Here is a 230,686-nt window from a genome sequence, read left to right as displayed (position 1 = left end):
ACCGTTATCCAAATAATTATCGTGATATACAAGATGTGGCGGGAAGAGAAGTGTCGTCGATTGATATCATAAAGTAGTTGGTTAGATTAGGCGTCATATAGTATTGGCATGGAGATATAATTTCCTGTGCTGACACCTTGATAACGTGATATGATAAAAGATAGTTTATTTATTAGGGAGTTATCATTTTGGGTGTTTTTTTTCAATCAATTCAAGGTGTGCTGGTCATATTAGTAATGATTGCCATTGGATATATATTGGCTAGTCGGCAATGGTTTACTGAAAAATCAGGCCAAATTATTGCGCGTATTGTCACGCAAATTGCGTTGCCAATGTATATGATTCATACAATTACTAGCGATTTTACAGTTGATAAATTGCGGCAATTATTACCAGACATCAAGTTTCCAATTATATCAATGATTATCTTGTTTGCAATTTCAATTGCTGTCTCGCGAATTTTGCAAATTCGGAAAAATCGGCGTGGATTATTTCAATCCATGTTTTTTAATTCAAATACAGTTTTCGTTGGATTGCCGATTAACATGGCTTTATTTGGCACTGAAAGCTTACCTTATGTGTTGGTTTATTATATGGTCAATACGACTTTTTTTTGGACGCTAGGAACTTATTTAATCCAACGTGATGGTGAAGGTGAATGGCGATTTGATTGGATAAGTACGCTAAGAAAAGTATTTTCACCACCGTTACTTGGATTTGTAGTAGGTGTGTTGTTAGTATTATTTGATATTCAGTTACCAACGTTTGTTGTTTCAGATTTGCAATATATTGGTGATTTAACAGTACCGCTATCTATGTTTTTCATTGGGATTGCAGTTCATCATGCTGGGTTAAAAAATCTGACATTTAATCAGTATAGTTTAGGTATTTTAGGTGGCCGGTTTATTTTGGCGCCCATTATTATGTTTTTGCTACTTTGGAAAACAGATATGCCATATCTAATGAAACAGGTTTTCATTTTGCAAGCAGCGATGCCAGTGATGACGAACGCACCAGTTGTTGCTAGTTTATATGGTGCTGATGCTGATTATGCCGCCGCCATGGTGACTGAATCCACAATTTTAAGCCTTATTATGGTACCTATATTGATGACATTAATTCAGCAAATATAATTAATAAAATAATATAAAATTGAGCGATGTGTTGTTAAGTTTTATATTATTTTATTATCGTGTAGTTCATTGAAATTGCTTAATGATTCATTCGCTTTTGTATTGTGAAACCGTGCCATATCAGGTAAACTAAATGATATGGAAAACTTTCAAGAACAATTAAAAAGTCGACGTACTTTTGCTATCATTTCTCACCCGGATGCGGGGAAAACAACCTTAACCGAACAATTACTATTGCATGGCGGCGTTATTCGTGAAGCAGGTACAGTTAAAGGGCGTGGGTCTCACAAATTAGCCTCTTCTGATTGGATGGCTATTGAACAACAACGTGGTATTTCTGTCACGTCATCTGTTTTGCAATTTAACTATGATGGTAAACGCATTAATATTTTGGATACACCAGGTCACGAGGATTTTTCCGAAGATACTTACCGTACATTAATGGCGGTGGATTCAGTTGTCATGGTTGTAGATGCGGCTAAGGGTATCGAGCCACAGACAAAAAAATTGTTTGAAATTGTCGCACAACGTGGTATTCCTATTTTTACTTTTTTTAACAAAATTGATCGTGATGCACGACCAGCACTTGATTTAGTAGATGAATTAGAAACTATTTTAGGCATTCAAGCTTATCCTATGAATTGGCCAATGGGTTCTGGTCAGATTTTACAAGGTATTTATGATTTAAAGCATAATCAAGTCGTTCCTTTTAAAAATGCGACAGCACATCCTGAAATTGTTGAAGAATCGATGGATGAAATCGAGCTATTGCGTGATGCCGGTAATGAATTTGATCAAGAAGCTATTGCACAAGGTAAATTAACACCAGTATTTTTTGGATCAGCTTTGGTAAATTTTGGTGTGACAGAATTTTTACGCGAGTACTTGACATACGCGCCAGCACCAGCCGATATGACAACAGTAGATGATCAAATCATTGTACCGGAAAGCACCCAATTTAGTGGCTTTGTTTTTAAAATTCAGGCCAATATGGATCCGAGACATCGTGATCGAATTGCTTTTGTGCGCATTGTTTCTGGGGCATTTAATCGTGGTATGGATGTGACACTGCAACGTAGTGGTAAGAAACTTAAGTTGTCTAATGTAACGCAATTTATGGCTGAAGAGCGCGAAAATGTGCAAACAGCCGTACCAGGCGATATTATTGGTGTGTACGACACTGGTAATTTTCAAATTGGAGATACCATTTATTCTGGTAAAAAGAATGTTCAATTTCCAGATTTACCAACATTTACACCAGAGTTGTTCAATCGGGTGGTAGCCAAGGATGTTATGAAGCAAAAGTCGTATCATAAAGGTATCGAGCAACTGGTTCAAGAAGGTACGATTCAACTATATAAATCATGGCAAGGTGGCGAATATATCATCGGTGCCGTTGGTCAATTGCAATTTGAGGTATTTCAATTCCGTATGGAAAATGAATACAATGTTGAAATTCAATTTGAACCAATTGGTTCAAAAGTAGCACGCTGGGTTTCCCCAGATCAATTAGATGAAAAAATGGCTTCGAACCGTAATTTACTAGTAAAAGATCGATATGATCAGCCAGTATTCTTATTTGAAAATAAATTTGCTATGAATTGGTTCCATGATAAATATCCCGATGTCATCTTAGAAGAAAAAATGTAACAGATAAGAAAAAGTAGCTCAAAGAGCTGCTTTTTTATATATAGTCAAGTTTTGGAAACTTTATTTACGTTTACTTGTAAGCGCTTACTTTTAGTGTTATAATTAAGTTAACAAATAAAGAGGAGGCCTTGAATGACGCAAAATAATTTATCAGAAATTGAAACGTCAGAGGCTATCATCTTGTAGACGACGGTTGATATACAACAGATCCGTATTAGGAAAACATTAATAAATGATTTGAATCAATCAACTTGAGTTATAAAAATGTATCCACTGTAAAATGGTTTAATGACCAGCAAACAAAGTTTTGGACACCTATTACAAGAAATACAGTCGTGATAGATTGGCAAGAAGCGAGATGATGGTGTGACGTTAATATTTCAGCTTCACCTATGCGTTTGCAGCGCAAAGCATATAATTAAATAACCATAGAACCTGACATTATGATGACATAGTGCCAGGTTTTTGGTTTATAATAAAAAAGATGCATTGTGACACAAATGTACAACAAAATGAGATAAACTTTAGGAGGAGAGGTGAGATACGCGTGATATGATATCATGTTGACTCACCATAAATACTTATGGAAACAAAAGGGAATAACGCTATTTACGATTTGCATGATAGGCCGCCATTGTTTACTTGGTTAGGGTTATCATTGCAGCATCTTTTCTCGATGTTTGGTGCAACTGTTTTAGTACCATTGTTAGTTGGTTTGAATCCGGGTGTGGCGTTATTTACTTCAGGTATTGGTACGTTGCTCCACTTATTAATTACGCATGGTAAAGTACCTGCGTATATGGGATCGAGTTTTGCGTTTATTATTCCTATGGCTTCGTTGTTGAAAACAATTGGTTATCCGGCTGTTGCCCAAGGAATTATCGCTGTTGGTATTGTTTACTTAGTTGTGGCATTAATTATTACTTATACAGGGACTGGTTGGATTGATAAAATTTTCCCAGCTGAAGTTGTTGGTCCTATCATTATGGTGATTGGTCTAAGTTTGGCAGGAGCGGCTGCTAGTTCAGCAACTACTATTAATGGTAAATATGATTGGAAAGTTTTTGTTGTTGCATTGCTAACGCTACTAGCAACCATTGCTTTTAACATGTTTCTGAAAGGATTCTTGGGTCTATTACCAGTATTATTGGGTATTATTTTTGGTTATATTATCGCTATACCTTTCGGATTAGTCGATTTGTCGCCGGTGGCACAAGCGCAATGGTTCCAGTTACCAAATTTTGAGACTTTTATTGGTTCAGATGGCTTTAAGTTCTATCCAAGTGCTGTGTTGACTATGGCGCCACTCGCCTTGGTCACTTTATCTGAACATTTAGGGCACTTAATGATTTTGTCGAAAATTACTGGACATGATTTCTTTGAGAATCCTGGATTGCAACGTACGTTATCTGGTGACGGAACCGCTTCTGTAGTGGCTGGATTAGTAGGTGGTCCAGCAGTTACCTCGTATGGCGAAAATATTGGTGTCATGCAGTTGAGTCGTGTTTATTCTGTTTGGGTTATTGGTGGTGCTGCATTTTTTGCTGTTATTTTTAGTTTTGTCGGTAAGCTGTCAGCACTTATTTCAACTATTCCCGGCGCAGTAACTGGTGGTGTTGGCTTCATGCTTTATGGTGTGATTGCTGCTGCTGGCTTGCAAGTTATTGTTGATAACAAAGTTGATTACAGTAAAAAGCGTAATCTGATGATTGCTGCACCAATTATGGTGATCGGAATTGGTAATTTCCATCTCCAACTTGGGGCACAAATTGATTTTTCAGGTGTGGCCATTGCAACGGTACTAGGTATTGTTTTGAGCTTAGTTTTGCCAAAAGTTGCGGCAAGTGAAAAAGAATTATAAAATTAACGTTTATTTTAAAGTGTTAACCTTAATATTTTGTGGTGTTATATTTGAATAGTAAACAACGAAGCGGCATATACCAATCACTCATGGTATATGCCGCTTTTATATGATATTTTGTTTATTCTATCACAATTTTGAGCAAATAATGATAGCTTGCGATGTAGCAGGTAGACGAATATCCAAGTCAAAAGTGTACGAAGAGAAATAGGAATTAAAAATGTTATGCAACCCATGAAAGCCCTTTCAGACGGGGTTTTTCTGAATTTATTAAGGATTTTAACATTCTGTAAATAATTAAAATCATTAATTTTTTTAATAATTACGTAGCAAAAACTAACATACTAGAGCTTTTTCAGATTATCTGAATAATCTTTGTGAAAAAGTGACGTAAAATGGTTGAATTTCATTTTTAAAAGAGTATTATTGGTTTATATGTTATGACGAATAGCCGATTACGACCATTTCGCCAAATTTATTGAGAAAGGAGAAAGCGCATGGATGACCCTACGGCACCGTTTGAGTTTCTAAACCTCACGTTTGACTGGGGTACGATACTTTCAACGTTGCTGGCAATGGCAATTGTTGTGATTGTATCGATTGTTCTGACACGAAATCTTGCAGTAAAACCAGGTAAGCGACAAAATGCTATTGAGTACTTACTTGATTTTACCAATGGCATCGTGGGTGGACAGTTGCCAAAGAAGCAAGCGCGTCAATTTGGTTTGTATGCATTTACGTTGTTTTTCTTCGTTGTTGTATCAAATGAAATGGGCTTACTGCTTCAATTGCAGGGAACTGATGGCGTGACTTATATTAAGTCACCTACAGCCAACCCAATCGTAACGATGACGTTAGCGATTATGTCTTTGATGGTTGCACATGGCATGGGTGTACAAGAACTTGGCTTTAAGGGGTACCTTAAAAACATGTTGTTCAAACCTTATGCTTGGATGTTGCCACTAAATATCATTGAACAGTTAGCTAACTTCTTGACGTTATCACTACGTTTGTTTGGTAATATCTTCGCTGGTGAAATGTTACTGACACTTGTGGCGAATAGCTTAGCATGGCCTGGACAGTTTAATGGGTTCTGGTCAGTGCTGGCATTGCCGATTGAAATGGTCTGGCAAGGCTTTTCACTCTTTATCGGTGGGATTCAAGCCTACGTATTCGTAATTTTGACAGGTGTGTTCATATCACAGTTGTCAGGTAACGAGTAAAGAGTGTTTCGACAAATGAGATTTGTGCCACAATTTGACTAATTATAATCAAGTTATGACACAAGTTGGTTTGTTAATGACGCGGGAGCGTATCATCCGACTAAAATGGAAACGCGTTTGACGGTGTACAATATCTTGGTACAGATAATTATTAGCAAGACTGGTAAACTCTGGTCTTAATATTGATAGTTATTAGTACTATGGTAGTTGCGCATCGTCTCACGCCTACAATAAGGAGTAATCTCATGGATTTGCACAATCTTGGTGTAATCGCAGCGGGTCTTGCAGCCGCTGGAGCCGCCGTTGGTGGTGGTATTGGAAACGGTGTTTTGATTTCACAATTCTTGGCAGGTATGAGCCGCCAACCAGAACTCGAAAGCCGTTTGTTGTCACGTATGTTCTTGGGTGTTGCGTTGGTTGAAGTTATGCCAATTTTGTCAATTGTCTTCGCCTTCATGTTGATGGGCAAGTAAACACAAATAAGTAGTGGAGGAAAATCATGTTTGGTTTAACAACCTTAGCAGCAGGAAAATTACCATTAGGTAATATGCTGTTTATTATCATTTCATTCCTCGTGTTGATGTACATTTTGAAATTGGTTGCCTATGGGCCACTGACAAAAGTCCTTGATGAACGTGCTGATAAGATTTCTAATGATATTGATGGTGCTGAAACAGCGCGTCAAGAAGCAGAAGAATTGTCAGCACAACGTCAAAGTGAGTTGGCTAATACACGTCAAGAAGCAACCAAAGTTGTGGCTGATGCAAAAATCAGTGCGCAAAAGCAAAGCGATTCTTTGATTGCTGTTGCTTCACAACGTGCGACTTCAATCAGCCAACAAGCACAAACTGATGCTGAAAAGCTCAAGGAAGACGCAATTTATAATGCAAAGAATGATGTTGCATCGCTCTCAGTAGCAATTGCTTCAAAGCTTATGCAAAAAGAATTATCGTTAAATGATCAACAAGCATTAATTGATGCTTACATTTCAGATTTAGAAACTAAATAAGGAGTATTGGTATGGCAAAAAATCTTAAAGATATCGCTGACCAGTACGCCAAAGCAATTTTTGAACTATCTAGCGAGCAAAACAACGTTGCAGAAACGCAGTTAGATTTGAACGCCTTGAAAACGGTATTCAATGATAATCCAAATTTTGTTGTTGTGGTTACATCTCGTGATGTTGATGTCGCTTTGCGCGATAATTTGTTACAAACGTTAACAAACGGCACATCTGAACCAATTGAAAATTTGGTCAAGTTGTTAGCTTATAATGATCGTCTGGACATTTTACCGTTGATTGTTGACGCATTCAACGAACAATATAATGAAGTAAATGGTATTGTTGATGCAATCGCTACAACAGCTGTTCCGTTAGATGAGGCACGTTTGAACAAGTTAGCCACAGTCTTTGCATCAAAAACAGGTGCGAAACAAGTGAACTTGAAAAACGTCGTTGATGAAGGCATCCTAGGTGGTGTAATATTGCAATCGCAATCAGCATTAGTTGATGGTAGTTTGCGAACAAAAATTGCCAAAATGAAGGCACAATTATTAGGTTAGTGAGGAAGAATAATGGCTATTCAAGCTGAAGAAATATCTGCTTTAATTAAGCAACAGCTCGAAAAGTTCGACACAACACTGACTGTAGAAGAAGTGGGAACTGTTACCTATATTGGTGATGGTGTGGCTCGTGCAACCGGCTTGGCTAATGCCATGGCTGGTGAATTGCTTGAATTTGCTAATGGCACATTCGGGATGGCCCAAAACCTCGACACAAACGAAGTTGGTATCATCATTCTTGGTGGTTTTGACGATATTCGTGAAGGTGATACAGTTAAGCGTACTGGCCGCATTATGGAAGTGCCAGTTGGCGAACAATTAATTGGACGTGTTGTTAATGCTTTGGGTCAACCAATTGATGGATTGGGTGAGATCAAAACAGACAAGACACGACCTGTCGAAGTAAAAGCACCTGGAGTTATGCAACGTAAGTCGGTTTTTGAACCGTTGCAGACAGGTATTAAAGCAATTGATGCCCTCGTTCCAATCGGACGTGGACAACGTGAATTAATTATTGGTGACCGTAAGACTGGTAAAACATCTTTGGCCATTGATGCAATTTTGAATCAAAAAGATCAAAATATGATTGTTATTTATGTTGCTATTGGACAAAAGGACTCAACTGTGCGTACGCAAGTTGAGACATTGCGTCAAATGGGTGCATTAGATTATACAATCGTTGTTAATGCTGGTCCTTCAGAACCAGCACCTATGTTGTACTTAGCACCTTATGTTGGGGCTGCTATGGGTGAAGAATTCATGTACAATGGCAAGCACGTCTTGATCATTTATGATGATTTATCAAAGCAAGCTACAGCTTACCGTGAACTGTCATTGATTCTTCGTCGTCCGCCAGGACGTGAAGCTTACCCAGGAGATGTCTTTTACTTGCATTCCCGTTTGCTAGAACGTGCTGCAAAGTTATCAGATGAATTGGGTGGTGGCTCGATGACAGCCCTACCAATTATCGAAACGCAAGCTGGAGATGTCTCGGCATATATTCCAACGAACGTTATTTCTATCACTGATGGTCAAGTGTTCTTGGATGCTGATCAATTCTATGCTGGTGTACGTCCTGCCATTGATGCTGGAACTTCTGTTTCACGTGTTGGTGGTGACGCTCAAATTAAAGCTATGAAGAAAGTTGCTGGTACATTACGTTTGGACCTAGCTTCATTCCGTGAATTAGAAAGCTTTGCGCAATTTGGTTCAGATTTGGACGAAGCAACACAAGCCAAGTTGGCTCGTGGTCGTCGCACAGTTGAAATTTTGAAGCAACCGTTGCATAAGCCTATGCCTGTTGAACAACAAGTTGTTGTGCTTTACGCATTAACACATGGCTATATTGATGACATTGCTGTTGACGATATTCAACGTTTCCAAGAGGAACTCATTGCCTATGTTGATGCTAATGCTACTGGTTTGTTCAAGACAATTATTGAAACAAAAAACTTGCCTGAAGAAACTGATTTGAACTCAGCAATTGAAGCTTTCAAGGCTGGCTTTGCTGGGTCAACAGCTGAATAATAGGAGGACGCTGCAATGGCTTCTTTGCAAGAGATTCAGCGTCGTATCTCATCCACTAAAAAGACGCGCCAAATTACGAGTGCCATGCAGATGGTTTCAACTGCTAAACTCAGTCAAATTCAACGTTACAGTGTTGGATATCAGGCTTATGCCGCACGATTGGAAGCAGTGGTTGAACATTTAGTTTCTGCTCATCTTTTTGATAATGCAGATGCTAAGCATATCCCATTAATTGCTCAACGCCAAATTAAAAAGACTGGTCTTTTAGTTGTTACGTCAGATCGTGGTTTAGTTGGATCATATAATGCAAATGTTATTAAACAAACAAATGCTTTGATGGCTCGCTTAAACTTAGATACAACAAATACAGCTATTTTAGCAGTTGGTGGTAATGGGGCTGATTTCTATAAAAAACGTGGTTTTGAAGTTATATTAGAACACCGTGGTGTATCAGATGTACCGTCATTTAACGAAATTCGTTCGGTGGTTAATACAGTAACAAGTTTGTATGAAGCAGAAGTGTTTGATGCATTGCATGTTGTGTATAATCACTTTATAAACCGATTGACAAGTGTTTACCAGGATGTCCAATTATTACCATTAACTGGTGATACTTTGAATACAATGGGTGGTACGGAAGCTGATAAAGCTGAATTAGATGTTCAAAGTACGTATGAAATCGAACCAGATATGACAGCTGTTTTGAATGTTGTATTACCACAATTTGCACAGAGTTTGGTGTATGAAGCGGTGCTTGATGCTAAAACGGCTGAACACGCAGCTTCGTCAACCGCGATGAAGTCTGCTACAGATAATGCTAAAGACTTAATTGGTCGTTTAGAGTTGCAGTTTAACCGTGCGCGTCAAGCAGAGATTACGACAGAAATTACAGAAATTACAGGTGGTATGGCTGCCTTAGAGTAAGCTATATTGCTTTAAACACTTATTGTTTAAAGTCAGAAATAACCTGATAAATTATATTAAAGATGTGCGGTCAGCTAATATTGATATTAGCGCGCAGTCTAAATTGAAAGGAAAACGACAATGAGTACTGGAAAAGTCGTACAAGTGATTGGTCCGGTTGTCGATGTTGCATTTGAATCAGGTCAATCCGTGCCTGATATTAACAATGCACTTAGAATCGATAAAGGTAATGGCCAAACATTGACAGTTGAAGTATCATTGGCATTAGGTGACGGTGTTGTCCGTACAATTGCCATGGATTCAACAGATGGACTTCAACGTGGTATGTCAGTAGCTGATACAGGTGATGCCATCACAGTACCAGTTGGTGAGACAACTTTGGGTCGTGTTTTCAATGTTTTGGGTGAGCCAGTGGACAACAATGGTGACATTAGTCCAGAAACACCACGTAATTCAATTCATCGCGAAGCACCAAAATACGATGAGTTAGCTAGTTCAACTGAAATTTTGGAAACTGGTATCAAAGTTATTGATTTGCTTGCACCATATGTTCGTGGTGGAAAAATTGGATTGTTTGGTGGTGCCGGTGTTGGTAAAACAGTTCTTATCCAAGAATTGATTCACAATATTGCACAAGGTCACAATGGTATTTCTGTTTTCACAGGTGTCGGAGAACGTACCCGTGAAGGTAATGATATGTACCATGAAATGGAAGAATCTGGCGTTTTGAAACAAACAGCCATGGTTTATGGTCAAATGAACGAACCACCCGGTGCACGTATGCGTGTTGCTTTGACTGGTTTGACAATGGCTGAAAACTTCCGTGATAATGAAGGTAAGGATGTGTTATTGTTTATCGATAATATTTTCCGTTTCACTCAGGCTGGTTCTGAAGTGTCTGCCTTGTTGGGCCGTATTCCATCTGCCGTTGGTTATCAACCAACGTTGGCTACAGAAATGGGACAATTGCAAGAACGAATTACTTCAACTAAGAAGGGTTCAGTTACTTCAATTCAAGCCGTTTATGTGCCTGCCGATGATTATACTGATCCAGCGCCTGCAACAACGTTCGCCCACTTGGATGCTACTACTAACTTGGAGCGTTCACTGACACAGCAAGGAATCTATCCTGCCGTTGATCCGTTGGCTTCTACTTCATCAGCACTTGATCCTGAAATTGTGGGACAAGAACATTATGAAGTCGCTACTGAAGTACAGCGTACATTGCAACGTTATCGTGAATTGCAAGATATTATTTCGATTTTGGGTATGGATGAGTTATCAGATGAAGAAAAGACAACCGTTAACCGCGCACGTCGTATTCAATTCTTCTTATCACAACCATTCTCAGTTGCTGAAACATTTACAGGTTTGAATGGTGAATATGTGCCTGTTTCAGAAACGGTACGTTCATTTAAGGAAATTTTGGATGGTAAGTATGATAATTTGCCTGAAGATGCATTCCGTAACGTTGGTTCAATTGAACAGGTTGTTGAAAAAGCCAAGACAATGGCCCAATAAGGGGGTATTTATAAATGGCAGATGAAACAGCTACTGCAACAGGAATCAGAGTACAAATTGTGACACCTGTAGGCGAAGCTTATAATGAAACTGGTATTGAACTGGCTGTTGTTAATACACAAGGTGGCCAAATTGGTGTGATGCGTAAGCATGTGCCAGTATTAGCTGCTTTAACAATTAATGAATTAATTGTTAAAAAGGATGGTCAAACAGATTCATTAGCTGTTAATGGTGGTGTTGCTGAATTTTCAAATGACACACTTACCATTGTCGCTGATAGTGCGGAAACATCAGATGTTATTGATATTACACGTGCTCAGAGTGCCAAAGAACGTGCTGAGGCACGTATTGCTCATGCACAAGATGATCATAACGATGCTGAATTAGCTCGTGGACGTGTCGCTTTGATGCGTGCTGTGAACCGTATTCACGTTGCCGCTATTAGGCAGGGAAAATAAGTTACAATGAAAACCGAACATTATTGTTCGGTTTTTTGTTTGCTAAAAATTAATCTAATGATTATAAAAGTTCAAATTACCAACGTTCGGAAATATACTTATATTTTCGTTTAATGTTCGGCATGTGCCGGGCGTTTTATTTTAATATGAGATAATTCTAACTACATAAGTGGTTTGAAAAAGGATTTTTCTGTTATATTAGTTTATGGAGATAAATATACACAAGCTTTACATGACAAACATTGAAAATAACGTTGGTTATGTAGAATAATATTTGTCACAGATGAATTCCCGATAGGGAATAAACAGGAGAGAAGTCCATGAGTAAAAATGCGAAAACACTCGCAGGTATCGTAATTGTGATTGTCATTGCTGTTGCAGCATATTTTGGTTTTGCACAAACTGGTTCAAAGTCAGCTTCAGAAAAAACAATCAAGGATTTGAAAGTTTATTTTGTTCCTTCAAAACAGCCTGATCAAATTGTGACAATGACAAAGCCATTGAAAGGCTTGTTGATTAAACAGTTGAAAAAAGAAGGCTATGATGTTAAAAATGTTGATATCAAAGTTGGAACTAGCTATGAAGCAGCCGGGGAAGCCTTAGCATCTGGTACTGCCGATATTGGATTTATTCCAGGTGGTACATATGTGATGTATCAAGATGGTGCACAAGTATTACTAACAGCAACACGTTCCGATCTTAATAAAAACTTCTCAGAAGCTAACAAATGGAATGATGGTAAAGAGACAAAAGCTATCACAAAGCAAGCGGCGACATATCGTTCATTAGTTATTGCAGGTCCTTCACAAAAAGGGCAACAATTAGCTAAGAAAATTAATTCAGGTGAAAAACTCACTTGGGAAGATGTTAACTCAGCGAAGTGGGGATTGTCATCTACAACATCATCTGCTGGATACATTTATCCATCACTTTGGTTGAATAAGCACTTTAATAAGACGGTTTCTGATTTGAAGAATACAGTGACTGTTGATTCGTACGGTTCTGGAATGGCTCGTTTAGCTTCTGGACAAATTGATATTTTACCAACATATGCTGATGCACGTCGTGATTTTGCTGATATGTGGACAACTGATTATAAGCAATCACAACCTATCTGGAAAGAAACAAATGTTATTGGTGTATCACAACCAATTTATAATGATACAATTTCAGTTTCCAAAAAATCAAAGACAATGACACCAGAATTTAAAAAAGCATTGTCAAAGTCATTTATTGATTTAGCTAAGACTAAAGAAGGTAAAAAAGTTATTGCCATTTACTCACACGAAGGTTATGTACCGGCCAAGTCATCCGACTATGATGGTGAACGTAACGCGCAGAAATTGTTAAAAGAGACACGCAAATAAGCACTGTGATTGAATACATTTAAAATACTAAGAAAAGCTGCGCCAAATGCGCTGCTTTTCTTGCGTTAGAGCTATGATATATAGCTCTAAATACATAAAAAAGCTAGGGAAATAATCATGATTAAATTTGAACATGTATCAAAGGTGTATCCTAATGGTGTTAAGGGATTGCGAGATATTAATTTAGAAATTCAAGATGGTGAATTTATTGGCATTATTGGTATGTCTGGTGCTGGAAAATCGACTTTTATCAGAACAATTAATCGCTTGAATAGCATAACAGATGGTACATTGACAGTAGATGACGTTGAAATTTCCGGATTGAAAGGAAAGGCATTACGACAATATCGTCGAAAAGTAGGCATGATCTTTCAATCTTATAATTTAGTTCCCCGCATTTCAGTCATTAAAAACGTGTTGAGTTCTTTAGTGCCTGACATGCCCTTGGGTCGTGTTATTTTAGGTATTTTCTCAAAAGAAGATAAGTTAAAAGCCCTAGAAGCATTGGACCGTGTTTCAATGCTGGACAAAGCATTTATTCGTACAGATCACTTATCAGGGGGACAACAACAGCGTGTCTCATTGGCTAGAACATTGGCACAAAATCCGAGTGTATTATTGGCTGATGAGCCGGTAGCTGCTTTAGATCCTGTAACTGCCCACGAAGTAATGGATGATTTTAAAAGAATTAATGAAGAATTAGGTCAAACTGTTTTGATTAATATTCATCATGTTGATTTAGCTTTAGAATATTCAAAACGAATTATAGGTATCCGTTCAGGTGAAGTGGTTTATGATGGACCAGCTGACGAAATAACGCAAGATATCTTGGACTTCATTTATAGTAAAGACGAGGCTGAATAATGGGATGGTATGATAAATTATTTGACGCTGAAAGTTATACCCTTGCAAATGGTAAAACTGTATCACAAAAATTTACCAGAGTACCACTACTCGTTCTTTTGTTATTGATAGCCATTGGTATATCAGTTTGGGTCACAGGCTTTAAGTTGACCACATTGTTTACGAACTTGTCTGGTTTTTGGAATATTTTTGGTAGTATGTTTCCACCAAAATTGTCTTATTTTATGCAAGTTTGGCAGCCATTATTGATGACAATCCAAATGTCGTTCTTTGGCTCGTTTTTTGGAGCGCTACTAGCGCTACCATTTGCTGTTTTGGCAGCTCATAATATAACAAATAATAAAATAGTTAACTTGCTGATACGTTTTATTTTAACTGTAGTAAGGACGATACCTACACTGGTTTCTGCTTTAATTGCCACATATATTTTTGGGCTGGGCACGTTTGCGGGTACGGTTGCTATATTCTTATTTAGTTTTTCATTCGTTGGGAAACAGTTATTTGAGTACATTGAGACTGTTGATATGGGGGCTTATGAAGCTTTGACAGCGACAGGCGCTAATGCACCACGTGCATTTGTTACAACTATTTTTCCTCAAATTTTGCCTATATACTTATCAACAGCTTTATTTGCTTTTGAAGGGAACGTCCGATATGCAGCTATTTTGGGTTATGTTGGTGCCGGTGGTATTGGTATGATTTTGAATGAGAAGATTGGTTGGCGTGAGTTTAACAGTGTTGGTATGATTCTGTTATCAATATTTGTAGCGGTAGTCATCATTGAAACTGTTAGTCAAAGACTACGTAAGCATTTAAGTTAAGGAGAGCACAGTATGAATAATAATTTAGAAAATGTTCTCAAAAAAGAACCGCGTCGAGCGTTACAATATAGTCTGATTGCTATCGTTTTGGTTATTTTGTTGGCTGTCTCATCCCCAGCATTACATGGTGCCCATGTGACTACTAAGGGTATTGCAATCGGATGGAATATTTTAATGGGTATCTTAATGCCCGACACAAGCTTACTATTTGGTTTAAATGATAGCAGTGTTGCGTATTTGATTTTACAGACTATTGCAATTGCTTTCTTAGGTACGCTAGTTGGTGCAGTTATTGCCGTGCCATTATCATTTATTTCGGCAACGAATATTGTGCCGCGTCCAGTAGTGATTGTGACACGTTTTATTATTATGGCTATCCGTACAGTGCCATCATTGGTTTATGGATTAATGTTTATTCGTGTTACTGGTCCTGGACCATTTGCCGGTGTTATGACATTAGCCATTGTTTCTATTGGTATGATTTCAAAGTTATTTATTGAAACAATTGAAGATTTAGATTCAGGTATCTTAGAATCTCTTGATGCCTGTGGGTCAACGTTTTTTCAAAAAATCCGTTATGGTGTTTTACCGCAGTTGAGTTCTGACTTTATCTCCATTCTTGTCTACCGTTTTGATATGAATTTGCGTGAAGCAACAATTTTGGGATTAGTTGGTGCCGGTGGTATCGGTGCACCAATGATATTTGCAATGGGTGCATATCATTGGCATCAGGTTGGGGCCATTTTGATCGGCCTATTCATTCTAGTATTTGTGGTTGAAATTATATCAAACAAATTACGTCAAAAGATTTTATATGGGTAATAAGAATGAGGGCGACTGGTGTCGCTCTTTTTTAGGAGAAACAATGAAACAATTTAAAATTTACTACACCTCTGATGTGCACGGTTACTTATTTCCAACAGATTATATCCAAAAAGCGCCGCAACCCCAAGGGTTAATTAATGTAGCAGCTAACTTTGATAAGAATGGTAATACAATTATTATCGATGGTGGTGATATGTACCAAGGATCACCGCTATTACAGTATTTACAAACACACGAAGATACTGATGCTGTAACGACGGCTATGAATTTAGCTGGCTATGATTATGTCACGCTGGGTAATCACGATTTTAATTTTGGCTATGATCAATTAGTGAAACATCTTGATAAATTAGAGGCAACAGTTGTTGCTGAAAATGTGACAGATAAATCAGGACATACACTTTATCCAGCGCAAATAAAAACACTGGAGAATGGGACTAAAGTTGGAATTATTGGATTAGTGACAGATTATATCAATATTTGGGAGAAACCAGCGCATATATCTGCCATTAATATTGAATCACCATTGGTCAAGGCAGATAAAGTTGTTAAACAATTACGTGATGAATCTGATGTTGTGATTGGTGTGTATCACGGTGGTTATGAACGAGATATATCTACTGGTAAAGTCGTTAGTAAGACAACTGAAAATATTGCTTGGCAGCTTACTGAACTGCTTGACCTTGATATTCTGTTGACAGGACATCAGCATGGTAATGTGCCGCCAACGGTTATTAACGGGGTGCTCACATTACAGATGCCAAATCAAGCCAAGTTGTTTGCCGAAATCAATGGTGTTGAAAATAAAGGGTCATGGCAATTCAAAGCAGAAACGAAATCAGCAGGTACAAAGAGTTGTGAGACTATCCTCTCAGCTTTGCAGCCTGTGCAAGATAAGGTCGAGAATTGGTTAGATCAACCAATCGCACAGCTTGATGCTAGCATTGCTGTTCAACCCCCTATAGAACTTGCTAAGCGCGGGAATGAGATATTACAATGGATTGCATCGGTACAATTAGCTGTGTCCGATGCAGATATCACGTTAGTTAGTTTGAATAATAATCCGTCCAGTTTGCCACAGAAATTGACTTTACGTCATATTTTACAAAACTATCCTTTTGACAATACACTGGTCACTAAGCGTGTTAGTGGTAAAGCACTAAGAGCCAGTTTAGAGCATGTTGCGAGTTATTTTGTCATCTCAGATGCTCAATTAACAGTGGATCCTGATTGGTTAATACCGAAAGTTGAGCATTATAATTATGATTTGGCTTTTGGTATTGATTATGGTTTTAATGTGACTCATCCGGTGGGAAGTCGGGTCGTTAAGTTACAATATCAAGGCCAAGATGTGCAAGATACGGACTATTTTACGATTGCTATGAACAATTATCGTGCTGTTGGCGGTGGTAATTATCATGAATATGCAACTGCAGAGACTGTTTTTTCTGGTGATCAACCTATTCAAGAAATGTTAGTAGACTATTTTAAGACACATATACAGTTACCGAACAAACCAAAATTACAATTTTTTGTTGAATATTAAACAAATTAGTTCATAATGTTTAATAAATAATAGTATGTAATAGAACTGACATCATCTCGATGTTTCGCTATTATATTTTAGGATTACTATTATAGGCATAGCTTAAACAGCTTAAAGAACAAAACTTAAATTACACAGAGGTAGGTATATATGCTTAATTTTAAACAGTCTTTGACAATCGCTGCTGGTGTTGCTGGTGCTTTCGCATTTGGTGCAACTAATGTTAGTGCAGACACTACAAACGCAGTGAACGCGTCAACAGACTACGTCGTTCAATCAGGTGACACATTAAATAAGTTGTCTTCAAAGTTCAATGTTACTGTTGACTCAATTGTTAACAACAACAACATTACTGATGCTAACTTAATTGTGGTTGGACAACATTTGAGCTTTGCTGAAAAGGCAAAGACAGTTGAAACAAACAATCAACCTGCAGTAGCACCTGCAGCTCCAGTACAAGCACCTGTTCAACAACAACAGGCAGCAGCTCCAGTACAACAAGCCCCTGTAGCAGTTGCTAAGACACAAACAACAACGACTTCAACTGGTTCAGAATCATCTGCGTTATCTTCTTTGATCGCTCGTGAATCAAGTGGTAATGTTAACGCTACTAACGGTCAATATTACGGTATTGGCCAATTATCACCTCAAGCACGCGCACAATATGGTGGTAATTCAACAGATTATAATGACCAATTGAATGCCATGAAGTCATACATTTCTGCACGCTACGGTTCTGCTGAAAATGCATGGGCACATTCACAAAGTAACGGTTGGTATTAATCTCAAGTTTTTCTAGATAATAGATTAATACAGATAAAAAAGTTCACCTTTGGGTGAGCTTTTTTTGTATAATGTGAGTATGCAAATTAATTTCGATTTTTTAGACAATTATACTTTCAAAAATAAAGCGATAACATTGCGTAATCATGTTGTGATGGCACCGATAACGTTACGATCATCATTCGAAGACGGTAATGTGACAATGGATGAGTTGCGTTTTTATCAGTTGCGCGCACAAGGTCCAGCTATGATTATTACTGAAGCAGCGCATGTCAACGAAATCGGACGTGGTTGGGAAGGTGGTGTCTCAGTTGCCGATGATGATAAAATAACTGGACTACGCCAACTTGCTAGCGCGATTAAATCTGGTGGGGCTAAAGCAGTATTGCAGATTTTTGCAGCAGGTCGACAGACGACCAGTACAATTTTGCGTGGTCATGCTCCGATTTCTGCTAGCGAACAGGCGTATCCGCATGGTACACACGAGACACCACGAGCATTAACACATGAGGAAATCACACAAACCATTGAGGATTTTGCACAAGCCACCAAGAGAGCCATATTAGCAGGATTTGATGGCGTCGAAATACATGGGGCTAATTTATATTTACTTCAGCAATTTTTTTCGCCTGACAGTAATCGGCGTGAAGATATTTGGGGCGGCACATTAGAAAAGCGGAGTCGCTTTGGGTTGGCAGTTACAGCAAAAGTTGCCCAAACCATCAATAAATATGCTGATCGCCCGTTTTTGTTAGGTTATCGACAATCACCGGAAGAAAGTACGGTACCAGGTATTTCACTGGCGGACTCACTTTATTTTGCCAAAAAGCTAGCTGAGCTACCGGTTGACTATCTTCACTTATCTTTAAAAGATGCTTTCCAAAAACCCTTTAATGATAAAACGGATACCAAGCGAGTTATTGACTATTATCTTGAGCAATTACCACCTGATTTACCATTGATGGTAGCAGGTTTGCTCAAACAACCTGAACAAGTTGAATCTTTAATGGATACAGGGGTAACTTTTGGCGCCTTGGGACGTGAACTCATTACAGAACCTGATTGGGTACAAAAGGTGATGCTGCAAGATGTTGCGTCAATTCGTTATGCAGTATCCCCAGCTGATTTTAATTTGTTAGCAGTGCCTAAGCCCTTAGAAAATTGGTTACTGACCCGTTTTCGGAATGGCTTCCCGATAACAACCGATATCGAGTTTGATCCTAAAAAGCCGTGGCAGTATTATAAACATGCAGTTAACGAGCCAGCAAAACCAATTGATCCAACTAAATTAATGACACTAAAACCTAAAAATAAAAATAATTAAAAAATAGTTGACGAGTTTATAATTTCTTGCTATACTAATATAGTTGTCTGATAGAGATATCGGGCATCACTGACCATGGCTCGTTGGTCAAGTGGCTAAGACGCTGCCCTTTCACGGCGGAATCGAGAGTTCGATTCTCTCACGAGCTATATCAAGTCGCAACTTCGGTTGCGGCTTTTTATATGCATTTATGTAATGGCTAGTATGTATCTTTTGTATTCTTTCAATATAAGGCGTACAATTAAAGCACTGAATTTGAAGAGAGCGAGAGACATTTTGGATAATCAAACTAAAATTGAAGAAACACAGTATCTTGAAAAAACCCTCACTGAGATGAAAACATCTTTAAAATCGACTGAAACAGAAATCAAGCGTACTAATAAGAATATTAATACAGTATCTCAAAGTTGGGGAGAAGTTCGTCTTAAAACTGATACCTATTCTGGTATTGTTGAAACAGCGGCTTCTATTCGTCAACAACAACAAATGCTGTCTGAACGAGAAAACTCAAAAACACGAGCAGAACAACGTTTTGCAACTTTGACGAAACAAATTGATAAGCCATATTTTGCTCGAATTGATTTCAATGAATCAGTGAGTGACAGTGGTGAAGCTGAAACAATTTACATCGGGTTGGGTTCATTTAGTGACGATAAAAATAAGTTTTTAGTTTATGATTGGCGTGCACCGGTGGCATCTATCTACTATGATGGTGGTATTGGGCAGGTTACTTATTTAACACCAGACGGTACTCAGCAAGCTAATGTGATGCTTAAGCGTCAGTTCCAAATTGAAGATGGTGTCATCGTGACGTTGTTCGATACGGAAGAAGCCATTGGGGATGCCATGTTGATGAACGCCTTATCTGGGGAATCATCAACAAAAATGAAGTCCATTGTGACTACCATCCAAAAAGAGCAAAATAAAATTATTCGTAATACAAGAGCAGATTTGTTATTTGTACAGGGAGCTGCTGGTTCTGGTAAAACTGCGGCTGTTTTACAGCGTATTGCTTATTTACTCTATCGTTATCGTGGTAAATTGACGTCAGGACAGGTTGTGCTATTTAGCCCGAACCAACTATTTAACGACTATATTGATAATGTTTTGCCAGAACTTGGTGAACAAAATATGGTGCAAATGACGTTTTATCAATATGCTTCTAGACGGTTACCTAAAATTAATGTGGAAACACTGCAGGAACGTTTTGAAAATGATATGACTGACGATAAAATCAGTTTAGTTAAGGGTAGTTTGGCTATGTTTCATGCTTTATCTACGTACGCTGATCACCTCAATAGATCAGACATGAGAATACGGCATTTGATGTTTCGTGGTGAACCATTAGTTAACAAGGAACGGATTACTGAAATTTACTATCAGTACAATGAAAATTATAAGTTAGGGCAACGATTAGAGGCAACTAGAGAGACATTACTACGTAGTTTGAATGCCCATATTAACTCAGAGATGCGTAAAGAATGGGTTGAACTAGCCATTGAGAATCTGTCTAAGCAAGAATACGATGAGCTGGTTGGTGCCGGAAAAGTACGTATTGGGGATGATCAAGAACAAGATGCAGCATCACGCACGCGACAAACGCAATTAGGTAGTGGACCTAAAGAACGTGAATTTGCTAGTGAAAAGTCTGAACGGCATTTCTTAGCTAAGCAAATTGTGACACAATCTCTCAGACCATTAGCGCGACAAATTCGTCGGGGCAGTTTTTTAAATATCAATGCACAGTTTGTTGATTTTTTACGCCATGTGCATGAATATGTTGATTTGTCACAATTTGGTATTGTTGATAATGACTGGCATAATCATGTAGAGCAGGTCATTGACTCCCTTAAAGCAAAAAGATTATCATTGGCAGATACAACGATGTATTTGTATTTGTATGACTTGATCACTGGCAAACACGGTGAACGTGACATTCGTTTTTTGTTTATTGATGAAATTCAAGACTACACGCCTTTTCAATTAGCGTTTTTAAAGTTTAGCTTTCCGTTAGCTAAATTTACTGTTTTAGGTGATTTAAACCAAGCGATTTTCACGAAAGACAATGCTCAGAATCTACAAACTGATTTTGCGACATTATTTGATACGGACCGTGTTGAACAGGCCAAGTTAACACAAACTTATCGATCAACGCAACAAATTACTGATTTTACCAAATATATTTTACGTGACGGGCAAGATATTACGGCTTTTAATCGTGAAGGCGAAAAGCCGAATATATGTGTCGCTGACTCTCAGCCTAAAATGATGACACAATTACGTCAGCAAATATTACAAAATAAGCAGGACAGCGAATCAACTGCTATTATTACTAAGACATTAGCTGATGCGCAAGAGCTAATGGCAGAGTTGGGTGATAAATCCGTGACGTTAATTCAATCAGAAAATCAGCGATTGGCGCAAGGCGCCATTGTTGTGCCCTCATATTTAGCTAAAGGGTTAGAGTTTGATGCTGTTATCATTTGGCATGCTGATGATACACGGTATGGTGATGATTCTCAACGACGCTTACTTTACACTGTTGCTAGCCGTGCGATGCATCGTCTCACGTTACTATCACAAGGTGAAATGACAACTTTGATTGATGATGTACCTCAACATTTATATGAGGTAAAGTAATGGATAAGCTTATTGCATTAATTAAGCAACGTTACGTGGGTCAGTTCATGACAATAGCTGTTACTGGTTCGGTATCCGTTGGGAAAAGTACATTTGCCGAGACAATATCAAAAGCCTTAGGAATTCAAGTGAAAGTGATTAGTACTGATCATTTTTTAATGTCAAACCAAACATTAATTGCGCAAGACTTATTTGGTCAAAAGGGTTTTCCACAAACCTATGATTTAGAAAGCTTAGAACAGGTTATTAAGGCATTCAAACAAGGGGAAAAGTCGGTTGAAATACCGATTTATACACAAGAGAATTCTGATATTGATCCAAATAATCAACAAATTATTGAACGACCAGATATACTGATTATCGAAGGCGTGGTTGCACTGCGTCTCAAACAAACTGATTTTAAAATTTATCTAGAGGCTGACTTAGAAGATATTAAATGGTGGTATTTATCTCGAACACTAGCAATGACTGCTCAGGCAAAAGATAATAAATCATCATGGCGGTATCAATATACAACTATGCCGATTGGTGAGCTTGCTGATTTAACCATGAAGACATGGGACGAAACGAATCAAGTGAATTTGGATAATTATATTTTGCCAAGTAAACAATATGCAGATGTCGTGGTTTATTTAGACAAGAATCATGACGTCGAAGATATCAAAATAAAAGATTAAAAAAGATTGTCAACAAAGTTGACAATCTTTTTTTTGAGGTGTAGTATATTTAAAAGTAGTTCAATGACATATTTAAATATAGAGGAGAAATCACTCATGAGTGATGAAGTACGCGACACCCATGGTAAGCCAATCAATCGTACAGCGATGATGATGGTATTGCTAATTGGTGTCTTTTCAGTGATGTTAATGCAAACAGCATTAGGCACTGCTTTGCCCACATTAATGAAGGCTTTTAATGTTAATGCGTCAACAGTGCAATGGTTAACGACCATTTTTTTAATGGCTAACGGTATTATGGTACCTGTATCAGCTTTTTTAACAACTCGTATTCCAACTAAAAGATTGTACATGTCAGCTTTAGCACTGTTTACAGTAGGAACACTTGTTGCTTTTTTAACACCTACTAGTGCTTTTTGGCTATTGATGGTAGCACGAGTACTTCAAGCAATGGCAGTTGGAATCTTGATGCCATTAATGCAAGTTGTTTTACTATCAATTTTTGATCCCAGTTCACGTGGTAAAGCCATGGGGTTAGGTGGATTAGTTATTGGTATGGCACCAGCAATTGGACCGACCTTATCTGGATGGATTTTGGAAAAAGATCATACCATTTTAGGTTTTACTTTAGAAAATTCGTGGCGGTCAATTTTTGGTATCGTATTACCCGTCGTAATTGCCGTTATGATTGCTTCGCTGTTCCTTTTCCATGATGTCTTACCAACACAAAAGGTCAGCTTAAATGTCCGTTCATTAATTGAATCCACTCTGGGATTTGGTTCAGTATTGTATGGTTTTGCGATGGTGGCAACAGATGGCTGGGGTAGTGCAAAAGTTATCATACCATTGATCGTTGGATTCGTAGTCTTGATTGAGTTCATGTGGCATCAATTACAAATGGATAAACCATTCTTAGACATGTCAGTGTTTAAGTCAAAGCAATTTACGATTACAACTATTTTGGTATCTCTTGCTATGATGGCTATGATTGGTGTCGAAATGGTATTACCAATTTATATGCAAAATATCCGTGGCTTATCACCATTAAAATCAGGCTTGACGTTGTTACCTGGTGCATTGATGATGGGAATTGTCTCGCCGATTGCCGGTTCTTTCTATGATAAACATGGCGCTAAACGTCTGGCAACAACTGGATTCATTATTTTAATTATTGGTACGGTACCACTGTTCTTCTTGACAGCTGATACGCCAACACTTTATATTACCTCACTTTATACCTTACGTATGTTTGGTATTGCTATGACAATGATGCCTTTAACAGCTTCAGCCATGGGTGCTTTGTCACCGAAGACGGCGGCACAAGGTACAGCTGCAAACAATACAATGCGGCAAGTCGCCTCATCATTGGGGACAGCTGTTTTGGCATCAGTCATGCAATCAGTGACAGAAAATAACATGCCAAAGTCTTCATTAAAAGGTCAAGATCCGTTAGCATTTGGACAAAAAGCCTTGGATGCGACATTAAATGGTTTCCATGCCTCATTTCTCTTAGCTGCTGCTTTTGCAGTAGCGGCACTACTTGTTACCTTTTTCTTGCACAGTGGCAAAGTAGAAACACCAGCAAAGGAGGCATCATAAAATGATTATCATAATAATGGCTGTATTTGCAGTGTTAGCTTTTTTTGCCAACATGATGATCAAACCAAAGGGTTTGCGTTTAACTGTCACAGTGGTAATGTTTGCTGGACTCGTTTTGAGTGTGGTTGGTATAGTAGCTAACATGCATGATCATTACGGTATGACAGAAGAAAAAAAGATAGTTAAAAAAGAAATACATTCAGCTGGCTCTTCAGAACAAGGTTTTGGTTTATTACTGTATCAAGGTGTTGGGACGAATGGTACCGAGAATGTATACATCTATAAAAACACTAAAGATGCTACAAAAAATACTGTCGCTAAGCCAGATTTGCACACGACATCTGATCGTGCAGCGATTAATGGTACTAAAGCATATAAAGTAACAACTACAACGCGTTATGTATATCAGTCTAGCGGTTGGAAATTATTATTTGGTATTGTTGGTAATAATAATCAATTAAAGCACCGTCATGTGGTTTATCAAATACCTAACACTTGGGTGGCATTAACGACAGAGCAAGCACAATCGCTGCAGTCAAAAATGGCGCCAAAGACTGATAAAGAAAAAATGATAGCTGCTGAACAACAAAAACAATTAGCTGCTTTAGCTCAAAAAGATCCAAATAAAGCAGCAATGATGCAAGTACAACAAATTAAAAAAATATACAATATTAATTAATTGGATATGAGTCAAAAGACAAATTCAGAAATGAAAATGTCTTTTTTTGTGCGCTCGCTTTCATGCATTTGAAAATGTTAAAATTAGAATTAAGTAAATAGAAAAGGTGTTCTGATGATTTTTTTTGTTAACAAAGGTATAGGGCATGGCAATAGCGGTGTTGAGCATGCACAATTTTATCGCGCGGCTCGTTTCCGTGAAAAAAATATACCGTTTAAGCTGATTTTTACTGATTTATTACCCAAATTACATCAACATATACAAGAATGGCAATTAGCTGAAAATGAAGTCATTGGGCTCTATGACTATCTGTTGCATGATGATCCGGATACTTATTTGCGCGAGGGAGAAGTGAATATTCACAGTTATCAGCAAGATATTCTTTTAGATGATACACAGACACAACGTATGATGAGGTGTCAAACGACCGGAAACTATCAGGCAACAATTTATAAGCATAAAAAGCATGTACCAGAAAAAGATATTTATGTAGTTGAAGATGATCGTGTCATACTTGAGAATAATAATCATCGTATCAGTTGGCATTATCGAGATACAGCTTCCCGTGGCCGACAAATGACTAATATTCATGTCGATAATTTTCGTGGTGAGTATTATGTTTTTAACACTTTTGAGACTTTAGTTGCCTTTTTCTTTGCTGAAATACAACAGCGTTATCAGAAAAATATTTATGTGATTGATCGTGGCACAGAAAATGAAGTGGCATTGATACAAATGAAGCGCAGTGGTCAGCCAATTGTGCTAATTGATGTCGTTCATGCTGCTCATTTTGTGAGGTTCCAACATGGGCAGCCACTTTGGAATAGTTATTACCAATATATGTTAGATCATGTACACGATTTGGATGTGGTTATTGTTTCTACTCAATTACAGAAGAAAGCCATGTTAACTCATCTTCGACATATTGGTATTAATCATGTAGACAGTGAAATTATTGCCATACCAGTAGGTGGTGTTACAAATATTTCTGCTCCACGTCGGTGGTCAGGTGGGATTGCTCATTTTGTGACTGCTTCGCGGCTACACTCGGAAAAAAATATAAATCATATTATTCAAGCTATTCATCAATTACGTTTAGAAGGATTTAAGTCAACGCTCGACATTTATGGTGTTGGCAGTGAAGAACAATCATTGATAAACTTAGTGAATGAATTACATTTGGATCAGGTGATTCAATTTAAAGGATTAAGTCACCAGCTTACTGATACGTTGGCACAGTATGATGCATTTGTATCAGCGTCTTATTCGGAAGGTTTTGGTTTAACTTATTTAGAAGCAATGGCGGCTGCTTTACCAATAGCAACATATGCTAATCTATATGGCGCACAAGAATTAATTCATAATGGTAAAAATGGTTACTTAGCAAATTTCGACCCCCATCGTGATCAAATAAGTGATAATATTAATCATTTATCAACCGCAATGCGCAAAATTTTTGATCATTATGATGCCTTATCTCTTGGTGCGCATCAGCTGGCCAATAACTATCAGGCAGAAATAATCGCTACGCAGTGGCAGAAAGTAGTGGCAAAATATGACAATTGAAATGATTAATTCGTTGTCAGATACTAATTCTGCTGGGGTGAGATGGCAAATTGAACAAGTACGGTTAGGCTTAAGCAGTGCCTTGTGGTTTGCTACACCGCACGAAGATGCTGTATATTTGGTTAAAAAATTAGGTATTAACCCTAAAAAAGTTTATGACATATACGCGCAAAGTTACTTGTCAGATAGTGATGATACAAAAGGTATTTGGTGGACCAATCTTTTAGTACCAAGTGATGCACAGTTTGTGATTAACACAGATTGGACTAAAAATATCATGCAACAAGGTCGTGAATTGGCTAGTTTACGTTGGTTTTCGGATGCGCAAAGAATAGTACAGGCGGTGATCTGGAAAGATTTAGCCGGCAAAATAGATTATAAAGATATCTATCGGCGAGATGGTAAATTGTTTGCTAAACAGTATTTTAGTTCAGGTGAGTTACTGGTATCTGATTTTTATTTTGGGCAACAAGCGGTTCAAGTACAAGATTTTTATTTTAATAAAAAGCGAAATCTTGTTTATGCTGGTGGAGAAAGTTTTAGCACAGCAGAGGCTTATTTGAAAGCGGGTCTTCGTCTATCATCAGCAACGCCTATCAATATCACACAATTAGATCGTGAAGTGGATTTGGTGCCGCCGCACACAACGCTAACTCTGATAGCCGGTGTATTAGACGATCAAGGACAAATTGCCAAAAAATTAGTTGATATTTTACAAGATGACACACATGCGATTGATTACGTTCAAGTGACCCAAACGGACTTTGAATTTTTACAACGAAATCAGTTACCAACAAAAAAATTGCATATAAAAACATTTTGAACAGTATTTCACATATCACAACACAAAAACGACTTTTTGTTCTATAATAGATGATGTAATAATAAAATTTTGGAGGCTATCATGGCTAAATTGACTGTTTCAGATTTGGAACTTTCAGGTAAGAAAGTATTGATGCGCGTTGATTTCAACGTGCCTATCAAAGCAGGTGTTATCGGAAACGATAACCGTATCGTGGCAGCTTTGCCAACGATTAAGTACGTGCTTGAAAACAATGGACGTGCAATCTTGTTCTCACACTTGGGTCGTATCAAGTCTGAAGACGATAAGAAAGAACTCTCATTGGCACCAGTTGCCACACGCTTGGGTGAATTGTTAGGTAAGGACGTTAAGTTTGTACCAGAAACTCGTGGTGCAGAACTTGAATCAGCTATTTCAGCTTTGCAAGATGGTGAAGTTTTGATGGTCGAAAACACACGTTTTGAAGACGTTGTTAACGGCGAAGAAGTTAAAAATGAATCAAAGAATAATCCAGAACTTGGTAAGTATTGGGCATCATTAGGTGACGACCTATTTATCAATGATGCATTTGGTACAGCTCACCGTGCCCACGCTTCAAACGTTGGTATTTCTGCAAACGTATCACAAGCAGCTGCTGGTTTCTTGATGGAAAAAGAAATTAAGTTCTTGGGCGAAGCTGTTGCTAACCCAGTACGTCCCTTTGTAGCTATCATTGGTGGCGCCAAGGTTTCTGACAAGATTGAAATTGTTAAATCATTGTTAGGTAAAGCTGACAAAGTGATTGTTGGTGGCGGTATGGCTTATACATTTGATGCAGCTAAGGGTTATAAGATTGGTAATTCATTGTTTGAAGCTGATAAGGTTGAATTGGCTAAGCAATTGATGGCTGAAGCTGGCGACAAGTTGGTTTTGCCAACTGATTCAATCGCTGCAGATGCTTTCTCAAATGATGCCAAGACTGAAGTTGTTGATGCAACCACAGGTATTCCTGATGGCTATATGGGACTTGATATTGGTCCTAAGTCAGTTAAGTTGTTGCAAGACACTTTGGCAGGCGCTAAGACAGTTGTATGGAACGGACCAATGGGTGTGTTTGAAATGCCTAGTTTTGCTAAGGGAACATTAGCTATTGGTGAAGAATTAGTGACTGTCACTGAAAATGGTGGTACAACAATCGTTGGTGGTGGTGATTCAACAGCCGCTGTTCAACAATTAGGTGTTGCTGACAAATTGACACATATCTCAACTGGTGGTGGTGCTTCTCTTGAATACCTTGAAGGTAAGGAATTACCTGGTATTGCTGCTATTTCTGAAAAGTAATCTTTTGAATATACAAAAACAGGCTCACTTAATTGTGGGTCTGTTTTTTCATGATGTGATTACTATAGTTTTAGCGACAAAAAGTTTGACATCTCCTGTATAATAGGATTAAATATTAACAATCAAAGGAAGCTAACATGATTCGTATTTATAATACATTGTCACGTGAAAAAGAAATATTCAAAGCGATAACGCCTAAAAAAGTCAACATGTATGTTTGTGGACCGACAGTATATAACTATATTCATATTGGAAACGCGCGTTCAGCAATTGCATTTGATGTGGTACGTCGATACCTTGAATACCGTGGCTATGACGTCAAATATGTCTCGAATTTTACAGATGTTGATGATAAAATTATCAATCGCGCGCGTGAAGAAGGCGTTGATGAGATGACAATCGCTAACAAATATGCTACGGCGTTTGATGAAGATACATTGCCATTAAATATTCGCCCAGCGTCAGTACGATCCCGTGCAACCGAGGTTATTCCTGATATTATTACTTTTGTTCAAGATTTAGTCACTAAAGGCTATGCCTATGAAAGCCAAGGGGATGTCTATTTTCGTGCCAAAAAGTTTCATGGGTACGGTATTTTAGCACATCAAGATTTGGCTGAAATGGAAGCAAATGCTGCAGGTCGCTTGAATGATGAAGAAATGACTCGTAAAGAAGATCCAATTGATTTTGCTGTATGGAAAGCCAGCCATAGTGAAGAAGAAATTTCGTGGCAGTCGCCTTGGGGAAAAGGTCGTCCAGGCTGGCATATTGAATGCTCTGTGATGTCACAAAAGTATTTAGCCAATACCCTAGACATTCATGGCGGGGGTATTGACCTAGCTTTTCCACATCATACAAATGAAATGGCACAATCTGAGGCTCGTACGGGTCAGAAGTTTGTTAATTATTGGATGCACAATGGGTTTGTCAATGTTAACAATGAAAAAATGTCTAAATCATTAGGTAATTTCACAACATTACATGATATGTTAGCTAACTATGATGATCCAATGACAATTCGCTATTTTCTGGCAACAACGCAATATCGTCGACCAATTAATTATTCATCTGAGACTTTGGAACAAGCACGCGGGGCGCTAGATCGTATCCGAACAGGCTACCGTAATTTACTATTTCGCATGGATAATGCAGTTGTTGGATCCGATAGTACAATAGAGGATGAAATTAAGCAACATGTACGTGATTTTGAATTTGCTATGGACGATGATTTCAATACACCAAATGCATTGGCTTCTGTATTTGAGCTGGTAACGCTGGCAAATACTTATACTGACGAAAACGAAGTTAAAAAAGCAACTGCAGAATTACTATTAGAAAGTATATCGACAATGATGGGCATTTTTGGCGTGGATGGATTGGCTGATAGGTCGGAATTGACGACAGAACAAAAAAGTCTACTTGAAGCACGTGTTGTTGCACGTCAAATGCACAATTTCGAATTATCTGATCAGTTACGTAATCAATTACGAGATTTAGGAATTAGCGTAGAAGACACAGCAACTGGACAACGCTGGAAACATGAACGGTAACAATAGATAACTAAGGAAACCGGGAGAAAAAGCGAACGGAAGAGGGGGGATAGAGAGAAAGAGTAAGGGAAAGAAAAAGAGTGAGAGAAAGAGATTGACGGAGGGGGAGAAAGTTGGTATATTAGAAGATGTCTTAAGGGCAAGTCAGCGGCAGGGAAGCGCGAAAGAAGCGCTAACAAAAGTGTTGACAAGTGAAACAAGACGCAGTAAGATAGTATAGTTGTCAAATAGCGAAAGCGGTGCAGGGCGTCAGAGCGAGCGTAGCGAGGAGGAAACTTCTCAAAACAAAGGTGTTGACAAACGAAACCGAGCGTGGTATGATAATATAGTTGTCACAGCGACAACAAGTAGCACATTGAAAACTGAACAAAACTTTGAACAAACGAATCTGTTGTTGTTATTAGAAGTAATAACGAAACAAATTTGCGAAGTCAATTCGTAACAAACAATAAACGGATTACGTTATAGAGATATAGCGAAATATAGTCAGTTTAATCGAAGAGCAATCTTCAAATTTTCTAAATTGAGAGTTTGATCCTGGCTCAGGATGAACGCTGGCGGCGTGCCTAATACATGCAAGTCGAACGCACAGCGAAAGGTGCTTGCACCTTTCAAGTGAGTGGCGAACGGGTGAGTAACACGTGGACAACCTGCCTCAAGGCTGGGGATAACATTTGGAAACAGATGCTAATACCGAATAAAACTTAGTATCGCATGATACCAGGTTAAAAGGCGCTACGGCGTCACCTAGAGATGGATCCGCGGTGCATTAGTTAGTTGGTGGGGTAAAGGCCTACCAAGACAATGATGCATAGCCGAGTTGAGAGACTGATCGGCCACATTGGGACTGAGACACGGCCCAAACTCCTACGGGAGGCTGCAGTAGGGAATCTTCCACAATGGGCGAAAGCCTGATGGAGCAACGCCGCGTGTGTGATGAAGGCTTTCGGGTCGTAAAGCACTGTTGTATGGGAAGAAAAGTTAAGGTAGGGAATGACCTTAGCCTGACGGTACCATACCAGAAAGGGACGGCTAAATACGTGCCAGCAGCCGCGGTAATACGTATGTCCCGAGCGTTATCCGGATTTATTGGGCGTAAAGCGAGCGCAGACGGTTGGTTAAGTCTGATGTGAAAGCCCGGAGCTCAACTCCGGAAAGGCATTGGAAACTGGTTAACTTGAGTGCAGTAGAGGTAAGTGGAACTCCATGTGTAGCGGTGGAATGCGTAGATATATGGAAGAACACCAGCGGCGAAGGCGGCTTACTGGACTGTAACTGACGTTGAGGCTCGAAAGTGTGGGTAGCAAACAGGATTAGATACCCTGGTAGTCCACACCGTAAACGATGAACACTAGGTGTTAGGAGGTTTCCGCCTCTTAGTGCCGAAGCTAACGCATTAAGTGTTCCGCCTGGGGAGTACGACCGCAAGGTTGAAACTCAAAGGAATTGACGGGGACCCGCACAAGCGGTGGAGCATGTGGTTTAATTCGAAGCAACGCGAAGAACCTTACCAGGTCTTGACATCCTTTGAAGCTTTTAGAAATAGAAGTGTTCTCTTCGGAGACAAAGTGACAGGTGGTGCATGGTCGTCGTCAGCTCGTGTCGTGAGATGTTGGGTTAAGTCCCGCAACGAGCGCAACCCTTATTGTTAGTTGCCAGCATTCAGATGGGCACTCTAGCGAGACTGCCGGTGACAAACCGGAGGAAGGCGGGGACGACGTCAGATCATCATGCCCCTTATGACCTGGGCTACACACGTGCTACAATGGCGTATACAACGAGTTGCCAACCTGCGAAGGTGAGCTAATCTCTTAAAGTACGTCTCAGTTCGGACTGCAGTCTGCAACTCGACTGCACGAAGTCGGAATCGCTAGTAATCGCGGATCAGCACGCCGCGGTGAATACGTTCCCGGGTCTTGTACACACCGCCCGTCACACCATGGAAGTTTGTAATGCCCAAAGCCGGTGGCCTAACCGTAAGGAGGGAACCGTCTAAGGCAGGACAGATGACTGGGGTGAAGTCGTAACAAGGTAGCCGTAGGAGAACCTGCGGCTGGATCACCTCCTTTCTAAGGATAATCGGAAAACGACAGTGACTTCAGTGTCAAGTTCGTAACGTTCAAAGTTTTGTTTAGTTTTGAGTGTGGTACTGTTATAGGTATCATGGTCAAAGATGAACCTATGGGGAATTAGCTCAGCTGGGAGAGCACCTGCTTTGCAAGCAGGGGGTCAGCGGTTCGATCCCGCTATTCTCCATAGGCAACTGGCAGCAGTTGTCGTGGTTGTACATTGAAAACTGAATAGTAACAAATTCTTTTAATAATTTTTAATTATAAATTGAACCGAGAAACAACACAAAAAAGTTCTTTAAAAAGAACGGTTTAATCGCAGGTCTGAAAAACGACCAACTCATAAACTTGAACCACAACTTCGGTTGTATAGGTTAAGTTAATAAGGGCGCGTGGTGGATGCCTTGGCACTAGGAGCCGATGAAGGACGTAACTAACTACGATAAGCTTTGGTGAGCGGTAAGTACGCTATGACCCAGAGATTTCCGAATGGGGAAACCCAACTCGCAAAGAGTTGTCCATATCTGAATATATAGGATATGAGACGGAATACGCTGTGAACTGAAACATCTCATTAGCAGCAGGAGCAGAAAGAAAAATCGATTCCCTAAGTAGCGGCGAGCGAACGGGGAAGAGCCCAAACCAGAGTGCTTGCATTCTGGGGTTGTAGGACTGATATATAAGAGTTACAAAAGTGTTTTATAGCAGAACAAGTTGGGAAGCTTGGCTATAGAGGGTGATAGCCCCGTAAGCGAAATAAAGCACACTCTTTTCAGGATCCTGAGTACGGCCGGACACGTGAAATCCGGTCGGAATCTGCGGGGACCATCCCGTAAGGCTAAATACTCCCTAGTGACCGATAGTGAACCAGTACCGTGAGGGAAAGGTGAAAAGCACCCCGGAAGGGGAGTGAAATAGTTCCTGAAACCACGACGCCTACAAGAAGTCAGAGCCCGTTAATGGGTGATGGCGTGCCTTTTGTAGAATGAACCGGCGAGTTACGATATCGTGCAAGGTTAAGGAGAAAAGACCGGAGCCGTAGCGAAAGCGAGTGTGAATAGCGCGAATAGTACGATGTTGTAGACCCGAAACCAGGTGACCTACCCATGGTCAGGATGAAGGTGAGGTAAAACTTACTGGAGGTCCGAACCGGTGCATGTTAAAAAATGCTCGGATGAACTGTGGGTAGCGGTGAAATTCCAAACGAACTTGGAGATAGCTGGTTCTCTCCGAAATAGCTTTAGGGCTAGCCTCATTATAAGCATACTGGAGGTAGAGCACTGTTAAGCCTAGGGGCCCATCTCGGGTTACCAAAGTTTGATAAACTCCGAATGCCAGATATGTATGAATGGGAGTCAGACGATGAGTGATAAGATCCACCGTCGAAAGGGGAACAGCCCAGATCGCCAGTTAAGGTCCCTAAATATATGTTAAGTGGAAAACGATGTGATAGTGCATAGACAACTAGGATGTTGGCTTAGAAGCAGCCAACATTTAAAGAGTGCGTAATAGCTCACTAGTCGAGTGCCATTGCGCGGAAAATGTACCGGGGCTAAACATATTACCGAAACTGCGGGTGTGCGTAAGCACGCGATAGGAGAGCGTTGTAAGGGCAATGAAGGTAGACTGTAAGGACTACTGGAGCGCTTACAAGTGAGAATGCCGGTATGAGTAGCGAAAGACAGGTGAGAATCCTGTCCACCGAATGACTAAGGTTTCCTGGGGAAGGCTCGTCCTCCCAGGGTTAGTCGGGACCTAAGGCGAGGCTGAGAAGCGTAGTCGATGGATAACAGGTTGAGATTCCTGTACCAGTAGTAATGCGTTTGACCGATGGAGGGACGCAGGAGGCTATCAGAAGCGTACTGATGGATATGTACGTGCAAGCAGTAAGTTTTGATAAGAGTGAAATGCTTTTATCTACAAGAACAAGCTGTGATGCGGATCGAAATAAAGTAGAGAAGTCTGAGATGTCACACTGCCGAGAAAAGCTTCTAGGAAGTATTACACTGCCCGTACCGCAAACCGACACAGGTAGTCGAGTGGAGAACACTAAGGTGAGCGAGAGAACCCTCGTTAAGGAACTCGGCAAAATGACCCCGTAACTTCGGGAGAAGGGGTGCTCATGGTAAAACATGAGCCGCAGTGAATAGGCCCAGGCGACTGTTTATCAAAAACACAGGTTTCTGCAAAATCGTAAGATGAAGTATAGGGGCTGACGCCTGCCCGGTGCTGGAAGGTTAAAAGGAGTGCTTAGCTTCGGCGAAGGTACGAATTGAAGCCCCAGTAAACGGCGGCCGTAACTATAACGGTCCTAAGGTAGCGAAATTCCTTGTCGGGTAAGTTCCGACCCGCACGAAAGGCGTAACGATCTGGGCACTGTCTCAACGAGGGACTCGGTGAAATTTAAATACCCGTGAAGATGCGGGTTACCCGCGACAGGACGGAAAGACCCCATGGAGCTTTACTGTAGCTTGATATTGAATGTTTGTGCTGCTTGTACAGAATAGGTAGGAGACGTAGAAAATTGGACGCCAGTCTAGTTGGAGTCGAACGGTGGGATACTACCCTCGTTGTATGAACATTCTAACACTGGTCACTTAACGTGATCGTGGACAGTGTCTGGCGGGCAGTTTGACTGGGGCGGTCGCCTCCTAAAAGGTAACGGAGGCGCTCAAAGGTTTGCTCAGAATGGTTGGAAATCATTCGTAGCGTGTAAAGGCATAAGCAAGCTTGACTGTGAGAGCTACAACTCGAGCAGGTACGAAAGTAGGACTTAGTGATCCGGTGGTTCCGCATGGAAGGGCCATCGCTCAACGGATAAAAGCTACCCTGGGGATAACAGGCTCATCTCCCCAAGAGTCCACATCGACGGGGAGGTTTGGCACCTCGATGTCGGCTCATCGCATCCTGGGGCTGTAGTCGGTCCCAAGGGTTGGGCTGTTCGCCCATTAAAGCGGTACGCGAGCTGGGTTCAGAACGTCGTGAGACAGTTCGGTCCCTATCCGTCGCGGGCGCAGGAAATTTGAGAGGAGTTGCCCTTAGTACGAGAGGACCGGGGTGAACAAACCGCTGGTGTACCAGTTGTTCCGCCAGGAGCATTGCTGGGTAGCTATGTTTGGATGAGATAAACGCTGAAAGCATCTAAGTGTGAAACTCGCCTCGAGATGAGATTTCCCATCTATTTATAGAGTAAGACCCCTTAGAGATGATGAGGTAGATAGGCTAGAAGTGGACGTACAGTGATGTATGAAGCGGACTAGTACTAATCGGTCGAGGACTTAACCAAAGTCTAGTTTACAGGAATGTAGACACAAAGCAATTATGAGTGGTTTAATTAAAGGAAGAATTTGATACTATTTAGTTTTGAGTGAATAACTCAAAGGTGTCGTATTGATAGCATAGAGGACACACCTGTTCCCATCCCGAACACAGAAGTTAAGCTCTATCACGCCGAAAGTAGTTGCCGGATCGCTGGCTGCGAGGATAGGAAGATGCGGTGCCGTACATAGGTAGCGAAAGTTACAACAGAGAAGTAGAGAGTTAGGAAGATTTGGAGAGGTGTCCGAGTCTGGCCGAAGGAGCATGGTTGGAAACCATGTAAACAAGGAATTGTTTCGAGGGTTCGAATCCCTTCCTCTCCATTATGGACGCTTAGCTCAGCTGGGAGAGCACCTGCCTTACAAGCAGGGGTCACAGGTTCGATCCCTGTAGCGTCCATTGGCGAAAGTCAAGACCGGCACGCCGGGATAAAAGGATGCCGACTTAGCTCAGTTGGTAGAGCACCGCTCTTGTAAAGCGGGGGTCGAAGGTTCGAGTCCTTTAGTCGGCATGATTTCTGCGGAAGTAGTTCAGTGGTAGAACATCACCTTGCCATGGTGGGGGTCGCGGGTTCGAATCCCGTCTTCCGCTTCTATGCCGGCGTGGCGGAATAGGCAGACGCACAGGACTTAAAATCCTGCGATAGAGATATCGTACCGGTTCGATCCCGGTCGCCGGCATATATGCACCTATAGCGCAATTGGATAGAGCGTCTGACTACGAATCAGGAGGTTGCAGGTTCGACTCCTGCTAGGTGCATAGAGGTTGAAGGAATTCAAACTCTTTTTTAAGTTTAAAGGGGCAAAAGCTCTCGTAGAACTTTTCGGGACGTAGCTCAGCTTGGTAGAGCACCTGGTTTGGGACCAGGGGGTCGCAGGTTCGAATCCTGTCGTCCCGATTGGCAATAAAAGTTGTCAAAGAAGATCGCGGTGTAGCTCAGCTGGCTAGAGCGTCCGGTTCATACCCGGGAGGTCGAGGGTTCGATCCCCCCTGCCGCGATAGGCTCGATATAGGACCTTTAGCTCAGTTGGTTAGAGCAGACGGCTCATAACCGTCCGGTCGTTGGTTCGAGTCCAACAAGGTCCATGCAGGACTACTGTATTGAAACAATGGAGAATTACCCAAGTCTGGCTGAAGGGAACGGTCTTGAAAACCGTCAGGTCGAGAAATCGGCGCGTGGGTTCGAATCCCACATTCTCCTTAGGTAGAGATACCGATTAAAATTATCGCGGGATGGAGCAGTCTGGTAGCTCGTCGGGCCCATAACCCGAAGGTCGTAGGTTCAAATCCTGCTCCCGCAATTGGTCGCATGGTCTAGCTGGTTAGGACGCCTGCCTGTCACGCAGGAGATCGCGGGTTCGAGCCCCGCTGTGACCGTTTAGTATAAGCAGTACTAAGATGGCGCTGTAGCTCAGTTGGTAGAGCATACGATTGAAGCTCGTAGTGTCGGCGGTTCGATTCCGTCCAGCGCCATAGATACACAGAGTGTATCCGACAAAGGATCTGCGAATGTAGTTCAATGGTAGAATTCCAGCCTTCCAAGCTGGCTATGCGGGTTCGATTCCCGTCATTCGCTTTTATGCGGTATGCATAGAAAGAGGGCCTGTAGCTCAGTTGGTTAGAGCACTGTGTTGATAACGCAGGGGTCACAGGTTCGAGTCCTGTCAGGCCCATCAGATGAAGCAAGTCACGTGAGTGCCTTGCTTTTTTTGTCTTGGAAAATTGATACTTGCCTTTTGATATCTTTTTAGATACAATAAATTTATTAACTTACCATAATTAGGCGATCTAAGAAAGTTGTTGGTTGATGAAAAACAACAAGCTGAAACTCCAGTAAGTCACGATAGTTAGTGGGCAATGCCACTCGGTCGTCTCCGTTATCAGATGATGAGTGTTATATATTATGTTGATATATAAAAACTGGGTGGTACCACGGAATCGCGTTTTCGTCCCTTATCTTTTTTGATTAGGATGTGAACGCGTTTTTATATGAGTATAGTTAACTGACCTCTATTGGTTTAAAAAGGAGATAATTATAATGTTGGATATGAAGTATTTACGAAAAAATGTTGATGAGGCTAAGAGACGATTAGGTGATCGTGGTGTGTCTGCTGATCAACTAGATGAGCTACTTGCCTTGGATCAATCAAGACGTGATGCGATCCAAAAAGTAGAAGGATTAAAAGCTGAACGTAACACTGCATCAGATAAAATTGCATATGCTAAGCGTAATAAAGAAGATGCTAGTGTAGCGATTGCAGCTATGCAACGCGTTAGCGCTGAAATTAAAGAATTAGATGCACAACAGGCTTACCTTGACGAACAGGTGCAAAATTTATCTGCTCATTTACCTAATTTAGCAGCCAAAGAAGTACCTATTGGCGAAGATGAAACAGCTAATGTGGAACAACGTGTTTGGGCACCAGCTGACTATCAAAGTCGACCACATGCAGTTGAGAAAACACCAGATTGGTTACAAGCGCACTATGATATAGGTGAGACACTAGGAATTCTAGATTTTGAACGTGGCGCCAAGGTATCTGGTGCTCGTTTCTTATATTATGTTGGTGATGGTGCCAGGTTAGAACGTGCAGTTTATAACTTTATGTTGGATGAGCATCGTAAAGAAGGCTATACTGAAATGATTACACCAATTGTGGTGAATGATTCAGCAATGTTTGGAACAGGGCAATACCCCAAATTTCAAGATGATGCATATCGTGTTGAAGGTCTAACTCAAACTTATATTCCAACAGCCGAAGTACCATTAACAAACTACTATTCAGGTGAAACTTTACCTGCTGAAGAGCTTCCAATTAAATTTACTGCGTTATCGCCATCGTTCCGTAAGGAAGCTGGTGCAGCAGGCAAGGACACACGCGGCTTGATTCGTTTACACCAGTTTAATAAAGTTGAAATGGTTAAATTTACAAAGCCTGAACAGTCATATACAGAATTAGAGGCTATGACAGCGAATGCGGAAAATATTTTGCAAAAACTTGGCTTGCCATATCATGTTATTATGCTATCAACTGGAGATATGGGATTTTCAGCAGCTAAAACATATGATGTAGAAGTTTGGATGCCACAGCAAAATGTTTATCGTGAAATTTCTTCAGTATCAAATACTGAAGATTTCCAAGCACGTCGCATGCACATTACTTATCGTGATGATAATGACAAATTGCAGCTTGTTCACACGTTAAATGGTTCAGGACTTGCTGTTGGACGTACTGTCGCAGCTATTTTAGAGAATTACCAAAATGAAGATGGAACTGTAACAATTCCTGAAGTTCTGCGCCCATATATGGGGGGGCAAGAACAACTTAGAGCAACACCACATCATTAATCTAGTGATGTCTCTAATCAATATATTTATTGATTAGGGATTTTTTTGTGTAGAAGTTTAACGGTGTTATTAAGAGATATAAAATAGTTAAGCATGAAAATTCAAGTTTTGTTATAATAGAACGTAGATTATTGTGCGACAGAACGCACAAATTTAGATTTTATAGGAGAAGCATACAAGCTATTTAATTTTGTGTGCTAAAAATCATGGCAAATCCAATAAGAAAATTAGTTGATAACTCAAAAAAACAACTAAAAAAATTAAATCAGATTGCTGACCAAGTAGACAGCTATGCTGATAGTATGGCTGCAATGACTGATGAACAATTGCAAGCCAAGACAGCAGAATTCAAGCAACACATTGCTGACGAAATTGAAGACATTCAAGATAAAAATAAAAAAAATAAAGTGTTGGCCAATATTTTGGATGACATTTTACCGGAAGTATTTGCGGTAGCTCGTGAAGGGGCAAAACGTGTTCTTGGTCTTTATCCATTCCGGGTTCAAGTTATGGGTTCGGCCGTTTTGCATGGTGGAAACCTTGCTGAAATGCGAACTGGTGAAGGAAAAACATTGACAGCTACTATGGCTGTTTACCTAAATGCGCTTCCGGGTCGTGGTGTTCACGTTGTTACGGTTAATGATTATTTGTCATCACGTGATGCTGAACAAATGGGGCAGCTGTATAATTGGCTTGGTCTATCAGTGGGCGTTAACGTGGGTGATGCACCAGCAGATGAAAAACGTGCTGCTTATGATGCCGATATTACATATTCAACCAACTTTAATATTGGATTTGATTATTTGCGTGATAACATGGTTCGTCGTGCTGATGAACGTGTCATGCAGCGTGGTTTAAACTTTGCCTTGATTGATGAAGCTGATTCGATTTTAATTGATACTGCAAGAACACCGCTGATTATTTCTGGTCCTGGTTCTGGTGTATCACAGTTGTACTCACGTGCTGATCGGTTTGTTAAAACATTGCAACGCGATGAAGATTATAAATTGGACGAAGAAGCTAAGACAACAATGTTGACCAATGAAGGTATTCATAAAGCTGAAGTTTTCTTTAATTTGAATAATCTATATGATGCAGATGATACGGCATTGACACATCATATTGACCAAGCATTACGTGCTAATTATAATTATCTTCAAGATAAAGACTATGTTGTTCAAGACGGTGAAGTTAAGTTAATTGATCAAGCGACAGGTCGTATTTCTGAAGGTACGCGTTTATCTGATGGGTTACACCAAGCCATTGAAGCAAAAGAAAACGTTGAAGTGCAAGAAGAAAATAAGTCTATGGCACAGATCACGTATCAGAATTTGTTCCGAATGTACAAAAAGCTGTCAGGTATGACAGGTACAGCAAAAACAGAAGAAGAAGAATTACGTGAAATTTATAACATGGAAGTTATCACAATTCCAACCAACAAACCGATTAAACGTGTTGATTATCCGGACCTGCTTTATCCATCTGCGCGTGCGAAATACAATGCTGTTGTGAAACTAATTCAAGAATTACATACTAAAGGGCAGCCAGTGTTAATTGGTACGGGTTCTGTCGAATCATCGGAACTATTGTCGAAAATTTTGATGGCTCAAAATGTGCCACATAATGTTTTGAATGCCAAAAATAACGCTAAAGAGGCAGAAATCATTGCCAATGCAGGACAACGTGGTGCTGTAACAGTGGCCACGAATATGGCTGGTCGTGGGACTGATATTAAATTAGGACCAGGTGTTGCTGATCTTGGTGGATTATCTGTCGTTGCTACCGAACGACATGAATCTCGCCGTATAGATAACCAGCTACGTGGGCGTGCGGGTCGTCAAGGTGATGATGGATTCTCACAATTCTTCTTATCATTAGAAGATGACTTAATGATTCGTTTCGGTGCTGATCGAGTACGTATCATTTGGCAACGTATGAATTTGGATGAAGACGAGACAGTGATTACTAATCGTCTGATTACACGATCTGTTGAGTCAGCACAAAAACGTGTTGAAGGAAACAATTATGATACACGAAAGAATGTTCTGCAATATGATGATGTTGTTCGTGAGCAACGTGAATTAATATATAAACAACGTAATATCGTTATTGATGAAGAGAAGTCATTGGAGTGGGTATTACTGCCAATGGTAAAGCGAACGATTGACCGTGTTGTGGATGCACATACAGCAAGTAAGAAAACAGATGAGTGGCAGTTAGAACCAATTGTAACTTTTGCTGGCAATGTCTTAGTTCATGCAGATAGTTTATCTGTTGAAACATTGAAAAGCTTGTCAAGAGATGATATTAAGGCTAAATTACTTGGTTTGGCAAAAGAAAATTATCGTGAAAAGAAAGCACAATTGTACGATCCAGATCAATTATTAGAATTTGAGAAAGTAGTTATTCTACGTGCGATTGACCAGCATTGGACAGATCATATTGATGCTTTGGACCGCTTGCGCCAAGGTGTTGGTTTACGTGGGTATGGGCAATTAAATCCATTAATTGAGTATCAAAATGAAGCCTTTACCAATTTTAATCGTATGATAGCTGATGTTGAATATGATGCCACACGTACGTTTATGAAGGCTGAAATTCGTCAAAATTTACGCTCATAAGCTGATAACATATTAAATATAACGAACCTTGTGTTCGTTTTTATTTTGAAGGGACACAATATAATGGAAATTATCGATGCCAAACATACTTTAGCCGATATCCAAGAAAACATCACAAGATTCCGTGAGACATTAGATTTAGAGGCGTTGACGGAAGAAATTGCTGATTTTGAAAATCAAATGACAGAGTCTGGATTCTGGGATGACAATGTTAAAGCTCAAAAAATAATTGAAGAAAATAATGTGTTAAAAAATCGACGTGATTCTTTTTTGAATTTGACTACTCAAGCAGAAGAAATTGAAGTTTTGATTGAAATGATTTCTGAAGACCCAGAAGATAGCGATATGGCAGCCGAATTGGAAGATAGTGTTGTTAAGGCTCAAAAAGATGTTGAAGCTTATAATTTAGAACAATTATTGACCGAACCTTATGACGCCAATAATGCTATCTTAGAAGTTCATCCAGGATCTGGTGGGACTGAGTCGACGGATTGGGGTGCTAACTTGTATCGTATGTATACACGTTGGGCACAACAACATGATTTTCAAGTGGAAGTGTTAGATTATCATGCCGGTGATGAGGCTGGCATTGATAGTGCGACCATTAAAATTACTGGGCATAATGCTTTTGGGTTTTTGCGGAGTGAGAAAGGTGTACATCGCTTTGTTCGCATTTCACCATTTGATTCAGCAGGACGCCGTCATACCAGCTTCGTGAGTGTTGATGTCATGCCAGAATTAGATGACACGATTGAAGTCGAAGTTCGTGACGATGATATCAAAATGGATGTCTTCCGTTCTGGTGGAGCAGGTGGTCAAAACGTCAACAAAGTATCAACCGGCGTACGGTTGACTCACGAACCGACAGGTATTGTTGTTTCATCAACTGTTGAAAGAACACAATATGGTAACCGTGATTATGCAATGCGTTTGTTGAAAGGGAAATTATATCAATTGGAACTAGAGAAACAGGAAGCCGAGCGTGCTGCCTTAACTGGTGAAAAGATGGAAAACGGTTGGGGATCGCAAATTCGTTCATATGTGTTGCATCCTTATCAGATGGTTAAAGATCATCGAACAAATTATGAAACCAACCAACCTCAACAAGTACTTGATGGTGATTTAGATCCATTTATTAATGCCTACTTACAGTGGCAACTCAGTTTGAAAAATCCAAATTAACTTGTAAAGTCGAAACAATGCGTTTCGACTTTTTGTATCATAAAACAAATTATTTCCTAATCATGGTCTAATGGGTTATAATATAAGTCAACATTAGACATCAATTGCCAAACTGGAGGGCACAACATGGATAACAATTATACAGCAAGTGCACAAAATGTATTAGTTTTGGCTCAGGAACAAGCAAAGTACTTTAAGCATCAAGCAGTTGGGACAGAACACCTATTACTTGCCTTAGCAATCGAAAAAGAAGGGATTGCTAGCAAAATATTAGGACAGTTCAATATTGCAGATGATGACATACGTGAAGAAATTGAGCACTTTACGGGCTATGGCATGACTTCACGCTATGATAAAAATAGTTACTTACCTTACTCACCTAAGGCAGCAGATATTTTACGACAAGCAGGTGAAGAGTCACAGGCTTTGGCACAACCAACAGTCGGGACAGAACATATTTTGCTCGCTTTACTACAAGACGAAAGTATTTTGTCATCACGAATTTTATTAGCGTTGGATGCTAATTTACAAGATATGCGACGTGCTGTTTTACGTAAATTAGGTATTACGGACGTCCGCAAGCAGATGAAACAACGTACGAAACAGCAACAGACTCAAGGAACACCGACTTTAGATGGGTTAGCGCGTGACCTGACACAAATAGCTAGCGAAGGCAATATGGATCCGATTATTGGACGTGCAAAAGAAGTACGTCGAGTGATTCAAATTTTATCACGCCGCACCAAAAATAATCCAGTGTTAATTGGAGAACCTGGTGTCGGTAAAACAGCGATTGCCGAAGGATTGGCACAAAAAATTATAGCTGGTGAGGTACCTAGTGCTCTACAAGGTAAGCGAGTAATGGCATTAGACATGGGATCATTAGTAGCTGGTACGAAGTATCGTGGTGAGTTTGAAGATCGTTTGAAAAAAATCATTGAAGAAATATATAATGATGGAAAAGTTATTTTATTTATTGATGAATTACACACTTTAATTGGTGCTGGTGGTGCTGAAGGCGCTATTGATGCGTCAAATATACTAAAGCCTGCTTTGGCACGTGGAGAATTACAAACATTAGGTGCGACAACTTTTGATGAGTATCAAAAGTATATTGAGTCAGATGCTGCATTAGAAAGGCGATTTGCTTCAGTGACAGTTGAAGAACCTTCACAAGAAGATGCTATTGCTATTTTAACTGGGATTCGGCCAAAATTTGAAGCACATCATCAAGTTCAAATTGATGATGAAGCGGTTAAAGCTGCTGTTAAATTGTCATCTCGTTACATCACAGATCGTTTTTTGCCGGATAAAGCGATTGATTTGATTGATGAAGCTGGGGCTAAAGTTCGTATTGATGCCTCTGATCAGCCCAAACCTATCAATAAAAAGGTAGCGCATTTAGAAGGAATTTCGGCTGCTAAAGATGCTGCTATTGCAGCGCTTGATTTTGAAGAGGCGGCACGTTTGAGAAAGCAAGAAGGCAAGTTGCAAACTCAAATTGCTCGAGCAGAGGCAAAAAAGGCTGCAAACGATGCTAATTCAGATCAACCACAATACAGCTTACATGTTACCGAGGAAGATATTGCTGAGGTAATCTCACAACAAACAGGCGTTCCGTTGACGCAGCTTGAAAAAAATGAGCAACAACGACTAGTTAATCTAGAGGATGTTTTAGGACGTCGAGTTGTTGGTCAAAAAGAGGCAGTTTCAGCCGTGGCACGTGCCATTCGTCGTGCGCGTTCTGGCTTAAAAGATCCCAATCGACCTATTGGAACATTTATGTTTTTAGGACCAACTGGGGTTGGTAAAACAGAATTAGCTAAGGCGCTAGCTGAGGCAATGTTTGGTAGTGAGGATAATATGGTCCGCATTGATATGTCAGAATATCAAGAGCGTTGGTCATCTTCACGTTTAATTGGTTCGGCACCTGGTTATGTTGGTTATGATGAGGGTGGACAATTGACTGAACAGGTACGTAATCACCCATATTCTGTTATTTTGTTAGATGAAGCGGAAAAAGCGCATCAAGATATCTTTAATCTCATGTTACAAGTATTTGATGATGGCTATTTGACAGATTCTAAGGGGAGAAAAGTTGATTTTAGAAATACAATCATTATTATGACTTCTAACTTAGGTGCAACACGCTTGCGTGATGAAAAATCTGTTGGATTTGGGGCTGTTGATTTAAAAAATGATAGTGAAGCAGTTGCTGAAAAGATTCGTGAAACATTAAAAGAAACATTCAGACCAGAATTTATTAACCGGTTAGACGAAACAATTGTGTTTAAATCATTAACCAAAGAAGAATTACATGAAATTGTGAAGTTGATGAGTCGTTCGGTATTACAACGTGTGGCAGAACAAGGGATTTCAGTGAAAATTACACCGGCAGCAATTGATGTTGTTGCGAGTGCAGGATTCGATCCGGAGTATGGTGCGCGTCCAATTCGTCGTGCGTTACAGACAAAAATCGAAGATGTATTGAGTGAAGAATTATTGCAAGGTAATATTACTACGGAAAGTGCAGTCACTATTGGCGCTAGAAATGGTGAAATTAAAGTTACTATTAAGCCCGTTAAAAAGGCATCTGCAAAATCATAATTAAAAGGCAATCACCCTGATATGAGGATGATTGCCTTTTGTGATAAAATAACGATAAGCCAACCAATGAACAGAAAGGGGACAAATGGCAGCTCGTGTGTGCGTTTGATTGTCAGATAAATTAAAGCAAGTATAGACGTTACAAACAAAGTTAGCGCAAATCCATTGAGATCATTAATCAAAGCTAAGTTAAGCAGTACTGGAATATCACCTGATCCCATCGCACGTCGAATAAAGACGAGCCATAGGCTGATTGATAGGATACTAAAAGTCATCAGAAGATGTTGTTTATCGTGTACGTGTATGATGAGATACACTAGCCAAGGGATAAGAAGGTAGGCATGAATACTTTTGTCATGCCAATCTTCTAGTGAAAAAAATAGTAAAAATAAGCCGGTGATCCAAAGTGGCGGATTGCTAAAAAGTAGAGTGCCTATAATCGTACCTAAGCATTCAAATATCGCAATATGGCAGCCAAAATATTGCTGACAGTATCGACATTTGCCTTTGAGCATGATTACCGAAATAATGGGTATAGTGTCGTACCATAATAGCATATGACCACAATGTAAACAAAATGATCTCTTGTGCAAGAGACTGATATGGTGGTTGATGCGATCGGCTAAGCACATAATTGTCGAAATAAGTGTTGCATTTAAAATAAAAATCAATGAAATAGTCATAAAGCATGATACGATGACTGTAAGAAAAATACACAAAGTGCATCACTAAATTCCTATTTAAATTAGACAATTAACTCTCTATTGACTTTTATTCTGATTCTGGTATTATATTTAACGTGCTTTTAAGTAATCTGTTCTGTGATCACATCACAACGTGCTGAACGGCGTTATAAAGGTAACTACCAACAGATTTCGAGTGAGCATTTTTGTTTAAAGACATTTATGACACACCTGGAACTGTGAAACTAGTAAAAATTTAAGGAGAATGTAGCATGCCTACAATTAATCAATTGGTTCGTAAGCCCCGCAAGTCACAGTTGACTAAGTCAAAGTCACCAGCTTTGAACTTCGGCTATAACTCAATGAAGAAGAAAGCAACAAATAACGTTGCACCACAAAAGCGTGGGGTAGCAACTCGTGTCGGAACAATGACACCAAAGAAGCCTAACTCAGCTTTGCGTAAGTACGCCCGTGTGCGTCTTTCAAACTTATATGAAGTGACAGCTTATATCCCAGGTATCGGCCACAACTTGCAAGAACACTCTGTTGTTTTGATTCGTGGTGGACGTGTTAAGGATTTGCCTGGTGTACGTTACCACGTTATCCGCGGTGCATTGGATACTGCGGGTGTTGATGGTCGTATGACATCACGCTCAAAGTACGGCACAAAGGCGCCAAAGAAGTAAGAAGGAGACTGACTAATGCCACGTAAAGGTTATACTAAGCGTCAGGAAGTTTTGCCTGACCCTATTTACAATTCAAAACTCGTTTCACGTTTGATCAACAAGTTGATGCTTGATGGTAAGCGCGGAACTGCTTCAACAATCCTATATGATGCTTTTGATCATATCAAGGAAGCTACTGGTAATGAACCATTGGAAGTTTTCGAACAAGCCATGGAAAATATCATGCCAGTATTGGAAGTTAAAGCTCGCCGTGTTGGTGGATCTAACTACCAAGTGCCAATCGAAGTGCGCCCTGACCGTCGTACAACATTGGGATTGCGTTGGTTGGTAAACTATTCACGTTTGCGTAACGAACACACAATGGACGAACGTTTAGCTAAGGAAATCATGGACGCCGCTAATGACACTGGCGCATCTGTTAAGAAGCGCGAAGATACACACAAGATGGCTGAAGCTAACCGTGCATTTGCTCACTATCGTTGGTAATATAAACAACACAGCTTACTGGCTGTGATAGTTGTTTATTCCTACCATGCAATAATAGTGTAAAATGACAGTAGATGGTACGACGCTGCCAGCGTTTACCGTCAAAAAGCGAACACAATTCTGTGTCGCTTTTTGTTGCATATAGAACAAAACCAGGAGATAACTCACAATGGCAAAACGTGAATACCCACTAGATCGTACACGTAATATTGGTATCATGGCCCACATTGATGCGGGTAAGACGACCACTACGGAACGTATCTTGTACTATACCGGTAAAATTCACAAAATTGGTGAAACACATGATGGTGCTTCACAAATGGATTTCATGGAACAAGAAAAAGAACGTGGAATCACGATTCAATCAGCCGCAACAACAGCTGTTTGGCATGGTTTCTTTGATCAATTCGCTAAGACACCTTACCGTGTTAATATTATCGATACACCAGGTCACGTGGACTTCACTATCGAAGTTGAACGTGCTCTGCGTGTGCTTGATGGTGCCGTAGCCGTACTTGATGGTGCTGCTGGTGTTGAACCTCAGACCGAAACTGTTTGGCGTCAAGCAACAACATATGACGTACCACGTATCGTGTTTGTTAACAAGATGGATAAGATGGGCGCTGATTTCCAAATGTCAGTTGACTCAATCCACGAACGTTTGCAAGTCAATGCGGAAGCTATTCAATGGCCTATTGGTGCAGAAGATGACTTCGAAGCTGTTATTGATTTAATCACAGAAGAAGCTTATTATCCAGTCGATGACTTGGGTGAAAAGTGGGAACCACGTGAAATTCCTGCAGAATTGAAAGATTTAGCAGACGAGAAGCATAATACATTGATTGAAGCAGTTGCTGATGTTGATGATGAATTGATGGAAAAGTATCTTGAAGGTGAAGAGATTTCAGTTGATGAATTGAAAGCTGCAATCCGTCGCGCGACTTTGGCATTACAGTTCTACCCAGTTCTTGCAGGTTCTGCCTACAAGGATAAGGGTGTTCAAATGATGTTGGATGCTGTTGTTGATTACCTACCAGGACCTTTGGATGTTAAACCATATATTGCTAATGATCCAAAAACTGGTGAAGAAGTTGATTTGATTGCTGATGATGACAAGTCGTTTGCTGCCTTGGCTTTCAAGATCATGACAGATCCATTCGTTGGCCGTCTAACATTTATGCGTGTTTATACAGGTACTTTGAAATCAGGATCATATGTACAAAATACATCATCTGATTCACGTGAACGTGTTGGTCGTTTGCTACAAATGCATGCGACATCACGTACTGAAATTGAAGAAGTATTTTCAGGTGATATTGCCGCAGCTATTGGTTTGAAAAACACAACAACTGGTGATTCTTTGACATCTGTTGATCATCAATTGGTACTTGAATCAATGGAATTCCCAGAACCTGTGATTGAATTAGCTATCGAACCAAAGACTAAGGCTGATCAAGATAAGTTGTCAAATGCTATCCAAAAGTTAGCGGAAGAAGATCCATCATTCCGTGCAACTACAAACCAAGAAACTGGTGATACTTTGATCGCTGGTATGGGTGAGTTGCAGTTGGATATTATGGTTGACCGTATGCGTCGTGAGTTTAACGTTGAAGCAACTGTTGGTGCACCACAAGTTGCTTACCGTGAAGCTTTCACAAAGACAGTTCAAGCACGTGGATTCTTCAAGCGTCAATCTGGTGGTAAAGGTCAATATGGTGATGTTTATATTGAATTCTCCCCAAATGAAGAAGGTGCAGGATTCGAATTCGATGACGCTATCGTTGGTGGTGTAGTTCCTCGTGAATATATTCCATCTGTTGAAGCTGGTTTGAAGGATGCATTGAATGCAGGTCCTTTGGCTGGATTCCCATTGGTTGATTTGAAGGCTAAGTTGTACGATGGTTCATATCACGATGTCGATTCTTCTGAAGCTGCCTTTAAGATTGCTGCATCTTTGGCATTGAAGGAAGCTGCTAAGACTGCTGGTGCTGTTATCCTTGAACCAATCATGGCTGTTGATATTGTTGCGCCTGAAGACAACCTTGGTGATGTTATGGGACACGTTTCAGCACGCCGTGGTATGATTGAAGGACAAGAATCACGTGGACCTGTTTTGGCTGTTAAAGCTAAGGTGCCTTTGTCAGAAATGTTTGGCTATGCAACTACTTTGCGTTCAGCTACACAAGGTCGTGGTACTTTCCAAATGGTATTCGATCACTATGAAGCCGTTCCTAAGAACATTCAAGAAGAAATCATCAAGAACAGTGGTGAAGAGAAATAATTAAAGTTTGATTTGTTGGCTATCTGTTTGATGACATATAATCAAGGATACTAACAGACAATAAAATTAATTTTAAACTGACTGATGGTTCAGTATAAACGGTGTCACTCTTATGAGTGACACCGTTTTAATTTAAATATTTTTGGAGAAATTATGAATAGACAATACAGTAAATTCCTGATACCCGGCATTATAGTGGTTGGCATGGTCTTGCGTTTACCATTTACTTCGATACCGCCGATTATTAGTGATATTGCTAAATCACAACATGTGTCGGTGGAACAATTGGGTATTTTGACAACAGTGCCATTGATTGCCTTTGCAGTATTTTCGTCAATTGTACCGAAAATAGCAGAAAAATTGGGATTAGAACGTGCTTTTGCATTGATGTTGCTGTTGATGACTATTGGATCATTAATGCGTATTGTTAATACACCTTTCTTGTATTTTGGTACGTTGTTGATTGGTATTGGCATTGCGCATATGAATGTTTTATTACCAAGTGTTGTACGAACTTATTTTCCGAGTAGAATTGGACCAGTAACATCAATATTTGTTTTTAGTATGGGTTTGGCAACTGCAGTCGGATCAAGTTTGGCGGCACCTATTACGCATGCCACGAATTGGCATGTTTTCGTGATTATTTTGACATTACTGTTAGGCTTAGCATTACTCGTTTGGTTGCCAAATGTTGTTTTTTCAAATAAAAATAAGGCTAAACGTGCGACATTAAAAAGTAGTACGTTACCATTAACAAGTACGCGCGTTTGGCAGAATAAGTATGCTTGGATGTTGTTGTTTTTTAGTGGTATGCAATCAGCTATGTTCTATGTGATAATGGCTTGGGGACCAACCATGGCCATACAAAGCGGCTTATCAGCTACAGTTGCTGGTCTGTTTGTCGGAATTAATGCCTTAATTGGCTTACCATTTGCTTTGATAGTACCAACAATTATAGCGCATTTCAATAGTAGACAGCGGCAGATATTTGTGGCAAGTTTCTCGACGATTGGTATCATTGGCTATGTCTTATTATTGGTACCACAAGATACTTTTGGTTACTGGCTGACCATTAATTTATTTATCGGTGTTAGCACTGCATCGCTTTTTCCTTATGTGATGGCAACATTTGGTTTAAAAACTAGTACACCAAGTCAAACAGCACAACTCTCTGGTATGGCACAAAGTGGCGGTTATTTAATTGCAGCATGTGGACCTGCTTTATTTGGTTATGGTTTTATTTGGTTTAACAGCTGGAAACCGCAGATTATAGTAATAACCGTGCTGTTTATTATAATGACTATCGTAATTATTTTGGTGGAAAAACAAGATAAAATATTAAAGTGAAAAAGCATGTAACGGATGAAGTTGCATGCTTTTCTTGTTACAATGTACTTATTGACTAAAAGTGAGGATTGGGCATTGACTAATACATCAACACCAATTATTGAGTTTAAAAACATTAGTTTATCATATGATGATAATGAAGTTTTGAAGAATATTGATTTGGAACTTGAAGCAGGTAAATTTTATACGTTATTAGGACCTTCAGGTTCAGGAAAAACGACTATCTTAAATTTGATTTCCGGTCAGTTAACTGCAACACACGGCAATATATTGTTTGAAGGCAATGTTATTAATGATGTGCCTGTTGAAAAACGTAATATGAATACGGTTTTTCAAGATTACGGATTGTTTCCAAATATGAATGTTTATGACAATGTGGCTTTCGGACCAAGTATTAAAGGTATGAATAAAGCCACGATTAAGACAAAAGTCACAGAAATGCTTGATTTAGTGAAATTAAGTCAGTTTGCTGATCGAGAAATTAATGAATTGTCCGGTGGTCAGCGTCAACGTGTAGCAATCGCACGTGCTTTAGCAAATGATCCAGAGATATTATTGTTAGATGAGCCATTATCGGCATTAGATTATAAGTTACGTAAGGATATGCAGTCTGAATTACGCGAAATTCAACAGCGTTTGGGGATTACTTTTGTTTTCGTAACACATGATCAAGAAGAAGCCTTGGCTATGTCGGATTGGATTTTCGTCATGAACGATGGTGTCATACAACAAAATGGTTCACCGGAAGATATTTATGACGAGCCGATTAACCATTTTGTTGCTGATTTTATTGGCGAATCAAATATCTTAGATGGTATTATGAAAGCCGATTATTTGGTGCATTTCGTAGGTAAAGATTTTGAAAATGTTGATGCTGGTATGCGACCAAACGAACGTGTTGAGGTTGTTCTACGTCCAGAAGATTTGGATTTGACGACAGTAGATCAGGCTAAGTTAATTGTAACAATTGAAGACCAGTCATTTCGAGGGGATTATTATGAAATCACCGCTATTGATGATGATGGTAATGAATGGCAAGTACAAGCTACTAATAAAGCAACCGTGGGCTCGCGGCTAGGCTTAACGTTTGATCCCGAAGATATTCATATTATGCGATTTAATGAATCTGAGGATGACTTTGATGCACGCTTGGAGAGTTATGATGATGATGCCGCGGAGTAAGAAACAACGTCAATTATTCTATCTAGTGCCATATGGTGCGTGGCTGCTGTTATTCGTAATTGTACCGCTGTGCCTACTTGTTGTTCAATCTTTAATGACTCAAAACGGGCATTTTACGCTGAATAACTATGCTATATATTTTTCCAGTGGTACGTATTTACGGATGACATTTAACTCAGTTTGGTTTGCTTTTTTAATTACAATTATCACCTTAATTATCAGTTATCCTACGGCTTATTTTTTGAATCAATTAAAGCAAAAACAATTCTGGTTACTTTTAATTATTTTACCTACTTGGATTAATTTGTTATTAAAGACGTATGCATTTATTGGTTTATTATCGAAAACAGGATCAGTAAATACTTTCTTGAATTTGTGGGGAATCGCGCCTAAACAGTTATTGTTTTCTGATTGGAGTTTTCTCTTAGTTGCGGCCTATATTGAAATCCCCTTTATGATTTTACCTATTTTTAATTCATTAGCTGAAATCAACCCACGATTAGAGCAAGCTAGTCGTGATTTAGGTGCAAATAAATGGCAGACGTTACGGTATGTAACTGTGCCGCTATCTATGACAGGTGTCAAAGCTGGGATTCAAGCAGTCTTTATCCCGAGTTTGTCATTATTTATGATCACACGTTTAATCGGTGGTAACCGTGTCATTACCTTGGGTACAGCCATTGAAGAACACTTTTTGGTCACGCAAAATTGGCACTTAGGTTCAACGATTGGTGTTATTTTGATTATTGCGATGGTCATTACGATGAGTATTACTCGTGATCGCGTCCGTAAGCATTCACGAAAGCGAGGCTGAGATAATGTATAAAAAAATTAAATGGTCTTACTTATATTTGTTATTCGTCTTTATATTGTTATATTTACCTATTTTCTTTCTGGTTGTCTATTCTTTCAACGCAGGGGATGTCATGCAAGGATGGGATGGCTTTTCACTTAAGCATTATAATGAATTATTTGCTGATACCCGCATATTAGAAATTATTGTTAACACCTTTTTGATTGCTTTGTTGTCATCACTTTTGGCAACGGTTATTGGCACAGCTGGTGCATTGTATATATATAATCAAACAAACGCGCTGACGAAAAATATTTTTCTGTCATTAAATAATATCTTATTGGTATCGCCGGATGTTATTATTGGTGCTTCTTTCTTAATTTTATTTACGGTAGTAGGATTTTCGCTTGGTTTTGTTTCAGTATTATTGGCACATATTGCCTTTAGTATTCCTATTGTAGTATTGATGGTCTTGCCACGACTGCAAGAAATGAACCAGTCATTAGTAATCGCTGCAAAAGATTTAGGTGCTGGTAATTGGCAAATGCTTTCGCGCGTTATTTTACCGGTCATCTCACCAGGCATATTAGCAGGATTTTTTATGGCTTTGACTTACTCATTAGATGACTTCGCTGTGACATTTTTCGTGACAGGTAATGGTTTCTCAACGTTATCAGTAGAAATTTACTCTCGTGCACGACAAGGTGTGAGCCTGGAAATTAACGCCTTGTCTGCGATGATGTTTTTGGTATCGTTAGCATTGGTGTTCATATATTATGTCATCTCGACACGTTTTGCAAAAAGTAAGAAACGTGGAACACGCCTCGTCTTACCTGCATCGGAGGGCTTATAATCATGAAGAAAATACTTGTTAGTGTTTTATCATTGTTTGTGTTGCTTATGATGTTGTTTGGCTTAAAAAATTATTTTTCTACACAAACAGGTTCTGGTGTATCATCAGGGAAGGTGTTGAATCTTTATAATTGGGGAGATTACATTGATCCAGCGTTACTTAAAAAGTTTACGCGCGAAACAGGTTATAAGGTAAGTTACGAAACATTTGATTCTAATGAAGCGATGTATACCAAAATCAAACAGGGTGGCACTTCTTATGACCTAACCATTCCTTCCGAATATATGCTAGAAAAAATGAAGAAAGAAAATTTGTTACTACCTCTAGACCACAGTCGATTAACTGGTTTAAAAAATTATGATGATCGCTTTCTCAATCAAATTTTTGATCGAGGTAACAAATATTCTTTACCATATTTCTGGGGAACATTGGGTATTCTGTATAATGATAAATTTGTCAATGCTAAAGATATTAAACATTGGGATGATTTGTGGTCGACAAAATTTAGAAATAAAATTATGCTGATTGATTCTGCCAGAGATGTTTTGGGATTTACTTTGATGACACAAAATAAATCTGTCAATACACGTTCAGCTGCTGACTTGGCTGCGGCACAGGGAAAACTAACGACATTAATGCCTAATGTTAAAGCTATTGTGGCCGATGAAATTAAAATGTACATGGCTCAAGAAGAGGCGGCAATTGCCATCACATATTCGGGTGAAGCTGCTGAAGCCATGTCGAATAATAGTCATTTGCATTATCTTGTGCCTAGCGAGGGCTCTAACTTATGGTTTGATAATATTGTCATGCCAAGAACAGCTAAACACAAGGATGCGGCCTATGCCTTTTTGAATTTTATGAACGATCCAAAAAATGCAGCGCAAAATGCTGAATACATTGGTTATGCGACACCTAATAAAAAAGCTTTCCAAATGTTACCAAAAGCAATTCGTACAGATCAACAATTTTATCCAAACGCTAAGGTTGTTGAGCGCCTGCAAGTGTATGATGATTTGGGACGAAAATGGACTGAGAAGTATAATGATGCTTTCTTAGAATTTAAGATGACACAACGCTAATAAATAAAATAGACAACGCTAACGTTGTTTTTTATTTGATACAACTTTTAAAATTGATTAGAAATATGGGCATAAGCGGTGATCATAAAAAGTCGAATTAAATCGTGCTAAAAGCCTTGCATTGTGATTGCTTTTTTGGTATTATATTTAAGTACGCTTTTGAGAAGGTCATTACATAAACCGCTCAAAATACTGGTGTATCAATATTTAGCGATGATGGTTAAGGTTGCGACACGCGCGGCCGCGTTGCCGAGGGCGCGCAAAACACAAGCAGTGTTGTCGGTTTTTAATCGGAGTTAGCTGATTTACAAAATCAACGAGGAGGCACGAAATAATGGCACAAAAGAAGATCCGTATCCGTTTGAAGGCATACGAACACCGTATCTTAGATCAATCAGCAGAAAAAATTGTTGAAACAGCTAAGCGTACGGGCGCAGGAATTGCTGGCCCTATCCCATTGCCAACTGAACGTACATTGTATACAGTTCTACGTTCACCACATAAGCACAAGGATAGCCGTGAACAATTTGAAATGCGCACGCACAAGCGTTTGATCGATATTGTGAACCCTACTGACAAGACAGTTGACGCATTGCGTAAACTTGAATTGCCATCAGGTGTTGCAATTGAAATCAAGTTATAATCTTAACGGATACATTTCAGACCTCACTGAGGCAAAATTAAGAAAATAATTAAGGAGATTAGTCATGACTAAAGGTATCTTAGGCCGTAAAGTCGGTATGACTCAGGTTTTCACTGAAACTGGTGAATTGATCGCCGTAACTGTTGTTGAAGCTACACCTAACACTGTTTTGCAAGTTAAAAATGCAGAAACAGATGGGTATAATGCATTACAACTTGGTTACCAAGATAAGCGCGCAGTTTTGTCAAACAAACCTGAACAAGGTCACGCTTCTAAAGCAAACACGACCCCTAAGCGCTACGTTCGTGAAATCCGCAATGCGGAAGGCGAATTTAACGCAGGGGATGAGATCAAGGTTGATACATTCGCAGCTGGTGATTACGTCGACGTAACCGGAATCACGAAGGGACATGGCTTCCAAGGTAACATCAAGAAAGATGGTCAGTCTCGTGGACCTATGGCTCACGGTTCTCGTTACCACCGTCGCCCAGGTTCAATGGGTGCTGTTATCAACCGTGTATTTAAGGGTAAGCTATTACCTGGACGCATGGGTAACAACAAGCGCACAATGCAAAATGTTGCTATCGTTCATGTTGACGTTGAAAATAACTTGTTGTTGTTGAAGGGTAACGTCCCTGGTGCAAACAAGTCACTTTTGACAGTTAAGTCAACTGTTAAAGTTAATGCAAAGCATCCTGAAGTTAAGATGGCTGGTGCCTCTGCATCTGCTGTTGCAACTGAAGAAGCTTAATATAATTTATATAGAAAGGAGAACAATCAATCATGACTAAAGTTGCTGTATTAAAGCAAGATGGTAGTCAAGCCACTGAAATCGAATTAAACGATACAGTTTTTGCTATCGAACCTAATAACGCCGTTATTACAGACGCCGTTTTGATGCAACGTGCATCAATGCGTCAAGGTACACATTCTGTTAAAAATCGTTCAGCGGTTTCTGGTGGTGGACGTAAGCCTTGGAAACAAAAGGGTACTGGTCGTGCACGTGCCGGTTCAATTCGCGAACCGCAATTCCGTGGCGGTGGTATTGTCTTCGGACCTACACCTCGCTCATATGCATACCGCATTAACCGTAAAGCATACCAATTGGCTTTGAAGTCAGTTTTGTCACAAAAGGTTTCTGATGGAAAGTTAGTTGTTGTCGATGCTTTGTCATTTGAGGCACCTAAGACACAAGACTTTAAAAAAGTTTTGACAAACTTGTCAGCTAGCACAAAAACATTAGTAGTTGTTGATGAAGATAACGAAAATGCAATCTTGTCAGCACGTAATTTGGCTAATGTTCAAGTTATGACAACAAAGGGTATTAACGTACTTGATGTTGTTAATGCAGATAAGCTGGTGATTGTTCAATCATCAATCGAAGAAATCCAAGGAGGTCTTGCCTAATGGATGCACGCGATATTATCCGTCGCCCTATCATCACTGAAGCATCAATGGCGCAAACTGAACGTAAGCGCTATGTCTTCGAAGTTGATGTCCGCGCTACAAAGCCTCAAATCAAGAAGGCTATTGAAGAAATTTTTGACGTTCAAGTTTCTGGCTTGAACACAGCAAATGTCCGTGGTAAGAAAAAGCGTCAGGGCCGTTATGTTGGTTACACACGTAAGTTGAAAAAGGCAACGGTAACGTTGTCAAAAAATTCAAAAGATATTCAAATTTTTAACGAAGGTTAATTCTAAATAGGAGGATAAGACATTGGCTATCAAGAAGTATAAGCCAACCTCTAACGGACGTCGTAATATGACGACTTCAGATTTTTCTGAAGTTACAAAATCAACGCCCGAAAAGAGTTTGTTGGCAAAAAAGTCAAAGACTGGAGCTCGTAATAATTCTGGTCGTATGACAGTGCGTCACCATGCTGGTGGGCACAAGCAAGCCTACCGTGTGGTAGATTTCAAGCGTATTAAAGATAACAAGACAGCTACTGTTAAAGCTATCGAATATGATCCAAATCGTACTGCCAATATTGCTTTGGTTGTGTATGAAGATGGTATTAAGTCATATATCTTGGCGCCAAAAGGACTTAAGGTTAACGATAAAGTACAATCTGGTCCTGATGCCGACATTAAGATCGGCAATGCCTTGCCATTAGGTATCATTCCTGAAGGTACTTTGATTCATAATATTGAATTAAAGCCTGGTAAAGGTGGTCAATTGGCTCGCTCAGCTGGAACGTCAGCACAAATCTTAGGTAAAGATGGAAAATATGTCATTGTACGTCTTACATCAGGTGAAGTTCGTTTGGTCCTAGCGACTAACCGTGCAACAATTGGTGAAGTCGGTAATGCTGAACATTCATTGATTAACTGGGGTAAAGCTGGACGTAACCGTTGGCGTGGAAAGCGTCCACATGTTCGTGGATCAGTAATGAACCCTAACGATCATCCGCATGGTGGTGGTGAAGGTAAAGCACCAGTTGGTCGTCCAAGTCCTATGTCACCATGGGGTAAGAAGACCGCTGGTAAGAAGACTCGCGATAATAAGAAGGCGTCAACAAAGCTTATCGTTCGCGGTCGTAAGAGTAAGTAAGGGAAAGGAGATAACTAATGGCTCGTAGTTTAAAAAAGGGACCATTTGCGGACCCACACTTGCTTAAGAAGATTGAGGCGCAAGTTGATTCTGAAAAGAAATCTGTAATCAAGACTTGGTCACGTCGTTCAACAATCTTCCCAAGCTTTATCGGTTTCACAATTGCCGTTTATGATGGTCGCAAGCATGTCCCAGTTTATGTCCAAGAAGACATGGTTGGGCACAAGTTGGGCGAATTTGTTCCAACTCGTACATTCAAAGGTCACAAGGCTGATGATAAAAAGACTGGTAAAAAATAAAGGAGGAAATTGAAAAATGGCTGAACAAGTTACTTCAGCTCGTGCGACAGCCAAGATCGTTCGCGTTGCCCCTCGTAAGGCACGCTTGGTTCTTGACACAATTCGTCGTAAGAGCGTTAACGAAGCATACGCAATTTTGAAGTTCCTACCTAACACTTCTACTGAAGATATTTACAAGGTTTTGAACTCAGCAGTTGCTAATGCTGAAAATAACTTCTCATTAGACCGAGAAGATCTTATTGTGAAGGAAGCCTTTGCTAACGAAGGACCTACGCTTAAGCGTTTCCGTCCTCGTGCCAAGGGTTCTGCTTCACCTATCAATAAGCGTACAAGCCACATTACAATTGTGGTTGCTGAGAAGGAGGCAAAGTAATGGGTCAAAAGATTAACCCTACTGGATTCCGTGTTGGCGTTATTCGCGACTGGGATGCAAAGTGGTTTGCTGACAAGGCTGATTATGCTAACCAACTTCACGAAGACTTGCGTATTCGTAAGTATATCGAAAAGAATTTAGCGGACGCCGCAGTTGATCGCATCGAAATTGAACGTAGCACAAAATCTCGTGTTGACGTTTCTGTTCACACAGCTAAGCCGGGCATGGTTATTGGTAAAGGTGGTTCCGAGGTTGAAAAGCTTCGTACACAACTTGCCAAATTGACTGATGTTGATGAAAAGGGACGTTCAAAACGTGTCTTTATCAATATTGTTGAAATCAAGAAACCTGATTTGTCTGCTCATTTAGTTGGACAACAAATTGCTGGTGATTTGGAACGCCGTGTTGCTTTCCGTCGCGCAATGCGTGGTGCTATTCAACGCACAACACGTTCAGGTGCTAAGGGTATCAAAGTAATGGTTTCTGGTCGTTTGAACGGCGCAGATATTGCTCGTATTGAACAATATACTGAAGGAACCGTGCCTTTGCATACTTTACGCGCAGATATTGATTATTCATGGGACGAAGCAATGACTGCTTACGGTAACTTGGGTATCAAAACTTGGATTTATCGTGGTGACATTTTACCACAAAAAAAGAACAGTAAGTAAGGAGGGAAGCAAACATGTTAGTACCAAAGCGTGTTAAATTCCGTCGTGTACACCGTGGTCACATGCGTGGCGAAGCAAAAGGTGGCAAGACGGTATCATTCGGTGAATATGGCTTGCAAGCAACAACTTCAAGTTGGATTACTAACCGTCAAATTGAAGCTGCCCGTACTGCAATGACACGTTATATGAAACGTGGTGGTAAGGTTTGGATTAAAATCTTCCCTCACAAATCATATACATCTAAAGGTGTCGGTGTTCGAATGGGTAACGGAAAAGGTGCACCTGAAGGTTGGGTTGAACCAGTTAAACGTGGTAAGGTAATGTTTGAAGTCGCAGGTGTTCCTGAAGCAACTGCGCGTGAAGCATTACGTTTAGCACAACACAAGTTGCCTGTACGTACAAAGATTATTGCTCGGGAGGCTGAATAATGGCTAAAGCAAGTGAGTTAAAAGAATTGTCACTTGCGGATTTGCAAAAGCACGAAGCCGAATTCAAGGAAGAATTATTCAACCTACGTTTTCAATTGGCTACTGGTCAACTTGAAAACACGGCACGTATTGCACAAGTTCGTAAGGACATTGCACGAGTTAAGACAATTATCCGTGCACAAGAATTGGCAAATGCCAATAAATAAGACGAAAGGAAGAAGCTGAAAAATGAGTGAAGAACGTAATGCTCGTAAGGTTTACCAAGGCCGTGTTGTATCAGATAAGATGGACAAAACAATTACTGTTGCTGTTGATACTTATGTGACTCATCCTGTTTATGGTAAGCGTGTTAAGTACACAAAGAAGTTTAAAGCCCATGATGAAAACAATAGCGCTAAGGATAACGATATTGTTCAAATCATGGAAACACGTCCTTTGTCTGCAACTAAGCACTTCCGTTTGGTTAAGATCGTTGAAGAGGCAGTTATTCTCTAATTCGTTCGATACTAAATCGTCGTAATTAATTGCTAACTAAGGAGGAAGAACCATGATTCAACAAGAGAGTCGTTTAAAAGTGGCTGACAACTCTGGCGCACGTGAAATCTTGACGATTAAAGTGCTCGGTGGTTCAGGCCGTAAGTTTGCTGGTGTAGGGGACGTTATTGTTGCTACAGTTAAGCAAGCTATCCCTGGTGGTAACGTAAAGAAGGGTGACGTCGTTAAGGCTGTTATCGTTCGTACTGTTTCTGACGTTCGTCGTACAGATGGTTCATACATCAACTTTGATGAAAATGCCGCTGTTATCGTTAAGGACGACAAGTCACCAGTTGGTACACGTATTTTTGGCCCTGTTGCACGTGAATTGCGTGACAGCAACTATATGCGTATCGTTTCATTGGCACCAGAAGTGCTCTAATACTGACAAGGAGGAGCCAAATCATGTTTGTAAAAACAGGTGATAAGGTTCGCGTCATTGCCGGCAAAGATAAGGGAAAAGAAGGCACAATCACTAAGACTGTTGCTGGAACAGAACGTGTCATTGTCGAAAACGTGAACATCGTTAAAAAGCATCAAAAGCCTTCTAACGAATACCCACAGGGTGGTGTTATCGATATCGAAGCACCAATCCACGTATCAAACGTGCAACTGCTTGACCCTTCAACAAATGAACCAACTAAAGTTGCGTTCAAAATTGAAGATGGCAAGAAAGTTCGCGTATCTAAAAAGTCTGGTAACGTACTAGGCTAATATTGAAAGGTGAAATCATTTTCATGGCTAACGCATTAAAAGAAAAATATGTTAATGAAGTTCAACCTGCTTTGATCGAAAAGTTTAACTTTAAATCATCAATGCAAGCACCAAAAATTGAGAAGATTGTTCTTAATATGGGTGTTGGTGATGCAGTTTCAAACTCAAAGAACTTGGATGAAGCGGTTGAAGAATTGAAGTTGATTGCTGGTCAACAGCCAGTAATTACAAAGGCAAAGAAGTCAATCGCTGGTTTCCGATTGCGTGAAGGTATGGCAATTGGAACTAAGGTTACATTACGTGGCGAACGTATGTATGAATTCTTAGACAAGTTGATCAATGTTTCATTGCCTCGTGTTCGTGATTTCCGTGGTGTATCATCAAAGGCCTTTGATGGTCGTGGTAATTACACTTTAGGTATTCGTGAACAATTGATTTTCCCAGAAATCGATTTCGACAAAGTAAACCGCGTACGTGGCTTGGACATTGTTGTTGTAACAACTGCCCAAAGCGATGAAGAAGGTCGCGAATTATTGGCACTTTTGGGTCTACCATTTGCCAAGTAATTAGTCGTTAAAAAACGCTTGTTACTCTTAATTAAAAAAGAGTGACGCGTTTTTAACTGTTATTGACGAAAATAGTCTATAATAGTTAAGAGCGTGTCATTTAACTATGTCTCGTTCAAAAATAAAAGGAGGATATCGATAGATGTCTATGACTGATCCAATTGCTGATTTATTGACACGTATTCGTAATGCCAATTTGGCACATCACGAAATCGTTGAAATTCCAGCATCAAAAATTAAAAAGAGCATTGCTGAAATTCTGAAATCAGAAGGTTTCATCCGCGATGTGGAATACATTGAAGATAACAAGCAAGGTGTTATCCGTGTATTTCTTAAGTACGGTGAAGACCGTAACCGCGTGATTACAGGAATTAAGCGTGTTTCAAAGCCAGGTTTACGTAAGTATACTAAGGCTGACGCACTACCAAAGGTTTTGAATGGTTTGGGAATTGCTATTATCTCAACTTCTGCAGGTGTTATCACTGATAAAGAAGCACGTTCAAAGCAAGTTGGTGGCGAAGTTCTCGCTTACGTTTGGTAATATATCTAAGAAAGGAGACTTACCATGAGCCGTATTGGAAATAAAGTAATTACATTACCAGCAGGTGTTGAAGTATCACATGAAGATAACACTGTCACTGTTAAAGGCCCTAAGGGAACATTATCACGTGAAATAGCATCACAAATTTCGATGTCTATCGAAGGCACTGAGGTTGCATTTTCACGTGCTAGTGACGACAGTAAGACAAGAGCTTTGCATGGTACAACGCGTGCAAACGTTGCTAACATGGTTGAAGGTGTATCTGAAGGATTCACTAAGACATTGAAGCTTGTTGGTGTTGGATACCGTGCTGCAAAGTCAGGATCAAAGTTGACTTTGTCAGTTGGGTACTCACACCCAGTTGTCTTTGAAGATCGCGAAGAGTTGACAGTTGAAGTGCCAGATGCATTGACTATCAAAATTTCAGGTATTTCAAAGCAAAAAGTTGGAGATTTAGCAGCTGAAATTCGTGCTGTTCGTTCACCAGAACCTTATAAAGGTAAAGGTATTCGTTACGAAGGTGAAGTTGTTCGTCGTAAGGAAGGTAAGACTGGAAAGTAAAAACCTATTTAGGTTCTTATTTAGACAGTGTTATTAACTTGTAAAACTAATAAATATATTAAAATGGTGAAAGCCATCAGAAAAGGAAAGCACAGCTATGATTTCAAAACCAGATAAAAATAAGCTCCGCGTAAAGCGCCACAAGCGTGTTCGTGGAAAGATTTCTGGTACTGCTGCTCGCCCACGTTTGAACGTATTTCGTTCTAATGCAAACATCTACGCGCAATTAATTGATGACGTAGAGGGTGTAACGCTAGCAAGTGCCTCAAGCCATGATACAGAAGTATCAGGTACAAAAACGCAACAAGCTACTAAAGTTGGTGAATTGATCGCTACACGTGGAAAAGCTGCAGGACTCGAAGATGTTATCTTTGATCGTGGTGGCTACTTGTACCACGGTCGTGTTCAAGCATTAGCAGAATCAGCCCGTGAAAACGGTTTGAAGTTCTAAGGAAAGGAGGAATATAAAATGGTTGAATTCGTTAACCCTAAGTCACTTGGTGAATTAGAAGAAAACGTTGTTTCTATTAACCGTGTCACAAAGGTTGTCAAAGGTGGTCGTCGTTTGCGTTTCGCAGCGTTGGTTGTCGTTGGTGATAAGCAAGGACATGTTGGTTTTGGTACTGGTAAGGCACAAGAAGTGCCTGAAGCTATTCGTAAAGCTGTTGAAGATGCTAAGCGTAAATTGATTACTGTTCCTACAGTTGTTACAACTATTCCTCATGACGTTCTTGGCGTATGGGGCGGCGGTAAAATTTTGATTAAGCCAGCCGAAGAAGGTTCTGGTGTTGCTGCTGGTGGTGCCGCTCGTTCTGTTATGGAACTAGCAGGTATTGCTGACGTGACTGCGAAGTCACTTGGCTCAGCTACACCTGTTAACGTTATCCGCGCAACTTTTGATGCTTTGACTAGTTTGAAAGATGCTGAAAAAGTAGCAGCTTTGCGTGGTGTTTCATTGGAACACTTAGCTGAATAAGGAGCGATAAAATGGCTGATTTAAAAATCACTTTGATTAAGAGTGCGGCTCATCGCTTACCAAAGCAGCGCGCAATTGTTAAGTCTCTTGGACTTGGACGCGTGTCTAGCTCAGTGGTGAAGCCTAATAACGAAGCTACTCGTGGTGCAATTTTTCATATTGCCCATCTTGTAAACGTTGAAGAAGTAAAGTAATAACTATATAAATAAGGAGGTACCGAAAGATGAATTTAAACGAATTACAAACTGCTGAAGGTTCACGCAAGTTGCGTAACCGTGTAGGTCGCGGTACGTCATCAGGAAACGGTAAAACGTCTGGACGTGGTCAAAAGGGTCAAAAGGCTCGTGGCAAAGTACGTTTGGGCTTTGAAGGTGGTCAAATGCCTTTGTACCGTCGTATTCCAAAACGTGGATTTACAAATATTTCACGTAAGGAATTCGCTGTTGTCAACTTGGACAAGTTGAATACATTTGCAGATGGCACAGAAGTAACACCAGCACTTTTGATTGAAAATGGTATTGTTAAGAATCAAAAGTCAGGAATTAAAATCTTGGCCGTTGGTCAACTTGATAAGAAGTTAAATATCAAGGCACATAAGTTCTCAGGCGCTGCAAAATCTGCTATTGAACAAGCTGGTGGATCAACTGAGGTAATTTAATGCTAAGCACGTTATTTAATGCAGTACGTGAAAAAGATATTCGTAAAAAGCTTGGATGGACTTTTTTAATTTTGTTTATTTACAGAATTGGAACACATATTACTGTGCCAGGTGTTGATCCAGCAGCTATGACGAATATGGCTAACTCCGGATTGATGAACATTCTGAATATCTTTTCGGGTGGCGGTCTGATGAATTACTCATTGTTTGCAATGGGTGTTTCACCGTACGTGACGGCACAAATTGTTGTGCAACTTTTGCAATTAGATATCGTGCCTCGCTTTGTTGAATGGAGTAAGCAGGGTGAAGTTGGTCGGCGAAAGTTGAACAACGCCACGCGTTGGCTAACACTTGTGCTTGCTTTTGTACAGTCTGTGGGTATTACAGCTGGATTTAATTCCTTGTCTGCCTACGGATTAGTCAGTGAAACAAATAATGTCATGTCATTTGCCGTGATCGGTTCGGTCATGACAATTGGAACATTTTTTGCAATGTGGCTGGGAGAAATGATTACTGAAAAAGGTCTAGGAAACGGTGTTTCTATGATTATTTTTGCTGGAATCATCGCTCAAGCACCTGAAGGTTTGTATGAAATTTTCAAAGAAAATATTTTACAAGCAGGTGCAAGTGATTTAACAAATGGTATTGTTTTCATGGTTGTTTTGATTGCCGCAATGATATTAGTTGTAGCAATTACTACTTGGTTTTATGAAGCTACACGTCGGTTGCAAATGCAATATACGCGTTCTGCAACTTCATATGGTAGTGAAGCATATTTACCACTAAAGGTTAATGTGTCAGGTGTTATCCCAGTAATTTTTGCTTCATCATTTATTAGTACGCCACAAACAATTATGTTAGCATTTCAAGATAAATATGCATCGGCTCAATGGTATCAAGTCATGCAACAAATATTTAGTATGACAACACTACCTGGTGCAATTCTCTATACTATATTAATCATCGTCTTTACGTATTTCTACGCTTTTGTGCAAGTTAACCCTGAGAAATTAGCGGAAAATCTGCAAAAGCAAGGCGCCTATATCGTTGGTGTTAGACCTGGTGATGAGACGAAATCTTTTGTTTCAAAATTACTATTGAATTTAAGCTTTGTTGGTTCAATATTCTTAGGTTTTGTAGCATTAGTACCACTAATCGCATCAGATATTTGGGGCTTAAATGAAAAAATTGGTTTAGGTGGCACTAGTTTGTTAATTGCAATTGGTGTTGCGTTGGACTTAATTCGTCAGATTGATGGTTTGATGCAAAAGAGAAATTATATTGGGTTTATAACCAAGGATCAGTTAGTAAATCGGGAGGCAACTAATGGCTAAAAATTTGATTTTATTAGGTTTGCCTGGTGCTGGTAAAGGCACACAAGCAGACTTCATCGTGAAAGATTATCCAAACGTACATATCTCTACCGGAGATATTTTCCGTGCAAACTTATCTAATGATACAGAACTAGGTAAGAAGGCACGTGAATATATGGATGCTGGAAACTTAGTTCCTGATGAAATTACAAACGCGATGGTTGCTGATCGTCTAAGTCAAGCAGACGTTGAAGAGAATGGTTTCATGTTAGATGGTTACCCACGTAATGAGGCACAAGCCGAGTTTTTGGATAACTATTTAGATAAAAAAAGCAATTCAGTTTCAGCTACGCTTTACTTTGAAGTTACTGATTCGTTATTGCGCGAACGTCTTTTGGGGCGAGGTCGTGCAGATGATACACCCGAAGTTATTGATAACCGTTTGGAAGTCAATAAAGCAGCTAACTTGCCATTAGTAGACTATTACAAAAAAGCAGGCGTGTTGCACACGATAGATGGCGGACGTGAACTGGCTGAAGTGTATCGTGATGTGAAAGGCGTTTTGGATAACTTATAAAAGTTTCTAAAATCACATTGAGAAGTATCAATATATTTGATATAATTTGATAGGCTAGGCGCTTATCGACAATGTTGAACATTATTAGCACAGGAGGTTAAGTGCATGGCCAATGATGTCATCGAAATTGAAGGTAAAGTGAAAGAAACTTTACCAAATGCGATGTTCCAAGTAGAACTCGAGAATGGTGCGGTTATTTTGGCACATGTTTCAGGTAAGATTCGTAAGAACTTTATCCGAATATTGCCAGGGGATCGTGTCACAGTAGAAATGTCACCATACGACTTAACAAAGGGTCGTATTACTTATCGTTTCCGTTAAGAAGTGATTTGGAATAATCAGTTAACCGAATAGGAGGAATGGATTATGAAAGTACGCCCATCAGTTAAAAAGATGTGTGATGCTTGCCGCGTTATCAAGCGTAATGGTCGCACGATGATTATATGCTCAGCTAACCCTAAGCATAAGCAACGCGCTGGAAAGTAATAATTTCTAAAGCAAGTATGGATTTAAATTAAGATTGTAAATAGACATAATTGTCGTTTTCAAAATATAAATAGGAGGTACATTGTTATGGCTCGTATTGCAGGTATTGATTTGCCACGTGACAAGCGTATTGTCATCGGCTTAACATACATCTACGGAATCGGTAATACTACTGCACAAAATATTTTAGCTGAAGCTGGTGTGTCTGAAGAGGTTCGTGTTCGTGATCTCTCAGCAGATCAAGAAGATGCTATCCGTGCAACAGTTGACAAGTTAAACTTGCAACTTGAAGGTGACTTGCGTCGTAAGATATCCTTGGATATTAAATCGTTGCAAGAAATTGCTTCATACCGTGGCATTCGTCATCGTAAGGGCTTGCCCGTTCGTGGACAAAACACGAAGAACAACGCCCGTACACGTAAAGGCCCAGCTAAGGCAATTACTGGTAAGAGAAAGTAATCTTTCTCTTGTTGTATCCTAATCGGTACGGCACATGATTATCGCAACCATAGTTGCGTAATGTTGGTTAATTTAATTAACCCGAGAAATTATACGAAAAGTATTGAATAGGAGGCCAATTTTATGGCAGGTCGTACAACGCGTAAGCGTCGTGTGAAGAAGAATATCGAAGCTGGTGTAGCTCATATTCACGCAACATTTAACAACACTATCGTCATGATTACTGATGTACAAGGTAACGCTGTTGCTTGGTCATCGGCTGGTGCACTTGGCTTCAAGGGAAGCCGTAAGTCAACACCATTCGCTGCTCAAATGGCAGCAGAAGCAGCAGCAAAAGGTGCCATGGAAATGAACATGCGCACTGTTGCGGTTACTGTTAAAGGACCAGGTTCTGGTCGTGAATCAGCTATCCGTGCTTTGGCCGCAGCTGGCTTGGAAGTAACATCAATTAAAGATGTTACACCAGTTCCCCACAACGGATCACGCCCACCAAAGCGTCGTCGTGTTTAATTGATTTTCATTGCTCTTGCTGTGAAAGAAGGGGTAAGAATTACAGATGATTGAATTTGAAAAGCCAAATATTCATAACATCGAAGAGGATGCCCGCTATGGCAAATTTGTTGTAGAGCCTCTTGAGCGTGGTTACGGTACAACGCTAGGTAACTCATTGCGTCGTATTTTGTTATCATCGCTTCCAGGCGCAGCCGTTAATACGGTGCAAATTGATGGCGTTGTCCACGAATTTTCAACAGTGGATGGCGTTGTCGAAGATGTCACACAAATAATTTTGAATTTGAAAAAAGTTGTGTTGGCGATTGATTCAGATGAGGAACGTGTTCTTGAAATTGATGTTCAAGGACCATCAGAAGTTACTGCAGCTGATTTACAAGCAGGTGCGGATGTAGAAGTTTTGAATCCTGATTTGCATATCGCTACTGTGGCAGCAGGAAAGTCTTTGCATATGACAGTTACGGCAGTTAAAGGTCGTGGCTATTCATCAGCAGACGAAAACAAGCAATTGCGTGAGGAAATGCCTATTGGCGTTTTGGCAGTTGATTCAATTTACACACCCATCGAACGTGTAAACTACCATGTAGAAAATACACGTGTTGGTTCACGTGATGATTATGATAAGCTGACTTTTGATATTTGGACTAATGGTTCAATTAAACCTAGCGATGCTTTGAGCCTTGGTTCTAAAATCTTGGCAGAACATTTGAACTTATTTATGGATATTTCTCCAGTTGCAGCTGAAGCCAATGTTATGGTTGAAGCAGAACCTGTTGCAGTAAGTGCATCAGATTCTGCACCAATTGAAGATTTAGACTTATCTGTTCGTTCATATAATTGTCTCAAACGGGCCGGTATCAACACTATTGTAGAGTTGACGGATCGCACCGAAGCTGACATGATGAAGGTGCGTAATCTCGGTCGGAAATCACTTGATGAAATCCAAGAAAAGCTCACAGAAATGAACTTAGGATTCCGCAAGGAAGATTAACACATGTCTTTAAACTACTAAAAAGGAGGATTCACCAATGCCATATCGTAAGTTGGGTCGTACATCTTCACAACGTAAAGCTTTATTGCGTGATTTGACTACTGATCTTTTGATCAATGGTCGTGTTACAACAACTGAAGCGCGCGCTAAAGAAGTTCGTAAGACTACAGATAAGATGATTACATTAGGTAAGCGTGGTGACTTGGCTGCTCGCCGTCAAGCTGCCGGTTTTGTCCGCAATGAAGTTGCTGACGTTATTGAAGACGGCGACAACGTGAAAGTTCAATCAGCTTTGCAAAAGTTGTTTGATGACGTTGCACCTCGTTTTGCCGAACGTAATGGTGGTTATACACGAATTCTCAAGACTGTCCAACGTCGTGGCGACGCCGCTCAATTGGTCATCTTGGAACTTGTTGATTAATTATTACATCTAAATATGATAATTCAAAAACCCTTTGGAAATATACCAAAGGGTTTTTATTTGTCGCGATTTAACAATAACTGACTAACGTGTTGAAGCTGGTCTTGTAATTTTGGATTAGGTAGTTGCTTAATCAAAGTATCTAATGATTGACTGTAGTCAGATAATAATAATGATAATTTTGACATAGCTTGACTATTATTAATGAGATCGTGTAATATAATCATCTCTTCATTGGTGATGTCATCACGTTTAGTTAGAAGTGCTTTAACTTCAGTGTTAATTTCTTCATCTTCTAAAGCAAATAATACGGGAGCGGTATAAATGCCATTACGAATATCTTGTCCAATGGGTTTTCCTAATGATAAATGTTCTGTGATAGATTCAAAATCAAGATAGTCATCTAATAGTTGAAAAGTTACTCCCATATTTTCACCAAGTTGGCTGACAATGCTTAGCATGTCGTCAGTGTAAGTATTCTCACTAATTGCACCAAAGCTGACACTCAGTCTAAAAAGTGCGGCCGTCTTACCCTGGATTTGTGATAAGTAGGAAGTGAAATTGGTATTGACGTCATAACGATTTTGCTTCTGAACCAGTTCACCAAAGAGAATCTCTTTTAAGGCAGCTAATGATAACTGGTTAGCTTTTGTATTATCAGCATTATTTAGCAATGAAAACATACCGGTGAGCAAGTAATCTCCAGCATATACAGCGGTGTCCTTACCAAACTGGCTTTGGATGCTTTCATGACCACGACGGAGTTTAGAATCATCAATAATGTCATCATGTATTAAGGTTGCCAAGTGGAGAAGTTCAACGCTGGCTCCAAGTGATACTGCGCGAGCATTGTATGGTTGGTTTGTTAGTTCTGAAAACAACAATGTCAGGGCGGGACGGACAAGTTTACCAGCATTTAATTGTAAGCGAATAGCATCGTCAATCTCAGTAAATCCGAGATGCCAGCTAGAAGACATTTCAACTAAAACAGCTTGTAAGGGTTCTTTTAATTCAGGAAATGTTTTCCAAATATTAGGTAAGGTAGGGGTTGACATGTTAATTTTCTCTGTTTCCTTTGCGTATAATTATTCATGTATACGTATTTATGTACAAAGTGCGAGAATTAACGTTTTCGCACTTTATTATTATATTATAACTTATTTATCTAGTTCATCGTAGACCGACTTTGCTTTACCGTACCAGAAACCACCAAATGTTCTTTGTAGTAGTGGGACAAGATAGAAATCTAAGCCAAAACCACGACCAGAGCCGTTCATAAGAGCTACACTTGATAGAATCAAGAACCAATGTGTCATATCAAAGCCATGTGTTGCCCAAGCAACAATGGTTAGCATAATTGAAACTGCTGCCAATGGCCAGGTTAGCAAACCAAGCAACAGACCGGCGCCAGTAATAATTTCAATAAAACTTGCTAGCCCATGTTGCCAGAACAAGTCATTAAGACCGCCGAGGTTACCTAGGGCAGCCAAAATCCAAAATAGGCCTAAGAATATACGTAGTGGTGTTGTCCATAGTACATTGCCTAGTCGAGAGACTGCACCCCAGAATGGATTACGACCATTATCTGTTCGGAAGAATTCATCCATCATATAATTGAAAATGGAATACATTGAACGGATTTGTGAGTAGAAGAAAAGATTGATACCATGTTTAGCTAAACTTGCAAAAAATCCAGAGAAGTTCATACCCATCAAACTAGCTACAGTGTAGTGTGAGCCAATTGATACGGCAAAACCATGGTATTTTACAGCTTCAGCAAAAGTTTTATGTTTACCGAAACCTAGGTCAGCTAAGATGTTGTATGATGCAGCGCGGGCAGAACTTTCAGCACCTTCTACAGTCTGTGGTACGGGGCCTGTTTTTTCATCAACATATGACAGTGTATCACCAGCAACGTAAATATCTTCAGATGGTGTATCATCTTCTAAAGTTGCACGCATATAATCATCAGCTTCAATACGACCACCACGGCCGTATTTGAAGCCCCAGTCAGAAATGAATGATTTAGCCTTTACACCAGCAGTCCAGATCAATGATTTAGTGGGTAATGTTGAACCATCTTTAAAAATAACACCATCTTCAGTTACCCCAGTAACCCTAGAATTCAAGCGAATGTCGACGCCATTATTTTCCATATATTTGAAAGCTTTATCGGCTAACTTACGGTCTTTTAACATGTTCAGAATTTGTGGACCGGCTTCAAGTAAAATAAGTTTAATTTCACTTTCGTCAAGCTTATAAGTTTGTGCCATAACTTTACGTTGTTCAATAAATTCGCCCATCAATTCTGCACCAGTAAACCCTGATCCAACGACAGCAATTGTTAACAACTGCTCACGTTTTTCGGGGTTTAATTCAGCAGCACCTTGACCAATGATATTTTCAATATGGTTACGGATCTCCAAAGATTCTTCCATTGACCATAATTCAAAACCATGTTCTTTTACGCCTGGGGTACCAAAATCATTAGATTGTCCACCAACAGATAAGAGTAACTTTTCATAGTCAATGTCGCCGTGGGTTGTTTTAACAATTTTTGCATCACGGTCAATACCGTTCACTTCGGCTGTTAGTAGTTTAACATTCCGGTCGTGGTAGAAGAGATGTTCCAAGTCTTCTTGTACGTGTTTTGGTTTCACACGTTGAGATGCAACCTCATGTAGCTCTGTCATATATGTAAAATAAGAATGTTTATCAATTAAGATAATATTGTATTCTTTGTGTGATTTTAATTTTTTTGACAAACTCTTTGCTGCAAAGACGCCACCGAAGCCGGCGCCAACAATGACAATATTTTTTTCTGCCATGACTATCTTCTTCCTTTTGTGAATCATTTAATATTATTGTGAAATATCTATTCAATTATAGCCCAATTATCTGTAATTTAAAAGGGTTTATGATAAAAGTTGTTTGTGAAATAATCAGAATAGGGCGTTAACTAAATATGAGCTAAATTACCGAACCTATGATAAAATAAGGAATAATGATTGAAGCAATTAAGATAAACAATTTAAAATATAGCTATCAAGGTAGCCAACAATTATTTGATGATTTCAATTTAACCATTCAAGTTGGACAATGGGTTGCGTTAGTTGGTCACAATGGTTCAGGGAAATCGACATTGGCGAAACTAATTTTAGGGCTCATTGTTGCCAATTCAGGGGATATTGATGTTTTTGGTGAAAGATTGAGTGTGGCAACAGTTAATCATGTGAGAGCACAAATTGGCATGGTTTTCCAGAACCCAGATAATCAATTTGTTGGTGCTACAGTAGCTGATGATGTGGCTTTTGGTTTGGAAAATATGCAAAAACCAAGTAGCGAGATGCCAAAACTAATTGATGAAGCCTTAGAAATTGTTGGTATGCAGGCGTTTAAGAATCGTGAACCACATATGTTGTCTGGTGGCCAAAAACAACGTGTAGCTCTAGCTAGCGTGCTGGCTTTGAATCCTAAAATAATCATATTAGATGAAGCAACTGCCATGTTAGATCCAGAAGGAAGAGACATGGTCATGCAGACGTTACAAAAATTGAAAGCGCGATTTGGTTCGGAGCTCACGCTAATTACGATTACGCATGACATGGATGAAGCGAGTTTAGCAGATCGTGTCGTTGTGATTAACGATGGTAAATTAATCCTTGACGGTGAGCCAGCTACCGTTTTTAGCGAACGAGACATTATGCACAGTAATGGGTTAGAGTTACCTTTTGCCGGTGAGTTGTTGGCAAAGTTAGATAAACGACCTAATAGCTATTTAGATGAAAGAGAATTAGTACAATGGCTATCACATTTGAAAAAGTAAATTTTAGTTATGGCGCTGGCACTAGCTTAGCGACTAGTATTTTACATGATATTACAATTGAAATGCCGACTGGACAAATTACTGCCATTGTTGGACAAACTGGATCGGGAAAGTCAACTTTAATTCAACATATTAACGGCTTGCTTAAGCCGACCAGTGGTCGTGTGATTGTCGATGGATTTGAATTATCTCATAATACGAAAGAAAAGCAATTGATAAGCCTGCGACAAAAAGTAGGCATGGTGTTTCAATTTCCAGAAAATCAATTATTTGCTAATACTGTCTTAGAAGATGTGATGTATGCACCAATGAATTTTGGTGTGAGTAAACAAGACGCCCAATTAGCGGCACAACAGGCTTTAACACGAGTAAATGTTAACGAAGCTTTGTGGGCGAAATCTCCTTTTGAATTATCAGGTGGTCAAATGCGTCGCGTCGCATTAGCTGGTACGCTAGCAAGTAATCCAAGTATTGTAGTAATGGACGAGCCAGCTGCTGGGTTGGATCCTAAAGGGCAAAATGATTTGTTAGATTTAGTACGAGAATTAAAAGAAATGGGCAAAACCGTTGTTTTTATTTCGCATCAAATGGATCATGTTGTGGCAGTTGCAGATCATGTGGTTGTCATGCATGAAGGCGAAATTGCTGCGCAGGAGTCACCAAAGTTGCTTTTTAATCGTGAATTATCTTGGTTTAATACGATGAAGCTTAGTTTGCCAAAAGCAGGTCAGTTTGCTGAAAAGTTACGCATGCAAGGTATGCTATTACCATACCGGCCTTTAACATTAGTCGAGTTATCTCAGCTTATTAATAAGGAGGTACAGTCATGAATAATATTATGATTGGCCGTTTTATTCCTGGAGATTCTTGGGTGCATCGATTGGATCCCAGAACTAAAATGATAGCAACATTTATTTATATTTTGGTGATGTTGTGGTCAAATAGCTGGCAGACATATGCTTGGTCAGCAGCATTTTTAATTTTGCTCATCAAACTAACACAGCAACCTTTCAGCCTTTACTGGAGTGGATTAAAACCAATATTTTGGTTAATCTTGTTTACAGTATTTTTACAGATTTTATTTACACCAGGTGAACCAGTATTATTTAAAGCTGGGCCTATCATTGTCACTTTGCCTGGTATTATTAACGCTGGTTATGTGATTGTTCGTTTTGTGTTAATTATCCTAATGTCCACAATTTTAACCTTAACAACACCACCAACAAGCATTGCTAATGCGCTAGAATCACTGTTGGGACCATTAAAAAAATTACGGGTGCCAGTGGCTGAGTTAGCATTGATGTTGTCGATTGCGCTACGTTTTGTTCCTTTATTAATGGATGAGACTCAAAAAATTATGAATGCACAGAAATCTCGTGGTATGAGTTTTTCAAATGGTGGACCGATCAAACGAGCTAAAGCTATTATCCCATTATTAATTCCTTTGTTTGTGGGGGCATTGCAACGTGCATTAGATTTAGCTAATGCGATGGAGGTACGTGGTTTTAAAGACGCGACACAGCGAACAAAATACCGTATTTTGCATTATCAGCAAGTTGATAGAATAGCTTTTTTGGGTTTAGGAAGTTTCGTAGCTATTTTTTTTGTGATTAAGTTCATATTTCATATTTAAAATGATTGATATTAATTAATAAGGGGAACGGATGGCCTTTGGCTATTTGATATTTAAAGACTATGCCAAGATATAAAGCGACCGTATCCTATGATGGATCAGATTTTTTTGGTTTTCAAGTACAAACAAAACATGGTGTTGAGTGTCAGCGTACTGTTCAGGGTGAATTGAATAAAGCAGTTAATCAAATGGCCAAGAATCCAATTGAACCGATTAAAGTGGTTGGTGCATCACGAACTGATACTGGTGTGCATGCTTTCGGACAAGTCGTGCATTTTGATTTGCCTTTTAATATTCATGAAATTGGTGTTCGTAAAGGTCTAAATACTTTATTACCACGAGATATATTGATTCAACATGTTGAAAAAGTATCTGATAATTTTCATGCGCGTTTTAATACACATGCAAAGCGTTATATTTATCGGGTATCCACACAAGATTATACTGATCCTTTCAAACGCAAATATACGGGTCACTTTCAGTGGCAATTAGATACAAAACGTATACAATTAGCATTACCTGATTTGATCGGTGAACACGATTTTGCCAGTTTTGCTGCGTCTGGGAATCAAACAGCAACAACAATTCGCACAATTACACGTGCTGATGTTGAAATTAAAGAAAGTGATCAAGAATTAGTGTTTACTTTTGAAGGTAATGCATTTTTATATAATCAGATTCGCATTATGGTTGGGGTCTTATTAGAAATTGGTAATGGTCGTCGTGATATTCATGATATTGTCCGTTTAATTGCTGTGAAAGATCGTGAACAAGCGAGATTTACCGCACCGGCTAGTGGCTTATATTTAGATGAAATATATTATGATTAAAAACAGGATTTACTCTAATAATAAAGGGTGTTAATACTAGTGAGATAATCAATTAAATTTGCTTAAACCCATTGACAATATACGTTTTTTTAGTTAAGATAGTAGACGGTATTGTTTACCTCACGATAAGCCCCGGAAACTTATTGTAAATGTATGGCAAGGAACGGCTATACTTGTAAACAACTAATCAAAGGAGCGCAAACATGCGTACAACATTTTTAGCAAAACCAGGTGAAATCGAAAAGAAGTGGTATATTATTGATGCCAAGGACGTCGTTTTGGGACGTTTGTCAACAGTAGTTGCTTCAATTTTGCGTGGTAAGAACAAGCCAACGTTTACACCAAACGTTGACATGGGTGATCATGTGATCATCATTAATGCAAGCGAAGTTAAATTGACAGGTAAGAAAGCTACTGATAAGATTTATTACCATCACTCAAACCACCCAGGTGGATTGAAGGCTCGCACAGCTGGAAACTATCGTGAATTCAACCCTGAAAAGTTGGTTGAATTATCAATTCATGGTATGTTACCAAAGAACACTTTGGGTCGTAAGCAAGGATTGAACTTGCATGTATACGCAGGTGCAGAACATGCAAATGCTGCACAAAAGCCCGAAGCACTTGACATCAACAAGTTGGTTTAAGAAAGGAGAATCTAAATTATGACTACAGCAGTACAATATGCCGGCACAGGTCGTCGTAAGAACTCAGTTGCTCGTGTGCGTTTGGTTCCAGGTAATGGCCAAATCACAATGAACGGCAAGTCAATCGAAGAATACATTCCTTTCGCTAACTTGCGTGAAGTTGTTTTGCAACCATTCAATGCTACTGATACATTAGGTAACTATGATGTATTAGTAAATGTTATTGGTGGTGGTTATTCTGGTCAAGCTGGTGCAACACGTCACGGTATCGCTCGTGCATTGTTGACAGTAGATCCTGATTTCCGTGCAGTCTTGAAGGCAGCAGGTTTGTTGACTCGTGACTCACGTATGAAGGAACGTAAGAAGCCAGGTTTGAAGAAGGCTCGTAAAGCTTCTCAATTCTCAAAGCGTTAATAATAATTATTCACGTTTTGTGGCAATCACAACGTTATTCAAAAAGCCCAATCTTCGGATTGGGCTTTTTTTAAATAATTCGAATAGCAAAGGGTTAATGTTTATTGATTAGGTTGAGAAGTGATCTATATTGTAGTTACTATATTTCTAAATTTTTCCGGTCTGCAAGCACCCAGCAAAATAAATAATTTATAAATCCAATGCAAGTGACAACACTAAAACTAATTAGCATTATAATCTGACTTTGATTCTTAGTCATTGGGATAACTAGTTGAACAAAAATAACGATACTGGAAACAGATGGTATTAGGGCTATGAATAAGCGGTAGGTTTTAGCTGCAGCAAAATGGCTCAGATGTTTTTCTCGTTCGTCGAAACTACTCATTTCCCTTTTTTTTGTATTATAGCCATCGTGTCCATATTTTTGATAAGCAAAACGTAGCAGACCAAAAACACTAGACCATATTAAGAAGATAAAAAATAAGCTCCCTGCGTTAATTTGTGATGACCCAGCTAGGGGTTTTGGCGATAAATTAATTATTTCGATAAGAGCGAGGGTTAACAAAATTGTAGTAATAATATTACCAACTTGCTCAAAAATTATTTTTTTCATGATTGAATTTCCTTCTCCTTGTCCAATTGAAATAATTTATCAATTGGTGTGTCTAATGCTTCTGAAAGTTGAAAGGCTAGCAGTAAAGAAGGTGTGTAGTTACCTTTTTCTAGAGATATAATCGTACGACGTGAGACACCAATTTTTTTAGCTAACTCTTCTTGTGTGAAAGCGCACGCTTTACGCTGCTGCTGTACAATATTTATAATGAACATAGTTATCATCCCTAATGTGAAATAAACTTCATAACTAGTTTATCATAGTATAATAAGTGTAGTCAACTTCGCTTATTATACGATTAACTTCGATTTCATGTTATATTTTAAATTTCTGTATTGAGTTGACACCCTTGGTAAATTCGGATAGACTTAACTATACGATTAACTCAATCTAGCGAGTATAAAAGCTGATCTGCCATTTATGGCTGTTCAGCTTTTCTTTATGTGGAGAGGTAAAGCAAGCATTATGGAAAAAGTATCTTTAAAAACAGCACTTGGCATTGTATCAGTCGCATTGGTCGCTTTTTCAGGTATCATGGCGGAAACAGCAATGAATGTGACGTTTCCAGTGTTAACAAAAGTTTTTAATACAAATTTAAATCTCATTCAATGGGTAACAACAGCTTATCTACTTGCAGTAACGGTTATGGTGACTACAAGTGCCTACTTGACCAAGCGGTTTAGCAGCCGAATGTTATGGTTGGTTAGTGTGTTTATTTTTATCATCGGCACATTAATTGCTGGGTTGGCCAACAATATTCCGGTGTTATTATTGGGACGTATTTTAGAAGGTATTTCTGCTGGTATTGCTATGCCACTAGTGTTTAACGTTGTTGTGGCGACTGTGCCACATGCCAAAATTGGTGTTTGGATGGGGTTAGCCGCATTAGTTGTTAGTTTGGCACCATCATTTGGGCCTACTTATGGGGGGGTATTAGTAGACACATTAGGCTGGCGATCCATCTTCTTTATTTTACTAATTGCACCCATATTGTCACTTATTTTAGGCTGGCGAACTGTTGTAGCTATCGAACGTTATCCTGTGAAACAAAAATTTGACGCGTTAGCATTTTCCTTGTTATCTATATTTTTGATAGTTACTTTACTAGTTGTGAACCAATTAGAACAGGGGCGTGTCAACTGGCTATTAGTTAGCATTATTATTGTCACACTAGTCGCTTTTATCTGGCGTGGGCGACACTCAAAACAAAGTTTTTTAGATTTAAAGTTATTTACTGAAGTGAAATTTGTTGCTTTATTATTGCCAATTTCATTATATATGTTTGTTATGTTGGGACTGAATTTAATTATTCCAACTTTCTTACAGGAAGTTTTGCATACATCTAGTTTTTTGGCAGGTTTTTCTTTATTACCTGGTTCACTGATTGGTGCTTTTTTAAACCCTATATTTGGTCGAGTATATGATTTAAAGGGTGCTAAACTACCCTTGTACGTAGGCAATTGGATTTTCACAATTGTTGTATTAATTATGGCTATTTGGACGCAACATTTGGCACTTATTTCGATTATTATGTTGTATATCGTGTTTATCATTGGTCGAAATATGGCTTTTACTGGGGCACAAACTGCAGCTCTAGTTGATGTACCAGCCTCAGAAAAGTCTGACGCAACAGCAATCATACAAACGTTACAGATGTTCATGGGGGCTTTAGGAACAACAGTTGGTGCTTTGTTACAAGCAAAACTGGGTGGACTGCATGGCTTTCAAATTTTTGGTTACTTATCAATTATCATAGCTATTCTGATTTTAGGGTTAATTATGTTATATTTTAATGCAAGCAAAAAGAACGCCTAGGCGTTCTTTTTCTATAGATAATCCATTCTTGGTTAAATAATATATTCTTTAAATAGCTCGCGTTCTAACTGCGATAATTCAACCGTGATTAAGCTACCATGTTCATCATAATCTTCTGTTATAAAAGTGTGATTTGCTGCTAACTTTGCTGAAATACCACCCTTATCAAAAGGTACATGGAGTTTGACTGTTGTAACATCTTTAAATATTTGTTGCTTAATCAATGTGATCAGTGCATCTTGTGAGGCAGTATCTAATGCTGAAATAGTAATTGCATTTTCACCCGATAATTCAGGATAAGTGAGTTCGGTTCGGTCTGCTTTATTATAGATAGTGATCATTGGGATGTCATGAATACCAACTTCAGCCAAGGTTGCTTCAGTAGTAGCCATCATCTCTTTATAATGGTCATCTGACACGTCGACAACTTGTAGTAGTAGATCAGCGCTGGCTGCTTCTTGCAGTGTTGATTTAAAGGCAGCGACTAAGTTATGGGGTAATTTAGAAACGAAGCCAACCGTATCACTTAATAAGAACTGCTTTTTATCTGGTAATGTAAGTTGACGTACGGTTGTGTTCAGCGTAGCAAAGAGCATATTTTTTTCAAACACTTGTTTGCTGGTGTCAGTATCGGCGCCAACGCCAAAACGTTTGAGCAAACGGTTCATTAATGTCGACTTGCCGGCATTTGTGTAGCCTACTAAGGCGACGTTAGCTAGGTCATTGCTATTACGACGTACAGTGCGTGTTGTGTCACTTTTTGTGAGTGAAGCCAGGTCTTGGCGAATATGAACCATTTGTGCGGTAATACGGCGACGAGATTCTTCCAACTTTGTTTCACCAGCACCACGTGATGTAAAGCCACCACCACCAGCACCTGTTTGTTGATCGAGACTAACCGACATGCTTGTGCGTAAACGTGGTAATTGGTATTGTAAGCGTGCTAATTGTACCTGTAATTTAGCTTCTTTAGTTTGTGCACGTTGTGCAAAAATATCTAAAATTAACCCAGTACGGTCAACGACTGTCACATTGGTCTCTTTTTCTAAGTTACGAATTTGTGAGGGGGATAATTCATCGTTGGCGATAATCATATCTACATCGTATGTTTTAACTGCTTCAGCCAATTCTTCAACTTTACCTTTACCAAAATACAATGCCGGATTAGGGCGTTCAAGCTTTTGTGTAAAAGTTTCAACTGGTTCTAGATTATTTGCTTTCGCTAGATTGCCTAATTCTTCTATTTCGTAGTTAAAACTACCGTTATTTGTTGTTAGACCCACCAAGAATACTTGGCGTGGGGCTTCTGTCGTTGAATGTTGCTCTGTCATATAAAAAATACCTCCAGTAAATTACGAGACTGGGGGCATTTTACGCGTCAAAGACAGCTAATTCCGAACCAATCTCAAGAAAATGTACACAAAAATAACTCAGTTATTTTTATCATACGGGATCTTAAAATTCATTCAACAAGTTACTGTACTTCCTTTATTAGATTATTGTTAGTGTAACAGTTTTTTGAAACATTGTCTATTAAAAAATTGTTGTATTGTCGTTGAAGTTCGTTAGTGTTGTACTATCAGGTGTTAGTTCTATCTGCATAACCGCACCATTAGTGACCGGTGTACTGGCAAAATCGTGGTGTCCTAGTTTTTCAGCGATTCCGCGAATTGTTGTACCGTGCGATACAATTAAGACATTATCACCATCGTTATGACGGTCTCTAATGTCAGCAAACCCATGTTGCACACGTTGTGTCCATTTGTCATCGGTTTCAGCAAAGCTAAATGGATCAGCTAGATGGAGTGTATCCATAGCATCAGGCATGCCATAGTTCTTAATTAATTCAGAATAAGATTCAAACGGCTCACTTTTAAAAGCATTGAGGGTTGTTGATACTACCTCGCTATCAATACCTTCAAATGATCCGAAAAATTGTTCACGGAAATCAGGTAATTGAGTTGGCTCTAGAGGTGAATCTACTGTGTTATTTTGTAAAATGTATCGTGCAGTATGGACAGCGCGAGTTAAATCGGATGAATAAGCACCGTCAAAGTGGAGGTTTGCCAACCGCAAACCTGCATCCAAGCCGTGTTGAATACCACGCTCTGTTAAAGGGGCGTCAGACCAGCCTTGAAAGCGGTGTAGAAAATTAAAATATGTTTCGCCATGGCGAACGATATAGAGGTTAATAGACATATTACTGGCGTGCTCCAAATTATACTTGGTTAAAATCACTATGTCGCAAATTATAAGTGATTAGTAGCTCAAGGTTATTGCAACACATTTCCTCCTAAAATTTATTAATTCCATTTTAACATTTAATGGTGTTAATTTCTTGAAAAGACAACTAAATAAAAAAACCGCCGAAGCGATTGATTATCTTGACGTGTTTTGAGACAAATCCTTTGTATTATGATCAGTGACATTTGTAATTTCGTCATCGTCAAAGACACCATTACTGTTAAGATCTTCTCGTGGTGTCGGTAACACTTGCACAATGAATTCAGAAATGTAGGCATTATCGTAATCTAAAGCTGTTATTTCAAAATTAGCAACTTTCATCATGTTTCCGGCTCTAAATTCAGGATCTTGATTTAAGATATAACCTGTCAATGTTACAGCATCATCGTCTTCTAATTCTTTAACATTTTGATTAAAGTATCGTTCAAAATCATAAAGCGTCATTTTACCAGATACTTTATAACGGTGATCACCGAGCTTTTCGATATAGTCATCGGACACATCATCAATTTCATCACGAACAGTACCGAATAATTCTTCATAGATATCTTTATCTGTAATTAAACCACTGGTACCACCATATTCGTCGACCACAATAGCAATCGGAGAGCGTTTAATAATCATTTCATCCATGACATCGTGTAAATCCATATTTTCAGGTACGGCTGGAATATCACGCATGATCTTAGAAACAGGATCATGATCATTGATTCGTGCTTGGCGAACCAAATCATAGTTGAAAACGTAGCCTAATACCTTATCTTTATCATTATCAGCAATGACTGGGAATCTTGAATAGCGTTCTTGCAGATATAAATTTAAGGCGTCAGATATTGGTGTTTTAACATCAACAGCAGTCATTGATGTCCGATCAATCATAATATCAACAGCTACCTTATCATTCATGGCAAAAGCACGTTGCATAAAGGTTAAATCTTCTTCATCTAATTCACCAGCGGCTGCTGCATTCTTAGATAAGGATAATATTTCAGTCTGTGAGTAAATATCTTCTTCACCGTCTGTTCGAAATCCAAGTAAGTGTGTAATAAAGTTAGACAAATGATCTAACGTCCAAATCAATGGAAATAGGGTAATATGGAAAAAACGAACGGGACGAACAATAATAAGTAGTACCTTAACAGGTGATTCAATAGCAATGTTTTTTGGTACTAAATCGGTGAATACAGCGTGAACCACAGTGAAGATAATCATTGCCGCAACCGATGAAACTGCGCGTGCATATTCTGCGGGGAGAATGTTAGAACCAAGAATGATTTGAGCGACTGTTTCTTCACCAACCCAACCTAAAATCAAACTTGTCAATGTAATTCCGACTTGTGCGGTTGACAGGTATTCGGTTAAATGTGTGACCATGTGAATGGCATTATCAATATTACGTGAGGGTTTGTCACGTGTATCTTTTAATGCACGTAAAGCACTAAGACGAACTTTAACCAAGGCATATTCTGTTAAAGTAAACAAAATAGCAAGTAACAGCACGACAACAATAATGAAAAAGTTGAAGAGCATAGACGGACCAGAATCCAAAATCGTAAACCTCTTTTCTAATATGTATACTATTGGGTATTATACCAGAAAATGAGATAAAAGATAAACCATAATAAAATTATAACTTTTAAAAAGCGAACATTTTTAAATTTTGAAATATTAAAGAAGAAAAAAAGCGAACGCAATTTCGCTATAAAAAGAATTGAATAAATATGTCTATAATAATAAAACGAACACTGACAACATTTTAACGAGTTTTATAATAAAGTGGCCACAAATAGAAATAAATGATACAAGATATAAAACATTGGTATAACAGTGTTTTTAAAGTTCGTATCGTAGATTCAAAATATTTTATATTAATTTTTTTATTAAACGCCGACTTTCCGCGTATCGTGGGAACAATTGTTTGTAAAGACTGATATTGTCCTTGTTTAATTCTGAAAAATAGGTAAACTAACAGATAGTAAATCAAAAAATAAATAAGCAACATAAATATAGAGGTAGTAGCATGGAAAAAGTGATAGTATATACGAAATACGACTGTGTACAGTGCAAAATGACTAAAAAGTTTTTAGAATCACAAGGCATTGCATTTAAAGAAATCAATATTGAAGAAGAAATAAAATATGTTGATGAGTTAAAAGCTGATGGGTTCCGTCAGACACCTGTAGTCTCAATTGAAGGCATGCCAAAGTTTTCTGGTTTCCGTCCGGATGTATTAAAAAAGATTTCAGCATAAACTGAAGCCAAAAAATATCGTGCGGTATGCAGGCGATATTTTTTTATTTTCACACGATACAGTATCTATAAAGAGATAGAGGACGAAAATTATGTCATTAAAAGACCTGAACCTAAATGAAGTGACTTATTTTGATTTGAATAATCAAATCAATATTCCTAAAAATGGCCAAATCCAACTTGAAAAAGATCAAGAAGCACTTGATGCTTTTTTGAGAGAGAATGTTCGACCAAATGTCATGAAGTTTGACTCATTGTCAGAACGTTTCGAATGGTTATTCGAGAATGATTTTTTGGAACGTGAATTTATAAAAAAGTATAATTTAGAGTTTATTGAGAAACTCTATGCTTATTTAAACGGCGAAAACTTTAAGTTTAAGTCTTTTATGGCGGCATTCAAGTTTTATAATCAGTACGCATTGAAAACTAATGACGGTCAATACTACATTGAAACGTACGTGGATCGTGTCGCTATGAATGCATTGTACTATGCTGACGGTGATGAAGTAGTTGCTTTACGTATAGCTGATGAAATGATTCACCAACGTTATCAACCAGCCACACCTAGTTTTTTGAATGCTGGCCGGGCACGTCGTGGTGAACTGGTGTCTTGTTTCATTATTCAAACTTCAGACGATATGAATTCAATCGGACGTACAATTAACTCTGCTTTACAATTGTCAAAGATGGGTGGGGGAGTTGGTATCACGCTGAGCAACGTTCGTGAAGGTGGCGCACCTGTGATGGGAATTGACAACGCCGCTGGTGGCGTTGTGCCAATTATGAAATTATTAGAAGATTCATTTACATTTTCATCACAAGTTGGGGCACGTCAAGGCGCTGGTGTGGCTTATTTATCAATATTCCATCCTGATATTATGCCTTTTTTGTCAACAAAGAAAGAGAATGCTGATGAAAAAATACGTGTCAAGACACTTTCTCTTGGTTTAACAGTGCCAGATAAGTTCTATGAACTTGTTAAAAATAATGAAAAGATGTATCTTTTCAGTCCAGCAGATGTTGAAGATGTCTATGGACAGCCATTTAATTATGTTGATATCACTGCTGAATATGACAAAATGGTGGCCAATGATAAAATTCGCAAGTATGAGTTGGACGCCCGTTCACTAGAAGAAGAAATTTCGAAATTACAACAAGAGTCGGGTTATCCTTATATTATTAATATCGATACGACCAATCGTGCCAACCCTATTTCTGGTAAGATTGTGTCGTCGAATTTATGTTCGGAAATTTTGCAGGTACAGGCACCATCAGACATTGATGATGATCAGCATTATACACGCTTAGGCTCAGATGTTAGTTGTAACTTAGGTTCAGTAAATATCGTGAATATGATGCATACTGATAATTTTGATCAATCAGTTGATGCTATGGTACGTGCGCTGACCTACGTTTCAGATACATCAAAGTTGGATGTTGTACCATCAATTGCTAAAGGTAATCATGAAAAGCATGCCATTGGTTTGGGTGCTATGGGACTGGCAGCATATTTTGCACAACATCAGATGTATTATGGTGATGAAGAAGCATTAGATTTCACATCAACATTTTTCATGACACTGAATTATTATTCCATCAAAGCATCAGTAAGGATTGCCAAAGAGCGTCATGAAACTTTCTTTGAATTTGATAAATCAGCCTACGCGGACGGATCATATTTTGATAAATATTTAGCTAAAGATTGGATACCAAAGACTACTAAGGTGATTCGAGAATTTGGTCAACATCATGTGCCAACAAAAAGTGACTGGCTTGAATTAAAAAATGATGTGATGACATATGGTATGTATCACGCTTATCGTCATGCCGTAGCACCGACAGGTTCGATATCTTATGTTAACGATACAACTGCGACACTATTGCCTATTGTTAATAAAATTGAAGAACGTCAAGAAGGTATGATTGGAAAGGTTTATTATCCAGCACCAGGATTGAGTAATGAAACGATGCCATATTATGTATCAGCTTATGATACTGATATGCGAAAGGTCATTGATGTTTATGCCACTGCTCAGGCGCATGTAGATCAGGGGATGTCGCTGACGCTATTTATGCGTTCGACATTACCAAGCGGTTTGTATGAATGGAAAAATGGTCGAACTGATAAAATGACAACCCGTGATCTAACTATCTTACGTAACTATGCGTTTCACAAGGATATTAAGTCATTGTATTATGTCCGCACATTTACTGATGATAACCAAGAGTCAGGTGTTAACGAGTGTGAGAGTTGCTCAATTTAGTTTTGAAAAGTAAATATGAAAACATACAGTTTATTGGAGATTTTCATACTTATTTGTGACAATTGTGTGATATGATTGGATAATTAAACAAAGGACATCGTATTAATGACAAAAATTAATGTCTTGTATGCTTCTACAGAGGGGAACACAATATCCTTTGTAGAAAAGCTCAAAAGTATTACAGAAGCTAATGGGGATGAGTTTAGTTCACGTCTTATTGGCGATGAAACGGATTATGCTAACGAGACAGAGCCATATATAGCGATTGTACCAACTTATCTCAATGGTGGAACGGGCACAGGACCTGAAGTAACCGAAATATTTACCAACGCTTTAGGTGACTATATTTCTTTTGGTCGTAATAGCGCTTATCTAAAAGGGATAGTTGGTTCTGGGAATCGCAATTTCAACGTACAATTTAATTTAACCGGATTACGATATGCCCAAAAATTTGGGGTACCTATGTTATTTGCTTATGAGTTACGTGGTAGCCAATTTGATGCGGAAAAAGTATATAATATCATAAAACCCTTATTTGGAGAATAACTGTGGAACATTCAAAAAACAACTCATATACAGCAATTAACTGGAATAATATTGAAGATGAACTAGACAAGGCAACTTGGGAAAAGTTGACACAACAATTTTGGCTAGATACACGTATTCCTATTTCAAATGATTTACGCATTTGGCGTGGAAACATGTCGCCACAAGAACGTCAAACGATGAACTTGGTGTTTGGTGGATTGACAACATTAGATACGTTGCAGTCACAAGATGGTATGTCACAGTTGAAATTAGATGCTGTCAATCAAAAAGAAGAAGCTGTTTTGAACAATATTCAATTTATGGAATCCGTTCATGCAAAATCATATTCATCAATTTTTGAAACATTAAACCAAAAATCTGAAATTGAAGCTATCTTTGATTGGGCTGATACTAATGAATTTCTACAATACAAAGCTAATCGTATTAACGATATTTATCAGACAGGTTCACCTTTACAAAAGAAAATTGCTTCAGTATTTTTGGAAACTTTTTTGTTTTATTCTGGCTTTTACACGCCATTGTATTTCTTAGGTCACAACAAAATGTTGAACGTGGCAGAGATTATTAAATTGATCATTCGCGATGAGTCAGTGCACGGCACATATATTGGTTATAAATTTCAAATTGGTTTTAATCGACTACCTGAAGCCGAACGCGATTCGTTACAAACATGGATGTATGATCTGCTTTATGAATTGTATGATAATGAAGAAAAGTATACACACGAACTTTATGATGATTTGGGATGGACTGAACAAGTCCTAACTTTCCTGCGTTACAATGCTAACAAGGCATTGATGAACTTAGGCCAAGAACCAATGTTTCCGGATGGGGCAGAAGATGTCAACCCAATTGTTATGAATGGAATCTCAACATCCACGGCTAATCATGATTTCTTTTCTGGTGTAGGAAATGGTTATTTGCTTGGGGCCGTTGAAGCCATGGAAGCAGACGATTATACAATTGGATTAGACAAAAAAGACGAGTAATTGTATTAGAATTTAACAGTAACATGTTAATTATTATGCTAAAAATAAAGGCTTGATTCCATTAAATTTGGAATCAAGCCTTTATTTTATAGTATAACTATGAGTTGCGTTATTAGATTTCATCGTGTTTGAAGAGTGTGATGTTGGATTTTAAAAAAGTTGCTAGCTTTGGGTATAGTGAGGCAGATAATATAACCCAAGCGTAAGCTAACAAAACAGCTGCAAAAGTATCACTCAAAAAATTGGCGTTGAAATATATGCGGCTCATAATTGTCATTAGGCCAATCACAACTATCAGCCAACGACTAATTAATTGTGTCAACGGTGAATTAATATTAGGAATGACTAATATCACGACAATAAAAATGACAACGAATAAACTAAATACATGGTTGCTAGGGAAAGATGGTCCGTTATCAGCAAGTAGGTGCCCGATTGGCCTGTCTCTGTTAACTATTATTTTTATGATCGTAGTGAATAGATTACCAAATAACAGTGTCAACACAGTCCAAATCGCTGGGATACGTAATTCTGCGATAATAAGCACACCGGCCAGAATGAGTGCGTAAACAATATCAACGATAGGATTTCCCAGAAAAGCGGCAATACTCATCATGACATCTCCAAAGGGTGTTTGGAACTGATTAAACAAATTGTGAATGGCATTATCAAGTGCAACAGGCAGCACAAAATTTAATTTAACAAGAGCGGCCAGTAATATAGCGATGATAAAGCTAATTATTGCGTAGCGACGCTGTTTATTTTTAGTGGCTATAATCATGATATTCTACTCCAAATTCGGATTTTAACCTTATTCTAGTATAATGAATGCTGGTCATATAAACAAGGTTATTGGTATAAAAATATTAGTATATCACAATTTCATAGTGGTAATGGTGATATTTTAATAAAAGAAGGGGTTGCCAGAGTATCGTAAATTTGATATGATAGTATAGTTGTTTGAGATATGGGAGTGTAGCGAAGTCTGGCTAAACGCGACGGACTGTAACTCCGTTCCTTCGGGTTCGTAGGTTCGAATCCTACCGCTCCCATAGCCGATATAATAGTTAACGGCTAAATAAATTAACTATTGCCCCTTCGCCAAGTGGTAAGGCAGTGGTTTTTGGTACCGCTATGCGCTGGTTCGAATCCAGCAGGGGCAATAATTAAGAGGATGCTAATGTGCATCCTTTTTTATTTATACACGTAACCAAATAAAAATACCGTTACTACAATTAGTTAGTAACGGTATTTTTATTTGGATTGAGATTACTTACTCAATGTCTTCTTAGAGATAACTTCTAAATTATCATCCAAATCATAAACTAGTGGTTGTCCATTAGCGATTTCAAGGTTTAAGATGTCATCATCCGAGATATGCTCGAGATGTTTTGCCAAAGCGCGCAATGAGTTACCATGTGCCGCGATAACAACATTTTTACCAGCTTTCAAATCCTTTGAGATATCTGATTCCCAGAAAGGTAACACACGTTCCAAAGTAATCTTCAAGTTTTCGCCTAATGGTAATTCACCTTCAGGAACATCAGCGTAACGACGATCGAAAGCAGGGTAAGTGTTACCTTGTACTTCAACTTCTTTATCATAGCTATCTAGTAGTGGAGGCAAAACGTCATACGAACGACGCCAGATGTGTACTTGTTCATCGCCCCATTTTTCAGCAGCTTCTGCTTTATTTTGACCTTGCAATGCACCATAGTGACGTTCATTTAAACGCCATGATTTAGCTTCAGGAATGAACAACTGACCAGCTTCTTCAAGTGCATAATGCAATGTTGTGATTGCACGTGTCAAAACAGATGTATATGCTTGATCGAATTGAATATCTTCAGCTGCCAACAATTGACCAGCTTCTTTAGCTTGGGCGACACCCTTATCAGATAATTTTGTGTCAATCCAACCGTTGAACAAGTTCAATGCATTCCATTCACTTTGACCGTGACGGATTAATACTAACTTAGACATGTGTGATAAACTCCTTAGTTTGTGTTTAATTTAACGATTCTATTATACCACGAATAGTGGACACAAAAAAACTCGCCGAAGCGAGTTTTGAAAGTTTTAGAACTTAATCTTACAACTTTGTGATGTTTGCAGCTTGCAAACCACGATCTGATGATTCAACTTCGAATTCAACAGCTTGACCTTCTTCAAGAGTCTTGAAGCCGTCACCTTGAATAGCTGAGAAATGTGCGAAGACATCTTCACCATTTTCGCGAGTTACGAAACCGTAACCCTTTTCGCCGTTAAACCACTTTACTGTGCCTTTTTCCATGATATGTTTCTCCTTTTGGTGTGCTCACCAATAATTTTTTGTTTGTAACTTAAATAATTGGTACTTGAGCGCCTTCCTAGAAAAACAAATCAAAATCAAAAACTTTTATTACTCATTTAGTATAACACATCTGAGAGAAGAAGCAAGGGAAAAAACAAAATACCGAAAAAATGCTGTTTATTAACTATTACAGAGAATAGCCCTCTATGACTATTTTATAGAAAATGATGATGGTTCTCAATATTTAGGTGGTAACTCATGGAATGACTACTGGTACCTTGACGACTTATTGGATTTACGCTATAATTATTGGGTTGTCAATATGACATATGCAGCTGTGGCGGAATTGGCAGACGCGCAGGATTAAGGATCCTGTGCCCGTTTAGGGCGTGCGGGTTCGACTCCCGCTAGCTGCATTTCAGCTGGGTTACTAACATGGATTGTTAGTAACTCAGTTTTTTTATTGTTAATGATAGACTCGGGAAGAAATAATCAACAAATTAATTGTTTTTCTACCATAATATCCTTTGTTATTTTAGTGTGTTAGGGTTTTGTGGTAAAATAGAAGCATTGGAGAACAAATATGTTACTTTTCAAACGAAAACAGCATGCTTCGAAAGAGGTAGAAGAGACAGTATCGCAAACAGCAATTGAAACGATACAGCAAGAAAATGACGACTTACTGGATAAGATTGAGGCTTTGAAACTTGATGTTTCTGAGCTAACGGCAGAAAATCAACGCTTAACTGAGCAATTGACACGCAGTAAATATCAACGTTCATTGATTAAAACAAGCATGGGCTTGGGTGTATTGGTTATTAGTTATGGCATATTAAATCTTATTAATGAAGACTCGCGTTATACTGCAATTTTTCTTTTGATTGAAGCAGCATTTATGTTTATGATGTTACGAGGAGATGATAAATAATTATGGTAAGAATTCATAAAGAACATCGTGTGCCGTTTGTTGTAGCAAATTGGAAAATTAATAAATTGCAGGCAGATGTTGCCGATTTCTTAAAGCAAGTTAATAGTGAAGTGCCGGATCAGAAAATCGTTGAAACAGGCATTGCAGCACAGGACTTGTTTTTAGCTAATATGGTGCGTGACACTGTTGACTCACCGATTCATGTTGTCGCTGAAAATGTACATTGGGAAGATAGTGGTGCCTATACAGGCGAAACTTCGCCTAAGGCACTTAAAGATATTGGTGCAGAGTACGTTTTAATTGGACACTTTGAACGCCGTAAATTCTTTAATGAAACGGATTCGACTGTTAATCTTAAGGTGACGGCAGCTTTACGTAACGGTTTACGTCCTATTATTGATGTTGATGAAGATATGAGAACTTATGCGCAATTCATGGATGCTGATCCTTCTGTTGCTCAAGTAGCGGCTGCTTTAGCTGGCGTATCCGTTGATCAGATTCGAAACGTTACAATTGCTTATGAACCAACATGGGCGATTGGATCAGGGGAGGCAGCTACAGCTGATCAAGCGCAAAAAGCAGCACATCTTATCCGTCAAACTTTAGCCAAACTGTATTCACCAGTTATTGCTGAGCAAGTTCGTGTATTGTATGGTGGATCAGTGACACCAGAAAATGCGCGCGAAATTATGTCGCAAGCAGATATTGATGGTGTATTAGTTGGTACGGCTGCTTTAGACCCTAAAAAGTTCCTACAGTTAGTTGAAATAGCACGAGACCCAAATGTACCAACTTTTGACACTGAAAATGTTTAAAATTAAGTGATTAAATTAAGAAATAGCTTGTTGAGAGAGCATTGTGATTATTTAGATGGTTACTTGCAAATATATATCAAAAGCGTATAATTAAATATAGTAATACTGTGAATAAATACGGAATTTTGCGAAATATTGTCCGCAATACCTTTATATTGGAGCAAACGTTGTCTGCGGAAACAGCGGCGATTGCTTTTTTTGTGCCTATACGAGGATAAATTCACTAGAATATTTGAATTTGTAATCAAACTGTAACAAACAAAACACAGCGAAAAACAAACGAGGTGATAAGTGTGGCAGGACATTTAGTAAAGTATGGTAAACATCGTACCCGTCGTTCATATGCTAGCATCAAAGAAGTTCTTGATGTGCCAAATTTGATTGAAATTCAAACGGCGTCATATCAATGGTTCTTAGACGATGGTATTAAGGAAATGTTTGGTGATATCATGCCAATCGATGACTTTCAAGGGACTTTGTCTTTGGAATATGTCGATTATCAATTGATGGAACCAAAATATAATATTGATGAGGCACGTGAACACGATGCCAACTATTCAGCGCCATTACACGTAACTTTGCGTTTGACAAACCATGAAACCGGTGAAATCAAGTCGCAAGACGTATTCTTTGGCGATTTTCCATTGATGACTGAACAGGGAACTTTCATCATTAATGGTGCAGAACGTGTTATTGTTTCACAGTTAGTGCGTTCCCCTGGTATTTATTATAATCAAGAAAATGATAAAAACGGACGACCACGTTACGGTACTACGGTTATTCCTAACCGTGGTGCATGGTTAGAATACGAAACCGATGCCAAAGGTATCGCCAATGTACGTATTGACCGCACACGTAAGTTGTTGATGACTGAATTAGTGCGTGCACTTGGTTTTGGTTCAGATTCAGATATTATTGATATTTTTTCAGATCAATATGATGCTTTGAACATGACTTTGGAAAAAGATGTGCATAAAGACATGTCTGATTCTCGTGTCGAAGAGGCTTTAAAGGATGTTTACGAACGTTTGCGTCCGGGCGAACCTAAGACAGCCGATTCATCACGTGCGTTGTTAGTCGCAAGGTTCTTTGATCCAAAACGTTATGATTTGGCATCTGTTGGTCGTTATAAAGTTAACAAAAAGTTGTCGTTAAAGACACGCTTATTGAATCAAACATTAGCTGAAACATTAGCTGATCCAGATTCAGGTGAAGTTATTGTTGAAAAGGGAACGTTGGTAGATAAGACAGTGATGTCAAAACTATCACCATTCTTGGATCGTGAAGATTTCAAGACAACAACATATACACCATCTGGTGATGCAGTTCTTGAAGAACCTGTAACACTTCAGAAAATCAAGATTGAATCACCTGCAAACCCAGAAAAGACATTAGTATTGATTGGCAATGGTCATATTGATGCTGATGACCGTACAGTACGTCCTGCAGATATTTTGGCAGGTATGAACTACTTCTTGAACTTACAAGAAGGTATCGGTAACGTTGATGATATCGATCATTTAGGTAATCGTCGTATCCGTTCTGTTGGGGAATTATTACAAAATCAATTCCGTATCGGATTAACACGTATGGAACGTGTTGTTCGTGAACGTATGTCAATTCAAGATGCCAACACGGTGACACCACAACAATTAATTAACATTCGTCCAGTTGTTGCTGCTGTTAAGGAATTCTTTGGTTCATCACAATTGTCACAGTTCATGGATCAAACTAACCCATTGGGTGAAATGAACCACAAGCGCCGTTTGTCAGCTCTTGGACCGGGTGGTCTTACGCGTGATCGTGCCGGCGTTGAAGTTCGAGATGTTCACTATACACATTATGGTCGTATTGACCCAATTGAGACGCCAGAAGGTCCAAACATCGGGTTAATTAACTCCTTGGCAACATATGGTCGTATCAACAAGTATGGCTTTATCGAAACGCCATACCGACGTGTTGATTGGACAACGCATAAAGTTACCGAAAAAATTGATTATTTGACTGCTGATGAGGAAGATAACTTCATTGTTGCACAAGCTAACTCACCCTTAAATGATGATGGTAGCTTTGTTCACGAGACAGTTATGGCTCGTTTCGGTGAAGAAAACATCGAGACACCAATTGACCGTATTGACTACATGGACGTTTCGCCAAAGCAGGTTGTTTCAGTTGGTACTGCTGCAATTCCTTTCTTGGAAAACGATGATTCGAACCGTGCGTTAATGGGTGCCAACATGCAACGTCAAGCTGTTCCACTGCTTGATCCACATGCACCACTTGTTGGTACTGGTATTGAATATAAAGCAGCCCATGATTCGGGTGTTGCTATGATATCACGTGCAGCCGGTATGGTTGAATATGTTGATGGTCATCAAATTCGTGTTCGTCGTGAAGATGGTCAATTAGATACATATGAATTGATGAAATTCCGTCGTTCGAACGGTGGTAAAAACTATAACCAAAAGCCAATTGTTCATGAAGGTGAACATATTGAAGCTGATGAAGTTTTGGCAGATGGTCCTTCAATGGAACAAGGTGAATTAGCCTTGGGACAAAACCCATTAATTGCCTTTATGACATGGCAGGGTTATAACTTCGAAGATGCCATTGTTTTGAATGAACGTTTGGTTCGTGAAGATGTTTATACGTCAATTCACATAGAAGAATACGATTCAGAAGCTCGAGATACAAAACTTGGACCGGAAGAAATGACACGTGAAATTCCTAATACTGGTGAAGATCAGTTGAAGGATTTGGATGCTGATGGGATTATCCGCATCGGAGCCGAAGTTCATGATGGCGACATTTTGGTTGGTAAGGTAACACCAAAGGGTGTGACAGAATTATCAGCTGAAGAACGTTTGTTACATGCTATCTTTGGTGAAAAAGCACGTGAAGTACGTGATACGTCACTACGTGTACCTCATGGCGGCGGCGGTGTAGTTCAGAATGTTCGTATTTATACACCTGAAAATGGTGATGAACTTGCACCAGGCGTGAATATGATGGTCCGTGTTTATATTGCACAAAAGCGTAAGATTCAAGTTGGTGATAAAATGGCTGGTCGTCATGGTAACAAGGGAACTGTTTCCGTTGTTGTTCCTGAAGAAGATATGCCATATATGCCTGATGGTACACCAATTGATATCTTGTTGTCACCCATGGGTGTGCCTTCACGTATGAATATTGGTCAAGTACTTGAATTACACCTAGGTTTTGCCGCTAAAAAACTTGGCATTCATGTTGCATCACCTGTCTTTGATGGTGCATCTGATGATGAGATTGAAGCAGCTTTGCGTGAAGCTGGTTTGCCACAAGATGGTAAGTCTGTTGTCTATGATGGTCGCACCGGTGAAGCATTTGATAAGCGCGTTGGTGTGGGTGTCATGCATTATATGAAGTTAGCTCACATGGTTGACGATAAAATTCATGCACGTTCAATCGGACCTTACTCACTTGTTACACAACAGCCTTTGGGTGGTAAAGCACAATTCGGTGGACAGCGTTTCGGTGAAATGGAAGTTTGGGCACTTGAAGCTTATGGTGCAGCATATACATTGCAAGAAATTCTGACTTATAAGTCAGATGATGTTGCTGGTCGTGTGAAGGTTTATGAATCAATTATTAAGGGTGAACCAATTCCACGTCCTGGTGTACCAGAATCTTTCCGTGTGTTGGTTAAAGAATTACAAGCACTTGGATTGGATATGCAAGTATTAGATGGTGCTGGTAGTGAAGTTGAACTTCGTCAAATGGACGAAGATGACTCTATATTACCTGTTGATGCACTTGAAAAGTTAGCACGTACAAATCCTGACTTGTTAAATAAAGAAGATGAAGAAGTTGCTGCAGCATTTTCGAAGGTTGAAACCCAAGACAAATCTGAAGTAAATAACGAATTGTAATGAAACAATAAAACGTGTCGTGTAAATCACTGCACGTTTGTTATAAGATGTTGTCAATCGATTGATTGAGAATGGCTTATAGCAGACGTGCAGTGGATAAAATATACAACCGTTATATTAATAAATAATGAAAGGTAACAGCAAATAGATGGCAATCGATGTTAATAAGTTCGAAAGTATGCAAATCGGTTTGGCTTCTCCTGATAAGATTCGTTCATGGTCTTATGGTGAAGTAAAGAAGCCAGAAACGATTAACTATCGAACACTTAAGCCAGAAAAAGATGGCTTGTTCGATGAACGCATCTTCGGACCTACAAAAGATTATGAATGTGCCTGCGGTAAGTATAAGCGAATCCGTTATAAGGGGATTGTTTGTGACCGTTGTGGTGTTGAAGTGACATCATCAAAAGTTCGTCGTGAACGTATGGGGCACATCGAATTAGCTGCACCTGTTACACACATTTGGTACTTCAAGGGTATTCCATCACGTATGGGTCTTGTCTTAGACATGTCACCCCGTTCACTTGAAGAAATTATTTACTTTGCTTCATACGTTGTCATTGAACCAGGTGACGCGCCTGTAGAAAAGAAACAATTACTCACAGAACGTGAATATCGTGAATTGAAGCGCGAATTTGGTGCTAGTTTTAAAGCTGGCATGGGTGCTGAAGCGATTAAAGATTTGTTAGCCAATGTTGATTTGGCTGGTGAAGCAGATCAACTAAAGCGTGAATTACAAGAAGCAACGGGTCAAAAACGTGTACGTGCAGTACGTCGTTTGGATATCATTGAAGCTTTCTTACAATCAGATAATAAACCACAGTGGATGGTTATGGACGTTGTTCCAGTTATTCCACCAGATTTACGCCCTATGGTGCAATTGGAAGGTGGTCGTTTTGCCACTTCTGATTTAAATGATTTGTATCGTCGTGTGATCAACCGTAATAATCGTTTAAAGCGTTTGCTTGACTTAAATGCTCCTGGCATTATCGTGCAAAATGAAAAGCGTATGTTGCAAGAAGCTGTTGATGCATTGATTGATAACGGTCGTCGTGGTCGTCCAGTGGCTGGTCCTGGTAACCGCCCACTAAAGTCACTTTCTCACATGTTGAAGGGTAAGCAAGGTCGCTTCCGTCAAAACTTGTTGGGTAAGCGTGTTGATTATTCAGGACGTTCAGTTATCGATGTTGGTCCTTTCTTGAAGATGAACCAAATGGGATTGCCACGTCCAATGGCAATTGAATTATTCCGTCCATTTATCATGAAAGAATTAACAACACGAAAGTTAGCTGGAAATGTCAAATCTGCTAAGCGTAAGATTGACAAGGCTGATGAAGATGTTATGGATGTATTGGAAGATGTTATCAAAGAACATCCAGTTCTTTTGAACCGTGCACCTACGCTTCACCGTTTGGGAATTCAAGCTTTCGAACCTGTTCTTGTATCAGGAAAAGCAATGCGTCTACATCCATTGGTTACTGAAGCCTATAACGCTGATTTCGATGGTGATCAGATGGCCATCCACGTACCTTTGTCAGATGAAGCACAAGCAGAAGCACGTTTGTTAATGCTTGCGGCGGGACATATTTTGGCACCAAAAGATGGTAAACCAATTGTTGCCCCATCACAGGATATGGTTATTGGAAACTATTACTTAACGACAGAAGAAGTTGGTCGTGAAGGTGAAGGAATGATTTTTTCTTCAGTTGAAGAAGCTAAAATTGCCTTTGCAAGTAAAGTCGTACATTATCATACACGTGTCGGCATTCAAACGTCAGCATTCCCTTCAGCAAAGCCATTCACTTCTGAACAGCGTGAAAAAATATTGGTAACATCAGTTGGTAAGTTGATCTTTAATGAGATTTTACCGGTTGATTTTCCATATATTAATGAACCTTCAGAAGAAAATTTCAAGGGTATTGATGATCAATTCTTCATGGCACCAGGTGAAGACATTAATGAATTTTTGTCAGATGCACCAATTATTGGCGCATTCAAAAAAGGATTCTTGTCAGACGTTATTGCTGAAGTTTATAAGCGTTATAAGGTAACAGAGACATCTTTGTTACTTGACCGTATGAAAGATTTGGGTTACGACAAGTCAACCGAATCAGGTCTAACAGTTTCAATGAACGATGTGACTGAGTTAACTGAAAAGCCTGCTATTTTGGAAGATGCACATAAGCAAGTTGCTACAGTGACAAAACAATTCCGTCGTGGACTGATTACAGATACTGAACGTTATCAACGTGTAACTGAGATTTGGACTAAAGCTAAGGATATTATTCAAGATAAGTTGATTGAATCCTTTGAACCAACGAACCCTATCTTTATGATGCAGGATTCAGGTGCTCGAGGAAACATCTCTAACTTCGTTCAGCTAGCTGGTATGCGTGGATTGATGGCTGGACCTGGTGGTAAGATTATCGAATTGCCAGTTACAGCTAACTTCCGTGAAGGATTGACAGTGATGGAAATGTTTATTTCTACTCACGGTGCTCGTAAAGGGATGTCCGATACGGCTTTGAAGACTGCCAATTCTGGTTACTTGACTCGTCGATTGGTTGATGTTGCGCAAGATGTTATTGTTCGTGAATGGGACAATGATGCTGACCGTGGTGTGCCGGTTCAAGCAATTATGGATGGTACATCAGTTGTTGAACCACTTTATGATCGTATTTTGGGACGTTATGCAATGAAATCTGTTTTTGATCCAGAAACAGGTGAGAAAATTGTGTCACGTAACGAAATGATAGATGAAGATATTGCCAAGCAGATTGTTGCTGCAGGTATCGAGAAGGTAACTATTCGTTCTGTCTTTACTTCAACGACTGAGCATGGTGTTTCAGTGCTTGACTATGGTCGTAACTTGGCTACTGGAGAAGAAGTTGAAGTCGGTGAAGCAGTTGGAACAGTTGCTGCACAATCGATTGGTGAACCAGGTACTCAGTTGACCATGCGTAACTTCCACACAGGTGGTGTTGCCGGTGGTAATGATATTACACAAGGTTTGCCACGTGTGCAAGAAATTGTTGAAGCACGTATTCCTAAAGGACGTGCTGAAATTTCTGAAGTGACGGGAACTGTTACTTCAATTGAGGAAAATCCAGCTGAACGTACGAAGGCTATCACAATTGAAGGTGAAACAGATACACGAACATATACTCTACCATTAGTAGCGCGTATGAGATTTGCCGAAGGTGATGACATTCAACGTGGTGAGGCAATTAACGAAGGACCTGTTGATCCTAAGGAGCTATTGTCTGTCACAGATACGTTGACAACTGAATCATATATGTTGACCGAAATACAAAAGGTTTATCGATTGCAAGGTATTGAAGTGTCTGATAAGCATATCGAAGTTATGATTCGTCAAATGTTGCGTAAGATTCGCGTAATGGATCCAGGTGACACGAGTCTTTTGCCAGGTATGTTGATGGATATTGCTGACTTCAAACGAGCAAATGAAACAGCTTTGTTTGATGGTCTTGTACCAGCTACAGCACGTCCTGTATTACTTGGTATTACAAAGGCGGCTCTGGAAACAAATTCATTCTTGTCAGCTGCGTCATTCCAAGAAACAACACGTGTCTTGACTGATGCTGCTATTCGTGGCAAGAACGATCCATTAGTTGGATTGAAAGAGAACGTTATTATTGGTAAGATTATTCCTGCTGGAACTGGTATGGCCGAATATCGTAAGATTAAGACTAAGGTAGTTGGGGATGTTATTTCACAACTTGAAAATGAAACAGAACCTACACCAGATATTCCAAAATTGGATGATGTTGTTAAAACATTTGAAGAATAATAATGTTAGTAAAATAGATTTTATTAAACTATCGTTTAATATATGATGAGATGTCAGTTGTGTTTGATACCAAACACAACTGACATTTTTATATGAAATTATTACTTTAGAAACCAATTATGCCAAAAAAAGACCAATTATGCCAAATTTATAGGCATAATTGGTCTTTTAATTTATACTAAAATAGTTCTGCAGAACAAGTATGGAAAATTATACACGCGTTCAAATTCTCGCGTATAATGGAACTATGCATAAATTACAATACGAACAAATGAATGGATTATCGTTAGCTTATATCGGCGATGCAATCTACGAACTCGAAGTACGTCAACACTTGATTTCACTAGGATTAACCAAGGTGAACGAATTACAAAAGCGAAGCAAGCATTATGTTTCGGCTAAAGCTCATGCTGCGTTGTTTGAATTAATGGGAATAGATGATGTATTAACTGAAACGGAATTAATTTATTTTAAACGTGGACGCAATGCAAAATCACATACGAAAGCAAAAAATACGGATGTGATTACATATCGCATATCTACAGGCGTAGAAGCGTTGTTTGGTTTTTTGTATCTATCACAGCAACAAGAACGTGTCAGCGAATTAATGACTTGGATATTTAATCAGGTGGAATCAGGGAGAACAAGTGAATGAAACAGGAACAGAATAAACCCAACCAAACAGAATTTGTCTTTGGTCACTATGCTAGTGTTGAAACACTAAAGGGTACCCAGGAAATTAACAAAGTCTGGTTACAGACCGGGCTACAGGATAAAATACGGAATGAAGTGACACAACTAGCTAAGAAAAAGGGATTGGTCATTCAACAAGCACCTAAATCGAAACTTGATGAGCTCACCGATGGTGGTAATCATCAAGGTGTTGTTTTAAGTGTCGCAGCGTTTGAATACGCCAGTATCGACGATCTATTTGATAATGCAAAGCGTCATAATGAGGAACCATTTTTCTTAATTTTGGATGGTATTGAAGATCCACATAATTTAGGATCTATAATACGTACCGCAGATGCAGCTGGTGTTCATGGTATTATTATTCCAAAACGTCGGGCTGTACAATTGACCGCAACAGTAGCGAAAATTTCCACTGGTGCAATTGAACATGTACCGGTAGTCCGTGTTACTAATTTAGTAAACACAGTCAGTGAGTTGAAGGATCGAGGTGTTTGGGTTTTTGGTACCGATGTAGCTGGAGAAGATTATCGACGGTTAGATGCCAAAGGCGCAACGGCACTTGTCATTGGTAACGAGGGTAAGGGCCTGTCACCTTTATTAAAAAAGAAAGTTGATGGTATGTTGACCATTCCAATGGTTGGTCATGTCCAAAGTTTAAATGCTAGTGTGGCAGCGAGTTTGTTGATATATCAAGGATTTAGTTCACGTCATCCATTATAAGAATAGTGTTTGGTGATAGTTTTGTTGCACTTTGACTATGGCTAAGCATATTTATAACGGAGAATAAATGTGAGAAAAGATAGATTAGTTGCAGTAGTACGTGCTGCACAAAATGGACATGACATTGCTTATAATGTCTTAGTTCACCATTTACGCGGAGCAATTTTTGATGTGCATCGACGAAAAGTTAGTAGTCGAATGACTGCAGATGATTGGTACTCAGATGCGTTGACAGTATTAACGAAATGTGTTGATAAATTTGATACAGTAACACCGCGAGCCAAATTTTCGACTTACTTTATTACTGCATTGTCCAACCACGCAATTGATTTAGTCCGGTCATATTACACTGCAAAAGCAAATTTTGAAAAAAGTATGGTGTCGGAAGCTAACGATGAGACTGGTAATTTATTTAATAGTGGAACAGATACTTATAACCCAGAGCATATTTATGTTTTACGTGATATGCTTAAAACAACACAGATTGCGAATTCACCAGAGTTTAGAGAAGTTGTTTTACAACTTTTGGGTGTTAGTGATACACAACCAGTGATAACCTCACGGCGTTTTGAACAAATGCAATATCGTTTTAAAAAAGCAATGCAATCAGCAATAACCACATGATAATCATTTTTTTAGTCGACAAATTGTGTTTCGCTTACCACTCTGTGATATAATATACATGGTATAAAACCATAAACCAAAGGAGAATTAGACATATGTCTTTAATTACTGATATTATCGCACGCGAAGTCCTTGACTCACGTGGAAACCCTACACTTGAAGCTGAAGTCATCACAGAATTGGGTGGTTTCGGTCGCGGTATGGTACCTTCTGGTGCTTCAACTGGCGAACATGAAGCTGTTGAATTGCGTGATGGTGACAAGTCACGTTTCGGCGGTAAGGGGACAACAAAGGCTGTTGCCAATGTTAACGATGCTATCGCTAAGGCTTTGGTTGGTAAGTTCGATGTAACTGACCAACGTGCAATCGATCAAGCTATGATCGAACTCGACGGTACAGAAAACAAAGGTAAGTTAGGCGCAAATGCTATTTTGGCTGTATCAATTGCTGCTGCTCGCGCAGCTGCTGATGAATTAGGTGTGCCTTTGTTCTCATACTTGGGTGGTGCAAATTCATACGTATTGCCAACACCTATGATGAACGTTATCAATGGTGGTGCTCACTCAGCTAACAAGGTTGATTTCCAAGAATTCATGATTATGCCTGTTGGTGCGCCAACAGTTAAAGAAGCAATTCGTTACGGTGCAGAAACTTTCCATGCTTTGAAGAAGTTGTTAGAAGCTGATGGTAAGGCGACATCAGTTGGTGATGAAGGTGGATTTGCACCTGATTTCGCTGATAACGAAGAACCTTTGAAGTATTTGATTCGCGCTATCGAATCTGCAGGTTATAAGCCAGGTCAAGATATCGCTATTGCTGTCGATGTTGCTTCATCAGAATTGTATGATGCTGCCTCAAAGACATATAAGTTGCGTTGGTCAACAGGTGATGAATTCACAACGCCTGAATTTATCAAATATCTTGAAGATTTGGCAGACCGTTACCCAATTATTTCAATCGAAGATCCTATCGATGAAAACGAGTGGGAAGATTGGGCTACAATCACTGCTGAATTGGGAAAGAAAGTTCAATTGGTTGGTGATGACTTCTTTGTTACTAACACACAGTACCTTGAAAAGGGTATCAACATGGGCGCTGCTAACTCAATTTTGATCAAGGTAAACCAAATTGGTACTTTGACAGAAACTTTCGAAGCTATTGAAATGGCTAAAGAAGCTGGTTACACTGCTATCGTGTCACACCGTTCAGGTGAAACAGAAGATACAACAATTTCTGATTTGGTTGTTGCTACAAATGCTGGTCAAATTAAGACGGGTTCATTGTCACGTACTGATCGTATTGCAAAGTACAACCAATTGATTCGTATTGAAGAATTGTTGGATACAACTGCCAAGTATAAGGGAATTCATTCATTCTACAACTTGTCAGCTGCTGCACGTGAATCAATTCAAAGTAAGTAATATCATTTAAAAATCATCTCCTAATTAGAGGTGATTTTTTAGTACATAAAATAAGGAAGTATAGCCATGGACAGTATTGTTTCTGAGAATAACGCAACAGGAGTTGACCGTACATTAAGACGCTGTGAGTGGGTAAGTTCAACTCATACTTCAGATATGATGATTATTTATCATGATACGGAGTGGGGGTTCCCAGTTCATGATGATGTCAAATTATTTGAATTATTAACATTAGAAATTTTTCAAGCAGGTTTAAGTTGGGAAATTTCACTAAAAAAACGATCAGGCTTAAATGCTGTGTTTTATAAATTTGATATTGACCAAGTTACTCAAATGATGGATGATGATATTATCAGGTTGAAACAAGATACACGCATTATTCGCAATAGTTTAAAGATTGCCGCAACGATTAATAATGCGCAGGCTATAAAACGTGTTCAGCAAACATTTGGTAGCTTTTCGCAGTATCTGTGGTCATTTACAGATAATCGTGTCATTAATCACCACGTCCAGCATGCTAGTGATGTATTAGCACAAGATGATCATTCAAAAAAAGTCGCTAAAGATATGAAACAACGAGGCTTTAAGTTTACAGGTCCAGTGACAATATATTCTTTTTTACAAGCTATGGGTGTGATCAACGACCATGAGCAACACTGTGATTTTAACCCAGATAATGATGCATTAAACTGACAAGAAGGACAAGTATTGACTGTTAAATAGAATATGATAAAGAGGGGATGTATTTATGGCAAAATTAGAAGGAATCATTTTGTTGAATTCGGGTGTTGCTGAATTACAGATTGTTGATCATGGCGGCCATAAGATTGAATCCGTAAGGCGTGAATATAGTGATAATGATTTTGAATTATCCAAATTTTCTACTGAGGTCATGCAACGCGCATTAGCACAATTACAACGTTTTCAACAATTATTACGTGATTATGGCGTTAAAGATGTCCGCCTGTTTGGTAGTGAAAGTCTTTCTAAAATGCCTAATGCGGTTTATTTTGTTGATCAAGTTGAAAATGTTACTGGGCTAGATTTACGCTGGTTGAATGCCAATCAGGAAAATTATTACCGCCAACTAGCTTTACGCGTTCATAATCAAAAATTTTTAAATAAAGCGAATACATTTGTTTTAGGTGTTAGCTCGACACGAATTGATTTGTCATATTTTGAACAACAACAATTTAAGTTTTCTCAACATGCATCAATCGGACCCGTACGTTTAACGCAATCTATACTTGAAATGACTTCAGGTATTACGCAATTATTAACTTTTGCTTCAGAATTTATCAATAGTAAATTAGATGATTTTTGGCACATGCTGCCACCTTTCAAACAGGTTGAAACTTTGGTTGTTCTTGGCACAAGCATGTTAAATACTGTGTTTAATGATGCTAAAAAAACAACGGTCGTCGATAAAAAAAATCTCCAAGTTCTAGTGACTGATTTTAATTATATGAATGATCAAGAAATTTCAGATAAGTATGATTTGGACACTAAAGATATTTGGATGATTTATATGGAAGCCGTCTTGGTCTTAGAAATTATGTCACACATTGGGTCAGAATATATACAGATTAGTGATTTGACGGTTATAGATGGCTTAGTTACTAAAGATACTACAGCGCAAGAGGATATTATTACAGCTGCACGAGGCATTGCGGATCGATATATGGTCGAAGAAAAGCATCGTGAGATTGTTTTAGAATATGCTTGGCGTTTATTTGACCGTTTAAAAAAGATTCATCGTTTGGATACGCGTGATCGATTGCTATTGGGCGTAGCAGCCTTGACCCATGATGTTGGTAGTTTTATCAATTCTCAACGTCATTACCAATATTCAGAAGAAATTTTGGAAGGGATTGATTTTCATGGGCTATCCACGACCGAACAACATATGATTGCGGCCATCGCACGATATCATAGTGCTGAAACACCAGACAATGCGTTACGAGCCATTCAAGAATTTTCACCAAAGCAACGTATTCGTATTGCTAAAATGGCATCGTTATTGCGATTGGCTGATGCCTTGGATGATAGTCGTCTGCAAAAGATAGAAAAACTAACAGTATCGATTCAAAATGATCATATTACGGTTATCGGGCATACAGCATTGGATTTACAATTGGAAATTTATATTTTTTCTCAAAAAGCATATTTTTTTGAAGCAGTGTTTGGCTTACCCATTGTACTAAAAAGACAAGAGAAAAGGAGCAATGCGTGATGACAAATGAACTGAAACAACCTAAGTATTATGTGAATCGTGAGTTGAGTTGGTTGGCTTTCAATGATCGCGTGTTAGAAGAAGCTAGAGACACTCAAAATCCGCTACTAGAACGCGCAAAATTTTTAGCTATTACACAAAAAAATATGGATGAGTGGTTTATGGTTCGCGTTGCTAGTCTCCAACAACAAGTTTTGGTTGGTCATAATAACCCAGATGCATCAGGCTTATTACCAAATGATCAACTGAGTATGATATCTGCCGCTGCTAGAGAACAAATAAAAAATCAGTATCAAGTTTTAAATCGTAGTATTATTCCTGCGTTAAAAAAGCAAGGTTTTGAGTTGAAACACGCTGATAATTTGGCAGATAGTCAATATGCATTTTTAAAACGGTTTTTTGAGGAAGAATTGTTACCCATTTTGACACCAATGGCAATTGATAGTACACGACCATTCCCATTTTTGGCAAATGATACCCTTAATATTGGTGTACGTTTGAAACATGAAACTGACAAATCAGAAAAATATACTGCAGTGTTACAAGTACCAACAACTTCAGGTAGGGTCATTGCCTTACCTGAAAAAAACCAAGTGATTCTTGTTGAAGAAGTGGTGCAGATCTTTTTAGATGCTGTTTTCCCAGGTTATGATATTAAGGAAACGACAGTCTTTCATATTTTACGTGATATGGAGCTAGATGTGGCTGATGATGAAGATACACCAAACATCTTACAGGAAGTACAAAGTAAGTTACAAGAACGTGAGCGTGGTCGTGTTATTCGTGTCATTGTTAATACCAATACGAGCAAAACGTTAATGTCAAAAATCATAAAAGCACTGGATGTTTCTGATGAACGTGTTTATGAAGTAAACGGCGCCATTGATTTAACATTTTTAAGTGCATGGTTAAAATTAATTGATGCACCGTATTTGGAGTTTTCAAAGTTTAAGGGCTATGAAAGTTCTGAATTATCTCCGGATAATATGTTTGTTAGTATTAAACAGCAAGATTACTTATTGCATCACCCCTATGACACGTTTAAACCGGTAGTGACATTTATTCAAACTGCTGCATGTGACGATGATGTCTTGGCAATTAAAATGGTGTTATATCGTGTGTCTGGTAATTCTCCAATTATCCGTGCTTTAGCAGACGCTGCCCAGCGTGGTAAGCAAGTAACTGTTTTAGTGGAAATCAAGGCGCGATTTGATGAAGAAAATAACGTTCATTGGGCGCGTGAATTGGAGCAAAAAGGTGTGCACGTCGTATATGGTTTACGCGGGTTAAAAGTCCATGCTAAAATGGCGTTAGTCGTACGACGAGAGGATGATGCTATTGTTCGTTATGTGCACCTTGCCACTGGTAATTATAATGATGTGACAGCTAATTTTTATACTGATTTGGGACTATTAACTCGGGATAGTGAATTAGGGATGGACGTCTCTTCAATTTTCAATATATTAACTGGTTATTCTGATCAAGAGTATTTTCATCAATTGCATATGTCGCCTAATGGTATTCGAGAGTTTATCTATGACAAAATTGATGGGGAAATTGCCAATGCTAATGCTGGTAAATCAGCAGGCATCAAGATGAAATTTAATTCGTTATCCGATGAACAAATGATTCGTCATTTATATAAAGCTAGTCAAGCGGGTGTGCCAATCGAGTTACTTGTTCGTGGGATTACAATGTTGAAAGTAAATATTCCAGGTGTTAGTGACACAATTACTGTGCATTCAATTGTTGGTCGCTTTTTGGAACACAGTCGCATTTATAGTTTTAATAATGATGATAACCCCGAAGTTTATTTATCGTCAGCAGACCTAATGACACGTAATTTGGACCGTCGTGTTGAGTTACTTTTCCCACTTAAAGACACAGCGTTACGCCAGCGTGTGTTATCAATTTTTCAAACAATGTGGCAAGATAATGTTAAAACACGTGTTTTGCAGTCTGATGGTCATTTTGAAAAAATCGATCGCCGTGGTTTATCAACAATGAACGCACAAGAAATATTTATTGCCGAATCATTGAGTGTACAAGCCGACGTGAAACGTCAAGAAAAATCAGCACAGGCACAGCGAAAATTTGAACCAATTAATAATCCATTTTTAGGAGGTGAAGCATGACAATATTAGCAGTAATTGATTTAGGATCAAATTCTGTTCGAATGACAATTAGTCAGTTTCATCAAGATGGTCATTACGAAGTATTGGAACGATATCAAGAAATGGTTCGTTTATCAAAGGATATGGGGGATGATAAAATTCTTCAACCAGAGGCAATAGAGCGAACTTTAAACGCTTTAAAAGAATTTAAAAAGGCGCTTGGTAGTTATGCAAAAGAAAAAATCACCGTCCGTGCTGTAGCTACCGCTGCAGTACGTCAAGCAACTAATCAAAGTGAATTTTTAACAGCATTTGAAGAAATAATGGCAATGCCATTAGAGGTATTAACAGGTGAGCAGGAAGCGCACTACGATTATGTTGGTATTATTAACACACTAGATATTGTGGATGCTTTAATTTTAGATACGGGTGGTGCCTCTGCTGAATTAATTTTGGTGCGTAATCGTCAAGCGGTTCACGAAGTTAGTTTACCGGTAGGTGCTGTCACGATCAGTGAGTCATTTTTAGAGAAAGATGTCGTTAGTGCGGCTGCTTTATTTAAAGCAACAATTGCATTGCGACAAATGCTTGATAATGTGTCTTGGTTGAGGCAAGTTGCTCATATACCAGTAGTTGCACTTGGTGGCAGTAACCGTACATTAGCAAAAATTTCTCGCCGCCAAAACAAAGTGTTAGATTTACCAATTCATGGTTATCGGCTCAGCAAACAAGATGCAACGCAAATCTATCAAAATATATTAAGTAAAAACTTAGAGGCACGTAAAAAAATTGGCGGGTTAGCCAAGGAACGTGGCGACATTATTGTTGGTGGATTATTGCCCTTGATTGAATTACTAATATTATTAGGTGGTCAACAGGTGATCTTTTCACAAGCTGGTCTGCGTGAAGGTATTTTATTTGAGACCATTAAACAAGAGACCGGTCATGATGTCGTGGCACCAGAACCTGCAGCTATGACGATAGATTAAAAAAGCTAGACAGTATGTTAATTGTCTAGCTTTTTTATTTTCAACTGACAGGTATTTCAAAGAAGATTGTCTCACCAACCATGAAGGTTAAAGAACCAGAGAAGTGATTAGTTAAGGTGGTTTTAAATTGTGACAAGTCATCTTCCGAAACAGCAACAACTGAATGGACCATGGTGTCGTATTGTGTTTCAATGATTGGATAATTGTTTGTTTCAAGCCAGTAATTTAGTGTTTCAGAATGCCGATACGGTGCTGTAATGGTAACTTTTAAACGAGTTAGACGTTCGACGAATCCAGCAGATTTTAGACCGTCAGCAGTCGTTCCAGAGTAGGCACGAATGAGACCACCAGCACCTAATTTAATACCGCCAAAGTAACGTGTGACAATAGCAACTACATCATGTAAATGGTTTTTCTGTAAAACTTCTAACATGGGAACACCTGCTGTGCCACTCGGTTCTCCGTTATCACTGTACCGTTGGATTTGATCATTGTCACCTAGCATATAGGCAAAAACATTATGGTTAGCTTTATAATGCGCTTTATTAATACGCTCAATAAAAAGGCGTGCATCTTCTTCTGAAGTTATTCGGGCAACATTAAGTATGAAACGGGACTTTTTAATGTTTTGTTCCCATGTATAATTTTGTGGTGCAATAGTTAAGTATTGATTCATATAGGTTATTATACCGTATTAGTTTCAGAAAGTGAGTTGATCATTTGTCTAAAGCATACAAAAAAGCTGTCAAGCGTTAGCGTGACAGCTTTTTATATGATCTACCCGGGAGTCGAACCCGGATTTCAAGAACCGGAATCTTGCGTGCGATCCATTACACTAGCAGATCATAACTATTCAATTATAGCTTATTTAATAGTATTTTTAAAGAATATTTTTTTCATAGTTGTGATTTGTGAACAATTCTTATCATTAACGTAGAATATGATATGGAAGAATATTACGGCAGGCAACTTGTACAACCAAAAATAAAAAATGTGCCAGCTTATGTATCAGTAGCGGCGACGTTTAATAATCACATTTGTCAACGCTGCGGGCAAACTGATATTGAAAAACTACCAAACTATCATTTTTATTGCCGTGCTTGTTTAGCTTTAGGACGCGTTAGTTCGCGTGATGTTTTGTTATCTTTGCCAGAGCCGAATCTCTTTGATGGTCACGATATTTTAAGTTGGTCAGGAAAACTAACTGCGAAACAACAAGAAGTTAGTAATGAACTTATCGCGACATTAAAAGAAAAAAATGAACATTTAGTTTGGGCAGTTACGGGTGCAGGAAAGACTGAAATGTTGTTTCCGGTGATACACAAAGCGTTGACGCAACGATATCGTGTTGGGATTGTTTCACCTAGGGTCGACGTGATTATCGAATTAGCGCCACGATTACAGGCTGCCTTTTCAAAAACTGATATGGTCGTGTTACACGGAGAACAAACACAAGACTATCGCTATACACCTTTGGTTTTAGCAACAACACATCAGATGTTACGTTTTAAATCTGCTTTTGATTTGTTAATTGTTGATGAAGTTGATAGCTTTCCTTACGCAGGCGATAAAATGTTATCTTATGCGGTGCAACAAGCTAAAAAGGCTACTGGAACGTTGATTTTTCTAACAGCGACACCTACAAAACAATTACAAAAACGTGTTCGGAGAGGTTCATTAAAAACATCTTACTTACCGTTGAGGTATCATCAACATTTGTTACCGGTAATAAAAACAACATTAGTTGGTAATTGGCGACGAAAGATACCGAAGCAGTTGGTCAAACAACTGACTCATTTTCAACGTACAGAACAACGTTTTTTAATATTTGTGCCGAAAGTAGCTGATTTAAAAAAAGTGTATGATCAGATTAACAAGCATGTGCCACATTTAAAAGGCGACTATGTTCATGCGGCAGATAGTAGACGACAAGAAAAAGTGCAAGCTATGCGAGATTATCAGTTGCAATATCTTGTCACCACAACGATTTTGGAACGAGGTGTCACTTTTCCAGGCATTGATGTGTTAATTTTAGGCGCTGATGATACGACTTTTAGTGAAAATGCTTTAGTTCAAATTGCCGGACGCGTTGGGCGTAAAAATGATCGGCCAACGGGATTGGTACGAGCTTACGTGCAACATATTAGCTTAAATGTGGTAGCTGCTCAAAGGCAAATTAAACAAATGAATCATCGAGGTAAGAAATTAGGAGGACGAAAATGATATGCCAACTATGTCAGACGTTCATTAAACAAACACCGTCGTTATTGCAAACGTTTGGTATGATAAGATGGCAACCAAACAAGCTGTGTCAGGCTTGTCAATCGGAATTTGTGTCTATTAGTTGTGCTTGTTCAGGTTGTGGTCGTCAGCAGAATAATGAGTCATTGTGTTTTGATTGTCAACGCTGGGAAAAACAAGGTAAAATCTTATTACAACATACTTCGTTATATCAGTATAATGATGCAATGCGTGATTTTATGCAACGATACAAATTTAATGGTGATTACAGTTTGCGTCAGATATTTAATCATGAATTAATCCAGTACGTGAATAATATGGCTATAGATCTAGTTGTAGTTATTCCCATTAGTGAGTACACCATGATGACACGAGGATTTAATCAGACAGTTGGTCTATTTGAAGGTGTGACGTTGAGTGACTTACTAAAAGTCAAAGCTAAAAATAAAAGTCACCAGTCACAATTTAATAGGAAAGGTCGCATGATGCGGACACAACCATTTACAGTGAGCAAATCATTACCACTACACAACAAAAGAGTGTTGCTTGTAGATGATGTCTATACAACAGGGAACACATTGTATCATGCAGCAGACTTATTGTACGATTTAGGTGCGAAAAATGTGAAAAGTCTATCGTTAGCACGTTAAATTATGAAAAAATGTTTATTTTTACAGAAAACGCTTACACATATGGTATAATTAGTGTAGTAACTTAATTGGAGGAATTATTATGTTAGATTTTAATGTACGTGGCGAAAACATCGCGGTAACTGATTCACTTCGTGAATATGTCGAAAAGCGTTTAACTAAGTTAAACCGCTATATTGAAGAAACAGCAAATGCTAATATAAATTTGCGTACGTATCAATCAAATAACTCCGGTAAGGCTGAAGTTACAATTGTACTGCCTTACGTTGTATTGCGTGCTGAAGATACTAATCCAGATTTGTATACAGCTATTGATGCTGTATCTGAAAAATTGGAACGTCAAATTCGTAAGTACAAGACTAAGATTAACCGTAAGTCACGTGAAACTGGCTTTAAGGGTATTGATTCCAATGATGAAATTCCAGCAACAGATGTTGATGATGATAGCTTACAAATTGTACGTAGGAAGCAAGTTGATTTAAAACCTATGTCACCAGAAGAAGCAGCGTTACAAATGGATTTGTTGGAACATAATTTCTTTATTTTCAAAGATGCAGAATCCAATACAGATTCAGTTATTTATAAGCGTGCAGATGGTAAATATGGTCTGTTAGAGACTGAATAATTTTAATATTAAACTAAAGCTAAACAAGGGTTTAGCTTTTTTATTATTCAAATATTTTAAAGGTTCAGCGACGATACTTGTCCTAGAAGACATAAGTTGTCATAAAAAGTCATAAAACTTTATAAAGTCGCCCAAAAATGCTTTTTTTATCGTTATGCTATTTATATTAGATAGAAGAGGTTTTTTTTATGTTTAGTTGGCAATTGCTATTAAAAGACAAGAGACAATTAGTAAAGTGGTTATTCGTTATTTTAGTACCGACGCTGCTTGTGGCGGGGTTCATAGGTGCAACAAGTCATATGGCACAACATGCAAGTAAGTTACAAGTCGCTGTGGTTAACCAGGATCAATCTGCAAAATATCAGGGTAAAACACAAAATGTTGGGAAAAACTTTGCAGAGGTGCTCCAAAAGAGTAAAACATTAAGTTTTGTGACTTATTCAACACCAGAAAAAGCTAATGATGCTTTGCACACAGGCCGTGTTAGTGGTGTTGTGATTTTACCAAAAAGCCTAACACAGGATGTATCTGAATTCAAAAAGACTGGAAAAAGTGTGACAATAAAGCAAATAATTGCCAGTGGGCAAAGTCAATTTGCTTCGCAGTACGTGCAACATGAATTGGATAACGTGCTTAATCGTGAAAATGCACGTTTAATGATGGGCGTTAGTAATGATTCTGTTTTAAAAAATCTCACAACACAAAGTCAAAATTTGTCACAGGAATCCAGCGACTTGCAGCTGAATCTGCAAGCTATTGGTAACGGAATAGACACGGATAATGCTGAAGAGCTACAAGAAAAAGCAACTGATGTCGCTAATAAAATGGCTAACTATTCTGCACAAATGAATGATGCGGTTCAGGCCAATGACACAGCTAAAATTCAAGAAATGGCTGTGGCAATGAATGATTTGTCATATACAATGCAAACTTCTGTGGTTGGTGGTATTGGTAACATTGCAGCAAGTCTAAACACTACAAAAGCATTGAGTGATAAATCTGGCATTATCCAAAGTAGTGCCAAAACGCTGAAAAAGGGTCAAACTAGTATAGCTGATAAACTTCAGAAAATGTCAGGCGAGCAAGCAGATAATAAAGAGACATCACCATTGACGCAACTACTAGTTTTTGATCGACAAGATGTACAACCTATTCGTCAGAGTGGCCAAACAATATTACCTAACATCTTGGTGATTGGTGTGACACTATTGGCCATTTTATTTGGTTTATTATTGCCAATGAAGCCGGTTAAACAAGAAGCGTTAGCACTTGAACAATGGTGGGAAAATTTTCAAGTGGCTGGGTTATTAAATGCTGTGGCTGTTGCTTTGATGGTAGCAAGTGGTATTTTTTGGCACGTGTCTCTTTTTAATTTTTGGGTGATTGTCGGTATTACTATTGTTGCTTCATGGGCAATGATGAGTATCATTTGGTATTTAAAAGAGTGGTTAGGGCAGCTTGGCTGGTGGTTAGGTACTACAATTTTAACGCTGCAAACAATTTTCGCAGTGACAACGGTGCCACAATCAATGACGACTGGTATTTTTAATTATTTTTATAATATATGGCCATTGAGCGCATTGAACCATGTTGTGCGACAATTGATATTTGGTGGTAATATACAACAAAATGTGATTATTTTAGTAATTTGGTTTTTGGCTATCACAATATTATTGGTGACATATTATCGCATGAAGCAACGTCAGAATTTTAAGGCAATGATGGCTGACGAAGCTTGATGGCTGAGAAATCAATCAGCCACGCTAATTATGAGAATTTTAATGCTTTTTTAAGCTCATTAAAGGGTGTAAACTAGAGTTATGGTAACGAAGCCGAGTAAAAGTGAAGAAACATATGCCAAAATTTTAGAAGCGGCAACTGTGCAATTTTTATTGAATGGCTATGCACAAACGACGACACGTGAAATCGCTAAAGCACTAAAAATCACGCAACCTGCGATTTATCATCATTTTGGTGATAAAGAGACTTTGTTTGTTGAGGTGATTAAGCGCGTAGGAAACCAAGTTATGACTGATATGATGGCTATTTTGGACCAAACATATCCACAACCTGTTGACCAGCTAGTGGCGTTAACCGAGGTGATTATAACACGTCATCCACGCGATGTATTTTCACTAATACATGGTAGCTTTGATACGTTATCGCCACAACATCAGCAGGAATTAGGCATGGTTTTTGGTCGTAATTATGTCATGCCCATTGCACAGTTTTTCAGTCAAGAAGTGGTGCCTTTGCGGGAAGGTATTGATTCAAAAATGGCTAGTTCGTTTTTTATTACGAGTCTATCACCACTATTTAGCGATTTTCATGCGCTCAATGGTACAACAACAATGCATGAAAGAATTCAACAATTATTAGATCTCATTCTTTATGGTCTACTCAATCGTTGAGTTTTACCTGCTTAAATGTTATGCTAAAATAAGAAATTTACGGAGGCAGCTCATGGCTAGTCATAAAGTATCGCTTGCGTGTACAGTATGTGGATCACGTAATTACACAGTTGCATTGTCAAAAGATCGTACAGAACGTTTAGCAGTTAGTAAGTTTTGCTCATTCTGTGGCAAACATACATTGCACCAACAAACAAAATAAAGGTTACAAATATGCTCAATTATTTTAGAAACGTCGCAGCTGAAATGAAAAAAGTGACATGGTTGTCACAACAACAAGCTTCAAAAGAAGCGGTAACTGTTATTACCGTTTCTGTTATCTTTGCTGTTTTCTTAGGTGGCATGGATTGGCTTTTGCAAAGTGGCTTTAATTTTGTTATGAAATAATAGCGAAATTACAAAAAGTATAGTATACTAAAGACAACTAGAAGGACTTCTCGGCGAAGTTCTTTTTTCTATTGAAATGAATGGAGGAAATGTGTATATTATACACAACTAAATTTTATGTCTGAAAATAATGAAACACCCGAAGAAACTGTTGAAGAAACGGCATCAAATACAGATAACATTGAAAAGTCATGGTTTGTTGTTCATACTTATTCAGGATATGAACACAAAGTTAAGGCCAATTTAGAATCACGTACACAAACAATGGGGATGTCAGAACAAATTTTCCGTATTTTGGTACCAGAACAAGAAGTCACGACCATTCAAGATGGTGAAGCCAAGACATCAGTGGAAAATGATTTTCCAGGTTATGTGTTAGTTGAAATGGCTACGCCACATGATTATAATATGACAGATGAGGCATGGTATGTTGTCCGTAACACGCCTGGTGTCACTGGATTCTTGGGTTCTCACGGTGCTGGTTCAAAGCCAAACTCACTATTACCTGAAGAAGTCGATTTGTTGATGAAGCGTATGGGCATGGTTACACGTGAAGTTGTTGACTTAGATGTCGCAGTAGGTCAAATTGTTAAAATTATTGCTGGTCCATTTTCTGGTATGGAAGGGACAGTGACTGTTGTCGATACAGAAAAGCAAACGCTTGAAGCAACAGTTGAAGTCTTTGGTCGTGAAACACCGACAGAATTAGACTTTGCTGATGTTGAAACTGTGTTAGATCAAGCCTAAATTTAACTATTGCATTTTGAATATTTTTTTAATATAATTATAGAGTATGTCATCGACATGCGTGGGAGCAGCACTAAAGCTGCGTCTACCACAACACGAGGAGGAAAAAATCGTGGCTAAAAAAGTTACAACAGTAGTTAAACTACAAATTGCCGCTGCTAAAGCAACACCAGCTCCACCAGTTGGTCCAGCTTTGGGACAAGCCGGCATTAATATCGCGCAATTCACAAAGGAATTTAACGCGCGTACTGCAGATCAAGCAGGTTCAGTCATTCCGGTTGAAATCACTGTTTTTGATGACCGTTCATTCGAATTCGTTACAAAAACACCACCCGCTGCTGATCAATTACGTAAGCTTGTTGGTAAGGGTTCAGGTGAACCTAATACTAAGAAGGTTGGAAACGTTACTTTGGATCAAATCCGTGCAATTGCTGAAAACAAAATGGCAGATTTAAATGCTAATGATGTAACAGCAGCTATGCGTATGATCGAAGGTACAGCACGTTCAATGGGTGTTACCGTTGATGGTGTTGACTTGACTGTTGAAGGTACAGCAATCAAGGAGGACGCAGAATAATGACTAAAAAGCATGGTAAAAAGTATATTGAAGCATTATCAAAAGTAGAAGCTGAAAAGAACTACGCTTTGAATGATGCTGTTTCATTGATTAAAGAAATGGACTACGCTAAATTTGATGCTTCAGTTGAAGTTGTCTTTAATTTAAACGTTGATACACGTCAAGCTGATCAACAATTGCGTGGTGCTATTGTTTTGCCAAATGGTACTGGTAAAGATAAGAAGGTTATTGTCTTTGCACAAGGCGACAAAGCTAAGGAAGCGGAAGCTGCTGGAGCTGATGTTGTCGGTGCGGCTGATCTTGTTGCTCAAATTCAAGGCGGTTGGTTAGACTTTGATACAGCTATTGCAACACCTGATATGATGGCTCAAGTAGGCCGTGTTGCCCGTATCTTAGGTCCTAAGGGTATGATGCCTAACCCTAAGACTGGCACAGTAACAATGGATGTTACTAAGGCTGTCTCAGATGCCAAGGGTGGACAAGTAACATACCGTACAGACCGTGATGGTAACGTTGCTGTTCCTGTGGGTCGTGTGTCATTTGATGTTGCTAAGTTAACTGAAAATGTTCAAACAATTGCTAACACAGTTCTTAAGTCACGTCCGGCTGCTGTTAAAGGTGCCTACGTACAACATGCTTCAATTTCATCAACATTTGGTCCAGCTGTTGCTTTGGACTTGAATGCTTTATAAGATTTGACGATATTTGTTTTATCTGATATACTTACTAAGTAAATTAAATCATTTTGCCTAAGACTCAGGAGGTAGTAATACCTTAATATTTATCCTGCCGAGGAAGTTTAAAAACTTTTCCCGTGTGTCTGTTGGCTCACGGGATTTCTTTTGCAAAATAATTATATAAAGAAAGGAGAACATATATCATGAGTGAAAAGACTATTGCAGTTAAAGCACAAAAAGTTGAAGAAGTTGCTGAACAATTCAAGAATGCTGCCTCAGCCGTTGTTGTTGATGCTCGTGGATTGACAGTTGCTCAATCTACAGAGCTACGTCATCAATTGCGTGAAGAAGGCGTTTTACTTGAAGTAATCAAAAACAAGATTTTGACACGTGCCGCTGAAAAAGCCGGATTTGCTGAATTAAATGACCTTTTTGCTGGTCCTTCAGCTGTCGCTTTCTCAGAAGAAGATGCTATTGCACCTTCACGTATTTTGAAGAAGTTTGCTGACGCCAACGAGAAGTTGGAAATTAAAGGTGGTGTTGTTGATGGCAATATTGCCAACATAGCCGACATTAATAAGTATGCTTCTTTGCCATCACGCGAAGGCTTGCTTGGTCAGTTGATGGCCGAATTCCAATTCTCAATCCGTTCATTTGCATATGCTGTTAAGGCTGTGCAAGAGAAGTTGGAAGAAGGCGAAGAACCTGCTGTTGAAGCAGTTTCAGATGCTGAATAATTTTTAAAAACAAATACAAACAAAAAACAATTTGGAGGATTTAATCATGGCTTTTGATAAAGACGCGATTATCGCATCATTAAAGGATGCAACAATCTTGGATTTGGCTGATTTGGTTTCAGCAATCGAAGAAGAATTTAACGTTTCAGCCGCAGCTCCTGTAGCCGCAGCTGGTGCAGCAGACGGCGCAGCCGCTGCAAAGACAGACTTCGACGTAGAATTGACTTCAGCAGGTACTGCTAAGGTTAAGGTTATCAAGGCAGTTCGTGAAGCAACTGGTCTTGGTTTGAAGGAAGCTAAGGGATTAGTTGATGATGCACCTTCAATCATTAAAGAAGGTCTTGATGAAGCTGCTGCCAATGAATTGAAGGCAACTTTGGAAGAAACAGGCGCTTCTGTAACTTTGAAGTAATTCATCATATTAAAAGAGGTGCTTAGGTACTTCTTTTTTTGTACATAAATTTAAGGAGTTCTCATGGTAGAATCTAAAGCAAAAATTGATGGTGAAATGTATTTCACTTCAAATCCTAATTCTGATCATCATTATCAAAACTTTGATTTTGAATTATTGGGTCAAACATTACATTTTATAACAGATAGTGGTGTTTTTTCAAAATCAACTGTTGATTTTGGTACACGAACAATGCTAGAAGCTTTGCCTAATACAAAACTAATTGAAGGGAAAGTATTAGATTTAGGTACTGGGTATGGTCCTGTGGGGATTGCTGTGGCAAAAACATTTGATCGAGAAGTTGATATGACGGATGTTAATGAGCGGGCTCTGGATTTAGCAAGGAAGAATGCAGAACGTAACGGCGTTAGTTCATTAGTGAATATTTTCCAATCTGATGTTTATGCTAATGTTCAGGATAAGTATGCTTTGATATTAGCCAATCCACCCATTCGAGCTGGAAAAAATGTTGTTACTGCGATGTTACAAGATGCGATGCACCACCTTTTACCAGGTGGTAAACTAATTGCTGTCTTGCAGAAGAAGCAAGGGGCACCATCAGCACAAAAAAATATGGCTTCAGCATTTGGTAATGCTAAAGTGATTCATAAAAACAAAGGATACTATATTTTGGAGAGCACATATGGCGACTAGCCCAACATTTAGCGATGAACAAGTTGATTATTTTATGCAAGAAGCTTTGAATGAGGCTAAATTGGCGGATGCAGAAGGTGAGGTGCCTATCGGTGCAGTTGTTGTGTATGATAATCAGGTGATTGCACGCGCGCATAACCATCGAGAGACGAACCAATTGGCAACGGCGCATGCTGAACTATTGGTTATTGAATTAGCCAATCAAGCTTTACATTCCTGGCGATTGGAAAACACGGCTTTATTTGTAACGTTGGAACCTTGTGTAATGTGTGCCGGTGCGATTATTAATGCCCGAATCCCGGCTGTTTATTATGGTGCAGACGATACTAAGGGTGGTGCGACACGGTCATTGTATAAATTATTAGAAGATGAACGGTTAAATCATCGTGTAGACGTTCACGTGGGCATTCGTAGTGAAGAATCTGGTAAGCTGTTGAAAAATTTCTTTGCTAAAATTCGAGCTAAACGACAACGTGTAAAAAGCGATGAAGCAAATAGTCAGCAAAAATTGTGAAATTGTATTATAATAATCAACATAACGTAAAGAGGTCAATACTACATGAAAAATCCCAATTCTTGGCGCACGGATCAAGATTATTTGAATATTGTTGATGATTTATTACAGTGTGATGAAGTACAGCAGTTGGCGCAATACACGCAACATCATTTTTCTAATCGTTTACGACACTCAGTTTCAGTTTCATATCAATCATATACTATTGCTAAAAAAATTGGGGCAGATGCAACCGCTACAGCACGTGCGGGACTTTTGCACGATTTATTTTATTATGATTGGCGTGTTACAAAGTTTGAAGAAGGTTCGCATGCTTATGTGCACCCACGTATTGCTTTAGAAAACGCGCAAAAAATTACACACATTAATGACAAAGAAGCAGATATCATTGTTAAGCACATGTTTGGTGCTACAATAGCACTACCAAAATATCGCGAAAGTTGGATTGTCTCATTAGTAGATGATTTTGCGGCGGTAAATGAGTATATGATACCAAAGGCTTATTTAACTTATTTTGCATGGCATACTAAATGGGTGAAAAAGGTCGCTGAAGTATTTGCGTAAATGCCAAAAATTAGATATAATAGTAAAGCAGGCAAGCGTCGGCTCCCGAACTGGGTCAGGACAGGAATGTAGCAGCCCTAAGGTTGTTCGAAGTTGTGCTTGTGTACATATTTGACCGCTTTGCGGTCTTTTTTTGTAAAGATTAGTGGTTAAAACAAGTTAGGATAAACTACAAAATCTGTATATGACATATTAATATTTTTTTGTTAGTTGGAGGTGATAACATTGGCATATCAAGCATTATACCGGGTTTATCGACCACGCACATTTGATGATATGGTTGGTCAAGAGGTTATTACACAAACACTTAAAAATGCCATTGAAACACATCAAACAGGGCATGCATATTTATTTTCTGGACCACGCGGGACGGGTAAAACATCTGCTGCTAAAATTTTTGCGCGTGAAGTTAATGGTATTGATGCGGCTACTGATGATTCACAAATTCCTGATATCATTGAATTTGATGCGGCATCCAATAGTCGAGTAGAAGATATACGCGATATTTTAACAAATGTCGATTACGCACCACTTGAAGCAGCATTTAAAATTTATATTATTGATGAAGTGCATATGTTATCTAACAGTGCATTTAATGCTTTGTTGAAAACACTAGAAGAACCACCAGTTAATGTGAAATTTATTTTAGCCACGACGGAGCCACAAAAAGTACCAGTGACAATTTTGTCGCGTACACAACGGTTTGAATTTAAGCGTATTGGTAGTTCAACTATTCAAAAACGTTTAGCAGAAATATTGACAAAGCAGAATGTTAAGTATGAAGAAGGCGCATTGCGTATTATTGCAAATGTTGCTGAAGGTGGCATGCGTGATGCATTATCAATTTTAGATCAAGTCATTGCTTTTGGTGCAGATATTGTGACGATTGATAATGCTTTGCAGGTAACTGGTTCAACAACTACGAAACGCTTGTTAACTTATTTGCAGCAAGTTAGTGGCTTTGATACACAAGCCAGTCTGAAAACATTACATGATATCTTACTAGAAGGCAAAGATGCACAACGGTTTGTTGCTGATGTGCTTGGTTTATTGCGTGATGTCATGTTAGCTGACGTGGCACCAGAATTAATTAAATCAACGATTGCGTTAACAGAACTTCAAGCTTTAACACAGCAATTAGGTACATCACGGATTCAAAAAATGATGATGACGTTAGATGATATTCAAAAGCAGTTAATGCAAACAATGCAGAGTGACATTTATTTGGAATTATTAACTGTAAAATTAAGTATGAATCCAACACAAAGTAGTACAATAGATAATGAACCTATACCATCAAGCCATCAAGCTGTCAAAGAAGTACAACAGGTAGATCGCAAACCTGAACAACAAGTTGAGAAAGTATCTACAACAAGTTCGGCAGATAAGCGTACTGTAAGCGAAGAAAAAATATCTGAACCGGTACCTATTAACGATAATAGTAACGGCAACGTACAAACACAAACATCTTCTCAAAAATTAATTGCTAGAACAGGTCAACAAGCTGTATTTGCCGTTTTAAAGTCAGCTAAGCGAGAATCATTAACGCGTATTAAAGAGAATTGGGCAACGTTAATTGGCCAATTTGATGTCACACAGCAAGCAATGTTGACCATTGCGGAACCGGTAGCTGCGAGTGATGAAGCTGTTGTATTGGCTTTTGATTATCCAGCGCTATTGGTCCAAGCTTTGCAAGATACAACTTTGCAGAGTCAGTTAAATAGCGCTTTACGTGATCAATCATTACCCGCTGAAATGGTACTGATTTCGCAGGATGATTGGCATCAAGAACGTGCTGCGTATGTTAAACAGCTGAAAGCTGGCACAGTTCCGGATGTTAAATTGGCAGATGTCGCGCGAGTTAGCGGTCCTTTGCAAAAAGAAGCGACATTGTCAGATGTAAAATTATCAGATAAAATTACGAGTGAACCAACAATTGTAGCAGAAGCAAAAAAATTATTTGGTGATGATATCGTGACTGTAGTAGATTAATGAAAGGATTGGCCATCATAGCCGTTTTAAATTTATGGATTATCCAGAACCTATTGCAAAATTAATCGATAATTATACCAAATTACCAGGCATTGGTGTGAAAACAGCTACACGCTTAGCCTTTTATACCTTAGGTATGGATGAAACCGATGTTTTTGATTTTTCAAAGGCCCTCACGAGTGCTAAACAAGATCTGACATTTTGTGAAATCTGTGGCAATATTACAGAAAAAAATGTTAACCCATGTGTGATTTGCCAGGATGATTCGCGTGACCAATCCACGATTTTTGTGGTTGAAAACTCACGCGATGTCATGGCCATGGAAAATACTCGTGACTATCATGGTTTGTACCATGTCTTGAATGGTATTATTTCACCAAGTGCAGGAACAGGCCCAGAAGACATTAATTTACCTAGTCTTATCCGACGTTTATCAGAGCATCAAGAAATTAATGAAGTGATTGTTGGGACCAATGTCAATGCTGAAGGTGAGGCGACTGCCATGTATTTAGCACGCCTGCTGAAGCCTGCTGGGTTAAAAGTGACAAGGTTAGCACATGGACTAGCTGTTGGTTCTGATATTGACTACGCTGATCAATTAACGTTAATTAAGGCTGTGCAAGGACGAACAGAATTATGATATTTGGTAAAAAGAAATATAATTTACGTCGAGAATATGACCAATCCCTAGTCTTTCAAATCGATAAAGCAAAAATTGACTGGGATACAGCACAAAATTCAGAAGAAGCTTTGCTAGATGGACAAGTCAATGTGCGTTTGATTCAGGCACAAACAGCACTAGCAAAAGCTAAATTCAATTATTTATATCGGGAGGCACGGCGCCGAAAAACAGTTGGGCATATGCAGACGCATGTGTTGAAAAGTGACCGTCTTTAATATAGTTATAACAACAAATAGGACAGAACATGAAAAAACCACTATTTATTACATTTGAAGGGCCTGAGGGTGCTGGTAAAACAAGTGTTTTACAAGCATTGATTGAAGAGTTGAAACCGATATTAGGTGATGATTTGGTAACGACGCGGGAACCAGGTGGTAATCCGATATCGGAAGCCATTCGCGATATTTTGCAGCCGACTGAAGATAATGGTATGGATGGCCGTACAGAGGCACTATTATATACTGCTGCGCGGCGCCAACATCTTGTTGAAGTTATATTACCAGCCTTGGAAAAAAATAAAGTTGTTATTTCAGACCGCTATGTTGATAGTTCATTGGCTTATCAAGGTGGTGGCCGTGGGTTAGGTGTAGAAAATATTTGGCAGATTAACCAATTTGCCATTGATGGGTTATTACCAGATTTGACTATTTATCTTGATGTACCTTCTGAACTTGGTTTAGCACGTGTGAAAGCAAATAGGCAGTCTAAAATAGACCGTTTGGATAAAGAAGCGTTGTCTTTTCATCAAACGGTTCGCCAAACATATTTAAAACTACAACGAGAATTTTCTGATAGAATTAAAATAATTGATGCGACACAATCTTTAGAAAAGGTAATTGATGATACGCATGCGTTGATATTCAATGCATTAGATATACCTAAGGAGTAAATGATGAAACTTATTACAGCTATTGTTCAAGATAAAGATACATCAAAATTAAGCAATGCTTTCGTGAAAGCAAACGTTCGTGCGACACGCTTATCAACTTCCGGTGGCTTTCTGCGTTCGGGAAATACGACATTTTTAATTGCGATTGAAGATGACCGTATGCAAGATGTATTAGATATAATTCAAAAAGTATCACAAAAACGTAAACAGTTTATGGTACCACCAGTCAGTCTGGATGCTGGTGCTGATCATGTCGGGGCTTACCCAATAGAAGTTGAAGTCGGTGGTGCTACTGTATTCACACAAAATATTGAATCATTTCATCAATTCTAATGGCACCAGATTTTTTTAAAACATCACAAACCACTTATCCAACTCAAGTGGCACATTTTGATGAGCTTATAGCTAACAATCAATTAAGCCATTTATATTTATTTGTGGGACCGAGCCAGCCGAAAAAACTGGCTTTTTCACGTTATTTAGCTTGGCAAATTGTTGGGGATAGCGGCCTTAATGCTATCAGAATTGAAAAAAATGAGCATCCTGATGTTAAAATAACACAACCTAGTTTACCGAAAAGTGGACATGGGACAAGACGTGTTTGGAAAGTTGAACAAATTCGTAATTTAACGCCAGACTTTGTGACAACAACACAGGAAAGTCAACGTAAAGTCTTCGTGTTTGATGCTGTTGAAACACTTAGTGGCGCATCGGGCAATGCTTTGTTGAAGTTTATTGAAGAACCAGCTGGTCCACAATTGATCGTGATGCTTGCAGAAAACGTTAACGATGTTTTGAAAACAATTCAATCACGAGCACAAATTGTTCATCTACTACCGGAAATACCAATTGATGATAGTGATGATATAGTCGATAATGATTGGCGAAAAAAAACACAGTTACTATTGTTTAAGTGGTTTGAGTTAATGATGCAGCGACGTATTGAGTCTTTTGCATATGTTCAGTTACAATTGATTGATCAGTTGAAAGAAGAAAAACAACAAGAATTATTTTTGGAATGGTTACATCAACTGTCCCGTGATACTGTTGTTTTTGGACAAGTACCAGATGAGCAGCTCATGTTTCCAAAACTAGTGGGTCTATATAAAACATTGCTTCAACATTATACCAATCAACAGCTCGTTCAAGCCAGTGATGCGATTTTTTCAGATGATCATTTACGGAAAATTAATGTGTCGTTACAGACACGATTAGAGAAGATAGTATTGGATACAACACTTGCGTTAGGAGAATGATGTGCAACAACAAAAAAGTTTTCAACAACGTGAAACAGGGACGTTGTTTTTAGTACCAACACCTATTGGTAATTTACAAGATATGTCGCCACGAGCAGTGGAAACGTTGCGTACTGTTGATTTGATTGCAGCTGAAGATACACGTCATACACAACAGTTACTCAATTATTTTGGTATTAATACGAAACAGACTAGTTTTCATGAACATAATTGGCAGGCTAAAATTCCTGGATTAATTGCTGACCTGCAAAATGGTAAAAGTCTTGCGCAAGTCAGTGATGCTGGCATGCCCTCTATTTCTGACCCAGGCAAAGAATTGGTAGCAGCAGCGGTTGAAAATGAGTTAACAGTTGTGCCGATTCCTGGAGCAACTGCTGGTGTCACAGCTCTAATTGCTAGTGGGCTGGTACCACAACCATTTTATTTCTACGGCTTTTTACAACGTAAAAACAGTGAACAACTCGTAGAATTACAACAGTTATCCACAATGCGTGATACCGTTATTTTTTATGAAGCACCACATCGATTAAAGAAAACCTTGGAAAATATTCAAAAAGTCATGGGGAATGATCGTCAGGTTGTGTTAGCTCGTGAATTAACAAAGCGATATGAAGAGTTTTTGCGTGGTAGTGTTGAAGAACTTGCTGTATGGGCCAAAAATAATGAAATTCGTGGTGAATTCGTTGTTATGATTGCAGGTACTACTGAAGAAATATTACCTGAAGCGCCAGAGGATGAAATATTTTTGTCTGTACAAGAAGCAGTAGAGGAATTGATCGCTAAGGGATTAAAACCAAATGCTGCAATTAAGCAAATCGCTAAAACACGTGGCTTAGCGCGACAAGCCGTTTATGCTGATTATCATGGTTTAAGTTAAGCTGTTACAAAGCTTATTTGGGGATGCTTGGAAAGGGATAACATGCAGACATACGAAATTCAACGACAAGTAGAGTATTATGAAGCGGATACAACTGGCAAACTATCATTACCTATGATTCTAAATTGGGCAGTTTTAGCTTCAAAGAATCAGAGTGACGATCTTGGCGTTGGACAAGACTTCCATTTGGAACGCGGGTTAGGTTGGGTTATCTTACAATACGAAGTCAATATTTTACGTCGTCCAAAAATTAATGAGAACATTAAAATACAAACTTGTGCTGCTAAATACAATCCGTTTTTTGTACGACGACCATTTTTGTTTTTGGATAAAAATGATCAAGAAATTATACGTGTCGATTCTATTTGGGCAATGATAGATATTGAGAATCGTAAGATGGCTCGTTTACCGCAAGATATTATCGAGAAATATCAAGCTGAAAAAGTAAAAAAAATTCCACGTATTCCAAATCCAGCACAAATTGGGCATGATGAGCCTTTTGAAGAAAATGATTATCATGTGCGGTTTCTTGATATTGATGCCAATAAGCATGTTAATAATTCTAAGTATTTTGAGTGGATGCAAGATGTAATCGCACCTGACTATCTATTAACGCACGAAATGACCTATATCAATTTGAAATTTGAAAATGAGGTTCGTTTAGGACATAATATTAAATCTCAAGTAAATCTTGGTGATAATTATAGTAAACATCGTATCATGGTTGGCGATGTTGTTAGTGCTGAAGCTGAATTTGAGTGGCGTGATAATACAGCTACTTGAATAAGTTACGTTAAACATAGTTAATTTTTGATATAATAGTGGTTAGAGGAAAGAATAATGTCAGTATTAGTATTAGGTGGCGCCGGTTATATCGGGTCACACATGGTCAAAACGTTAGTTGAAGCTGGACGTGATGTGGTTGTGGTTGATGCACTTTTCACTGGACATCGTGCAGCGGTTAATCCTAAGGCAAAATTTTATCAAGTTGATATTCGTGATAAAGATGCTTTATCAGCGGTTTTTGATCAGGAAAATATCGAACAGGTTGTTCATTTTGCAGCATTTTCTATTGTGCCTGAATCAGTTGCTAATCCATTAAAATATTTTGATAATAATACGAGTGGTATGATAACATTGCTTGAAGTTATGAATGATCATAATGTCAAGCAAATTGTCTTCTCTTCTACTGCAGCAACTTATGGTAATCCAGTTAATATTCCGATTAAGGAAACAGACCCACAAAATCCCATTAACCCTTATGGTGAATCAAAGTTAATGATGGAAAAAATTATGGCTTGGTCTGATTTAGCTGATGGCATTAAATGGGTAGCTTTGCGTTACTTTAACGTTGCTGGTGCAGCTGAAGATGCATCAATTGGTGAGGATCACACACCAGAGACGCATTTGGTACCTATTATTTTGCAAGCAGCGTTGGGTCAACGTGACTATATTGAAATGTTTGGCGATGACTATAATACACCTGACGGCTTCAATGTGCGTGATTACGTTCATGTGCTTGACTTGGCTGATGCACATTTGCGGGCCTTAAAATACTTAGCTGATGGTAACGATTCTAATCAATTCAATTTAGGTTCTGCCACAGGATTTTCTGTTAAAGAAATGGTTGAATCAGCGCGTACTGCCACAGGTGTAGCCATTCCATCTAGGATTGGTCCACGTCGTGCTGGTGATCCAGATATATTGATTGCTAATTCAGATAAGGCACGTGATATTCTTGGGTGGGCACCGAAGTATGATAATGTTCAAGATATTATCAAAACAGCTTGGAATTGGCATCAAAGTCATCCTAAAGGATATGACGATAAGAACTAATCAACTTTATTGAGGGTTTGCGTATAAAGTATTGTATATCTTATTAATCTATGGTATGATATTTTTTGTTGTGAAAGCAGCAAAATGGACAGCTAGCTCAGTTGGTAGAGCAACGGACTCTTAATCCGTGGGTCCAGGGTTCGAGCCCCTGGCTGTCCATCACAAGCGATATAATATTATATCGCTTTTTTTATTGATTAAATTATAATATTGTTGATAGTAGTTACTGACGTTAACTGCTAGCATTTTTTATTTAGTGACTAATTCGTGATAGAATAAAGAAAATAGCAGGGGGAATAGAAATGATGCGTAAGGGTTGGGTTATTTTTTTGGGTTTATTAATAGTTGCTGTTGGGGTAATGTATGGTTTGAATCAATCATCAAAAAATCGTTCAGACCGTAGTGTAACACAAAATAATATACCAAAAAAACAAATAGCAGCGCAAAAACAATTACCAAAAGGTGCTAAAGTTAACGATTGGCAATTAAAATTAGTTAACAAGCAACACCCCATCACAACTGAAATGACTTTTAGTAAGGTTACGGTTGATGATAAACAAATGGATATTCGCATTGAGAAACCACTAGCAGCATTTCGTGAAGCTGCTAAGCAAGCAGGCTATGCAACGACACTCGTGTCAGCATACCGGTCAATTGATTACCAAACAAAAGTTTATCAAAATTCAATTACTCAAAATGAAGCTAACGGCATGGATAAATCAGCCGCAACCAAGTTAACGCAGTCTGTCATTCAGACACCAGGGTCTTCTGAACATCATACTGGTTTAGCAGTAGATTTAGCTGGTAACGATGCTATAGCTAAATACCCTGGGCTGATGGCACAGATGGATGAATTCAAATCACAGCAGTGGCTCATTAAGCATGCACCAGAGTTTGGTTTTGTACTTCGCTATCCTAAAGACATGCAATCAATTAAGCAAACCGGCATTGATTATGAGTCTTGGCATTTTCGATATGTAGGTAGAACAAATGCTAAATATATGACAGATCATCATTTGACATTGGAAGCTTATGTGAAGCAATTACAGACAGTTCGCAAGTAGTTTGTTTTCGATATGTGAGACGATTAATTTCTGAAAACCAGACTAATTTTTGATATACTAGGTAAGTACTTAATCCAAAGAAATCAGGAGAGATGAATGATTGTATTATCGGGCACGATTGGTGCCGGCAAAACAAGTTTAACTAAAATGTTAGCAGATCACCTCGGTTCAAAGGCGTTTTATGAGAGTGTAAGCGACAATCCTATCTTGCCATTATTCTACGAAAACCCCAAAAAATATGGTTTTTTATTACAAATTTATTTTTTGAATAAGCGCTTGTCACAAATTAAAACAGCACAAAAAACTGGTAAAAACAATATTTTAGATCGCTCAATTTATGAAGATGCGTTATTATTTCAATTAACAGCAGATCTTAATCGTGCGACGCAAACAGAAGTTGATATTTATAAGTCACTTGTGGATAATATGATGTCAGAAATGGATGGGGTAGCTGATATTAAAAACCCAGACCTGTTAATTCATGTGCGGGTTAGTTTTGAAACGATGTTATCACGTATTAAAATAAGAGGGCGTTCATTTGAACAAATCGATGAGAACCCTGAACTATTCGACTATTATCAAGAGTTGAATCGCCGTTATGATGCTTGGTTTGACGCTTATGATCGTTCACCAAAGATTCAAATTGATGGTGATCGCTTTGATTTTGTTGAAGATGAGCTGTCACGTGATAAAGTTTTGGATATGATTGATACGAAACTAGCAGGAATTTAATCCAAACCAACTAAGCAGGTATTATGATGACATCTTGCTTTCTGCTAACAAGGAGATTAGTTTATGACAAAATATGGTTTTATCGGAACAGGTAATATGGCAAAAGCTATGATTCAAGGCTTATTGAAAAGTGGGGTTCAAGCAACTGATATTTTAGTTTCTTCACCGCGTTCGGCAAGTAAGCTTGCTGATACATGGGGCGTGTTAGCGTTGTCACCACAAGCCCTTATTGACGAGAGTAACGTGGTTGTTTTAGCATTTTTACCTAACCAACTAACCCGCATTACCAACGAGTTGCATTTTGATCAACAATTAATTATTTCTGTCTTAGCAGGTATTTCTCTATCAGAATTGCAAGAAGCCACGCATTCAACTGAAATTGTCCGTACACTACCTAATGTCAATGTCGCAATTAATCAAGGACTGATAGCATTTGCATCTGGGCAATTAATGGCGCCCAATGCACAACTTTTTGGACAGTTTACTGAGAAGTTGGGAGAAAGTACAGATTTATCTGAAGATCAGTTTACTATTTTCTCTGCTATAGCGGGTTCTGGACCAGCTTTTGTATTTAAATATATTAAAGCATTGTCACAAGCCGGAATAAACAACGGGTTATCAGAAGAGGTAGCCACTAATATTGCAACGAAAACAGTGTTGGGTTCTGCTATGATGTTAGCATCATCGGATGCTACAGCACAAGAATTGGAAGATAAAGTGGCTTCACCAGGTGGCTCGACACGCGCTGGTTTAGATGATCTAGATGCTGAAAATTTTGATGATGCTGTTAAGCATGCTATTAAGGCAACGATGCAACACAAGCATTTATAATTTTCTGACTAATCGACAATTAAATCTGGCAGTGATTTGTTAATTAAAATGACCTGAATCTCATTATATGTTGAGATCCAGGTCATTTTAATTATATATTAAGCCCAATCGCCAGAACGGAATACAGGGATAATATCACCATCTTGAGTGATACCATCAATTGACATGTCAGCAGAGCCAATCATGAAATCAACGTGAACATCTGAAATATTCCAGCCGCGAGACGCGAGATCTTTGGGATTGGTTGTTTTACCATCAATAATATTTGAGGCATAGGCGGCACCAATAGCTAGGTGATCTGAAGCATTTTCATCAAATAATGTGTTATAAAATAAAACATGACCTTGTGAAATTGGGGAAGGATCTGGGACCAATGATACTTCGCCAAGTGATTTAGCACCGTCGTCGGTGTTAATAATTTGGTTTAACACATCTAATCCTTTAGTTGCAGATGCATTGACGATTTTACCATCTTTGAAATCTAATGTGATATTCTCAATGAGATTACCTTGATAAGAGAGCGGTAAAGTAGCTGCAACATGACCATTAATGTTGCGATTATCAGGTGCAGTAAAAACTTCTTCAGTTGGCATATTTGGTATAAAAGTGTTGCCTGCTTTATCGGACGAGATAGCAGCCTCCCAAATATGTCCAGTGGCTAAACCAATTGTGAAATCTGATTGACTATTTTTATAGTGTAATGCTTTAAAGTTTTGCGAAGTTAGCCAGTCTGCTTTTTCTTGCAAAGTTGTAATATGAGCTTGCCAATTTTCAAGTGCATCTGAATTATCATCAATACGCACATCTTTTAATATTTCTTCCCATAACCGTTGAACAGCAGCTTCGCCATGCAAATCTGGAAACACTTTTTCAGCCCAAGCGCGTCCAGCAGCAGCGACAACTAGCCATGAAATGTCGTCTTTCATAGTTGCCTCACGAACACGACTTAGCGCTTTTTGTTTCGTTTTTAAGTAAGTAGATAGTCGTTTGGAATCAACAGTGGCTAATCCATCTGGATCTTGTGAGAGTAAAGAAATGCGTGAGGCAAAATTATCCATGAGTGTATTAGCTTTGTCTATCTCATATTTAGGGACATATTCTAATCGTTCAATGGGCGCGTGAGATAAGAAGTCTTTGTCAATTTGCTGATCTGACCACTCAACAACGACCTCCCTTGCGCCGGCTGCATAAGCTGCGTTAACGACTTTACGTGCGAAATAAGCTTCATCAACAGCGGCATATAAAATAATTGTTTGCCCAGGTTGGACGTTAACGCCACGTTTAATAATGAGTTGGGCGTACTGATTTAATTTGGTTTCAAGTGACATGATTATAATGTATGGTAGTTACAAGGTCAAATAACTAACCAATTTAGCCTCCATAATATTTGTTGTGTTTCATTATTATCTCATTTAAAATTACTATCTTCAATAGAAACTTATTGTTTTTTCATTATTTGTGATATAAGTTTAATATAAATTCCAGGACATTATAGCGCTAATTTCCTATAATTTTTGTATAATAGAAGTATGACAAACAACGCACACACGCCATCAAAAAAAATTAAATCTAAAAAATCTTTAACATGGTTTAGTTCTTTTCTTATCATAGTAGGAATTATAAGTTCTTTTTCTGTCTGGATCTTTACTAAGCCAGCTGTTGTGAATTCTGACGCGACACCTGCTGGATTTTCAATGCAGGGAGTGGCTATTAATCAGCCATCAAGCTATGTTGATTATTCTAATTTAGCTAATAACGGGATTAATTTTGCTTATATAGCTGCCACGACTGGTGATTCATTTACCGAAGATAATTATCAAACTAGTTATAAACGTGCGGAAGCAGCTAGTTTAAAAGTGGGTACGCTGCAAACATATGATTCAACGACAGATGCGTCCACACAAGCGCAATATTTGATTAATCATGTGGGCAATCAAGTAGGACAGCTACCAATTGCTATTTCTGTGGCTTCAAGGCAAGTATCGACGCGATCAGACAAGGAGCGTTTAGCTGAATTGATTACAATTCTTAATGACCATTACAATAAATCAGCGATTATTTACACAACGCCGGACGTGCAAAAAAGATTGAGCACCGTTATTTCGAAGACGAAGTACTGGCTTGTTGAAGATAATCTCAAGAATACAGCAAAGGAGAATCAATTTATTCAATATAGTGAAGATCACACCATTGGTACAGGGTTGAAAGCCATTAAAATGCCAACAAGCGTGTTTAACGGCACGAGAAAGCAATTTGAGGACATAAAATGATTAAATTAGGTGTTATTGGTACAAGCTGGATTACAAAAATGTTCATTGAGGCGGCACAAAAAACAACAGCATATGAATTATCAAAAATTTATTCTCGTACAATTGAACGTGGGGAAAATTTTTTAAGTACGTTATCTACTAATGACGTCTCAATTGTGACCACGTTAAGTGACTTATACACTAACATTGACGCTGTCTATATTGCTTCTCCAAATGCTTTACATTTTGAACAGGCTAAGGCAGCTATTGAAGCAGGGATAAATGTTATTGTAGAAAAACCGGCTTTCAGTAATCCAACAGAGTTTGCAATTATTGAAGAGCTACTGGCGTCACATCCCGATGTCCGTTTCTTTGAAGCGGCGCGACATGTGCACCAATCTAACTTTAAAATTATTGAACAAACAATGGGTGAACTCACCCAATTGCAAGGAGCAACATTTGTTTACCAAAAGTATTCTTCGCGTTATGATGCTTATTTAGCCGGTGACGAGCCAAATGTTCTAACACGCGAATTTAGTGGTGGTGCGTTGTATGATTTGGGCGTTTATCCATTGTATGCGGCTATCTCTTTGTTTGGCACACCGCGAGCTGTACAATATTTACCAACTTTACTTAGAAACGGTGCTGATGGTAAGGGAACAGCTAACTTGTTTTTCGATGATTATAACGTGACACTTCTTTTTGGTAAAAGTGCTAATTCTTATTTACCCAGTGAAATTTATGGTTTGAAAGAAACCATTGTGATATCAAATATTGCAGAACTTGAAGAAGTTAAGTATTATGATGGTGAGGGGAATGCTGACACTATTAGTGAAAAAGTGGCTGATAATCCAATGATTAAAGAAGCACAGGATTTTGCTGATATAATTAATGATCCAGTAGCACAGCATGAACATTATAATCAATGGTTCCAGTTAGCAAAACAGGTCAATCAAACACTTTTTGACTTGCGTCAGTCAGCTGGTATCGTTTTCCCAGCTGATGAACTGCAAAATTAGCAACGACATATTTTAATGGCATCGCCATTTCAGAAAGAATTTTAATGACAATTAAACCAGAACTACTAGAAAAATTTAACGCACAATTCGATGAACCAACACCTATTCAAAATGCGGTTTGGAATCGTTTAGCCAAAGGTGACAGTATTTTTGGCTTGGCACCAACGGGAACCGGCAAGACGCTAGCTTTTATTTTACCAATTCTGTCGCGTATAGATGCGACAAGTAAGCGTACACAGGTTTTAATTTTAGCGCCCAGTCAAGAATTAGCCATGCAAACGACAGCAGTAGCTCGTGAGTGGGGTGCTTATGTTGGTGTCTCTGTTACTAGCTTAATCGGTGGTGCTAATGGGCGCCGTCAGGCTGATAAGTTAAAAAAAGATAAGCCACATATTGTTGTCGGTACATTAGGTCGCGTGTTAACAATGATTGATGGTCATGTCTTGAAACTAAATGACCTTAAAACAGTTATTTTCGACGAAGCTGATGCCATGATGAATGATGAACGCCATGAAAGTTTAGAACAATTGGCTGCTCAACTACCACAGCCGATACAATTAGGTTTGTTTTCAGCAACCTCGGGTGCTGATTTGAAATATGTAGCAGAAACATTTTCGCAAACTGTTCATCCAATTTCGGTTGGCACTGACGCACCGACTGCAATTACGCATGAATTTCAGTATGTTGATCAAAAAGCAAAAGCTGCTGTATTGGTACAGCTAGCACGTCAACATCAACAAGCACTTGTATTTTTCAATACGATTAGTGGGTTAGTTAACATGCAGGCTACATTACGCCATGCGCATGTGAGTGTGATGAGTATTGGTAGTAACGACAAGCGTCAAGTTCAGCGCGCGGATGCCCTACGTTTGTTCAAACAAGGAGAGGTTGACCTTTTGTTAGTGACCGACGTAGCTGCTCGTGGATTAGATATTGAAGATTTGCCATTGGTTGTCAATGCACAATTACCAGAACGTAAAAAAACATATGTCCATCGTACAGGTCGTACTGGTCGTATGGGTAAAGCTGGGCGGGTGTTGAACTTGGGAAATGATCATGATATTCGTGATTTAAAGCGTGAATTAGGTGATGATTTCCATTTGGTTAAAGCAGCCAATCAGTATTTGGATCAAAAGCAAACTAAAGTTAAAGATGAATCAATATCTCAAACGCCAAAAAAAGAACCTCGGCTAGCGCACAAAGTAGTTGAGGTAGCGCCATCAGCAAGCAAAATTCAAGCTACAAGTACACAGCATGTGACTAAAAATCAGAAACCATCACTTAAAGCAGCAATTGATGCTGTGCCTGAAAAGCCAAAGAAGAAAAAGCGTTTGAAAGATTCAAAAAATAAAGGTAAACCTAAATGGGCAAAAAAGCATGACGAAAAATGATGTGTAAGCATCATTTTTTTATTTGATGTAGAAAATAATTTAACACCGCGGCCAAAAAGTAATATACTGGAAATATATTAAATGACAGGGATGTATAATGAAAAAAGCTTATATTTATGTATTCATTTCAACTTTTTTGTTTAGTTCAATGGAGATTGCGCTAAAATTAGCGGGCAGTGAATTTAATGGTACGCAAATTAATTTTTTGCGTTTTGGCATAGGTGGCTTGGTCTTGTTACCCTTGGCCATACATCGGATGCAACAACGACATATTCGTATCATAGGACGTGATTTGCGAATGTTTTTACTGACCGGCTTAGTTGGTGTTGTTATTAGTATGAGTTTATACCAAATTGCTGTTGAAATTGATAAGGCATCAACGGTTGCGGTATTATTTAGTTCTAATCCTATTTTTGCGCTATTGTTCAGCTACGTCATTTTACATGAAACGCTGAGTCGAACAAACTTGTTAGCAGTTATTATTTCTATGATAGGTTTAGTGATTATTGTTAATCCAATACATTTGACTAATCCTCTAGGTATTGCATTATCGTTAGGTAGTGCTTTGACGTTTGGCTTGTATGCTATTATTACACGACGATATTCAATGCAACGTGGCTATGATGGATTGGCAATGACTTGCTTTTCATTTATTGCTGGTGCATTAGAATTACTTGTTATTATTGGTATATCACATATTCATGTAGTTGCTCAGGTCATGAGCGGTTCAGTGGCGTTACGTAATTTCTCTAATGTGCCCATTATTCAAGGCATAAACGCAGACGATATTTGGATGTTGCTTTATATTGCGGTCGGTATTACGGCAGCGGGTTATGTATTGTACGCATTAGCGATGGAAGCAGGGGATGTTTCTACGGCTTCGTTAATTTTCTTCATCAAGCCAGCTTTAGCACCAATACTAGCTTTAATTATTTTACAAGAACAGATACTGTTGAATACTATCATTGGTGTTGTAGTTATTGTTACCGGGTCAACAGTAATGTTTATTGGCAATCGATTTGCTGACAAACAAAACACAAGACCTTACCAAACTGCCAAAGAGTGAGTTTTGGCGTAATTATTATTTAAAAAAAGCAGACAATTTATAAATTGTCTGCTTTTTTAAATTAGTTTTCTGGGGAAATTGTATAAGCTGGTGATGTTTTGGGCTTTTTTTCTGAATGCTTTTTCCATAAAGAAGCTAATACAGATCCTGAGACATTGTGCCATACTGAGAATATGACCGCAGCAATAGCTGAAGCAGGTTCAAAAAATGAAATAGCTAATGTCGAAGCTAAGGCAGAATCTTGCATACCGACTTCAAAGGTAATGGCTTTTTGTTGTGGTATATCCATTTTCATCAATTTTGAGAACAAAAATCCTAATGAATAACCTAATAAATTGTGTAAAATAACAACGGGAATCAAAATTAATGTTGAAACTGCCAAAATAGTATGTGAATTAGCAGAAAGAACGGCTAAAATAATGACTAAAATAGCAATTTGAGAAATCAAAGGCATGACCTCAATAATCTTTTGAACATGCTGCTTAAAAATAGTATGAACAATGACACCTAATACAATTGGGATGATCACAATTTCAAATGCCGAAAAGAACATTGACGAAAATGGTACTTTAACCCATCTGCCAGCTAATAATTTTAACAGTGTTGGAATCATCACGGGTGCTAGTAGCGTTGATAATAGTCCAATAGAAACATCTAGGGCCACATCACCACCAGACAAAAACGACATCACATTGGAAGACGTACCAGATGGTGCTGATCCAACAAGAATGACACCAACAGCTGCAGCACCAGTTAAGCCAAACAAATGTACAAGCATAAATGCGATCAATGGCATGATCACGTAATGCGCAACCGTTCCTAGAATAACTTGCAGTGGATTTTTTGCAACACGTTTAAAATCAGTCGGTGCTAGTGTGATACCCATGCCGAATAAAACAATCATTAATAAAATAGAAACTGCTGACAAGTGACCAATTTTTGTGGTAGCTAATAATGTGCCTGGGTTTGGCATGAAAATAGCTAGTAAAGTAACTAAAATCACGAACAAAGTAAAGTAGTTTGTTAGAAAATTTGAAACGCGTTTCAATTTAATCATATTTTTCTCCTAATAATAGTATATTTAATGGTACTGAGTTGTTATGCATGTATGCCAAGCGCCATTTTTGCATAGCGACTCATGTTGTTGACAGACCAAGCTGGTTCCCATACTAATTCCACACACACTTGGTTAATTTCCTCCAAAGGCATTAGTGCATTAATAATCATTTTTTCCAGGACAGCAGTTAACGGACAGCCCATAGTGGTTAGGGTAAGTTTCACAGTGAGATTGCCATCGGAAGCCATGGTTAAGCCATATACTAAACCTAAATTAACAATATCACAGCGCAATTCGGGATCAATGACTTGTGATAGAGCTGATAATATACGATCTTCCAGATTTTCTGTTGTATTCTCCATAGTGTGATCCTCATCAGTTAATTGTTATAGTTTAGGAAACAGCTCATCGGCACCTTTCAGAACAGCGCCTGTATTAGCTGAAGTCACCAAAGCTTGGTAACGTGCTAGCCAGCCATTACGAATTTTTGGCATGAATGGTGTCAGGGATTGGCGACGTACATCTAATTCTTGTTCATCAACATGTAAATCGATTGTGCGATTGACTAAATCAATGGTAATTTTGTCACCATCGTGAACAAGTGCAATTGGCCCACCTTCAGCGGCTTCTGGGCTAATGTGGCCCACCGAAATACCACGTGAAGCACCAGAAAAACGGCCATCAGTTACTAGTGCAACTTCTTTACCAAGTCCCATACCAGTGATAGCAGATGTTGGTCCTAACATTTCAGGCATACCTGGTCCACCTTTTGGTCCTTCATAACGGATGACCAAAACCTGACCAGCATGAATTTTTCCAGAATCAATTGCTTCTACGGCTTCTTGTTCTGAATTAAAGACGATGGCTTCACCAGTGAAAGTTTTGATACTGGGGTCAACACCACCGGCTTTGATAACGGAACCTTTGGGCGCAATATTACCGTATAAAATTGATAAACCACCTTCTTTTGAGTAGGGGTTAACATCAAATTTACGAATAATTTCATCATTGAGTATTGGGTGATTGGCTACGTTTTCACGCAATGTTTTACCAGTAACAGTCATGCGATCCGGATGTAAAATGTTACCCATACGAATTAATTCGTTAACGATGGCGGGCACACCGCCAGCATTATGAACATCTTCCATTGCCCATTTTGAAGATGGGGCAATTTTTGATAAGTAAGGGACCTTTTCGGCTATTTTGTTGATATCTGACTGATCATATGGAATACCAGCTTCATGAGCGATTGATAAAATATGTAGTACAGTATTGGTTGATCCACCCATTGCCATATCCAGTGCCATCGCATCATCCAAAGATTCTTTTGAGATAAGATCGCGAGGTCGGACATTATCACGTACCATACGCATGAGGTTTTTAGCCCCTTCACGCACTAACTCGCGTCGTTCATCAGATATTGCCAAAGCTGTACCGTTAAAGGGTTGGGCAATACCCATGACTTCCATTAAGGTATTCATTGAATTCGCAGTAAACATGCCTGCACATGAACCGCAAGTGGGGCAAGCGTTTTGTTCTAGCTGTAAAAATTCTTCTTGAGACATCAGGCCAGATTTAAAAGTGCCCACTGCTTCAAACATAGAAGACAATGTTGTTGCTTTGCCATGAGCATCTAAACCAGCCTTCATTGGGCCACCAGAAACAAAAACTGAAGGGACATTACAACGTAATGAAGCCATAATCATACCTGGTGTTATTTTGTCACAGTTTGGCATGAAGAAAACACCATCAAACCAGTGAGCAGTAATAACAGTTTCAGCTGAATCAGCAATTAGTTCACGCGATGGTAAAGAGTAGCGCATACCTAGATGCCCCATGGCGATACCGTCGTCCACACCAATTGTGTTAAATTCAAACGGAATGCCACCAGCATCGCGAATGGCTTGTTTTGCTACCTCTGCTAATTCACGTAGGTGAACGTGACCCGGGACAATTTCTATATAAGAATTGCAAATTGCAATAAAGGGTTTCTTCATATCTTCGGGATCTTTAACCTGCCCAGTAGCATAAAGTAGTGAACGTGCCGGTGCTTGATGTATACCCATTTTGATATGATCTGATCTTTTTTTGATATCATCTGAGTTGACGTTAAAAGAAAAAGTGTCTGCCATGTGTATATTCTCCTTATTTTCTAATTTTTAATAGATGGTTTAATTATATAGACCTTCGTAAGACAGTCAATGAGATATTCCAATATTATATTGATTTAATTTTTGTTTGCTATTTAAGTCGGTTAATTTATGATAAAATTCTTGACAACTTTTAATATTAGAACTATAATTACTTCATGTTTATTTTTATTTGATTTTTAACGAGGCCATTATGAAAAATGTAAAAAACAACCAAATCATTCTCAGTCTACTTATTATTTGTTAATAGGTAGGCATATTTGGAGTGAATGTCTACTATATATTTAGTAGACAGTTGGGAAATAATCAAAAATCACCCTAGCTGTAGTGACAGCTAGGGTGATTTTTTTTTATAGATAGAAGGGGAAATAATGATTGATGTTGAAAAATTTATTGGGACAAGGAAAAAACTGAAAATTTCTCAAGTGGCCTTATCAAAGGGGGTTTGTACACAAGCAACATTATCGAAGTTTGAAAATCATCAACAGATTCCGGCAATTGACATCATGGTCACGCTATGTGAAAGACTTGGTTTAACATTAAATGATATTTTTCCAGTTCAAATTAAGCAACAGAAAAGTAAAGATGTCTTATCTAATGTTATCATAGCTATGGGCTATCAAAATATTGAACGGTTTAGGCAGGACACTCAGGAGATTGTACCGAGCAAATTAGGTAAGGCAGAAAGCAATAGTTATCAACTAACACAGTATTTTGCAGCTGTGATGTGGCAGCAGGATACTGATCAGGCACAAAAAATCATTACTAAAATAGATATTCCAGCGCTACCATCAACGCAAAAATATGCTTTTTATGCTATTACACTACATTATTACTTAATGATAAATGAACGTGGCGATGCACAAAAGATGTTTGAAGATTTGGCAAAACATCGTGAAGTGATTATATCGGGGCAGTATTCTATTTTTCAATTAATGACATTTTATTTATTAGCTCAGTATCAAATGGCTGTTAAAAAGCATACGGAAGCTATGGCTTGGGCTGCAATTGGTATTGATATAGCAAGTAAGAATGACCGTACTTACTTCCTAGAAAATCTATTCTGGTTACTAGTTGAAGCAGGAGATATCTGGCATAATCAAAGTTTTATCGTTAATGAAATGATTGAAAATGCGCGTGTGATTGCTAAAATGCATGGTAATCAAGAGATTTTAGACAAAGTTAGTCAACGTAAAAAGGGGAAAAAATGACAACGTTAAAAATAGTTAATTTACATGTTTCAGTAGAAGGTAAGGAAATTTTAAAGGGATTGAATTTAACAGTTAGGACAGGTGAATTTCATGCTATTATGGGTCCAAACGGTACTGGAAAATCAACCTTATCACAAACAATTATGGGACATCCGGCTTATGAAGTGACATCAGGACATATTTATATGGATGATCAAGACTTAGCTGAATTAAGTGTTGATGCACGTGCACGCGCTGGTTTGTTTCTGGCCATGCAATATCCTTCTGAAATTCAAGGCGTGACAAATGCTGAATTTATGCGAGCGGCTATCAATGCACGTCGTCCTGAAGATGATCCAATTAATGTGATGGATTTTATTAATAAGCTAGATGAAAAACGTGAGTTTCTTTCGATGTCTGAAGAAATGGCTGAACGTTATCTCAACGAGGGCTTTTCTGGTGGTGAAAAAAAGCGTAATGAAGTCTTACAAATGATGATGATTGAACCTAAAATTGCGATTTTAGATGAAATTGATTCAGGATTAGATATTGATGCATTGAAAGTTGTGTCTCGAGGGGTTAATGAGATGCGTTCAGATGATTTTGGTACATTGATGATTACACATTATCAACGATTATTGACTTATATTGTGCCGGATTTTGTTCATGTGATGATGGATGGTCGTATTGTGAAAACAGGTGGTGCAGAGTTAGCACAAAAATTAGAGTCAGAAGGATATGCTGGTCTCCGTAATGAATTAGGTATAGATGCGCATTTGACGGATGAAGATGCTAACTCATATTTTGTGGAGGGTTAATATGAATAAGACGGTAGAATTAGATATGCCGATTTTTCCTAAGGTACGTTATTCGGGTTGGCATTTAGATGAAATTGAACCATCTTTAGCTGAAGTAAAGGAACGCCACTATATTAATGATCAGGCATTTGGTATCGAAGTGAACGGTCAAGCAACAGCTTACCAACACGTACCAGATGCTTTAACAGCACAAGGTGTGCGTGTTATGAGTATGTTAAAAGCGCAAGCACTTTGCCCAGAATTATTATCGCAATATGTTGGTCAAGTGATTCCAGCGACAACTGATCGTTTAGTAGCACAAAATTTTCATTATTTTAATACCGGAATTTTTGTTTATATTCCAGATGATACACAAGTAGATGATGTTTTGCAGCTAGCTCTTAATCATGTGGCAACTCAAGGTCAAGACATGATGGCTCGTATTGTAATATATGTCGGTCGCCGTGTGAAATTATCAATTTTTCAACAAATGCATACGCTGGGTGAAGTAAAATCCAAAGCTTCGGTGGTTATTGAAATCATTGCAGCAACAAGTGCACAGGTAACCTATGCTAACGTTGATGCCTTTTCTGATGTGACAACAGCCTATATCAATCGGCAGGCGCTAGTTACTGAACATGCTACAGTTAACTGGGAAAATGCATCATTTAATGATGGCAATGTTATCACGCAATTGGAAAGTCATTTACGTGCCGAAGGTGCCACATCGCATGCAGAGGTGATTGCATTATCCTCTAAAAAACAGGTGCAAGGCATCATGACAACGGTTGAAAATAGTGGTCGCCATTCAGTGGGGCATATCTTTCAACGTGGTGTGATTTTGAATCGCTCGAAACTTGTTTTTAATGGTATAGGCAGAATTATTAAGGGTGCAAAAGGTGCTGATGCGCAGCAAGAATCACGTGTATTAATGTTATCACGACGCGCACGTGGCGACGCGAACCCCTTATTATTAATCGATGAAAATGATGTCACTGCTGGGCATGCGGCTTCTGTTGGACAAATTGATGAAAACCAAATGTATTATTTAATGAGTCGCGGTATTAGTAAAAAAATAGCCCGAAAACTTGTTATTCGTGGTTTTATGGGTGAAGTCTTGGCTAAGATGCCAACAAAATTTGCTCAACAGTTAATTATTGATGAAATTGAAAGAAAGTTACAAGATGAAAATGAAACAAGCTGATTTTCCGATATTAAATCAAACAATCAATGGTCAACGTATGATTTATTTAGACAATGCTGCGACATCGCAAAAGCCAAAACAAGTCATTGACGCAATGACACACTATTATCAAGTGGATAATGCTAATGTCCATCGCGGTATTTATGATTTATCGGAACGGGCGACAGCCGCTTATGAAGCTAGCCGTGACAAAGTACAAGCATTTATTCATGCCAAGTATCGTAAAGAAATTGTTTTTACACGTGGTACGACAGAGTCCATCAATTGGCTAGCTAGTACATATGGTGTCGCACATGTAACCGCAGATGATGACATCGTGATTTCTTATATGGAACACCATTCAAATATTGTCCCTTGGCAACAATTAGCTCAGAAAACGGGTGCTAAATTAAAATATGTTAATTTAAATTCTGATGGGACGCTTGACATGTCTGATTTGGCTCAAAAAATAACCGATCAGACTAAAATTGTGTCAATCGCGCATGCTTCAAATGTTTTAGGCGTGGTCAATCCCATTCAGGAAATTGCCAACATTGCGCATCAACATGGAGCAATCATGATTGCGGATGGTGCCCAATCTGCTCCGCATATGGTAGTTGACGTGCAAGCATTAGGTGTTGATTTTTTTGCTTTTTCAGGTCACAAAATGATGGGTCCAACCGGCATCGGTGTTTTATATGGTCGACTATCTTTACTGGAACAAATGACACCGGCACAATTTGGTGGTGAAATGATTGAACGCGTTAGTCTTACGGGAGCCACATTCAAGCCAGTACCTTGGCGATTTGAAGCTGGGACACCGAATATTGCCGGCGCTATTGGTTTAGGAGCAGCAATTGATTATTTAACGGCATATGGTATGACACAAATTGAAAATGATGAACGTCAACTTGTTGCCTATGCTTTGCCCAAATTATTGGCTATATCCGGGTTAACTGTTTATGGACCACAAGATTCTGCCTATCATACAGGTGTTATTGCCTTTAATTTAGCTGGTATTCATGCGCATGATTTGGCGACAGCATTGGATCAAGAAGGTATTGAAGTACGTGCAGGGCATCATTGTGCACAACCATTAATGACTAAGTTGAATCTTTCCGCGACAGCCCGGATAAGTGTATATAGCTACAATACAATGACTGAAATTGATCGATTAATCTCAGTGCTTGAGCAAATTAAGGAGTATTTTAGTCATGAGTTTGCATAATTTAGACAATTTATATCGTCAGTCTGTAATGGCCTACGCTAAACATCCACGCCACTATCGACCAGTAGCAACAACAGACTGCAATCAAGCCACAAAATACAATCCAACCTGTGGTGATACAATAACAATATCGGTTGAGTTATCAGGGGATTTGATAACAGATATTCATTTTTATGGTGATGGTTGTGCAATTTCGAAAGCATCTGCGTCGATGATGACTGATCTTGTCATCGGTAAAGATAAAGCCGAAATTCAACAACTAATGGATAATTTCTTAAAAATGACCATGGGCGAGCAAGTAGATACTGACACGTTAGGGGAGGCACAACTACTAGCTGGGGTGACTAAATTTCCAACGCGAATTAAATGTGCGACATTGCCTTGGCATACGTTGCAAGCGTTACTATTTTCAAAAGAGGAGGCAAAATAACTATGGCAAATAATCGTGAAGAAGCTATTGAAGAGACAAAGGCAGTTATTGGTGCTGGTAAAGCTTACGAGTTAGGTTTTCAAGATGATTACCAAGCTGTTTTTTCTACTGGTAAAGGTATAAACGAAGATATTGTTCGTCAGATTTCAGCACATAAAAATGAACCAGAATGGATGTTGGATTATCGTTTGAAAGCATATCAAACTTATTTAGATATGCCAATGCACACTTGGGGGCCTGATTTAAGTGAGATTGATTTCGATGGTATCTATTACTATAATAAACCAACTAACGAAAAGTACCGAGATTGGGATGATGTACCAACTGAATTAAAAGAAACGTTTGAGCGTTTAGGCGTACCAGAAGCTGAACGTAAGTGGTTGGCAGGGTCTTCAGCACAATATGAATCTGAAGTAGTCTATCATCGCATGAAAGAAGAATTTGCTAAAACTGGTATTATCTTTACAGATACAGATACAGCTATTCAAGAATACCCAGAGTTAATCAAGGCGTATTTTGGTTCATTAGTTAAGCCCACTAATAACAAACTAGCTGCTTTAAATGCCGCAGTATGGTCTGGTGGCACATTTATTTATGTACCCAAAGGCGTCCACGTAACAACACCCATTCAATCGTATTTTAGAATTAATACTGAGAATGAGGGGCAATTTGAGCGGACATTAATCATTGTTGATGAGGGCGCGCATGTGGATTATGTCGAGGGTTGTTCGGCGCCTATGTACTCAGGGGATGCGTTACATGCTGCTGTCGTTGAAGTTATCGTGAAAAAAGATGCCTATTGTCGTTATACGACGATTCAAAACTGGTCTAATAATGTGTATTCATTAGAAACTAAGCGAGCTGCTGCACATGAAAATGCGACAATGGAATGGGTTGATGGTAATTTTGGTTCTAAGACCACTATGAAATACCCTTCAGTTTATTTAGAAGGCGAAGGGGCACGTGGCACAATGCTGTCCATTGCTGTAGCTGGAGAAGGGGTACAATTAGACTCTGGTGCACAAATGATTCACAATGCGCCAAATACATCTTCTTCCATTGTGTCAAAATCGATTGCTCATGATGGTGGTCGGACAGATTATCGTGGGACAGTTAAATTTGGGCGTGAGTCGGACGGTTCATTTGCTCATGTGGAATGTGACACTATTTTAGTAGATGATAAATCATCGGCAGACACGATTCCTTATAACACGATTTTAAATGGTAATGTTTCAATGGAGCATGAAGCTAAAGTTTCTCGTGTGTCAGAAGAACAATTGTATTATTTAATGACTCGTGGTATTTCGGCTAACACAGCTACAGAAATGATTATCATGGGCTTTATTGAACCGTTTACAAAAGAGCTACCGATGGAATATGCTGTTGAACTTAACCGATTGATGAAATTTGAAATGGTGGGTTCAGTTGGATGAATGAAAAAAGTAAAATTGAAGCAGATATATTAGAAGTCTTATCAACAGTTATAGATCCAGAATTACAGATTGATATTGTTAATTTGGGACTGGTCAACCACGTGGCAATTAGCGAATCTGGACGTGTTGAGGTGAATATGACGCTGACGACAATGGGTTGTCCGTTGTTAAGTGTATTGGAGTCGCTAATTGATGATGCACTAAAAATTTTACCTGAAGTGACTGAAACACATGTATCCTTAACATGGCAACCGGCTTGGACATTTGATCGGATGTCTCGCTACGCCAAAGTATCACTTGGTTTGATCTGAAAATATATACATTTGGAATATTTTTAAGTTAGGCTTGCAGTTTTTGATTATCCGAAGTACTATATTGTTATTAAATAAAAGGAAGAAAATCACATGAAGAGCATGAATAACAATAATATGAATATTAATAACACAGCCCTTCTCCTCAACTTGCTTAGACAGCATCTAACAAGTTGAGCTTTTTAGCTGGTTGTTAGATGAGTAATTATCTAATGGCTAGCGCATAAAGGATGTGAGTGAATCCCGGACTAGTCATTAGTGACTGGTTCGGGATTTTTATTTTAAGGAGAAATTATGACTAATCAAGTAACTTTTTATGATACAACAATGCGTGACGGTGAACAAACAATTGGTGTGAACTTCTCAATTGATGAAAAAATTGCAATCGCACGCGCATTGGATGAATACGGCGTTGCAGCCATCGAAGCAGGTTTTCCAGCTGCTTCGGATAAAGACTTTCAAGAAGTACAAAAAATCGCTGAAGTAGTCGAACATGCACAAGTTGTTGGTTTGGCACGTATGATACGATCAGATATTGATGCTGTTATTGCTGCTACGCGATCAGCTCGTCATCCTATGGCGCATGTCTTTATTGCAACCTCACCAATACATCGTGAGTTTAAGTTGAAAATGTCAAAAGACGATATTATTAAGAAAATTACAGAAGATATTACTTATACAAAATCAAAGATTAATGACATTGTTTTTTCACCTGAAGATGCAACGCGCACTGAACCTGACTTCTTAGTTCGTTCAGTACAAGCAGCTATTGATGCTGGCGCAACAATTATTAATATTCCAGATACAGTTGGTTATGCAACACCTGATGAATATGGTGCAATTTTTGAAAATTTGAAAAATAATATTATTGGATTTGATGATATTATTTGGTCAACACATGCACACAATGATTTGGGCATGGCAACGGCTAATACTTTAGCAGGTATTTCTCACGGTGCTATGCAGGTTCAAAGTACTGTCAATGGTATTGGTGAACGCGCTGGAAATGTTGACATGATTGAAGTCGCGGCAGCAATGCGCGTGCGTCATGAAAAGTTCGATAAAGATACAGACGTTATATTAGAAAAATCAAAGGAATTGTCAACGCTTGTTGCTACAGCAACTGATATACCTGTCGCTGTGAATAAGCCAATTATGGGCGGTAATGCTTTTGCTCACGAATCAGGTATTCACCAAGATGGTTTCTTGAAAAACCGTGCAACTTATGAAATTTTGCGTCCAGAGATGGTTGGTGCGTCATCGTCATTGCCTTTGGGAAAATTATCTGGTTCTCATGCAGTTATGACTAAGTTGAATCATATGGGTTATAACGTGACTCGTGATGACATGAAACAAATTTTCCCCATATTCAAATCTATGGCTGAAAATACGAATATGATGACCGAAGCTGATATGAAAGCCACAATGGTGCAAGCTGGAAAGAAAATGGTGGTGACACAATGAACGATATCAAAAAAATAGCTGTTCTAAAAGGAGACTATATTGGGCCAGAAATTATGGCAGCTGGACTGGCTGTTCTAAAAGCAGCTACAGATTCTCAACAATTTAAATATGAATTGATTGATCTACCTTTTGGTGGTGATGGTATTGACCGTGCTGGTGATCCATTACCACAGTCAACTATTGATCAAGCAAAACAAGCAGATGCTATATTGCTGAGTGCTATTGGCGGTCCTAAGTGGGATCAAGCACCTAGAAGACCAGAACAAGGGTTGTTAGAAATTCGTGCTGCGTTGAATCTTTTTGCAAATATTCGACCAACCAAAATAACAGATAGACAAGTCGACCGTTCACCTCTAAAAAAGGCATATGTCACAGGGACTGATTTTGTGATTGTACGTGAGTTGACATCGGGTGCTTATTTTGGAAAACCACGTGAACTACAAGCGCATCAAGCTATTGACACGATGTACTATAACGAATCTGAAGTTGTACGCATCATGCATGAAGGTTTTAAAATGGCTCAAAAGCGTCGTCATCATGTAACGATTGTTGATAAATCAAACGTATTAGCAACTTCAAAATTTTGGCGTAATATTGCAAAAGAGATTGCACCACAATATCCAGATGTGATGGTCGATTATTATTATGTTGATGCAATGACAATGGCAATTATGTCTAAACCAACGGCTTTTGATGTCATTATTACACCGAACCTATTTGGCGATATTTTAAGTGATGAAGCGGCACAAATCACTGGTTCAATTGGACAAATTCCATCAATGTCGGTTGGTAGCGAGGGACCTAACTTATATGAGCCAATTCATGGTTCAGCACCAGATATTGCTGGTAAAGGGATTGCCAACCCGATTTCGATGGTGAATACAGTAGCGATGATGTTGTCTGAGAGTTTTGGTGAAAAAGCCATTGCCGAAAAGATTTATCGGGCGGTAGATGCGGTTATTGATCAGGGCGATGTCACACCAGATATGGGTGGCGACTTATCAACAGAAGCAGTTACTCAGAAGATGATTATGCACATACAAAGTGACGAAACGGTGACTATATCATGAGTAAAACATTATTTGATAAAATTTGGAATACACATGTCATTGCCGGTCAAATAGGAGAGCCTCAGTTATTGTATGTTGATTTACATCTGATTCATGAAGTGACATCGCCACAACCATTTGATGGGTTACGTAGCACGAATCGTCGTGTACGGCGACCAGATTTAACATTTGCAACGATGGATCACAATGTGCCAACTAAAGATATTTTTAATATTCAAGACCAAATGTCACGGTTACAAATGGATACCTTGGCAAAGAACACAAAAGAATTCGATATTCCATTAGCAGCAATTGGGGATGATAAGCAAGGTATTGTGCATGTTGTTGGTCCAGAGCGTGGATTAACACAACCAGCTAAGATAATCGTATGTGGTGATTCTCATACGGCAACACACGGTGCTTTTGGTGCAATTGCCTTTGGTATTGGTACATCAGAAGTTGAACACGTTTTAGCAACACAAAGTATTTGGCAAATGAAACCTAAAACAATGGGGATTAAAATTACTGGTCAGCTACCAAAAAATATTTATGCTAAAGACATTATTATGGGTATTATCGCTAAGCATGGTGTGTCGTTTGGTGTTGGTTATGCGATTGAATTTTATGGTGAAGTCGTTGAAAAGTTGTCGATGGAAGCACGTATGACGATGTGCAACATGTCGATTGAAGCGGGTTCAAAAACTGGTATGGTAAGACCTGATCAAACGACATTTGATTATTTAAAAGGACGAGAACAAGCACCCAAGCGATTTGATGATGCGGTGGCTTATTGGTCACAATTTTATACAGACGATGAATCAGAGTTCGATGAGCGCATGACATTTGATGTCTCGGAGCTAAAGCCAATGGTGACATGGGGAACAAATCCGGGGATGGCATTAAGTATGGCACAACGCCTACCGGGCATTCAAGATGAAAATGATCAAAAAGCATATGATTATATTGGCTTACATCCTAGTATGAAACCAGAAGATATTCCGCTTGATTATATATTTATCGGATCATGTACAAATAGTCGTTATGAAGATTTAGAAATTGCTGCAAATATGATGGCGGGTAAACATTTGGCACCAAATATCACTGCTTGGATTGTACCAGGTAGTCGTGCTATTCGTAATCAGGCAATAAAAAATGGTTTAGCAAAAATATTTATTGATGCCGGTTGTGAATGGCGTGAACCTGGTTGTTCAGCATGTTTGGCTATGAATCCTGATAAAATCCCAGCTGGGAAGCATGTAGCTTCAACGTCGAATCGTAACTTTATTGGTCGACAAGGCGCTGGCTCAAGGACGCATCTAGCATCACCAGCCATGGTAGCAGCTGCAGGTATTGCTGGACATTTTGTTGATATTAGTTCAGAAGATTTTGTTTAAGGGGGCAATATGGAAGCGTTTATTAGAGAAACAGGCAAAGCAGTTGTTATTCCAAATGACAATATTAATACAGATATTATCCTACCCAAACAATTCTTGAAAAATATTCTCAAAACAGGATTTGGTAAAGATCTATTCTACGACTGGCGTTACAACGATGATGGCTCAATTAATGAATCCTTTGAGTTGAATAAACCAGAGCACAAGGGTGTCTCAATTTTAATTACAGGCAGTGATTTTGGTTCTGGATCTTCTCGTGAACACGCAGTCTGGGCACTAACAGATTATGGTTTTCGAGCCGTCATTGGGGGTGGCTTTTCAGATATTTTTTATATGAATGCCACAAAGAATGGTCTGCTACCTATCGTATTACCTGAATCAGAACGGTCAGTTTTACGACAGGTTAAGTCAAATGAACAAATCAGTATTGATTTGCCAGCCCAAACAGTGACTTACAACGATAATACATATCATTTTGAAATTAATTCACAGTGGAAAGAAAAGTTTATCAATGGTGAAGATGACATTGATAACACGATGAAATTTGAAAAACTTATTTCCAAATATGAACAGCAACGGGTGGATTTTGGTTAGGAGAAAATAAATGGATCGTTCATTAAACTTACAACGACGTATGGATGCAACACGTGAAACAAAAACCTTTTATGGTATTTTTGCTATGATTGCAGCTGGTATGATCTTAGATGGTGCAGATGTTTACCTTGCCAGTGCTGTTAACAGTGCTGTTGTATCACAACATTTTGCGACACTAGCACAAGGGTCTATATTTCTTTCAGCAGGTTTTTTGGGATTATTTATAGGATCAATCCTTTCAGGATTTGTAGGTGATTTTCTTGGTCGTAAACAAGCATATCAAATGAACTTACTACTATTTGGATCAATAACTTTAATAGCAGCTTTTTCACCTAACATTTGGTTCTTAATTGGCTTACGCTTTCTGGCAGCCATTGGGTTAGGTGCTGAAATTGTTACCGGTTTTTCATTAATTAATGAATTTGCACCGATACGTCATCGTGGTCGGTGGAGTGGTACGGTCTCAGTTATCGCTAATTTATCTGCACCCTTAACTTTGTTAGTTGCTGCGGTTATTATTCCGAATTTTTCTTGGCGAGCAATGTTTATTATTATCGGCGGATTAGCTTTAATTTTATGGTTTGTTCGTCGGCATTTTCCTGAATCACCAAGATGGTTAATTGCACGTGGTCATTACGACGAAGCAGAACAGATTATTAAAACTTTAGAGACTAGTGGCAGTCAGCAATACGTTGAACAACCAGTTGCACAGTCACAAGTAAAAGCACATATTGGTCGTGGTTTATTGGTAGCAACAGTAGCAGTTAGTGCAGTTAATTTGGTACAATATACATTTACCTCTTGGATGCCAACATTGCTCATGAAACAAGGTATTGCGGTAGCACACTCTTTAACTTTTTCATCAGTCATGTTAGCTGGGGCACCAATTGGCGCTTTAATAGGGGCATTGTTAGTTGACGTTGTTGGTCGTAAGAAAGTGATTATAACTGCTTTTCTAATGACAGCCATATTTGGATTATTATATTCAAAGCAAACAACGAGTGGCGCAATACTAATTATTGGGTTCTTATTGGTTATGATGATTTATACTTTGATGGCATCGGTTGTTGGCGTTTATATGTCAGAGCTATTTCCTACGTACTATCGGTTCCGAGGTACAGGTTATGCCAATGGTGTCGCTAAAATTTTAACCGTATTAACACCATATTTCGTCGCATGGGCCATGATGGCATTCAATGCTAGTTTAATTTTTTATTTCATCGCAACAATAGCCGTGATTGCCGCAATTGTAGTAGCAGCATACGGACCAGAAACAAAACAAAAAGCAATTTATTAAAAGGATGGTATTTTAAGATGACACAAGTAGACACAAAGACAGTACGTTGGCAAGGTAACGCACAGCCTGAGGCAATTGATATTCTAAAAGCAGATGGCGGCATGATTGTTAGCCCAACAAAAGTTGGTTATATTATCATGACTTCTGATGATAAAGGACTAGAACGTAAATTTGCTGCTAAAAATCGTAAGCGTAACAAGCCAGGTGTTGTTTTGTGTGGCTCACTAGATCAAGTTAAACAATTGGCACAAATGACACCAGAAATAGAAGCAATGTACCAGAAACATTGGGATGAAGACATCCTTTTAGGTTGCATCTTACCTTGGCAAGAAGAGGCCAAAAATGCAATTCCAAATGACGGGACAAAAGATTTAATGATGGATCAACGTGAAACAAGTTGTTTTGTTATTAAATTTGGTAAGCCAAGTGAACAAATTGCTAAAACCATGTGGGAAGAATATGGTAAGTTTTCTTTTGCTAGTTCAGCCAACCCATCTGGTAAGGGAAATCGTGGGCTAGTTACTGGTATTGGTGAGCAAATTGAAGATGCCGCTGATCTAATTATTGAAGCAGATGATTATGTTGCGTCAATTCAACCAGATAAGACAGCTGAAACACGCTACGAACAAGGTGTGATGGTGTCAATGGTGGATGAATCAGGTCAACTTGTACCACAACAAAACGGTGCAGTAGGTGTTCAACCAGCACCAGTTGTTATTCGTAAAGGGTTGGATGTTGATAAAATAATGAAGATTATGAGTGACATTTTCTCAACTTGGGATTACCGTCATGGCTATTATTATTAAGAATTTAATGCATTAATGATTAAAAAATGTTTTAAAAACGTCAAAATGGTGGTATTATATGAACAAACAGATGACAAAAATAGAAATAATTCGACTTATTCTACTTAACTAATGTTTAGTGGGCTATTTAAGGCGATCTCTACTAAACATCTATGATAAAAGGTGTAGTAGGTAGAGAGTATGTTGATAAAACACACGTTAACTACCAAAGGTTAACGTGTGTTTTATTTTACAAAAATTGTGATTTGAAACTATGATGAGATCATTCTATTAGCAGAAAGAGGAAAATATATGATGTTGAATACGGCAAAAAGAACAAAATTTAGTACAGATGTTATTCGCTATGGTAGTTTCATTATTTTAATTTTTGTGGGTGGCACATTACTATTGATGTCTGGTGCCTCAAAATATCCAGAGATGATTGGCATGGCCTATTTATCCTTTACTTTTGGTTTGAGACATGCCTTTGACGTCGATCATATTGCGGCTATTGATAATATGACACGTAAGATGTTAAATGATGGTAAAAATACACGTGGTGTCGGCTTTAGTTTTTCATTTGGACATTCAATGGTTGTTGTATTAATGGCTTTAGTGACAGTTTTGTTTGTTGAATGGGCTAAAGATTCAATGCCAATCTTTGAACAAATTGGTGGGATTTTTGGTACCATGATTGCGGCAGTGATGTTGTTGATGTTGACTATTGTTAATAGCTTCATCATGCGTAGCATTTGGTTGAATTTTAAACATATGCAAGGAAATGGACGACAAACACCAGATAATGATTTTGTTAATGAATCAAAAATATATAAATTGTTTTTAAAGTTATTGAAAATGATCAAACATAATTGGCAAGTTGCTATTGTTGGCTTTTTGTTTGGTTTAGGGTTTGATACGGCGACACAAATTGCGGTTTTGGCTACGTCAGCAACAGCAGCTAATGCTGGAATTCCTTGGTATACGACCTTATCTTTCCCATTGCTGTTTACTGCTGGTATGTGCTTAATGGATACCGTTGATGGCTTCTTTATGAGTACGACATATACTTGGATAGTATCATCTTCATACCGTAAGGTTTACTATAATATGATTTTGACAGGAATTTCTATTATGGCTGCCGGATTTATTAGTTTTGTTGATTTTATTCAATCATTCAGTGTGATGTTTAACTGGAATAATGGCTTGACAGCTTGGGCACAGGGCTTAGATTTCAATCAATTGGGATTGGTGTTGGTCGGTATATTTGCTGTAACTTGGGCAATCGCATTGTCATTGTGGCACATCTTTAATTTGTCAGAAAAAGAAGTAGCAGGCTAAACGATTAATACTTAATTGATATTGATATTAACGTCAATCTAAAAAAGCGGCAGTCCTCTGCTGTTTTTTTATTGTTATTTATTAACATTAGAATACAGCGTCTTTTGTTTAAGGAGATAGGTAGTAATTATTTTTTAAACTACTACTATCATTTGTTTAGTGTGTCATCTGATCTTATTTAATTTCCTGTTAATCATTTTTTATTACAATATAGTTAATAGCACGGTATAATGGAGATATGAAAATGGCAAAAGCAATTAAAATTTTATTAATCGAAGATGATGTGAACTTAGCTGATAATATTGTTGGGTTCTTACAGGATTTTGTAGATGTTAATGTGGTCACAAATGGCTTGGATGGTGAGTTTGAGGGACAAGAATCACCATATGATTTAATTATTTCTGATTTAATGTTGCCAGGTGAAAATGGTTTGGAAATTATTAAGCATTTGAGGGAAAAGGGTATCGAGACACCTATTTTGATTTTGACAGCCAAAAGCTCATTGGATGATAAAATTGAAGGCTTCAATGTGGGGGCCGATGACTACCTAACGAAGCCTTTTCACCGTGAAGAATTATTAGTCCGAGTTAAAGCTTTACTACGTCGTACAGGTGTTTATTCAGAAGATAATATGATTGTCGTTGGTGATGTGTTGATTAATTTAGAAAATCGTGGTGTTCAAGTTCATGGGCAGACGGTTAAGTTAGTCGGAAAAGAATTTGATATTTTAACTTATTTGGCACAAAACAAAAATATTATTGTCACACGTGATCAAATATTTGATCGTGTATGGGGGATTGATTCTGATACAACAATCAATGTGGTAAATATTTATTTGAACAATTTGCGACGTAAGTTAGAAGCGGTCGGACAAAATCATTTGATTAAAACGTTGCGTAATATTGGCTTTATTTTAGAGGTAGACAATGCCTAAAGTCATTAATAAACAACAACAAATTCGCGGTTTTCTGTTATTAATTGCGAGTTTTTTTATTATATTTTCTGTTTTGGGCAGTGTCATTTATTTATCTTATATTAGAACAGTGTTTCAAAATTCTGATAATGCCATTAAGCAACAAATTAAACAATTTGATCTTGCTGGTGCATTGGAACATTCATCTGCTACAAATAAAAATACACCTTTGATGTTACAAACAAATACACGTGCCGACGTTTGGACATATAATAGCCAGAAAAAACTGCTCATTGATACGCGGTTGCCTGAGTCGATGCAAGATATGTATCGTAGACAATTTAAATATCGTAAAGAACTCATGTCTCCTAAGATTAAGATGATATTGATGGATGGAAATTATTATCGTATCGTTGGGGTCAAATTCATTGATAATGCGACCAATAACAATGGTCAGCCAGTCAAATATGGCTTGATTACTGTCAATGTATCAGAAACAATTAATAATTTAAATCACTTTAAAAGGGTACTTTTGTGGTCGATTGGTATATTTGGTTTACTCGCTATCATGATTTCCTATTGGATTAGTATCATGAATATGAAACCGATTTTAAAAGCATGGCAGCAACAGCAAGACTTTGTGAATAATGCTGCTCATGAGTTACGAACGCCCATGGCAGTTATACAAGGTAAACTAGAGAATATGCTCATGAAACCAGATTCAACAGTGCGTGAGCAATCGAATGCTATTATTTTATCTTTGTCAGAAATACGGCGGTTGACATCATTAACCAATAATATGTTAACTTTAGCTAAATCTGGTTCCAACATGACGCGATTAGAAAAGGAAGGGACTAATATTTCTGATTTTTTGTCAGAAATTGTTTCACCTTATCAAGAAATGGCAGAATTTGAAGCAAAAAAAGTTTTATTATCAGTGGAAGTTGATCAACAAGTCTTTATTGATCGTAAACGTATACACCAACTGATGGTTTTGCTGATTGATAATGCGATGAAATATTCGGACGAAGACGCCGTGGTAGCCATTTCAGCTACTATCGAGAAAAAGAAACTTGTCCTTACTGTTGCAGATACAGGTCGCGGTATCAGTGAAGAAGCTAAAAAGCATGTGTTTGATCGCTTTTATCGAGAAGATAAGACTGGCAACCGTGAAACTGGTGGTACAGGATTGGGCCTTTCCATTGCAGAATGGGTTGTACATGCGCATAATGGTAAAATTATTGTGTTAGATAATAAGCCAAAGGGAACAATCTTTAAGGTAACGCTGCCACTTTAATATTCAGTAAATTTTGCTTAGATATACTACAATTAAGGACTAGGAGGCCAATGATATGAAACACTCTCTTATAACAGTAGCTGTTATTTCAGCACTGGTTGGTGGTGGCGTGGTTTATTCCGGAACGCAAGACAATTCGTGGTTTCAAAAACCAACTGCTATTACAAAAACATCGAATTTATCTGGTCAAGCTACAATTGCAAAAACGGCTTATACGAGTAATGACACGTCTACAACAGCGTATAATAAAGTTAAAAATGCTGTGCTGACTGTACAAAACTTACAAAAATCATCCGGCCAACAAAGAGATGCATGGTCAACTATGTTCGGTTCAGATTCTCAAAATAATAGTAACTCCTCGGAATTACAAACCGCATCTGAGGGTTCTGGTGTTGTTTATAAAATAAAAGATGGCTATGCTTACATTATTACAAACAATCACGTTGTTGCCGATTCTGACGCTTTGCAATTAATTACGGCGAGTGGCAAAAAGGTGAAAGCGACGATTGTGGGGACAGATCCGCAAAAAGATCTGGCTTTAATCAAAGCGCAAACAGATGTGATTAAGACGGCAGCGACATTTGGTTCAGTGAAACAGTTACAATCTGGGCAACAGGTTTTGGCTATCGGGTCACCTTTAGGCTCTGATTATGCGACATCGATGACAAGCGGCATCGTTTCAGCTGCACGCCGGACACTAACCGCTGAAGAGACAGGGGCAGCCACTGCAACCGCAATTCAGACTGATGCTGCCATTAATCCTGGTAACTCTGGTGGTCCGTTAGTTAATCTATCTGGTCAAGTAGTGGGAATCAATTCATCAAAAATAGCTGCATCAACGGATGGTACAAGCGTGGAAGGCATGGGATTTGCTATTCCAGCAGATATTGTTCAAGCATTTATTGATAAAACTGAAAAGTAATAATAAACGATAAAAAGCCAAGAATCTCAAAATGAGTGCTTGGCTTTTTATGTTATAGCAAATTTAACTATTGTTATTGTATTATTTTCGGTTGAATTTTTGAATGTGAAAGAAATCTAGTAAAAACGTTAAAATAGGTAGACCAACAATTAAGCCCCATACGCCAAATAATTTCTCCATGATGATTAAGTTTAATAAAATGACTAGAATTGGCATATGTGTTTTGTTGGACATAAAGTGTGGATGTAAAAAATATGATTCGAACAAGTGAACTAAGAGGACTGTGACTAAAATGGTAATAACAGTATGCCAATTACCAATCATAAATGCCGTGATGGTTAATGGTATCAGTGAGATTATTACTCCGAAAACAGGAATTAATCCTAAAATAAAAATTAAAATGGTGAAACCGAGTAAATACGGAAATTGGAGAAAAGTCAGTACAACAACCATGATTAGTGTATTGATCACACAAATCAGTAATTGTACTTGGAATAATTGACCTAATATTAAGATAAAACGGTGTATGATGATGTAAAATTCACCAAAAAACTTTTTAAAAGGACTATTTAAAAAGTTTTTAGCCCATATCCTTAATTGAGGATAGGTCATGCTAAATATAAAACTAAATAATAATGCTAAAATCAGTTCATATAGAACATGCCCAACTTGATTGAGTTGAGAAAAGCCTTGCGAGATTAATTGATGTGTATTAAGTGAGTCAGTGTATGGTTGGATATTTTTATAGACGTCTTGTAATAAGCCTGTGGATTGCCAATCCAAATGTGTGACTAATTTAATCATACTGTCTATTTGATTAATGACAGTCGTTGCCCCATGTTTAGCAGCTAAAATAACGACTACGATAAATAGCATATAAACGAGTGCAATCGATAATGAACGCGATAACTTTAGTAGGCGCTCAAGATGTTTGGCTGCTTGTAGAGCTAAGTATGAGAAAATAATCGTTAACAGTAAAAGCGGCATGAATTGTTTTAAACAAAAAATAAGTAAAACAATAACTATTAAGACAAAATAACGATATAACACTTTTTGCTTCAATGAAGATAATAAATTCATATAATTCCTCCCAATTATCTTGCTTTTATTATTGTATACTATAATTTGGTTAAACGCTAAGCACTGTTAGTTAAATAATCCAGTTGAATATATTTAATGCCAGTAATATTATAAAACCAGTGCAATAGAATCAAAAAATGACAACCATATTTGGTTGCCATTTTAATTTTTACAAAGTATTTTGATACCAGTCAAGTATTTGTTGTGGTGATATACGTTCACCGTGACCAATTCTCGATACTTCTTGACCATCTTGGAACAAAACAAATGATGGGATACCACGCATATTGTATTTAGTTGCTATGTCAATGTTTGCATCACGATCAGCGTCTACCCAACCAGCTGTTTGAGTGATGGTGTCTTTGATATTTTGGACAAAAGGTTTAATCGCACGGCAGTCACCGCACCAATCGGCTGACAAGAAGAGAACATGTCGGCCAGCCGATTGAATAACTTTTTCGATACTAGCATCAGTATTTTGTTTTGATTGATACATGGGTTTACCTCATTCAAATTAATGATTGAATTATAGCATATATTATAAAATCCAGTTTGAATTTTGTTTTGATTAATTACAAGGAGTAAGTAATTTTTACGATTATTAAAGGATATTATGAGAATAGTAAAAATAAAATTTGAAAATAATGTTGACATTGATGGAAATAATAGTTATAGTAATTACAACATAAACATTGAAAAGATAAGTACATGATAAAGTCTTAACAAGAGAGCCTGTGTTTGGTGTGAGCGGGTAAGATGGCATGATGGAAAATGGTCTTGGAGTTTTCAAGGATACGAGCAAGCGGGTACTCATATGTATCGCGCGGTAAGTTGAATTCGGTGGTGCTCGTTAACGCACAACGTATAACCTAGTAGTAGTTACAGATCTTCTCGACGATTACTATGAGGCGTACGTTTTGAGGTGTAGGACATTAGCCCTACACGAACACCGGGTGGTAACACGTTACTTAGCGTCCCGCAGTCTTTAGGTAGACTGCGGGATTTTTTTGTTTAAAAAGTGGTGTGTGTGAGTTTATTTTATGAAGAAAGGGTGGAAACTATGAGTGTTATATTACAAAATGGTCTATTAAAACGTGATGCCTTTATGTTTGGAGAATATCAATTATTGCAACCAACATTAAATATTTTAATAGTTAATTTAATGCCAAATAGGTTACAAACTGAAAAGCAGTTTATAGGCTTATTAATGAAATTATCTGTTAATGTACGTCTTACCTTTGCTGTGCCAGCTACACATCAGATTAAACATGAAACTGAGCAAATTGTTCAAAATTACGTGACGTTGGCAGATATTTGGGATAGACATTTTGATGGCTTAATTGTCACTGGGGCACCGGTTGATCGAACCAAATTTGAAAAAATTGATTATTGGCAAGAATTTAAACGATTACTGGCTTGGCGAAAAACTCATGTTAAAGAGAGCCTATTTGCTTGTTGGGCAGTGTACGGTGCGGGTTATGCGGAAAGAAATTTTCCAGTACGCCATATCACTTCCAAAATTTCAGGTGTGTACCGTACAAATGATATTTTGAATAGGCGTAGTACTTTAACAACTGGCTTAAATCATATCACGATGCCACATTCGCGCTACTTTACTATTCCAAATCAAGGGTTACCACGTCGCTTAAAAGTGGCAGGGGATAACAAGTTAGGTGCATTTGTCTTGCGAGATGAACTGCTGCACTCAACCTATGTGACCGGTCATTTGGAATATGATACTGAAACATTAGCGGAAGAGTATCAACGTGATTTAGCAAAAGGTATCGTGACAAGAGAACCAGAGAATTACTTGATCGATGGTCAGCCGAGAAATAATTGGGCGGCTGATGCGGATAAATTTTTTGTGAATTGGGGCAAAATGTTACTAGCCAGCACGAAAAATTCATCAGTAATTAATCTCATACCCGCATTGAATTAAGTAAATAATTTGAAAGAAAATATCATGATAAAAAATATTAATACAATTTTAGCCCAAGGGGGTAATGCAACCGATGATGTTAAAACCGGTGCGATCTCAAATCCACTATATTTTTCTACAGCATATCGCCACCCGGGGTTAGGTCAGTCTTCAGGGTTTGATTATGCACGGTTAAACACGCCAACAAGACAGTTATTAGAAGAACAATTAGCTGTTTTAGAGCAAGGCGTTCAAGGGTTTGCCACAAGTTCAGGTATGGCAGCGATTGATTTAGTTTTCTCTGCTCTGATAAAAACTGGCGATCATTTCATCACTAGTAACGACCTGTATGGTGGTACATATCGCTATTTTGATGATATCGTGGTCACAAGTGCTGTGCAATATGATGTTTGGAATGGTCAAGATGATATTTTAAAACAAATTAAACCAGAAACTAAACTGATATGGCTAGAAACACCATCAAATCCTACCATGAAAATAATTGATATCAAACAATTAAGTCAGAAAGTCAAAGCACAGTATCCTGAAATTATAATTGCCGTTGATAATACATTTTTGACACCAATATTTCAACAGCCACTCTTATTGGGTGCAGATATCGTTGTACATTCTGCGACAAAATATTTAGGTGGTCATAATGATATTTTGGCTGGTGCGGTAATTGCTGGTAGTGATGAATTATCAAGTTTATTGGAAACAAAATTAGTCACACGTGGTCAAGTATTGGATCCATTTAGTTCATGGTTACTCATTCGCAGTTTAAAAACTTTGCACTTGCGTATGGCGTGCCATAATGAAAATGGTCATTATATCGCTGATAAGTTGCGAGATGTTACAGGTGTTGAAAAGGTCTTGTATGCCGGTATTGGTGGTATGATAAGCTTTTACTTAGATAAAGATTATGATGTTGATGCTTTCCTAAAAGGCCTTAAAATTGCTTCGTTTGCTGAGAGCCTGGGTGGCCCAGAAACTTTGATTACAATCCCAGCCGTACAAACGCATCATGATATGGCACTTGACCAGCGTGAAGCACTGGGTATAACTGATCAATTGGTACGTATCAGTGTTGGCCTTGAAGATAAAGATGACATATTAGATGATCTTAAACAAGCTATTGGGGGTGCTAAATTATGAGCGATTGGACAGATCTTATTCAAGCAACAACGGTACATGATCCTTTATCTGGTGCCATTAATACGCCTATTCAGTTGAGCTCAACATTTAATCAAAAATCGTGGGATGAGTTTGGTCAGTTCGACTATGCAAGATCAGGAAATCCAACGCGTGAAGCGGGTGAACAAGCGATTGCCAAGCTCGAACATGGACAATATGGGTATTTGTACAGTACCGGTATGGCGGCTATTAGTGGTGTTTTGTTCACTTTATCGGTTGGAGATCACATTGTAGTCAGCAAGAAAGTCTATGGTGGTACTTTCCGTGTTGTAGAAGATATTTTACCACGTTGGGGTATCACCCATGATTTTGTTGATTTTAGTGATTTAGAAGCGGTTGAACATGCCATTCAACCGAATACAAAAGCGCTATATATTGAAACACCATCAAATCCAGTATTGAGCATTACCGATATCAAGGGTGTTGTTGCCATCGCAAAACGTCATCAGTTGATAACTATTGCTGATAATACATTTTTATCACCATTTTTACAAAAACCGTTAGATTTGGGTGTTGATGTTGTCGTTCATTCAGCCACCAAGTTTTTGGCGGGACATTCAGATATTTTAGCGGGCGCAGTTGTGACGAATAATCAGACTTTGGCAGATAAAATTTATTTTATTCAAAATGCCGTTGGTGCAACGCTTGGTGTGTTAGATACATGGTTATTGCTCCGTGGCATCAAAACATTGGGTGTACGTATGACGCATTCTAGTCAGTCAGCACAAAAAATAGCGGATTATCTATTGCAACATGATAAAGTGACACGAGTCTTATATCCTGGGTTGGCAAGACATCCAGGTCACAATATTCATGCGATACAAGCTAAAAGTGGTGGCGCAGTGTTGAGTTTCGATGTCGGTTCTGAAGATAACGCAAGAAAAGTCGTATCAGCATTAACTATTCCAGCATTTTCAGTGAGTCTCGGTGCGGTAGAATCAATTATTAGTTATCCACCAAAAATGAGTCACGCTGAATTAAATCCAGAAGAATTAGCTAATACAGGTATTACGCCAGGATTGTTAAGGTTTTCGGTTGGATTAGAAGATGTTGCTGATTTGATTGCTGATTTAGAGCATGCTTTAACATTAATTTAAAAAAAGAGGAGTTTATTAAATGACAATTGCAGGTAAGTTAAACTATTGTTTTGATCAAGTGGGTTCATATTTACGACCTGAAAATTTGAAACAGGCACGTGCAGCCTATGATGAGGGTAAAATTACCCATGAGGAGCTATTAGCAGTTCAACACACTGAAATTAAAAAGCTGGTTGATAAACAAGTGGCAGTGGGATTGCAAGCTGTAACAGACGGCGAATTTAATCGTTCATGGTGGCACTTAGATTTCTTGGGTCAACTTGGTGGGTTTGAGTTTTATGATCAAGAAGACTCGTACAAATTTCATGGCGAAAAAACACGTTCAACTAATATTCGATTAAATGGTAAAGTACATGCAAATTTAGAACATCCGTTTTTTAAAGACTTCCAGTACTTGCAATCGATTGTGCCAGAAGGTGTGGAACCTAAGCAAACGATACCATCACCTAGCTTAATTATTAATCGTGACCATCGGTCTGACTTGTGGTCTGAATACTATGCGACATGGGAAGACTTTTTGGACGATTTAGCATTAGCTTATCATGATACGTTACAACATTTTTATGATCTTGGTGCGCGTTACATACAGCTTGATGACACAACTTGGGGCTATTTGATTGCACAACTTAACGCTAATGCAGATAATGCGGCAGCACGTGCACAATTTGAAAAAACAGCTCAAGATGATGTATATGTTATTAACAAAGCCTTAGCTGGATTACCATCTGACTTAAAATTATCGACTCATGTTTGTCGTGGAAATTTTAAATCAACTTATTTGTTTGAAGGTGGATATGAAGCAGTGGCTAAGTATTTAGGTCAATTGAATTATGATGCGTTCTTTTTAGAGTATGATAATGACCGTTCGGGTGGCTTTGAACCGTTAAAAGATATCTATAACGGTCGAAATAATGTGGCAATTGTACTGGGCTTATTAACCTCTAAATCGGCTGACTTGGCAAAAGTTGATGATGTGGTGGCACGTATTAACGAAGCAGCAAAGTTTGTGCCTAAAAGTCAATTAGCACTTTCGACACAGTGTGGCTTTTCTTCTACTGAAGAAGGCAATATTTTGACAATTCCAGACCAATGGAAAAAGTTGGCGTTGATCAAACGTATTGCAGATGAACAGTTTGTATAGGGATTAATTTATGTCAAAAAAAATATGGGTCAGTGTTATTGCTATCATTGTAATAATTATTGGTATCGTTGGTTATACTGTTAAGGGTTATAGTCAAAAATCAAATGTTATTACATTAGGATCGGTAACGAGTGATGCGGATATTTGGCGTCATCTGGCAAAAAGTGATGAAGCTAAGAAATTAAATTTAAATATTCAAGTTAAAGAATTTACTGATGGGTTAACTCTAAATAAAGCAACTGCAGAAGGTCAAGTTGATGTTAATGCTTTTCAATCTTATAGCTATTTTCAAGCATTTAACAAAGATTCAAAAGATGGTAAACTAGCGGCTTTGGGCACGACATATTTGGAACCACTGGGTATTTATTCGACTAAATATAGAAGTGTTAGAGATATTCCTGATGGTGCCACTATTGCTATTGCCAGAGACTTAGCAGACGAGGCGCGTGGATTGAAATTATTAGAAGATGCAGGATTAATTGCGCTAGATAAAGATGTTGGTGCTCTAGATGGATTAGAAAAAATAAAGTCAAATTCACATCATTTTAAATTTAAAGAAATTGATGACACAACTGGTGGCCGTTTATTACATGATAATGGTGTTGATGCAGTGTTGATTTCAAATTCTGTTTCCCAAGCGGCAGGTTTAAATGTTTTAAAAGATGCAATTTATTATGAACATATTAACAATCACACCAGTTCTAATGTTAATATAATAGTAACCGCGGCTAAGAATAAAAATAACAAAACATATAAAAAACTGGTGACGCTGTACCGCGCAAAAGCATCCCAGCAGTATATTGACAAAAAGTATCATGGTACGAAGACAGAAGTCATCAAACCAATATCTTATCTTAAAGGAGAATAATTATGTCAGAAACAGTTGTTGAAAGTTTTACATTGGACCATACAAAAGTAAAGGCACCTTACGTGCGAGTAATTGAAACACAAGAAGGTCCAAATGGTGGTAGCATCACTAACTACGATTTGCGTTTAACACAACCTAATGAAACATCTATTGAGACGGGTGGTCTACATACATTAGAGCATTTATTTGCAGGGCTTGTTCGCGATGAAATTGACGGTATTATTGACATGTCACCATTTGGTTGCCGTACAGGTTTTCACGTTATTTCATGGATTAATTATGATTCTGAAACATTAGCAAAAGTATTCAAGAAAGTTCTTGAGAAAATTGTTAGCGATGAAGTGACAGAAATACCAGCAGCTGAAATTGAGAGTTGCGGTAATTTCAAGGATCATAGTTTACATTCAGCTAAAGAATGGGCAAAAATTATTTTGGCACAAGGCATTTCTAGTGATGCATTTGAACGTAAAATTGTCTAAAAATGATAGTTAATTGACAATTTGATGAGTTTATAATATGATGTTTATAACTAAGAAGAGATAAGTATTGATATAGCGTTAAACAGAGAGCTTATGGTTGGTGAAAATGAGCAACGCGACATCAAGAAAATGGTCTTGGAGTTATCGTTGTTGTGAGTTAATTATCAAGATACAAGCAATAACCGGGAGCGCCCGTTACAGCGACATCAATTCTCAATATTGTGTTAGTATAGCAATTTGATGATTGATAATGAGGTGTATCTACTCAAGTAGTGCATGAACCCCGGGTGGTAACACGAGATGTCGTCCCGCAGTCTAAATTTAGACTGCGGTTTTTTATTGTTTCTAAATAGTGGTATCAGTAAATAAAAAGGAGGCAATAATGCGCATTCAATACCGTCAAGTATATTACTTACATATGAATAAGGTGATGACTGCTGTGTTTTTACATGGTAGTAGTGCTCAAGTTGGCAATTGATCCAATTTTAAATTATATTGCTTACAACACAAAATAATAATAAATTTAAGGACAGTAATTATGACGACAAATACATTACAAAAAATTGGTTTTCAACATGTTGGCTCATTTTTGAGGCCAGTTGAATTAAAGCAAGCACGAGAAAGATTTGCGGCCGGAGGTTTAACACAGCAGGAATTGACCGCTGTTGAAGATATTGCAATTATTGATTTAGTTAAAAAGCAAGCGGCTGCAGGTTTGGACGTTGTTACTGACGGTGAGTTCCGTCGGTCATATTGGCATTTGGATAATTTCTGGGGTTTTGGAGGCATCGAGCATTTTAATTATGGGGAAGGCTATTTCTTTGCTCATGAAGAAACACGAGATGATTCAGCGCGTTTGTCAGGGAAATTAAGTTTCAATGCTGAAACACATCCGTTTATTCAACACTTCAAGTTTTTGAAAACTATTGCTGATGAAGCTGGAGTAGAAGCTAAAATTACAATTCCCGCGCCTTCACAATTCTACGCTGAGTTAGTGCGTGGCGTGAATGCTGAAACAATCTCAAAGTTTTATGAATCGAATGAGGCACTTTATGAAGATATCAAACGTGTTTATCATGAAGAAATTCTAGCTTTATATGAAGCTGGTGCTCGTACAGTACAATTAGATGACTGTACTTGGGGTATGCTTGTTGATTCACAATTTTGGACAACAATGGCCGGTGCTGGATTTGATATTGATGAAATGAAACAAGTATATTTGGAGTTGAATAATGGCGCTATTGAAAATTTACCAACAGATTTAACGATTAATACACATATTTGCCGTGGTAATTATCATTCTGATTGGGCTGCAACTGGTGGTTATGATAAAGTGGCCGATGAACTATTTGGTCACGAGAATGTATCAAATTATTTCTTGGAATATGATTCAGAACGCGCAGGTAGTTTTGAACCGTTAGCGAAAGTATCAGGTAACAAGCGTGTCGTATTGGGATTAATCACAACCAAAAATGGTGAATTAGAAGATAAGCAAACTATTATTGATCGTATCCATGAAGCGACACAATACTTACCATTAGATCGTCTCTGGCTATCAACACAATGTGGCTTTGCATCGACTGAAGAAGGAAATGTATTAACAGAACAACAGCAATGGGAAAAAATAAGGTTAGTAAAAGAAATCCTAGATGAGATCTGGGGTTAACAAATGACGGGAGACCGTCGTACATAATTTTAAAAAGGAGCAAATGCAATATGCAGAAAATAACACCACGACGATTTTTTGAAATTACGCGAGCGCTCAGTACATTGCTCGGAACAGGATTGGTTTATTGTCGAATGTCTACTTGTCACCCGATACTTTGAAGTCACCAATTTGAGAATAGGAAATGGATAAAACATGACAAAATTAGATAAGCAATATGCATTCGAAACACGCCAACTTCATGCAGGGCAAGAAAATCCCGATTCTGCAACGGGCGCCCGAGCAGTACCAATTTACCAAACAGCATCGTATGTTTTTAAAGATACTAAAGAGGCCGCTGGCCGTTTTGCACTGACAGATGCTGGAAATATTTATGGCCGGTTGACCAATCCAACCAATGCAATTTTTGAAACGCGTGTGGCATCACTAGAAAATGGTGCAGCAGCCATCTCGTTAGCTTCTGGAGCTGCTGCAGTAACAGCTGCAATTTTAAATATTGCCGGTAGTGGGGATCATATTGTTGCAGCATCAACTTTATATGGTGGTACAGTTGAACTATTTTCAGAAACCTTGAAAAAACTAGGTATTGAAACAACATTTGTTGATCCTGATGAGCCTCAAAACTTTGAAGACGCTATTCAAGATAATACCAAAGTTATTTTCTTTGAAAGTTTAGGGAACCCTAAACTTAATATTATAGATTTTGAAGCTGTGGCAGCTATAGCTAAGAAACACGGTATTATTTCAATTGTTGATTCGACTTTTGCAACACCATTTTTAACACGACCACTTGATTATGGGATTGATGTTGTCGTCCACTCTGCAACCAAATTTATTGGTGGTCATGGTACTACCTTAGGCGGGGTGGTTGTTGAAAAGGGTGATTTTGACTATGCTGCTTCTGGTCGCTATCCTGATTTCACACAGCCAACGCCATCTTACAATGGGTTAGTATGGGCAGATTTAGGTGCAGGCGCATTTGTTACAAAAATTCGAGCAGAATATTTACGTGATACAGGTGCTACGTTATCACCTCAGTCAGCCTTTTACTTAATTCAAGGTCTAGAAACACTATCTTTGCGTGTTGAAAGTCATGTTGAAAATACACGAAAAATTGTCGCCTTTTTAAATCAGCATGACAAAGTAGCCTGGGTGAGCTACCCTGAGCTACCAACGTCACCCTACAAGCCGCTGGCTGATAAGTATTTTGAAAAAGGTGTGGGTTCTATTTTCACCTTTGGATTGAAACAAGGCGAAGAGGGTGCCAAAACATTGATTAATCATTTAGATATTTTCTCGTTGCTCGCCAATGTTGGTGATGCTAAATCCTTGATTATTCATCCAAAATCAACAACGCACGCCCAGTTAAGTGACGAACAATTGGCGTTGGCTGGTATCACACCAGATTTGATTCGCTTGTCAATTGGTATTGAAAATGTTGATGATTTAATTACAGCATTGCAAGAGGGGTTAGCAACGGTTTAAAAGTTTGAGATAATTTACTAGATTGACTACAAGCGCTAAAAACGGCAGTCACGTTTGTAATATGGTATTATAAAGTATTAAGCAATTAACAGTGCAAGCATGGAGAGACGAAGATGGGTAAAAAGACAATTATTGGTGCTGTAGTGGCGGTGTTAGTCATTGGTGGAATTGTGATGGCTGTGCAAAATAGGCAGTCACCTGATAAGGCAATTTTGCGGATCGCAACGCAGAATAATATTTCAACATTAGATCCTAATTATGCTGACGATATAGGGGCTAATTGGGCTGAAGTTCAAACGTTAGAAGGCCTTTACACAACTGATGAAAACGGTAAAATTATTGCTGGTGCTGCTAAAGAAATCGTTAAACCAACACAAAATGACACAACTTATACAATTCATTTAAAGAACGGTCAAAAATGGTCAGATGGTAGTGATTTAACAGCACAGGACTTCGTAGCATCTGTTAAGCGACAAGTTGATCCAAAAACAAAATCAACACGTGCAAATCATTTTAAGGATATTGCAGGCTATGACGAGGTATATAATCACAAGGGAAGTCTGGATAAATTAGGTATTGAAGCTGTGGATAAACAGACAGTTAAGATCAAGTTATCACATCCAGTACCTTACTTTAATTTTATTTTAGCTAATCAACTATATCCCATTAATCCTGACAAAGTGAAGGAATATGGCAAAAAGTACGGACAAACTGCAGCTACTACTGTATCAAATGGTGCCTACACGATCAAAAAATGGAACCAGTCATCAACAACTTGGGAATTTGCTAAAAATAAGCATTACCGTGATGCCAAAAATGTACATTATAATACAATTAAAGCCACACAAATTAGTGATGCAACACTAGCTGCTAAACAATTCCAAACGAAAAATGTTGATGAAGCAGCAATTTCAGGTAGTGTATTATCTGATATTAAAAAGACAAATGCTGACGAAATTAAGCAAACAGCTGCAGGTCGTGTTGCGTTTATTGTATGGAATGCCAAGGATAAAATAGCAAGTAATACAAACCTAAAAAAGGCGATTAGTTTGTCGATTAATCGTCAGGAATTAGCTAAAGAAGCATTAGGGGATGGCTCGACAGCCGCTAAGTCAATTGTGCCAAGTGGTGAAGTTGAAATTGCTGGTAAAGATTTGAATGATGGGCTATCGTTACCGTATAATCAATCTGAGGCACGGGTATATTTCAAAAAAGCGCAAGCAGAATTAGGTCAGCAAAAAATTGAAATCACATTGAATACAGCTGATACTGATTCTTATAAGGCAGTAGGTACCTTTTTGAAGCAGAGCATTGAATCCACATTACCAAATGTGGTCATTAATTTACATCGTTTACCTTTAAATGCTGAAATTGCTGCTTTCAATAATCACAATTTTCAGGCAGGTACGTTATCTTGGTCAACGGATTATGATGATCCTATTGACTTCTTAGATATTCCTTATTCGAAGGGAGCCATCAACTTTACAAATTGGGAAAATAAGGCGTATGATAAAGTTTACGAACAAATTAACCGCCATAATGAGGCAAATGACGCACGATACAAGTTACAACGAGAAGCAGCTAGAATTAATAATGAAGAAAATGGTGTGACACCATTGTACCAAGCATCAAACGTCCATTTGCAAAGCAAAACGGTTAAAAATCTTCATTACCCATTGGTTGGTTATCAAAATTATAAATATGCCAAATAATGATGACATATAATTATTTTAGTTACGACTAGGATTAATTAGTTTAAAATAAGGATATAAAAATGGTTAAAAAAATTGGTATTCCATCTAATAATGTATTGCATGCTAACCCACGGTTCGGCACAAACTACGTTGATTATATGCAGAAAAATTACATTGACGGTGTAGCAAATGCTGGTGCATTACCCATCATATTGCCCATTGGTGACACTAAGTTAGCAGAAGATTATATCAACACAGTTGATGCCTTATTGCTTGCTGGTGGACAAGATGTTTCACCTGAGTATTTTGGTGAAGAGCCACATTTGAAATTAGCTGAGATTGATCATGGACGAGATGATTTTGAGTTGGCGTTAGTTAGAGAAGCTATTCGTCAAGAAAAGCCCATTTTTGGTATTTGCCGTGGTTTGCAGGTAATTAATGTCGCATTGGGTGGTACATTGTATCAGGATTTACCAAGCCAGTATGCGGGTATGACAGTAAAACATAATCAATATCCAACGAAATGGTACATGCCAACGCATCACTTAGTGTGGCAAGGGCATAGTTGGTTAGATGGTGTAGTGGATGAAACGGCTTTGGTTAACTCATTTCATCATCAAGCTGTCAAGGATTTAGCAGAAGGGTTAACGTTAGATGCCACAAGTACAGATGGCGTGATTGAAGCTTTTTCGGATGAATTACGTCACCTTTATGCCGTACAATGGCATCCTGAAATGTTGCTGATGGCGCACCCAGAAACCCAGAAACTATTTAATGCTTTTGTGGCTAAGATTTAAATATGTCATGTTATTCATAATGGTTCGTATTGTTACAGAGTCGTCATATAGACGTCTTTTTTATTATGATAAAGTAGCGTACAATATGTTGAGTAATAAATAATTGTATTGAGAGAAATGATATGTTTGAAAATATCAAACGCATCTTAATTGGAAAGCCACTAAAAACACTTGATGAGGGTGGTCAATCTTTGTCTAAAACTAAAGCATTGGCATTATTATCGTCAGATGCTTTGTCATCAGTGGCTTATGGTACTGAATCTATCACAACTGCTTTGTTTATAGCAGGAGCGGCAGCATTATGGCTACAAATTCCCATTGCTTTATTGGTGTTAGTATTACTGGCGGCTATTGTAATGAGTTATCGGCAAATTATCCACGCTTATCCTTCTGGTGGCGGGGCGTATGCTGTTGCAAGTGAAAATTGGGGGCCAAAAGCGGGGTTAGTTGCTGGTGGATCATTATTAGTTGATTATATGTTAACGGTGGCTGTTTCAGCTTCAGCAGCTGCAGATGCTGTCACAGCAGCATTTCCTGCGATTTTACCATTTACGGTGCCACTATCTATTGTGGTTGTTATTCTGTTAACAGGGATGAATTTGCGTGGCTTACGTGAAAGTGCTAATTTTTTGATGTTTCCTGTTTATTTTTTCATCTGCGTATTGATCGTGATGATTTTATGGGGATTATTTCAAGCAGTGACGGGCCAATTACCTTATCAAGCAACGACTAGAATTGGCACAAGCTTTTCTGGTTTATCGTTTGTCTTATTCATGCGGGCATTCTCTAGTGGTTCATCATCCCTGACAGGTGTCGAAGCGATTTCAAATGCTGTACCAAACTTCAAAGCACCAAAAGAGAAGCATGCAGCGGCAACGCTTGCAGCAATGGCTTTAATATTAGCAGTGTTTTTTGGTGGTATTACATTTTTGAGTTATTGGTATGGTATTAAACCAAATGTACATTCAACTGTGTTATCGCAAATTGCTGCGAAAACATTTGGTGGCTATGGTGTTGGCTTTTATATTGTCCAATTGGCAACAGCATTGATTTTGGCCGTTGCTGCTAATACTGGCTTTTCAGCATTTCCCATGTTGGCTTTGAATTTAGCCCGTGATAAATATTTACCACATTTGTACATGGATCGTGGTGATCGTCTCGGCTATTCGAACGGTATTTTATCTTTGGCGCTGGGTGCTGCTATTTTAATAGTTATTTTCCATGGGTCAACGGATGCTTTAATTCCACTATATGCCGTTGGTGTGTTTGTGCCATTTACTTTGTCTCAATCGGGAATGATTATTCATTGGTGGCGTAAAAAGCCCCAAAACTGGCTGTTTAAAGCCTTTATTAATTTTGTTGGGGCATTTATTTCAGCTGTGTTGGTTATCACGCTATTTGCCACACGTATTGAACATGTCTGGCCGTACCTATTGATTATGCCAACAGTTTTATATGTATTCTTGAGAATCAGGCATCATTACATTAGCATTGCACGTCAGTTGAAACTCTCTTATGCTAATAATGATAATGCTGTGCGCCACCACTATGATGGGGCAACGGTTATTGTGTTAGTTTCTAATATTACAAAAGTGACTACGGAAGCGATTGATTACGCACAATCCATTGGTGATTATGTTGTCGCCATGCACGTTAGCTTTGATGTTAATCCCAAAAAAGAATTGAAAACGGCAACACAATTTAAGAATGATTTTCCGGATGTTCGCTATGTTGATATTCATTCATCTTATCGTTCAATTGTGAAACCAGCATTGAGTTTCGTTGACGCTGTCGTCAAACAATCACAAAAGCGGAATCATTCAGTGACTGTCTTAGTGCCACAATTTGTTCCTAAGAAACCTTGGCAAAATATTTTGCACAACCAAAATTCATTACGTTTACGTGCAGCTTTTGCTGCAAGAGAAGATATATCAGTTTCAACATACTATTACCATTTGTCAGAGTGAACTTTGCTGTGTCGGTTGAACAACCCTTTGGGTTGTGTATATAAATGAATTAATTTGAAAGGAATCACACATAGATTTTGTGAAAACATCTGTGTGAACTATGATAATGTCACAAGATATGAAATTAATTTTATTTTTTGTTTGGGTGGTCATTGCAATGCTAATCTCTACAATTGGGTTAGTGATGATTATGCGTTGGTACCATCGCGAGGTTAATAAAGTTAAAGCCAGTAAACGAAATGAAAAATTAACACAGGATAAAGAGTAACAGTCATGTTGATGTCAAGTGTTTAATGTGAAATCAATTCAAAAACCAGCAGATGTTTTCCAAAAGACATCTGCTGGTTTTTAATTATTATCATTGTTAAAATGTTTCTGTATCAATTTGACTTAATTTTTCAGACCAATTAACATTAGGGTATTTTTTTGATAAAGCGGTAGCTAGAACTCGTTTGGCTAGATTACCATTTCTGGTAAAGATTGGGCCATGAAAGTACGAACCATAGACATTTCGATAAATGACACCTTCAGTTTTATCTAAGCCGTTGTTACCATTACCGGAAATGACAGTGCCTAACGCACGTTCACTTTTACCTAAGAAAGTGCGACCTTGATGATTTTCAAAGCCATGATAGGTTTCTCCAGTATCATTGTTTTTAATAACAATATTACCTGTGAGTCGTTTACCATTTAAAATAGTGATTTTGTCATCGTGCATGTTAGTTGTATAGTGATCCATGACCCCGATACCATCAACTTTGGTGCCATCTGCCATAATCATGTAATGCCCTAACAGCTGGAAACCACCACATACTGCCAATAGTGGGCCATCGTTTTCAATGTATGTCTTGATTTGTTCAGCTTTTGTTTTTAAATCATGAGCGACAATTGTTTCTTCGTAATCTTGTCCGCCACCAAATAAAACAAAATTATATGTCTCAGGGTCAAAATGATCATTAAGGGAGACTAAGTGGTAATCGACTGTAACCCCAATTTGTTTAGCATAGTAGGTCAGGGCGATGATGTTACCGTAGTCGCCATAAGTGTTCATCAAATTACCATACAAGTGAGCGACAGAAATATCATAATTAGCCATCAGAAACCTCCCTTGATATAACCAGCAGCTTTTAATTGCTCACGCAATTGGAGCATAGCTGTGTAAGTTGCAGCGATGTAAACTTTTTTTGTTGGGAGCGCTTTAATTGCAGCAACAATTTTAGTTAAATCTTCATAAACGGCTTGTTCAGCAAAACCAGCCATCTTCAAACGTACGCGTAGATCTTGGTAGCGTTCACCACCAGTAGCAACGGCTTTAATGTTAGTATGGTGCAGCTTTTCAAATTCAGCATCCCATATCCAACTGGTATCAATACCGTCAGCATAGTTGGCATTTAACAGTGCTAATAGTGAAAATTCATCTGTTTCGGTTAGCATCATATCGATGACTGAATTTGCCCCAACAGGATTTTTGATTAACACAATGGTGACATCTTTGCCATCAACGTTGATAGCTTCTTGACGGCCAAATATCTGAGCGTTAGATTCAAATGCTTTTTTGATTTGTGCGGGCGTAACACCAAACTCCCGTCCCACAGAAAAAGCCGTTAAAGCGTTATATATATTATACAATCCACCAATTTCAATCCGTAAAGGGGTATTATCAATGCTGAATTGTGAATATTTCGGCGTTAATTGATCAACACTTGTCACTTGGTATTTCAGTTCTGGACGTGCAAACTGGTCTGTAGTACTAAAATATTTACCCAGGTTAGCGTAGGTAATAAAATCATAGTGTAGAACAGAATGATCCGTCGGTGATAGAATACCGTCGGTATTAATAGGGGCAACTGCAGGCTTAAAGTCTGTCGGGTTGATATGATTAAAGCCAAAGTAGCGACGGGTATTGGTAAAGTCACCACGTGTAAAAATCGGCGAGTCACCATTAGCTAAAACGAGCGCATCAGGTGCGTTTTTAATACCAGCAATGATTTTATCATAAGTCGTGTAGATTTCACCATAGCGATCAAGTTGATCCCGAAAAATATTTGTTAAGACAAACATTTTTGGGTGGATAGCATTTGTAATTTTTTCGACATTGGCTTCATCAACTTCAAGCACAGCAAGTGGCTTTTTGCCATTAGGTGATGATTTGACTTTGGTAGTTACTAAAGTACCGGTAATACCTTGGATCATATTGGATCCAGAAGGATTAGTAATTACCTCATAACCACCAGCTTGTAAAACACGTGTAATTAATGCTGTCGTTAACGTCTTACCATTTGTGCCAGTGACGATAATTAAGTCAAAGTCTTGTTGTATTGTTTTTAAAATATCTGGGTCAATAGCCACAGCTAGTTTACCAGGTAAACTTGTCCCACCGCGATGCAAAATGTGTCGCAAAACCCAATAAGAACTTTTGGCTGTGGCGCGTGCCAGTGAACTTTTAAGTGTCATAATATCCCCACTTTCATGTCTATCATTTTACCATGAACTAGGGTAGGGTTGGTGTTTTTGGTTAAAAATTAACTCGACCAATGGGTACAAACTTAAAACGGTTTGATGATTTGTCAAGAATTTTGAGTCAATAAAATAAAGGCAGGATATATATGGCGTTATTTTGGAATACAAAAAAGCAGGATTCGCTTTTTTGTTGCCTTAAAAATTGCTATAATAAATGATAGTAGCGTCTAAGTTAACATCAGACACAATTGATGTGGTACGAAAATAAAAGCTCGGTGCATGAGTGCTGAGGATAAATCTAAATTGATAAAAAGGGAGATATTGCGTTTTCGGTTATTTGTAGTTAGAATATTGCCGTTTTGATCAAGTATCATAGCTTAAAATCTGCATGTTTCTAGTTTTTATAAATGATTGTTGACACACTAAAAATATGGCACAATTATTCTTTGAATACGGCGCAATGAGTTCAGGAAAATCGATTGAGATTTTAAAAGTTGCACATAATTATGAATCGCAAGGGCGCAAAGTATTATTGATGACGCCAATTGTTGATACGCGTGCTGGGGTGGGGATTGTTGCTAGTCGTATGGGACTGTCACGGCAGGCGGTTGCGGTTAAACCTGAGGCCGATTTATATCAGCTGATCAAAAGCATGAAAGATGATAATTTAGCCGTTGTCTTAATTGACGAGGCACAATTTCTTGCTGCTGAACAGGTTGATCAATTGGCTCATGTTGTTGACAATTTACACATTCCAGTTATGACTTTTGGTTTAAAACAAGATGCCTTCAACCATCTGTTTGAAGGCTCTAAACGATTGATTGAGCTAGCTGATAAATTAGAAGAAATGAAAACAATTTGTTCCTTTTGTGGTAAAAAGGCAACCACACAGCTACGCATTGTTGATGGTAAACCGCAGCGTGAAGGGGCGCAAGTGTTTATTGGTGGCGATGAAGCCTATATTCCAACCTGTCGTCGGCATTGGTTCAATCCAGATTTAGCTAAAATAGCTGATATGTTTCCTGTTAAATAAATATACCTAAGAGACTGTTAGTCTCGTACATAAAATAATCATATGTTTTAAGCTTAAGCGCATTAAGTTTAAAACATACACTGGAGAGTAAAAAATGGATCCAATATTTCAATCCTTACAAACTGTTATCGACCGCTATGATGAACTAAATGAACAGCTGGCTGACCCAGAAGTAATGAATGATAGTCAGCATTATACGCAGTTATCTAAAGAAGCTGGGGAAATGCGTGAGACTGTTGAGGTTTATACACATTATAAGCAAGTGGTGCAAGACATTGCAGATGCTGAAGACCTTTTAGATGACGATGAAATGGCACCTTTGGCCAAAGAAGATCTTAATACGTTGAGACCAGAAAAAGAACAACTTGAAAGTCAATTAAAAATTTTGATGATACCAAAAGACCCCAATGATGATAAAAACATTATTATGGAAATTCGCGGCGCAGCCGGTGGTGATGAATCGTCACTGTTCGCCGCTGACCTATTAGATATGTATCGGCGATACGCTGAACGACAAAATTGGGTGTTGAGCATTATCGATGAAAGTACGACTGAAGTAGGTGGCTATAAAGAAGTTGCTGTCATGATTACTGGTGACAATGTGTACTCTAAATTGAAGTTTGAGTCTGGTGCGCATCGTGTGCAACGTGTACCGTCGACGGAAACGCAAGGACGTGTGCATACTTCAACAGCAACAGTTGGTGTGATGCCCGAATTTCAAGATATTGACTTTGAATTAAATGAGTCCGATTTAGATGAAGAATTTTTCCGTTCAGGTGGCGCCGGCGGACAAAATGTTAACAAAGTGTCGACAGCTGTACGTTTAATTCATAAACCTACAGGTATCATGGTTAAAATGCAAGAAGAGCGTACGCAAATAAAAAACCGTGATAAGGCACGCAAATTATTGGCTAGCCGTGTTTACGATTATTATGCGCAACAAAATGAAGCTGAATATGCCGAAAAACGTAAGTCAGCCGTTGGTACGGGTGACCGTTCTGAACGTATTAGAACGTATAATTATCCACAAAATCGTGTAACTGATCATCGGATAGGCTTAACTTTGAATAAACTTGATCGTATTATGAATGGTGAGTTAGGTGAAGTCGTTGATGCATTGGTTATTGCTGACCAAACAGCGAAGTTATCTGAACTGAATAAAGCCTAAATATGACTGAAAAACATTTTGATATACCAAAACAATTTAAATCAGTTGGTCGTGGTGAACCAATTAAGAAAATCACGCTTGATAAATTAACTGCCCCTAAATGGTACGACTGGGATGATATTAGGGTACCCAAAAGTCCTGCTAATGTTAAAATTTCATTACTTGAAGGTCGTAAATGGGCGATTAGTGAATTAGTTGGTGTTGGCGTGCCAGAAGATGATGCTAAAGACAATGTTGACTTTTTGTTAAGTGGTGCATTAAATATTAATTATGCTTACTTACGTGCTAATATAACACGCACGATGCCCACTGGATTAGCTGCAGTTTGGCCGAGTTGGGTTGCAAAATTAATTGATAATCAACCACCACAATATATTTTAGGACATGCACCTTTTTATGGTCGTGAATTTATGGTTGATGATCGTGTCTTAATACCGCGACCGGAGACAGAACAATTAGTTGAATGGATTTTAAAAGATGCTTCGTCTACCGTTGGTAATCCAGTGTCAGTATTAGATATTGGTACTGGTTCTGGGGCTATTATAGAGACTTTGATGCTAGAAAACCCACGTGTCAGAGGCTTTGCTGCCGATATTTCATCAAATGCACTGTCAGTTGCTGAAATGAATGCTCAGCGCTTTGGCTTAAATAATGTGCATATGGTTGAAAGCGATGTATTCAGTGCGATTGCTAATTTAGAATTTGATATTATTGTTAGTAATCCACCTTATATCGCAACAACTGATGAAAATGAGATGGATAGTAGCGTTATCACGTATGAACCACATATGGCTTTATTTGCCGATCACAATGGATTAGCTATTTATGAAAAAATTGCGCTTGGTCTGGATAAGCATCTAACAAATCATGGTCGAGCTTATTTTGAAATAGGATATAAACAAGGACAGCAAGTGGTCGATATCTTAAAATCAGCCATGCCTGATGCTGAAATCACGCTTAAAAAAGATTTTGCAGGATTAGACCGTATGATTCGTGTAGTGAAAGGAGTATAGCATTGGTTTTCTAATAGATTATTGATGCGTAAGTTGATAATGAAAACAGAGCGATTAACAAATCAAGAAACACAACGCGCGGGTGATTTATTAAAGGCAGGTGAAGTTGTTGCTTTTCCTACTGAAACTGTATACGGTCTTGGGGCGGATGCAACAAATGACGAGGCTGTTAAAAAAGTATTCATAGCAAAGGGACGTCCGTCAGATAATCCTCTAATTATGACAGTTGCTGATATAGCGCAATTAGACCCTTTTGTCACTATTTCCGACATGGCTCAACTATTGATGGCGCATTTCTGGCCTGGTTCACTGACCATTATTTTGCCAATTAAGCCAGGTAAAGTATCCATGTTAGTGACTGGTGGTTTGCAAACAGTGGCTTTCCGTTTACCAGATAATGACGTGGCACGAGCAGTTATTCGTGCAGCAGGGGTACCAATAGTTGGACCTAGTGCGAATACATCAGGTAAGCCATCACCAACAACTGCAGCACATGTTTGGCATGATATGCAAGGTAAAATTGCCGGTATTGTTGATGATGGTCCGACTCAAATTGGTGTTGAATCAACTGTGATTGATATGTCAGCTACGACGCCAACTATTTTACGTCCTGGGGCTGTCACACAGCAACAATTAGAAGCTGTGTTAAACATGCCAGTGGTTGATGCCACAAGCACCAAATCAGTTGCTAGCAATGTGACACCAAAAGCACCTGGTATGAAATATCGCCATTATGCACCAGATAAAAATGTTGTCATGTTTGACCGTTTAGACGCTTTAGATCTAAAAAATGAGTTACAAAAAAATGATGTTGTCATGGCGCAAGAACCAACACTTTCAGCCATGCAATTATCTTTAGATCAGAGTTGGTCGTTGGGTGAAACGCTTGAAAGCGCAACAGAACAGTTGTTTTCAGGGTTGCGTTTTTATGATGATGAAATACAAGTAGCTACAATATATGTCGAAAAAATGTCACCGATTGGTTTAGGTAAAGCTTATAATAACCGCTTGGCGAAATCGGCGGGTAATCAAGAATTTAGTGTTTAAAAAGAAGTGAGTTAATCACTTCTTTTTTAGTTGCTAGTTAGTAGAGTGATTGCTTTTTTGCAGACTCAGGATTTGATGAGGAGGTTGTTGGTTAACTTGAGTAGAAAATGAGTGAATAGTGTTTATTTCGTTTTTTAATTTACAGAAAACAATTTTTGATTTTGATGAAAACGTTTACATTTAAAATGCCGTCAGATGGGCATTTACGGGCTATTGCCTGATATAACAAGGATTTGCATGATATTTTACTTGATATTTTGTAAGCGCTTTGATAAACTAATAACAGAAGCTGATTAACAGCTAAAAAGGAGAATTTAATTATGACACAATCAAAAGACTTTAATATTGTAGCAGAAACAGGTATCCATGCACGTCCAGCAACATTGTTGGTACAAGCAGCTTCAAAGTTCACATCAGATGTTACTTTGTCATATCAAGGCAAGGATGTTAACTTGAAGTCAATCATGGGTGTCATGTCATTAGGTGTTGGCCAAGGCGCCGATGTGACAATTAAGGCAGAAGGCGACGACGAAGAAGCAGCAATTAAGGCTATTGTCGAAACCATGGAAAAAGAAGGACTCGCAAAATAACAATGACTAAGAACTTCAAAGGAATCGCGGCAAGTAATGGCGTAGCAATTGCAAAAGCCTATTTGTTAGTTGATCCAGAATTGTCTTTTGAAAAGACAGTAATTAAAGATGTGACGGCTGAACAAGCACGTGTCGACGATGCTTTGAAAGCTTCTAGTAAAGATGTTGAAATTATTAAAACGAAAGCTGAGCAAAACTTAGGTGCTGATGAGGCGCAAGTTTTCGAGGCACATTTGATGATTTTATCAGATCCTGAAATGTCTGGCGCATTTAAACAAAAAATCGCTGATGAAAAGGTCAATGCTGAGCAAGCTGTTAAAGAAGTAACAGACACATACGTTAGTATGTTTGAAGCAATGACTGACAATGCTTATATGCAAGAACGTGCGGCAGATATTCGTGATGTGACGAAACGTGTGATGTCACATTTGCTCAATGTTTCATTGCCAAACCCAGCATTGATCAATGAACCAGTAATTTTGGTGTCTAAGGATCTGACGCCTTCTGATACGGCACAACTTGATCGCCAATTCGTTAAGGGAATCTTGACTGATATGGGTGGTCGTACGGCTCATGCTTCGATTATGGCACGAACATTAGAAATACCAGCAGTTGTTGGTACTGATGTTGCTACAAAAGAAGTGGCAAGTGGTGTGACGGTTATTGTTGACGGTTTAACAGGAGACGTTATCGTCGATCCTTCTGCTGAAACGTTAGCAATTTATGAGCAGAAGGCAACAGATTATTTAGCACAACGTGCTGAGTGGGCATTGTTAAAAGACCAACAGTCTGTCAGTGCAGATGGTAAGCACTTTACTGTCGGTGCTAACATTGGTGCGCCCAAAGATATGGCTGCTGTTCTGAATAATGGTGCTGAGGGTGTTGGTTTGTATCGAACAGAATTCTTGTATATGGAATCTGATCACCTCCCAACAGAAGATGAACAATTTGAAGCTTACAAATCTGTTGTTGAGCAGATGGATGGTAAGCCAGTAACTGTCCGTACGATGGACATTGGTGGCGATAAGCACCTTGATTACTGGAAATTACCTGAAGAAGAAAACCCTTTCTTGGGTTATCGTGCGATTCGTATTTCACTAGATCAAACGGACATTTTCCGTACGCAGTTGCGTGCCTTGATTCGTGCATCAGCTTTCGGTGATTTGTGGATCATGTTCCCAATGATTGCGACATTGGCTGAATTCCGTGATGCCAAGAAGATATACCTTGATGAACGTGCTAAGCTTGAAGCAGCTGGTGTCGTGATGGGTGATATCAAGTTAGGTATTATGATTGAAATTCCAGCTGCGGCAGTTTTGGCAGATAAATTCGCCAAAGAAGTTGATTTCTTCTCAATCGGAACTAATGATTTGATTGCTTATACAATGGCAGCTGATCGTGGTAACGATCGCGTGGCGTATTTGTATCAACCATATAACCCATCGATTTTACGTTTAATTAATAATGTGATTAAGGCAGCACACGACGAAGGTAAATTCGTTGCCATGTGTGGTGAGATGGCTGGTGATCCAATCGCCGTGCCACTACTTGTTGGTATGGGATTGGATGAATTTTCAATGAGTGCACCATCTATTTTGCAAACACGATCATTGATGAAGAAGCTGAATACGGCTGACATGAAGTTGTTGGCTGAAAAGGCTTTGGATGCTGAAACTAATGATGAAGTTATTGCATTAGTTGAAGCCACCGTTAAATAAAACCAATTAATTTTAATAAGATATATTTGATCCACTTTAATAGTTAAAGTGGATTTTTTTATGGTAAAAATTTTTTAACCAAATCAGTAGATATTCGTTATATTTCATGAAATGAGAGGGGGATGAAAATAGATCATTATGAATAAATGTTAGTTGATATAGCACATGAGATTATTGGTTTTTTGATTAATCAGAATATGCAAAAGCAAGATGCAGAAGATATTGTGCAGGATATATTTGTTAAATGGATTCAAACAGATCTGGTGTTACCACTTGATAAACTAAGACCGTGGTTATATCGAGTTGCATATCCAGAGCGAAATATAACTTTTGGATTCAATGGAGAAAAAAGTCAAGAGCTAATAGCAGGAGATGTTATTTTTAAAAAAATTCAAATACACAAAGTATTGTACAGAATAAGATAACCAAACAGAAAGAGCCCACTTTTTTTAATACGAAAAGTAGCGCAACATATACCAAAAATAGAACAGTTAATTTTTCACCTACGCATGAAGCTAAAACATTAATCAGTATGAACAATACTCTGGGTGAAGTGGCTATAACATTTGATAAACGTTATACTTACGATGATATAAGGACTATGTTGCCTAATAATGTCATGATTAATTATTATTGACTAGGCTATCATAGTTCGGAAATACAATTTTCACCTTATAATATTGGCAGGTGTTATTGTGACAGGAAGAACAAAAAATTTGGCTAAATTAGACAATTTGCCTTAAGTTTACGCTACTAACGTTGGTGTTATAACACCAATTATGCCTTATCAAGAACCGCTTAAATAACAAGTACTTGCACAACCACCGTAAGGTGGTCTTTTTTGTGTTAAAATATAACTTATGAAGATTTTAGCATTTGATACAAGTAACCAACCACTGACCGTGAGTTTGGCGGAAAATAATCAGGTTTTACATGTCTTTTCGACTAATGAGGCACGCAACCATTCCATTCAGCTGTTGCCCGCAATTAAAGAGACATTGGCAACTGAAAATTGGGCTTTACAAGATATTGATCGTATTGTCGTGGCACAAGGTCCTGGGTCGTTTACAGGGTTACGTATTGGCGTGACTGTTGCTAAAGTGTTGGCTGATACGCTTAATACTGAAATTGTTGGCGTTTCAAGTTTAGCTGTCTTGGCTGCGCAAGTTACTAGCACACAACTCGTAGTGCCACTTTTTAATGCACGAAATGATAATGTGTTTGCCGGTGTTTACTTAAATGGACAAAATGTGTTGGCAGATGAGCATCAACCAATTGCTAATTTGTTTACTTGGTTACAAAGTCGGAGTGAAAAGATAACGTTTATCGGTGATACCGATATATTTTTAGAAACGATACAAACAACTTTTGGCACGCAAGCAACAATAGTAAGCTCAGCGGAAAGTTTACCAGATGGATATGGTATCGTGAAGCTTGGGCAACAAGCGCAACCAGTGATTGATGTGGCAAACTTTAACCCAGAATACTTACGTAAAACGCAAGCTGAATTAAATTGGATTACAGCACATCCGGGTGAGGATAAACCTGAAAATTATGTTTTTGAAGTTTAATCATCATAAAAAATTGCCATTAATGTTGCCAAAATTTGAACAAAAGGTAATTGACACAAAAGGATATTCGTTTACATTACGTCGTGCCACCAGTCAAGATATTGACACTTTAATTAAAATTGAAGAGGCAGTTTATGATGGTCAAGCACCCTGGTTATTACGAGATTTTTTGAGTGAATTATCGCGACCGCATATCCGTCTTTATCTAGTAGCAGAACGCAATGCACAGATTGTCGCTTTTGCTGGCGGAGCATATCGTCGTGACACACAGGATATTCATATTACTAATATCGCGGTGCTACCGATTTGGCAAAATATTGGTTTGGGATCGACCATTATGACAGAAATTAGACTATTTGCTGAACAAATTGGTGTGATGACGATGACATTAGAAGCCAGAGCATCAAATAGTGGTGCGATTGCACTGTACCAGCGTTTAGGCTATGAACAAACAGGTATTAAAAAAGGGTATTATCTTGGAGACCATGAAGATGCGGTTTCAATGGCAAGAACAATTGACAATCAGAATAGCAACAATTAAAGACTTAGCTCATATTTTTGACATTGCTGACGTGGCATTTAACCCGTCACCATGGCCAAAAAGTGTCTTTGAACACGAATTAAATAGTCCACGTAGTCGATATTTTGTGACGGTTGGTGGTTTTGTGGGCGTAACGCAAATTTTAGATGAAGTTGAAATCGGTAGTGTTGCGGTTCATCCAGACTACCAACAACAAGGCATTGCACAAGCATTGTTAAAGAAGGTGTTGACTATGCCCGATGTGACGCGTTTTTTGTTAGAGGTAGATGCGACTAATACAGCAGCTATTGCGTTATATCGGAAGTTGGGATTTGAAGTTTATCATCACCGAAAAAAGTATTATAGAAATGGTCATGATGCGCTTATGATGGCCAAAAATGTGTGATGAAACGACGCCTTTAAGGAGTGATGTTATGACCAGCCAATTTATTCGTGGTTTTGCTGAAGATCAACAAAAACAAGAAGCATTATCAATTGATCCCAACATATTGTTATCACATCATTTAATGATTATTGGTGCCACAGGTAGTGGGAAATCAACATCGCTTTTGTCACTGATTAGCGCCATGCAAACTCTCAAACAAACAAATGTTGTTTTTGATGCAACAGGTGAATTTAGTGATATTCCTAACGCTGTACACTATAAACTTGGCGAAAATGCTAATTTAGATTTTGCTAATTTAACAGTTTCAGAAGTGGCTAGCTTACTTAATATTCACACGCCAATGTTGATCGAAAAACTTGCTCAAGCAATCGAATCACTTAAAATACAGAAAAATATTGTTAAAGAAACCGGCATTCTGAATAAAGTCAATAAAAGTATTAAGACGTTTGACAATGAGCGACGACAACTCAGAAGTTATGCGACAGACTATGATGCATTGTTGATTACTGAACAAATTATTCAAGAATTTAGTGTGCCGTATAGTGATGCGCAAGCCGACTATCAATTGTTGGGACAAGAATTAGATACATTGGCAATTCGTCAGTTGTGGTCAGAAATTTTAAATGTAAAAAATGTGCTTAATGCGCCAGATTTTAAACGTCTTTTTAATCTTCATCAATCTCGGTTATTGTCAGCTCACTTAACGACTCAAACTGATTTGTTTTATGTGCTCAAATTATTTTCTGAAAAAGATAGCCAAAATAAGACACTAGTTATTGATGTGAGTGCCATTCCTGCTGATAGTGCCACGAGTCGGCTCATATTATCAATTTTATTAAAGCAATTAATCACTTTACGCACGACTAGTCAACAACGGCTGCCAATTACAATTTATCTTGATGAGGCGCATCGGTACATGCCGGAGGCGTATCAGTCGCTCACTGACTCTGGTATTTTTAAAGTCCTGAGAGAGGGCAGAAAATATGGTATTTATGCTGTCGTTTCAACACAATCACCGTTAGATATACCAGCACAATTGAGAGGCCAATTTGGGAGTTTGTTAGTACACCAGTTAAATGATAGTGAAGAGCTGACGGCTTTGATCAGTAATCATAAGTTTAATCAAGCACGTGTACGTGATTTAGAGATCGGTGCTGGCTTCTTGAAGTTATTTAATCATGAGCCTGTGGCAGTAAATATTAGTGCGTCACATATAAAACATGAAACGCAATCACCAAGATTTCGTTAGGATTATTTTTTTGACAGCTTGAGTTTGGATTTCACTGTAGTCACGAGAACAAATTCGCACCAGTTTGGTATGCATCGTTCAAAGTAAAAGCCACAAAGCTAATTGTTAATTAAAAGAGATTACAGTATTTTAAAAACGTATTTTTCTAATGGAAGGAGCATGTGATAACGATTGCGAGTCGTTTAATCACATATTTATAAAATGACCAAAATTATATCCTTTGAATCAAGTGCAGATGAGACGAGCGTTGCTATCGTTGAAGACGGACACATTGTATTGAGCAATTCAGTTGCCACACAAATCAATTCACATCAACGTTTTGGTGGGATTGTACCAGAAGTTGCGAGTCGCCACCATATTGAATGGATTACACGCGTCTTAGATGATGCGCTATCATTAGCAGAGACGAAACCCGAAGATTTGGATGCTGTCGCTGTAACTTATGGCCCTGGATTAGTTGGTTCACTGTTAGTTGGGTTAATGGGGGCTAAAACTTTTGCATTGGCTCATAATCTGCCCATTATACCTGTCAACCATTTAGCTGGACATATTGCAGCAGCTAACTTCAATGCACCCATCATTTATCCGGCACTCGCCTTGATGGTTTCTGGTGGACACACTGAATTGGTGCTCATGCGTGAAGAAAATCATTTTGAAGTGCTTGGTGAAACGCGTGACGATGCTGCAGGAGAAAGTTTCGATAAAGTCGGTCGATTATTAAAATTACCTTACCCAGCAGGTAAAACAATTGATGACATGGCGCATAGAGGTCAAGCAACAATTAAATTTCCAACTGCTATGGCACATGAAGATAATTATGATTTTAGTTTTTCAGGCTTGAAAAGTGCGGTAATAAATTATGTGCATCACGCTGACCAAAAAGGTGACACCATCAATCAAGATGACTTAGCAACAAGTTTTCAAAATGCTGTTGTCGATGCTTTAATTGGCCGGACACGTCGCGCATTACAAAATTTTCCAGTTAGAAGTTTTGTTTTGGCTGGTGGTGTTGCAGCAAATAGTCAGCTACGAGATGAATTAAAGATACTATTAGAAGATTTTTCACAAACAGCATTTATTCCAGTACCGTTACAATATACAGGTGATAATGGGGCAATGATTGGCGCTGCAGGTTATTGGAATTTCAAGCAAAATATTTTTGCTGATTTAGACTTGAATACAGACCCAGGACTAGATTTTGAATTATTAAAACCATGACAAGATTGTGAATTTATCACTATCTTTTGTCAATGTACGTAGTTATATGATATAATAGTTATGCAAAAGTTCACAAAGTGAACTGATAAAATGACTTAACCTATGTAAAATTCATCTATTGGAGAATATCATGACACCACAACCTAAAATTCCTCGTGCTACGGCAAAGCGTTTGCCGATTTATTTTCGTTATTTAACTTTTTTGCATGATGCTGGCACAAATCGTATTTCGTCATCAGAACTTAGTGATGCAATTAAATTCGATGCAGCAACTATTCGTCGCGATTTTTCATATTTTGGTGCGTTGGGTAAACGCGGCTATGGCTATGATGTTAAAGCCTTGCTTGATTTTTTTGCCAATGTGTTAGATCAAGATAGTTTGATTAATGTCGCTTTAATTGGTGCTGGTAACTTGGGACAAGCACTACTGAACTTTAATTTCCATCAATCATCAAATATGCGTATATCGGCAGCGTTCGATGTTGATGAATCACGCGCTGGCACGATTTTATCTGGTGTACCTATTTATGATATGTCAGATTTGAAAGAACAAATCACAGCACAACGGATTAACATCGCTATCCTGACAGTACCACAAGGTGTGGCACAGGAAATTACAGACCAGCTGATAGATGCAGGAATTAAAGGGATTTTGAACTTTACACCACTACGTGTCACAGTGCCATCTGATGTACGTGTGCAAAACGTTGATTTGACCAATGAATTACAAACATTAGTTTATTTCATTGATAATTATGGTTCAATTACGACAGGATTATAAAAATGGCTGTTTTAGATTTAAATGACAAACAAAAAGTAATCGCATATCAGAAATTTGTTCGTGAGGATCCACGCGGTCAAGTAACCCAAGATCCTCTGTGGGGTGATTTGAAAGCTAATTGGGGACATGTTTATGTCTACCATGAAACAGATGGTCAGATTGATGCTGTGCTGACTGTTCTAACTGTTGAAGCAGTTCCAGGCAAACTATTAGGCTACGCTGGACGTGGCCCAATTGCTGATATCAATGATATTGGATTAATTAAAGCAATGATCCATGAAGCATTAGCGGCATTGCCAGATAATGTTTTTCTTATTCGTTTAGACCCAGAAGTGGCTTATAGCGATGGGTTAAATGAGGCATACAAGTCTGCTGGGTTTGTCACACGTAACCGTGATGTTGAACATATGCATGGTAATATTCAACCACGTAAAAATATTGTATTATATTATGATGGTCGTGGCGAAGGTGCTTCCCCGATTAACACTGAAGATGAGCTTATGCTACATTTTAAGCGCGATTATCGTAATCAAATTCGTCGTGCTGCTAAAGATGGGGTGACGGTAACGAATGGCGATAGTGAAGCTGATGTGCGTGCTTTCTTTGAAACATATGTTTTAATGGCAGCAGCGCAACATATTACGCATCGCCCGATTGATTACTTTTTACAGATGCAACAATTATGGCAAGGAACTGGCCTATTTAAAGTTTTCTTAGCTCATTTTGAAGGGCAAGTCATTGCGAGTGGTATTGGTTTTAGTTATGGTGACGAGATTTGGTATATGTATGCTGGTTCAAATCGTGACTATGCCAAGCATTATGCACCTTACGCTGTACAATGGGAAATGCTAAAGTGGGGTCTGTCACTTGGTAAAGTTGAGTACGATTTCGGGGGCGTGGGAGACTTTGTACCTGAGGATGGTCTGTATAAATTTAAACACGGCTTTGCATATCATGACCCACATGCCGAATATATTGGTGAATTAGATTGGGTTATTGATGAAGCAGGGTACCAAGAGTATTTGAAACAATTTAGTTGATAAGCCGCCAAGTGGCGGCTTTCTTATTTAAATTATGATATAATTGGTAAATTAATCGGAGTAATAATGTTAAAATTAAAATCTTTGTGGACAAAATATGAGTCTGTTTGGTTGTATATTATATTTGGTGTTTTGACGACAATTGTCAATATCATTGTTTTTTTTGTGTTATATAACTTATTACATACAAGCCATACAATTGCCTATGTGGTTGCGTGGTTCTGGGCAGTATTATTTGCTTATTTAACGAATCGGGTATGGGTTTTTCACTCAAATAATAGTTCAGCATTGGCTATTATAAGAGAGATTTGGCAATTTTATCTTGCACGTCTATTAACAGGTATTATTGGCTATTTTATTTTGAGCTTTGGTGTCGATCTGTTACAACAAGATGCCAATATTTGGAATATCATACAAAATATATTTGTAATCGTATCTAATTTTGTATTGAGTAAATTGCTTATTTTTAAAAAAAGGAGTCATGAATGACAATTAAACTAATTGCCTCCGATATGGACGGCACATTTTTGACGGAAAATGATATCTATAGTCAGGGTCGATTTGAGCGTATTTTAGATAACCTACGGACAAGGGAGATTCGATTTGTAGCAGCCTCTGGACGACAAGTTAAAAATTTACAGGAGTTGTTCTTGCCAACAATTGATAAAGGCTATGAAATGGATTTTGTTGGCTCAAATGGGGCAATGGTTGCCACACTTCAAGAGCAGCTATATTCAGTTCATTTGTCGTTTGATCAGTTGCAAAAAGTAATTGATTGGAATGCTAGGAATCCTGAGTCAGCTGAAAATATTATTATTATGACAGGTGAAGAAGCAACATATGTTTCTAACCATGCCACCGGTCCTGTAGCTGAAATGGTTTTTCAGTTTTATCCAAATGTTAAACAAGTTGAAAAGTTGATGTTAGTGGATGATCGTATTCTAGAAGTGACTTTTGTGTGGCCAAATAATGAGGTGCAACAACATGTTGCTGCACTACGTGAGGTTTTTGGTGCTGAATTGCATGCTACGGGTTCTGGATTTGGCTCAGTTGATGTCTTAGGTAAAGGCGTTGATAAGGCAACTGGTTTACAAGTATTACAAGATTATTATGATGTGTTAGATGATGAGGTCATGACTTTTGGAGACAATAGTAATGATTTAGAAATGTTAAAAAAATACAAAAATGGTTTCGTGATGCCAAATGCTGAGGATTTTATGCTGGCTGCAATTCCTAATAAAGCATTAAATACGAATGTGAATGATGGTGTACTCGAAACGATTGAAATGTATTTGGGCATTTAAATTCATAATTAGATCAAAAAAAAATAAGACGTTAGTCTTATTTTTTTTGATCTGGTGAGGCAAAACGATTGACGCTGATAGCAACCAAAACACCAATAAATGTGTCAACAATTCGATCAATAACATATAATACGGTAGCTCCAGCGGGGATGTTAAGCGATATCATGAGTAGTGCAGCTAGTGCACCAATGACACCACTGTTAAAATTAAAACCATCCAAGAAAACAATTGCGATAATAACGAGTAGAGGCAATAATAGGATAGATACCCAAGCTGCATTATGTGTATGGACATGAACTAAGAAATATAACAGTGCCAAAAGGCCGCCAACGGTGTTCGAGATTAACCGAATTTTCGCAAAACTTAGTGTTTTATCCCAACTTTCACGTAACGCAAAAACGGAAGCTAGGGCTGCAACGAAAGGAGGACGCTTTAAAAAGTAGAAAGCTGTAATGATAATCATGACAGCTAACCCGGTCTTTAACGTGCGTAATCCCACACGAAATTTCCCAAATTGCATAAAACCCTCCTTAATATTCTTATTAGTTTATCATAAATATATGGTAAAATCTATGTATATTAGATTAAAGGAATGTGCAGAAATAAATGTCAAAGCGATATTTAGATATTTTAGTGCACAGGTGCGGGATATGATATCAAATTCAACGATCGATTTATTAAAGCAACATATGTCCATCCGTGCATTCACAGATGAACCAGTATCAGACGAAATGGTTGAAACTATTTTTACAGCTGCTTATGCTGGACCAAATTTTAGTAACTTGCAGCCAGTGACGTTTATTGAAATCACGGATCAACAATTTAAAGCTGATATTAGTGCACAGGTTGGTATGTCTTATATTGAAACAGCCACACGATTTTTCGTTGTTACTGTTGATTTTAACAAAGATTTAATTGGACTCGATGATGAAACACGTCGTCAAGCTGAAGCAAGACTATCTAATTATTCAATGCTAGAGGGTGGTGTGGTTTCTGCTGGTGTGGCATTGGCTCGTGCGCAAGTCGCAGCTGAGTCATTAGGATTAGGTTGCGTGACGATGGCTGGTGCGGTCGGTTCTTTTGAATTATATGAGGAACGATTACACTTACCAAAATTTGTTAAGGCTGTTATGGGATTTTCTGTTGGTTATCCGGCACAAAATCCAGGCATTAAGCCTAAACTATCATTGCCAGGTATTTTGATGACAGATAAGTATGATCAAAAGCAAATGGAACAAGCGGTGAAAACCTATGATGACGTCATGGTTAAATACTATGATAAACGGGGTGCAGATAATTCTTGGATTCGTAATAATGCTAAAGTATTAACACGCCAAGAGAATTTAACACCATTATCAAATTATCCAGTAAGAAAAGGGTTTAATTTAAGATAAGCCCTTTTCTTTTTTGTGGTAAAATGAAAGCGCATACATAATTTATTGAAAAGTAATGTATGAGTAACTAAAGGAGAAATAGCATCATGACTATTTTAATGTTAAAACCTGAATTACATCATAAAATTTGGGGTGGCACACAATTAAAACAATTTAACTATCAACTAGATTCTGACCACGTTGGGGAGGCGTGGGTGATTGCTGCACATCAAAACGGTGTGTCCACAATTACTAATGGCTCTTACCAAGGGCAAACACTATCTCAGTTGTGGCAAGAACACCCAGAATTATTTGGGGGTCACGATGCAGATGAAAAATTTCCTTTGCTAGTTAAAATACTAGATGCTAATGAGAATTTATCAATTCAGGTTCATCCTAATGACAAACAGTCGTCGGAAAATTTCGGTAAAACTGAGAGTTGGTATATCTTGGATGCCAAGCCGGGTGCGCAACTTTATTATGGACATCATGCCCAAGATGCTAAGGAACTGACTGAATTAGTTGACCAGCGCGATTGGGACAAACTATTACGTACATTGCCCGTGAAACGTGGTGATTTCTTCTACGTCCCAGCAGGGACATTCCACGCCCTAGGTTCTGGTATTTTAGCCTTAGAAATACAGCAGAGTTCAGATACGACGTATCGTTTTTATGATTTTGATCGTTTAGATAAAAAAACAAATCAGCCGCGTCCGTTACAAATTGAAGAAGCGCTTGCTGTTACAAAAGTGCCACATGTCGATCCAATTTTAAATCAACGCACGCGAATTCAAGATAATACAATTATAACGCGCTTACTCACGTCACCAAAATTTACAATTGACCGCCTGTCTATCCGTGGTGAAAGTCATTTCAACCAGCACCATAAGTATGAATTGTTCAATGTCATTGATGGTGATCTGAGTTTGACTGATGGTCAAGCAACTTATCAATTGAAAAAAGGTGATAATTTTATTATGTTAAAAGACACTGGTAACTACATGATAACAGGTGATGGTGAAATCATTGTTAGCTTTGTAACGCCAAAAAGTTATCAAAAACAAGAACTCGCTTACCTAGATAACTAAAAATATGACGTCGTTTTCAGAAAAAGTCATATGCTTTTTGTTCAATAATGAAAGCGTTTACTTTTATATGAAAACAGTGTATACTAATATTTGGAAAGAGATAATTTGGAAATTGTCTTGTAAGCGTTTACATTTTGGTGTTAATTAGCTATAATCAATAAGTAAACAATTTATTGAAAAGGAGATTATCGATGGTTAATCTTATTGTTGCCAGTCATGGTGACTTCGCCAAGGGCATTTTGATGTCAGGTTCAATGATTTTTGGAGAACAAGAAAACGTTGAAGTTGTCACATTCCAGCCTACCGAAGGACCCGATGATTTGGATAAGCATTATCAGGAAGCATTGGCAAAATTTGGTAATGATGATGATACATTATTTCTAGTTGATCTTTGGGGTGGCTCACCGTTTAATCGCGCTAGCTTGATTCAACAGCAGAATCCTGAACATACAGCTATTATCGCGGGGTTGAACTTGCCGATGCTGATTGAGGCTTATGGTGGACGGCTTGGTATGAATACTGCAGCGGACTTAGCTAAGTATTTAGTGCCAGTTGCTAAAGATGGTGTGAAGTCAATTCCTGAAGCTGAAGAAGCTGCGTCTAAAGCAGTTAAACCAGGTGCTTCAACAGCTGGGTTAAAGGCAGGTCATATTAATATTAAGTTGGCCCGCTTGGACACTCGTTTGTTGCATGGCCAAGTGGCCACTGCTTGGACGCCTGATTCAAAGGCAAATCGTATTATCGTAGTTTCTGATGCAGTTGCTCACGATGAGCTACGTAAAAACTTAATTCAACAAGCGGCACCAAATGGTGTCAGAGCTAACATTGTTCCAATTAGTAAAATGATTGAAGTAGCAAAAGATGATCGCTTCGGTAGTGTGGATGCCTTCTTATTATTTGAAACAGTTGGGGATGTCTTGGCTGTAGTTAAGGGTGGTGTACCAATTAAGTCATTAAACGTTGGTTCCATGGCACATTCAGAAGGTAAGACGATGGTTAATCGTGTGCTTTCAATGGATAAAGCTGATGTTGCTGCATTCGAAGAGTTACGCGATTTAGGTGTCACATTTGATGTACGTAAAGTACCTAGTGACAATAAGGCTAACTTGTTTGAATTAATCAAGAAAGCTAATGTTCGTTAATCTTGTAGAACATTTATATGAAAGGTGTTTAAACTATGTCTATAATTGCAATAGTTTTAGTCGTAATCATTGCATTCTTTGCTGGTATGGAGGGTATTTTAGATCAGTTTCAAATCCACCAACCATTGGTTTCGGCAACATTGATTGGGATGGCTACTGGCCATTTGACCGCAGGAATTATGCTAGGTGGGTCATTACAAATGATTGCGCTTGGTTGGGCTAACATCGGTGCGGCTGTCGCACCAGATATCGCGTTAGCTTCGGTAGCTTCGGCTATTATCATGGTTAAGAGTGATAACTTTACGTCAACAGGTATTGGTGTTGCCGTTGCTTCAGCTATTCCATTAGCTGTTGCCGGTTTGTTTTTAACAATGATTGTTCGTACAATCGCTGTTGGGTTGACCCATGGTGCCGATGCTGCTGCTAAAGAGGGTAAGTATCAAACAATTGAACGTTTGCACTTGTTTGGCTTACTGCTACAAGGTTTACGTATTGCGATTCCTGCAGGCTTGTTGATTGCGATTCCTGCAGCGGCTGTTCAATCAGCATTAGGTGCTATGCCTGATTGGTTGACTGGTGGTATGACCATTGGTGGTGGTATGGTTGTTGCAGTTGGATATGCAATGGTTATTAACATGATGGCAACGCGTGAAGTATGGCCTTTCTTCGCCATTGGTTTTGCTCTAGCAGCTGTTAGTGAATTAACATTAATTGCGTTAGGTGCTATCGGTCTTGCACTTGCTTTGATTTACATTAATCTATCAAAGATGGGTGGCAATAGCGGTGGTGGTGGTTCAAATGGTGGCGACTCGGGTGATCCGGTCGGTAGCATTTTGAACCAGTATTAGGAAGGGGCAATATGATGGCTGAAAAAGTTGAACTTACACGTAATGATCGCTTGTCTGTCGCATGGCGTTCTCAATTCCTACAAGGTTCGTGGAACTATGAACGTATGCAAAACATTGGTTGGGCCTATTCTTTAATCCCAGCTATTAAAAAATTATATACAACAAAAGAAGATCGCGCCTCTGCTTTAAAGCGCCACTTGGAATTCTTTAATACACATCCTTATGTGGCTTCACCTATTATTGGTGTGACGTTGGCTTTGGAAGAAGAACGTGCCAATGGTGCCGCAATTGATGATACTGCCATTCAAGGTGTTAAGATTGGTATGATGGGTCCATTGGCTGGTATTGGTGATCCAGTCTTCTGGTTCACTGTTCGTCCCATTCTTGGTGCCTTGGGAGCCTCATTAGCGCTATCTGGCAATATCTTAGGACCAGTTTTGTTCTTTGTTTTGTGGAACTTAATTCGTATGTCATTTATCTGGTATACGCAAGAATTTGGTTACCGTGCCGGATCTGCTATCACGCAAGATCTTTCAGGTGGTTTATTGAAAGATATCACCAAAGGTGCGTCAATTCTTGGTATGTTTATCTTAGCAGTCCTAGTTGAGCGTTGGGTTTCAATTAAGTTTGCCGTTGAATTACCGGCTAAAAGGTTAGCCGAAGGCGCTTATATTAAGTTTCCTAATGGCTCAGTGACTGGTGGTAAATTACAACAAATTTTAGGTGACCAAGCTTCTGGATTGTCTTTGACAAGAATGGAACCTAATACATTGCAAGCTAACTTAGACAGTTTGATTCCTGGTTTAATGGGATTGTTGCTGACATTCTTGGCTATGTGGTTGCTTAAGAAAAATGTATCACCTATTGTAATGATTATTGGTATCTTTATTTTTGGAATTCTTATGCGTGTGCTACACATTATGTAATATAATAATTATATGGGAAAAAAGCGCCCGTCTGAATAGACGAGCGCCTTTGTACATAGAAAACAACATACTCATTTCTGCCATTAAGTGATGAGTGAAAGGTGGGGAGTAAGGTATGGTACAATCACTTAATAGCAGTGTTGAATTAACAACCCAAGGTATTTCATTTTTGGGAATTGGCGCTCGATATGGTAAATTTCTGATTGGCGATAAGGCATTTGAATTTTTTAATGATAATAATGTGTCTGATTACATTCAAATTCCTTGGGCAAATGTTAATATTGTTTATGTTAACGTTTCAAATAAAAAAATAGGTCGTCGTTTTCGTGTTGTGACAGATCGAGGTAATTTTGATTTTTCTGCCAAAGCAGCAGGAAAAATCTTAAAAACTATGCGTGAACATATCGGGGATGATAAAATCTTGAGAAATCCAACAATTTGGCAACGTGTCAAAGCAATTTTTTCTAAGAAACGAAAGATGGGTAGTTAATGAAGTATTTACAAAGGCATCAAGTTTTACGTTATTTGACCATCGTTGCAGCCCTGGAATTAGTAGCGGTAAGTATTAACTTCTTTTATGCACCAGCTAAAGTAGCTGCAGGTGGCGCAACAGGATTGGCAATTTTAACCAATCAATTATTTGGCTTTGATCGTGCAATTGTTGTTTTAGTTGTGAATGTCTTGATGATTATTTTGGCAGCTGTTTTTTTGGATCGTGGGACGACAGCACGCATCGCTTTTGGTAGTTTCGTGTTACCTATACTATTAAAAATAACACCAAGTGGCCAAGTATTAACTGATCGCACATTTGCAGTCTTAGTGGGGGGGACAATTTTTGCCGTTGGTTTAGCTTTACTATATCGCGTTGATGCCTCGAGTGGTGGTACGGCAGTACCACCAATGATTTTAAAAAAATATTTTCGAATTGCACCGGCATTTTCGTTACTTGTCATTGACACTGTTGTCTCATTGGGAAACATAGCGACTGGCGGCATTGAACCACTTTTGTTGGCCTTATTCTCATTAATGATTACAGCTGTTATTATGAATTATATTGAGACAGGGTTAGATCGACGCAAAATGGTGTATATCACAAGTAATAACAATATTGAGGGCATTAAAAACTATCTTTCTCATAATGAAACGAGTTTTACTTCGCTAGATGTGCGGGGTGGATATACTGGTGATGGTCGTGAAATGCTGATGGTTATTTTAGACAATCAAGATTACAATCACCTTTTACGTGGGGTGCATTTAGTTGATCCGCAAGCCTTTATGATAGCTTATGATATTAGTGAGGCTCATGGTGGTACCTTTATTTAATTGAATATAAAAGCACGAGTAAATCTTCAATTATCAGTAAGATTCGCGAGCAAATGACGCATTGCAGGTGCGTCTTTTTTTATTGACAATAAAAGGTAAAGTGATATACTTAAAGGTGTAGTTAGCACTCAATATAAAAGAGTGCTAAAATCAAAATCAAATCGGAGGTATTGTCTCATGTTGAAGCCATTAGGTGATCGTGTGATTATTGAAGTAACAGAAGCTGCGGAACAAACAGTTGGTGGTATTGTGTTAGCAAGTAATGCTAAGGACAAGCCTGTAACAGGTAAAGTTGTTGCTGTGGGCACAGGTTACGTGTTAAATGATGGTAAAATCCGTGAACTATCAATTGAAGTTGGTGATGAAGTTTTGTTTGATAAGTATGCAGGTCAAGAAGTATCATTTGAAGGAACTGATTATTTAGCGCTTCATGAAAAAGATGTTGTAGCAGTGGTTGAATAAATAATTAATCAATTTTGTGTTTTAAAAAGAATGATAGATGAATATTAATTATCTATCATGATATAAAAATTAAGCATACTAAAGAGGTATTTTACAAATGGCTAAGGAATTAAAGTTTTCAGAAGATGCACGTTCAAAGATGAAGGCAGGTGTCGATAAATTAGCTGACACAGTTAAGACAACGATTGGTCCTAAGGGGCGTAATGTTGTTTTGGAACAATCTTATGGTGCACCAACAATTACTAATGATGGTGTGACAATTGCTAAGGCAATTGAATTAGAAGATCATTTTGAAAATATGGGGGCAAAGTTAGTAGCTGAAGTTGCTTCAAAGACTAATGATATTGCTGGTGATGGAACGACAACGGCTACGGTTTTGGCACAAGCTATTGTTTCAGAAGGCTTGAAGAATGTGACTGCCGGTGCTAACCCAGTTGGTATTCGTACAGGAATTGAAAAAGCAACGGCTGCTGCTGTAGCTAAGTTGCATGAACTATCACATACAGTAAATACCAAGGCTGAAATCGCTCAAATTGCTTCTATTTCTGCTGCTAATGAAGAAGTTGGTCAATTGATTGCTGAGGCAATGGACAAAGTTGGTAATGATGGTGTGATTACCATTGAAGAGTCAAAGGGTATTGAAACAACGTTGGATGTTGTTGAGGGTATGCAATTCGATCGTGGTTATATGTCACAATACATGGTGACTGATAATGACAAGATGGAAGCTAACTTGGACAATCCTTACATTTTGATTACTGATAAGAAGATTGGTAACATTCAAGATATTTTACCTGTTTTGCAAAGCGTTGTTGAACAAGGTCGTGCATTGTTGATTATCGCTGATGACATTACTGGTGAGGCTTTGCCAACATTAGTTTTGAACAAAATGCGTGGTACATTTAATGTTGTTGCTGTTAAGGCACCAGGGTTTGGTGACCGTCGTAAAGCACAATTAGAAGACATTGCTATTTTGACAGGTGGTACAGTAATTACCGAAGACCTTGGTTTGAATTTGAAGGATGTTACAATTGAACAGCTTGGCCAAGCTTCAAAGGTTAACATTACAAAAGATAACACAACTATTGTTGAGGGTTCTGGCGACAAAGGTGCTGTTACTGCACGTGTTGATACAATTAAGCAACAAATTGCTGAAACAACTTCTGACTTTGATCGTGAAAAGTTGCAAGAACGTTTGGCTAAGTTGGCCGGTGGTGTGGCTGTCGTTAATGTTGGTGCTGCAACTGAAACTGAGTTAAAGGAACGCAAGTATCGTATTGAAGACGCCTTGAATGCCACACGTGCTGCTGTTGAAGAAGGTTTCGTTTCTGGTGGTGGTACGGCATTGGTTAATGTTATTTCAGCTGTTGAAGCCTTGTCAGAAACAGGTGACGTACAAACAGGTATCAATACTGTCATTAAAGCCTTAGAATCACCTGTTCGTCAAATCGCTGAAAATGCTGGTTTGGAAGGTTCTGTGATTGTTAACAAGTTGAAGGAACAAGAAGTAGGTGTTGGGTACAATGTTGCCACGGGTGAATGGGTAGATATGATTGCTGCTGGTATTGTTGACCCAACAAAGGTCACACGTTCAGCGCTTCAAAATGCTGCTTCAGTTTCAGCTTTGTTACTAACAACAGAAGCTGTAGTTGCAGAATTGCCTAAGGACGAAGCTGCGCCAGCTATGCCACAAGGTGGTATGCCAGGTATGATGTAAGCAGAATTAAAATAATTAATATCGTGTTTCAAAAAACCTCAATCCGAGGTTTTTTATTTTGAGATAAAAGGTCTAGCAGACAGAGTTGCTAGGCCTTTTAAAATAAACTATACTATTAGCAATATCTATATAAAATTATTTTGGAGAATTTATGATTATTTATTACTCGCTTTCCGGGCACACTAAAGCAGTTGCAACACAAATTTCTGAAAAAACAGGTGACCGTCTTTATGAAATTGAATTAGATAAACCGTATAAAAACAATCCACTGATGATGGTACGTTTTACGAAAGAAAAAATGACTGGCGTGATACCCATGGTAAAGAAAATTGATATGATTGATGACATCATTTATCTGGGCTATCCTATTTGGGGGAAGGACATGTCATTGGCTATGCAAGGATTTTTGAAGGCCAATGACTTATCTGGTAAAACCATTAAACCTTTTATTACTAGTGACACCAGTGAGCTGGAAATAAGTTTAAGCACATTAAAAAAATTAGCACCGCATGCAAGCATTGATGCTAATTTTAAACCAGAAAATATTGAGTAAGCGACTGTTATATTTTTACTATCTAAATTATTAAGCCAATGCACCCATTGGATCCCAAGGTGCCAGTAATTTTGGTTGATTATTATCGTAAATGTCAACTAATTCATCACTTAAGTACGACTTGTTAACAACAATTTGATAAGCGAATTCACTCATCCATTCATCTGACATGGTGAAGTAACCATCTTTACCAGCCTTTTCACCCCATGAATTTTCAACTTTCCATTTTGTGGGTTGCTCATTTTCGTTTAAATCAACGCCAGTCAAAACCATGGCATGAGTCATGAGACTATCACCATAATCTAAACGTTGTGCTTTAGTCATTTTGGAATTGACTTGGAATAAGTCATCAGTTGAGAAGATACCATCGGCCATTAATCCGTTGTTACGATCGACTTGTGGTCCCATATCAACACCAAACCAAACTGATTTACCATCTTTTAGTTGGGCAATGGCTAGTGATTTCATGGTCTCTATTGTGACGTTTAAGTGTTTGACTTGACGTCCACCGACAACGTTACCGAGTAATTCAACGTTATATGTGGCATTATACGGTTTATCAGCTGTGGGCGCATTAATAATTGACACATAATCAGATAATTCCCAACCAACGAATTTTTCAAAATAAGTTTGTGGCGTTAAGTTTTTGACTATTTGATATTGATTGTCTTTATCACGGTATTCAAAGTTAAATTCTACTGGTGGTTCGCCAAAAGTAATAGTGAGTACGCGGTAAATATTTGCTAATAATGCTTTACGAGTGGCGTCAATTGTTTCCTCACTTGCTTTGTGCGCCACTAAATCGCGTAGAATTGTTGCATCATGGCGTAACAAGGTATTAAATGTCGTGTTGAATTCACGTGATGCGGAAGAGGCAGCAGATTCTGGATAAACAGATTGAGGAACAACGCCATATTTTTCAATGATAGCAACAATCATATCCCATTGCCCACCATCTTGTTGTGGGGTTGTCATCAAGAAGGCAACTTTTCTTGAATCAAGTGGCTCTTGCGCAGTGTCCAAGACATTTTGATAAAAGTAGTTGGCCTTTTCAAATTTGTCCCAGAAGAAGGTATAACTTTGAGATAGTTGGAAATCACTAGGTAATTGGAATAAATCTTTCATATCATGACGCATTGTGTTGAGGGCGGCAAACATCCAGCAACGACCGGATTGTTTTTGATTGGCAACTTTACCAGTATCAAGATCAATTGAAAAAGTTGGGGTATTGGCATTTAGAATTTCGTGGTTGAAACTGGCATTATGGATGCCGTTTTTAATTGTCGCACGCTGGGCAATGGTTGTTAGTGGTGATTGTGCCGCTTGCTTGAAATCAGCAATTTCTTGTTTTGTAATTTCTGAAGACATAATGAACTCCTTTTCATATGATTATAATATAGCGCTTTTGAGTTATTGCTTCAAGTAGAAGGTATATTGAGTTAAACAAAGAATATGATATGATATTTAGCGGAGGGATGATAGTATAATGACTTTTTATTCGGCTGATTATTTAGCAAAACATTCGAGTATCAATGATACGATAGGCATCTCATTGATGGTTATAGCCTTTATTTTGATGGCGGTAGGGGCAGTGGCGTTTATGCGTAACCGTATGCAAACGCGATATCGCGAATTAAGTATTATTGCGCTGCTATTTTTTTTATTTTTAGCTGGTGCGCGATACACAGATTATGAGCAAGCAAAATCGCTAGATAACCAACGAACGCAAATGTCTAGTTTTGGCAAACAATTTGCTAAGGCACAGGGTATATCTACGAAGCAACTATTTTTTAACACGAAGACAGTCAGCGACGGTATGTTAGTTAAAATTGCCAAAAAATATTATCGTTTAACTATGAGTACAGACCAACAATCTTATAATCTCACACGTGTTTATCTAGTGAATTCAGAAGTGAAGGTTATCAAATGAGTATTTATTTACCAATCCTAACAAAATTAGCCATTGGGTTGTTAGCTTTAATTGTTCAAATTAACATCATGGGAAAAGGCAATTTAGCACCAACAAGCGCCTTAGATCAAGTGCAAAACTATGTACTTGGTGGCATTATTGGTGCAGTAATCTATTCCGACACAATTACAGTCTATCAATTTACCATTGTACTAATTATATGGACAATGCTTGTCATGACGGTTAATTTTTTGAAAGAACACAATCGTTTTATTAAATATTTGATAGATGGCCAGCCAAGGGTGGTCGTTGAACGTGGTGCAGTTAATATCAAAAATGTTCTGTCAGCTGGCCTATCTGCTAATGATTTAATGTTTAAACTACGTGCCGAAGGTGTGTACGATCTGTCTCAAGTTAAGCGTGCCATGTTGGAGCAAAACGGACAATTGAACGTCATCTTAGACGGTGAAGAAAACATGAAGTATCCAATTATTTTTGATGGACAAGCAAACACTGATGTTCTGGAAATTATTGGACATGATGAAGATTGGTTATTAAATGAACTTAACAACCAAGGATTTGCACGTTTTAGTGATATTTTTGTCGGTGAGTATCTTGAAGGTCGAGTCCGCTTAACACCTTATGAACGTCAAAAAAATAATTGATAACAACTGATTGTCACACAAAATAATAAATGATCAAAGGATTTTTAATAATGACACCAAAACAATTTTTAGATTTAGTTGAAATTCGTGTAGTTATCCCGAGTATTGCGCCACTTCTTTTTGGTTTGGTATATAGTCAATGGCAATATGCGCGCTTAAATTGGGTAAATTCAATACTCCTAATTATCGCTACTGTTAGTGTGCATTTGGCCGTTAATACATTTAATCGCTACGAAGATAATAAGCGTCAAAAAGCAAATCAATTTTTGCGAGAATCGGCTGCGGGCGATGTTATTACTGACAAACAAGTATTACATGTTGCTGAATTACTAGCAGTTATTGCTGTTGTTGCTGGTATATCAGTTGCATTGCTAACAGATTATAAGACGTGGATTATTGGTATCATTAGCTTTTTAATTGGTTATTTTTATTCGGCAGGACCAAAGCCGATTACAAATACACCATTTGGTGAAGTGGTATCTGGCATTACCATGGGTTATCTCATTTTTGTGGCGCAAGTTTATGTTAATACTCGTATGACACTGTTTCCGTCTGTTTTATTTCAATGGTTTGTTGTGAGTTTACCACTAGTTATTTTCATTTCAGAAATTATGTTTGCAAATAATATTGCTGATTATGCAGAAGATGAAGAAAATAAGCGACATACTTTGGTTCACTACCTTGGTATTACGCTAGCCAAAAGACTTTATATAATGTGGGTAGTACTGGCATTTATCATATTAATGGTAGCAACTGTTATCAATTGGCTACCGATCACTAGCTATGCGTTGATTGTATTGTTACCAATCTTGCTTAAAAATGCACGTGATTTTGTGAATCATCCGATTAAAGAGGAAACTTTTATTTTAGCGATTAAAAACTTAGTCATCCTTATGCTTGGTATGACAGTTGTTGTGCTAGTGGGTATTGGGTTGTAACAAATAAAAAAAGTCAATGATGAGTTAATCACCATTGACTTTTTTATTTGAAACGATTCAGATTCTCAATACTTCGTACCTCAAACTTCTTTCTTTCAAGATGTTTGATTAAACGTGTCAATTGTTCACTGTCTGCTTGTAAAGATAATGTAAATAAAACCGTTAAGGGTTCATTATCAGATTGAATAGTGAGTAGTGATTCAATATTTGAATAACGGGTGATGATTTTTGAAATTTTACTGAGATCACCTTGAGCATTGTGTGTAGAAACGGCAATTGTGACACCGCCAGAACGTACTGACCAGCTTTGTGATAAGAGATCCATTAATTTATCATGAGTGAAAATACCATAAAACTCGTGGTTTTCATCAAGTACAGCAATAAAAGGTAAATCACGAATCGCAAAAAAAACTTCGTAGAATTTGCTGGTTGTGTAAATGAATTTGGTGGAGTTACGCATGATAGCAGTAGCTGGCAAATTCATATCACCACCTTTAGCAATATGTTCGAATACGTGTTGTTTATAAATGTTACCACGGAATAAGCGACCAGATTCATCAAGAATGGGCATTGTCCGAGTATGTGCACTTTTTGAGTCATTGAAAATATCATAAACTTCTTGAATTGTTGTATTTTCAGTAACAGTTGTTAGTTGTGATTTAGGGATTACTAGAGATTTTTGAAACATAATCGTGTCCTAGTCTAATTTTATTATCATGAAATAGCCATATTATATGATAACACAAAATGGTTGTCTGTGCGTGGTATACTAAGAAGAGTGAATTTATAACTTATAGAAAGATAATTTAAAAAATGAAGTTTATTTTTGGTTTGGGTAACATAGGGTCAGAGTATGATCAAACGCGGCACAATATCGGATTTATGGCGCTAGATGCATTTGCACAAGCAAATAATGCCAAATTTTCGCCAAGTAAGCAATTTGCTACGACAGCTAAAATTAATATAGCAGGGGAGCCAGTGATGCTGGTGAAACCAACGACTTACATGAATGATTCTGGTAAAGCTGTTCGTGCAATATTGGATTATTATCAAGGCGATATTGCGGATATATTAGTATTGGTTGACGATATGGACATGTCGCTTGGGAAATTACGTTTTCGCGCAAAAGGTTCAGCTGGTGGACATAATGGGTTAAAAAGCATTATAGCGCATACAAGTTCGCAATCGTTTTTACGGTTGAAATTTGGTTTAGGACATCCAGATCACGAGCAACGCGTGGTGATCAACTATGTATTAGGTCACTTTTCAAAAGTAGAAACGCAAGTAGTTGATGATATGTTAGATCGTAGTACACAGGCAATTTCGGATTGGATAGCTGGTGCAGCTACAACTGAATTGAGTAATAAATATAATGGGTAAATGAGTTTAGTTAATTATTTAGGTCAGACTGATACAATTAAAAATTTGAATCAACAGGCAACTGCGCAATCAGCACAGTTGCTTTTAGGCGTCAATGGTACAGCTCGCGCAGCTAGTATTGCGGCTATGTTTAAAGTACAGCCACGTCAAATGTTGGTTATAACTGATACACAGGCACATGCTGAGCAACTGTACAGTGATTTGACCTCTTTGGTAGGAGATGCGGTTTATCATTTTCCGGCGGAAGAATCCGTAGCCACTGAAATGGCTATTAGTTCACCAGAATTAAGGCGGCAACGTGTACAAACATTAATTGCTTTATTAGCTAATCAGCCAATGCTGGTTGTGACTAATTTAACAGGGATTGAGCAATTATTGCCAGCACCGATGACATTGCGTGAGGCGCAACTCAAGGTGCATGTTGGGCAAAATTATAATTTGAATCAAATCAAAAATACGTTAATGATGATGGGTTATACACCAGTTAAATTGGTCCAAACACCTGGTGAATTTGCACAACGTGGGTCAATTATGGATATTTACCCATTAACTTTAGAAGATCCAATTCGGCTGGATTTCTTTGATGATGAACTTGATCAGTTAAAAAGTTTTGATGTTGCAACACAAAAAAGTATTCAGACGTTAGATGAGATGGCCATCGAACCAGCAACTGATTTTGTTGTCTCGGAAGCAAATTATGATCGAGCTAAATTGGCTATTGAAACGGCATTTAGTCAATATCGTAGCCAATTGCAGGGTGTTGAAAAGAAGCATGCCACAGATGGTTTTAACCTGACACAGCATGTGTTAAATGAAAGACAACGTGGTAGTGAACTACTACCCTATGCGAAACATTTTTTTGATGGACAAATAACGATCTTTGATTATTTAAATGATGATGCTTTAATTGTTCTTGACGAATACACACGAATAACAGAAACAAGTCTACAACAGTTAACGCGTGATCAAGAATGGATTGATAATCAAACGACTAGTTACCAATTATTACCAAATCAAACGTGGCGAGCTGATTTAAATGACCTATTAGGGCACAATACACGCCCAACATTGTATCTTGCTAACTTTCAACGTGGGCTGAATCGCGTTAAATTTACAAATATTGTAGAAGTCACTACACGACCAGCCAATCAATATTATGGTCAACTGTCAGCACTTAAAAATGATTTGGATTATGCCCAAAATGCTGGAACGACAGTCATTTTGCTCATTAATGATGCTAAAAGGCGACGAGATTTTAGTGCATCGTTAGCCGATCTAACAATACCAATCAGTGAAACCAAAAATATACTACCGCATCAAGTACAATTAACAGCAGGTAATTTAACAGCGGGATTTGAATGGCCACAACTACATCTGACAGTGCTAACAGAACACGAATTGTTTGCTCAAGCCAGAAGATCAGCACCAAAAACACGTAAAATTGCTAACGCGGAGCGCTTAAAATCGTACAATGAGTTAAACGTTGGCGATTATGTTGTGCATATTAATCACGGTATTGGCCGTTACGAAGGGCTACAGACTATTGCGGTTGATGGTGGCAAGCAAGATTATCTGTCTATTGCCTACCAAAAAAATGCCAAGATTTTTATTCCAGTCACACAGCTTAATTTAATTCAAAAATACGTTGGGGCTTCGGATACAGCTAAAGCACCTAAATTAAATAAATTAGGTGGTAGTGAATGGGCAAAGACCAAACGACAAGTTGCTGCCAAAATTGAAGACATTGCTGACGACTTGTTAGCATTATACGCGAAACGTGAAGCGCAACAAGGATATGCTTTTCCGCCTGATGATACGAATCAACTGAAGTTTGATACAGCTTTTGGATATCCTGAAACGCCAGATCAAATCCGCTCAATTGAAGAAATAAAAGTCGATATGCAAAAGCCACGACCAATGGATCGACTATTAGTTGGGGATGTTGGTTTTGGGAAAACAGAAGTAGCCTTACGTGCCGTGTTTAAAGCGGCAAATGAGGGGAAACAAGTCGCTTTCTTAGCCCCAACTACTATTCTTGTGCAGCAACATTATGAGACGATACTCGCGCGTTTTAGTGATTTTCCAGACATTAAAATTGGTGTTTTAAGTCGTTTTCAAACACCATCTCAAAATAAAGCAGTGATTAAACAGCTTAATAAACATGAGATTGACGTCGTTGTTGGGACACATCGTTTGCTCAGTAAAGACGTTGATTTTTCTGATTTAGGCCTCTTGATTATTGATGAAGAACAACGATTTGGTGTGAAACATAAAGAGCGTCTTAAACAGTTACGATCTAGTGTCGATGTGCTGACGTTAACGGCTACACCAATCCCACGAACATTGAATATGGCAATGGTCGGCGCGCGTGATTTGTCAATTATTGAAACACCACCTGCCAATCGTTATCCGATTCAGACATATGTCATGGAAGCTGATTGGACGATTGTGCGCGATGCTATTGAAAAAGAATTAGCCCGCAATGGACAAGTTTTTTACCTGCACAATCGCGTAGCAGACTTGGATCGTGTGGCCAGCCAAATTACTGATTTAGTACCATCAGCACGTGTGGCAGCTATTCATGGGCAAATGTCTGAAAGTCAACTAGAAAGTATTTTATATGATTTTTTAAATGGGGACTACGATGTCTTGGTGACCACTACTATTATTGAAACAGGGGTTGATATTCCTAATGCCAATACGTTAATTGTGGAAAATGCTGACCATATGGGCTTAGCACAATTATATCAATTGCGTGGGCGAGTTGGCCGTTCAGCTCGATTGGCCTATGCTTACTTCACTTATCCCTTTATGCGTACACCAAGTGAAGAAGCAGAGAAACGCTTAGAAGCAATTCGCGATTTTACTGAACTCGGTTCAGGTTTCCGCATTGCAATGCGTGACTTAAGCATTCGTGGTGCTGGTGATATACTTGGTAAACAACAACACGGATTTATTGATTCCGTGGGCTATGATATGTATACTAAAATGCTTAAAGAGGCTGTGGCAGAGAAACAGGGTAATGCACCGAAAGATCAGTTACAAGAGACAGATGCTGAATTAATTCTTGGTGTGTTGGCTTATCTACCGGACGAGTATGTCTCAGATAATGCGCAAAAAATTGAGTTATATACACGTATTCGTCAAGCAAAAACAGATGATAACTTTGAAGAAATTGAGTCTGATATGTTGGACCGCTATGGTGAAATGCCTGATGAAGTTGCTCGTTTACTACTAGTAGGTCAGATTAAGCAACTTGCTGATCAAGCACAAGTGACTAATATTCGGCGACAAAGGAACCAAGTAACCATTCAATTTAGTGATCAGGCTACACAACAATTATCAGGAGAAGCTATTTTTGAAACTTTGGTTGATGTGCCTTTGAAAGCTGCTGTTCGTACGGAAGCTGGGGATTTACAGGTTATTTTAACTGTTAACGATGTTGCTGAAAGCAGTATCTGGTTAAATGTGCTGCGCGAATTCCTAGTAGTGGTTGTCAATCGCGACATGCCACAAGACAAAAATGAATAAGACAATACACTATAAAAATTAATAATTAAGGAAAGAAAAATGCGACTAGATAAATATTTGAAGATATCTCGATTGATTAAACGCCGGACGGTGGCTAAAGAAATAGCTGATCAAGGGCGCATTTCAATTAATGGTAAGGTAGCTAAATCATCATCAGATGTATCGACCAATGATGAATTAGAAGTACGCTTTGGTAATAAAACGCTAACGGTTAAAGTTTTAAAAATTGTGGAAACCACAAAAAAGGAAGCTTCTGCTGATATGTATGAAGTTTTGCATGAATCGTATGCGCAAGATTTCCGACAGCAAGATAATTAATTTGTTTAAATATTAGTAAATATTGTTGAAAAGTTCATAAGAACGTGCCAAACTAGTAATAAGTGAATCCTATGTCGACTTATAATAGCAGACAATTGAATAAGCAGCATGTGACGCCTGAAATTAAAACCATTATTCAAAACTCTGAGTCTGCTAATTTGCAGGCTAAGCGTTATTATAAAAAGGCGCACGCGCGACGTGAAAAACGAATTCTACTTTTTGGTGCGTTCATAGCAACTATTTTTGCCGTGCAACTTTTAGTTAGCCAGGTAAAACTACACACAGTTAATGTGACGCTAACCTCTACACAAGATCGTTTAACGGCAGTAGAAAAAACAAATACACAACTCAAATCTAATACAAAGCGAATAAAAGATCCAACTTATTTGCAGCAAATTTTACGTGATAAGTATGGTTACACTAAGCAAGGAGAGATTGTCTATAATCTACCAGTTGACAATAATTAAGCACCTATAAGGGTGCTTTTTCTATCATGATTGAAAAAATTCAGCAACAATTAAATAAATATCAGTGGGATGCAACTTTGGTTGTAGCTGTTTCAGGTGGTGTTGACTCAGTCGTTTTGTTACATGCATTAAGACAACATTTGCCTAAAGCTAAGCTTATAGTAGCACATGTGAACTATCATCTGCGCGAAGAGAGCGATGGAGATGCCGCCTTTGTACAAGCGCTAGCTAAAAAATATGAAGCAACGTTTGAGTCGATTGACTGGTTAGATATTCCTGAAAAGGCCATTGAAAGCCAGGCTCGTACATTACGTTATAATTTTTTTAAACAATTAACAAGAAAATATCAGACACAAACGGTTGTGGTTGCTCATCATGGTGACGATCAAGCAGAAACGGTGTTACTCAAGCTCATTCGTGGCGGTAAATTGTCGCAATTAACTGGGATGCATGTGTATAATCAACAAGTAGTTCGTCCATTTCTGTCGATAACTAAACAAGAAATCATAAGTTATGCACAACAGTATCAGCTGAGTTGGCGAGAAGATTTTACAAATAGTGACACAAGCTATACACCGCGTAACTACTTACGTCATGAGATTTTACCAGCATTTAAAAAAATCAATCCAGAAGCTGTTGCACACATTAATGATTTTGCACAACAACTCCAACGGCAAAATGATTTGATTGCTGAACAAACTAAAATTTATGTGCAAACAATCAGTCATGACTGGACGAAAATTCCAGAAAGGTGGCTTGAGCCAGCAATTGTTGATTTTATTCAACAGCAAGGCGTATATCGTTTAAAGCAAGCGCAGATCATGCAAATCATGCAGCTACTAAAAAATCAGCAAAAACCTGTTGGTAGACTACAATTATCAAAAAATATTGAATTTGTTAAAGAATATCAACAGTTATATGTTAAAAATGCAACAGAAATGACAATTACATCTCAAGTTTTGTCGCCAATTATGTTAAAATTAAATCAATGGCAAATTTTTGCAAACTATGCGGTTAAATGGACAGATTCTAAACCGGATAATGATGTGGCAAGTTTCTCATTTAAACTCGCAAAACCAGTGCCGCATTTGTACTTGCGTCCGGTAGCGACTAGTGATAAACTTGCACTCATAGATGGTCATAAGAAACTACGGCGGTTAGCTATTGACGAAAAATTGTCAATAGCTGAGCGACAAGACATGATGGTCTTAACAACGACTGATGATATCATTGTCGCAGTAAAAATCCGTGATCATTGGCGTGTAAGCGCAGAGTTTACCAGCAAACAAGATGCGAAACTAAATTTAAATTGGTTAGCATGGCGAATTGAGGAAAAGTAGTGGATAACGATATACAAGAAGTATTGTTTGATCAGGACAGCATACACCATGCAGCTGTTCGCTTGGGCAAACAGATTACGAAAGATTATGCTGGTGAAGAACCAGTTGTGTTGTCAGTGTTAAAAGGAGCTTATCTCTGGACAGCTGACTTATTGCGCGAAGTTGATTTGTACGTTAAATTAGAATTTATTAAAATTTCTAGTTATCATGGTGGTGTCAGCAGTACAAATTCAATTTCATTAGTGACTGATATTCATTCAGATGTTCAAGGACGTGATGTCATCATTTTAGAAGATATTGTAGATACTGGACAGTCTTTGCTATTTTTGAAAAAATTATTGGCTGAACGTGGCGCAAAATCAATTCAAGTTGCGACATTATTAGACAAAAAAGAAGGTCGCAAAGTTGAGATTAAAGCTGACTATATTGGCTTTGATGTTCGTAATGAATTTGTTGTTGGTTATGGATTAGATTATAAAGAAATGTATCGTAATTTGCCGTACGTCGGTATTTTGAAAAAAGAAGTTTATTCTGATTAACTTCTAGAATTGAGGAAGCTTAATGAACAATAATCAAAAAGGTGGCTTCTTAAGAAGTTCTGTATTCTATATTTTCATTTTTCTTGCTGTTGTAGGTATGATTTATGGCTTGTTTGGTAATGACAAGTCTACAACGAAAACCTTGACATCAAGCGAATTTATGAAAGCATTGAATGATAAGGATTTGAAGTCAGTCACAGTGCAGCCAAGTAATGGTATTTATAACATTACAGGTGAGTATAGAAAACCGCAAAAGGTTAAGTCGGATAAAGGGTTTAGTGTATTAAAGCAAACACAAACTGCTACACGATACACATCAACATTACTACCTAATGATGCGTCATTGCAGTCAGTGACACAAAATGCAAGAACAACCAATACAGATTTGGTGACGAAACAGCAAGAGTCATCTGGATTTTGGGTTAACTTGCTGGTATCGCTTATTCCAGTAATTTTGATTGTGGCCGTATTCTACGTCATGATGAATCAAGCTGGCGGTGGTAAGGGTGGTCAAGGTGGCATGATGAGCTTTGGTAAGTCCAAAGCTAAGCCATCTGATCCAAAAGATAACAAAGTACGCTTTGCTGATGTTGCTGGTGCAGAAGAAGAAAAGCAAGAATTAGTTGAAGTGGTTGAATTTTTGAAGTCACCAAAGAAGTTTGTAAGCTTAGGTGCACGTATTCCAAAAGGTGTATTGCTTGAGGGACCTCCGGGAACTGGTAAAACATTGTTAGCCAAAGCTGTTGCTGGTGAGGCCAGTGTCCCATTTTTCTCAATGTCTGGTTCAGATTTCGTTGAGATGTTTGTTGGTGTGGGTGCTTCACGTGTCCGTGACTTGTTCGAAAATGCTAAAAAATCAGCACCTGCTATTATCTTCATTGATGAAATTGATGCTGTTGGTCGTCGTCGTGGTACAGGCATGGGCGGTGGAAATGATGAACGTGAGCAAACTTTGAACCAGATCTTGATTGAAATGGACGGTTTTGAAGGTTCAGAAGGGGTTATTATTTTAGCCTCAACAAACCGTTCTGATGTTTTGGATCCAGCCTTGCTACGTTCTGGTCGTTTTGATCGTAAAATTTTGATTGGCGCACCTGATGTTAAGGGACGTGAAGCAATTTTGAATGTTCATGCTAAGAACAAGCCATTAGCAGATAATGTTGATTTGAAAGCTATTGCGCAACAAACACCAGGCTATGTTGGTGCAGACTTAGAGAACTTGCTAAACGAAGCTGCATTGTTAGCAGCCCGTCGTAACAAGAAAAAGGTTGATGCTGCTGATATTGATGAAGCCGAAGACCGTATTTTCCAAGGACCGGCTAAAACAAATCGTGGTATGTCCAAACAAGAACGTCGTGTGACGGCTTATCATGAAGCTGGACACGCATTGGTTGGCTTAGTTCGTTCAGAAGCTTCAATTGTCCGTAAGGTAACGATTGTGCCACGTGGTCGTATCGGCGGTTATGCGTTGATGACACCTAAAAATGACCGTTTTAATCTACGTTACTCAGAAGCTAAAGAACAATTAGCCGGATTAATGGGTGGTCGCGCGTCTGAAATCTTCACATTTAATGAAGCTAGTTCAGGTGCTTCAAACGATTTCCAACAAGCGACAGGATTGGCACGCCAAATGGTGACTGCCTTTGGTATGTCGGATAAGTTAGGTATGGTTCAATTGGAAGGTAATGCCAGTGTTGGCTATGCTGAACAAGCTGGTAATCGTAACTATTCTGATGAAACAGCACGTTTGATTGATGAAGAAGTGCGTCGCTTATCTCAAGAAGCATTTGACGATGCGAAGGCTATCATTGCTGAAAATAAAGATAAGTTAGCTGCAATTGCAGAGGCGTTACTTGAAGTCGAAACACTTGATGAAAAGCAAATTCGTGATATCTATGAAACAGGTAACTTTACACGTAAAGATATCCAAGAAGATGATGAATTAGCTACTGCGAAGTCTTTTGAAGAGGCTAAAGCAGCAGTTGATGCTAAAGATTCAGAAGCAGAAACGCGTTATAACCATGATGATTCAGAAGAAAAAAATGATGACTCAAAGGATGATAGTTCAGAAGCAGAACCATCAAGTGATGATAAGTCAGATGATGACAAGAACGACAAAAATCAGTAAAATAGAAGTTGACGGTAACGTCAACTTTTTTATTGCAGTTAAAAATAACTAACAAATACAAAAAAATAGAGAGATAATCTAACTATGTCAGATCAATTTATTAAAGCGATTACCAAGAATAAGTATTTTCGCGCCTATGCTTTAAATGGCACAGAATTTGTGAAAGAAGCTGCTACAATACATGAAACATCACGTTTAGCATCAGTTGTGTTAGGTCGAGGTATGCTTGCCACAGCTTTGACAGCGCAATCCGTTCTAAAAGGTGAAGAACGGATGTCGATTCAAATTAACGGTCGTGGTCCGATCGGTAACGTTGTTGTGGAAGTCGATGCAAAGGGTAGTATACGTGGCTATGTGACTAATCCAAAAATTGAGCCAATCTTAGATAATGACGGTCGGTTAGACATTCCTGCTGCAGTTGGTACGAATGGTTTTTTGCAAATTACTAAGTTTGCGCCTTATTCAGATCCATACATTGGTCAGAGTCAACTGGTTTCTGGTGAAATAGGGGATGATTTTACGTATTATTTAGCACAGTCTGAACAGATACCTTCTGTCGTCGGTGTGTCGGTTTATATGAATGCTGACGATACGGTGGAGGTTGCTGGCGGATTTCTAGTTCAGGCATTACCAGATGCTACTGATGAGGCAATCAATCAGTTAGAAATGGCATTGAAAAATATGCCGTCTCTCTCAGATATGCTAGTAGATGGCTATACACCACTAGCAGTATTAGAAGCCATTTTTGGTCAAGGTGAAGTCGATATTATACAAGTTGCGGGTGTCGGTTTAGCTGCTGAACCAACTAAAGAGGCATATCATAAAATGTTAACTACCTTACCAGTCAAAGAGGTACAAGCCATGATTGATGAAGATGATGGTGCTGAAGTTGTGGGTAAGTTCTCAGGAAAACGTTACTTTTTCACGCCAGATGAGTTACGTGAAATCATTTCTGAAATTAATGAAAACAATGCTGACTAACCTTTGAGCTTATGACAATTTTTTGGTATAGTTAATATTAGTGAAAACTTTTAAAATCGGTCAGTATATACTGGAATAAAATGGAGGAAACGTGTTCGTGGACGCTTAAAACTAATTAATTTTTAGGAAGAATGCGCACCGGAACACTTTAAACATATGGTAGAAGAAAAAGCCCTCAATGATCAAATGTTAGCACGTCGCCAAAAACTAGCAACAATTGTTGATGATTTACATTTGGATCCGTTTGGTAAGCGTTTTGAACGTACTGCCAAGGCACAAGATTTGCATGATTTATATGATAACAACACACTCGAAGAACTCGAATCTGCACAACATGAAGTGATTATTGCAGGTCGTATGGTTGCTAAACGTGGTGCTGGTAAAATTATTTTTGCTGATTTTCGTGATGTTTCTGGTAAAATTCAAGTCTATGCTAAGCGTGATGATTTAGGTGAAAATTATCCTATTATTAAGCGCGCAGATTTAGGTGATTTTCTTGGCATTCAAGGCATTGTTATGAAGACAGAAGCCGGTGAATTGACAATTTTGGTAACAAAGTTGACTCATTTGACCAAAGCTTTACGTCCAATGCCGGATAAGTTTCATGGTATTGCTGACGTTGAAACGCGTTATCGTAAACGCTATTTGGATTTAATTGCTAATGAAGATTCATTTAAAAAATTCCAATTGCGTTCAAAAATTATTTCAGCTATTCGTGCCTACATGGATTCACAAGATTTTATGGAAGTTGAAACACCCATTTTGCAAACTGAAGCAGGAGGTGCTGCTGCACGCCCCTTCATTACACACCACAACGCTTTGAACATTGATATGTATATGCGTATTGCTACTGAATTATATTTGAAGCGTCTAGTTGTTGGTGGTTTTGAACGTGTTTATGAAATCGGACGTATTTTCCGTAACGAAGGTATGGATCCAAAGCACAATCCAGAGTTCACAACAATGGAGTCATACGCTGCTTATATGGACTTTACAGACGTGATGAATGAAACTGAGGGCATCTTCAAAGCAGCTGCAGCTGTTGTGTCAGATGACTTGAAAATCACTTATCAAGGAACAGAAATTGACCTTGGTGTAAAGTTTGCACGCAAACACCTCGTTGATTTGATTAAGGAACAGACTGGTGTTGATTTCTGGAAAGAAATGACTGTTGCGGAAGCGCAAAAGTTAGCTGATGACAAACACGTAAAGTACGAGAAGTACTGGGGTGTTGGTCACATCATTAATGCTTTCTTTGAAGAGTTTGTTGAAGATACCTTGATTCAACCTACTTTTGTCTATGGTCACCCAGTCGAAGTTTCACCTTTGGCTAAGAAAAACGCTGATGACCCACGTTTTACTGATCGTTTTGAATTATTTATTTTAGGTGCTGAATATGGTAACGCCTTTACTGAATTAAATGATCCAATTGACCAACGTGCACGATTTGAAGCACAAGTGGCTGAACGTGAAAACGGTAATGATGAAGCCGAAAATATTGATGAAGACTTCATTGAGGCATTGGAATATGGTATGCCGCCTACAGGTGGTTTGGGGATTGGTATTGACCGCTTGATTATGCTCTTGACAGACTCTGATACAATTCGTGATGTTTTGTTGTTCCCGACAATGCGTTAAATTAATAAAAAAGCTTGACATGATGACCAATTATTAGATATAATAATTAAGTTGTGTTAAGCAATTATTCCGACTTAGCTCAGTTGGTAGAGCACCTGACTGTTAATCAGGTTGTCGTCGGTTCGAGCCCGACAGTCGGAGTTTTATGAGAAGCAAATCTTATTAGATTTGCTTTTTTTGTGACTTGAAAAGTGTTGACAAATAAGAATGAAACTGGCATAATTAAATAGTTGTGTTAAGCAATTATTCCGACTTAGCTCAGTTGGTAGAGCACCTGACTGTTAATCAGGTTGTCGTCGGTTCGAGCCCGACAGTCGGAGTTATCAGATAACTCATTATAGTTATCATCTTGCCGATGTAGCTCAGTTGGTAGAGCACGGGTATCGTAAACCTGGGGTCGGAGGTTCGATTCCTCTCGTCGGCACTAAACTAAAAATAATAAAAATGCTAGTCAACAAATAATTGACTAGCATTTTTATTTTGATCAATTATCTTATTTTTTAAATTGCACGGTAAATGTCAGGATAATTGTTAGCAGGAGGACAGTAATTATTAATTCAAGAATGATGCTTTTTAAGAAATTGAAAAATGGTATGTTTGTTGTCTAATAACCTGTTAATATAGAAAGGTATCATTAAATTTAGTTAAAGAGGTAAACATGGGGACGAATCAAAATCTTAATCGCACCATGACGTTAATTCCGGCTATTTCAACTGTTGTGGGAACAGTCATTGGTGCAGGCGTGTTCTATAAAGCCTCAAGTGTCGCTAATGCGACAGGTTCAACGAGCATGTCATTATTTGTGTGGTTAGTGGGTGGCTTGATTAGTTTGGCTGCAGGTTTGACAGGTGCTGAATTGGCTGCGGCATTACCACAAACAGGCGGTATGTTGGTATATATCGAACGCGCCTACGGTAAATTAGCGAGTTATGTATTAGGTTGGGCACAAATTATTATTTATTTCCCGGCTAGTTTAGCAGCTAAAGGCATTATCTTTGGAACGCAGGTAGCTAATCTCTTTCACTGGGGATATGTGGCTATTATTCCTTCCGGAATTGCCGCACTGGTGTCAGTTGCAGCTATTAATATGTTGGGTTCAAAAATCGCTGGTCAATTCCAAGCCATTACGTTATTTTTCAAGCTGATTCCATTGTCATTGATTATTATTTTTGGGCTATTACAGCCAGGTGGTGTTGATGTGAGCATTTTTCCAGTGGTTCCAGGTCATGCGGTTGGTGGTTGGGCTTCGGCTATGGGTGCTGGATTATTGGCAACCATGTATGCCTATGATGGTTGGATTCATGTCGGTAATATTGCTGGTGAAATGAAAAATCCAACCCGCGACCTGCCTCGCGCAATTGCTGGTGGATTACTGGGTATCATGTCAATTTATTTGCTTGTTAATTATGCTTTTTTACATGCTTTACCTTTTAATGCGATTCAAGGGAATGCCAATACTGCGATGGATGCTGCACAACAAATTTTTGGTGGCTTCGGTGGGAAGTTGATTACAATTGGTATCTTAATTTCTATTTATGGCACCTTGAATGGTTATACAATGACTGGTATGCGCCTACCATATGCCATGGCTTTGGAAAATAACTTGCCATTCTCAAACCAGTTAGTGAAGTTGAACCGTTTCCAAGTGCCCTATGTTGCTGGCACTTTCCAACTTGTCTTAGCGATTGGCTTAATGTTTATGGGTGGCTTTGATATGCTGACGGACATGCTAGTTTTCGTTATTTGGTTGTTCTACACTTTGGTTTTTGTCGCGGTCATTAAGCTACGCCACACAGAGCCTGATCTTAAACGACCTTACCGTGTACCTCTGTATCCGATCGTGCCTATTATTGCGATTTTAGGTGGTTTATTCATTATTGTGATGACACTTATGACAGAATGGCAATTAGCATTGACTGGTGTCGCTGCGACACTTGCAGGATTACCATTGTACTTCATCATGCAAAAACGTCAAAAATAAATGACCAAAAAACGACTGTTTTGTGATCAGTCGTTTTTTATTTCTATATAATTATCTAATACTTTTATTCACACAAAACGATACAGATACTTTATGCCATTGATATCATAAAATTTAATTGGTTAAAACAAACTTTGTTATAATAAGAATAATTATGTACTTTTAAAAAAGATGGGGGATTGACTAAGCATGTCAAAAATTAAATTCCATATTGCATCACAGACAGAACTTGTCTTGGATCAAACAGCCCAATTAGGGGATGTTGTTGATTTAACTGATGAACAGAACATCGACACCAGCGTGATTAATGGAAAAATAGCTGAGATTCTCGATGAAAAGTTAGCACAAGCTAAGGAAGATTGGGAATCACAGCAAGATAAACAAACCAAGGCAGAATTAGCGAACCAATTACAGCAGCAAAAACAGCAGTTTCAAGAAAATATTAATGATAAAGCCACACGGATTGTTGAATTAGAAACACAGCTTAAAAGCATTGCCCAACAAAATGAAGTTGAGCTTAAATCACAATTGGTCCAAAAAGACTTAGATTTACAAGCTACCATTACTCAAAAAGAATCGGAAATTGTGGCACTTGAAACCAAGATTGCATCAATTAAACAACAGAACCAATCTGAGTTGGAAACGCAGTTATTGAAAAAAGATGCTGCAACACAAGGTGAATTAGCGGAACGTGATCAGAAATTGTCAGAGCTAACGTCTCAATTGCAATTAAAAGATCAAGAAAAGCAGTTACAGCTCGCTAATATCCAAAGTCAATATGAAGCCCAATTAAAAACAGCAAACGAACAGGTAGAATTTTATAAGGATTTTAAGGCACGCCAATCAACTAAAGAAATTGGTGAAAGTTTGGAACAATATGCCATGACTGAATTCAATAAAATCCGTCCATATGCCTTTCCTAATGCCTATTTTGAAAAAGATAATACATTATCAGAAACGAACTCAAAGGGCGACTTTATTTTCCGTGATTATCAAGAAGATATGGAATTTATCAGTATTATGTTTGATATGAAGAATGAGGCTGACACGACAGCAGCAAAACATAAGAATACCGACTTTTTCAAAGAATTAGATAAAGACCGCCGTGAGAAAAAGACTGAGTACGCGGTCCTTGTTTCAATGCTTGAAGCTGATAGCGACTTATATAATACAGGCATTGTCCAAGTTAATGACTATGAAAAAATGTATGTTATTCGTCCGCAATTCTTCATTCAATTTATCGGCGTGTTGCGTAACGCTGCACTGAATACTGTTGAATATAAGCAAGAATTGGAACAAGTTCGCGAGCAAAATATTGATATCACACATTTTGAAAGTGATCTAACCAATTTTAAGAACGCTTTTGGTAAAAACTACCAGAGCGCATCAAAGAATTTCAAAAATGCTATTGACGAGATTGATAAATCGATTGCACGCATGGAAGCTGTTAAACGGTCATTAACAACGTATGAGAATCAATTACGTTTAGCTAATAATAAGTTGGATGATGTGAGTGTTAAGAAGCTAACACGTGGCAATCCGACGATGAAGGCGAAGTTTGAGGGTGTAGGGTAATAACATAAAAAGCAACATAATGTTGCTTTTTACGTTATTGTGTTTTGAGATAATTAAGCTATGAAAATATATGAATTAATTAAAGAGAAACGTGAAAATAAAGGACTTACTCAAGAAAATGTCGCGCAAGTTTTGAACGTTACTAGGCAAGCCGTTCAAAATTGGGAAAAAAATAAGCGGGCAATACCCAATGAGTTATTAGCTGAATATTTTAATTTGTTGGAATTAAATGCTCATGAAATTCTCTCAGTATTTGATTTTTTAGAAAGTAATAATTTAATAATGACTGCCATTGACTACTCTAGCGATGGTATCATTAAATTTGAAAAAAACGAGAGAAATACTATTTTGTCCAATTATCCAACACTTTATTTAGGAGTTGGACAAAAGTTGAATCAATACTCGGGACAGACTAAGCAATTAGTCTATGTCGGTGAAGCAAGTTCTATTGTACGTAGAACAATGGAGCATCTAAGATCATCTGATGATAAGTTAAATGCTATTAAAAGTGATTCTGATGGGGAAAAAGAAAAACTTTACATCATTGGACATACAAAATTTAATAAATCTGCAACACTTGAACTTGAGCAAATGTTTATGAATTACTTGTTGGGTGATAAAAAGTTTGAAAAAATATACAATGGTCGTAATAATGGACTATCGATTGACTTCTATGGTCGCGAAGCCTATAGAACAGGAATATTTCCTGAAATATGGGAACGTTTATATAAACAAAAGGTTGTTTCAAGTATTCGTGATATACGTAATTCAGCACTGTTTGCTAATAGTCCATTTAAGTCTTTAAGTCGACAACAGGAGCAAGCAAAAAACGAAATAGGACTTGTCATTGCAGAAACACTTGTGAATGGCGCAAATAATAAAGTTATCAAGATTCAAGGATTAGCCGGTTCAGGTAAAACGGTTCTAATGTCTCAACTTTTTTATGATATTTGGCGTAATCCATACCCGGTTTTAAATGATGATTTGAAGACACAACATACATCAAAAACGGTTTTATTAGTACGTCATGAACAGCAACGGCGAACCTATGAGCAAATTGCAAAAAAGCTCAATATGGGTAGTGATGTTGTTATGGACGTACCAAGATTTATTAATGAAGGGAAAATGGTTGATGTTCTCCTTGTAGATGAAGCCCATCTCTTGTGGAGTGGTAACTATGGTCGAGTTAATAAAAATCAGTGGAAACCCGACTTGATCGCTTTGCATGAGTTAGCTAGAACATTAGTCGTAGTCTATGATCCAAAACAAGTTATATCAGCGCGAAGTAAGGTAGAGAATAATGTGGATTTGTTTAACTTACTTAATGGACTGGATACCAAAACAGTCTACTTAGATGATCAGTGGCGTATACAAGCTAATCAAGAAACACAAAAATGGATTAAAGACTTAGCACATTTTGAAAAAAATTCACTAGTTACTATTCCTGATGATGAAGCATATGACATTAAATTTTTTGATGAGGCTAAAGCATTTAAAGAAGCAATTAAAATTAAAAACCAAGACGATGGCTTAAGTAGAATAGTAGCAACATATGATTGGCAGTACTCGCAAAAATCAAGACCGAAAGATGGAAAATATTGGACGGTAAACTTTGGTACTGAAGTAATGCCATGGAACTTAGAATTATCTGAAGTGCAAGAGGCTCAGAAAAAGCAAATACCTTGGCAAGAAATTAATGAAAGTATTGGTGAAGTTGGGAGTGATTTCACTGTGCAAGGAATTGATTTAAACTATGTTGGTGTGATTTTGGGACCCTCCATTATATGGAACGAAAAATCAAATTCTCTAGACATTAATGCAGATTTTTCATATGATCATCTTAAAATTCGAAAAGAAAATGGAAACTATAATACAATTGAAAACAAGGCATTTTTAAAAAACGTAGTCAATATTCTATTAACACGAGGTGTTCATGGTACTTATATATATGCTGTAAATAACGAACTACGTCAAAAATTACAGTCTTTGAATAAATAAAGACCAAGAATTCATAAAAGAATTATTTTTAAGTTTATAATCACAGTATTATTGATATCAATGTGGTTATTCGGTCAATTACCACTATTACATCTTTTGAAATTATTTTAATTATAAAAAGCCAAACGAGTTTGGCTTTTTTATGTGCTTATATTGACTCAAAACAGCAATTCATCACTCATGATAATCACCATACCAAGCCTTAATTTCAGGTACGAGCTGTAATAGTTTTAATCCTTTATCTGTAAAATGATAGGCAATTTGTGGCGGAATAGTGGGTAAATGTTCCCGTGTAATAATGCCGTTTGATTCAAGTGCCTTTATCCTTGTAGCAAGGATTCTAGGATTAATAGTAGGGATATGGTTTTTCATCATGCCGTAATGATTATAACCGTTATGGATTGCTTCTAGAATTTCAATGGTAAATTTTCCTTTAACGACATCAATTGTGTCTTGAACTGGACAGGTAGTTGGCATAGTATACTTTTTTTCCCTTATTGTGAATAATATCACTTCTGTTTATTATAGTTAATATATCATAAGAAGGGGCATAAACCAATGACAGAGAAAAGTATTATTCAAGTTAAAAACTTATCTAAGCGATATGACAACAATAACCAAATTTTAGAGGGGATTGATTTAGAAATTTTTGAATCGACTTTCACCGTGATTATGGGACCTTCAGGTGCGGGCAAGTCAACGCTATTACAAAACATATCAACTATGGATCAGCCGACAAGTGGGCAAGTGGTTTTTGAAGCACAAGATTTAACCAAACTTTCTGATAAAGCTTTATCAAGATTTAGACGCAAAGAAATTGGTTTTATTTTTCAATCATTTAACCTGATTGAACATTTGAGCGTGTTAGAAAATGTGTGTCTGCCAGGATTCCTATTGAAATCAAAATCTAAAAAGCAAGTGATACAACGTGCCAAAGATTTGCTTACTGGATTGGGATTAGGAGACCATGCTAATCAAGCAATTAATCATTTATCGGGTGGACAAAAGCAACGTGTGGCGATTGCTAGAAGTCTGATTAATCAACCGAAAATTCTTTTTGCAGATGAACCAACAGGGGCCTTGGACTCAACTTCTGGTATAGAAGTACTAGATAATCTCACTTTAAATAATCAAAACGGGCAAACAATTGTCATGGTCACGCATGATCTAAAGGCAGCACTTCGTGCTGATAGAATTTTATTCATAAAAGATGGGCAGATTTATGGTGACCGTATTTTTACACCTTATGACGCTAGCCAACTCAAAGCTAGGCGATCAGAAGTTGAAGCTTGGCTACTAGAGATGGGGTGGTAAAATGCAAAAAATTGTCAAGTCATTAATTTTAGGACAAAAAGCCTTTATGGTGACAATTGCTATTCTAACCCTTTTATCAAGTTTAACGATGATTACAGTCTTAACAGCTTATCAAGCAAATGTTTCGCAGTATCAAACAGCATACCGCACTCATAAGTTACCTGATATCCTTGTCAAACAAGATACGCAACAAGATGTGGCAGCTGATTTAAAAGGTCTTAAGAATGTAAAAAATGTTTCATCTGTACCTAATATTATCACGCAAGTTGAAGGCAAAGATAAGCAAAATATTGCTTTACTGCTCTCAGATGATACCACGCGTGTCAATGTACAGGCACCGTCAGACCATGAGGTTATACTTGCGTCATACCTAGAATCAACTGGTAATTTTAAACGTGGTGATACGATTCATATTGGGAATAAAAACTTGATTGTGAAAGGTTTTTATGAAGATCAGCTACTTGGTAGCCCGCTTTTTAAGTATAAGCAGGGCATTGTATCACAAACGACTTTCAATACCTTGGTAGCCCAAAAAGGTAGCCAAATGACTCAGATGGCCTTTGTTGACCTAGTAAAAAAACCTAAAAATGCAGATAATCTGCTATCAGATTATCATAATCGACTAAAAGCAGATTTGATTTATGATAAAGCTTACATTCAGAAAGCCTACACGATGTTGCCTACTATTGTGGCTTTGGTTATTATTTTAGCTGCCATTTTTTTGTTTGGAATTTGTCAGTTTGTGATACGCTTTGCACTTGTTTCTGGCATAGCCAAGGATCGTAAAAAAATTGCGACATTCAAAACGTTAGGTATGAGTGGTCGTCAAGTCAAGTTGGCTTATGTGTCTGCTTTTTTATTAAGTAATATGGCTGGGCTATTTGTTGCTATATTGGCGAGTTTCTGGACAAGTAATGTAGCATTTATATTTTTCTGGCACTTAAATGGCTTTACAAGTGTTAAACATATACCACTTAATATTGTTGTAGTGCTTGCTATCACTTTGCTGATGTTAGGTCTCTCCATGATAATTATCTTATTATCACTTAAAGAGACTGGTAATATTTCGCCAGCATCAGCTTTTCAAGATGGGCAAAGTAAATCCAAGCAAGGTAAATTTAATTTTGATTTGACTAAAAATTCGCTACCTCTTCAAATAGGGATTGCGTTTAAAGATTATGTTCAAAAAATTGGACATTATATGACTTTTACGCTTGTGATAGGACTTTTTGTATTTTTGAGTTTAATGATTGCAACCCTAAATCAAGGCTTTAAAGGTCATGTTGACAGCCTTTTTGGATTACCAAAGGTTGATGTTGTCATGCGCACGCCAGATCACACAATACGAGGTGAAGCGTTGCAACAAATCAATACTCTGACATCAATTAAATCAAGTGGTTATATTCAAGAAACTAAGATTGTCCTAAAAGATGAAGTGATACCTGTACACCGGTACAGTACAATACCATATGAAATGAAGGTATTATCAGGGCACACGCCCAAAAACCAGCAAGAGTTGTTGCTATCAAGTAACCTCATAAAGACATTAAAACTTAAAGTTGGACAAAAAGTTCATATTAAAACACAATTATCTGATAACACTGAGATGACAATTGTGGGGACTTATCAGACCATTAATAATCTAGGGAAAGAAGCGTACAGTTTGGTTGATTTAGATTTACCAATGAACAATACTTATATTAACCTGAAAAGTACAGATCAAAAAGATAAGCTATTGACCGGGTTTCACCGAGATAAGGTCCAACTGACAGATACAAGCGCAAGTTCAAAAAGTTTAATCACAACAATCCAAACTGCAGTCAAATTGTTAGCTAGTATTATTTCAATTTTGACACTCGTTATTTCTGGTTTGTTTGTTTATCTCGTAAGCTACTTGACGATTGAAACGGAAAAACGGCAGTTAGCCTTGAAAAAAATGTTAGGGTTTACCAACGTCCAGCTGAAAGTGCAGTATTTATTTAGAGCAGGATTTGCACTTGCTCTGGGTATTGGATTGAGCCTGATTCTTGATAGATTTATCGGGTCATTTTTATTGAATGGTCTTGTTGATTTAGGTGGATTAACACAATTTACTGTTCAGTTGCCGTTATCATATGATATTGCCATTATTTTACTACTTGTTGTGGAAAGTAGCCTAATTGTTATATCTGCAAGCCGTCGTATCACAAAAATTAAAATTGGGTACTTTTTATGAAATTATTCAATAGTATTTTTTTAAAAATTGCACTGAGTATGGGACTAATCATGTACTTGGCGTATGCTGTCCCAACTGGAAAATATGCGAATTTTTATTTGATTGGCGTTAGTGCCTTTACAGCGGTATTTCTACCCATTTTCACGCTTATCAGTACTTATTTAGAACAAAAAGGCTTTAGGTTAACTGGTTCGATGTTCCTCAGTAAGTTAACAAAATTGGTATGGCAGAGCCTTTACAATCTTCTAGTTCTAGGTCTGCTAGTTAAAGGCAATGTTATCGATCCCAATAATCTCAAAATGGTTGGTGGTTTAATTGGGGCTGTTTGTTTAACTTCTTTAGCATCACAGGGCTTACAATATCTGGCAATTACGCTAAGTAATCATGATAAAGGTAATCGATTTGCTAATATCTTTTTTGCTTTAAGCTTGAATGTGATTATCAGTGCATTGGCTGCATTAGGATACAAGAATGTACAGGTATTTTTCGTTATTATGGGGCTACTGCTGGGTGTCATTGGGGTACTCATTAGTTTGATAACAGATATTTGGGGATTACTTCCGTCTAAAGGTGGGATTGGTTTATATCTAGGGACGTTTAATCCCGTACACAAGTCACATATTGCAATTTTAAAGGATTTTATTGACAAGCGACAGTTAGACAAAGTTTATATTCATCCAACAGTTATTCCTAAGATGCACCAGTATCTTTTAGATAAGGGAATGATTAAGATTGTTGATCAACGTGCTGGTAAACGTTACTATGAAAAATCTGCGACAGCTGATCCGCTTGTTAATTTTTTTCCAACCGGTCAAGTTTTTTACGAGGCAGAAAATCGTGTATTCATGTTAAAAGCTGCAATAAAAGAAGCTGGGCTAGAGAATAAGGTAGAGATATTATTTGAACCTAATCTTTATCGAACAGATGGATTTTACGCCATTATTAAAGCTATCAAAAAACGCCATTCTCACATTCAGTTACATGACTATTAGGAACGGATGAAGGTGGTATGTTGTTACATGATATCTATGACGAAACTCGGATTAAGCCATTTGTGAAATTATGGCGAGATAATATATCTGGCACTGCCATACGAAAAGGGGAGAAGGGCATGACAACGCCCAAGATAACAGAAATGCTGAATTTGTTGGATCATTTGAGAGAAGGTCAAAATGAACAATTATTTGGCAAAACAGTACAGTTAGTTAATAATCGTTTGGAGGTTGCTGATGACTGAATCAAGTATCATTTTTCTTGGTAACTCGCATAATATTTTCACATGTTATACACTCACCTTAACCGCTTATCACAAAAGCGGTTTTTTTGATCCCCTAAATTGCTAAAATAAAGCCAATATGAGAAGGGAGATTACAATGTTAGAAATTAAAGGATTAAATGTATCATACGGGAAAAAGCTTGCTTTGACAGTGCCGAATTTAACCATTAATAAGGGTGAAATTATTGGTGTGATGGGACAATCAGGATCAGGGAAATCGACGTTAGTGAATAGTTGTTTAGGATTAGTTCCTTTTAAGGGGCAAGTCACACTTAATACTGATGATGTCGGCATATTGATGCAGGAGCAATATTATATTGATACTATGACAAATCAGAAAATTATGGAAGGATTATTGAACACAAGCATCAAGAAAGATAAGAAGTTAGTTGAATTAATTGATTTTTTTAATTTCAGGTCACAATTATCTCACCATTTTAAAAATATATCTGGCGGGCAAAAGCAACGTATGAGCCTAATCATGGTACTTTATCAAGAACCAGAATTACTGTTTTTGGATGAAATGACAACTGGTCTTGATTTTGAAAGCCGACAGGCACTCATCAAGCAATTGAAAGTATATTTTAAAGAACATCAAACAACCGTTATCATGGTGACACACTATGCCAAAGAAATCGAACAGCTAGCTGATAAGCTCTTAATTATCGATAATGGACAAGTAATTGCCTTTGATGCACCTAAAAATCTATTTAAGCAATATGTCGGCTATTCAGCATTTATTGTTGGCAACAACGTCGACAAAAATATTAAGGTACAGCAGCCTGAAGAAGAGTATTCAGTCGCAAGACAACTTATTGACGATGGGGATGATTTTAGGCGGACACAAGGTGATATTGAATTAGTTTATACGGAAGTTATGAAGGGACAACGCGCATGATTCAAAAAAGAAAATTAGTCTTTGAATTTCAAAATTTATTAGGCAATATGATAACGTTATTCTTTGGATTTGCATTTGCACCAATGATGGCGTTAGTTTTTGGGAGTAGCTATGACAATGTACCACAAGCATTAAATCAGCTTTATCTCAGCTTTTTTTCTACAATACCGCTGTCAATGGTATTTGTCGGGTTCAGTTCACTATTTTCGCAAGAAGTGGAACATGGCTTTACGTTACGCGCTGAACTTTTTGGTTATTCACGTGTATCGCAAGCGCTACATAAATTTATTGCCCTAACAGGATTTGTTTTGTTATCAAGCATCATTTACTCATGGATTTTTCTATCTCATTTTAATTTGCCATTACCTAGCCCATCAATTATGGTGCAGATGGCTATTTTTCAGATTTTAAGTACGGCAGTCTATTTCATGATTATATTTTTATTAACAATGATTTTGAAGAAGTTTTCACAGGTTTATGGGATTTCTATGATTAGCTATTTTGCCATCATGATTATTTCGGGTATTATGGGCAATATGAATGTGGGTAAATTAGGTAATTACTTGCCAATTAAACTATTTATAACTGATTATACAAAGCATCTCAATGACACGGATTATATATCTGGTAAAATAGGTCTATATCTACTTATTTTATTAGGTATTCTTGGTGTGATTATGAAAGTGGTTGTGGGTAATAAAAATGGAAATAAACATCAATATTGATGATGAACTAGAAGAAGTTAAAGTTGTCATCGCAGGTCGCAATATTGAAGAACTGGCAGATATTGCTCAGTACCTCAAAGCTAAAAATACATTTTCTCGGCAACTTGCGATCAAAACAGCCGATAATATCAGGGTGGTCGACAAGGGAAATATCATGCTAATGGAGAGTTTTGGCAATGATTTGACATTTACTCTCAAAAATAACCAGAAGTTAACGACCAGAAAGACACTAAAAAAGTTTTTAGCAGAAAATCAAAAGTTTAATTTTGTTCAAATTTCTAAATCGGCAGCCATGAATTTGTCATATTTGTCAAAGATGGAAGCGGCATTCTCTGGAAATTACTATGCCTTTTTGACAAATGACACACGGGTTACAGTGTCTAGACGGTTCATCAAAGGTATTTTAAACAGATTAGAAGGGAGAGCAGAAGATGAAACATTTTAAAGCAGTTTTGGTATATCTACTAGTAGGTATTGGTGTTGGATCATTTATTTCACTACTATCGTTTACGTTAAACCACGATACACCATCAATGACGCAGTTTATCTTGTTGATGATGATGAGTGCCATTATGGGCCTATTATCTCTCATATTTGAGTATGATAAAATCACGTTTATTACGCAACTTGTGAGTCATTTTCTTTTAGAAATGCTAACTTATTGTATTTTTATTTGGCTGACTTTTGGAAATGTTATTATTGCAATTGTTAATCTACCAACATTTCTGATTACCTATGTCATTATTTTTATCTATTTTAGAAAACAGGGACGAGATAATGCGCGCCGTATTAATCAAGTATTAACCGAAAGGAATCGCAAAAAATAACTTCAAATATATCGTATAAAATAATTATTTAAGCAGTATTCTCGCAAAAGATTTGTTATACTTAATACGCATTTATCAAAATCAATAACTCATTTATTGGACTGGTTCGTAAACTGCCCAGGATAAAAAACCAAGTAACCTTGAAAGGTAGGAGAGATAATGCGAAAACAAAAAGTGATCATCGATGCTGACCCAGGCATTGATGATAGTCTGGCATTACTTGTGGCTTTACGGTCACCAAAACTTGATGTGATTGGCATTAGTATTGTTGAAGGGAATGTACCCACAATAATTGGTGTTCAAAATGCATTAAAAGTATTACGAGAAGCCAATCGATTGGATATCCCGGTTTTTGCGGGTGCAGAAGTACCATTAAAGCATGAATATGTGAGTGCACAAGACACACATGGTGAAGATGGTTTGGGCCAAAGTCAACTTGAACGAGTGACTGACGTGAAACCGAGCCAACGCGATGCACAAGCAGGTTATGCGAAGCTATTGTCTGAAAATGAAGATGTTTGGTTTTTAGCACTTGGACCACTGACTAATGTGGCCATAGCACTTCAGCAGCAACCAGATATCTGGCAACAGGTATCACGTTTAATTGTGATGGGTGGTGCTGATCAGACTAATGGCAATACATCCCCTGTGGCAGAGTATAATTTTTGGGTTGATCCTGACGCAGCTGATTACGTGTTTCAAAATAGTCCATTGAACATTGAACTAGTCCCACTAGATGTTACACGCAAACTCGAATTCACGCCAAATATGTTGCAGATGATGCAATATTTGGATGCAGAAAAGGCTAAATTTGTTGCCCAAATTATGCCATTTTATTTTGATTTTCATTGGCAACAGGAACATGTTTTAGGCGCAGTCATCAATGATCCGTTAGTGATTATCTACGCATTGCATCCTGAACTTGTACGTTCTGTTAATAAATATGTGACTGTAGTGACGGACGGAATTGCTCTTGGTCAAAGCATTGTAGATCGTGCGGATTTTTGGAAAAAGCAACCTAATGCAACGATTTTGCAGGCTGTGGATGCTAAATCTGCAATGGCACATATTATTAGTGGTCTATTGGCTAGCAATGTTGCTGACATTGAAAATGAGTTAGATAATATTGCGACAAACTTGGAGCGATTATCATGACAAAACATTTCTCAGCACAAAAAATTGCGTTAATTGCATTATTTATTGTTATTAACATTGTTGGTGGGCATCTTGCCTTATATGCACATTTGCCAATTTACTTAGATACAATTGGTACCTTGCTTGGAAGTGCCTTCTTCGGACCCATTGGTGGCCTATTTACTGGTATTCTAACGGCATTAATTAATGGGACGACGGGGGACCTTTTTTCCATTTACTATATGCCTAGTCAAATAGCGACAGCATTAGTATCTGGATTTGTTTATAAAAAAATGCGACCAACGAATTTTAAAAATATTTGGTGGGTCGCGCTGATTATTTCTATACCAGCTACAATTGTAAGTACCATTATCACAGTACTTTTGTTTCATGGTATCACATCATCTGGATCAAGTATGATTGTTCAGGTCTTACATGGTTTTGGTTTGAACCAAGCACTGTCAGTTTTCTTGGTACAAGTGGGTACGGATTACTTAGATCGAGTGATTGGTGTGTATGTGGTTGCCATTGTTTACCAGACATTGATGTCACGAATTAAATTAACATAATATTATTTATTTTTAAAAATTAAGATGGCGTGTCCTTGGAATGTTAACCAACATTTTAAGGACATGCCATCTTTTTATTTAACAATCTTTTTTGATTTATGGTCTGCCACGGTATAGATAATTCCCATTAAAATTAATATAAAAGCTATAACGCAAAATATGAAAGTACCCGGTGTATGGAATATTGAATAAACTAAAAGTAGGGAACCAACTAAAGTGACAACATAGCCACGAAACGGTTTAATCATCAGTGCAAATTTTGAATTTTTATAAGTTTTACTACTAGCGAAGGCAATGATCATTATTAGCAGCATAGAGTATGACATATTATGGTTTATCCTTATTTTATATAGTTTGTGATTATCGCCATTATTGAAGTTCTAAAAATGCTATGTTTTCTCTGGTTGAATAATTTATTTTTCATGCTCGCGAAGCCAGGGCCGATCACTCACTTCATTGTCTGTTAGTACGCGATGTAAGGTTTTTTGAGCCTCTGGTACGAACATTTTAGGTTCAGGTGAAACGTTCACAAATTGTAAATCTATGGTTTCTGTCCCGTCCTTTTTTAGTATGCCACCAAGTTGTCTGACTTCAAAACCGACACCAATAGTTTCCTGTGCATCGCCCCATGAATTTTTTGCTGTCAAGTTTGTGGATAGCCCCAACATGCGGACCACTTCAACATCTAAACCAGTTTCTTCTTTAAACTCTCTAACAACTGCTTGCATTGGTGAATCACCATATTCCAAGTAACCCCCTGGAAAACACCAACCGACATCGGAGTCCCAACGTTTTTCAAGTAAGATTGCGTCATGCTTTTCATTCCATAAGACACCATAGGCTGATACAAAAATCATCCCCTCGTGACCAACTTTTTCACGCATACGCGCAATATAATTTTTTCTAACTACCATTTTACCCCCATACCGACACTTTATGAATTGTATATTTAATCTCTCATCGCGTATTAATTCTGAGTTACTGCTAACTCAAATAATAAACTTTGTGCTAAAACACACAAAATTAAAAATCATATTCTTATCATACACGACTTTTATCTCAGATGCACGTGAGAATCTCTTATTATTATAATTTTCTAGAATAGGGAATTTTTATTGTCATTGATTTTGTTAATATATTATAATCCCGGTGAATTCAGTAGGATTAATAGTATAGCCGCATCACTACTCATTCCTGAATGATTGATAATCTGTTAAAATGAAAGATAAGACTGTCAGAAAGATAATTAAAATAACTTATGCCAAACTATCTCATTTTAACTGAAAAGCCATCCGCGGCAGCTAATTTTACCAAAGCACTTGGCGGTAAGACTGGTTCATTTAACGACTTTACTTACAAAATAACCAACTTGCGTGGTCATGTGATGACTCTAAAAGATCCCGAGGAAATGGTTGCTGAAGATTTGAAAAAGCAATACAAGTCTTGGTTAGTGAAGCATTTACCATGGAACTTGTCTGATTTTTCTTGGGCACGGACGTATATTCGTCAACGTCATATGCGTACGGGTAAAATTGAATCTACAAAAAAAATAATTGATGACCTAAAAAAAGAATCAAAATTAGGATACGATGCGATTGTGATTGCAACTGACACAGACCCTTCTGGAGAGGGTGAGTTACTTGCCTGGGAAGCCTTGGATGCAATTAGTTGGCATGGTCAAGTTTTGCGTGCAAACTTTATGGACGAGTCAGCTTCTGGCATTCAAAAGGCCATGTATCAACTACGGGATGTTTCAGATAAACTAGCTGATGGTGAGTATGTCAAGGGTGAAAGCCGCAACCGGTGGGATTTTGCTTCAATGCAGTTGACTCGAATTGCTACTACTGCGGCTAAGAAACAGGGGTTCAAGGTCGTAGCGCGTGAAGGTCGGTTGAAGTCCGTCATTGTTTGGCGTATTTATCAACAACTTGAGGCGATTAAAAATTATGTCAAAGCACCATATTTTGAAGTGAAATTTAAAGATCCAGCGGCACATGTTTTTGGCAGAGTAACACCACAAGGGGATGTTATACCGTGGCGTTTTACGACGAAAGAACAAGCCAAAATTGATCTCAATCAGTATCACGACAGCGAAGTTATCAATGAAAAACATCAAACACGGACGCAAGCGCCAGGAAAGTTGTTAGATTTGGCGGGGTTGGCTTCGATATTAGCACCTCGTGGCTTTTCTTCAAAGGAAGTGTTGAGTACTTATCAAAAAATGTATGAAGCACAAATTGTTTCCTATCCACGTACAGAAGACAAGACGGTGACCCCGGAGCAATTTAATGAACTACTGCCGTTGATTGACCAGATTGCGGACATTGTCGGTGTCGACAAAACACTGCTAACACACCGTTCCCCACGTGCAACACATGTCAAATCGCAAGGTGCACACGGGGCCAACCGACCTGGTGAAAATTTACCACAAACAACACAATCTTTAGTGAAATTTGGTGCTAGTGGACCAGCAATTTATGAAGTTTTGGCGAAAAACTATTTAGCCATGTTAGCAGAAGATTATGTGTATGATCATGTGACGGCTAATTTAAAAGATTATCCTGAATTTAAAACGGCATTTAATCGACCACTTAAGATGAATTTTAAGTTAGTGTATGATTCACAAAAAGCTATTAAAATTGAAGATACTGAAGAAGAAAATTCAACTGCTGCACAATTAGGACCGCAGGCGAAGCCGTATTTGCATGAAGGAGCGAATCCAAAGCCACAAACACCAACAACTAAATGGATTATGGCATTTTTGGAAAAACATAATGTTGGTACGGGTGCAACGCGC

228 protein-coding genes, 24 tRNA genes, 3 rRNA genes, 1 other RNA gene and 2 other annotated features (2 of these 258 cut by a window edge) are annotated in these 230,686 nt (G+C 38.3%); of the genes, 231 read left to right on the top strand and 25 right to left on the bottom strand.

Annotated features, from left to right (window positions below):
• The 51 genes from FGL89_RS04290 to FGL89_RS04040 all read left to right on the top strand — a co-directional run.
• On the top strand, positions 1 to 77 hold the 3' end of the coding sequence (locus FGL89_RS04290; protein WP_014973650.1) for a carbonic anhydrase family protein. 544 nt of this gene lie to the left of the window's left edge; 77 of the gene's 621 nt are visible here — the last part of the coding sequence; its start codon lies beyond the left edge, outside the window; the stop codon is at positions 75 to 77.
• Positions 78 to 188: 111 nt separating this feature from the next.
• Positions 189 to 1,133, top strand: a complete 945-nt coding sequence (locus tag FGL89_RS04285; protein ID WP_147000435.1) for an AEC family transporter — start codon at positions 189 to 191, stop codon at positions 1,131 to 1,133.
• A gap of 138 nt (positions 1,134 to 1,271) precedes the next feature.
• A complete protein-coding gene (locus tag FGL89_RS04280) occupies positions 1,272 to 2,783 on the top strand; it encodes a peptide chain release factor 3 (protein WP_014973652.1) in 1,512 nt (503 codons plus the stop codon).
• 583 nt (positions 2,784 to 3,366) lie between these two features.
• Entirely contained in the window at positions 3,367 to 4,644 is a 1,278-nt protein-coding gene (locus FGL89_RS04275; RefSeq protein ID WP_014973653.1) for a solute carrier family 23 protein, read from the top strand.
• Between the two features lie 497 nt (positions 4,645 to 5,141).
• Positions 5,142 to 5,867 carry a F0F1 ATP synthase subunit A gene (gene atpB / locus FGL89_RS04270; RefSeq protein WP_014973654.1) on the top strand — a complete coding sequence of 242 codons (726 nt, stop codon included), beginning with the start codon at positions 5,142 to 5,144 and terminating at the stop codon, positions 5,865 to 5,867.
• Positions 5,868 to 6,112: 245 nt separating this feature from the next.
• Positions 6,113 to 6,340, top strand: a complete 228-nt coding sequence (atpE, locus tag FGL89_RS04265; RefSeq protein ID WP_004902064.1) for a F0F1 ATP synthase subunit C — start codon at positions 6,113 to 6,115, stop codon at positions 6,338 to 6,340.
• A gap of 26 nt (positions 6,341 to 6,366) precedes the next feature.
• Complete coding sequence (gene atpF / locus FGL89_RS04260; protein WP_014973655.1) at positions 6,367 to 6,876, top strand: F0F1 ATP synthase subunit B; 510 nt, start codon at positions 6,367 to 6,369, stop codon at positions 6,874 to 6,876.
• A gap of 11 nt (positions 6,877 to 6,887) precedes the next feature.
• Positions 6,888 to 7,430: an ATP synthase F1 subunit delta gene (atpH, locus tag FGL89_RS04255; protein ID WP_014973656.1), complete on the top strand. Its 543-nt coding sequence runs from the start codon at positions 6,888 to 6,890 to the stop codon at positions 7,428 to 7,430.
• A gap of 12 nt (positions 7,431 to 7,442) precedes the next feature.
• Positions 7,443 to 8,957 carry a F0F1 ATP synthase subunit alpha gene (gene atpA / locus FGL89_RS04250; protein WP_014973657.1) on the top strand — a complete coding sequence of 505 codons (1,515 nt, stop codon included), beginning with the start codon at positions 7,443 to 7,445 and terminating at the stop codon, positions 8,955 to 8,957.
• A 15-nt stretch (positions 8,958 to 8,972) separates the two neighbouring features.
• Complete coding sequence (locus FGL89_RS04245) at positions 8,973 to 9,881, top strand: F0F1 ATP synthase subunit gamma (RefSeq protein ID WP_014973658.1); 909 nt, start codon at positions 8,973 to 8,975, stop codon at positions 9,879 to 9,881.
• Positions 9,882 to 10,001: 120 nt separating this feature from the next.
• Positions 10,002 to 11,402, top strand: a complete 1,401-nt coding sequence (gene atpD / locus FGL89_RS04240) for a F0F1 ATP synthase subunit beta (RefSeq protein ID WP_014973659.1) — start codon at positions 10,002 to 10,004, stop codon at positions 11,400 to 11,402.
• A gap of 14 nt (positions 11,403 to 11,416) precedes the next feature.
• Positions 11,417 to 11,860: a F0F1 ATP synthase subunit epsilon gene (locus FGL89_RS04235; RefSeq protein ID WP_014973660.1), complete on the top strand. Its 444-nt coding sequence runs from the start codon at positions 11,417 to 11,419 to the stop codon at positions 11,858 to 11,860.
• Positions 11,861 to 12,180: 320 nt separating this feature from the next.
• Positions 12,181 to 13,227 carry a phosphate/phosphite/phosphonate ABC transporter substrate-binding protein gene (locus tag FGL89_RS04230; protein WP_014973661.1) on the top strand — a complete coding sequence of 349 codons (1,047 nt, stop codon included), beginning with the start codon at positions 12,181 to 12,183 and terminating at the stop codon, positions 13,225 to 13,227.
• A 117-nt stretch (positions 13,228 to 13,344) separates the two neighbouring features.
• Positions 13,345 to 14,091: a phosphonate ABC transporter ATP-binding protein gene (phnC, locus tag FGL89_RS04225; RefSeq protein ID WP_014973662.1), complete on the top strand. Its 747-nt coding sequence runs from the start codon at positions 13,345 to 13,347 to the stop codon at positions 14,089 to 14,091.
• Entirely contained in the window at positions 14,091 to 14,912 is an 822-nt protein-coding gene (gene phnE / locus FGL89_RS04220; protein ID WP_014973663.1) for a phosphonate ABC transporter, permease protein PhnE, read from the top strand. The genes phnC and phnE (FGL89_RS04220) overlap by 1 nt, the downstream gene beginning before the upstream one ends.
• A gap of 12 nt (positions 14,913 to 14,924) precedes the next feature.
• Positions 14,925 to 15,734: a phosphonate ABC transporter, permease protein PhnE gene (gene phnE / locus FGL89_RS04215; protein ID WP_147000433.1), complete on the top strand. Its 810-nt coding sequence runs from the start codon at positions 14,925 to 14,927 to the stop codon at positions 15,732 to 15,734.
• Positions 15,735 to 15,777: 43 nt separating this feature from the next.
• Entirely contained in the window at positions 15,778 to 17,283 is a 1,506-nt protein-coding gene (locus FGL89_RS04210) for a bifunctional metallophosphatase/5'-nucleotidase (protein WP_014973665.1), read from the top strand.
• 150 nt (positions 17,284 to 17,433) lie between these two features.
• Positions 17,434 to 18,066, top strand: a complete 633-nt coding sequence (locus FGL89_RS04205) for a LysM peptidoglycan-binding domain-containing protein (protein WP_014973666.1) — start codon at positions 17,434 to 17,436, stop codon at positions 18,064 to 18,066.
• A gap of 79 nt (positions 18,067 to 18,145) precedes the next feature.
• Entirely contained in the window at positions 18,146 to 19,390 is a 1,245-nt protein-coding gene (locus FGL89_RS04200; RefSeq protein WP_041773121.1) for an NADH-dependent flavin oxidoreductase, read from the top strand.
• A 77-nt stretch (positions 19,391 to 19,467) separates the two neighbouring features.
• Positions 19,468 to 19,539: transfer RNA gene (locus FGL89_RS04195), tRNA-Glu, on the top strand.
• 127 nt (positions 19,540 to 19,666) lie between these two features.
• Entirely contained in the window at positions 19,667 to 22,030 is a 2,364-nt protein-coding gene (gene helD / locus FGL89_RS04190) for an RNA polymerase recycling motor HelD (protein ID WP_014973668.1), read from the top strand.
• The gene (locus FGL89_RS04185; RefSeq protein ID WP_014973669.1) at positions 22,030 to 22,707 is read left to right on the top strand and encodes a nucleoside/nucleotide kinase family protein; all 678 of its coding nucleotides are present in this window, start codon (positions 22,030 to 22,032) and stop codon (positions 22,705 to 22,707) included. Before helD ends, FGL89_RS04185 begins: the two co-directional genes overlap by 1 nt.
• Before the next feature lie 96 nt (positions 22,708 to 22,803).
• Positions 22,804 to 24,306, top strand: coding sequence for an MDR family MFS transporter (locus FGL89_RS04180; RefSeq protein WP_014973670.1), 1,503 nt, complete (start codon positions 22,804 to 22,806; stop codon positions 24,304 to 24,306).
• 1 nt (position 24,307) lies between these two features.
• Positions 24,308 to 24,985, top strand: coding sequence for a DUF4811 domain-containing protein (locus FGL89_RS04175; protein ID WP_014973671.1), 678 nt, complete (start codon positions 24,308 to 24,310; stop codon positions 24,983 to 24,985).
• Between the two features lie 114 nt (positions 24,986 to 25,099).
• Positions 25,100 to 26,551: a glycosyltransferase gene (locus tag FGL89_RS04170; RefSeq protein ID WP_014973672.1), complete on the top strand. Its 1,452-nt coding sequence runs from the start codon at positions 25,100 to 25,102 to the stop codon at positions 26,549 to 26,551.
• Positions 26,541 to 27,374, top strand: coding sequence for a glycosyl transferase (locus FGL89_RS04165; protein WP_014973673.1), 834 nt, complete (start codon positions 26,541 to 26,543; stop codon positions 27,372 to 27,374). Before FGL89_RS04170 ends, FGL89_RS04165 begins: the two co-directional genes overlap by 11 nt.
• 81 nt (positions 27,375 to 27,455) lie before the next feature.
• Positions 27,456 to 28,673, top strand: coding sequence for a phosphoglycerate kinase (locus FGL89_RS04160; protein WP_014973674.1), 1,218 nt, complete (start codon positions 27,456 to 27,458; stop codon positions 28,671 to 28,673).
• Between the two features lie 137 nt (positions 28,674 to 28,810).
• Positions 28,811 to 30,223, top strand: a complete 1,413-nt coding sequence (gene cysS / locus FGL89_RS04155; protein ID WP_014973675.1) for a cysteine--tRNA ligase — start codon at positions 28,811 to 28,813, stop codon at positions 30,221 to 30,223.
• 519 nt (positions 30,224 to 30,742) lie between these two features.
• Positions 30,743 to 32,292 (top strand): 16S ribosomal RNA (locus FGL89_RS04150).
• 114 nt (positions 32,293 to 32,406) lie between these two features.
• Positions 32,407 to 32,479: transfer RNA gene (locus FGL89_RS04145), tRNA-Ala, on the top strand.
• Positions 32,480 to 32,664: 185 nt separating this feature from the next.
• A 23S ribosomal RNA gene (locus FGL89_RS04140) occupies positions 32,665 to 35,578 on the top strand.
• 97 nt (positions 35,579 to 35,675) lie between these two features.
• Positions 35,676 to 35,792: ribosomal RNA gene (gene rrf / locus FGL89_RS04135) — 5S ribosomal RNA — on the top strand.
• Together the 16S, 23S and 5S rRNA genes with 16 tRNA genes alongside form the textbook arrangement of a ribosomal RNA operon.
• Before the next feature lie 52 nt (positions 35,793 to 35,844).
• A tRNA-Ser gene (locus FGL89_RS04130) sits at positions 35,845 to 35,933 on the top strand.
• Positions 35,934 to 35,937: 4 nt separating this feature from the next.
• Positions 35,938 to 36,009 (top strand) — tRNA-Val (locus FGL89_RS04125).
• A gap of 39 nt (positions 36,010 to 36,048) precedes the next feature.
• Positions 36,049 to 36,121 (top strand) — tRNA-Thr (locus FGL89_RS04120).
• An 8-nt stretch (positions 36,122 to 36,129) separates the two neighbouring features.
• Positions 36,130 to 36,201, top strand: a tRNA-Gly gene (locus tag FGL89_RS04115).
• A 5-nt stretch (positions 36,202 to 36,206) separates the two neighbouring features.
• A tRNA-Leu gene (locus FGL89_RS04110) sits at positions 36,207 to 36,290 on the top strand.
• 5 nt (positions 36,291 to 36,295) lie between these two features.
• Positions 36,296 to 36,369 (top strand) — tRNA-Arg (locus FGL89_RS04105).
• A 65-nt stretch (positions 36,370 to 36,434) separates the two neighbouring features.
• Positions 36,435 to 36,508, top strand: a tRNA-Pro gene (locus FGL89_RS04100).
• Between the two features lie 27 nt (positions 36,509 to 36,535).
• Positions 36,536 to 36,609: transfer RNA gene (locus tag FGL89_RS04095), tRNA-Met, on the top strand.
• Positions 36,610 to 36,622: 13 nt separating this feature from the next.
• Positions 36,623 to 36,696 (top strand) — tRNA-Ile (locus FGL89_RS04090).
• Between the two features lie 25 nt (positions 36,697 to 36,721).
• Positions 36,722 to 36,811: transfer RNA gene (locus tag FGL89_RS04085), tRNA-Ser, on the top strand.
• A gap of 26 nt (positions 36,812 to 36,837) precedes the next feature.
• Positions 36,838 to 36,911: transfer RNA gene (locus tag FGL89_RS04080), tRNA-Met, on the top strand.
• Between the two features lie 2 nt (positions 36,912 to 36,913).
• Positions 36,914 to 36,987 (top strand) — tRNA-Asp (locus FGL89_RS04075).
• A gap of 23 nt (positions 36,988 to 37,010) precedes the next feature.
• Positions 37,011 to 37,083 (top strand) — tRNA-Phe (locus FGL89_RS04070).
• A gap of 32 nt (positions 37,084 to 37,115) precedes the next feature.
• Positions 37,116 to 37,186, top strand: a tRNA-Gly gene (locus FGL89_RS04065).
• Positions 37,187 to 37,209: 23 nt separating this feature from the next.
• Positions 37,210 to 37,283 (top strand) — tRNA-Ile (locus tag FGL89_RS04060).
• A 365-nt stretch (positions 37,284 to 37,648) separates the two neighbouring features.
• The gene (gene serS, locus FGL89_RS04055; RefSeq protein ID WP_135198001.1) at positions 37,649 to 38,959 is read left to right on the top strand and encodes a serine--tRNA ligase; all 1,311 of its coding nucleotides are present in this window, start codon (positions 37,649 to 37,651) and stop codon (positions 38,957 to 38,959) included.
• A gap of 206 nt (positions 38,960 to 39,165) precedes the next feature.
• Positions 39,166 to 41,580 carry a preprotein translocase subunit SecA gene (gene secA, locus FGL89_RS04050; protein ID WP_014973677.1) on the top strand — a complete coding sequence of 805 codons (2,415 nt, stop codon included), beginning with the start codon at positions 39,166 to 39,168 and terminating at the stop codon, positions 41,578 to 41,580.
• Positions 41,581 to 41,643: 63 nt separating this feature from the next.
• Positions 41,644 to 42,762, top strand: coding sequence for a peptide chain release factor 2 (gene prfB / locus FGL89_RS04045; RefSeq protein ID WP_041773124.1), 1,119 nt, complete (start codon positions 41,644 to 41,646; stop codon positions 42,760 to 42,762).
• Positions 42,763 to 42,888: 126 nt separating this feature from the next.
• On the top strand, positions 42,889 to 45,369 hold the full coding sequence (locus FGL89_RS04040; RefSeq protein WP_135198002.1) for an ATP-dependent Clp protease ATP-binding subunit: 2,481 nt from the start codon (positions 42,889 to 42,891) through the stop codon (positions 45,367 to 45,369).
• Between the two features lie 11 nt (positions 45,370 to 45,380).
• Here the strand turns inward: FGL89_RS04040 and FGL89_RS08800 are convergent, their stop codons facing one another.
• A complete protein-coding gene (locus tag FGL89_RS08800; RefSeq protein ID WP_338033385.1) occupies positions 45,381 to 46,001 on the bottom strand; it encodes a prepilin peptidase in 621 nt (206 codons plus the stop codon).
• A gap of 323 nt (positions 46,002 to 46,324) precedes the next feature.
• Here FGL89_RS08800 and rpsL point away from each other — a divergent pair, with 323 nt between their 5' ends.
• The 36 genes from rpsL (at position 46,325) to rplQ (ending at position 69,033) form a co-directional block, all read left to right on the top strand.
• The gene (gene rpsL / locus FGL89_RS04030; protein ID WP_014973681.1) at positions 46,325 to 46,738 is read left to right on the top strand and encodes a 30S ribosomal protein S12; all 414 of its coding nucleotides are present in this window, start codon (positions 46,325 to 46,327) and stop codon (positions 46,736 to 46,738) included.
• Positions 46,739 to 46,753: 15 nt separating this feature from the next.
• Positions 46,754 to 47,224: a 30S ribosomal protein S7 gene (gene rpsG / locus FGL89_RS04025; protein ID WP_013103428.1), complete on the top strand. Its 471-nt coding sequence runs from the start codon at positions 46,754 to 46,756 to the stop codon at positions 47,222 to 47,224.
• 169 nt (positions 47,225 to 47,393) lie between these two features.
• Positions 47,394 to 49,505 carry an elongation factor G gene (gene fusA, locus FGL89_RS04020; RefSeq protein ID WP_014973682.1) on the top strand — a complete coding sequence of 704 codons (2,112 nt, stop codon included), beginning with the start codon at positions 47,394 to 47,396 and terminating at the stop codon, positions 49,503 to 49,505.
• A 153-nt stretch (positions 49,506 to 49,658) separates the two neighbouring features.
• On the top strand, positions 49,659 to 50,852 hold the full coding sequence (locus FGL89_RS04015) for an MFS transporter (RefSeq protein ID WP_014973683.1): 1,194 nt from the start codon (positions 49,659 to 49,661) through the stop codon (positions 50,850 to 50,852).
• Positions 50,853 to 50,927: 75 nt separating this feature from the next.
• Positions 50,928 to 52,034 (top strand): ABC transporter ATP-binding protein, encoded by a 1,107-nt coding sequence (locus FGL89_RS04010; RefSeq protein WP_317845936.1) that lies wholly within the window; start codon positions 50,928 to 50,930, stop codon positions 52,032 to 52,034.
• Entirely contained in the window at positions 52,021 to 52,848 is an 828-nt protein-coding gene (locus tag FGL89_RS04005; RefSeq protein WP_041773177.1) for an ABC transporter permease, read from the top strand. The genes FGL89_RS04010 and FGL89_RS04005 overlap by 14 nt, the downstream gene beginning before the upstream one ends.
• Positions 52,849 to 52,852: 4 nt before the next feature.
• Positions 52,853 to 53,680, top strand: a complete 828-nt coding sequence (locus tag FGL89_RS04000; protein ID WP_014973686.1) for an ABC transporter permease — start codon at positions 52,853 to 52,855, stop codon at positions 53,678 to 53,680.
• A 2-nt stretch (positions 53,681 to 53,682) separates the two neighbouring features.
• Positions 53,683 to 54,762, top strand: a complete 1,080-nt coding sequence (locus FGL89_RS03995) for an ABC transporter substrate-binding protein (RefSeq protein ID WP_014973687.1) — start codon at positions 53,683 to 53,685, stop codon at positions 54,760 to 54,762.
• A gap of 334 nt (positions 54,763 to 55,096) precedes the next feature.
• Positions 55,097 to 55,405 carry a 30S ribosomal protein S10 gene (gene rpsJ / locus FGL89_RS03990; protein ID WP_014973688.1) on the top strand — a complete coding sequence of 103 codons (309 nt, stop codon included), beginning with the start codon at positions 55,097 to 55,099 and terminating at the stop codon, positions 55,403 to 55,405.
• A 64-nt stretch (positions 55,406 to 55,469) separates the two neighbouring features.
• The gene (gene rplC, locus FGL89_RS03985; RefSeq protein WP_014973689.1) at positions 55,470 to 56,156 is read left to right on the top strand and encodes a 50S ribosomal protein L3; all 687 of its coding nucleotides are present in this window, start codon (positions 55,470 to 55,472) and stop codon (positions 56,154 to 56,156) included.
• 32 nt (positions 56,157 to 56,188) lie between these two features.
• On the top strand, positions 56,189 to 56,812 hold the full coding sequence (gene rplD, locus FGL89_RS03980) for a 50S ribosomal protein L4 (protein ID WP_014973690.1): 624 nt from the start codon (positions 56,189 to 56,191) through the stop codon (positions 56,810 to 56,812).
• Complete coding sequence (gene rplW / locus FGL89_RS03975; RefSeq protein WP_014973691.1) at positions 56,812 to 57,099, top strand: 50S ribosomal protein L23; 288 nt, start codon at positions 56,812 to 56,814, stop codon at positions 57,097 to 57,099. Before rplD ends, rplW begins: the two co-directional genes overlap by 1 nt.
• A 22-nt stretch (positions 57,100 to 57,121) precedes the next feature.
• The gene (gene rplB / locus FGL89_RS03970; protein WP_014973692.1) at positions 57,122 to 57,955 is read left to right on the top strand and encodes a 50S ribosomal protein L2; all 834 of its coding nucleotides are present in this window, start codon (positions 57,122 to 57,124) and stop codon (positions 57,953 to 57,955) included.
• A 17-nt stretch (positions 57,956 to 57,972) separates the two neighbouring features.
• Complete coding sequence (gene rpsS, locus FGL89_RS03965; protein ID WP_014973693.1) at positions 57,973 to 58,254, top strand: 30S ribosomal protein S19; 282 nt, start codon at positions 57,973 to 57,975, stop codon at positions 58,252 to 58,254.
• A gap of 16 nt (positions 58,255 to 58,270) precedes the next feature.
• Complete coding sequence (gene rplV, locus FGL89_RS03960) at positions 58,271 to 58,627, top strand: 50S ribosomal protein L22 (RefSeq protein ID WP_004911267.1); 357 nt, start codon at positions 58,271 to 58,273, stop codon at positions 58,625 to 58,627.
• Positions 58,627 to 59,298: a 30S ribosomal protein S3 gene (gene rpsC / locus FGL89_RS03955; protein ID WP_014973694.1), complete on the top strand. Its 672-nt coding sequence runs from the start codon at positions 58,627 to 58,629 to the stop codon at positions 59,296 to 59,298. Before rplV ends, rpsC begins: the two co-directional genes overlap by 1 nt.
• 14 nt (positions 59,299 to 59,312) lie before the next feature.
• The gene (gene rplP, locus FGL89_RS03950) at positions 59,313 to 59,726 is read left to right on the top strand and encodes a 50S ribosomal protein L16 (RefSeq protein ID WP_014973695.1); all 414 of its coding nucleotides are present in this window, start codon (positions 59,313 to 59,315) and stop codon (positions 59,724 to 59,726) included.
• Entirely contained in the window at positions 59,726 to 59,932 is a 207-nt protein-coding gene (gene rpmC / locus FGL89_RS03945; RefSeq protein WP_014973696.1) for a 50S ribosomal protein L29, read from the top strand. The genes rplP and rpmC overlap by 1 nt, the downstream gene beginning before the upstream one ends.
• 22 nt (positions 59,933 to 59,954) lie before the next feature.
• On the top strand, positions 59,955 to 60,221 hold the full coding sequence (rpsQ, locus tag FGL89_RS03940) for a 30S ribosomal protein S17 (RefSeq protein ID WP_014973697.1): 267 nt from the start codon (positions 59,955 to 59,957) through the stop codon (positions 60,219 to 60,221).
• A 52-nt stretch (positions 60,222 to 60,273) separates the two neighbouring features.
• Positions 60,274 to 60,642 carry a 50S ribosomal protein L14 gene (rplN, locus tag FGL89_RS03935; protein WP_014973698.1) on the top strand — a complete coding sequence of 123 codons (369 nt, stop codon included), beginning with the start codon at positions 60,274 to 60,276 and terminating at the stop codon, positions 60,640 to 60,642.
• A gap of 23 nt (positions 60,643 to 60,665) precedes the next feature.
• Positions 60,666 to 60,974: a 50S ribosomal protein L24 gene (gene rplX / locus FGL89_RS03930; RefSeq protein WP_014973699.1), complete on the top strand. Its 309-nt coding sequence runs from the start codon at positions 60,666 to 60,668 to the stop codon at positions 60,972 to 60,974.
• 23 nt (positions 60,975 to 60,997) lie between these two features.
• On the top strand, positions 60,998 to 61,540 hold the full coding sequence (rplE, locus tag FGL89_RS03925; RefSeq protein ID WP_014973700.1) for a 50S ribosomal protein L5: 543 nt from the start codon (positions 60,998 to 61,000) through the stop codon (positions 61,538 to 61,540).
• A 142-nt stretch (positions 61,541 to 61,682) separates the two neighbouring features.
• Positions 61,683 to 62,081, top strand: a complete 399-nt coding sequence (rpsH, locus tag FGL89_RS03920) for a 30S ribosomal protein S8 (RefSeq protein WP_014973701.1) — start codon at positions 61,683 to 61,685, stop codon at positions 62,079 to 62,081.
• Between the two features lie 24 nt (positions 62,082 to 62,105).
• A complete protein-coding gene (gene rplF / locus FGL89_RS03915) occupies positions 62,106 to 62,642 on the top strand; it encodes a 50S ribosomal protein L6 (RefSeq protein WP_014973702.1) in 537 nt (178 codons plus the stop codon).
• Positions 62,643 to 62,739: 97 nt separating this feature from the next.
• Positions 62,740 to 63,093 carry a 50S ribosomal protein L18 gene (rplR, locus tag FGL89_RS03910; protein ID WP_014973703.1) on the top strand — a complete coding sequence of 118 codons (354 nt, stop codon included), beginning with the start codon at positions 62,740 to 62,742 and terminating at the stop codon, positions 63,091 to 63,093.
• A gap of 18 nt (positions 63,094 to 63,111) precedes the next feature.
• Positions 63,112 to 63,618: a 30S ribosomal protein S5 gene (gene rpsE / locus FGL89_RS03905; protein ID WP_014973704.1), complete on the top strand. Its 507-nt coding sequence runs from the start codon at positions 63,112 to 63,114 to the stop codon at positions 63,616 to 63,618.
• Positions 63,619 to 63,629: 11 nt separating this feature from the next.
• On the top strand, positions 63,630 to 63,812 hold the full coding sequence (gene rpmD / locus FGL89_RS03900; protein ID WP_014973705.1) for a 50S ribosomal protein L30: 183 nt from the start codon (positions 63,630 to 63,632) through the stop codon (positions 63,810 to 63,812).
• A gap of 29 nt (positions 63,813 to 63,841) precedes the next feature.
• Positions 63,842 to 64,276 carry a 50S ribosomal protein L15 gene (gene rplO, locus FGL89_RS03895; RefSeq protein WP_014973706.1) on the top strand — a complete coding sequence of 145 codons (435 nt, stop codon included), beginning with the start codon at positions 63,842 to 63,844 and terminating at the stop codon, positions 64,274 to 64,276.
• Positions 64,276 to 65,610 (top strand): preprotein translocase subunit SecY, encoded by a 1,335-nt coding sequence (secY, locus tag FGL89_RS03890; RefSeq protein WP_014973707.1) that lies wholly within the window; start codon positions 64,276 to 64,278, stop codon positions 65,608 to 65,610. The genes rplO and secY overlap by 1 nt, the downstream gene beginning before the upstream one ends.
• Entirely contained in the window at positions 65,603 to 66,166 is a 564-nt protein-coding gene (locus FGL89_RS03885; RefSeq protein WP_014973708.1) for an adenylate kinase, read from the top strand. Before secY ends, FGL89_RS03885 begins: the two co-directional genes overlap by 8 nt.
• Positions 66,167 to 66,271: 105 nt before the next feature.
• On the top strand, positions 66,272 to 66,487 hold the full coding sequence (gene infA / locus FGL89_RS03880; RefSeq protein ID WP_002816015.1) for a translation initiation factor IF-1: 216 nt from the start codon (positions 66,272 to 66,274) through the stop codon (positions 66,485 to 66,487).
• 45 nt (positions 66,488 to 66,532) lie between these two features.
• Positions 66,533 to 66,652: a 50S ribosomal protein L36 gene (gene rpmJ / locus FGL89_RS03875; protein ID WP_002816013.1), complete on the top strand. Its 120-nt coding sequence runs from the start codon at positions 66,533 to 66,535 to the stop codon at positions 66,650 to 66,652.
• 87 nt (positions 66,653 to 66,739) lie between these two features.
• Positions 66,740 to 67,111, top strand: coding sequence for a 30S ribosomal protein S13 (rpsM, locus tag FGL89_RS03870; RefSeq protein ID WP_014973709.1), 372 nt, complete (start codon positions 66,740 to 66,742; stop codon positions 67,109 to 67,111).
• 123 nt (positions 67,112 to 67,234) lie between these two features.
• Positions 67,235 to 67,621, top strand: coding sequence for a 30S ribosomal protein S11 (gene rpsK / locus FGL89_RS03865; RefSeq protein WP_014973710.1), 387 nt, complete (start codon positions 67,235 to 67,237; stop codon positions 67,619 to 67,621).
• Between the two features lie 46 nt (positions 67,622 to 67,667).
• On the top strand, positions 67,668 to 68,612 hold the full coding sequence (locus tag FGL89_RS03860) for a DNA-directed RNA polymerase subunit alpha (protein WP_135198006.1): 945 nt from the start codon (positions 67,668 to 67,670) through the stop codon (positions 68,610 to 68,612).
• Between the two features lie 37 nt (positions 68,613 to 68,649).
• Entirely contained in the window at positions 68,650 to 69,033 is a 384-nt protein-coding gene (gene rplQ, locus FGL89_RS03855) for a 50S ribosomal protein L17 (protein ID WP_014973712.1), read from the top strand.
• Between the two features lie 56 nt (positions 69,034 to 69,089).
• Here the strand turns inward: rplQ and FGL89_RS03850 are convergent, their stop codons facing one another.
• Complete coding sequence (locus FGL89_RS03850; protein WP_014973713.1) at positions 69,090 to 70,088, bottom strand: polyprenyl synthetase family protein; 999 nt, start codon at positions 70,086 to 70,088, stop codon at positions 69,090 to 69,092.
• A gap of 102 nt (positions 70,089 to 70,190) precedes the next feature.
• Complete coding sequence (locus tag FGL89_RS03845; protein ID WP_014973714.1) at positions 70,191 to 71,861, bottom strand: NAD(P)/FAD-dependent oxidoreductase; 1,671 nt, start codon at positions 71,859 to 71,861, stop codon at positions 70,191 to 70,193.
• Positions 71,862 to 72,037: 176 nt separating this feature from the next.
• Between FGL89_RS03845 and FGL89_RS03840 the strand changes: the two genes are divergently transcribed.
• The 6 genes from FGL89_RS03840 to rpsI all read left to right on the top strand — a co-directional run bounded on the left by FGL89_RS03840 (position 72,038) and on the right by rpsI (position 76,383).
• On the top strand, positions 72,038 to 72,859 hold the full coding sequence (locus FGL89_RS03840; RefSeq protein ID WP_014973715.1) for an energy-coupling factor transporter ATPase: 822 nt from the start codon (positions 72,038 to 72,040) through the stop codon (positions 72,857 to 72,859).
• On the top strand, positions 72,835 to 73,689 hold the full coding sequence (locus FGL89_RS03835; RefSeq protein WP_014973716.1) for an energy-coupling factor transporter ATPase: 855 nt from the start codon (positions 72,835 to 72,837) through the stop codon (positions 73,687 to 73,689). The genes FGL89_RS03840 and FGL89_RS03835 overlap by 25 nt, the downstream gene beginning before the upstream one ends.
• A complete protein-coding gene (locus FGL89_RS03830) occupies positions 73,686 to 74,492 on the top strand; it encodes an energy-coupling factor transporter transmembrane component T family protein (RefSeq protein WP_014973717.1) in 807 nt (268 codons plus the stop codon). Before FGL89_RS03835 ends, FGL89_RS03830 begins: the two co-directional genes overlap by 4 nt.
• Before the next feature lie 62 nt (positions 74,493 to 74,554).
• Positions 74,555 to 75,322: a tRNA pseudouridine(38-40) synthase TruA gene (truA, locus tag FGL89_RS03825; protein ID WP_014973718.1), complete on the top strand. Its 768-nt coding sequence runs from the start codon at positions 74,555 to 74,557 to the stop codon at positions 75,320 to 75,322.
• A 203-nt stretch (positions 75,323 to 75,525) separates the two neighbouring features.
• Complete coding sequence (gene rplM / locus FGL89_RS03820) at positions 75,526 to 75,969, top strand: 50S ribosomal protein L13 (protein WP_014973719.1); 444 nt, start codon at positions 75,526 to 75,528, stop codon at positions 75,967 to 75,969.
• Positions 75,970 to 75,987: 18 nt separating this feature from the next.
• Positions 75,988 to 76,383, top strand: a complete 396-nt coding sequence (rpsI, locus tag FGL89_RS03815; protein WP_014973720.1) for a 30S ribosomal protein S9 — start codon at positions 75,988 to 75,990, stop codon at positions 76,381 to 76,383.
• 139 nt (positions 76,384 to 76,522) lie between these two features.
• Here rpsI and FGL89_RS03810 read toward each other — a convergent pair whose 3' ends face one another.
• Positions 76,523 to 76,996 (bottom strand): hypothetical protein, encoded by a 474-nt coding sequence (locus FGL89_RS03810; RefSeq protein ID WP_014973721.1) that lies wholly within the window; start codon positions 76,994 to 76,996, stop codon positions 76,523 to 76,525.
• Positions 76,993 to 77,211 carry a helix-turn-helix transcriptional regulator gene (locus FGL89_RS03805; RefSeq protein WP_014973722.1) on the bottom strand — a complete coding sequence of 73 codons (219 nt, stop codon included), beginning with the start codon at positions 77,209 to 77,211 and terminating at the stop codon, positions 76,993 to 76,995. Before FGL89_RS03805 ends, FGL89_RS03810 begins: the two co-directional genes overlap by 4 nt.
• 250 nt (positions 77,212 to 77,461) lie before the next feature.
• Between FGL89_RS03805 and FGL89_RS03800 the strand changes: the two genes are divergently transcribed.
• Complete coding sequence (locus FGL89_RS03800) at positions 77,462 to 78,811, top strand: MFS transporter (RefSeq protein WP_014973723.1); 1,350 nt, start codon at positions 77,462 to 77,464, stop codon at positions 78,809 to 78,811.
• Positions 78,812 to 78,843: 32 nt separating this feature from the next.
• Here FGL89_RS03800 and hflX read toward each other — a convergent pair whose 3' ends face one another.
• The 3 genes from hflX to FGL89_RS03785 form a co-directional block, all read right to left on the bottom strand.
• A complete protein-coding gene (hflX, locus tag FGL89_RS03795) occupies positions 78,844 to 80,142 on the bottom strand; it encodes a GTPase HflX (RefSeq protein ID WP_014973724.1) in 1,299 nt (432 codons plus the stop codon).
• Between the two features lie 202 nt (positions 80,143 to 80,344).
• Positions 80,345 to 81,010, bottom strand: coding sequence for a histidine phosphatase family protein (locus FGL89_RS03790; protein ID WP_014973725.1), 666 nt, complete (start codon positions 81,008 to 81,010; stop codon positions 80,345 to 80,347).
• Positions 81,011 to 81,190: 180 nt separating this feature from the next.
• On the bottom strand, positions 81,191 to 82,603 hold the full coding sequence (locus FGL89_RS03785; protein ID WP_014973726.1) for a hemolysin family protein: 1,413 nt from the start codon (positions 82,601 to 82,603) through the stop codon (positions 81,191 to 81,193).
• A 472-nt stretch (positions 82,604 to 83,075) separates the two neighbouring features.
• On the opposite strand from FGL89_RS03785, the gene nrdH reads away from it, so the two are divergent.
• The 4 genes from nrdH to nrdF all read left to right on the top strand — a co-directional run bounded on the left by nrdH (position 83,076) and on the right by nrdF (position 87,107).
• Entirely contained in the window at positions 83,076 to 83,306 is a 231-nt protein-coding gene (gene nrdH / locus FGL89_RS03780) for a glutaredoxin-like protein NrdH (protein ID WP_019040573.1), read from the top strand.
• A 91-nt stretch (positions 83,307 to 83,397) separates the two neighbouring features.
• Positions 83,398 to 85,569 (top strand): class 1b ribonucleoside-diphosphate reductase subunit alpha, encoded by a 2,172-nt coding sequence (nrdE, locus tag FGL89_RS03775; protein WP_014973728.1) that lies wholly within the window; start codon positions 83,398 to 83,400, stop codon positions 85,567 to 85,569.
• A gap of 105 nt (positions 85,570 to 85,674) precedes the next feature.
• On the top strand, positions 85,675 to 86,115 hold the full coding sequence (locus tag FGL89_RS03770) for a class Ib ribonucleoside-diphosphate reductase assembly flavoprotein NrdI (protein ID WP_014973729.1): 441 nt from the start codon (positions 85,675 to 85,677) through the stop codon (positions 86,113 to 86,115).
• A gap of 2 nt (positions 86,116 to 86,117) precedes the next feature.
• On the top strand, positions 86,118 to 87,107 hold the full coding sequence (gene nrdF / locus FGL89_RS03765) for a class 1b ribonucleoside-diphosphate reductase subunit beta (RefSeq protein ID WP_014973730.1): 990 nt from the start codon (positions 86,118 to 86,120) through the stop codon (positions 87,105 to 87,107).
• Positions 87,108 to 87,219: 112 nt separating this feature from the next.
• Here nrdF and FGL89_RS03760 read toward each other — a convergent pair whose 3' ends face one another.
• Positions 87,220 to 87,888 (bottom strand): phosphatase PAP2 family protein, encoded by a 669-nt coding sequence (locus tag FGL89_RS03760; RefSeq protein WP_014973731.1) that lies wholly within the window; start codon positions 87,886 to 87,888, stop codon positions 87,220 to 87,222.
• 188 nt (positions 87,889 to 88,076) lie between these two features.
• Between FGL89_RS03760 and FGL89_RS03755 the strand changes: the two genes are divergently transcribed.
• Both FGL89_RS03755 and FGL89_RS03750 read left to right on the top strand, forming a co-directional pair.
• Positions 88,077 to 88,159: transfer RNA gene (locus tag FGL89_RS03755), tRNA-Tyr, on the top strand.
• A 39-nt stretch (positions 88,160 to 88,198) separates the two neighbouring features.
• A tRNA-Gln gene (locus FGL89_RS03750) sits at positions 88,199 to 88,270 on the top strand.
• Between the two features lie 106 nt (positions 88,271 to 88,376).
• On the opposite strand, the gene gpmA is transcribed toward FGL89_RS03750, so the two are convergent.
• The gene (gene gpmA / locus FGL89_RS03745) at positions 88,377 to 89,090 is read right to left on the bottom strand and encodes a 2,3-diphosphoglycerate-dependent phosphoglycerate mutase (RefSeq protein WP_014973732.1); all 714 of its coding nucleotides are present in this window, start codon (positions 89,088 to 89,090) and stop codon (positions 88,377 to 88,379) included.
• Between the two features lie 109 nt (positions 89,091 to 89,199).
• Entirely contained in the window at positions 89,200 to 89,400 is a 201-nt protein-coding gene (locus FGL89_RS03740; RefSeq protein ID WP_014973733.1) for a cold-shock protein, read from the bottom strand.
• Positions 89,401 to 89,731: 331 nt separating this feature from the next.
• Here FGL89_RS03740 and FGL89_RS03735 point away from each other — a divergent pair.
• From FGL89_RS03735 to FGL89_RS03675, 13 genes are all read left to right on the top strand, one after another.
• Positions 89,732 to 89,816 (top strand) — tRNA-Leu (locus FGL89_RS03735).
• A 167-nt stretch (positions 89,817 to 89,983) separates the two neighbouring features.
• Complete coding sequence (locus FGL89_RS03730) at positions 89,984 to 90,328, top strand: hypothetical protein (protein ID WP_014973734.1); 345 nt, start codon at positions 89,984 to 89,986, stop codon at positions 90,326 to 90,328.
• Between the two features lie 2 nt (positions 90,329 to 90,330).
• Positions 90,331 to 91,143 (top strand): triose-phosphate isomerase, encoded by an 813-nt coding sequence (gene tpiA / locus FGL89_RS03725; RefSeq protein ID WP_014973735.1) that lies wholly within the window; start codon positions 90,331 to 90,333, stop codon positions 91,141 to 91,143.
• A gap of 293 nt (positions 91,144 to 91,436) precedes the next feature.
• Complete coding sequence (gene rpoB, locus FGL89_RS03720) at positions 91,437 to 95,051, top strand: DNA-directed RNA polymerase subunit beta (RefSeq protein ID WP_014973736.1); 3,615 nt, start codon at positions 91,437 to 91,439, stop codon at positions 95,049 to 95,051.
• 148 nt (positions 95,052 to 95,199) lie between these two features.
• Complete coding sequence (gene rpoC / locus FGL89_RS03715; RefSeq protein ID WP_014973737.1) at positions 95,200 to 98,862, top strand: DNA-directed RNA polymerase subunit beta'; 3,663 nt, start codon at positions 95,200 to 95,202, stop codon at positions 98,860 to 98,862.
• A 247-nt stretch (positions 98,863 to 99,109) separates the two neighbouring features.
• Positions 99,110 to 99,517, top strand: coding sequence for a Mini-ribonuclease 3 (locus tag FGL89_RS03710; protein WP_014973738.1), 408 nt, complete (start codon positions 99,110 to 99,112; stop codon positions 99,515 to 99,517).
• Positions 99,514 to 100,275 carry a 23S rRNA (guanosine(2251)-2'-O)-methyltransferase RlmB gene (gene rlmB, locus FGL89_RS03705; RefSeq protein WP_014973739.1) on the top strand — a complete coding sequence of 254 codons (762 nt, stop codon included), beginning with the start codon at positions 99,514 to 99,516 and terminating at the stop codon, positions 100,273 to 100,275. The genes FGL89_RS03710 and rlmB overlap by 4 nt, the downstream gene beginning before the upstream one ends.
• 69 nt (positions 100,276 to 100,344) lie before the next feature.
• Positions 100,345 to 100,899, top strand: coding sequence for a sigma factor (locus tag FGL89_RS03700; RefSeq protein WP_014973740.1), 555 nt, complete (start codon positions 100,345 to 100,347; stop codon positions 100,897 to 100,899).
• Between the two features lie 95 nt (positions 100,900 to 100,994).
• Positions 100,995 to 102,320: a phosphopyruvate hydratase gene (gene eno / locus FGL89_RS03695; RefSeq protein ID WP_014973741.1), complete on the top strand. Its 1,326-nt coding sequence runs from the start codon at positions 100,995 to 100,997 to the stop codon at positions 102,318 to 102,320.
• Positions 102,321 to 102,386: 66 nt separating this feature from the next.
• Complete coding sequence (locus FGL89_RS03690; protein ID WP_014973742.1) at positions 102,387 to 103,013, top strand: DNA-3-methyladenine glycosylase I; 627 nt, start codon at positions 102,387 to 102,389, stop codon at positions 103,011 to 103,013.
• 55 nt (positions 103,014 to 103,068) lie between these two features.
• Positions 103,069 to 104,553 carry a Ppx/GppA phosphatase family protein gene (locus FGL89_RS03685; protein WP_014973743.1) on the top strand — a complete coding sequence of 495 codons (1,485 nt, stop codon included), beginning with the start codon at positions 103,069 to 103,071 and terminating at the stop codon, positions 104,551 to 104,553.
• Positions 104,553 to 106,688, top strand: a complete 2,136-nt coding sequence (locus FGL89_RS03680; RefSeq protein WP_014973744.1) for an RNA degradosome polyphosphate kinase — start codon at positions 104,553 to 104,555, stop codon at positions 106,686 to 106,688. The genes FGL89_RS03685 and FGL89_RS03680 overlap by 1 nt, the downstream gene beginning before the upstream one ends.
• Positions 106,685 to 107,656: a Ppx/GppA family phosphatase gene (locus FGL89_RS03675; protein WP_014973745.1), complete on the top strand. Its 972-nt coding sequence runs from the start codon at positions 106,685 to 106,687 to the stop codon at positions 107,654 to 107,656. The genes FGL89_RS03680 and FGL89_RS03675 overlap by 4 nt, the downstream gene beginning before the upstream one ends.
• 40 nt (positions 107,657 to 107,696) lie before the next feature.
• Here FGL89_RS03675 and FGL89_RS03670 read toward each other — a convergent pair whose 3' ends face one another.
• Positions 107,697 to 108,332, bottom strand: a complete 636-nt coding sequence (locus FGL89_RS03670; RefSeq protein WP_014973746.1) for a YigZ family protein — start codon at positions 108,330 to 108,332, stop codon at positions 107,697 to 107,699.
• Between the two features lie 269 nt (positions 108,333 to 108,601).
• Here FGL89_RS03670 and FGL89_RS03665 point away from each other — a divergent pair, with 269 nt between their 5' ends.
• The 29 genes from FGL89_RS03665 (at position 108,602) to proC (ending at position 129,050) form a co-directional block, all read left to right on the top strand.
• A complete protein-coding gene (locus tag FGL89_RS03665; protein WP_135198017.1) occupies positions 108,602 to 109,879 on the top strand; it encodes an ATP-dependent helicase ComFA in 1,278 nt (425 codons plus the stop codon).
• A gap of 257 nt (positions 109,880 to 110,136) precedes the next feature.
• On the top strand, positions 110,137 to 110,547 hold the full coding sequence (locus tag FGL89_RS08735) for a ComF family protein (RefSeq protein WP_223822752.1): 411 nt from the start codon (positions 110,137 to 110,139) through the stop codon (positions 110,545 to 110,547).
• 82 nt (positions 110,548 to 110,629) lie between these two features.
• A complete protein-coding gene (gene hpf / locus FGL89_RS03655) occupies positions 110,630 to 111,172 on the top strand; it encodes a ribosome hibernation-promoting factor, HPF/YfiA family (protein ID WP_014973749.1) in 543 nt (180 codons plus the stop codon).
• Between the two features lie 188 nt (positions 111,173 to 111,360).
• Positions 111,361 to 112,911: a YhgE/Pip domain-containing protein gene (locus FGL89_RS03650; RefSeq protein ID WP_014973750.1), complete on the top strand. Its 1,551-nt coding sequence runs from the start codon at positions 111,361 to 111,363 to the stop codon at positions 112,909 to 112,911.
• A gap of 81 nt (positions 112,912 to 112,992) precedes the next feature.
• Positions 112,993 to 113,583: a TetR/AcrR family transcriptional regulator gene (locus tag FGL89_RS03645; RefSeq protein ID WP_014973751.1), complete on the top strand. Its 591-nt coding sequence runs from the start codon at positions 112,993 to 112,995 to the stop codon at positions 113,581 to 113,583.
• Positions 113,584 to 113,635: 52 nt separating this feature from the next.
• Entirely contained in the window at positions 113,636 to 113,785 is a 150-nt protein-coding gene (rpmG, locus tag FGL89_RS03640) for a 50S ribosomal protein L33 (protein ID WP_014973752.1), read from the top strand.
• 11 nt (positions 113,786 to 113,796) lie between these two features.
• Complete coding sequence (gene secE / locus FGL89_RS03635) at positions 113,797 to 113,970, top strand: preprotein translocase subunit SecE (protein ID WP_014973753.1); 174 nt, start codon at positions 113,797 to 113,799, stop codon at positions 113,968 to 113,970.
• A gap of 117 nt (positions 113,971 to 114,087) precedes the next feature.
• Entirely contained in the window at positions 114,088 to 114,717 is a 630-nt protein-coding gene (gene nusG, locus FGL89_RS03630) for a transcription termination/antitermination protein NusG (protein ID WP_147000431.1), read from the top strand.
• Positions 114,718 to 114,829: 112 nt separating this feature from the next.
• On the top strand, positions 114,830 to 115,294 hold the full coding sequence (gene rplK / locus FGL89_RS03625) for a 50S ribosomal protein L11 (RefSeq protein WP_014973755.1): 465 nt from the start codon (positions 114,830 to 114,832) through the stop codon (positions 115,292 to 115,294).
• Positions 115,294 to 115,986, top strand: coding sequence for a 50S ribosomal protein L1 (rplA, locus tag FGL89_RS03620; protein ID WP_014973756.1), 693 nt, complete (start codon positions 115,294 to 115,296; stop codon positions 115,984 to 115,986). Before rplK ends, rplA begins: the two co-directional genes overlap by 1 nt.
• Before the next feature lie 38 nt (positions 115,987 to 116,024).
• Positions 116,025 to 116,144 (top strand) — a sequence feature (ribosomal protein L10 leader region).
• A gap of 30 nt (positions 116,145 to 116,174) precedes the next feature.
• Complete coding sequence (rplJ, locus tag FGL89_RS03615) at positions 116,175 to 116,708, top strand: 50S ribosomal protein L10 (RefSeq protein WP_014973757.1); 534 nt, start codon at positions 116,175 to 116,177, stop codon at positions 116,706 to 116,708.
• A gap of 46 nt (positions 116,709 to 116,754) precedes the next feature.
• On the top strand, positions 116,755 to 117,120 hold the full coding sequence (gene rplL / locus FGL89_RS03610; RefSeq protein ID WP_014973758.1) for a 50S ribosomal protein L7/L12: 366 nt from the start codon (positions 116,755 to 116,757) through the stop codon (positions 117,118 to 117,120).
• Between the two features lie 63 nt (positions 117,121 to 117,183).
• On the top strand, positions 117,184 to 117,813 hold the full coding sequence (locus FGL89_RS03605) for a class I SAM-dependent methyltransferase (protein WP_014973759.1): 630 nt from the start codon (positions 117,184 to 117,186) through the stop codon (positions 117,811 to 117,813).
• Entirely contained in the window at positions 117,803 to 118,327 is a 525-nt protein-coding gene (tadA, locus tag FGL89_RS03600) for a tRNA adenosine(34) deaminase TadA (RefSeq protein WP_014973760.1), read from the top strand. The genes FGL89_RS03605 and tadA overlap by 11 nt, the downstream gene beginning before the upstream one ends.
• A 45-nt stretch (positions 118,328 to 118,372) precedes the next feature.
• Positions 118,373 to 118,891: an HD domain-containing protein gene (locus FGL89_RS03595; protein WP_014973761.1), complete on the top strand. Its 519-nt coding sequence runs from the start codon at positions 118,373 to 118,375 to the stop codon at positions 118,889 to 118,891.
• Positions 118,892 to 118,910: 19 nt separating this feature from the next.
• An RNA gene (ffs, locus tag FGL89_RS03590) (signal recognition particle sRNA small type) lies at positions 118,911 to 119,004 on the top strand.
• Positions 119,005 to 119,116: 112 nt separating this feature from the next.
• On the top strand, positions 119,117 to 120,883 hold the full coding sequence (gene dnaX, locus FGL89_RS03585; protein ID WP_014973762.1) for a DNA polymerase III subunit gamma/tau: 1,767 nt from the start codon (positions 119,117 to 119,119) through the stop codon (positions 120,881 to 120,883).
• Between the two features lie 34 nt (positions 120,884 to 120,917).
• A complete protein-coding gene (recR, locus tag FGL89_RS03580) occupies positions 120,918 to 121,523 on the top strand; it encodes a recombination mediator RecR (protein ID WP_014973763.1) in 606 nt (201 codons plus the stop codon).
• Positions 121,520 to 121,780 (top strand): YaaL family protein, encoded by a 261-nt coding sequence (locus FGL89_RS03575; protein ID WP_014973764.1) that lies wholly within the window; start codon positions 121,520 to 121,522, stop codon positions 121,778 to 121,780. The genes recR and FGL89_RS03575 overlap by 4 nt, the downstream gene beginning before the upstream one ends.
• A 29-nt stretch (positions 121,781 to 121,809) precedes the next feature.
• A complete protein-coding gene (tmk, locus tag FGL89_RS03570; protein WP_014973765.1) occupies positions 121,810 to 122,454 on the top strand; it encodes a dTMP kinase in 645 nt (214 codons plus the stop codon).
• A 3-nt stretch (positions 122,455 to 122,457) separates the two neighbouring features.
• Positions 122,458 to 122,787 carry a cyclic di-AMP receptor DarA gene (locus tag FGL89_RS03565; RefSeq protein ID WP_014973766.1) on the top strand — a complete coding sequence of 110 codons (330 nt, stop codon included), beginning with the start codon at positions 122,458 to 122,460 and terminating at the stop codon, positions 122,785 to 122,787.
• Complete coding sequence (locus tag FGL89_RS03560; RefSeq protein WP_014973767.1) at positions 122,787 to 123,710, top strand: DNA polymerase III delta subunit-related protein; 924 nt, start codon at positions 122,787 to 122,789, stop codon at positions 123,708 to 123,710. The genes FGL89_RS03565 and FGL89_RS03560 overlap by 1 nt, the downstream gene beginning before the upstream one ends.
• Before the next feature lies 1 nt (position 123,711).
• Positions 123,712 to 124,587, top strand: a complete 876-nt coding sequence (rsmI, locus tag FGL89_RS03555) for a 16S rRNA (cytidine(1402)-2'-O)-methyltransferase (RefSeq protein ID WP_014973768.1) — start codon at positions 123,712 to 123,714, stop codon at positions 124,585 to 124,587.
• A 42-nt stretch (positions 124,588 to 124,629) separates the two neighbouring features.
• Positions 124,630 to 125,370 (top strand): acyl-[acyl-carrier-protein] thioesterase, encoded by a 741-nt coding sequence (locus FGL89_RS03550; RefSeq protein WP_014973769.1) that lies wholly within the window; start codon positions 124,630 to 124,632, stop codon positions 125,368 to 125,370.
• A gap of 57 nt (positions 125,371 to 125,427) precedes the next feature.
• Positions 125,428 to 126,423 (top strand): UDP-glucose 4-epimerase GalE, encoded by a 996-nt coding sequence (gene galE, locus FGL89_RS03545; protein WP_014973770.1) that lies wholly within the window; start codon positions 125,428 to 125,430, stop codon positions 126,421 to 126,423.
• An 86-nt stretch (positions 126,424 to 126,509) separates the two neighbouring features.
• A tRNA-Lys gene (locus FGL89_RS03540) sits at positions 126,510 to 126,582 on the top strand.
• Between the two features lie 143 nt (positions 126,583 to 126,725).
• A complete protein-coding gene (locus FGL89_RS03535; protein ID WP_014973771.1) occupies positions 126,726 to 127,487 on the top strand; it encodes a M15 family metallopeptidase in 762 nt (253 codons plus the stop codon).
• 96 nt (positions 127,488 to 127,583) lie between these two features.
• On the top strand, positions 127,584 to 128,219 hold the full coding sequence (locus FGL89_RS03530) for a deoxynucleoside kinase (protein ID WP_014973772.1): 636 nt from the start codon (positions 127,584 to 127,586) through the stop codon (positions 128,217 to 128,219).
• 63 nt (positions 128,220 to 128,282) lie between these two features.
• Complete coding sequence (gene proC / locus FGL89_RS03525; protein WP_014973773.1) at positions 128,283 to 129,050, top strand: pyrroline-5-carboxylate reductase; 768 nt, start codon at positions 128,283 to 128,285, stop codon at positions 129,048 to 129,050.
• Positions 129,051 to 129,148: 98 nt separating this feature from the next.
• On the opposite strand, the gene FGL89_RS03520 is transcribed toward proC, so the two are convergent.
• On the bottom strand, positions 129,149 to 130,378 hold the full coding sequence (locus FGL89_RS03520; protein ID WP_014973774.1) for an aminopeptidase: 1,230 nt from the start codon (positions 130,376 to 130,378) through the stop codon (positions 129,149 to 129,151).
• Positions 130,379 to 130,579: 201 nt separating this feature from the next.
• Here FGL89_RS03520 and FGL89_RS03515 point away from each other — a divergent pair, with 201 nt between their 5' ends.
• The 4 genes from FGL89_RS03515 to FGL89_RS03500 all read left to right on the top strand — a co-directional run bounded on the left by FGL89_RS03515 (position 130,580) and on the right by FGL89_RS03500 (position 134,775).
• Complete coding sequence (locus tag FGL89_RS03515; RefSeq protein WP_135198020.1) at positions 130,580 to 131,320, top strand: GH25 family lysozyme; 741 nt, start codon at positions 130,580 to 130,582, stop codon at positions 131,318 to 131,320.
• A complete protein-coding gene (locus tag FGL89_RS03510) occupies positions 131,317 to 132,318 on the top strand; it encodes a Gfo/Idh/MocA family protein (RefSeq protein WP_014973776.1) in 1,002 nt (333 codons plus the stop codon). Before FGL89_RS03515 ends, FGL89_RS03510 begins: the two co-directional genes overlap by 4 nt.
• A 44-nt stretch (positions 132,319 to 132,362) precedes the next feature.
• Positions 132,363 to 133,709 carry a DEAD/DEAH box helicase gene (locus FGL89_RS03505; protein WP_014973777.1) on the top strand — a complete coding sequence of 449 codons (1,347 nt, stop codon included), beginning with the start codon at positions 132,363 to 132,365 and terminating at the stop codon, positions 133,707 to 133,709.
• A 97-nt stretch (positions 133,710 to 133,806) separates the two neighbouring features.
• A complete protein-coding gene (locus FGL89_RS03500) occupies positions 133,807 to 134,775 on the top strand; it encodes a DMT family transporter (RefSeq protein ID WP_014973778.1) in 969 nt (322 codons plus the stop codon).
• 61 nt (positions 134,776 to 134,836) lie between these two features.
• Here the strand turns inward: FGL89_RS03500 and FGL89_RS03495 are convergent, their stop codons facing one another.
• The 3 genes from FGL89_RS03495 to ilvD are packed head-to-tail and all read right to left on the bottom strand — an operon-like array spanning position 134,837 to position 137,964.
• A complete protein-coding gene (locus FGL89_RS03495) occupies positions 134,837 to 135,832 on the bottom strand; it encodes a bile acid:sodium symporter family protein (RefSeq protein ID WP_014973779.1) in 996 nt (331 codons plus the stop codon).
• A gap of 41 nt (positions 135,833 to 135,873) precedes the next feature.
• Complete coding sequence (locus tag FGL89_RS03490) at positions 135,874 to 136,194, bottom strand: metal-sulfur cluster assembly factor (protein WP_014973780.1); 321 nt, start codon at positions 136,192 to 136,194, stop codon at positions 135,874 to 135,876.
• Between the two features lie 24 nt (positions 136,195 to 136,218).
• Complete coding sequence (gene ilvD / locus FGL89_RS03485; RefSeq protein WP_014973781.1) at positions 136,219 to 137,964, bottom strand: dihydroxy-acid dehydratase; 1,746 nt, start codon at positions 137,962 to 137,964, stop codon at positions 136,219 to 136,221.
• Between the two features lie 389 nt (positions 137,965 to 138,353).
• Here ilvD and FGL89_RS03480 point away from each other — a divergent pair, with 389 nt between their 5' ends.
• The 17 genes from FGL89_RS03480 (at position 138,354) to FGL89_RS03400 (ending at position 155,607) form a co-directional block, all read left to right on the top strand.
• Positions 138,354 to 139,193, top strand: a complete 840-nt coding sequence (locus tag FGL89_RS03480; protein ID WP_014973782.1) for a helix-turn-helix domain-containing protein — start codon at positions 138,354 to 138,356, stop codon at positions 139,191 to 139,193.
• Positions 139,190 to 139,990 carry a Fe-S cluster assembly ATPase SufC gene (gene sufC / locus FGL89_RS03475; RefSeq protein WP_014973783.1) on the top strand — a complete coding sequence of 267 codons (801 nt, stop codon included), beginning with the start codon at positions 139,190 to 139,192 and terminating at the stop codon, positions 139,988 to 139,990. The genes FGL89_RS03480 and sufC overlap by 4 nt, the downstream gene beginning before the upstream one ends.
• A gap of 1 nt (position 139,991) precedes the next feature.
• A complete protein-coding gene (sufD, locus tag FGL89_RS03470; RefSeq protein ID WP_014973784.1) occupies positions 139,992 to 141,173 on the top strand; it encodes a Fe-S cluster assembly protein SufD in 1,182 nt (393 codons plus the stop codon).
• Positions 141,154 to 142,380, top strand: coding sequence for a cysteine desulfurase (locus tag FGL89_RS03465; RefSeq protein WP_014973785.1), 1,227 nt, complete (start codon positions 141,154 to 141,156; stop codon positions 142,378 to 142,380). The genes sufD and FGL89_RS03465 overlap by 20 nt, the downstream gene beginning before the upstream one ends.
• Positions 142,367 to 142,810 (top strand): Fe-S cluster assembly sulfur transfer protein SufU, encoded by a 444-nt coding sequence (gene sufU, locus FGL89_RS03460; protein WP_014973786.1) that lies wholly within the window; start codon positions 142,367 to 142,369, stop codon positions 142,808 to 142,810. The genes FGL89_RS03465 and sufU overlap by 14 nt, the downstream gene beginning before the upstream one ends.
• Before the next feature lie 2 nt (positions 142,811 to 142,812).
• Positions 142,813 to 144,243: a Fe-S cluster assembly protein SufB gene (gene sufB / locus FGL89_RS03455; protein WP_014973787.1), complete on the top strand. Its 1,431-nt coding sequence runs from the start codon at positions 142,813 to 142,815 to the stop codon at positions 144,241 to 144,243.
• Positions 144,240 to 144,554, top strand: coding sequence for a metal-sulfur cluster assembly factor (locus tag FGL89_RS03450; protein WP_014973788.1), 315 nt, complete (start codon positions 144,240 to 144,242; stop codon positions 144,552 to 144,554). Before sufB ends, FGL89_RS03450 begins: the two co-directional genes overlap by 4 nt.
• Positions 144,555 to 144,848: 294 nt before the next feature.
• Positions 144,849 to 146,018 carry a 2-isopropylmalate synthase gene (locus FGL89_RS03445; RefSeq protein ID WP_014973789.1) on the top strand — a complete coding sequence of 390 codons (1,170 nt, stop codon included), beginning with the start codon at positions 144,849 to 144,851 and terminating at the stop codon, positions 146,016 to 146,018.
• On the top strand, positions 146,015 to 147,088 hold the full coding sequence (leuB, locus tag FGL89_RS03440; RefSeq protein ID WP_014973790.1) for a 3-isopropylmalate dehydrogenase: 1,074 nt from the start codon (positions 146,015 to 146,017) through the stop codon (positions 147,086 to 147,088). The genes FGL89_RS03445 and leuB overlap by 4 nt, the downstream gene beginning before the upstream one ends.
• Positions 147,085 to 148,461, top strand: a complete 1,377-nt coding sequence (gene leuC / locus FGL89_RS03435; protein WP_014973791.1) for a 3-isopropylmalate dehydratase large subunit — start codon at positions 147,085 to 147,087, stop codon at positions 148,459 to 148,461. The genes leuB and leuC overlap by 4 nt, the downstream gene beginning before the upstream one ends.
• Before the next feature lie 9 nt (positions 148,462 to 148,470).
• Positions 148,471 to 149,055: a 3-isopropylmalate dehydratase small subunit gene (gene leuD / locus FGL89_RS03430; RefSeq protein WP_014973792.1), complete on the top strand. Its 585-nt coding sequence runs from the start codon at positions 148,471 to 148,473 to the stop codon at positions 149,053 to 149,055.
• A 10-nt stretch (positions 149,056 to 149,065) separates the two neighbouring features.
• A complete protein-coding gene (locus FGL89_RS03425) occupies positions 149,066 to 150,352 on the top strand; it encodes an MFS transporter (RefSeq protein ID WP_014973793.1) in 1,287 nt (428 codons plus the stop codon).
• Positions 150,353 to 150,369: 17 nt separating this feature from the next.
• Positions 150,370 to 151,158, top strand: a complete 789-nt coding sequence (locus FGL89_RS03420; RefSeq protein ID WP_041773140.1) for an L-threonylcarbamoyladenylate synthase — start codon at positions 150,370 to 150,372, stop codon at positions 151,156 to 151,158.
• A 291-nt stretch (positions 151,159 to 151,449) separates the two neighbouring features.
• On the top strand, positions 151,450 to 152,475 hold the full coding sequence (locus tag FGL89_RS03415; protein WP_014973795.1) for a HoxN/HupN/NixA family nickel/cobalt transporter: 1,026 nt from the start codon (positions 151,450 to 151,452) through the stop codon (positions 152,473 to 152,475).
• Positions 152,476 to 152,719: 244 nt separating this feature from the next.
• Positions 152,720 to 153,409 (top strand): response regulator transcription factor, encoded by a 690-nt coding sequence (locus FGL89_RS03410; protein WP_014973796.1) that lies wholly within the window; start codon positions 152,720 to 152,722, stop codon positions 153,407 to 153,409.
• A complete protein-coding gene (locus FGL89_RS03405) occupies positions 153,402 to 154,685 on the top strand; it encodes a sensor histidine kinase (protein WP_014973797.1) in 1,284 nt (427 codons plus the stop codon). Before FGL89_RS03410 ends, FGL89_RS03405 begins: the two co-directional genes overlap by 8 nt.
• A 55-nt stretch (positions 154,686 to 154,740) precedes the next feature.
• Entirely contained in the window at positions 154,741 to 155,607 is an 867-nt protein-coding gene (locus FGL89_RS03400; RefSeq protein WP_014973798.1) for a S1C family serine protease, read from the top strand.
• Positions 155,608 to 155,688: 81 nt separating this feature from the next.
• On the opposite strand, the gene FGL89_RS03395 is transcribed toward FGL89_RS03400, so the two are convergent.
• Together FGL89_RS03395 and FGL89_RS03390 are read right to left on the bottom strand one after the other, a co-directional pair.
• Positions 155,689 to 156,687 (bottom strand): AI-2E family transporter, encoded by a 999-nt coding sequence (locus FGL89_RS03395; RefSeq protein WP_014973799.1) that lies wholly within the window; start codon positions 156,685 to 156,687, stop codon positions 155,689 to 155,691.
• A gap of 169 nt (positions 156,688 to 156,856) precedes the next feature.
• Entirely contained in the window at positions 156,857 to 157,183 is a 327-nt protein-coding gene (locus FGL89_RS03390; protein ID WP_014973800.1) for a thioredoxin family protein, read from the bottom strand.
• 187 nt (positions 157,184 to 157,370) lie between these two features.
• Positions 157,371 to 157,669 (top strand) — a binding site (T-box leader).
• Between the two features lie 78 nt (positions 157,670 to 157,747).
• Between FGL89_RS03390 and FGL89_RS03385 the strand changes: the two genes are divergently transcribed.
• The 12 genes from FGL89_RS03385 (at position 157,748) to FGL89_RS08620 (ending at position 171,261) form a co-directional block, all read left to right on the top strand.
• Positions 157,748 to 158,626, top strand: coding sequence for a homoserine O-acetyltransferase/O-succinyltransferase family protein (locus FGL89_RS03385; protein WP_014973801.1), 879 nt, complete (start codon positions 157,748 to 157,750; stop codon positions 158,624 to 158,626).
• 24 nt (positions 158,627 to 158,650) lie between these two features.
• Positions 158,651 to 159,760: a trans-sulfuration enzyme family protein gene (locus tag FGL89_RS03380; protein ID WP_014973802.1), complete on the top strand. Its 1,110-nt coding sequence runs from the start codon at positions 158,651 to 158,653 to the stop codon at positions 159,758 to 159,760.
• Entirely contained in the window at positions 159,757 to 160,896 is a 1,140-nt protein-coding gene (locus FGL89_RS03375) for a trans-sulfuration enzyme family protein (RefSeq protein WP_014973803.1), read from the top strand. The genes FGL89_RS03380 and FGL89_RS03375 overlap by 4 nt, the downstream gene beginning before the upstream one ends.
• Before the next feature lie 19 nt (positions 160,897 to 160,915).
• Complete coding sequence (locus FGL89_RS03370) at positions 160,916 to 162,037, top strand: vitamin B12 independent methionine synthase (RefSeq protein ID WP_014973804.1); 1,122 nt, start codon at positions 160,916 to 160,918, stop codon at positions 162,035 to 162,037.
• Positions 162,038 to 162,047: 10 nt separating this feature from the next.
• Positions 162,048 to 162,905: a MetQ/NlpA family ABC transporter substrate-binding protein gene (locus FGL89_RS03365; RefSeq protein WP_147000428.1), complete on the top strand. Its 858-nt coding sequence runs from the start codon at positions 162,048 to 162,050 to the stop codon at positions 162,903 to 162,905.
• A gap of 2 nt (positions 162,906 to 162,907) precedes the next feature.
• Entirely contained in the window at positions 162,908 to 163,384 is a 477-nt protein-coding gene (locus tag FGL89_RS03360; protein WP_014973806.1) for an S-ribosylhomocysteine lyase, read from the top strand.
• Positions 163,385 to 163,922: 538 nt separating this feature from the next.
• Positions 163,923 to 165,050, top strand: a complete 1,128-nt coding sequence (locus FGL89_RS03355) for a 5-methyltetrahydropteroyltriglutamate--homocysteine S-methyltransferase (protein ID WP_147000426.1) — start codon at positions 163,923 to 163,925, stop codon at positions 165,048 to 165,050.
• A 195-nt stretch (positions 165,051 to 165,245) separates the two neighbouring features.
• Complete coding sequence (locus FGL89_RS03350; RefSeq protein ID WP_014973808.1) at positions 165,246 to 166,535, top strand: O-acetylhomoserine aminocarboxypropyltransferase/cysteine synthase family protein; 1,290 nt, start codon at positions 165,246 to 165,248, stop codon at positions 166,533 to 166,535.
• A gap of 113 nt (positions 166,536 to 166,648) precedes the next feature.
• Positions 166,649 to 168,247 carry a peptide ABC transporter substrate-binding protein gene (locus FGL89_RS03345; protein WP_014973809.1) on the top strand — a complete coding sequence of 533 codons (1,599 nt, stop codon included), beginning with the start codon at positions 166,649 to 166,651 and terminating at the stop codon, positions 168,245 to 168,247.
• 62 nt (positions 168,248 to 168,309) lie between these two features.
• Positions 168,310 to 169,026: a gamma-glutamyl-gamma-aminobutyrate hydrolase family protein gene (locus FGL89_RS03340; protein WP_014973810.1), complete on the top strand. Its 717-nt coding sequence runs from the start codon at positions 168,310 to 168,312 to the stop codon at positions 169,024 to 169,026.
• A gap of 122 nt (positions 169,027 to 169,148) precedes the next feature.
• On the top strand, positions 169,149 to 170,993 hold the full coding sequence (locus FGL89_RS03335) for a potassium transporter KimA (RefSeq protein WP_014973811.1): 1,845 nt from the start codon (positions 169,149 to 169,151) through the stop codon (positions 170,991 to 170,993).
• Positions 170,994 to 171,111: 118 nt separating this feature from the next.
• Positions 171,112 to 171,261: a hypothetical protein gene (locus tag FGL89_RS08620; protein ID WP_167317320.1), complete on the top strand. Its 150-nt coding sequence runs from the start codon at positions 171,112 to 171,114 to the stop codon at positions 171,259 to 171,261.
• 96 nt (positions 171,262 to 171,357) lie between these two features.
• On the opposite strand, the gene FGL89_RS03330 is transcribed toward FGL89_RS08620, so the two are convergent.
• Complete coding sequence (locus FGL89_RS03330) at positions 171,358 to 172,089, bottom strand: type 1 glutamine amidotransferase (protein ID WP_014973813.1); 732 nt, start codon at positions 172,087 to 172,089, stop codon at positions 171,358 to 171,360.
• Positions 172,089 to 173,447, bottom strand: a complete 1,359-nt coding sequence (locus FGL89_RS03325) for a Mur ligase family protein (RefSeq protein ID WP_014973814.1) — start codon at positions 173,445 to 173,447, stop codon at positions 172,089 to 172,091. Before FGL89_RS03325 ends, FGL89_RS03330 begins: the two co-directional genes overlap by 1 nt.
• A gap of 436 nt (positions 173,448 to 173,883) precedes the next feature.
• Between FGL89_RS03325 and FGL89_RS03320 the strand changes: the two genes are divergently transcribed.
• From FGL89_RS03320 to FGL89_RS03240, 17 genes are all read left to right on the top strand, one after another.
• Positions 173,884 to 174,486, top strand: a complete 603-nt coding sequence (locus tag FGL89_RS03320; RefSeq protein WP_014973815.1) for a thymidine kinase — start codon at positions 173,884 to 173,886, stop codon at positions 174,484 to 174,486.
• Positions 174,487 to 174,580: 94 nt separating this feature from the next.
• Positions 174,581 to 175,654: a peptide chain release factor 1 gene (gene prfA, locus FGL89_RS03315; protein ID WP_014973816.1), complete on the top strand. Its 1,074-nt coding sequence runs from the start codon at positions 174,581 to 174,583 to the stop codon at positions 175,652 to 175,654.
• Between the two features lie 2 nt (positions 175,655 to 175,656).
• Positions 175,657 to 176,667 carry a peptide chain release factor N(5)-glutamine methyltransferase gene (gene prmC, locus FGL89_RS03310; protein WP_147000424.1) on the top strand — a complete coding sequence of 337 codons (1,011 nt, stop codon included), beginning with the start codon at positions 175,657 to 175,659 and terminating at the stop codon, positions 176,665 to 176,667.
• A gap of 39 nt (positions 176,668 to 176,706) precedes the next feature.
• Entirely contained in the window at positions 176,707 to 177,714 is a 1,008-nt protein-coding gene (locus FGL89_RS03305) for an L-threonylcarbamoyladenylate synthase (RefSeq protein WP_041773182.1), read from the top strand.
• A gap of 320 nt (positions 177,715 to 178,034) precedes the next feature.
• Positions 178,035 to 178,304, top strand: coding sequence for a phosphocarrier protein HPr (locus tag FGL89_RS03300; RefSeq protein ID WP_014973819.1), 270 nt, complete (start codon positions 178,035 to 178,037; stop codon positions 178,302 to 178,304).
• 2 nt (positions 178,305 to 178,306) lie between these two features.
• Positions 178,307 to 180,022 (top strand): phosphoenolpyruvate--protein phosphotransferase, encoded by a 1,716-nt coding sequence (gene ptsP / locus FGL89_RS03295; protein ID WP_014973820.1) that lies wholly within the window; start codon positions 178,307 to 178,309, stop codon positions 180,020 to 180,022.
• A 146-nt stretch (positions 180,023 to 180,168) separates the two neighbouring features.
• Positions 180,169 to 180,447: an RNA polymerase sigma factor gene (locus tag FGL89_RS03290; RefSeq protein ID WP_014973821.1), complete on the top strand. Its 279-nt coding sequence runs from the start codon at positions 180,169 to 180,171 to the stop codon at positions 180,445 to 180,447.
• Positions 180,448 to 180,554: 107 nt separating this feature from the next.
• Positions 180,555 to 180,659, top strand: coding sequence for an anti sigma factor C-terminal domain-containing protein (locus FGL89_RS08825; RefSeq protein WP_476738484.1), 105 nt, complete (start codon positions 180,555 to 180,557; stop codon positions 180,657 to 180,659).
• 223 nt (positions 180,660 to 180,882) lie between these two features.
• The gene (gene tsaB, locus FGL89_RS03280) at positions 180,883 to 181,593 is read left to right on the top strand and encodes a tRNA (adenosine(37)-N6)-threonylcarbamoyltransferase complex dimerization subunit type 1 TsaB (RefSeq protein WP_014973822.1); all 711 of its coding nucleotides are present in this window, start codon (positions 180,883 to 180,885) and stop codon (positions 181,591 to 181,593) included.
• The gene (gene rimI, locus FGL89_RS03275) at positions 181,577 to 182,134 is read left to right on the top strand and encodes a ribosomal protein S18-alanine N-acetyltransferase (RefSeq protein ID WP_014973823.1); all 558 of its coding nucleotides are present in this window, start codon (positions 181,577 to 181,579) and stop codon (positions 182,132 to 182,134) included. Before tsaB ends, rimI (FGL89_RS03275) begins: the two co-directional genes overlap by 17 nt.
• A complete protein-coding gene (gene rimI, locus FGL89_RS03270; protein ID WP_014973824.1) occupies positions 182,085 to 182,519 on the top strand; it encodes a ribosomal protein S18-alanine N-acetyltransferase in 435 nt (144 codons plus the stop codon). The genes rimI (FGL89_RS03275) and rimI (FGL89_RS03270) overlap by 50 nt, the downstream gene beginning before the upstream one ends.
• A 28-nt stretch (positions 182,520 to 182,547) precedes the next feature.
• Complete coding sequence (locus FGL89_RS03265) at positions 182,548 to 183,768, top strand: ATP-binding protein (protein WP_014973825.1); 1,221 nt, start codon at positions 182,548 to 182,550, stop codon at positions 183,766 to 183,768.
• A gap of 201 nt (positions 183,769 to 183,969) precedes the next feature.
• A complete protein-coding gene (gene tsaD / locus FGL89_RS03260) occupies positions 183,970 to 184,986 on the top strand; it encodes a tRNA (adenosine(37)-N6)-threonylcarbamoyltransferase complex transferase subunit TsaD (RefSeq protein WP_014973826.1) in 1,017 nt (338 codons plus the stop codon).
• A 130-nt stretch (positions 184,987 to 185,116) separates the two neighbouring features.
• Positions 185,117 to 185,767 (top strand): redox-sensing transcriptional repressor Rex, encoded by a 651-nt coding sequence (locus tag FGL89_RS03255; RefSeq protein ID WP_014973827.1) that lies wholly within the window; start codon positions 185,117 to 185,119, stop codon positions 185,765 to 185,767.
• Between the two features lie 2 nt (positions 185,768 to 185,769).
• Complete coding sequence (locus FGL89_RS03250; protein WP_014973828.1) at positions 185,770 to 186,807, top strand: lipid II:glycine glycyltransferase FemX; 1,038 nt, start codon at positions 185,770 to 185,772, stop codon at positions 186,805 to 186,807.
• A gap of 66 nt (positions 186,808 to 186,873) precedes the next feature.
• The gene (locus tag FGL89_RS03245) at positions 186,874 to 187,296 is read left to right on the top strand and encodes a GtrA family protein (protein WP_014973829.1); all 423 of its coding nucleotides are present in this window, start codon (positions 186,874 to 186,876) and stop codon (positions 187,294 to 187,296) included.
• Positions 187,293 to 188,111 carry an HAD-IIB family hydrolase gene (locus FGL89_RS03240; protein WP_014973830.1) on the top strand — a complete coding sequence of 273 codons (819 nt, stop codon included), beginning with the start codon at positions 187,293 to 187,295 and terminating at the stop codon, positions 188,109 to 188,111. The genes FGL89_RS03245 and FGL89_RS03240 overlap by 4 nt, the downstream gene beginning before the upstream one ends.
• Before the next feature lie 37 nt (positions 188,112 to 188,148).
• On the opposite strand, the gene FGL89_RS03235 is transcribed toward FGL89_RS03240, so the two are convergent.
• Complete coding sequence (locus FGL89_RS03235) at positions 188,149 to 188,631, bottom strand: FUSC family protein (protein WP_135198025.1); 483 nt, start codon at positions 188,629 to 188,631, stop codon at positions 188,149 to 188,151.
• Between the two features lie 133 nt (positions 188,632 to 188,764).
• On the opposite strand from FGL89_RS03235, the gene FGL89_RS03230 reads away from it, so the two are divergent.
• The 10 genes from FGL89_RS03230 (at position 188,765) to FGL89_RS03185 (ending at position 197,543) form a co-directional block, all read left to right on the top strand.
• The gene (locus tag FGL89_RS03230) at positions 188,765 to 189,505 is read left to right on the top strand and encodes a nitroreductase family protein (protein WP_041773185.1); all 741 of its coding nucleotides are present in this window, start codon (positions 188,765 to 188,767) and stop codon (positions 189,503 to 189,505) included.
• A gap of 86 nt (positions 189,506 to 189,591) precedes the next feature.
• A complete protein-coding gene (locus FGL89_RS03225) occupies positions 189,592 to 190,572 on the top strand; it encodes a type I phosphomannose isomerase catalytic subunit (protein ID WP_014973833.1) in 981 nt (326 codons plus the stop codon).
• Between the two features lie 191 nt (positions 190,573 to 190,763).
• Positions 190,764 to 191,714, top strand: coding sequence for a mannose/fructose/sorbose PTS transporter subunit IIA (locus FGL89_RS03220; protein WP_014973834.1), 951 nt, complete (start codon positions 190,764 to 190,766; stop codon positions 191,712 to 191,714).
• A gap of 35 nt (positions 191,715 to 191,749) precedes the next feature.
• On the top strand, positions 191,750 to 192,562 hold the full coding sequence (locus tag FGL89_RS03215) for a PTS mannose/fructose/sorbose transporter subunit IIC (protein ID WP_014973835.1): 813 nt from the start codon (positions 191,750 to 191,752) through the stop codon (positions 192,560 to 192,562).
• 14 nt (positions 192,563 to 192,576) lie between these two features.
• Positions 192,577 to 193,488, top strand: a complete 912-nt coding sequence (locus FGL89_RS03210; RefSeq protein ID WP_014973836.1) for a PTS system mannose/fructose/sorbose family transporter subunit IID — start codon at positions 192,577 to 192,579, stop codon at positions 193,486 to 193,488.
• Positions 193,489 to 193,603: 115 nt separating this feature from the next.
• Positions 193,604 to 193,978, top strand: a complete 375-nt coding sequence (locus FGL89_RS03205; RefSeq protein ID WP_014973837.1) for a DUF956 family protein — start codon at positions 193,604 to 193,606, stop codon at positions 193,976 to 193,978.
• Positions 193,978 to 194,811 carry a YitT family protein gene (locus FGL89_RS03200; RefSeq protein WP_014973838.1) on the top strand — a complete coding sequence of 278 codons (834 nt, stop codon included), beginning with the start codon at positions 193,978 to 193,980 and terminating at the stop codon, positions 194,809 to 194,811. Before FGL89_RS03205 ends, FGL89_RS03200 begins: the two co-directional genes overlap by 1 nt.
• Before the next feature lie 177 nt (positions 194,812 to 194,988).
• Positions 194,989 to 195,273 carry a co-chaperone GroES gene (groES, locus tag FGL89_RS03195; RefSeq protein ID WP_014973839.1) on the top strand — a complete coding sequence of 95 codons (285 nt, stop codon included), beginning with the start codon at positions 194,989 to 194,991 and terminating at the stop codon, positions 195,271 to 195,273.
• A 97-nt stretch (positions 195,274 to 195,370) separates the two neighbouring features.
• Positions 195,371 to 196,990, top strand: coding sequence for a chaperonin GroEL (gene groL / locus FGL89_RS03190; protein ID WP_014973840.1), 1,620 nt, complete (start codon positions 195,371 to 195,373; stop codon positions 196,988 to 196,990).
• Between the two features lie 151 nt (positions 196,991 to 197,141).
• The gene (locus tag FGL89_RS03185) at positions 197,142 to 197,543 is read left to right on the top strand and encodes a flavodoxin (protein ID WP_014973841.1); all 402 of its coding nucleotides are present in this window, start codon (positions 197,142 to 197,144) and stop codon (positions 197,541 to 197,543) included.
• A 30-nt stretch (positions 197,544 to 197,573) separates the two neighbouring features.
• Here FGL89_RS03185 and FGL89_RS03180 read toward each other — a convergent pair whose 3' ends face one another.
• Positions 197,574 to 198,911 carry a C1 family peptidase gene (locus FGL89_RS03180; protein WP_014973842.1) on the bottom strand — a complete coding sequence of 446 codons (1,338 nt, stop codon included), beginning with the start codon at positions 198,909 to 198,911 and terminating at the stop codon, positions 197,574 to 197,576.
• A 118-nt stretch (positions 198,912 to 199,029) separates the two neighbouring features.
• Here FGL89_RS03180 and FGL89_RS03175 point away from each other — a divergent pair, with 118 nt between their 5' ends.
• From FGL89_RS03175 to FGL89_RS03165, 3 genes are read left to right on the top strand one after another with little or no spacing between them, the layout of a single operon-like run.
• Entirely contained in the window at positions 199,030 to 199,473 is a 444-nt protein-coding gene (locus FGL89_RS03175; protein WP_014973843.1) for a DUF3290 domain-containing protein, read from the top strand.
• On the top strand, positions 199,470 to 200,117 hold the full coding sequence (locus tag FGL89_RS03170) for a DUF421 domain-containing protein (protein WP_014973844.1): 648 nt from the start codon (positions 199,470 to 199,472) through the stop codon (positions 200,115 to 200,117). The genes FGL89_RS03175 and FGL89_RS03170 overlap by 4 nt, the downstream gene beginning before the upstream one ends.
• Before the next feature lie 50 nt (positions 200,118 to 200,167).
• On the top strand, positions 200,168 to 201,055 hold the full coding sequence (locus FGL89_RS03165; protein WP_014973845.1) for a prenyltransferase: 888 nt from the start codon (positions 200,168 to 200,170) through the stop codon (positions 201,053 to 201,055).
• A 43-nt stretch (positions 201,056 to 201,098) separates the two neighbouring features.
• Here the strand turns inward: FGL89_RS03165 and cbpA are convergent, their stop codons facing one another.
• Positions 201,099 to 201,743 (bottom strand): cyclic di-AMP binding protein CbpA, encoded by a 645-nt coding sequence (gene cbpA / locus FGL89_RS03160; RefSeq protein ID WP_014973846.1) that lies wholly within the window; start codon positions 201,741 to 201,743, stop codon positions 201,099 to 201,101.
• A gap of 125 nt (positions 201,744 to 201,868) precedes the next feature.
• Here cbpA and pth point away from each other — a divergent pair, with 125 nt between their 5' ends.
• The 15 genes from pth to FGL89_RS03085 all read left to right on the top strand — a co-directional run bounded on the left by pth (position 201,869) and on the right by FGL89_RS03085 (position 218,931).
• Positions 201,869 to 202,435, top strand: coding sequence for an aminoacyl-tRNA hydrolase (gene pth / locus FGL89_RS03155; protein WP_135198027.1), 567 nt, complete (start codon positions 201,869 to 201,871; stop codon positions 202,433 to 202,435).
• Positions 202,436 to 205,966, top strand: a complete 3,531-nt coding sequence (mfd, locus tag FGL89_RS03150; protein WP_014973848.1) for a transcription-repair coupling factor — start codon at positions 202,436 to 202,438, stop codon at positions 205,964 to 205,966.
• A gap of 39 nt (positions 205,967 to 206,005) precedes the next feature.
• A complete protein-coding gene (locus tag FGL89_RS03145; protein WP_014973849.1) occupies positions 206,006 to 206,284 on the top strand; it encodes an RNA-binding S4 domain-containing protein in 279 nt (92 codons plus the stop codon).
• 71 nt (positions 206,285 to 206,355) lie between these two features.
• The gene (locus FGL89_RS03140) at positions 206,356 to 206,751 is read left to right on the top strand and encodes an FtsB family cell division protein (protein ID WP_014973850.1); all 396 of its coding nucleotides are present in this window, start codon (positions 206,356 to 206,358) and stop codon (positions 206,749 to 206,751) included.
• Between the two features lie 26 nt (positions 206,752 to 206,777).
• On the top strand, positions 206,778 to 208,091 hold the full coding sequence (gene tilS, locus FGL89_RS03135; RefSeq protein ID WP_014973851.1) for a tRNA lysidine(34) synthetase TilS: 1,314 nt from the start codon (positions 206,778 to 206,780) through the stop codon (positions 208,089 to 208,091).
• Positions 208,091 to 208,630, top strand: coding sequence for a hypoxanthine phosphoribosyltransferase (gene hpt, locus FGL89_RS03130; protein ID WP_014973852.1), 540 nt, complete (start codon positions 208,091 to 208,093; stop codon positions 208,628 to 208,630). The genes tilS and hpt overlap by 1 nt, the downstream gene beginning before the upstream one ends.
• 22 nt (positions 208,631 to 208,652) lie before the next feature.
• Entirely contained in the window at positions 208,653 to 210,758 is a 2,106-nt protein-coding gene (gene ftsH / locus FGL89_RS03125; protein WP_014973853.1) for an ATP-dependent zinc metalloprotease FtsH, read from the top strand.
• 84 nt (positions 210,759 to 210,842) lie between these two features.
• Positions 210,843 to 211,739 carry an Hsp33 family molecular chaperone HslO gene (gene hslO / locus FGL89_RS03120; RefSeq protein WP_147000422.1) on the top strand — a complete coding sequence of 299 codons (897 nt, stop codon included), beginning with the start codon at positions 210,843 to 210,845 and terminating at the stop codon, positions 211,737 to 211,739.
• 156 nt (positions 211,740 to 211,895) lie between these two features.
• Positions 211,896 to 213,377, top strand: coding sequence for a lysine--tRNA ligase (gene lysS / locus FGL89_RS03115; protein ID WP_014973855.1), 1,482 nt, complete (start codon positions 211,896 to 211,898; stop codon positions 213,375 to 213,377).
• Positions 213,378 to 213,445: 68 nt separating this feature from the next.
• Positions 213,446 to 213,518: transfer RNA gene (locus FGL89_RS03110), tRNA-Asn, on the top strand.
• 106 nt (positions 213,519 to 213,624) lie between these two features.
• Positions 213,625 to 213,697 (top strand) — tRNA-Asn (locus FGL89_RS03105).
• A 31-nt stretch (positions 213,698 to 213,728) separates the two neighbouring features.
• Positions 213,729 to 213,801 (top strand) — tRNA-Thr (locus FGL89_RS03100).
• A 234-nt stretch (positions 213,802 to 214,035) separates the two neighbouring features.
• Positions 214,036 to 215,358, top strand: a complete 1,323-nt coding sequence (locus FGL89_RS03095; protein ID WP_014973856.1) for an APC family permease — start codon at positions 214,036 to 214,038, stop codon at positions 215,356 to 215,358.
• A gap of 189 nt (positions 215,359 to 215,547) precedes the next feature.
• Complete coding sequence (locus tag FGL89_RS03090; RefSeq protein ID WP_014973857.1) at positions 215,548 to 216,933, top strand: DUF2130 domain-containing protein; 1,386 nt, start codon at positions 215,548 to 215,550, stop codon at positions 216,931 to 216,933.
• A gap of 60 nt (positions 216,934 to 216,993) precedes the next feature.
• Positions 216,994 to 218,931 (top strand): DNA/RNA helicase domain-containing protein, encoded by a 1,938-nt coding sequence (locus FGL89_RS03085; RefSeq protein ID WP_014973858.1) that lies wholly within the window; start codon positions 216,994 to 216,996, stop codon positions 218,929 to 218,931.
• A gap of 174 nt (positions 218,932 to 219,105) precedes the next feature.
• On the opposite strand, the gene FGL89_RS03080 is transcribed toward FGL89_RS03085, so the two are convergent.
• Positions 219,106 to 219,408 carry a winged helix-turn-helix transcriptional regulator gene (locus FGL89_RS03080; RefSeq protein WP_014973859.1) on the bottom strand — a complete coding sequence of 101 codons (303 nt, stop codon included), beginning with the start codon at positions 219,406 to 219,408 and terminating at the stop codon, positions 219,106 to 219,108.
• 81 nt (positions 219,409 to 219,489) lie between these two features.
• On the opposite strand from FGL89_RS03080, the gene FGL89_RS03075 reads away from it, so the two are divergent.
• The 10 genes from FGL89_RS03075 (at position 219,490) to FGL89_RS03035 (ending at position 227,889) form a co-directional block, all read left to right on the top strand.
• On the top strand, positions 219,490 to 220,245 hold the full coding sequence (locus tag FGL89_RS03075; protein WP_014973860.1) for an ABC transporter ATP-binding protein: 756 nt from the start codon (positions 219,490 to 219,492) through the stop codon (positions 220,243 to 220,245).
• A 1-nt stretch (position 220,246) separates the two neighbouring features.
• Entirely contained in the window at positions 220,247 to 222,460 is a 2,214-nt protein-coding gene (locus FGL89_RS03070; protein WP_014973861.1) for an ABC transporter permease, read from the top strand.
• Positions 222,457 to 223,452: a nucleotidyl transferase family protein gene (locus FGL89_RS03065; protein WP_223822753.1), complete on the top strand. Its 996-nt coding sequence runs from the start codon at positions 222,457 to 222,459 to the stop codon at positions 223,450 to 223,452. The genes FGL89_RS03070 and FGL89_RS03065 overlap by 4 nt, the downstream gene beginning before the upstream one ends.
• 17 nt (positions 223,453 to 223,469) lie before the next feature.
• Positions 223,470 to 223,697, top strand: coding sequence for a hypothetical protein (locus FGL89_RS08730; protein ID WP_223822754.1), 228 nt, complete (start codon positions 223,470 to 223,472; stop codon positions 223,695 to 223,697).
• A 136-nt stretch (positions 223,698 to 223,833) separates the two neighbouring features.
• On the top strand, positions 223,834 to 224,634 hold the full coding sequence (locus FGL89_RS03060) for an ATP-binding cassette domain-containing protein (protein WP_014973862.1): 801 nt from the start codon (positions 223,834 to 223,836) through the stop codon (positions 224,632 to 224,634).
• Positions 224,631 to 225,359 carry a membrane protein gene (locus FGL89_RS03055; protein ID WP_014973863.1) on the top strand — a complete coding sequence of 243 codons (729 nt, stop codon included), beginning with the start codon at positions 224,631 to 224,633 and terminating at the stop codon, positions 225,357 to 225,359. Before FGL89_RS03060 ends, FGL89_RS03055 begins: the two co-directional genes overlap by 4 nt.
• Positions 225,337 to 225,804: a LytTR family DNA-binding domain-containing protein gene (locus FGL89_RS03050; protein ID WP_014973864.1), complete on the top strand. Its 468-nt coding sequence runs from the start codon at positions 225,337 to 225,339 to the stop codon at positions 225,802 to 225,804. The genes FGL89_RS03055 and FGL89_RS03050 overlap by 23 nt, the downstream gene beginning before the upstream one ends.
• On the top strand, positions 225,791 to 226,186 hold the full coding sequence (locus FGL89_RS03045; protein WP_014973865.1) for a DUF3021 family protein: 396 nt from the start codon (positions 225,791 to 225,793) through the stop codon (positions 226,184 to 226,186). Before FGL89_RS03050 ends, FGL89_RS03045 begins: the two co-directional genes overlap by 14 nt.
• 159 nt (positions 226,187 to 226,345) lie before the next feature.
• Positions 226,346 to 227,341 carry a nucleoside hydrolase gene (locus FGL89_RS03040; RefSeq protein WP_014973866.1) on the top strand — a complete coding sequence of 332 codons (996 nt, stop codon included), beginning with the start codon at positions 226,346 to 226,348 and terminating at the stop codon, positions 227,339 to 227,341.
• A complete protein-coding gene (locus FGL89_RS03035; protein WP_147000420.1) occupies positions 227,338 to 227,889 on the top strand; it encodes an ECF transporter S component in 552 nt (183 codons plus the stop codon). The genes FGL89_RS03040 and FGL89_RS03035 overlap by 4 nt, the downstream gene beginning before the upstream one ends.
• Positions 227,890 to 228,302: 413 nt before the next feature.
• Here the strand turns inward: FGL89_RS03035 and FGL89_RS03030 are convergent, their stop codons facing one another.
• Positions 228,303 to 228,803 carry an NUDIX domain-containing protein gene (locus FGL89_RS03030; protein WP_147000418.1) on the bottom strand — a complete coding sequence of 167 codons (501 nt, stop codon included), beginning with the start codon at positions 228,801 to 228,803 and terminating at the stop codon, positions 228,303 to 228,305.
• A 344-nt stretch (positions 228,804 to 229,147) separates the two neighbouring features.
• Between FGL89_RS03030 and FGL89_RS03025 the strand changes: the two genes are divergently transcribed.
• Positions 229,148 to 230,686: the 5' portion of a DNA topoisomerase gene (locus FGL89_RS03025; RefSeq protein ID WP_147000416.1), read on the top strand. Its footprint extends 537 nt past the window's final position; the window shows 1,539 of its 2,076 coding nt (coding positions 1-1,539); the start codon lies at positions 229,148 to 229,150; its stop codon lies beyond the right edge, outside the window.

It is taken from the genome of Leuconostoc carnosum, assembly GCF_007954525.1.
In the GTDB taxonomy this organism is placed as follows: Bacteria; Bacillota; Bacilli; order Lactobacillales; family Lactobacillaceae; genus Leuconostoc; species Leuconostoc carnosum.
The sequence above is the reverse complement of the archived record's forward strand: the minus strand, read 5'-3'. Positions and strand labels throughout refer to the sequence as shown.

Excerpts from the sequence above, each read along its gene's own strand:
- FGL89_RS04210 (WP_014973665.1), top strand. The coding sequence starts at position 15,778 with ATGAAACAATTTAAAATTTACTACACCTCTGATGTGCACGGTTACTTA.
- ftsH (WP_014973853.1), top strand. The coding sequence starts at position 208,653 with ATGAACAATAATCAAAAAGGTGGCTTCTTAAGAAGTTCTGTATTCTAT.
- rpsM (WP_014973709.1), top strand. The coding sequence starts at position 66,740 with ATGGCTCGTATTGCAGGTATTGATTTGCCACGTGACAAGCGTATTGTC.
- rpsE (WP_014973704.1), top strand. The coding sequence starts at position 63,112 with ATGGTTGAATTCGTTAACCCTAAGTCACTTGGTGAATTAGAAGAAAAC.
- rplE (WP_014973700.1), top strand. The coding sequence starts at position 60,998 with ATGGCTAACGCATTAAAAGAAAAATATGTTAATGAAGTTCAACCTGCT.
- FGL89_RS04185 (WP_014973669.1), top strand. The coding sequence starts at position 22,030 with ATGGATAAGCTTATTGCATTAATTAAGCAACGTTACGTGGGTCAGTTC.
- infA (WP_002816015.1), top strand. The coding sequence starts at position 66,272 with ATGGCCAATGATGTCATCGAAATTGAAGGTAAAGTGAAAGAAACTTTA.
- FGL89_RS03730 (WP_014973734.1), top strand. The coding sequence starts at position 89,984 with ATGTTACTTTTCAAACGAAAACAGCATGCTTCGAAAGAGGTAGAAGAG.
- FGL89_RS03375 (WP_014973803.1), top strand. The coding sequence starts at position 159,757 with ATGAGCGATTGGACAGATCTTATTCAAGCAACAACGGTACATGATCCT.
- atpA (WP_014973657.1), top strand. The coding sequence starts at position 7,443 with ATGGCTATTCAAGCTGAAGAAATATCTGCTTTAATTAAGCAACAGCTC.
- FGL89_RS03370 (WP_014973804.1), top strand. The coding sequence starts at position 160,916 with ATGACAATTGCAGGTAAGTTAAACTATTGTTTTGATCAAGTGGGTTCA.
- FGL89_RS03215 (WP_014973835.1), top strand. The coding sequence starts at position 191,750 with ATGTCTATAATTGCAATAGTTTTAGTCGTAATCATTGCATTCTTTGCT.
- FGL89_RS03830 (WP_014973717.1), top strand. The coding sequence starts at position 73,686 with ATGAATAATATTATGATTGGCCGTTTTATTCCTGGAGATTCTTGGGTG.
- rpsL (WP_014973681.1), top strand. The coding sequence starts at position 46,325 with ATGCCTACAATTAATCAATTGGTTCGTAAGCCCCGCAAGTCACAGTTG.
- FGL89_RS03650 (WP_014973750.1), top strand. The coding sequence starts at position 111,361 with ATGTTTAGTTGGCAATTGCTATTAAAAGACAAGAGACAATTAGTAAAG.
- rplL (WP_014973758.1), top strand. The coding sequence starts at position 116,755 with ATGGCTTTTGATAAAGACGCGATTATCGCATCATTAAAGGATGCAACA.
- FGL89_RS03165 (WP_014973845.1), top strand. The coding sequence starts at position 200,168 with ATGACACCAAAACAATTTTTAGATTTAGTTGAAATTCGTGTAGTTATC.
- rimI (WP_014973823.1), top strand. The coding sequence starts at position 181,577 with ATGTTTTTGAAGTTTAATCATCATAAAAAATTGCCATTAATGTTGCCA.
- FGL89_RS03345 (WP_014973809.1), top strand. The coding sequence starts at position 166,649 with ATGGGTAAAAAGACAATTATTGGTGCTGTAGTGGCGGTGTTAGTCATT.
- gpmA (WP_014973732.1), bottom strand. The coding sequence starts at position 89,090 with ATGTCTAAGTTAGTATTAATCCGTCACGGTCAAAGTGAATGGAATGCA.
- FGL89_RS03080 (WP_014973859.1), bottom strand. The coding sequence starts at position 219,408 with ATGCCAACTACCTGTCCAGTTCAAGACACAATTGATGTCGTTAAAGGA.
- FGL89_RS03225 (WP_014973833.1), top strand. The coding sequence starts at position 189,592 with ATGACTATTTTAATGTTAAAACCTGAATTACATCATAAAATTTGGGGT.
- FGL89_RS03995 (WP_014973687.1), top strand. The coding sequence starts at position 53,683 with ATGAAGAAAATACTTGTTAGTGTTTTATCATTGTTTGTGTTGCTTATG.
- rplR (WP_014973703.1), top strand. The coding sequence starts at position 62,740 with ATGATTTCAAAACCAGATAAAAATAAGCTCCGCGTAAAGCGCCACAAG.
- FGL89_RS03065 (WP_223822753.1), top strand. The coding sequence starts at position 222,457 with ATGAAATTATTCAATAGTATTTTTTTAAAAATTGCACTGAGTATGGGA.
- FGL89_RS03410 (WP_014973796.1), top strand. The coding sequence starts at position 152,720 with ATGGCAAAAGCAATTAAAATTTTATTAATCGAAGATGATGTGAACTTA.
- phnE (WP_147000433.1), top strand. The coding sequence starts at position 14,925 with ATGAATAATAATTTAGAAAATGTTCTCAAAAAAGAACCGCGTCGAGCG.
- FGL89_RS04275 (WP_014973653.1), top strand. The coding sequence starts at position 3,367 with ATGGAAACAAAAGGGAATAACGCTATTTACGATTTGCATGATAGGCCG.
- tmk (WP_014973765.1), top strand. The coding sequence starts at position 121,810 with ATGAAAAAACCACTATTTATTACATTTGAAGGGCCTGAGGGTGCTGGT.
- FGL89_RS03445 (WP_014973789.1), top strand. The coding sequence starts at position 144,849 with ATGACTAATCAAGTAACTTTTTATGATACAACAATGCGTGACGGTGAA.
- FGL89_RS03350 (WP_014973808.1), top strand. The coding sequence starts at position 165,246 with ATGACAAAATTAGATAAGCAATATGCATTCGAAACACGCCAACTTCAT.
- FGL89_RS04235 (WP_014973660.1), top strand. The coding sequence starts at position 11,417 with ATGGCAGATGAAACAGCTACTGCAACAGGAATCAGAGTACAAATTGTG.
- FGL89_RS03220 (WP_014973834.1), top strand. The coding sequence starts at position 190,764 with ATGGTTAATCTTATTGTTGCCAGTCATGGTGACTTCGCCAAGGGCATT.
- FGL89_RS03085 (WP_014973858.1), top strand. The coding sequence starts at position 216,994 with ATGAAAATATATGAATTAATTAAAGAGAAACGTGAAAATAAAGGACTT.
- rpmD (WP_014973705.1), top strand. The coding sequence starts at position 63,630 with ATGGCTGATTTAAAAATCACTTTGATTAAGAGTGCGGCTCATCGCTTA.
- FGL89_RS03740 (WP_014973733.1), bottom strand. The coding sequence starts at position 89,400 with ATGGAAAAAGGCACAGTAAAGTGGTTTAACGGCGAAAAGGGTTACGGT.
- rplC (WP_014973689.1), top strand. The coding sequence starts at position 55,470 with ATGACTAAAGGTATCTTAGGCCGTAAAGTCGGTATGACTCAGGTTTTC.
- FGL89_RS03035 (WP_147000420.1), top strand. The coding sequence starts at position 227,338 with ATGACAAAACATTTCTCAGCACAAAAAATTGCGTTAATTGCATTATTT.
- FGL89_RS03760 (WP_014973731.1), bottom strand. The coding sequence starts at position 87,888 with ATGATTATAGCCACTAAAAATAAACAGCGTCGCTACGCAATAATTAGC.
- FGL89_RS03405 (WP_014973797.1), top strand. The coding sequence starts at position 153,402 with ATGCCTAAAGTCATTAATAAACAACAACAAATTCGCGGTTTTCTGTTA.
- sufC (WP_014973783.1), top strand. The coding sequence starts at position 139,190 with ATGACAACGTTAAAAATAGTTAATTTACATGTTTCAGTAGAAGGTAAG.
- FGL89_RS03320 (WP_014973815.1), top strand. The coding sequence starts at position 173,884 with ATGGCACAATTATTCTTTGAATACGGCGCAATGAGTTCAGGAAAATCG.
- rpsJ (WP_014973688.1), top strand. The coding sequence starts at position 55,097 with ATGGCACAAAAGAAGATCCGTATCCGTTTGAAGGCATACGAACACCGT.
- rpsH (WP_014973701.1), top strand. The coding sequence starts at position 61,683 with ATGTCTATGACTGATCCAATTGCTGATTTATTGACACGTATTCGTAAT.
- FGL89_RS03095 (WP_014973856.1), top strand. The coding sequence starts at position 214,036 with ATGGGGACGAATCAAAATCTTAATCGCACCATGACGTTAATTCCGGCT.
- FGL89_RS03770 (WP_014973729.1), top strand. The coding sequence starts at position 85,675 with ATGACAAAAATTAATGTCTTGTATGCTTCTACAGAGGGGAACACAATA.
- FGL89_RS03075 (WP_014973860.1), top strand. The coding sequence starts at position 219,490 with ATGACAGAGAAAAGTATTATTCAAGTTAAAAACTTATCTAAGCGATAT.
- rpmJ (WP_002816013.1), top strand. The coding sequence starts at position 66,533 with ATGAAAGTACGCCCATCAGTTAAAAAGATGTGTGATGCTTGCCGCGTT.
- FGL89_RS03290 (WP_014973821.1), top strand. The coding sequence starts at position 180,169 with ATGTTAGTTGATATAGCACATGAGATTATTGGTTTTTTGATTAATCAG.
- FGL89_RS03575 (WP_014973764.1), top strand. The coding sequence starts at position 121,520 with ATGATATTTGGTAAAAAGAAATATAATTTACGTCGAGAATATGACCAA.
- rplJ (WP_014973757.1), top strand. The coding sequence starts at position 116,175 with ATGAGTGAAAAGACTATTGCAGTTAAAGCACAAAAAGTTGAAGAAGTT.
- prfA (WP_014973816.1), top strand. The coding sequence starts at position 174,581 with ATGGATCCAATATTTCAATCCTTACAAACTGTTATCGACCGCTATGAT.
- FGL89_RS03685 (WP_014973743.1), top strand. The coding sequence starts at position 103,069 with ATGGCAAAATTAGAAGGAATCATTTTGTTGAATTCGGGTGTTGCTGAA.
- FGL89_RS08620 (WP_167317320.1), top strand. The coding sequence starts at position 171,112 with ATGAAATTAATTTTATTTTTTGTTTGGGTGGTCATTGCAATGCTAATC.
- FGL89_RS03845 (WP_014973714.1), bottom strand. The coding sequence starts at position 71,861 with ATGGCAGAAAAAAATATTGTCATTGTTGGCGCCGGCTTCGGTGGCGTC.
- FGL89_RS03330 (WP_014973813.1), bottom strand. The coding sequence starts at position 172,089 with ATGGCTAATTATGATATTTCTGTCGCTCACTTGTATGGTAATTTGATG.
- FGL89_RS04170 (WP_014973672.1), top strand. The coding sequence starts at position 25,100 with ATGATTTTTTTTGTTAACAAAGGTATAGGGCATGGCAATAGCGGTGTT.
- FGL89_RS08800 (WP_338033385.1), bottom strand. The coding sequence starts at position 46,001 with ATGTGCTTAGCCGATCGCATCAACCACCATATCAGTCTCTTGCACAAG.
- rpsK (WP_014973710.1), top strand. The coding sequence starts at position 67,235 with ATGGCAGGTCGTACAACGCGTAAGCGTCGTGTGAAGAAGAATATCGAA.
- FGL89_RS04160 (WP_014973674.1), top strand. The coding sequence starts at position 27,456 with ATGGCTAAATTGACTGTTTCAGATTTGGAACTTTCAGGTAAGAAAGTA.
- truA (WP_014973718.1), top strand. The coding sequence starts at position 74,555 with ATGCCAAGATATAAAGCGACCGTATCCTATGATGGATCAGATTTTTTT.
- FGL89_RS03030 (WP_147000418.1), bottom strand. The coding sequence starts at position 228,803 with ATGGTAGTTAGAAAAAATTATATTGCGCGTATGCGTGAAAAAGTTGGT.
- tilS (WP_014973851.1), top strand. The coding sequence starts at position 206,778 with ATGATTGAAAAAATTCAGCAACAATTAAATAAATATCAGTGGGATGCA.
- phnE (WP_014973663.1), top strand. The coding sequence starts at position 14,091 with ATGGGATGGTATGATAAATTATTTGACGCTGAAAGTTATACCCTTGCA.
- FGL89_RS03860 (WP_135198006.1), top strand. The coding sequence starts at position 67,668 with ATGATTGAATTTGAAAAGCCAAATATTCATAACATCGAAGAGGATGCC.
- rplF (WP_014973702.1), top strand. The coding sequence starts at position 62,106 with ATGAGCCGTATTGGAAATAAAGTAATTACATTACCAGCAGGTGTTGAA.
- serS (WP_135198001.1), top strand. The coding sequence starts at position 37,649 with ATGTTGGATATGAAGTATTTACGAAAAAATGTTGATGAGGCTAAGAGA.
- FGL89_RS03550 (WP_014973769.1), top strand. The coding sequence starts at position 124,630 with ATGCAGACATACGAAATTCAACGACAAGTAGAGTATTATGAAGCGGAT.
- secY (WP_014973707.1), top strand. The coding sequence starts at position 64,276 with ATGCTAAGCACGTTATTTAATGCAGTACGTGAAAAAGATATTCGTAAA.
- rpsG (WP_013103428.1), top strand. The coding sequence starts at position 46,754 with ATGCCACGTAAAGGTTATACTAAGCGTCAGGAAGTTTTGCCTGACCCT.
- rlmB (WP_014973739.1), top strand. The coding sequence starts at position 99,514 with ATGAAACAGGAACAGAATAAACCCAACCAAACAGAATTTGTCTTTGGT.
- rpsQ (WP_014973697.1), top strand. The coding sequence starts at position 59,955 with ATGAGTGAAGAACGTAATGCTCGTAAGGTTTACCAAGGCCGTGTTGTA.
- galE (WP_014973770.1), top strand. The coding sequence starts at position 125,428 with ATGTCAGTATTAGTATTAGGTGGCGCCGGTTATATCGGGTCACACATG.
- FGL89_RS03515 (WP_135198020.1), top strand. The coding sequence starts at position 130,580 with ATGACAAACAACGCACACACGCCATCAAAAAAAATTAAATCTAAAAAA.
- hflX (WP_014973724.1), bottom strand. The coding sequence starts at position 80,142 with ATGACAGAGCAACATTCAACGACAGAAGCCCCACGCCAAGTATTCTTG.
- FGL89_RS03495 (WP_014973779.1), bottom strand. The coding sequence starts at position 135,832 with ATGATTAAATTGAAACGCGTTTCAAATTTTCTAACAAACTACTTTACT.
- FGL89_RS03395 (WP_014973799.1), bottom strand. The coding sequence starts at position 156,687 with ATGAATTTATTATCTTCATTGAAGCAAAAAGTGTTATATCGTTATTTT.
- fusA (WP_014973682.1), top strand. The coding sequence starts at position 47,394 with ATGGCAAAACGTGAATACCCACTAGATCGTACACGTAATATTGGTATC.
- FGL89_RS03140 (WP_014973850.1), top strand. The coding sequence starts at position 206,356 with ATGTCGACTTATAATAGCAGACAATTGAATAAGCAGCATGTGACGCCT.
- FGL89_RS04230 (WP_014973661.1), top strand. The coding sequence starts at position 12,181 with ATGAGTAAAAATGCGAAAACACTCGCAGGTATCGTAATTGTGATTGTC.
- prmC (WP_147000424.1), top strand. The coding sequence starts at position 175,657 with ATGACTGAAAAACATTTTGATATACCAAAACAATTTAAATCAGTTGGT.
- hpf (WP_014973749.1), top strand. The coding sequence starts at position 110,630 with ATGTTAGATTTTAATGTACGTGGCGAAAACATCGCGGTAACTGATTCA.
- FGL89_RS03070 (WP_014973861.1), top strand. The coding sequence starts at position 220,247 with ATGCAAAAAATTGTCAAGTCATTAATTTTAGGACAAAAAGCCTTTATG.
- eno (WP_014973741.1), top strand. The coding sequence starts at position 100,995 with ATGTCTTTAATTACTGATATTATCGCACGCGAAGTCCTTGACTCACGT.
- FGL89_RS03340 (WP_014973810.1), top strand. The coding sequence starts at position 168,310 with ATGGTTAAAAAAATTGGTATTCCATCTAATAATGTATTGCATGCTAAC.
- FGL89_RS03835 (WP_014973716.1), top strand. The coding sequence starts at position 72,835 with ATGGCTATCACATTTGAAAAAGTAAATTTTAGTTATGGCGCTGGCACT.
- FGL89_RS03565 (WP_014973766.1), top strand. The coding sequence starts at position 122,458 with ATGAAACTTATTACAGCTATTGTTCAAGATAAAGATACATCAAAATTA.
- FGL89_RS03210 (WP_014973836.1), top strand. The coding sequence starts at position 192,577 with ATGGCTGAAAAAGTTGAACTTACACGTAATGATCGCTTGTCTGTCGCA.
- pth (WP_135198027.1), top strand. The coding sequence starts at position 201,869 with ATGAAGTTTATTTTTGGTTTGGGTAACATAGGGTCAGAGTATGATCAA.
- FGL89_RS03800 (WP_014973723.1), top strand. The coding sequence starts at position 77,462 with ATGGAAAAAGTATCTTTAAAAACAGCACTTGGCATTGTATCAGTCGCA.
- groL (WP_014973840.1), top strand. The coding sequence starts at position 195,371 with ATGGCTAAGGAATTAAAGTTTTCAGAAGATGCACGTTCAAAGATGAAG.
- prfB (WP_041773124.1), top strand. The coding sequence starts at position 41,644 with ATGGAAATTATCGATGCCAAACATACTTTAGCCGATATCCAAGAAAAC.
- tsaB (WP_014973822.1), top strand. The coding sequence starts at position 180,883 with ATGAAGATTTTAGCATTTGATACAAGTAACCAACCACTGACCGTGAGT.
- FGL89_RS04015 (WP_014973683.1), top strand. The coding sequence starts at position 49,659 with ATGAATAGACAATACAGTAAATTCCTGATACCCGGCATTATAGTGGTT.
- FGL89_RS04205 (WP_014973666.1), top strand. The coding sequence starts at position 17,434 with ATGCTTAATTTTAAACAGTCTTTGACAATCGCTGCTGGTGTTGCTGGT.
- FGL89_RS03465 (WP_014973785.1), top strand. The coding sequence starts at position 141,154 with ATGAAAATGAAACAAGCTGATTTTCCGATATTAAATCAAACAATCAAT.
- secA (WP_014973677.1), top strand. The coding sequence starts at position 39,166 with ATGGCAAATCCAATAAGAAAATTAGTTGATAACTCAAAAAAACAACTA.
- FGL89_RS03500 (WP_014973778.1), top strand. The coding sequence starts at position 133,807 with ATGAAAAAAGCTTATATTTATGTATTCATTTCAACTTTTTTGTTTAGT.
- FGL89_RS03665 (WP_135198017.1), top strand. The coding sequence starts at position 108,602 with ATGGAAGAATATTACGGCAGGCAACTTGTACAACCAAAAATAAAAAAT.
- FGL89_RS03390 (WP_014973800.1), bottom strand. The coding sequence starts at position 157,183 with ATGTATCAATCAAAACAAAATACTGATGCTAGTATCGAAAAAGTTATT.
- rplM (WP_014973719.1), top strand. The coding sequence starts at position 75,526 with ATGCGTACAACATTTTTAGCAAAACCAGGTGAAATCGAAAAGAAGTGG.
- groES (WP_014973839.1), top strand. The coding sequence starts at position 194,989 with ATGTTGAAGCCATTAGGTGATCGTGTGATTATTGAAGTAACAGAAGCT.
- cysS (WP_014973675.1), top strand. The coding sequence starts at position 28,811 with ATGATTCGTATTTATAATACATTGTCACGTGAAAAAGAAATATTCAAA.
- FGL89_RS03305 (WP_041773182.1), top strand. The coding sequence starts at position 176,707 with ATGAAAACAGAGCGATTAACAAATCAAGAAACACAACGCGCGGGTGAT.
- FGL89_RS03385 (WP_014973801.1), top strand. The coding sequence starts at position 157,748 with ATGAGTGTTATATTACAAAATGGTCTATTAAAACGTGATGCCTTTATG.
- lysS (WP_014973855.1), top strand. The coding sequence starts at position 211,896 with ATGGTAGAAGAAAAAGCCCTCAATGATCAAATGTTAGCACGTCGCCAA.
- FGL89_RS03180 (WP_014973842.1), bottom strand. The coding sequence starts at position 198,911 with ATGTCTTCAGAAATTACAAAACAAGAAATTGCTGATTTCAAGCAAGCG.
- phnC (WP_014973662.1), top strand. The coding sequence starts at position 13,345 with ATGATTAAATTTGAACATGTATCAAAGGTGTATCCTAATGGTGTTAAG.
- FGL89_RS03245 (WP_014973829.1), top strand. The coding sequence starts at position 186,874 with ATGTTAAAATTAAAATCTTTGTGGACAAAATATGAGTCTGTTTGGTTG.
- FGL89_RS03480 (WP_014973782.1), top strand. The coding sequence starts at position 138,354 with ATGATTGATGTTGAAAAATTTATTGGGACAAGGAAAAAACTGAAAATT.
- FGL89_RS04245 (WP_014973658.1), top strand. The coding sequence starts at position 8,973 with ATGGCTTCTTTGCAAGAGATTCAGCGTCGTATCTCATCCACTAAAAAG.
- hslO (WP_147000422.1), top strand. The coding sequence starts at position 210,843 with ATGTCAGATCAATTTATTAAAGCGATTACCAAGAATAAGTATTTTCGC.
- rplD (WP_014973690.1), top strand. The coding sequence starts at position 56,189 with ATGACTAAAGTTGCTGTATTAAAGCAAGATGGTAGTCAAGCCACTGAA.
- FGL89_RS03250 (WP_014973828.1), top strand. The coding sequence starts at position 185,770 with ATGGCTGTTTTAGATTTAAATGACAAACAAAAAGTAATCGCATATCAG.
- FGL89_RS03560 (WP_014973767.1), top strand. The coding sequence starts at position 122,787 with ATGGCACCAGATTTTTTTAAAACATCACAAACCACTTATCCAACTCAA.
- FGL89_RS03805 (WP_014973722.1), bottom strand. The coding sequence starts at position 77,211 with ATGTTCATTATAAATATTGTACAGCAGCAGCGTAAAGCGTGCGCTTTC.
- FGL89_RS03400 (WP_014973798.1), top strand. The coding sequence starts at position 154,741 with ATGAAACACTCTCTTATAACAGTAGCTGTTATTTCAGCACTGGTTGGT.
- FGL89_RS03505 (WP_014973777.1), top strand. The coding sequence starts at position 132,363 with ATGACAATTAAACCAGAACTACTAGAAAAATTTAACGCACAATTCGAT.
- FGL89_RS03355 (WP_147000426.1), top strand. The coding sequence starts at position 163,923 with ATGACGACAAATACATTACAAAAAATTGGTTTTCAACATGTTGGCTCA.
- atpD (WP_014973659.1), top strand. The coding sequence starts at position 10,002 with ATGAGTACTGGAAAAGTCGTACAAGTGATTGGTCCGGTTGTCGATGTT.
- FGL89_RS03235 (WP_135198025.1), bottom strand. The coding sequence starts at position 188,631 with ATGCAATTTGGGAAATTTCGTGTGGGATTACGCACGTTAAAGACCGGG.
- FGL89_RS03325 (WP_014973814.1), bottom strand. The coding sequence starts at position 173,447 with ATGACACTTAAAAGTTCACTGGCACGCGCCACAGCCAAAAGTTCTTAT.
- FGL89_RS03200 (WP_014973838.1), top strand. The coding sequence starts at position 193,978 with ATGAAGTATTTACAAAGGCATCAAGTTTTACGTTATTTGACCATCGTT.
- rimI (WP_014973824.1), top strand. The coding sequence starts at position 182,085 with ATGCGGTTTCAATGGCAAGAACAATTGACAATCAGAATAGCAACAATT.
- secE (WP_014973753.1), top strand. The coding sequence starts at position 113,797 with ATGCTCAATTATTTTAGAAACGTCGCAGCTGAAATGAAAAAAGTGACA.
- FGL89_RS03185 (WP_014973841.1), top strand. The coding sequence starts at position 197,142 with ATGATTATTTATTACTCGCTTTCCGGGCACACTAAAGCAGTTGCAACA.
- rpsI (WP_014973720.1), top strand. The coding sequence starts at position 75,988 with ATGACTACAGCAGTACAATATGCCGGCACAGGTCGTCGTAAGAACTCA.
- sufB (WP_014973787.1), top strand. The coding sequence starts at position 142,813 with ATGGCAAATAATCGTGAAGAAGCTATTGAAGAGACAAAGGCAGTTATT.
- rplO (WP_014973706.1), top strand. The coding sequence starts at position 63,842 with ATGAATTTAAACGAATTACAAACTGCTGAAGGTTCACGCAAGTTGCGT.
- sufU (WP_014973786.1), top strand. The coding sequence starts at position 142,367 with ATGAGTTTGCATAATTTAGACAATTTATATCGTCAGTCTGTAATGGCC.
- FGL89_RS03840 (WP_014973715.1), top strand. The coding sequence starts at position 72,038 with ATGATTGAAGCAATTAAGATAAACAATTTAAAATATAGCTATCAAGGT.
- tadA (WP_014973760.1), top strand. The coding sequence starts at position 117,803 with ATGGCGACTAGCCCAACATTTAGCGATGAACAAGTTGATTATTTTATG.
- FGL89_RS04005 (WP_041773177.1), top strand. The coding sequence starts at position 52,021 with ATGCCGCGGAGTAAGAAACAACGTCAATTATTCTATCTAGTGCCATAT.
- FGL89_RS03420 (WP_041773140.1), top strand. The coding sequence starts at position 150,370 with ATGACACAAGTAGACACAAAGACAGTACGTTGGCAAGGTAACGCACAG.
- FGL89_RS03490 (WP_014973780.1), bottom strand. The coding sequence starts at position 136,194 with ATGGAGAATACAACAGAAAATCTGGAAGATCGTATATTATCAGCTCTA.
- sufD (WP_014973784.1), top strand. The coding sequence starts at position 139,992 with ATGAATAAGACGGTAGAATTAGATATGCCGATTTTTCCTAAGGTACGT.
- tsaD (WP_014973826.1), top strand. The coding sequence starts at position 183,970 with ATGACCAAAATTATATCCTTTGAATCAAGTGCAGATGAGACGAGCGTT.
- FGL89_RS03675 (WP_014973745.1), top strand. The coding sequence starts at position 106,685 with ATGACAATATTAGCAGTAATTGATTTAGGATCAAATTCTGTTCGAATG.
- FGL89_RS03810 (WP_014973721.1), bottom strand. The coding sequence starts at position 76,996 with ATGAAAAAAATAATTTTTGAGCAAGTTGGTAATATTATTACTACAATT.
- rpmC (WP_014973696.1), top strand. The coding sequence starts at position 59,726 with ATGGCTAAAGCAAGTGAGTTAAAAGAATTGTCACTTGCGGATTTGCAA.
- FGL89_RS03690 (WP_014973742.1), top strand. The coding sequence starts at position 102,387 with ATGGACAGTATTGTTTCTGAGAATAACGCAACAGGAGTTGACCGTACA.
- cbpA (WP_014973846.1), bottom strand. The coding sequence starts at position 201,743 with ATGTTTCAAAAATCTCTAGTAATCCCTAAATCACAACTAACAACTGTT.
- nusG (WP_147000431.1), top strand. The coding sequence starts at position 114,088 with ATGTCTGAAAATAATGAAACACCCGAAGAAACTGTTGAAGAAACGGCA.
- FGL89_RS03175 (WP_014973843.1), top strand. The coding sequence starts at position 199,030 with ATGACTTTTTATTCGGCTGATTATTTAGCAAAACATTCGAGTATCAAT.
- FGL89_RS03605 (WP_014973759.1), top strand. The coding sequence starts at position 117,184 with ATGGTAGAATCTAAAGCAAAAATTGATGGTGAAATGTATTTCACTTCA.
- proC (WP_014973773.1), top strand. The coding sequence starts at position 128,283 with ATGACAAAATATGGTTTTATCGGAACAGGTAATATGGCAAAAGCTATG.
- FGL89_RS03535 (WP_014973771.1), top strand. The coding sequence starts at position 126,726 with ATGATGCGTAAGGGTTGGGTTATTTTTTTGGGTTTATTAATAGTTGCT.
- FGL89_RS03045 (WP_014973865.1), top strand. The coding sequence starts at position 225,791 with ATGAAACATTTTAAAGCAGTTTTGGTATATCTACTAGTAGGTATTGGT.
- FGL89_RS03040 (WP_014973866.1), top strand. The coding sequence starts at position 226,346 with ATGCGAAAACAAAAAGTGATCATCGATGCTGACCCAGGCATTGATGAT.
- FGL89_RS04200 (WP_041773121.1), top strand. The coding sequence starts at position 18,146 with ATGCAAATTAATTTCGATTTTTTAGACAATTATACTTTCAAAAATAAA.
- FGL89_RS03680 (WP_014973744.1), top strand. The coding sequence starts at position 104,553 with ATGACAAATGAACTGAAACAACCTAAGTATTATGTGAATCGTGAGTTG.
- mfd (WP_014973848.1), top strand. The coding sequence starts at position 202,436 with ATGAGTTTAGTTAATTATTTAGGTCAGACTGATACAATTAAAAATTTG.
- FGL89_RS03670 (WP_014973746.1), bottom strand. The coding sequence starts at position 108,332 with ATGAATCAATACTTAACTATTGCACCACAAAATTATACATGGGAACAA.
- FGL89_RS03425 (WP_014973793.1), top strand. The coding sequence starts at position 149,066 with ATGGATCGTTCATTAAACTTACAACGACGTATGGATGCAACACGTGAA.
- FGL89_RS03170 (WP_014973844.1), top strand. The coding sequence starts at position 199,470 with ATGAGTATTTATTTACCAATCCTAACAAAATTAGCCATTGGGTTGTTA.
- FGL89_RS03645 (WP_014973751.1), top strand. The coding sequence starts at position 112,993 with ATGGTAACGAAGCCGAGTAAAAGTGAAGAAACATATGCCAAAATTTTA.
- ilvD (WP_014973781.1), bottom strand. The coding sequence starts at position 137,964 with ATGGCAGACACTTTTTCTTTTAACGTCAACTCAGATGATATCAAAAAA.
- FGL89_RS04180 (WP_014973670.1), top strand. The coding sequence starts at position 22,804 with ATGAGTGATGAAGTACGCGACACCCATGGTAAGCCAATCAATCGTACA.
- FGL89_RS03255 (WP_014973827.1), top strand. The coding sequence starts at position 185,117 with ATGACACCACAACCTAAAATTCCTCGTGCTACGGCAAAGCGTTTGCCG.
- FGL89_RS03415 (WP_014973795.1), top strand. The coding sequence starts at position 151,450 with ATGATGTTGAATACGGCAAAAAGAACAAAATTTAGTACAGATGTTATT.
- FGL89_RS04000 (WP_014973686.1), top strand. The coding sequence starts at position 52,853 with ATGTATAAAAAAATTAAATGGTCTTACTTATATTTGTTATTCGTCTTT.
- FGL89_RS03090 (WP_014973857.1), top strand. The coding sequence starts at position 215,548 with ATGTCAAAAATTAAATTCCATATTGCATCACAGACAGAACTTGTCTTG.
- atpB (WP_014973654.1), top strand. The coding sequence starts at position 5,142 with ATGGATGACCCTACGGCACCGTTTGAGTTTCTAAACCTCACGTTTGAC.
- rplV (WP_004911267.1), top strand. The coding sequence starts at position 58,271 with ATGGCTGAACAAGTTACTTCAGCTCGTGCGACAGCCAAGATCGTTCGC.
- leuD (WP_014973792.1), top strand. The coding sequence starts at position 148,471 with ATGGAAGCGTTTATTAGAGAAACAGGCAAAGCAGTTGTTATTCCAAAT.
- FGL89_RS03450 (WP_014973788.1), top strand. The coding sequence starts at position 144,240 with ATGAATGAAAAAAGTAAAATTGAAGCAGATATATTAGAAGTCTTATCA.
- atpF (WP_014973655.1), top strand. The coding sequence starts at position 6,367 with ATGTTTGGTTTAACAACCTTAGCAGCAGGAAAATTACCATTAGGTAAT.
- FGL89_RS08735 (WP_223822752.1), top strand. The coding sequence starts at position 110,137 with ATGCAACGATACAAATTTAATGGTGATTACAGTTTGCGTCAGATATTT.
- FGL89_RS04165 (WP_014973673.1), top strand. The coding sequence starts at position 26,541 with ATGACAATTGAAATGATTAATTCGTTGTCAGATACTAATTCTGCTGGG.
- FGL89_RS03145 (WP_014973849.1), top strand. The coding sequence starts at position 206,006 with ATGCGACTAGATAAATATTTGAAGATATCTCGATTGATTAAACGCCGG.
- FGL89_RS03240 (WP_014973830.1), top strand. The coding sequence starts at position 187,293 with ATGACAATTAAACTAATTGCCTCCGATATGGACGGCACATTTTTGACG.
- FGL89_RS03380 (WP_014973802.1), top strand. The coding sequence starts at position 158,651 with ATGATAAAAAATATTAATACAATTTTAGCCCAAGGGGGTAATGCAACC.
- FGL89_RS04175 (WP_014973671.1), top strand. The coding sequence starts at position 24,308 with ATGATTATCATAATAATGGCTGTATTTGCAGTGTTAGCTTTTTTTGCC.
- FGL89_RS03335 (WP_014973811.1), top strand. The coding sequence starts at position 169,149 with ATGTTTGAAAATATCAAACGCATCTTAATTGGAAAGCCACTAAAAACA.
- nrdE (WP_014973728.1), top strand. The coding sequence starts at position 83,398 with ATGTCATTAAAAGACCTGAACCTAAATGAAGTGACTTATTTTGATTTG.
- rplP (WP_014973695.1), top strand. The coding sequence starts at position 59,313 with ATGTTAGTACCAAAGCGTGTTAAATTCCGTCGTGTACACCGTGGTCAC.
- rplX (WP_014973699.1), top strand. The coding sequence starts at position 60,666 with ATGTTTGTAAAAACAGGTGATAAGGTTCGCGTCATTGCCGGCAAAGAT.
- FGL89_RS03850 (WP_014973713.1), bottom strand. The coding sequence starts at position 70,088 with ATGTCAACCCCTACCTTACCTAATATTTGGAAAACATTTCCTGAATTA.
- nrdH (WP_019040573.1), top strand. The coding sequence starts at position 83,076 with ATGGAAAAAGTGATAGTATATACGAAATACGACTGTGTACAGTGCAAA.
- FGL89_RS03710 (WP_014973738.1), top strand. The coding sequence starts at position 99,110 with ATGCATAAATTACAATACGAACAAATGAATGGATTATCGTTAGCTTAT.
- FGL89_RS03365 (WP_147000428.1), top strand. The coding sequence starts at position 162,048 with ATGTCAAAAAAAATATGGGTCAGTGTTATTGCTATCATTGTAATAATT.
- FGL89_RS03595 (WP_014973761.1), top strand. The coding sequence starts at position 118,373 with ATGAAAAATCCCAATTCTTGGCGCACGGATCAAGATTATTTGAATATT.
- FGL89_RS03510 (WP_014973776.1), top strand. The coding sequence starts at position 131,317 with ATGATTAAATTAGGTGTTATTGGTACAAGCTGGATTACAAAAATGTTC.
- FGL89_RS08730 (WP_223822754.1), top strand. The coding sequence starts at position 223,470 with ATGTTGTTACATGATATCTATGACGAAACTCGGATTAAGCCATTTGTG.
- FGL89_RS03060 (WP_014973862.1), top strand. The coding sequence starts at position 223,834 with ATGTTAGAAATTAAAGGATTAAATGTATCATACGGGAAAAAGCTTGCT.
- FGL89_RS03265 (WP_014973825.1), top strand. The coding sequence starts at position 182,548 with ATGACCAGCCAATTTATTCGTGGTTTTGCTGAAGATCAACAAAAACAA.
- rpsS (WP_014973693.1), top strand. The coding sequence starts at position 57,973 with ATGGCTCGTAGTTTAAAAAAGGGACCATTTGCGGACCCACACTTGCTT.
- FGL89_RS03885 (WP_014973708.1), top strand. The coding sequence starts at position 65,603 with ATGGCTAAAAATTTGATTTTATTAGGTTTGCCTGGTGCTGGTAAAGGC.
- FGL89_RS03050 (WP_014973864.1), top strand. The coding sequence starts at position 225,337 with ATGGAAATAAACATCAATATTGATGATGAACTAGAAGAAGTTAAAGTT.
- atpH (WP_014973656.1), top strand. The coding sequence starts at position 6,888 with ATGGCAAAAAATCTTAAAGATATCGCTGACCAGTACGCCAAAGCAATT.
- FGL89_RS08825 (WP_476738484.1), top strand. The coding sequence starts at position 180,555 with ATGAACAATACTCTGGGTGAAGTGGCTATAACATTTGATAAACGTTAT.
- ptsP (WP_014973820.1), top strand. The coding sequence starts at position 178,307 with ATGACTAAGAACTTCAAAGGAATCGCGGCAAGTAATGGCGTAGCAATT.
- FGL89_RS03530 (WP_014973772.1), top strand. The coding sequence starts at position 127,584 with ATGATTGTATTATCGGGCACGATTGGTGCCGGCAAAACAAGTTTAACT.
- rpmG (WP_014973752.1), top strand. The coding sequence starts at position 113,636 with ATGGCTAGTCATAAAGTATCGCTTGCGTGTACAGTATGTGGATCACGT.
- FGL89_RS03790 (WP_014973725.1), bottom strand. The coding sequence starts at position 81,010 with ATGTCTATTAACCTCTATATCGTTCGCCATGGCGAAACATATTTTAAT.
- rplN (WP_014973698.1), top strand. The coding sequence starts at position 60,274 with ATGATTCAACAAGAGAGTCGTTTAAAAGTGGCTGACAACTCTGGCGCA.
- FGL89_RS03205 (WP_014973837.1), top strand. The coding sequence starts at position 193,604 with ATGGTACAATCACTTAATAGCAGTGTTGAATTAACAACCCAAGGTATT.
- atpE (WP_004902064.1), top strand. The coding sequence starts at position 6,113 with ATGGATTTGCACAATCTTGGTGTAATCGCAGCGGGTCTTGCAGCCGCT.
- rplA (WP_014973756.1), top strand. The coding sequence starts at position 115,294 with ATGACTAAAAAGCATGGTAAAAAGTATATTGAAGCATTATCAAAAGTA.
- rplQ (WP_014973712.1), top strand. The coding sequence starts at position 68,650 with ATGCCATATCGTAAGTTGGGTCGTACATCTTCACAACGTAAAGCTTTA.
- FGL89_RS03300 (WP_014973819.1), top strand. The coding sequence starts at position 178,035 with ATGACACAATCAAAAGACTTTAATATTGTAGCAGAAACAGGTATCCAT.
- rpsC (WP_014973694.1), top strand. The coding sequence starts at position 58,627 with ATGGGTCAAAAGATTAACCCTACTGGATTCCGTGTTGGCGTTATTCGC.
- recR (WP_014973763.1), top strand. The coding sequence starts at position 120,918 with ATGGATTATCCAGAACCTATTGCAAAATTAATCGATAATTATACCAAA.
- rplW (WP_014973691.1), top strand. The coding sequence starts at position 56,812 with ATGGATGCACGCGATATTATCCGTCGCCCTATCATCACTGAAGCATCA.
- tpiA (WP_014973735.1), top strand. The coding sequence starts at position 90,331 with ATGGTAAGAATTCATAAAGAACATCGTGTGCCGTTTGTTGTAGCAAAT.
- FGL89_RS04040 (WP_135198002.1), top strand. The coding sequence starts at position 42,889 with ATGGATAACAATTATACAGCAAGTGCACAAAATGTATTAGTTTTGGCT.
- FGL89_RS03520 (WP_014973774.1), bottom strand. The coding sequence starts at position 130,378 with ATGTCACTTGAAACCAAATTAAATCAGTACGCCCAACTCATTATTAAA.
- FGL89_RS03360 (WP_014973806.1), top strand. The coding sequence starts at position 162,908 with ATGTCAGAAACAGTTGTTGAAAGTTTTACATTGGACCATACAAAAGTA.
- leuC (WP_014973791.1), top strand. The coding sequence starts at position 147,085 with ATGAGTAAAACATTATTTGATAAAATTTGGAATACACATGTCATTGCC.
- FGL89_RS04280 (WP_014973652.1), top strand. The coding sequence starts at position 1,272 with ATGGAAAACTTTCAAGAACAATTAAAAAGTCGACGTACTTTTGCTATC.
- rpoC (WP_014973737.1), top strand. The coding sequence starts at position 95,200 with ATGGCAATCGATGTTAATAAGTTCGAAAGTATGCAAATCGGTTTGGCT.
- FGL89_RS03055 (WP_014973863.1), top strand. The coding sequence starts at position 224,631 with ATGATTCAAAAAAGAAAATTAGTCTTTGAATTTCAAAATTTATTAGGC.
- leuB (WP_014973790.1), top strand. The coding sequence starts at position 146,015 with ATGAACGATATCAAAAAAATAGCTGTTCTAAAAGGAGACTATATTGGG.